The 183,418-nt window shown below is 70.2% G+C and carries 155 protein-coding genes, 6 pseudogenes and 1 riboswitch; of the genes and pseudogenes, 71 read left to right on the forward strand and 90 right to left on the reverse strand.

What is annotated here, in order from left to right:
* Positions 1 to 381: 381 nt before the first annotated feature.
* Positions 382 to 1,023 (reverse strand): DNA-3-methyladenine glycosylase, encoded by a 642-nt coding sequence (locus tag ACWD4G_RS27850; RefSeq protein WP_451298057.1) that lies wholly within the window; start codon positions 1,021 to 1,023, stop codon positions 382 to 384.
* Positions 1,024 to 1,241: 218 nt separating this feature from the next.
* On the opposite strand from ACWD4G_RS27850, the gene ACWD4G_RS27855 reads away from it, so the two are divergent.
* The 3 genes from ACWD4G_RS27855 (at position 1,242) to ACWD4G_RS27865 (ending at position 3,271) form a co-directional block, all read left to right on the forward strand.
* Entirely contained in the window at positions 1,242 to 2,024 is a 783-nt protein-coding gene (locus ACWD4G_RS27855) for a sporulation protein (protein WP_451298059.1), read from the forward strand.
* Positions 2,025 to 2,066: 42 nt separating this feature from the next.
* On the forward strand, positions 2,067 to 2,606 hold the full coding sequence (locus ACWD4G_RS27860) for a YbhB/YbcL family Raf kinase inhibitor-like protein (RefSeq protein ID WP_451298061.1): 540 nt from the start codon (positions 2,067 to 2,069) through the stop codon (positions 2,604 to 2,606).
* Positions 2,607 to 2,764: 158 nt separating this feature from the next.
* Complete coding sequence (locus ACWD4G_RS27865) at positions 2,765 to 3,271, forward strand: HNH endonuclease (protein ID WP_451298063.1); 507 nt, start codon at positions 2,765 to 2,767, stop codon at positions 3,269 to 3,271.
* Between the two features lie 144 nt (positions 3,272 to 3,415).
* Here ACWD4G_RS27865 and ACWD4G_RS27870 read toward each other — a convergent pair whose 3' ends face one another.
* The 3 genes from ACWD4G_RS27870 to ACWD4G_RS27880 form a co-directional block, all read right to left on the reverse strand.
* A complete protein-coding gene (locus ACWD4G_RS27870; protein WP_451298065.1) occupies positions 3,416 to 4,372 on the reverse strand; it encodes an SPFH domain-containing protein in 957 nt (318 codons plus the stop codon).
* Between the two features lie 209 nt (positions 4,373 to 4,581).
* Positions 4,582 to 5,013: an NfeD family protein gene (locus ACWD4G_RS27875; protein ID WP_451298067.1), complete on the reverse strand. Its 432-nt coding sequence runs from the start codon at positions 5,011 to 5,013 to the stop codon at positions 4,582 to 4,584.
* 145 nt (positions 5,014 to 5,158) lie between these two features.
* Positions 5,159 to 5,950 (reverse strand): ABC transporter ATP-binding protein, encoded by a 792-nt coding sequence (locus ACWD4G_RS27880; RefSeq protein WP_451298069.1) that lies wholly within the window; start codon positions 5,948 to 5,950, stop codon positions 5,159 to 5,161.
* Positions 5,951 to 6,101: 151 nt separating this feature from the next.
* Between ACWD4G_RS27880 and ACWD4G_RS27885 the strand changes: the two genes are divergently transcribed.
* Positions 6,102 to 6,881 (forward strand): hypothetical protein, encoded by a 780-nt coding sequence (locus tag ACWD4G_RS27885; RefSeq protein WP_451298071.1) that lies wholly within the window; start codon positions 6,102 to 6,104, stop codon positions 6,879 to 6,881.
* 495 nt (positions 6,882 to 7,376) lie between these two features.
* Here the strand turns inward: ACWD4G_RS27885 and ACWD4G_RS27890 are convergent, their stop codons facing one another.
* The 3 genes from ACWD4G_RS27890 to ACWD4G_RS27900 form a co-directional block, all read right to left on the reverse strand.
* Entirely contained in the window at positions 7,377 to 7,622 is a 246-nt protein-coding gene (locus tag ACWD4G_RS27890; RefSeq protein WP_451298345.1) for a chaplin, read from the reverse strand.
* A 188-nt stretch (positions 7,623 to 7,810) separates the two neighbouring features.
* Positions 7,811 to 8,452, reverse strand: coding sequence for a response regulator (locus ACWD4G_RS27895; protein WP_451298073.1), 642 nt, complete (start codon positions 8,450 to 8,452; stop codon positions 7,811 to 7,813).
* Positions 8,445 to 9,590: a GAF domain-containing sensor histidine kinase gene (locus ACWD4G_RS27900; protein ID WP_451298075.1), complete on the reverse strand. Its 1,146-nt coding sequence runs from the start codon at positions 9,588 to 9,590 to the stop codon at positions 8,445 to 8,447. The genes ACWD4G_RS27895 and ACWD4G_RS27900 overlap by 8 nt, the downstream gene beginning before the upstream one ends.
* 288 nt (positions 9,591 to 9,878) lie before the next feature.
* Between ACWD4G_RS27900 and ACWD4G_RS27905 the strand changes: the two genes are divergently transcribed.
* The 3 genes from ACWD4G_RS27905 to ACWD4G_RS27915 all read left to right on the forward strand — a co-directional run bounded on the left by ACWD4G_RS27905 (position 9,879) and on the right by ACWD4G_RS27915 (position 12,656).
* The gene (locus tag ACWD4G_RS27905) at positions 9,879 to 10,574 is read left to right on the forward strand and encodes an SDR family NAD(P)-dependent oxidoreductase (protein WP_451298077.1); all 696 of its coding nucleotides are present in this window, start codon (positions 9,879 to 9,881) and stop codon (positions 10,572 to 10,574) included.
* Complete coding sequence (locus ACWD4G_RS27910; protein ID WP_451298079.1) at positions 10,571 to 11,668, forward strand: S-adenosylmethionine:tRNA ribosyltransferase-isomerase; 1,098 nt, start codon at positions 10,571 to 10,573, stop codon at positions 11,666 to 11,668. Before ACWD4G_RS27905 ends, ACWD4G_RS27910 begins: the two co-directional genes overlap by 4 nt.
* Before the next feature lie 298 nt (positions 11,669 to 11,966).
* On the forward strand, positions 11,967 to 12,656 hold the full coding sequence (locus ACWD4G_RS27915) for a transglycosylase SLT domain-containing protein (RefSeq protein ID WP_451298081.1): 690 nt from the start codon (positions 11,967 to 11,969) through the stop codon (positions 12,654 to 12,656).
* Between the two features lie 85 nt (positions 12,657 to 12,741).
* Here the strand turns inward: ACWD4G_RS27915 and ACWD4G_RS27920 are convergent, their stop codons facing one another.
* Positions 12,742 to 15,261, reverse strand: a complete 2,520-nt coding sequence (locus tag ACWD4G_RS27920) for an FHA domain-containing protein (RefSeq protein WP_451298083.1) — start codon at positions 15,259 to 15,261, stop codon at positions 12,742 to 12,744.
* Positions 15,262 to 15,502: 241 nt separating this feature from the next.
* Between ACWD4G_RS27920 and ACWD4G_RS27925 the strand changes: the two genes are divergently transcribed.
* Positions 15,503 to 17,470, forward strand: coding sequence for a streptophobe family protein (locus tag ACWD4G_RS27925; RefSeq protein ID WP_451298085.1), 1,968 nt, complete (start codon positions 15,503 to 15,505; stop codon positions 17,468 to 17,470).
* Between the two features lie 414 nt (positions 17,471 to 17,884).
* Positions 17,885 to 19,096, forward strand: a complete 1,212-nt coding sequence (gene serB / locus ACWD4G_RS27930) for a phosphoserine phosphatase SerB (protein ID WP_451298087.1) — start codon at positions 17,885 to 17,887, stop codon at positions 19,094 to 19,096.
* Positions 19,097 to 19,517: 421 nt separating this feature from the next.
* Here serB and ACWD4G_RS27935 read toward each other — a convergent pair whose 3' ends face one another.
* The 4 genes from ACWD4G_RS27935 to ACWD4G_RS27950 all read right to left on the reverse strand — a co-directional run bounded on the left by ACWD4G_RS27935 (position 19,518) and on the right by ACWD4G_RS27950 (position 22,171).
* Positions 19,518 to 20,036: a SixA phosphatase family protein gene (locus tag ACWD4G_RS27935; protein ID WP_451298089.1), complete on the reverse strand. Its 519-nt coding sequence runs from the start codon at positions 20,034 to 20,036 to the stop codon at positions 19,518 to 19,520.
* A gap of 97 nt (positions 20,037 to 20,133) precedes the next feature.
* On the reverse strand, positions 20,134 to 20,349 hold the full coding sequence (locus ACWD4G_RS27940; protein ID WP_451298091.1) for a hypothetical protein: 216 nt from the start codon (positions 20,347 to 20,349) through the stop codon (positions 20,134 to 20,136).
* 286 nt (positions 20,350 to 20,635) lie between these two features.
* Entirely contained in the window at positions 20,636 to 20,752 is a 117-nt protein-coding gene (locus tag ACWD4G_RS27945) for an SGM_5486 family transporter-associated protein (RefSeq protein ID WP_451298093.1), read from the reverse strand.
* A 48-nt stretch (positions 20,753 to 20,800) separates the two neighbouring features.
* The gene (locus ACWD4G_RS27950) at positions 20,801 to 22,171 is read right to left on the reverse strand and encodes a CynX/NimT family MFS transporter (protein ID WP_451298095.1); all 1,371 of its coding nucleotides are present in this window, start codon (positions 22,169 to 22,171) and stop codon (positions 20,801 to 20,803) included.
* 112 nt (positions 22,172 to 22,283) lie between these two features.
* On the opposite strand from ACWD4G_RS27950, the gene ACWD4G_RS27955 reads away from it, so the two are divergent.
* Complete coding sequence (locus ACWD4G_RS27955; RefSeq protein WP_451298347.1) at positions 22,284 to 22,979, forward strand: FadR/GntR family transcriptional regulator; 696 nt, start codon at positions 22,284 to 22,286, stop codon at positions 22,977 to 22,979.
* Here ACWD4G_RS27955 and ACWD4G_RS27960 read toward each other — a convergent pair.
* The 4 genes from ACWD4G_RS27960 to ACWD4G_RS27975 form a co-directional block, all read right to left on the reverse strand.
* Entirely contained in the window at positions 22,954 to 23,346 is a 393-nt protein-coding gene (locus ACWD4G_RS27960; protein WP_451298097.1) for a hypothetical protein, read from the reverse strand. The two genes, ACWD4G_RS27955 and ACWD4G_RS27960, sit on opposite strands and share 26 nt — an antisense overlap.
* A gap of 180 nt (positions 23,347 to 23,526) precedes the next feature.
* On the reverse strand, positions 23,527 to 24,294 hold the full coding sequence (gene fabI, locus ACWD4G_RS27965) for an enoyl-ACP reductase FabI (RefSeq protein WP_451298099.1): 768 nt from the start codon (positions 24,292 to 24,294) through the stop codon (positions 23,527 to 23,529).
* Positions 24,295 to 24,297: 3 nt separating this feature from the next.
* Positions 24,298 to 25,017 (reverse strand): 3-oxoacyl-[acyl-carrier-protein] reductase, encoded by a 720-nt coding sequence (gene fabG, locus ACWD4G_RS27970; RefSeq protein ID WP_451298101.1) that lies wholly within the window; start codon positions 25,015 to 25,017, stop codon positions 24,298 to 24,300.
* A gap of 202 nt (positions 25,018 to 25,219) precedes the next feature.
* Complete coding sequence (locus ACWD4G_RS27975) at positions 25,220 to 26,386, reverse strand: SEC-C metal-binding domain-containing protein (RefSeq protein WP_451298103.1); 1,167 nt, start codon at positions 26,384 to 26,386, stop codon at positions 25,220 to 25,222.
* A 174-nt stretch (positions 26,387 to 26,560) separates the two neighbouring features.
* On the opposite strand from ACWD4G_RS27975, the gene ACWD4G_RS27980 reads away from it, so the two are divergent.
* From ACWD4G_RS27980 to tyrS, 3 genes are all read left to right on the forward strand, one after another.
* The gene (locus tag ACWD4G_RS27980; RefSeq protein WP_451298105.1) at positions 26,561 to 28,084 is read left to right on the forward strand and encodes a TldD/PmbA family protein; all 1,524 of its coding nucleotides are present in this window, start codon (positions 26,561 to 26,563) and stop codon (positions 28,082 to 28,084) included.
* On the forward strand, positions 28,081 to 29,493 hold the full coding sequence (locus tag ACWD4G_RS27985; RefSeq protein ID WP_451298107.1) for a metallopeptidase TldD-related protein: 1,413 nt from the start codon (positions 28,081 to 28,083) through the stop codon (positions 29,491 to 29,493). Before ACWD4G_RS27980 ends, ACWD4G_RS27985 begins: the two co-directional genes overlap by 4 nt.
* A gap of 116 nt (positions 29,494 to 29,609) precedes the next feature.
* The gene (gene tyrS, locus ACWD4G_RS27990; RefSeq protein WP_451298109.1) at positions 29,610 to 30,878 is read left to right on the forward strand and encodes a tyrosine--tRNA ligase; all 1,269 of its coding nucleotides are present in this window, start codon (positions 29,610 to 29,612) and stop codon (positions 30,876 to 30,878) included.
* Between the two features lie 98 nt (positions 30,879 to 30,976).
* Here the strand turns inward: tyrS and ACWD4G_RS27995 are convergent, their stop codons facing one another.
* The gene (locus ACWD4G_RS27995; protein WP_451298111.1) at positions 30,977 to 31,258 is read right to left on the reverse strand and encodes a GlsB/YeaQ/YmgE family stress response membrane protein; all 282 of its coding nucleotides are present in this window, start codon (positions 31,256 to 31,258) and stop codon (positions 30,977 to 30,979) included.
* Positions 31,259 to 31,506: 248 nt separating this feature from the next.
* Between ACWD4G_RS27995 and ACWD4G_RS28000 the strand changes: the two genes are divergently transcribed.
* Positions 31,507 to 31,935: a DUF3099 domain-containing protein gene (locus ACWD4G_RS28000; protein WP_451298113.1), complete on the forward strand. Its 429-nt coding sequence runs from the start codon at positions 31,507 to 31,509 to the stop codon at positions 31,933 to 31,935.
* A gap of 243 nt (positions 31,936 to 32,178) precedes the next feature.
* The gene (locus ACWD4G_RS28005; RefSeq protein WP_451298115.1) at positions 32,179 to 32,427 is read left to right on the forward strand and encodes a hypothetical protein; all 249 of its coding nucleotides are present in this window, start codon (positions 32,179 to 32,181) and stop codon (positions 32,425 to 32,427) included.
* 32 nt (positions 32,428 to 32,459) lie between these two features.
* Here the strand turns inward: ACWD4G_RS28005 and moaA are convergent, their stop codons facing one another.
* From moaA to ACWD4G_RS28020, 3 genes are all read right to left on the reverse strand, one after another.
* Complete coding sequence (gene moaA, locus ACWD4G_RS28010) at positions 32,460 to 33,449, reverse strand: GTP 3',8-cyclase MoaA (protein WP_451298117.1); 990 nt, start codon at positions 33,447 to 33,449, stop codon at positions 32,460 to 32,462.
* Positions 33,450 to 33,594: 145 nt separating this feature from the next.
* Complete coding sequence (locus ACWD4G_RS28015) at positions 33,595 to 35,220, reverse strand: solute symporter family protein (protein ID WP_451298119.1); 1,626 nt, start codon at positions 35,218 to 35,220, stop codon at positions 33,595 to 33,597.
* On the reverse strand, positions 35,217 to 35,573 hold the full coding sequence (locus ACWD4G_RS28020; protein WP_451298349.1) for a DUF485 domain-containing protein: 357 nt from the start codon (positions 35,571 to 35,573) through the stop codon (positions 35,217 to 35,219). The genes ACWD4G_RS28015 and ACWD4G_RS28020 overlap by 4 nt, the downstream gene beginning before the upstream one ends.
* Before the next feature lie 409 nt (positions 35,574 to 35,982).
* Between ACWD4G_RS28020 and ACWD4G_RS28025 the strand changes: the two genes are divergently transcribed.
* From ACWD4G_RS28025 to ACWD4G_RS28045, 5 genes are all read left to right on the forward strand, one after another.
* Positions 35,983 to 37,512, forward strand: a complete 1,530-nt coding sequence (locus ACWD4G_RS28025; protein ID WP_451298121.1) for a S8 family peptidase — start codon at positions 35,983 to 35,985, stop codon at positions 37,510 to 37,512.
* A 28-nt stretch (positions 37,513 to 37,540) separates the two neighbouring features.
* The gene (locus tag ACWD4G_RS28030) at positions 37,541 to 39,049 is read left to right on the forward strand and encodes a S8 family peptidase (RefSeq protein ID WP_451298123.1); all 1,509 of its coding nucleotides are present in this window, start codon (positions 37,541 to 37,543) and stop codon (positions 39,047 to 39,049) included.
* Between the two features lie 172 nt (positions 39,050 to 39,221).
* Positions 39,222 to 40,238, forward strand: coding sequence for a DEDDh family exonuclease (locus ACWD4G_RS28035; RefSeq protein ID WP_451298124.1), 1,017 nt, complete (start codon positions 39,222 to 39,224; stop codon positions 40,236 to 40,238).
* A gap of 121 nt (positions 40,239 to 40,359) precedes the next feature.
* Positions 40,360 to 40,593, forward strand: coding sequence for a hypothetical protein (locus ACWD4G_RS28040; RefSeq protein ID WP_451298126.1), 234 nt, complete (start codon positions 40,360 to 40,362; stop codon positions 40,591 to 40,593).
* An 84-nt stretch (positions 40,594 to 40,677) separates the two neighbouring features.
* Positions 40,678 to 41,475, forward strand: a complete 798-nt coding sequence (locus tag ACWD4G_RS28045) for an SURF1 family cytochrome oxidase biogenesis protein (protein ID WP_451298128.1) — start codon at positions 40,678 to 40,680, stop codon at positions 41,473 to 41,475.
* 333 nt (positions 41,476 to 41,808) lie between these two features.
* On the opposite strand, the gene ACWD4G_RS28050 is transcribed toward ACWD4G_RS28045, so the two are convergent.
* The 3 genes from ACWD4G_RS28050 to ACWD4G_RS28060 all read right to left on the reverse strand — a co-directional run bounded on the left by ACWD4G_RS28050 (position 41,809) and on the right by ACWD4G_RS28060 (position 44,506).
* Positions 41,809 to 42,033 carry a CstA-like transporter-associated (seleno)protein gene (locus tag ACWD4G_RS28050; protein WP_451298130.1) on the reverse strand — a complete coding sequence of 75 codons (225 nt, stop codon included), beginning with the start codon at positions 42,031 to 42,033 and terminating at the stop codon, positions 41,809 to 41,811.
* Positions 42,030 to 44,198 (reverse strand): carbon starvation CstA family protein, encoded by a 2,169-nt coding sequence (locus ACWD4G_RS28055; RefSeq protein WP_451298132.1) that lies wholly within the window; start codon positions 44,196 to 44,198, stop codon positions 42,030 to 42,032. The genes ACWD4G_RS28050 and ACWD4G_RS28055 overlap by 4 nt, the downstream gene beginning before the upstream one ends.
* A 77-nt stretch (positions 44,199 to 44,275) precedes the next feature.
* Entirely contained in the window at positions 44,276 to 44,506 is a 231-nt protein-coding gene (locus ACWD4G_RS28060; RefSeq protein ID WP_451298133.1) for a DUF3311 domain-containing protein, read from the reverse strand.
* Positions 44,507 to 44,716: 210 nt separating this feature from the next.
* On the opposite strand from ACWD4G_RS28060, the gene ACWD4G_RS28065 reads away from it, so the two are divergent.
* From ACWD4G_RS28065 to ACWD4G_RS28085, 5 genes are all read left to right on the forward strand, one after another.
* Positions 44,717 to 46,273 carry a sodium:solute symporter family protein gene (locus tag ACWD4G_RS28065; RefSeq protein ID WP_451298135.1) on the forward strand — a complete coding sequence of 519 codons (1,557 nt, stop codon included), beginning with the start codon at positions 44,717 to 44,719 and terminating at the stop codon, positions 46,271 to 46,273.
* An 89-nt stretch (positions 46,274 to 46,362) separates the two neighbouring features.
* Positions 46,363 to 46,992, forward strand: a complete 630-nt coding sequence (locus ACWD4G_RS28070) for a SigE family RNA polymerase sigma factor (protein WP_451298351.1) — start codon at positions 46,363 to 46,365, stop codon at positions 46,990 to 46,992.
* Positions 46,989 to 47,297: a hypothetical protein gene (locus ACWD4G_RS28075; RefSeq protein ID WP_451298137.1), complete on the forward strand. Its 309-nt coding sequence runs from the start codon at positions 46,989 to 46,991 to the stop codon at positions 47,295 to 47,297. The genes ACWD4G_RS28070 and ACWD4G_RS28075 overlap by 4 nt, the downstream gene beginning before the upstream one ends.
* Positions 47,298 to 47,418: 121 nt before the next feature.
* Positions 47,419 to 49,215 carry a glycoside hydrolase family 15 protein gene (locus ACWD4G_RS28080; RefSeq protein WP_451298139.1) on the forward strand — a complete coding sequence of 599 codons (1,797 nt, stop codon included), beginning with the start codon at positions 47,419 to 47,421 and terminating at the stop codon, positions 49,213 to 49,215.
* Between the two features lie 5 nt (positions 49,216 to 49,220).
* Positions 49,221 to 49,976: an SDR family oxidoreductase gene (locus ACWD4G_RS28085; RefSeq protein WP_451298141.1), complete on the forward strand. Its 756-nt coding sequence runs from the start codon at positions 49,221 to 49,223 to the stop codon at positions 49,974 to 49,976.
* 82 nt (positions 49,977 to 50,058) lie between these two features.
* Here ACWD4G_RS28085 and amaP read toward each other — a convergent pair whose 3' ends face one another.
* From amaP to ACWD4G_RS28110, 5 genes and pseudogenes are all read right to left on the reverse strand, one after another.
* Positions 50,059 to 50,637, reverse strand: a complete 579-nt coding sequence (amaP, locus tag ACWD4G_RS28090) for an alkaline shock response membrane anchor protein AmaP (RefSeq protein WP_451298143.1) — start codon at positions 50,635 to 50,637, stop codon at positions 50,059 to 50,061.
* Positions 50,638 to 50,643: 6 nt separating this feature from the next.
* Complete coding sequence (locus ACWD4G_RS28095) at positions 50,644 to 51,405, reverse strand: DUF6286 domain-containing protein (RefSeq protein ID WP_451298145.1); 762 nt, start codon at positions 51,403 to 51,405, stop codon at positions 50,644 to 50,646.
* Positions 51,402 to 51,767 (reverse strand): annotated as a pseudogene (locus tag ACWD4G_RS28100) (hypothetical protein); the annotation flags it as partial. The gene ACWD4G_RS28095 and the pseudogene ACWD4G_RS28100, both read right to left, overlap by 4 nt.
* Positions 51,768 to 51,898: 131 nt before the next feature.
* Positions 51,899 to 52,084 carry a hypothetical protein gene (locus tag ACWD4G_RS28105; protein ID WP_149824202.1) on the reverse strand — a complete coding sequence of 62 codons (186 nt, stop codon included), beginning with the start codon at positions 52,082 to 52,084 and terminating at the stop codon, positions 51,899 to 51,901.
* 66 nt (positions 52,085 to 52,150) lie between these two features.
* Positions 52,151 to 52,639, reverse strand: a complete 489-nt coding sequence (locus tag ACWD4G_RS28110; RefSeq protein ID WP_451298148.1) for an Asp23/Gls24 family envelope stress response protein — start codon at positions 52,637 to 52,639, stop codon at positions 52,151 to 52,153.
* Positions 52,640 to 52,725: 86 nt separating this feature from the next.
* On the opposite strand from ACWD4G_RS28110, the gene ACWD4G_RS28115 reads away from it, so the two are divergent.
* Positions 52,726 to 53,637, forward strand: coding sequence for a nucleopolyhedrovirus P10 family protein (locus tag ACWD4G_RS28115; RefSeq protein ID WP_451298150.1), 912 nt, complete (start codon positions 52,726 to 52,728; stop codon positions 53,635 to 53,637).
* 185 nt (positions 53,638 to 53,822) lie between these two features.
* Here ACWD4G_RS28115 and ACWD4G_RS28120 read toward each other — a convergent pair whose 3' ends face one another.
* The 3 genes from ACWD4G_RS28120 to ACWD4G_RS28130 all read right to left on the reverse strand — a co-directional run bounded on the left by ACWD4G_RS28120 (position 53,823) and on the right by ACWD4G_RS28130 (position 56,937).
* The gene (locus ACWD4G_RS28120; protein ID WP_451298152.1) at positions 53,823 to 54,614 is read right to left on the reverse strand and encodes an enoyl-CoA hydratase/isomerase family protein; all 792 of its coding nucleotides are present in this window, start codon (positions 54,612 to 54,614) and stop codon (positions 53,823 to 53,825) included.
* Between the two features lie 182 nt (positions 54,615 to 54,796).
* Positions 54,797 to 55,015 (reverse strand): helix-turn-helix domain-containing protein, encoded by a 219-nt coding sequence (locus ACWD4G_RS28125; protein WP_046727957.1) that lies wholly within the window; start codon positions 55,013 to 55,015, stop codon positions 54,797 to 54,799.
* A gap of 323 nt (positions 55,016 to 55,338) precedes the next feature.
* Entirely contained in the window at positions 55,339 to 56,937 is a 1,599-nt protein-coding gene (locus ACWD4G_RS28130; protein ID WP_451298154.1) for an ABC-F family ATP-binding cassette domain-containing protein, read from the reverse strand.
* A gap of 366 nt (positions 56,938 to 57,303) precedes the next feature.
* On the opposite strand from ACWD4G_RS28130, the gene ACWD4G_RS28135 reads away from it, so the two are divergent.
* Entirely contained in the window at positions 57,304 to 57,726 is a 423-nt protein-coding gene (locus tag ACWD4G_RS28135) for a VOC family protein (protein ID WP_451298156.1), read from the forward strand.
* A gap of 50 nt (positions 57,727 to 57,776) precedes the next feature.
* Here ACWD4G_RS28135 and ACWD4G_RS28140 read toward each other — a convergent pair whose 3' ends face one another.
* The 3 genes from ACWD4G_RS28140 to ACWD4G_RS28150 all read right to left on the reverse strand — a co-directional run bounded on the left by ACWD4G_RS28140 (position 57,777) and on the right by ACWD4G_RS28150 (position 61,551).
* A complete protein-coding gene (locus tag ACWD4G_RS28140) occupies positions 57,777 to 59,234 on the reverse strand; it encodes a hypothetical protein (RefSeq protein ID WP_451298158.1) in 1,458 nt (485 codons plus the stop codon).
* 213 nt (positions 59,235 to 59,447) lie between these two features.
* On the reverse strand, positions 59,448 to 60,575 hold the full coding sequence (locus tag ACWD4G_RS28145) for an alpha/beta hydrolase family protein (protein ID WP_451298159.1): 1,128 nt from the start codon (positions 60,573 to 60,575) through the stop codon (positions 59,448 to 59,450).
* 244 nt (positions 60,576 to 60,819) lie between these two features.
* The gene (locus ACWD4G_RS28150) at positions 60,820 to 61,551 is read right to left on the reverse strand and encodes a class II aldolase/adducin family protein (protein WP_451298161.1); all 732 of its coding nucleotides are present in this window, start codon (positions 61,549 to 61,551) and stop codon (positions 60,820 to 60,822) included.
* Positions 61,552 to 61,747: 196 nt separating this feature from the next.
* Here ACWD4G_RS28150 and ACWD4G_RS28155 point away from each other — a divergent pair, with 196 nt between their 5' ends.
* The 5 genes from ACWD4G_RS28155 to ACWD4G_RS28175 all read left to right on the forward strand — a co-directional run bounded on the left by ACWD4G_RS28155 (position 61,748) and on the right by ACWD4G_RS28175 (position 65,847).
* Positions 61,748 to 62,497, forward strand: a complete 750-nt coding sequence (locus tag ACWD4G_RS28155; protein WP_451298163.1) for a lysozyme — start codon at positions 61,748 to 61,750, stop codon at positions 62,495 to 62,497.
* Between the two features lie 167 nt (positions 62,498 to 62,664).
* Entirely contained in the window at positions 62,665 to 63,945 is a 1,281-nt protein-coding gene (locus ACWD4G_RS28160) for an inorganic phosphate transporter (RefSeq protein ID WP_451298165.1), read from the forward strand.
* Between the two features lie 29 nt (positions 63,946 to 63,974).
* Positions 63,975 to 64,196 carry a hypothetical protein gene (locus tag ACWD4G_RS28165; protein ID WP_451298167.1) on the forward strand — a complete coding sequence of 74 codons (222 nt, stop codon included), beginning with the start codon at positions 63,975 to 63,977 and terminating at the stop codon, positions 64,194 to 64,196.
* A 245-nt stretch (positions 64,197 to 64,441) separates the two neighbouring features.
* A complete protein-coding gene (locus tag ACWD4G_RS28170; RefSeq protein ID WP_451298169.1) occupies positions 64,442 to 65,299 on the forward strand; it encodes a helix-turn-helix domain-containing protein in 858 nt (285 codons plus the stop codon).
* A 41-nt stretch (positions 65,300 to 65,340) separates the two neighbouring features.
* The gene (locus tag ACWD4G_RS28175) at positions 65,341 to 65,847 is read left to right on the forward strand and encodes a hypothetical protein (RefSeq protein WP_451298171.1); all 507 of its coding nucleotides are present in this window, start codon (positions 65,341 to 65,343) and stop codon (positions 65,845 to 65,847) included.
* Here the strand turns inward: ACWD4G_RS28175 and ACWD4G_RS28180 are convergent.
* Positions 65,777 to 66,037, reverse strand: coding sequence for a hypothetical protein (locus ACWD4G_RS28180; protein ID WP_451298173.1), 261 nt, complete (start codon positions 66,035 to 66,037; stop codon positions 65,777 to 65,779). The two genes, ACWD4G_RS28175 and ACWD4G_RS28180, sit on opposite strands and share 71 nt — an antisense overlap.
* A gap of 81 nt (positions 66,038 to 66,118) precedes the next feature.
* Positions 66,119 to 66,328: a DUF397 domain-containing protein gene (locus ACWD4G_RS28185; protein WP_451298175.1), complete on the reverse strand. Its 210-nt coding sequence runs from the start codon at positions 66,326 to 66,328 to the stop codon at positions 66,119 to 66,121.
* Positions 66,329 to 66,654: 326 nt separating this feature from the next.
* Positions 66,655 to 66,776: riboswitch (cobalamin riboswitch) on the forward strand.
* A gap of 179 nt (positions 66,777 to 66,955) precedes the next feature.
* On the opposite strand from ACWD4G_RS28185, the gene ACWD4G_RS28190 reads away from it, so the two are divergent.
* From ACWD4G_RS28190 to cobI, 8 genes and pseudogenes are all read left to right on the forward strand, one after another.
* Positions 66,956 to 68,008 (forward strand): cobalamin biosynthesis protein, encoded by a 1,053-nt coding sequence (locus ACWD4G_RS28190; RefSeq protein WP_451298177.1) that lies wholly within the window; start codon positions 66,956 to 66,958, stop codon positions 68,006 to 68,008.
* Positions 68,005 to 69,585, forward strand: coding sequence for a cobyric acid synthase (locus tag ACWD4G_RS28195; protein ID WP_451298179.1), 1,581 nt, complete (start codon positions 68,005 to 68,007; stop codon positions 69,583 to 69,585). Before ACWD4G_RS28190 ends, ACWD4G_RS28195 begins: the two co-directional genes overlap by 4 nt.
* Positions 69,582 to 73,265, forward strand: coding sequence for a cobaltochelatase subunit CobN (cobN, locus tag ACWD4G_RS28200; protein ID WP_451298181.1), 3,684 nt, complete (start codon positions 69,582 to 69,584; stop codon positions 73,263 to 73,265). Before ACWD4G_RS28195 ends, cobN begins: the two co-directional genes overlap by 4 nt.
* Positions 73,262 to 75,289, forward strand: coding sequence for a putative cobaltochelatase (locus ACWD4G_RS28205; RefSeq protein WP_451298183.1), 2,028 nt, complete (start codon positions 73,262 to 73,264; stop codon positions 75,287 to 75,289). Before cobN ends, ACWD4G_RS28205 begins: the two co-directional genes overlap by 4 nt.
* Positions 75,289 to 75,897: a cob(I)yrinic acid a,c-diamide adenosyltransferase gene (cobO, locus tag ACWD4G_RS28210; RefSeq protein ID WP_451298185.1), complete on the forward strand. Its 609-nt coding sequence runs from the start codon at positions 75,289 to 75,291 to the stop codon at positions 75,895 to 75,897. The genes ACWD4G_RS28205 and cobO overlap by 1 nt, the downstream gene beginning before the upstream one ends.
* Positions 75,898 to 75,904: 7 nt before the next feature.
* A pseudogene (locus ACWD4G_RS28215) lies at positions 75,905 to 76,789 on the forward strand (cobyrinate a,c-diamide synthase); the annotation flags it as partial.
* Between the two features lie 153 nt (positions 76,790 to 76,942).
* Positions 76,943 to 77,761 (forward strand): annotated as a pseudogene (locus ACWD4G_RS28220) (hypothetical protein); the annotation flags it as partial.
* Positions 77,758 to 78,510 carry a precorrin-2 C(20)-methyltransferase gene (cobI, locus tag ACWD4G_RS28225; RefSeq protein WP_451298187.1) on the forward strand — a complete coding sequence of 251 codons (753 nt, stop codon included), beginning with the start codon at positions 77,758 to 77,760 and terminating at the stop codon, positions 78,508 to 78,510. The pseudogene ACWD4G_RS28220 and the gene cobI, both read left to right, overlap by 4 nt.
* A 74-nt stretch (positions 78,511 to 78,584) precedes the next feature.
* Here cobI and ACWD4G_RS28230 read toward each other — a convergent pair whose 3' ends face one another.
* Positions 78,585 to 79,313, reverse strand: a complete 729-nt coding sequence (locus ACWD4G_RS28230) for a ZIP family metal transporter (protein WP_451298189.1) — start codon at positions 79,311 to 79,313, stop codon at positions 78,585 to 78,587.
* Between the two features lie 158 nt (positions 79,314 to 79,471).
* Between ACWD4G_RS28230 and cobM the strand changes: the two genes are divergently transcribed.
* The 6 genes and pseudogenes from cobM (at position 79,472) to cobC (ending at position 86,215) form a co-directional block, all read left to right on the forward strand.
* Positions 79,472 to 80,359 (forward strand): precorrin-4 C(11)-methyltransferase, encoded by an 888-nt coding sequence (gene cobM / locus ACWD4G_RS28235; RefSeq protein WP_451298191.1) that lies wholly within the window; start codon positions 79,472 to 79,474, stop codon positions 80,357 to 80,359.
* On the forward strand, positions 80,356 to 81,618 hold the full coding sequence (cbiE, locus tag ACWD4G_RS28240) for a precorrin-6y C5,15-methyltransferase (decarboxylating) subunit CbiE (protein ID WP_451298193.1): 1,263 nt from the start codon (positions 80,356 to 80,358) through the stop codon (positions 81,616 to 81,618). Before cobM ends, cbiE begins: the two co-directional genes overlap by 4 nt.
* Positions 81,615 to 83,423 (forward strand): precorrin-3B C(17)-methyltransferase, encoded by a 1,809-nt coding sequence (gene cobJ, locus ACWD4G_RS28245; RefSeq protein WP_451298195.1) that lies wholly within the window; start codon positions 81,615 to 81,617, stop codon positions 83,421 to 83,423. Before cbiE ends, cobJ begins: the two co-directional genes overlap by 4 nt.
* 5 nt (positions 83,424 to 83,428) lie before the next feature.
* A pseudogene (locus ACWD4G_RS28250) lies at positions 83,429 to 84,004 on the forward strand (precorrin-8X methylmutase); the annotation flags it as partial.
* 92 nt (positions 84,005 to 84,096) lie between these two features.
* Positions 84,097 to 85,044, forward strand: a complete 948-nt coding sequence (locus tag ACWD4G_RS28255) for a sirohydrochlorin chelatase (RefSeq protein WP_451298197.1) — start codon at positions 84,097 to 84,099, stop codon at positions 85,042 to 85,044.
* Positions 85,034 to 86,215, forward strand: a complete 1,182-nt coding sequence (gene cobC, locus ACWD4G_RS28260; RefSeq protein WP_451298199.1) for an Rv2231c family pyridoxal phosphate-dependent protein CobC — start codon at positions 85,034 to 85,036, stop codon at positions 86,213 to 86,215. Before ACWD4G_RS28255 ends, cobC begins: the two co-directional genes overlap by 11 nt.
* Before the next feature lie 83 nt (positions 86,216 to 86,298).
* On the opposite strand, the gene ACWD4G_RS28265 is transcribed toward cobC, so the two are convergent.
* The 5 genes from ACWD4G_RS28265 to ACWD4G_RS28285 form a co-directional block, all read right to left on the reverse strand.
* Positions 86,299 to 88,254 carry a DUF2264 domain-containing protein gene (locus ACWD4G_RS28265; RefSeq protein ID WP_451298201.1) on the reverse strand — a complete coding sequence of 652 codons (1,956 nt, stop codon included), beginning with the start codon at positions 88,252 to 88,254 and terminating at the stop codon, positions 86,299 to 86,301.
* A 184-nt stretch (positions 88,255 to 88,438) separates the two neighbouring features.
* The gene (locus ACWD4G_RS28270; protein WP_451298203.1) at positions 88,439 to 89,485 is read right to left on the reverse strand and encodes a LacI family DNA-binding transcriptional regulator; all 1,047 of its coding nucleotides are present in this window, start codon (positions 89,483 to 89,485) and stop codon (positions 88,439 to 88,441) included.
* Positions 89,486 to 89,562: 77 nt separating this feature from the next.
* On the reverse strand, positions 89,563 to 91,215 hold the full coding sequence (locus tag ACWD4G_RS28275) for an extracellular solute-binding protein (RefSeq protein WP_451298204.1): 1,653 nt from the start codon (positions 91,213 to 91,215) through the stop codon (positions 89,563 to 89,565).
* A 26-nt stretch (positions 91,216 to 91,241) separates the two neighbouring features.
* Complete coding sequence (locus ACWD4G_RS28280; protein ID WP_451298206.1) at positions 91,242 to 92,123, reverse strand: carbohydrate ABC transporter permease; 882 nt, start codon at positions 92,121 to 92,123, stop codon at positions 91,242 to 91,244.
* Positions 92,120 to 92,974 (reverse strand): ABC transporter permease, encoded by an 855-nt coding sequence (locus ACWD4G_RS28285; protein WP_451298353.1) that lies wholly within the window; start codon positions 92,972 to 92,974, stop codon positions 92,120 to 92,122. The genes ACWD4G_RS28280 and ACWD4G_RS28285 overlap by 4 nt, the downstream gene beginning before the upstream one ends.
* A 453-nt stretch (positions 92,975 to 93,427) precedes the next feature.
* Here ACWD4G_RS28285 and ACWD4G_RS28290 point away from each other — a divergent pair, with 453 nt between their 5' ends.
* Complete coding sequence (locus ACWD4G_RS28290) at positions 93,428 to 100,423, forward strand: golvesin C-terminal-like domain-containing protein (protein WP_451298208.1); 6,996 nt, start codon at positions 93,428 to 93,430, stop codon at positions 100,421 to 100,423.
* Between the two features lie 331 nt (positions 100,424 to 100,754).
* Here ACWD4G_RS28290 and ACWD4G_RS28295 read toward each other — a convergent pair whose 3' ends face one another.
* From ACWD4G_RS28295 to ACWD4G_RS28310, 4 genes are read right to left on the reverse strand one after another with little or no spacing between them, the layout of a single operon-like run.
* Positions 100,755 to 101,846 carry an amidohydrolase family protein gene (locus ACWD4G_RS28295; RefSeq protein WP_451298210.1) on the reverse strand — a complete coding sequence of 364 codons (1,092 nt, stop codon included), beginning with the start codon at positions 101,844 to 101,846 and terminating at the stop codon, positions 100,755 to 100,757.
* A gap of 49 nt (positions 101,847 to 101,895) precedes the next feature.
* On the reverse strand, positions 101,896 to 102,729 hold the full coding sequence (locus ACWD4G_RS28300) for an amino acid ABC transporter ATP-binding protein (protein WP_451298212.1): 834 nt from the start codon (positions 102,727 to 102,729) through the stop codon (positions 101,896 to 101,898).
* Entirely contained in the window at positions 102,726 to 103,565 is an 840-nt protein-coding gene (locus ACWD4G_RS28305; RefSeq protein ID WP_451298214.1) for an amino acid ABC transporter permease, read from the reverse strand. Before ACWD4G_RS28305 ends, ACWD4G_RS28300 begins: the two co-directional genes overlap by 4 nt.
* Complete coding sequence (locus ACWD4G_RS28310; protein ID WP_451298216.1) at positions 103,562 to 104,416, reverse strand: transporter substrate-binding domain-containing protein; 855 nt, start codon at positions 104,414 to 104,416, stop codon at positions 103,562 to 103,564. Before ACWD4G_RS28310 ends, ACWD4G_RS28305 begins: the two co-directional genes overlap by 4 nt.
* A 123-nt stretch (positions 104,417 to 104,539) precedes the next feature.
* On the opposite strand from ACWD4G_RS28310, the gene ACWD4G_RS28315 reads away from it, so the two are divergent.
* The gene (locus tag ACWD4G_RS28315) at positions 104,540 to 105,640 is read left to right on the forward strand and encodes a pyridoxal-phosphate-dependent aminotransferase family protein (protein WP_451298218.1); all 1,101 of its coding nucleotides are present in this window, start codon (positions 104,540 to 104,542) and stop codon (positions 105,638 to 105,640) included.
* A gap of 57 nt (positions 105,641 to 105,697) precedes the next feature.
* On the opposite strand, the gene ACWD4G_RS28320 is transcribed toward ACWD4G_RS28315, so the two are convergent.
* Together ACWD4G_RS28320 and ACWD4G_RS28325 are read right to left on the reverse strand one after the other, a co-directional pair.
* Positions 105,698 to 110,359 carry a hypothetical protein gene (locus ACWD4G_RS28320; RefSeq protein ID WP_451298220.1) on the reverse strand — a complete coding sequence of 1,554 codons (4,662 nt, stop codon included), beginning with the start codon at positions 110,357 to 110,359 and terminating at the stop codon, positions 105,698 to 105,700.
* A 1-nt stretch (position 110,360) separates the two neighbouring features.
* A complete protein-coding gene (locus ACWD4G_RS28325) occupies positions 110,361 to 111,713 on the reverse strand; it encodes a lipase/acyltransferase domain-containing protein (RefSeq protein WP_451298222.1) in 1,353 nt (450 codons plus the stop codon).
* 100 nt (positions 111,714 to 111,813) lie between these two features.
* On the opposite strand from ACWD4G_RS28325, the gene ACWD4G_RS28330 reads away from it, so the two are divergent.
* The 5 genes from ACWD4G_RS28330 (at position 111,814) to thpD (ending at position 116,074) form a co-directional block, all read left to right on the forward strand.
* Positions 111,814 to 112,407, forward strand: coding sequence for a DinB family protein (locus ACWD4G_RS28330; protein ID WP_451298224.1), 594 nt, complete (start codon positions 111,814 to 111,816; stop codon positions 112,405 to 112,407).
* 378 nt (positions 112,408 to 112,785) lie between these two features.
* Positions 112,786 to 113,337 (forward strand): diaminobutyrate acetyltransferase, encoded by a 552-nt coding sequence (gene ectA / locus ACWD4G_RS28335; protein WP_451298226.1) that lies wholly within the window; start codon positions 112,786 to 112,788, stop codon positions 113,335 to 113,337.
* Between the two features lie 92 nt (positions 113,338 to 113,429).
* Positions 113,430 to 114,719 carry a diaminobutyrate--2-oxoglutarate transaminase gene (gene ectB / locus ACWD4G_RS28340; RefSeq protein WP_451298228.1) on the forward strand — a complete coding sequence of 430 codons (1,290 nt, stop codon included), beginning with the start codon at positions 113,430 to 113,432 and terminating at the stop codon, positions 114,717 to 114,719.
* 40 nt (positions 114,720 to 114,759) lie between these two features.
* Entirely contained in the window at positions 114,760 to 115,164 is a 405-nt protein-coding gene (locus ACWD4G_RS28345) for an ectoine synthase (protein ID WP_451298230.1), read from the forward strand.
* A 7-nt stretch (positions 115,165 to 115,171) separates the two neighbouring features.
* Positions 115,172 to 116,074 carry an ectoine hydroxylase gene (thpD, locus tag ACWD4G_RS28350; protein ID WP_451298232.1) on the forward strand — a complete coding sequence of 301 codons (903 nt, stop codon included), beginning with the start codon at positions 115,172 to 115,174 and terminating at the stop codon, positions 116,072 to 116,074.
* 127 nt (positions 116,075 to 116,201) lie between these two features.
* Here the strand turns inward: thpD and ACWD4G_RS28355 are convergent, their stop codons facing one another.
* The 9 genes from ACWD4G_RS28355 to ACWD4G_RS28395 form a co-directional block, all read right to left on the reverse strand.
* Positions 116,202 to 117,248, reverse strand: coding sequence for a maleylpyruvate isomerase family mycothiol-dependent enzyme (locus ACWD4G_RS28355; protein WP_451298234.1), 1,047 nt, complete (start codon positions 117,246 to 117,248; stop codon positions 116,202 to 116,204).
* Between the two features lie 76 nt (positions 117,249 to 117,324).
* Positions 117,325 to 117,930: an RNA polymerase sigma factor gene (locus tag ACWD4G_RS28360; RefSeq protein ID WP_451298236.1), complete on the reverse strand. Its 606-nt coding sequence runs from the start codon at positions 117,928 to 117,930 to the stop codon at positions 117,325 to 117,327.
* 135 nt (positions 117,931 to 118,065) lie between these two features.
* Positions 118,066 to 119,136 carry an aminotransferase class V-fold PLP-dependent enzyme gene (locus ACWD4G_RS28365; RefSeq protein ID WP_451298238.1) on the reverse strand — a complete coding sequence of 357 codons (1,071 nt, stop codon included), beginning with the start codon at positions 119,134 to 119,136 and terminating at the stop codon, positions 118,066 to 118,068.
* A 191-nt stretch (positions 119,137 to 119,327) separates the two neighbouring features.
* Positions 119,328 to 120,044, reverse strand: coding sequence for a DsbA family oxidoreductase (locus tag ACWD4G_RS28370; RefSeq protein ID WP_451298240.1), 717 nt, complete (start codon positions 120,042 to 120,044; stop codon positions 119,328 to 119,330).
* An 82-nt stretch (positions 120,045 to 120,126) separates the two neighbouring features.
* A complete protein-coding gene (locus ACWD4G_RS28375; RefSeq protein WP_451298242.1) occupies positions 120,127 to 120,660 on the reverse strand; it encodes an N-acetyltransferase family protein in 534 nt (177 codons plus the stop codon).
* Between the two features lie 96 nt (positions 120,661 to 120,756).
* A complete protein-coding gene (locus ACWD4G_RS28380) occupies positions 120,757 to 121,059 on the reverse strand; it encodes a protealysin inhibitor emfourin (RefSeq protein ID WP_451298244.1) in 303 nt (100 codons plus the stop codon).
* Positions 121,060 to 121,084: 25 nt separating this feature from the next.
* A complete protein-coding gene (locus tag ACWD4G_RS28385; protein WP_451298246.1) occupies positions 121,085 to 122,296 on the reverse strand; it encodes a M4 family metallopeptidase in 1,212 nt (403 codons plus the stop codon).
* A gap of 205 nt (positions 122,297 to 122,501) precedes the next feature.
* Positions 122,502 to 123,110, reverse strand: coding sequence for a DUF1349 domain-containing protein (locus ACWD4G_RS28390; protein WP_451298248.1), 609 nt, complete (start codon positions 123,108 to 123,110; stop codon positions 122,502 to 122,504).
* A 105-nt stretch (positions 123,111 to 123,215) separates the two neighbouring features.
* Complete coding sequence (locus tag ACWD4G_RS28395; protein ID WP_451298250.1) at positions 123,216 to 124,760, reverse strand: aldehyde dehydrogenase (NADP(+)); 1,545 nt, start codon at positions 124,758 to 124,760, stop codon at positions 123,216 to 123,218.
* Between the two features lie 151 nt (positions 124,761 to 124,911).
* Between ACWD4G_RS28395 and ACWD4G_RS28400 the strand changes: the two genes are divergently transcribed.
* Both ACWD4G_RS28400 and ACWD4G_RS28405 read left to right on the forward strand, forming a co-directional pair.
* The gene (locus ACWD4G_RS28400; RefSeq protein ID WP_451298252.1) at positions 124,912 to 125,685 is read left to right on the forward strand and encodes an IclR family transcriptional regulator; all 774 of its coding nucleotides are present in this window, start codon (positions 124,912 to 124,914) and stop codon (positions 125,683 to 125,685) included.
* A 99-nt stretch (positions 125,686 to 125,784) separates the two neighbouring features.
* Positions 125,785 to 127,236 carry a peptidoglycan D,D-transpeptidase FtsI family protein gene (locus ACWD4G_RS28405; RefSeq protein ID WP_451298254.1) on the forward strand — a complete coding sequence of 484 codons (1,452 nt, stop codon included), beginning with the start codon at positions 125,785 to 125,787 and terminating at the stop codon, positions 127,234 to 127,236.
* Positions 127,237 to 127,402: 166 nt separating this feature from the next.
* On the opposite strand, the gene ACWD4G_RS28410 is transcribed toward ACWD4G_RS28405, so the two are convergent.
* Positions 127,403 to 128,854 (reverse strand): NCS2 family permease, encoded by a 1,452-nt coding sequence (locus ACWD4G_RS28410; protein ID WP_451298256.1) that lies wholly within the window; start codon positions 128,852 to 128,854, stop codon positions 127,403 to 127,405.
* Between the two features lie 311 nt (positions 128,855 to 129,165).
* On the opposite strand from ACWD4G_RS28410, the gene ACWD4G_RS28415 reads away from it, so the two are divergent.
* From ACWD4G_RS28415 to ACWD4G_RS28425, 3 genes are all read left to right on the forward strand, one after another.
* Positions 129,166 to 129,807 (forward strand): SigE family RNA polymerase sigma factor, encoded by a 642-nt coding sequence (locus ACWD4G_RS28415; RefSeq protein ID WP_451298258.1) that lies wholly within the window; start codon positions 129,166 to 129,168, stop codon positions 129,805 to 129,807.
* A complete protein-coding gene (locus tag ACWD4G_RS28420) occupies positions 129,804 to 130,679 on the forward strand; it encodes an anti-sigma factor (protein ID WP_451298260.1) in 876 nt (291 codons plus the stop codon). Before ACWD4G_RS28415 ends, ACWD4G_RS28420 begins: the two co-directional genes overlap by 4 nt.
* Positions 130,680 to 130,861: 182 nt before the next feature.
* Complete coding sequence (locus ACWD4G_RS28425) at positions 130,862 to 131,692, forward strand: pectate lyase (protein ID WP_451298262.1); 831 nt, start codon at positions 130,862 to 130,864, stop codon at positions 131,690 to 131,692.
* A 286-nt stretch (positions 131,693 to 131,978) separates the two neighbouring features.
* On the opposite strand, the gene ACWD4G_RS28430 is transcribed toward ACWD4G_RS28425, so the two are convergent.
* On the reverse strand, positions 131,979 to 133,133 hold the full coding sequence (locus ACWD4G_RS28430) for a right-handed parallel beta-helix repeat-containing protein (RefSeq protein ID WP_451298264.1): 1,155 nt from the start codon (positions 133,131 to 133,133) through the stop codon (positions 131,979 to 131,981).
* Positions 133,134 to 133,365: 232 nt separating this feature from the next.
* Here ACWD4G_RS28430 and ACWD4G_RS28435 point away from each other — a divergent pair, with 232 nt between their 5' ends.
* Positions 133,366 to 135,588: a family 43 glycosylhydrolase gene (locus tag ACWD4G_RS28435; protein ID WP_451298266.1), complete on the forward strand. Its 2,223-nt coding sequence runs from the start codon at positions 133,366 to 133,368 to the stop codon at positions 135,586 to 135,588.
* Here ACWD4G_RS28435 and ACWD4G_RS28440 read toward each other — a convergent pair.
* From ACWD4G_RS28440 to ACWD4G_RS28530, 19 genes are all read right to left on the reverse strand, one after another.
* Positions 135,575 to 137,182, reverse strand: coding sequence for a lipase family alpha/beta hydrolase (locus ACWD4G_RS28440; protein WP_451298268.1), 1,608 nt, complete (start codon positions 137,180 to 137,182; stop codon positions 135,575 to 135,577). The two genes, ACWD4G_RS28435 and ACWD4G_RS28440, sit on opposite strands and share 14 nt — an antisense overlap.
* 107 nt (positions 137,183 to 137,289) lie before the next feature.
* Entirely contained in the window at positions 137,290 to 138,402 is a 1,113-nt protein-coding gene (locus ACWD4G_RS28445) for a right-handed parallel beta-helix repeat-containing protein (RefSeq protein ID WP_451298270.1), read from the reverse strand.
* Between the two features lie 38 nt (positions 138,403 to 138,440).
* A complete protein-coding gene (locus tag ACWD4G_RS28450; RefSeq protein WP_451298272.1) occupies positions 138,441 to 139,646 on the reverse strand; it encodes a dienelactone hydrolase family protein in 1,206 nt (401 codons plus the stop codon).
* Positions 139,633 to 140,682 carry a pectinesterase family protein gene (locus ACWD4G_RS28455; protein ID WP_451298274.1) on the reverse strand — a complete coding sequence of 350 codons (1,050 nt, stop codon included), beginning with the start codon at positions 140,680 to 140,682 and terminating at the stop codon, positions 139,633 to 139,635. The genes ACWD4G_RS28450 and ACWD4G_RS28455 overlap by 14 nt, the downstream gene beginning before the upstream one ends.
* 1 nt (position 140,683) lies before the next feature.
* Entirely contained in the window at positions 140,684 to 141,808 is a 1,125-nt protein-coding gene (locus ACWD4G_RS28460) for a pectinesterase family protein (protein ID WP_451298276.1), read from the reverse strand.
* Positions 141,808 to 143,118 carry a pectate lyase family protein gene (locus ACWD4G_RS28465; protein WP_451298278.1) on the reverse strand — a complete coding sequence of 437 codons (1,311 nt, stop codon included), beginning with the start codon at positions 143,116 to 143,118 and terminating at the stop codon, positions 141,808 to 141,810. Before ACWD4G_RS28465 ends, ACWD4G_RS28460 begins: the two co-directional genes overlap by 1 nt.
* A 140-nt stretch (positions 143,119 to 143,258) precedes the next feature.
* The gene (locus tag ACWD4G_RS28470) at positions 143,259 to 144,050 is read right to left on the reverse strand and encodes a rhamnogalacturonan acetylesterase (RefSeq protein ID WP_451298280.1); all 792 of its coding nucleotides are present in this window, start codon (positions 144,048 to 144,050) and stop codon (positions 143,259 to 143,261) included.
* Positions 144,051 to 144,186: 136 nt separating this feature from the next.
* A complete protein-coding gene (locus tag ACWD4G_RS28475; protein WP_451298282.1) occupies positions 144,187 to 145,533 on the reverse strand; it encodes an ABC transporter substrate-binding protein in 1,347 nt (448 codons plus the stop codon).
* An 82-nt stretch (positions 145,534 to 145,615) separates the two neighbouring features.
* On the reverse strand, positions 145,616 to 147,616 hold the full coding sequence (locus tag ACWD4G_RS28480; RefSeq protein WP_451298284.1) for a pectinesterase family protein: 2,001 nt from the start codon (positions 147,614 to 147,616) through the stop codon (positions 145,616 to 145,618).
* A gap of 59 nt (positions 147,617 to 147,675) precedes the next feature.
* Positions 147,676 to 149,229, reverse strand: a complete 1,554-nt coding sequence (locus ACWD4G_RS28485; RefSeq protein WP_451298286.1) for a family 43 glycosylhydrolase — start codon at positions 149,227 to 149,229, stop codon at positions 147,676 to 147,678.
* Entirely contained in the window at positions 149,226 to 150,068 is an 843-nt protein-coding gene (locus ACWD4G_RS28490; protein WP_451298355.1) for a DUF6807 domain-containing protein, read from the reverse strand. The genes ACWD4G_RS28485 and ACWD4G_RS28490 overlap by 4 nt, the downstream gene beginning before the upstream one ends.
* 2 nt (positions 150,069 to 150,070) lie before the next feature.
* The gene (locus tag ACWD4G_RS28495) at positions 150,071 to 151,270 is read right to left on the reverse strand and encodes a Gfo/Idh/MocA family protein (protein WP_451298288.1); all 1,200 of its coding nucleotides are present in this window, start codon (positions 151,268 to 151,270) and stop codon (positions 150,071 to 150,073) included.
* Entirely contained in the window at positions 151,267 to 152,589 is a 1,323-nt protein-coding gene (locus ACWD4G_RS28500; protein WP_451298290.1) for a pectate lyase family protein, read from the reverse strand. The genes ACWD4G_RS28495 and ACWD4G_RS28500 overlap by 4 nt, the downstream gene beginning before the upstream one ends.
* Positions 152,586 to 153,491: a carbohydrate ABC transporter permease gene (locus ACWD4G_RS28505; RefSeq protein WP_451298292.1), complete on the reverse strand. Its 906-nt coding sequence runs from the start codon at positions 153,489 to 153,491 to the stop codon at positions 152,586 to 152,588. The genes ACWD4G_RS28500 and ACWD4G_RS28505 overlap by 4 nt, the downstream gene beginning before the upstream one ends.
* The gene (locus ACWD4G_RS28510) at positions 153,488 to 154,432 is read right to left on the reverse strand and encodes a carbohydrate ABC transporter permease (protein ID WP_451298294.1); all 945 of its coding nucleotides are present in this window, start codon (positions 154,430 to 154,432) and stop codon (positions 153,488 to 153,490) included. The genes ACWD4G_RS28505 and ACWD4G_RS28510 overlap by 4 nt, the downstream gene beginning before the upstream one ends.
* A 131-nt stretch (positions 154,433 to 154,563) precedes the next feature.
* Positions 154,564 to 156,354, reverse strand: a complete 1,791-nt coding sequence (araD, locus tag ACWD4G_RS28515) for an L-arabinonate dehydratase (RefSeq protein ID WP_451298296.1) — start codon at positions 156,352 to 156,354, stop codon at positions 154,564 to 154,566.
* Positions 156,351 to 157,262, reverse strand: coding sequence for a dihydrodipicolinate synthase family protein (locus tag ACWD4G_RS28520; protein ID WP_451298298.1), 912 nt, complete (start codon positions 157,260 to 157,262; stop codon positions 156,351 to 156,353). The genes araD and ACWD4G_RS28520 overlap by 4 nt, the downstream gene beginning before the upstream one ends.
* Before the next feature lie 81 nt (positions 157,263 to 157,343).
* Positions 157,344 to 157,991, reverse strand: a complete 648-nt coding sequence (locus ACWD4G_RS28525; protein ID WP_451298300.1) for a GntR family transcriptional regulator — start codon at positions 157,989 to 157,991, stop codon at positions 157,344 to 157,346.
* A gap of 172 nt (positions 157,992 to 158,163) precedes the next feature.
* On the reverse strand, positions 158,164 to 158,913 hold the full coding sequence (locus tag ACWD4G_RS28530) for an MBL fold metallo-hydrolase (RefSeq protein WP_451298302.1): 750 nt from the start codon (positions 158,911 to 158,913) through the stop codon (positions 158,164 to 158,166).
* Positions 158,914 to 159,014: 101 nt separating this feature from the next.
* Between ACWD4G_RS28530 and ACWD4G_RS28535 the strand changes: the two genes are divergently transcribed.
* Positions 159,015 to 159,671, forward strand: a complete 657-nt coding sequence (locus ACWD4G_RS28535) for a maleylpyruvate isomerase N-terminal domain-containing protein (protein ID WP_451298304.1) — start codon at positions 159,015 to 159,017, stop codon at positions 159,669 to 159,671.
* 50 nt (positions 159,672 to 159,721) lie between these two features.
* Here ACWD4G_RS28535 and ACWD4G_RS28540 read toward each other — a convergent pair whose 3' ends face one another.
* A complete protein-coding gene (locus ACWD4G_RS28540) occupies positions 159,722 to 160,318 on the reverse strand; it encodes a TIGR03086 family metal-binding protein (protein ID WP_451298306.1) in 597 nt (198 codons plus the stop codon).
* A 351-nt stretch (positions 160,319 to 160,669) separates the two neighbouring features.
* On the opposite strand from ACWD4G_RS28540, the gene ACWD4G_RS28545 reads away from it, so the two are divergent.
* Positions 160,670 to 161,905 carry a hypothetical protein gene (locus tag ACWD4G_RS28545; protein ID WP_451298308.1) on the forward strand — a complete coding sequence of 412 codons (1,236 nt, stop codon included), beginning with the start codon at positions 160,670 to 160,672 and terminating at the stop codon, positions 161,903 to 161,905.
* 121 nt (positions 161,906 to 162,026) lie between these two features.
* Here ACWD4G_RS28545 and ACWD4G_RS28550 read toward each other — a convergent pair whose 3' ends face one another.
* The 3 genes from ACWD4G_RS28550 to ACWD4G_RS28560 form a co-directional block, all read right to left on the reverse strand.
* Positions 162,027 to 162,470 carry a hypothetical protein gene (locus tag ACWD4G_RS28550; protein ID WP_451298310.1) on the reverse strand — a complete coding sequence of 148 codons (444 nt, stop codon included), beginning with the start codon at positions 162,468 to 162,470 and terminating at the stop codon, positions 162,027 to 162,029.
* A gap of 102 nt (positions 162,471 to 162,572) precedes the next feature.
* Positions 162,573 to 163,745 (reverse strand): hypothetical protein, encoded by a 1,173-nt coding sequence (locus ACWD4G_RS28555; protein ID WP_451298312.1) that lies wholly within the window; start codon positions 163,743 to 163,745, stop codon positions 162,573 to 162,575.
* Positions 163,746 to 163,819: 74 nt separating this feature from the next.
* Positions 163,820 to 164,755 (reverse strand): 5-dehydro-4-deoxyglucarate dehydratase, encoded by a 936-nt coding sequence (locus ACWD4G_RS28560; RefSeq protein ID WP_451298314.1) that lies wholly within the window; start codon positions 164,753 to 164,755, stop codon positions 163,820 to 163,822.
* 282 nt (positions 164,756 to 165,037) lie between these two features.
* Between ACWD4G_RS28560 and ACWD4G_RS28565 the strand changes: the two genes are divergently transcribed.
* The 9 genes from ACWD4G_RS28565 (at position 165,038) to ACWD4G_RS28605 (ending at position 173,955) form a co-directional block, all read left to right on the forward strand.
* Positions 165,038 to 165,862 carry an NAD-dependent epimerase/dehydratase family protein gene (locus tag ACWD4G_RS28565; protein ID WP_451298316.1) on the forward strand — a complete coding sequence of 275 codons (825 nt, stop codon included), beginning with the start codon at positions 165,038 to 165,040 and terminating at the stop codon, positions 165,860 to 165,862.
* Between the two features lie 319 nt (positions 165,863 to 166,181).
* On the forward strand, positions 166,182 to 166,952 hold the full coding sequence (locus ACWD4G_RS28570) for a DeoR/GlpR family DNA-binding transcription regulator (RefSeq protein ID WP_451298318.1): 771 nt from the start codon (positions 166,182 to 166,184) through the stop codon (positions 166,950 to 166,952).
* A gap of 83 nt (positions 166,953 to 167,035) precedes the next feature.
* Positions 167,036 to 168,406: an ABC transporter substrate-binding protein gene (locus ACWD4G_RS28575; RefSeq protein WP_451298320.1), complete on the forward strand. Its 1,371-nt coding sequence runs from the start codon at positions 167,036 to 167,038 to the stop codon at positions 168,404 to 168,406.
* Positions 168,403 to 169,341 (forward strand): carbohydrate ABC transporter permease, encoded by a 939-nt coding sequence (locus ACWD4G_RS28580; RefSeq protein WP_451298322.1) that lies wholly within the window; start codon positions 168,403 to 168,405, stop codon positions 169,339 to 169,341. Before ACWD4G_RS28575 ends, ACWD4G_RS28580 begins: the two co-directional genes overlap by 4 nt.
* Positions 169,338 to 170,189, forward strand: coding sequence for a carbohydrate ABC transporter permease (locus ACWD4G_RS28585; RefSeq protein WP_451298324.1), 852 nt, complete (start codon positions 169,338 to 169,340; stop codon positions 170,187 to 170,189). The genes ACWD4G_RS28580 and ACWD4G_RS28585 overlap by 4 nt, the downstream gene beginning before the upstream one ends.
* Positions 170,186 to 171,175, forward strand: coding sequence for a zinc-dependent alcohol dehydrogenase family protein (locus tag ACWD4G_RS28590; RefSeq protein ID WP_451298326.1), 990 nt, complete (start codon positions 170,186 to 170,188; stop codon positions 171,173 to 171,175). The genes ACWD4G_RS28585 and ACWD4G_RS28590 overlap by 4 nt, the downstream gene beginning before the upstream one ends.
* A 152-nt stretch (positions 171,176 to 171,327) precedes the next feature.
* Positions 171,328 to 171,552, forward strand: coding sequence for a hypothetical protein (locus ACWD4G_RS28595; protein ID WP_451298328.1), 225 nt, complete (start codon positions 171,328 to 171,330; stop codon positions 171,550 to 171,552).
* A 50-nt stretch (positions 171,553 to 171,602) separates the two neighbouring features.
* A complete protein-coding gene (locus tag ACWD4G_RS28600) occupies positions 171,603 to 172,637 on the forward strand; it encodes a hypothetical protein (protein ID WP_451298330.1) in 1,035 nt (344 codons plus the stop codon).
* Between the two features lie 97 nt (positions 172,638 to 172,734).
* Positions 172,735 to 173,955, forward strand: coding sequence for a TerD family protein (locus ACWD4G_RS28605; protein ID WP_451298357.1), 1,221 nt, complete (start codon positions 172,735 to 172,737; stop codon positions 173,953 to 173,955).
* A gap of 233 nt (positions 173,956 to 174,188) precedes the next feature.
* On the opposite strand, the pseudogene ACWD4G_RS28610 reads toward ACWD4G_RS28605, so the two are convergent.
* Positions 174,189 to 174,515 (reverse strand): annotated as a pseudogene (locus tag ACWD4G_RS28610) (DUF5937 family protein); the annotation flags it as partial.
* A gap of 93 nt (positions 174,516 to 174,608) precedes the next feature.
* Here ACWD4G_RS28610 and ACWD4G_RS28615 point away from each other — a divergent pair.
* Positions 174,609 to 174,893: pseudogene (locus ACWD4G_RS28615) on the forward strand (MFS transporter); the annotation flags it as partial.
* Here the strand turns inward: ACWD4G_RS28615 and ACWD4G_RS28620 are convergent.
* The 7 genes from ACWD4G_RS28620 to ACWD4G_RS28650 all read right to left on the reverse strand — a co-directional run bounded on the left by ACWD4G_RS28620 (position 174,838) and on the right by ACWD4G_RS28650 (position 182,945).
* Positions 174,838 to 175,710 carry a carbohydrate ABC transporter permease gene (locus ACWD4G_RS28620; protein WP_451298332.1) on the reverse strand — a complete coding sequence of 291 codons (873 nt, stop codon included), beginning with the start codon at positions 175,708 to 175,710 and terminating at the stop codon, positions 174,838 to 174,840. The pseudogene ACWD4G_RS28615 and the gene ACWD4G_RS28620 sit on opposite strands and share 56 nt — an antisense overlap.
* Positions 175,700 to 176,746, reverse strand: a complete 1,047-nt coding sequence (locus ACWD4G_RS28625) for a carbohydrate ABC transporter permease (RefSeq protein ID WP_451298334.1) — start codon at positions 176,744 to 176,746, stop codon at positions 175,700 to 175,702. Before ACWD4G_RS28625 ends, ACWD4G_RS28620 begins: the two co-directional genes overlap by 11 nt.
* Position 176,747: 1 nt before the next feature.
* Positions 176,748 to 178,037: an ABC transporter substrate-binding protein gene (locus ACWD4G_RS28630; protein WP_451298336.1), complete on the reverse strand. Its 1,290-nt coding sequence runs from the start codon at positions 178,035 to 178,037 to the stop codon at positions 176,748 to 176,750.
* Positions 178,038 to 178,273: 236 nt separating this feature from the next.
* Positions 178,274 to 179,323 (reverse strand): LacI family DNA-binding transcriptional regulator, encoded by a 1,050-nt coding sequence (locus tag ACWD4G_RS28635; RefSeq protein ID WP_451298338.1) that lies wholly within the window; start codon positions 179,321 to 179,323, stop codon positions 178,274 to 178,276.
* Positions 179,324 to 179,471: 148 nt separating this feature from the next.
* On the reverse strand, positions 179,472 to 180,491 hold the full coding sequence (locus ACWD4G_RS28640) for a 1-aminocyclopropane-1-carboxylate deaminase (protein WP_451298339.1): 1,020 nt from the start codon (positions 180,489 to 180,491) through the stop codon (positions 179,472 to 179,474).
* A 56-nt stretch (positions 180,492 to 180,547) separates the two neighbouring features.
* Positions 180,548 to 181,222, reverse strand: a complete 675-nt coding sequence (locus ACWD4G_RS28645; protein ID WP_451298341.1) for a GntR family transcriptional regulator — start codon at positions 181,220 to 181,222, stop codon at positions 180,548 to 180,550.
* A 139-nt stretch (positions 181,223 to 181,361) separates the two neighbouring features.
* Positions 181,362 to 182,945 carry a TROVE domain-containing protein gene (locus ACWD4G_RS28650; protein WP_451298343.1) on the reverse strand — a complete coding sequence of 528 codons (1,584 nt, stop codon included), beginning with the start codon at positions 182,943 to 182,945 and terminating at the stop codon, positions 181,362 to 181,364.
* Positions 182,946 to 183,418: the final 473 nt, after the last annotated feature.

Raw genomic sequence — 183,418 nt, forward strand, 5'->3', positions numbered from 1 at the left:
TTGGCACGCTGTTGAGTTCTCAAGGAACGGACGCTTCCTTCGTACTCACCCAGACTCTCGTCTCGGCTTTCCTCCGGGCGCTTCCCTTCGGTCTTGCTATCTTGCGTTTCCGACTCTATCAGATCGTTTTCCGATCCGATTCCCAGTCGGTGGGATTTGCCTTGGGCCTCTCGGTTTCCCTCGCGGCCTTTCGACATTCACTACGTTAGCCGATTCCCTCGGGAACTCATAATTGAGTGGTGCGGGCTTGAATTAGGGCACGCCTAATGCGCCCCCGCTGAGGGGTTGTCGTAGGTAGTGGGTTCGCCGCTTTCGGATGGTGGCTGATCGCCGTACCGGCTCAAGCGGCTCGGGCTACGTTACGGATCGCCCAGAGGCTAGTCAAGTTGAGCGTCGGCGGGGGACATGGGCCCGATAGGGGCTCACGGTGGGGTCGCCCGCGACCCAGAAGCGCCAGGGGTGGACTCCGCCGTCTCCGGCCACGCCGGTACGGGGGCCGTTGAGTACCTGGTCAGGGGTGACGGGCGTACCGGTGAGGACAGTCAGCGGTGAGGCGTCCGAGGTGCAGACGTCGGTGCCGTCCAGGGCTCGGTCCACATCCAGGGCGGTGGCCAGGCGTGCGGGGCCTTTGGCCAGTTCCTTGTCATTTCGGGCCGAGATTCGACGTTTGCGGGCGAGCTCGGCGCCCTCGGTGATCTCGCCGGCGCGGAGCAGCACCGCGCTCGCGCGGCCTTCCGGGCCGCACACCAGATTCATGCAGTGCCACATGCCGTAGGTGAAGTAGACGTACACATGTCCGGGCGGACCGAACATCACGCCGTTGCGGGCCGTGCGACCGCGATAGGCATGTGAGCCGGGGTCGTTCGCGCCGTCGTATGCCTCCACCTCTGTGAGGCGGAGTTCGATCGGACCGTCGGGGGTGTGGCGTACGAGGACGCGGCCCAGGAGGTCGGGGGCGACCTCCAGGACGGGGCGGTCGAAGAACTCCCGGGCGAGGGGCGTACGGTCGGGGCTCGCGATCATGGCGTACGAGGGTAGTCCAGACGGGTGCGGGTCGACGGGTGGCGAGGAGGCGTCCTCGTTGGAAGGCTGAGGGCGCGGAACCGGCCACCGCCGGTTTGCGTTTGTAGGGATCAAGGATTCACGCCACGGCGCGATCCACACCACACACAACAAGCACCACACACAAGACAGACAGAGCCACACAGATAGACAGGCGTTGCCTGACGGGAGGAACAGTTATGGGGTTCAAGCGGCTGCTCGCGAGCCTGGGGGCCGGTGGCGCTTCGGTCGAGACGGTGTTGACGGAGGTCAATGTCGTCCCGGGTGGTGTCGTCCAGGGTGAGGTGCGCATTCAGGGCGGCTCCGTGGACCAGCAGATCGAGGCGCTCTCGGTCGGGCTGCAGGCCAAGGTCGAGGTCGAGGGCCAGGACGCCGAGTACAAGCAGGACATCGAGTTCACCAAGCAGCGGCTCGGTGGTGCCTTCGAGCTGAAGGCCGAGGCCGTTCACGTGGTGCCGTTCGGGCTGGAGATTCCCTGGGAGACGCCGGTCACCACGATCCAGGGGCAGACCCTGCCGGGGATGCACATCGGTGTGACCACCGAGCTGGAGATCGCTCGTGCGGTCGACTCCGGTGACCTGGACCCGATCAATGTGCACCCGCTGCCGGCGCAGCAGGCGATCCTGGACGCCTTCGTCCAGCTGGGCTTCCGTTTCAAGAACGCGGACATGGAGCGCGGTCACATTCGCGGTACGCGGCAGAAGCTGCCGTTCTACCAGGAGATCGAGTTCTTCCCGCCCCAGCAGTACCACGGGCTGAACCAGGTCGAGTTGAGCTTCGTCGCCGATGAGCGCGAGATGGATGTCGTGCTGGAGATGGACAAGAAGCCCGGTCTGTTCAGCGAGGGCAGTGACTCGTTCCGCGCGTTCAAGGTGGGGCTGCACGACTACCAGGGCACCGACTGGGCGGCATATCTGAACCAGTGGCTGTCGGAGGTCGGCAGCAAGCGCAGCTGGTTCTAGGCTCTGAGGAGACCAACCCCAGACCCATCAGGAGGTACCGAGGTGACCGAGCCGAAGAGGCCGCCGCTCCCCCATGATTTCCTTCCGGTCGTGCCGTCGTTCACGGTCACGAGCGAGGAGGTCCGGCCGGGCGCGACGCTTAAGGACGCTCAGGTCTACGCGGAGGGGAACACCTCGCCGCAGCTGCGCTGGGAGGGTTTCCCGCCGCAGACCAAGAGCTTCGCCGTGACCTGCTACGACCCCGACGCCCCCACGGGGAGCGGGTTCTGGCACTGGGTGCTGTTCGACATCCCGGCGTCCGTGACGGAGCTGCCGACGGGTGCGGGCTCGGGGAAGTTCGAGGGGCTGCCCGAGGGCGTCGTGCATGCGCGCAACGACTACGGGACGAAGGACTTCGGTGGTGCCGCGCCGCCGCCCGGGGACCCGGCGCACCGCTATGTCTTCACCGTGTACGCCGTGGACCAGGAGAAGCTCGGTCCGGATTCCGATGCTTCGCCCGCCGTTGTCGGTTTCAATCTGCGGTTCCACACCCTGGCGCGCGCTCAACTCATCGGTGAGTACGCGGCGGTCGCGGAAAAGTAACGAAGCCGGACGTTCATTGAACGTTTGCCCGTCTCTGGTCATGGAAGTGATCAGGGGCGGGCATTTTTTATTGCGTTGTCCATCTCGGCGTGCCCGGCCAGAGTTGATCCAAGCCCAGCCCGCCGGGGGATGGGCCGGTGCACAGGAGGTGGGCGGGGATGCGGGACACGCTGGTACTGAACGCGAGCTTCGAGCCGCTGTCGACGGTGACGCTCAACCGAGCCGTCGTTCTGGTGCTGCAGGACAAGGCGGTTGTCGAGCAGACCCACCCTGAGTTGCGTATGCGCGGAGCCGCGGTCGATATACCGGCGCCCCGGGTGATCAGGCTGTGCAGGTATGTACGAGTGCCGTTCCGAAGACAAGCGCCGTGGTCGAGGCGGGGTGTGCTGGTACGGGACCGGCACAGGTGCGCTTACTGCGGCCGCCGGGCGACCACTGTGGACCATGTGGTGCCTCGGTCTCGGGGTGGTGGGGACACGTGGTTGAACACGGTGGCTTCGTGTGCCGAGGACAATCACCGTAAGGCGGACCGGACTCCGGAGCAGGCAGGGATGCCGTTGCTTCGGCAGCCGTTTGAGCCGACTCCGGCTGATGCGATGCTTTTGTCTTTGGGGCATGAGGACTTTGATGCGCTTCCGGGGTGGTTGTCGCAGAAAGCCGCGTAGCGCCGTTGGGCAACTGTCCGGTGCGGGGTGCGGGCTGAGTGTGGCTGGTCGCGCCCACGCGGCGAAGCCGCATATTCAACACAGCCCCGCGCCCCTGAGTAAGTTGGGGCCCGCCTTCGTCATGAAGGCGGGCCCCATTTGTTGCTAGTCGATCGACGGCCTCTCTCGGCGGTCCGATGGGTCGTTGCCGTTCTTCGGGGACGGGACGCTGGGGGTGGTGCCGCCCATGGCGCCGAAGTTGCCCATGGCTCCGGAGAGGCCCTTGAGGGCGTCGCCGATTTCGCTGGGGACGATCCAGAGCTTGTTGGCGTCGCCCTCGGCGATCTTCGGGAGCATCTGGAGGTACTGGTAGCTGAGAAGCTTCTGGTCCGGGTCTCCGGCGTGGATGGCCTCGAAGACCGTACGGACGGCCTGGGCCTCACCTTCGGCGCGCAGGGCGGCGGCCTTGGCCTCACCCTCGGCGCGGAGGATCTGGGACTGCTTCTCGCCCTCCGCGGTGAGGATGGCGGCCTGGCGCGTACCTTCGGCGGTGAGGATCGCGGCGCGCTTGTCACGGTCGGCGCGCATCTGCTTCTCCATCGAGTCCTGGATGGAGGTCGGGGGCTCGATCGCCTTCAGCTCGACGCGGTTGACACGGATGCCCCATTTGCCGGTGGCCTCGTCGAGGACGCCGCGCAGGGCCGCGTTGATCTCCTCGCGGGAGGTGAGGGTGCGCTCCAGGTCCATGCCGCCGATGATGTTGCGGAGGGTGGTGACCGTGAGCTGCTCGATGGCCTGGATGTAGCTGGCGACCTCGTAGGTGGCCGCGCGGGCGTCCGTGACCTGGTAGTAGATCACCGTGTCGATGTTCACGACCAGGTTGTCCTGGGTGATCACCGGCTGCGGCGGGAACGGTACGACCTGTTCGCGCAGGTCGATGCGGTTACGGATGGTGTCGATGAACGGGACCACGATGTTGAGGCCCGCGTTGAGTGTCCGCGTGTAGCGGCCGAAGCGCTCGACGATGGCGGCGCTGGCCTGTGGGATGACCTGGATGGTCTTGATCAGGGCGATGAAGACCAACACCACCAGAATGATCAGGACGATGACGACCGGTCCCATCGTGTGTTCCCCGTGCCCTTCTCCGCGTCGGCGCTTCCGAAAAGATCTTATGCCCGATTGGATGTTGAAGATCTTGCTCGTCGAGTCTGGCAGAACAGCGCCTGCCAGGTGGGTCGTTCAGTTCATAGCGTCATCACGTCGTGACCACGTCGTTCGAGGTCAGTCACGCGAAGTCGGTTGTGCAGGGTCGGTCGTGGGAGTCGTAAGCGTCACATGACGATCGCAGTGGCCCCCTCGATCTCCACGACGTCCACTTCCTGGCCCACTTCGTAGGTCTGTGCGGTGTCGAGGGCGCGGGCGGACCAGACCTCGCCGGCCAGCTTGATACGGCCGCCCGATCCGTCGACCCGCTCCAGGACCACGGCGTGTTTGCCTTTCAAGGCGTCGACGCCGGTGGCGAGTTGGGGGCGTGAGGATCTGTGGCGGGCCGCGACGGGCCGTACGACGGCGATGAGGGCGACGGAGACGACGGTGAAGACGATCACCTGGAGTACGACACCGCCGCCCAGCCCCGCGGTCACGGCGCCGGCGACGGCGCCCAGGGCGAGCATGCCCAGTTCCGGCATCGCGGTCACGACGAGGGCGATACCGAGCCCGGTTGCGCCGATCAGCCACCACACCCATGCGTCGATGCTGTCCACAGGGGCAATGGTAGGTCCGCGACCGGCCCTCCGACAGGGTGCGCGGGGACAAAGATCACGTATGAGGGTCGCCAAGTCCGGTGCGCCCCGGCCGGGTTGTGGAGCCGGGGCGTCCGACTGGCGGGAGAGGGGGAGAAGTTGGAGGTCAGGTGAGGGGCAGTCCGCGGGCGGTCCAGCGGTCGTCGCTCTGCTCGACGACGAGAGGGAGGCCGAAGCAGAGGGAGAGGTTGCGGGAGGTCAGCTCCAGCTCCAGCGGGCCCGCGGTGAGGACCTTGCCCTGGCGGATCATCAGGACGTGGGTGAAGCCCGGGGGGATCTCCTCGACATGGTGCGTGACCATGATCATGGAGGGGGCGATGGGGTCGCGGGCGAGGCGGCCGAGACGGCGTACGAGGTCCTCGCGGCCGCCGAGGTCGAGGCCGGCGGCGGGCTCGTCGAGCAGGAGCAGCTCGGGGTCGGACATCAGGGCGCGGGCGATCAGGGTGCGCTTGCGCTCGCCCTCGGAGAGGGTGCCGAATTTGCGGTCGACGTACTCGGTCATACCGAGCCGGTCGAGGAAGGCGCGGGCGCGCTGCTCGTCGATCTCCTCGTAGTCCTCGTTCCAGGTGGCCGTCATGCCGTACGCGGCGGTCAGCACGGTCTGCAGGACGGTCTGGCGCTTGGGGAGCTTCTCGGCCATGGCGATGCCGGCCATGCCGATGCGGGGGCGCAGGTCGAAGACGTCGACCTGGCCGAGGGTGTCGCCGAGGATGGTGGCGGTGCCCTTGCTGGGGAAGAGGTAGCTGGAGGCGACGTTGAGGAGGGTGGTCTTGCCGGCGCCGTTGGGGCCGAGGATGGCCCAGCGCTCGCCCTCCTTGACCGACCAGGAGACCTGGTCCACGAGAGCCCGGCCCTCGCGGACCACGGATACGTCCTCCAGCTCCAGAACATCGCTCATGAGCGCGCTGTCTCCCCTTGCAGTGTCGGCCTGTCTCGGCTGTCGCGTACGCCTGTGGTTTGGAGCCACCGCCGAGTGGGCGCAGCCCTCAGGGAAATCTACGCCACCGGTCGGGCCCTCCATTCCATCGGTCGGTCCTTAGGGTGGGGGCATGCTCTCGGAACCACGTTCAGGACGCCTTGCCGCTTGGGGAAATGCCCTTCTTGCCGGACTTGTCTCGCCGGATGACGCGGTGCTCGCGATTGTCGGGGAGGACGCTCGGCATCGGGTGGAGGGGTTGCCCGGGGAGTCGGGGCCCGTCGGGCTGACGCTCGCGCTCGGGCGGTTGCGGGGGCTCGGGGTGACCGGGTTCCGGGTGGCGTTGCCGGCGCCGGGGCATCCGTTGGGGCTGAGCGGGCCGCCGGAGTTCAACAAGCGGGCGCTGGAGGCGGAGGAGGCGGTGATCTGCCACGGGGGTGCGCTGGGGCTGGTGCCGGAGGTGTACTCGGTCGGGCCCGTCGGGGACGAGCATGTCGAGGTGGTCTGGCACTGTCTGGAGGTTCGGGAGGCGCCGCCCGCCGATGTGCCGTCGCTCGGGGAGGCCGAGCGGGAGTTGGCGGAGGCGCTGCGGGAGGCGACGGCGGTGTTGTCGCGGTTGGACGTGGCGGCTTCGGGGCCGGTGGCGGAGGCGGCCATCGACGCGTATCGGGCGCGGGCCGAGCGGGGGCGTGAGGTGTTGGCGCCGGGGTATCCGCCGCGGGCGGTGCGGGTGTTGGAGCTGGCGCAGCGGGTGGGGGTGTTGATCGCCGTGGCGTACGAGAACGGGCACGGTGGGGCCGTCAGCGCCTCCGAGATGGCCTCGCGGGCGGGTGCGTTGCGGCCGGTGGAGCGGACGGCTCGGAGGGCGCAGGTGGCTGCGTACAACTCCGTTGTGGAGGAGCGGGAGCGGTAGGCGGGCGCCGCTTTGGGTGGGTGCGCCGGGCCCCTGGTCCGGTGTTGCCCGGCGGGTTGGCCGGGCGGGGGTGCGGTGACCCCTGTTGCGTCGTTACCCGGCGGCTGGGGCTGGGCGGGGGTGGGTTTCGCTTACCGGCGCTGACAGGGTGCCGCTGCGCCCACCCGTGCCGCCCCAGCGGCACGACTGCCCGCAGCTGTGGGGACTGCTGGGTGGACAGCCGCACCGGCAGCACGAACCGCAGCTACGACGACTGCCGGGTGGGCCTCGCCCCAGCGGCACGACTGCCCGCAGCTGTGGGGACTACTGGGGGACAGCCGCACCGGCAGCACGAACCGCAACCACGACGACTGCCGGGTGGGCCTCGCCCCAGCGGCACGACTGCCCGCAGCTACGACGGCTGCGGCTGCCTGCGGCTGAGTGGAGCCGGGGGAAAACCTGACCGGCCTTCCAGGAGTTGCTGGAAGGCCGGTGGTCACTGGTGGGCCGGGGATGTCAGTGGTTGACGCCCAGGTTGCCGAAGGCCGGGTTCAGGATGCCGACGACGCTGACGCTGTTGCCGACCGCGTTCACGGGGACGTGGACCGGGGCCTGGATGACGTTGCCCGAGACGACGCCCGGCGAGTTGAGCGCCTTGCCGTCCGCGTGGGCGCCGCCGTGGGCGGCGGCCATACCGGCACCGGCGGCGACGAGGCCACCGGCCACCATCGTGACAGCGGCGGCCTTCTTGACGTTCTTCACTTCATAGCCCTTCGTTACGATCACTGCGGCGGTCGCGCGCAGCACGCTCTGAAGAACGCGGGGCATCCGGCGAGGATGCGCCATCCGGGGGACATACACCCGACAGTATGAATCTCAGCCCGGAGGGGGACCTTCCGGATTGCCGTACGGGCGGACCTCGCCGACGGTCGCACGGGCGGACGGGCCCGTCATCCGGTCACACCGTGGCGTACCGCCCAGAGCGCTGCCTGGGTGCGGTCGGCGAGGTCGAGCTTCATGAGGATGTTGGAGACGTGGGTCTTGACCGTCTTCTCAGAGAGGACAAGTGCTCGGGCTATCTCTCGGTTGGAGCGGCCGTCGGCGATCAGGCCGAGCACCTCGCGCTCTCGCTCGGTGAGTGAACTGCCTCTCCCCTGCCCGGAGTTGGCCTCCTCCTGGGACAGCAGGGCACCGGCGACCTCCGGCTGGAGGAGGATGTGGCCGGCGTGCACGGAGCGGATGGCGCCGGCGAGGGCGTCGGGGTCGACGTCCTTGTAGACGTATCCGGCGGCTCCGGCGCGCAGGGCGGGGACGACCGTGCGCTGCTCGGTGAAGCTGGTGACGATGAGCACGCGCGCGGGGTTGTCGAGTTCGCGGAGTCTGCGGAGGGCCTCGACGCCGTCCATGACGGGCATCTTGACGTCCATGAGGACGACGTCCGGCTTCAGTTCCTCGGCTCGGGCGACCCCTTCGGCGCCGTCGGCGGCCTCGCCCACGACCTCGATGTCGTCCTGCACCTCCAGGAAGGTGCGCAGGCCCCGGCGGACCACCTGGTGGTCGTCGACGAGGAGCACCTTGATTGCGTCAGCCACCGGGGACCTCCATCTCGATCGTGGTGCCCTTTCCGGGCGCCGATTCCACGGTCAGGGTGCCGCCGACCCCGCTGGCCCGGTCGCGCATGGAGACCAGGCCGAGATGGCGTCCGGCGCGGCGTATCGCCTGGGGGTCGAAGCCGGTGCCGTCGTCGGTGACGCGGAGGACGGCTCCGGTGCCCCGGCGGTCGAGGGCGACGTCGACGTGTTCGGCGCCGGAGTGGCGCAAGGCGTTGTGCAGGGCCTCCTGGGCGACGCGCAGCATGGCCTCCTCCTGGGCGGCGGGCAGGGCGCGCACGCCGCGTCCGGCGAAGGTGACGCGGGCGGTGTGGGCGCGGTCCAGGACCTGGATCTGGGTGCGCAGCGTGGCGATCAGGCCGTCCTCGTCGAGACCGGCGGGGCGCAGTTCGACGACGGCCGCGCGCAGTTCGTCGGCGGCCTCGGCGGCGAGGGCGGCGACCTGCTGGAGCTCGCCCTTGGCGCGTGTGGGATCGCGGTCGACGAGGGCGGCGGCGGCCTGGGCGGTCAGGCGCAGGGAGAAGAGCTTCTGGTTGACGGCGTCGTGCAGTTCGTGGGCGAGCCGGGAGCGCTCCTCGGCGATGGTGAGTTCGCGGCTGCGCTCGTAGAGGCGGGCGTTGGTCAGGGCGATCGCGGCGTGCTGGGCGAGGATCGACAGCAGTGCCTCGTCCTCCTCGGTGAAGCCGCAGCCGCCGTCGGGCTTGGGGCAGCGTTTGTTGGCGAGGAAGAGGGCGCCGATGACCTCGTCGCCGTCGCGGATGGGCAGGCCGAGGAAGTCGATCAGGTCGGGGTGGGCGCTGGGCCAGCCCTCGAAGCGGGGGTCCTTGCGGACGTCGGCCAGGCGCTCGGGGGTGGCCTCGTGGAGCATGGCGGCAAGGATGCCGTGCTGGCGCGGGAGGGGGCCGATGGCCTTCCACTGGGCGTCGCTGACTCCGTCGACGACGAACTGGGCGAAGCCGCCGTGGTCGTCGGGGACGCCGAGGGCCGCGTACTCCGCGTCGAGCAGCTCACGGGCGGAGGCGACGATCGTCTTGAGGACATCGCGCACCTCCAGGTGTCTGCTCATGGCCAGCAGCGCGGCGCTCACCGCCGCCAGGCCGGACCGGGGACCTTGACTCATGAACTCACCGTACCGGCGGGGTCCGACAACACGGATCGGACCGCTGACGTGCGCGTCCGGGCCGCCGGATCTAGGGCGGGGGACGTAGGACCTGGGCCCCGGACCGCTGCCCTAGGGCTCGGGTCGCGTGTCCGTCGGTCCGGGGCCGTGGGGCCGGGCGTTTGGGCCTAGGGCGAAGGGCCCCGGTGGGTCACGACCCGCGTACGAGGCGGTCGGGAGGGTGGCGTTCCTACGTTGAGATCACCGCCGGTCACACCGGTCGGCGGCCGGGACGAGGGGACGTATGCCATGCCGGTAGCGATCATCACGGGGGCTTCGAAGGGGCTGGGGCGGGCGCTCGGCGCGGCCCTGGCGGAGCGCGGCTGGGATCTGGTGCTGGACGCCAGGACCGGGGTGGTGCTGCGCGAGACGGCCGAGGAGCTGTCGGCGTACGGGACGCGGGTCGAGGCGCTGCCGGGGGATGTCACGGACGCCGGGCACCGGGCGGAGCTGGTGGCGGCGGCGCGTGCGCTGGGCGGGGTCGATCTGCTGGTGAACAACGCGTCCGCGCTGGGCGCCGAGCCGCTCGTACGGCTGGAGGGGCTGTCGCTGGACGGGCTGCGGCGGGCCCTGGAGGTCAATGTGGTGGCGGCGCTGGGGCTGGTCCAGGAGGCGCTGCCACTGTTGCGGGCCTCGGGGGCGGGCGCGGTGATCGATGTCAGCTCGGACGCGGCGGCCGAGGCGTACGAGACGTGGGGCGGCTACGGGGCCTCCAAGGCGGCGCTGGACCATTTGTCGGCGGTGCTGGGCGCGGAGGAGCCGGGTCTGCGGGTGTGGGCGGTCGATCCCGGGGACATGGGCACGGATCTGTACGCGGCGGCCGTACCGGACGACGACGATCCGCGGCCGAGCCCGGAGAGTGTGGTTCCGGCCTTTCTGCGGTTGATCGACGAGCGGCCGGCCAGTGGCCGCTACGGGGCGCCGTCCCTGCTGGAGGTGCGATGACGACGGCGACCGTACGGGTGCCGGAGGGGTTGCACGCGCGTGTGCCGGTCGAGCAGCGCGGGCCGGGGCTCGACCGGGACTCCGTACGGCTGCTGGTGTCGCGCGGTACGGAGGTGTCGCACCACGGGTTCAGGGAGCTGCCTCGGCTGCTGCGGGCCGGTGATCTGCTCGTGGTGAACACCTCGCCGACGCTGGCGGCGGCCGTGGACGGGGTGATCGGGCACGCGCGCGTGGTGGTGCATTTCTCCACGCGGGGCGACGACGGGCGATGGGCCGTGGAGCTGCGGGACCCGGACGGCCGGGGCACCACACGCGCGCGTGCGGGAGGACCGGCGGGGGCGGAGGTGCGGCTCTCCGGGGGCGTACGGCTGGTCCTGGAGGAGCCGCTGAGTGCCCGGGGTGAGCGGTTGTGGTGGGCGCGGGTGTCCTCGGCGGATGATCCCGATGTCATCGGGATGTTCGGGGAGCACGGGCGGCCCATTCGGTACGCGTACACGGAGCGGGATCAGCCGTTGTCCGTGTATCAGACGGTGTTCGCGCTGTCGTCGGCCGATGGCGCGGGCAGCGCTGAGATGCCGAGTGCGGCGCGGCCGTTCACCGCGCGGCTGGTGGCGGAGCTGGTGAGCCGGGGGGTGCAGTTCGCGCCGGTGACGCTGCACACGGGGGTGGCGTCGGCGGAGGCGCACGAGCCGCCGTATCCGGAGCGGTTCGCGGTGCCGGAGGCTTCGGCTCGGTTGATCAATGCGGTGAAGGCGGGAGACGGGCGGGTCGTGGCCGTGGGGACGACCGCTGTGCGGGCCGTGGAGTCGGCCGCCGGGCCGGACGGGGTCGTACGCGCGCGTGCGGGGTGGACGGATCTGGTGGTGACTCCGGAGCGGGGGGTGCGGGTCGTCGACGGGCTGGTGACCGGGCTGCATGAGCCGGAGGCGTCGCATCTGCTGATGCTGGAGGCGATCGCGGGACGGGCGGCGCTCGACCGCGCGTACGAGGCGGCGATCGGGGGGCGGTACCTGTGGCACGAGTTCGGGGACGCGCATCTCATCCTGCCCGGGGAGACACCTCACACAGAGCATTGCGCCAGCAACTGCCCGTAAGACGGGCGGCCGGCCCGTGTGAGCCCTCCCATAGGGCGCACATCACGTACGAAGTCTCCTAGGAGATGGATAAGGGCGGCATGAGCGGGAGAGACGGGTTGATCTGTCCTATTTTGCCGCTTCCCGCTCAACTACCCGGGATCGTACGTCACACCTTTGCCACGGAATTTTGCGACCGCTAAGAATGGCTGCCGTCGCTCGGCGCCGCGGGTCATCTCCCGCGCCGTTTGCGCTGGAAGAACCTGTCCCCACCCGGCCAGAGAGCGACCTCCGAGCTATTCGAAGAGGTCCTTCACCCATGCCCAAGAACGCCAATACCCCCGGTCACAGTCTCGCGCTGCGCAAGGTCCACAAGCTCTCGCTCGCCGGGGCCGCCGCCGTGGGCGCCGCCGCCCTCGCGTTCTCGCTGGTGCCGGCCGAGGCTCAGACCGCCACGAAGACGGTGTCCGCGGCGCCGGTGGCGTTCGAGCAGAGCGCGGCCAAGGAGGCGAAGGCGAGCCTCACCGCGCAGGTGACCGCGGCCGAGAAGAAGGCCGCCGCCGAGGCCGCAAAGAAGAAGGCGGCCGCCGCCGCGAAGAAGAAGGCCGCCGCGGAGCGCGCCAAGAAGCAGGCCGCGAGCCGTGCCGCCGCGCGCGCCAAGCTGAAGGCCGCCGCCGTCAAGTCGTACCCGAACAACCTCGACGGCTGGATTCGCGAGGCGCTCGACATCATGAAGAAGCACAAGATCCCGGGCACCTACAACGGCCTGCACAAGAACATCATGCGGGAGTCCTCGGGCAACCCGAACGCCATCAACAACTGGGACATCAACGCCCAGAACGGTGTTCCGTCGATCGGTCTGCTCCAGGTCATCAAGCCGACCTTCGACGCGTACCACGTCCCGGGCACGGCCTGGAGCCAGTACGACCCGGTCGCCAACATCACGGCCGCCGCGAACTACGCCGCCGACCGCTACGGGTCGATCGACAACGTCAACAGCGCGTACTGACGCATACGGATACGCCGAAGGGCGGCACCCCTTGCTCGGGGTGCCGCCCTTCGTGTGCCCTGAAGGCGCCGTGTGCCGGTGAGGGCTACTTGCGCATGACCTCCGGCTCGTGGCGGCGCAGGAAACGGGCCACGAGGAAGCCGCAGACCACACCCAGCAGGATGAGGGCGACCATGTCGAAGCTGTAGACACCGGCCGTGTGGTCCCACAGCGGGTCGGTGTCGCCCTTCTCCTTGGGCGGGCTGATGTTGTTGAAGTCCAGCGTGGCGCCGGCGGCGGCGACCGCCCAGCGGGACGGCATCAGATACGAGAACTCGTTGACGCCGGGGCTGCCGTGCAGGGCGAACAGACAGCCGGTGAAGACGACCTGGATGATCGCGAACATCACCAGCAGCGGCATGGTCTTCTCGGCGGTCTTCACCAGCGAGGAGATGACCAGGCCGAACATCATCGAGGTGAAGCCGAGCCCCATGATCGGGATGGACATTTCGAGCATGACGGCGAACTTGCCGTCGCCGAAGATCAGGCCATCCTCGGGAATCGTCCGACTGGCGAAGCCGATCGCGCCGACCATGAGGCCCTGGAGCACGGTGACCGTGCCGAGGACGATGACCTTGGACATCAGGTACGCCGAGCGCGACAGGCCGGTCGCCCGCTCGCGTTCGTAGATCACCCGTTCCTTGATCAGCTCACGTACGGAGTTGGCGGCGCCCGCGAAACAGGCGCCGACCGCGAGGATCAGCAGCACCGTGGTGGCCGTGCCGTTCGGGATGGGCATGCCCGTCGCCGGGTTCAGCTTCCTGACCAGCAGGTCCTTGTCCGGGTCGATGAGCAGGCTGACCGCACCGAGCACGGCCGGCAGGATCACCGTCAGCGCCAGGAAGCCCTTGTCGGAGACGATGACCGAGAGATAGCGCTTGACCAGCGTGCCGAGCTGCGAGAACCAGCCCTGCGGCTTCGGCGGGCGCATCGACTGCGGCGGCGGCATGTGCACCGACTGCGGGGCGACGGCGTCGATGTCGGCCGCGTACATCTGGTAGTGCTGCGAGCCCTTCCAGCGGCCCGCCCAGTCGTAGTCGCGGTAGTTCTCGAAGGCGGAGAAGACATCGGCCCAGGTCTCGTAGCCGAAGAAGTTCAGGGCCTCCTCGGGCGGACCGAAGTACGCCACCGAACCGCCGGGCGCCATCACCAGGAGCTTGTCGCAGATCGCCAGCTCGGCCACCGAGTGGGTGACCACGAGGACCGTGCGGCCGTCGTCGGCGAGGCCGCGCAGCAGCTGCATGACATCGCGGTCCATGCCCGGGTCGAGGCCCGATGTGGGCTCGTCCAGGAAGATCAGCGACGGCTTGGTGAGCAGCTCCAGGGCCACGGAGACACGCTTGCGCTGGCCACCGGAGAGGGAGGTGACCTTCTTCTCCTTGTGGATGTCCAGCTTCAGCTCGCGCAGCACCTCGTCGATCCGGGCCTCGCGCTCCTGCGCCGTGGTGTCGGCGGGGAAGCGGAGCTTGGCCGCGTACTTGAGGGCCTTCTTGACGGTCAGCTCCTTGTGCAGGATGTCGTCCTGCGGGACCAGACCGATGCGCTGGCGCAGCTCGGCGAACTGCTTGTACAGGTTCCGGTTGTCGTAGAGGACGTCGCCCTGGTTGGCGGGGCGGTAGCCCGTGAGTGCCTTGAGCAGGGTGGACTTGCCGGAACCGGACGGGCCGATGACCGCGATCAGCGACTTCTCCGGGACGCCGAAGGAGACGTCCTTGAGGATCTGCTTGCCGCCGTCGACGGTGACCGTCAGATGACGGGCCGAGAAGGAGACGTCACCGGTGTCGACGAACTCCTCAAGGCGGTCGCCGACGATACGGAACGTCGAGTGACCGACACCGACGATGTCGTTCGGGCCGAGGAGGGCCGTGCCGCCCTTGGCGATCGGCATACCGTTGACGAACGTGCCGTTGTGCGAGCCGAGGTCACGGATCTCGAAGCGGCCGTCGGGCGTCGCGTGGAACTCGGCGTGATTGCGGGAGACCTGGAGGTCGGAGACCACCAGTTCGTTCTCCAGGGCACGGCCGATGCGCATGACACGACCGAGCGCCAGCTGGTGGAACGTGGTCGGGCTGCGGTCGCCGTAGACCGGCGGCGCCCCCGCGCCACCACCGGGGCCCTGCTGCGGATAGCCCTGCTGGTGCGGCACCTGGGCCTGCTGCGGCTGCTGCCAGCCGGCCTGCGGCGCCTGCTGCTGCGGAGGGGCCTGCTGGGCGGCGTATCCCGCGCTCGCGCCCTGGGCCGCGTACGGCTGCTGGGGCTGGGCCACCGCCGCGGCCGCACCCGAGAGGCTGACTCTCGGACCGTCGGTCGCGTTGCCCAGATGCACGGCGGAGCCCGGGCCGATCTCCAACTGGTGGATTCGCTGGCCCTGTACGAAGGTGCCGTTGGTGCTGCCGTGGTCCTCGATCACCCAACTACGGCCGCTGAAGCTGATCGTGGCGTGACGCCAGGACACTCTGGCGTCGTCGAACACGATGTCTCCCTGCGGATCTCGTCCGAGGGTGTATGCCCTGGACGGATCGAGCGTCCAGGTTTGTCCATTGAATTCCAGTACGAGTTCAGGCACTCCATGCCCCACTGAGTTGTCCCCCGAGTTTCCCCCATCACAGGGAGTCTAGGGATGTCGAACATCGGGGGGAACTATTTCAGGCTCGGCCCCCTGACCGAAAGTCGGGCCTTGTGAAGGGAACGTACGGGGTCGTTTTCCCGTCCCGTTGACGGGGTCGAAACCTGGTCGGAGAGTGGTAATCCCACGCGAGGGGGACATCGGCGGTGCAACGCCGCGATGCGGATCGGGGGGTCCGAGCATGAGCAACCAGTCCGTCGGCCATGGCAGGAGGACGCCGTGGGGGGATGTGCTCTTCTCCGCGATGGCCGCTGTGAGCTGGGCGTTGATCGGGATGGCGGCGACGGCCGCGCTCGGTCTGCATCTGCTGGAGGCCGATACCGCGGGTGAACTGGGGCCCATGACGGCGGCGGTCGTGGCACTTGGGGCGGGTGGTTCGGTCACTCCGTCCGGCGACGTGTCCGTGTTTGGCCTGGAAGGAGCGGAGGCGACCACGGCCATCGAGATCACGCCACTGGGTGTGAGCCTCGTGGGTGCGCTCCTTTTGTCGTGGTTCTTCCTGCGCTCGTTGAGGGGTGCGGGGGTGTCGCCGCGGGGCGTGGGAGGGCCTGTGCGGGGCGCGGGAGTTGTGATCGCGCCCGGTGAACTCCTGGTGCGCGCGGGCACGGTGGTCGTGCTGTTCGTGGCGCTGATGGGCGGGCTGTCGTGGGCCGGGCAGGCGGTGATCACCCTCGACGGCGGCGAGTTGGGCCTCGACGAGCAACTGCCGGGCGGCGGCGACCTGGACGGCGTCGAGATCCCCGGCCTCGGAGACGTCGGAGACATCGGCGGCGGCCTGCTCCCGGACCGCCTCGGCGACCTGGCGAACGCCAACGCCCAGGTGGGCTTCACCGTCGACACCGTACCCACACTCCTCGGCGCGCCGGCCTGGTGCGTCGGCGTCCTGCTGATCGCCCTGCTGGCCTCGCGCCGCACGCCCCTGCCGCGCGGTCTCGACGCCGCGCACCGGGTCGTACGGCCCGCCGTGTCCGCCCTCGTCACCGTGCTGCTGGTGGCGGTCCTCGCCGGGCTCGCGGCGGCGGCGTACGCGGCGATCGGCGACCCCCACCCCCGGCGGATCGCCGGCGCGGCCCTGCTCGGCGCCCCCAACGGGGTGTGGCTGGGCGTCCCCATCGGCCTCTTCGTCCCCTGGAACGGCCGCGCGACCGGCGCCCTCGCCGATGTCCTCCCCGATCCCCTCGACGAACTGCTCCGCATCGGCGCCGACGAGCCGGTCACGCTCGGCCGCCTTGCCGAACTGGACAACCGGGTCTGGCTGTTGGGCGTGGCGACGGCACTGATGATGCTGTACGCCGGGGCGTTGACGGCCGTGCGGACGCCTTTCGGTACGACGGCGGACAGGCCACCGTCCGGTACGTCTGCCACTACGCCTTTTGTACGGGGCTCGGCCGAGGCGAGTGGCTGGGATTCGACCGGTGCGGATGTACGAGGCGGGAGCGCGCTCGCGTTCGCCGGGCGCTGCGCCCTTCGGCTCGGGGTGGTGACGGCGATCGCACTGCCGCTGCTTGTCCGGGCGACGGAGGTGTCGGTGGACGCATCGCTGGCCGTGTTCGGCATCGACGCGTTCGACGCGGGCATCGAGCTGCGCGGCCAGACGGCGACGGCCTTGGTGCTGGGCGCGGTGTGGGGGGCGGGAGCGGGGGCCGCCGGGGCGCTGCTGGCCTACGCCACGAAGTCGGCCGGGTTGAGGGCGGCGCCGTTGGCTCGGGGGGATGTGGGGGGTCATGGGGCTTCGGGGGGCGCAGAGGGTGCGTCCACTGGCGAGAGCTGCTTGGGGGCGTCTTCGTCGGCGGCCACTCCGTCGGGGCCGTACACGCCGAGCACGCCTTATCTGCCGCCGAACCCGGATACGAATCCTTATTTGCGGCTGCCGGAGGAGTTGCGGGGGGCGGGGGGTGCGAGGGGGGCGGAAGGACCTCGGGGGGCGGGGTCCGGGTCAGGGACCGCTTCCGGGTCGAGGTCCGGGTCAAGGTCCGGGCCGGGGCCCAGGTCGGGACGCTGGCCGGCGCCGCCGCCACCGCCGGAACCGACACCGCCTCCCCCGCCCCGCTCGGCGGAGGGGCGACCCTCGCCGCCTCCACCCGCACCCCCACCACCGCCGCCACCGCCTCCGCCTCCTCCCCCGCCGTCTGGGCGACGGGGGCGTTGAAAGGCACCGTGCGTTGAGGCGTCAAGGTCACCGGTAATCGGAGGAAAAGCCGCTCCGATGAACCCCGAAGTGCGACGGACGCCACCGCCCCCATGACCGTCCAAGTGCGCCACAGCACGCCCCGGCAGGCGCCCAGCTCCGCTACGGCACCTCCCTCAACCCACCCGCCCCAGCCGCAGCAGCACCCCACAGCCACCCTGCCCTGCCACAGCACCGCCCCGCCGACACCCGGCCCTGCCACCGCGCGGCGTCGCGGGGCCGCCGAGGTGCACGAGTGGGGGCCTTTCCGGCGGAGTCGTCCGGGCTTCGTACTCGATCCTGATTCGCTTCAAACTCTGGTAACCCAGTGTTCTCCGTCCGCTGGGCGGACCTCAGGGGCAAAAGGCATGAGGCGCCGGATACGGTGGGAACATCATGAGCGCTTCGCAGACCTCCTCTGACGCCCCCACCCTCCTCGTCAAGATCTTCGGCAAGGACAGGCCGGGCATCACCGCCGGGCTGTTCGACACCCTCGCCACATACTCCGTCGACGTGGTCGACATCGAGCAGGTCGTCACCCGTGGCCGGATCGTGCTGTGCGCGCTCGTGACCGAGCCGCCCGCCGGGCAGGAGGGCGATCTACGGGCGACCGTCCACAGTTGGGCGGAGTCGATGAAGATGCAGGCGGAGATCATCTCCGGCCTCGGCGACAACCGCCCGCGCGGCCTCGGCCGCTCCCACGTCACCGTCCTCGGCCACCCGCTGACCGCCGAGTCCACCGCCCGTATCGCCGCCCGCATCACGGCGACCGGCGGCAACATCGACCGTATCTTCCGACTCGCCAAGTACCCGGTGACGGCGGTGGAGTTCGCGGTGTCCGGTACGGAACCGGAGACCCTGCGGACGGCTCTGGTGACCGAGTCGGTGGCGCTGGGCGTGGACGTGGCCGTGGTCGCGGCGGGACTGCACCGGCGGGCGCAGCGGCTGGTGGTCATGGACGTGGACTCCACGCTCATCCAGGACGAGGTGATCGAACTCTTCGCCGCGCACGCCGGGTGCGAGAAGGAGGTTGCCGAGGTGACGGCCGCCGCGATGCGCGGTGAGCTGGACTTCGAGCAGTCGCTGCACGCGCGCGTGGCGTTGTTGGAGGGGCTCGACGCCTCGGTGGTGGACAAGGTCCGCAGCGAGGTGCGGCTCACGCCGGGGGCGCGCACCCTGATCCGTACGCTGAAGCGGCTCGGCTTCCAAGTGGGCGTCGTCTCGGGCGGGTTCACGCAGGTCACGGACGACCTCAAGGAGCGGCTGGGGCTGGACTTCGCCCAGGCCAACACCCTGGAGATCATTGACGGCAGGCTCACCGGCAAGGTCGTCGGCGAAATCGTCGACCGCGCGGGCAAGGCCCGGCTGCTGCGCCGGTTCGCGGCGGAGGCGGGGGTGCCGCTGGCCCAGACCGTGGCGATCGGCGACGGCGCCAACGATCTCGACATGCTCAACGCCGCCGGCCTCGGTGTCGCCTTCAACGCCAAGCCGGTGGTCCGCGAGGCCGCCCACACCGCCGTGAACTTCCCCTTCCTCGACACCGTCCTCTACCTCCTCGGCGTCACCCGGGAAGAGGTCGAGGCGGCGGACACCCAGGACGAGCAGTAGCGCGGCAGACGCCGAGGCCGCAGTCGGACGGACGAACGTGGGCCACAGTCGGAGCCGGACGGCAGGAGATGTGGGCCCCCGGTCGCACGGCAGGTAGCGAGTCCGTAGCCGGACGGACGGGAGCTGGGCCGCAGACGAACGGCATCCGACTGTCGTCCGCCTGGCAGTCGTACGCCAGCCGCCTGCCAGGCAGACGACCTTCGGATGCCAGGTCAGGCCCGGACGCGCGTGGAGAACTGTGTCACCCGAGCGTACGGAAGGCCCGGCACCGCATCGGTGCCGGGCCTTCGTCGTGCGTGGGGCGGACGGGCCGGACCGGGCTCCCCCACCGGGCCGAGCCGGACTGCGCCTCCCCCGCCGACCGGGCCGGACCCAGCCGGTGGACCGGCCAGAACCGTCGGAGGCGGACGGTCGGCGGGGGTCAGTCCGTCGGGGCCCAGTAGTCGCGCAGGGTGCCGACGCCCGGTTCCAGGGTCTTCCAGGAGCCCTCGAAGGAGAGGACCGCGAAGGCGGCGGCCGGGAAGTCCCGGCGGGTCATGCGCTCGCGGGCGTCGCCCTCGGCGTGGCCGGCGAGGATCTCGGCGAGCGCCTGGACACCGGGGTTGTGGCCGATCAGCAGAACGTTCTGCGCGTCGTCCGGGGTTTCGTTGAGCAGGGCGATCAGCTCGCCGGGCGAGGCCTCGTAGATCCGCTCCTCGTAGACGGTTTTCGGCCGTTCCGGCAGTTCGTGCACGGCCAGCTTCCAGGTCTCGCGGGTCCTGACGGAGGTGGAGCAGAGGGCAAGGTCGAAGGGGATGCCGGAGTCTGCCAGCTTGCGCCCGGCGACTGCGGCGTCCGTACGGCCCCGGTCGGCGAGCGGGCGCTCGTGGTCGGACACCTGGGGCCAGTCGGCCTTCGCATGCCGGAAGAGGACAATCCTGCGGGGTTCTGCGACGCTCATGTGTCCCAGCTTCGCATGAAACAGGCCACAGGGCGCAGGGAGTTGAAGTGCGGATACTCGGCACCCGTGACTGTGCTACCTGCGGCTCGGCCGCCCGTCATGGGACGAGGGCCGGGAGCGCGTGCCGTATGTGCTCCACGACGAGGGAGATCACGGGGCCGCCGCTCGCCGCCTGGGCGTTCCCGGGGTTGAGGATCAGCAGCAGGAGGGTGACGAAGCCGACGGCGGGGAGGGCGAGGGCCCACCAGGGCAGCCGGACGGCGACGCCGCCCGTGGTCGCCGGGTGGGATCGGGGGTGCGTACGCGCCGACATGCCGCCTCCGTGGTCTTCGAGTGGTCGGTGGCCGGTCCTCCGTGGTCCCTCGTGGGGTCCTCGCGGCCACACCTCGAAGTTACGGAATCCGTGCGCGCCAACACATCCGGTGATCCACCCACTTGACCCTGAGACTCGCCCCCTAGGGGATGGTGGGGACAACCCCACCCCCGATGTCGGCGACAGGCGGGCTTGGAGGCGTGCCGTCCCGCAGTCACGCCGTCCCGGATTCGCAGCGTCCCGGTTTCGCACCGTGCCGGAGTCACACCGTCAAGGAGTCACACCGTCACGGAGAGGCGATCGCCGCGATGATCCCGATGACGACGAAGATGGCGAGGAACGAGCCGAAGACGATGAGCATCTTCTTCTGACCGTTCTGGGGGTTCGGGTCGAGCACTGGCATGGGCCAAGTCTCGCACCCCCGGCCCACGGCGCGGCTTCCGGGGTGCCCTCAGCACAGCGCCGTCTCGTCCTCCACCATCCGGTCGCGGCCCGCCAGGACACCCATCGCGATCTGCGGGATCATCAGCACCGCCATGAGGGCGAGGGGCAGCCCCCAGCCGCCGCTGTGCTGGTAGAGGACGCCTACGAGGAGTGGGCCGGGGATCGAGATCAGATACCCGGTGCTCTGCGCGAACGCGGACAGCCGGGCCACGCCCGCGCCGGTCCGGGACCGCATGCCGACCAGGGTGAGGGCCAGCGGGAAGGCGCAGTTGGCGACGCCGAGCAGCAGTGCCCAGGCCCAGGCGCCGCCCGCCGGGGCGAGGTACAGACCGCCGTAGCCGAGGAGTCCGCAGACGCCCAGTACCGCCGCGATCGGCCCCTGGTGGGGCAGCCGGGTGGCGAGCCGGGGGATCACGAAGGCCAGCGGTACGCCCATGACCATCGTGACCGCCAGCAGCAGTCCCGCCGTGTCCGCCGAGACCCCGGCGTCCCGGAAGATCTGCGGAAGCCACCCCATCGTGATGTACGCGGCGGTCGCCTGAAGCCCGAAGAACACGGCGAGCGCCCACGCGGTACGGCTCCGGGTGATCCGCGGCGCTGAGCGCTCCGCGCGCACGTGGGCCGACACGGGCCGCGATCCTTCCAGCTCCCGACCCCGTACGAACGGCAGCCAAGGCACCACGGCCACCCCCGCGAGGAGCGCCCATACGGCGAGCCCGGTCTGCCAACTGCCGCCCAGCGCCTCGGTCATGGGAACCGTGACGCCTGCGGCGGCGGAGGTGCCGACGGCGAGGGCCATGGAGTACAGGCCCGTCATGGAGCCGACCCGGTCGGGGAACCAGCCCTTGACGATGACCGGCATCAGGACGTTGCTGACGGCGATGCCCATCAGGGCGAGCGCGCTGGCGGCGAGGAAGCCGGCCGTACCGGCTGTGCCACCCACGTATGGCCGCATCAGCAGGCCGGTGGCGATGGCGGCCATGCCGGCGCAGACCACGGCGGCGGGACCGAAGCGCCGGGCGAGCCGGGGGGCCATGACACCGAAGACGGCGAAGCAGAGCGGCGGCACCGAGGTGAGGACACCGGCCACGCTGCCGCTCATCCCGAGCCCGTCGCGCACCTCTTCGAGGAGGGCGCCGAGGCTGGTGATGGCGGGGCGGAGGTTGAGGGCGGTCAGAACGATGCCGACGATCATGACCCGCTTCGCCCACGCGCGCGTGCCCGCAGCCGAAGGTGAGGCCGATCCCCGGGGCGTGCCCGTCACCGAGGACGAGGCCTGCCCCTGGGGTGCGCCCGGTCCCGGCAGCGTGCCCGGTCCCGGGGGCGGGCCCGGGTCTCGTTCGACCGGCACCGACTGCAGGGCTTTCTCACTCACCATGGCGCCCATCATAGAATCATAGGATGATTGACTGTCCATCCGGGGGTGACTGGTGCAGAATCCCGGTACCGCCCTGATCCAGGACCGCATCCCTTTGGCGCGAAGGACCGTCATGCCGCTGAGCCATCCCCGTCGATCGGCGTTGTCCGAGCAGGTCATCGCCGCCCTGCGGAACCAGATCACCTCGGGCGAGTGGCCGGTGGGCTCCCGCATCCCCACCGAGCCGGAGCTGGTGGAGCAGTTGGGCGTCGCCCGGAACACCGTGCGTGAGGCGGTGCGGGCGCTGGCGCACAACGGGCTGCTGGACATCCGGCAGGGCTCCGGCACCTATGTCATCGCGACCAGTGAGCTGGCCGGTGTGATGCACCGCCGCTTCGCCGACGCCGATCCGACCCATGTCGCCGAGCTGCGTTCCGCGCTGGAGTCGAGTGCGGCCAAGCTGGCCGCCCGGCGGCGCACCGGGAGGGACCTGAAGCAGTTGGACGCGCTGCTCGTACGGCGTGAGGAGGCGTGGGAGTCGGGCGACGCGGAGGCGTTCGTGGCGGCGGACGCGACGTTCCACCTGGCGGTGGTGGCCGCGTCCCACAACGACGTCGTCACGGCCGTCTACGCCGATCTGGGCGAGGTGCTGCGGGACTGGCTGCGCGGCGACGTCGGCGAGGAGCTGACCCCGGAGACGTACATGGACCACACCCGGCTGGTGGACGCGATCCGCGAGGGTGACGAGGAGGCCGCGGCGGCGGAGGCGGCCGACTATCCGTTCCAGTGCCGTCCCGGCCGGGTCAGTCCGCCAGGCGGTGGTGGCTGAACCACACCTCCCGGACCTCCTTCCAGCAGCGTCCGGTGAGCCGTACGGTCTGCGCGGGGCCCGCCTCGACCGGGGCCCCGTCGCTGTCGAGGTCCCACCACCGCTCGCACTCGATGTGCATGCGTACATGGTCGAGTTCGGCGTAGCGGTTGAAGCAGTAGCCGATCACCTGGGAGCCGAAGACCCGGCTGTAGCAGGAGGCGCCGAAGGGATCGGGCCGGTCGGCGGTCACGCGCGCGTAGACGTTTCCGCCCCCCACGCGCGTGTGTCCGTGCCCCACGCGCGCGTGCGGTATCGCCTCGTACGGGAAACAGGCCAGGAGGGCTGCGGCGAGGGCGACCGGGGCGAAGCTGCGGAACAGACGCACAACGGAACCTCCTCGGCCGAGCGGCTGAGCGGTGTACGTCCAGCGTGCGCGTCACCGCGCCCCGGTGACCCGCCGGGTGAGCCGAACGAGTGACAGTGGCGGTGGCGACGCATACGACGAGGGCGCCCACCCGAAAGGGTGCGCGCCCTCGAACGTTCGGCCGAGCCGAAGCGGTGGCGGTCAGGCGCCGATGGCGTGCAGTCCGCCGTCGACGTGGATGATCTCGCCGGTGGTCTTCGGGAACCAGTCGCTGAGCAGCGCGACGACACCGCGGCCGGCCGGCTCGGGGTCCTTGAGGTCCCACTCCAGCGGCGAACGGTTGTCCCACACGGAGGCCAGCTCACCGAAGCCCGGGATGGACTTGGCGGCCATGGAGGCGAGCGGGCCGGCGGAGACGAGGTTGCAGCGGATGTTCTGCTTGCCCAGGTCACGGGCGATGTAACGGCTGGTGGCCTCCAGGGCGGCCTTGGCCGGGCCCATCCAGTCGTACTGCGGCCAGGCGAACTTCGCGTCGAAGGTGAGGCCGACGACCGAGCCGCCGTCCTGCATCAGCGGCAGACAGGCCATGGTGAGCGACTTCAGGGAGTACGCCGAGACGTGCATGGCGGTGGCGACGGACTCGAACGGGGTGTTGAGGAAGTTGCCGCCGAGCGCGTCCTGGGGGGCGAAGCCGATGGAGTGGACGACACCGTCCAGGCCGCCGAGCTCCTCACCGACGATGTCGGCGAGCCGCCCGAGGTGCTCGTCGTTCGTCACGTCGAGTTCGATGACCTTGGTGGGCTTGGGGAGCTTCTTGGCGATGCGCTCGGTGAGCGTGGGCCGGGGGAACGCCGTGAGGATGATCTCGGCGCCCTGCTCCTGGGCCAGCTTGGCGGTGTGGAAGGCGATGGAGGACTCCATCAGCACACCGGTGATCAGAACGCGCTTGCCGTCGAGGATTCCGCTCATGGTTCAGTGACCCATTCCCAGTCCGCCGTCTACGGGGATGACGGCTCCAGTGATGTACGAGGCGTCGTCCGAGGCGAGGAACCGCACCGTCGCGGCGATCTCCTCGGGCTGCGCGTAACGGCCGAGCGGCACCTGCGACACGATGGTGGAGCGCTGCTCGTCGGTGAGCACCTTGGTCATGTCGGTGTCGACGAAGCCGGGGGCGACGACGTTGAAGGTGATGTTGCGCGAGCCCAGCTCACGGGCGAGGGAGCGCGCGAAGCCGACGAGGGCGGCCTTGGAGGCGGCGTAGTTGGCCTGGCCGGGGCCGCCGTACAGCCCGACGACGGACGAGATGAGGACGACGCGGCCCTTCTTGGCGCGCAGCATGCCGCGGTTGGCACGCTTGACGACGCGGAAGGTGCCGGTGAGGTTGGTGTCGATGACCGAGGTGAAGTCCTCCTCGGACATCCGCATCAGGAGCTGGTCCTTGGTGACGCCGGCGTTGGCGATGAGGACCTCGACCGGGCCGTGCTGGGCCTCGATCTCCTTGTATGCCTGCTCCACCTGCTCGCTGTCGGTGATGTCACACCTGACCGCGAGGCAGCCCAGCTCCGCGAGGGCCGCCGGTGGCTCACCCGAGCGGTATGTGTACGCGACCTTGTCGCCGTTCTCGGCGAACGCGCGGGCGATGGCGAGGCCGATGCCCCGGTTGCCTCCGGTGACGAGAACCGAGCGGCTCAACGGATCACCCTTTCCTTAGCGGTCTTGCGGCGGTCTTTCACAGCGGTCCGGACGCCTGTCCGAACAGCTGGATGACAGGCGGCTTCCCCGAAAACCTATCGGTCCGTCCTGCCTCACGGGCGATCGGCCACCGACAGTGGCATCGGGTACACACTGTCGGATTCCTACAGTCGGTCGGATCGTCCGTTCGTGGCCGGTCGGATCATCCGTCCGCGGGGTTTCCGCAGCACTTCTTGTACTTGCGCGCCGAGCCGCACCAGCAGGGGGCGTTCCGGGGCGGCGGCCAGTCGGTCACCCGTCCCAGGCGGGCGAGCTCGGCGGCGTACGCGGACCGGGTGTCCGGCGCGTCGGGGGATCGGCCGGTTTCCGCCGCATGGGACTCCAGACCGCTCACCGTGGCACGACCGACGGCGAGGTGTGGGGCGCCCTCCTCGGACAGCTCCCTCAGCGTGCGTTCGACCTGCCGCCGGTGGCCGGCCTGATCGGTGCCGTAGGCGTCCGCCGCCGTCGGCCGGCGCTCCAGGAGCCCGGTGAACTCCTCGGGCGGCCAGTACAGGACGCAGGTGCTCCGCACGGCCGTACGCGCGGGCAGTCGGCCGCCCCTGAGTTCGTCCGGCAGCGCCTCGATCGCGGCCTCCAACGCCTCGGGTACGCCCTCCGCCATCCGCATCAGCCGGAGCGGATCATGCATCTCGTCGAGCGGTGTCACCCGGCCGAGGAAGGGGGCTGCCCGACGGTCGTGGAGTTCGTCGGCCACGTCGTCCCAGTCGTCGTGCGGCTCACCGAGCAGTCTGCGCACCCGGTGGCGGCCGATGACGAGCGTCTCGACGTCGTAGTGGTGCGGATCGGCCTCCACCGTGTCCACGGTCACCGTCGTGCCCGCGCCGAGGGCGTGTGCGATGCCGGCCGTGAACCACTCGGCGGCCGTGGCCGGCTCGTCCCCCGCCTCGAACGCCTCCGCGACGAAGTTCCAGGCGCCGGCGTGCCGGGGATGCCGTCGGCGGAACGCGGCGGCCACCGCGCGGGCCTCCTCGCTCCGCCCGGCGTCCCACAGCACCCCGATGCGATAGGCGTCCACCAGGTCCGGTTCGGCGCAGCCTCCCGCCCCGTCGTCCGCGTCCAGCAGTCGTTCGTACAGGGCGATGGCGCGGTCGTACTCGCCCGCGTCGCTCCACGCGTCGGCGGCCTCCAGGAGCAGTTCCTCACGGTCCTCGGGGTGCTGTTCCGCCAGTTCCTCGCACTCCTGGGCCGCCTTGGCGTGATCGGCCGGTGAAGAAGGTGCGGTGCCCCTGAGGGCCGGTGGGCGCCTGCTGCCGTGCGCTTTCGTGTTCCCCCTGTGCTTGCCGCCGGTGTGGCGCTTGCTGGCCATGAGTCCACCGTAGGTCGAGCGGAGGCGCAGGCGCCGCGCGAGAGCCTCGGAGGCGCTGGATATTCGGCATGTGGGGCGGGCCCCGGGCGTGCTTGACTTCGGCCTGGCGATTCGATGGATCGATATGGATCGATCAGGACCTGTGTGACGGTCAGAGCGAAGGGATTCCCACCCGTGCCCCATGAAGTCGATCAATCATTTCTGGCACTACCGCTGAGGGCCCTGGCCGACGCCGCGCTCGCACGCGCGCGTGCCCTCGGGGCCGAGCATGCGGACTTCCGGTTCGAACGGGTGCGCAGTGCGTCCTGGCGGCTGCGGGACGCCAAGCCCGCCGGGTCGTCGGACACGACCGATCTCGGGTACGCGGTGCGGGTGGTGCACGGGGGGACCTGGGGGTTCGCGTCCGGGGTGGATCTGACGATGGACGCCGCCGCGAAGGTCGCCTCGCAGGCCGTGGCCATGGCCAAGCTGTCGGCCCAGGTGATCAAGGCCGCCGGGTCCGATGAGCGGGTGGAGCTGGCGGACGAGCCGGTGCACTCGGAGAAGACCTGGGTGTCGTCGTACGCGATCGATCCGTTCAGCGTGCCGGATGAGGAGAAGTCCGCGCTCCTCACGGAGTGGAGCGCGCGGCTGCTGGCCGCCGACGGGGTCGACCATGTGGATGCCTCGCTGCTCACGGTCCACGAGAACAAGTTCTACGCCGACACCGCCGGGACCGTCACGACACAGCAGCGGGTGCGGCTGCATCCGTCGCTCACCGCCGTGTCCGTGGACGAGTCCAGCGGTGAGTTCGACTCCATGCGGACGCTGGCGCCGCCGGTCGGGCGGGGTTGGGAGTATGTGACGGGCACCGGCTGGGACTGGGACGAGGAGCTGGCCCAGCTTCCCGGACTGCTCGCCGAGAAGATGCGGGCGCCGAGCGTCCGGTCGGGTCTGTACGACCTGGTCGTCGACCCGTCGAACCTCTGGCTGACCATCCACGAGTCCATCGGCCACGCCACCGAGCTGGACCGCGCGCTCGGCTACGAGGCCGCGTACGCCGGTACCTCCTTCGCCACCTTCGACAAGCTGGGCAAACTGAAGTACGGCTCCGAGCTGATGAACGTCACCGGTGACCGCACCGCCGAGCACGGTCTCGCGACCATCGGGTACGACGACGAGGGCGTGGAAGGGCAGAGCTGGGATCTGGTGAAGGACGGGACCCTCGTCGGCTATCAGCTGGATCGCAGGATCGCCCGGCTGACCGGGCTCGGGCGGTCCAACGGGTGCGCGTACGCCGACTCCCCCGGGCATGTGCCGGTGCAGCGCATGGCCAATGTGTCGCTCCAGCCGGACCCGGCGGGGCTGTCCACCGAGGATCTGATCGGTGGGGTGGACCGGGGGATCTATGTGGTCGGGGACCGGTCGTGGTCCATCGACATGCAGAGGTACAACTTCCAGTTCACGGGTCAGCGGTTCTTCAGGATCGAGAACGGGCGGATCACCGGCCAGCTGCGGGATGTCGCGTACCAGGCGACGACGACCGACTTCTGGGGGGCCATGGCGGCCGTGGGCGGGCCGCAGACCTACGTCCTGGGCGGTGCCTTCAACTGCGGCAAGGCCCAGCCGGGCCAGGTCGCGTCGGTCTCGCACGGCTGCCCGTCGGCCCTCTTCAAGGGCGTCAACATTCTGAACACCACGCAGGAGGCCGGTCGATGAGCGCGCGCAACACCTCGGCTCACAAGCCGCACGAGATCGTCGAGCGGGCTCTTGAGCTGTCGCGGGCAGACGGGTGTGTGGTGATCGCCGACGAGTACTCGACGGCCAATCTGCGCTGGGCCGGCAACGCGTTGACCACGAACGGCGTCACGCGTGGGCGCTCGGTCACCGTCGTCGCCACCGTCGACGGCAAGGAGGGCACCGCCTCCGGGGTCGTCTCCCGCTCCGCCGTGACCGCCGACGAGCTGGAGCCGCTGGTGCGGGCCGCCGAGGCCGCCGCGCGCGGTGCCGGGCCCGCCGAGGACGCCCAGCCGCTGGTCACGGGCGCGGAGCACTCCCCCGACTTCGCCGACGCGCCCGCCGAGACCTCCTCCGCCGTGTTCACCGACTTCGCCCCGGCCCTCGGCGAATCGTTCGCACGCGCGCGTGCGGGCGGCCGGGAGCTGTACGGCTTCGCCAACCACGAGATGGTCTCCAGCTATCTGGGGACGTCGACGGGCCTGCGGCTGCGGCACGACCAGCCGAACGGGACGCTGGAGATGAACGCCAAGTCCCCGGACCGCAGGCGCTCGGCCTGGGCGGGCCGCTCCACACGGGACTTCAAGGACGTCGACCCGGCGGCCCTGGACACGGAGCTGGCCGTACGCCTCGGCTGGGCCGAGCGGCGCATCGAACTGCCCGCCGGGCGCTACGAGACGCTGCTGCCGCCGACGGCCGTGGCGGACCTGCTGATCTACCAGATGTGGTCGGCGTCGGCGCGGGACGCCGCCGAGGGCCGTACGGTCTTCAGCAAGCCCGGCGGCGGTACGAGGATCGGCGAGCGGCTCACCGAGCTGCCGCTGAGCCTGCGCAGCGACCCGAACGAGCCGGGCCTGGAGTCCGCGCCGTTCGTGCTGGCCCACTCCTCGGGCGGCGACAGCTCGGTCTTCGACAACGGACTCGCGCTGAAGACGACCGAGTGGATCCGCGCGGGCGAGATCGCGAATCTGACGACCTCCCGCCACAGCGCGGGGCTGACCGGGCTGCCGGTGGCGCCGGCGATCGGCAATCTGATCCTCGACGGCGGTCACGACCGTTCTCTGGAGGAGATGGTCGCGGACACGGACCATCGTGGGCCCTGTCTGCTGCTGACCTGCCTGTGGTACATCCGCGAGGTCGACCCGGCGACGCTGCTGCTGACCGGGCTGACCCGGGACGGCGTCTACCTCGTGGAGAACGGCGAGGTCACGGGCGAGGTCAACAACTTCCGGTTCAACGAGTCGCCGGTGGATCTGCTGGGGCGGGCCACGGAGGCGGGGCGTACCGAGAAGACGTTGCCGCGCGAGTGGAGCGACTACTTCACCAGGGCCGCGATGCCCGCGCTGCGGGTGCCGGACTTCAATATGAGTTCTGTCAGTCAGGGCGTATAACCTCGTAGGCGTTCGTGGTCGGCTGTCACCCGACTGCCGGATGATCACCGCGAGGATCGCAGCGGAGATCGCCACGAGGACCATCGCGAGAAGACCATCGAGGAGACGCGAGAACCGTGACGGACATCGTCGACGAGCTGAAGTGGCGGGGGCTGTTCGCCCTGTCCACTGACGAGGACGCTTTGCGCAAGGCGCTCGCGGACGGTCCCGTCACGTTCTATTGCGGCTTCGACCCGACCGCGCCGTCTCTGCACGTCGGACACCTCGTGCAGGTGCTCACCATGCGCCGGCTCCAGCAGGCCGGGCTGCGTCCGCTGGCCCTCGTCGGCGGCGCGACCGGCCAGATCGGCGACCCCCGTCCGACGGCCGAGCGCACGCTGAACGCCCCGGAGGTCGTCGCCCAGTGGGTGACGCGGCTGCGCTCGCAGATCGAGCCGTTCCTGTCCTTCGAGGGCGAGAACGCCGCCGTGATGGTGAACAACCTGGACTGGACCGCCGGACTGTCCGCCATCGAGTTCCTGCGGGACATCGGCAAGCACTTCCGGGTCAACAAGATGCTGACCAAGGACTCCGTCGCCCGGCGGCTGGAGTCCGAGGAGGGCATCAGCTACACCGAGTTCAGCTACCAGCTGCTCCAGGGCATGGACTTCCTGGAGCTGTACCGCCGCCACGGCTGCACGCTCCAGCAGGGCGGCAGCGACCAGTGGGGCAACCTCACCGCCGGGCTGGACCTGATCCACAAGCTGGAGCCGCACGCCAATGTGCACGCGCTGGCGACCCCGCTGATGACCAAGGCGGACGGCACGAAGTTCGGCAAGACCGAGGGCGGCGCCGTCTGGCTCGACCCCGAGATGACCACGCCGTACGCGTTCTACCAGTTCTGGCTGAACGTCGACGACCGGGACGTCTCGCGGTACATGCGCATCCTGTCCTTCAAGTCCCCTGCGGAGCTGGAGGAGTTGGAGAAGCAGACCGAGGAGCGGCCGCAGGCCCGGGCCGCGCAGCGGGCGCTCGCCGAGGAGCTGACGACGATCGTCCACGGCGCCGAACAGACCGCCGCGGTGATCGCCGCGTCCCGCGCCCTCTTCGGGCAGGGGGAGCTGGGGGAGCTGGACGAGAAGACGCTGGGCGCTGCGCTGGCCGAGGTGCCGCATGTCCAGGTGGCCGGGCTGGCGCCGGTGGTGGATCTCTTCGCCGAGGTCGGCCTGGTGCCCAGTAAGTCGGCGGGGCGGCGGACGGTGAAGGAGGGCGGGGCGTACGTGAACAATGTGAAGGTCACTGCCGAGGATGCGGTGCCGGCGGAGGGTGAGCTTCTTCATGGGCGGTGGCTGGTGCTTCGGCGGGGGAAGAAGAATTTGGCCGCCGTTGAGGTGACGGGCGCCTGATCGCCATTGAGGGCGTGGGTGATGTGGCGAGTGCCGCTTTGGTTGTGGTTGCTCGCGCCCGCGCGGCGGAGCCGCAAATCGATACAGCCCCGCGCCCCTTACGGGGCGCGCTGCTTCCTCTTGCCCAGCGTTGCCACGTACAGGCTGTCGCCCAGGTACACGATCACGATCGCGGCGATCAGTTGGAAGATGTGGCGGCTCCAGTCGATGCCGGCCGTTTCCTCGACTCCGAAGCCCCGGGCGACCGCGTTGCCGATGATGGCGCCGATCATGCCGAAGATCGTCGTCAGCCAGAGTGGGCTGTGCTGTTTGCCCGGGATGATCGCCTTGGCCAGCAGGCCGAGTACGAATCCGACGATGATCGCCCACAACCAGCCCATGGCTGCCTCCTCGTACGGCTCCAGGTGAGCAATACGCCCAGTGTCGGCCCGCTCGCCCTACGCCGCATGTCGGGCCGTGGCCTACGCGGTACGGCCGATGCCGTCCCGTCCCCGTGGAAGGTGACCCGGTCTCGTAGGCGGCGCAGCCCAGGCGTACCGTTGAAGTCGACCGGTTCCCCGTTCCGCGGGGCGGGACCGGGTGGGGTACGGGCCGGGGAGCGTCCGACACAGGCGGGTGGTGGAACGTGATGCGGAAGCAGGGCAACGTCGAGGTCTTCCGGATCACCGGGGCCCGGCAGGGGCTCGCCGACGACGTCCGCGCCAGACAGCGACGCTATGTGATCTCCATGTCGATCCGCACCCTCTCCGTGATCGCCGCGGCCGTCCTGTGGAATGTCGAGCGGCATGTCGCGGTCGTGGCACTCGTGCTCGGGATGGTGCTGCCGTACATCGCTGTGGTGGTCGCCAACGCGGGCCGGGAGAGCGCGCCTTCCCTTCCGTCCACGTTCGTGATGGCGCCGATGCGGACGATGATCGCGCCGCCGTGTGACTCCGACGGCGCCCGTTCCGGTGGGTCCGAGCGTGCGGAGGGCTTCGCGGAATCGGCCCCGGAAGACGCCGCCGGCGACCCGGCCGGTGGTGGCGGTGACCGCGGTGAGTCCCGAGAACGGGCCTGAGGGCCGGGTGTAGCGGGTCCCCGGCCCGGTCCGAGCACCGGAAACCGGGGCGAACCGGAATAAGGGCGCCCGCCCCGGCTCAAGAAAAGCTCAGATCAATCGTGTAGTTCTTGTGCCGGGCAGAGGCCTACCCGTGACATACTTCGTACGCGCTCCGCATCCCCCGTCGGAGCGACAGACCGACGCCGGGCAGCTCCCCCCGTGGCTGCTCGGCGTCGCCTTTTCAGCGGCTAGGGTCGACGTGTGAACATCCTCAACGTCCCCGGCTCCGATCCCTCCTCGCCTTCTTCTCCCATCTGTTCGGCCAAGGGGTGTCGTGCGGATGCGGTGTGGGTGCTGGCGTGGAACAACCCCAAGCTGCATACGCCGGAGCGGCGCAAGACGTGGCTCGCGTGCGAGGAGCATCGGGAGCACTTGTCGCAGTTCTTGGGGGTGCGGGGGTTTCTGAAGGATGTGGTGACGCTGGAGGAGTGGGGGGCGCGACAGGGGTGACGGGCGCTCCGTTCATCCCCCCGATCGCCGACTCATCCCCCGATCGCCGACATCGGCCTCTCCGGCTGGACGAACGTCGGGTCGTCCAGGCCCGCGCCCGCTTTCTTGCCCCACATCGCCAGGCGCCAGATGCGGGCTATCTCCTCGTCGGGGGCGTCGGAGCGCAGGGCGGCGCGCAGGTCTGTTTCCTCGCGGGCGAAGAGGCAGGTGCGTACCTGGCCGTCGGCGGTGAGGCGGGTTCGGTCGCAGGCGGAGCAGAAGGGGCGGGTGACCGAGGCGATGACGCCCACGCGGTGGGGGCCGCCGTCGACCGCCCAGCGCTCCGCCGGGGCCGAGCCCCGCTCGTCCTGGCCCTCGGGGGTGAGGTCGAAGCGGGTGCGCAGGGAGGTCAGGATGTCGCCCGCCGTGACCATGCTGTCGCGCTTCCAGCCGTGCTGGGCGTCCAGGGGCATCTGCTCGATGAAGCGCAGCTCGTAGTCGTGCTCCACCGCCCAGGCCAGCAGGTCGGGGGCCTCGTCCTCGTTCAGGCCCGGCATCAGGACCGAGTTGACCTTGACGGGGGTCAGACCGGCCTCGCGGGCGGCGAACAGGCCCTCCAGTACGTCCTTGTGGCGGTCGCGTCGGGTGAGCCTCTTGAAGACGTCCGGGCGCAGGGTGTCCAGGGAGACGTTGACCCGGTCCAGGCCCGCCGCCTTCAGGGCCGGTGCCGTGCGCTTGAGGCCGATGCCGTTGGTGGTGAGGGACATCTGGGGGCGGGGCGTCAGGGCCGCCACGCGCTCCACTATGCCGACCAGGCCGGGGCGCAGCAGCGGCTCACCGCCGGTGAAGCGGACCTCCTCGATGCCGAGGGAGGTCACGGCTATGTCGATCAGGCGGACGATCTCGTCGTCCGTCAGCAGGTCCGGCTTGGCCAGCCACTGCAGGCCCTCCTCGGGCATGCAGTACGTACAGCGCAGATTGCAGCGGTCGGTCAGCGAGACTCTCAGGTCGGTGGCCACTCGGCCGTAGGTGTCGATGAGCACGTGGGCCCCCTCCCGTACCGGATCAGTAATTCCCGAACACTTGCGAGCCTACGTGAGACCACCGACAACGCCGGGGCTGGATGCCGTGAAACAGGTGCGGGGCCGCCGTAGAGATCTACGGCGGCCCCGGGCGGAGGGAACCGGATCAGTGCGCGCCGGTACCCGTGAGCGAGCGGACCTCCAGTTCGGCGTACTTGGCCTCGTCGGGCTCCTCCTTGGAGAGGATCGTGCCGAGCCAGCCCATGAGGAAGCCGAACGGGATGGAGATGATGCCCGGGTTCTTCAGCGGGAACCAGGCGAAGTCGACGTCCGGGAACATCGCCTTCGGGTCGCCGGAGACGACCGGCGAGAAGAGGACCAGGCCGACGGCGACGATCAGACCGCCGTAGATCGACCACAGCGCGCCCTGAGTGGTGAAGCGCTTCCAGAAGAGGCTGTAGAGGATCGTCGGCAGGTTGGCGGAGGCCGCGACGGCGAAGGCGAGGGCGACGAGGCCGGCGACGTTCAGGTCGCGGGCGAGGGCGCCGAGGCCGATGGAGACGACGCCGATGAAGACGGTCGCCCAGCGGGCCGCGCGGACTTCTTCGGCGCCGGAGGCCTGTCCCTTGCGGATGACGTTGGCGTAGATGTCGTGCGCGAAGGAGGACGAGGAGGCGAGGGTGAGGCCGGCGACCACGGCGAGGATGGTCGCGAAGGCGACCGCCGAGATCGTGGCGAGCAGGATCGCGCCCCAGGCCGAGTCGACACCGCCGAGGTGCAGGGCGAGCAGCGGGGCGGCCGTGTTGCCGGACGGGTTGGAGGCGATGATCTCGTCCTGGGAGATCAGCGCGGCGGCGCCGAAGCCGAGGGCGATGGTCATCAGGTAGAAGCCGCCGATGATGCCGATGGCCCAGTTCACGGACTTACGGGCGGCCTTGGCGTTGGGCACCGTGTAGAAGCGGATCAGGATGTGCGGCAGACCGGCGGTGCCGAGGACCAGGGCGATGCCGAGGGAGATGAAGTCCAGCTTGGAGGTGCCAGTGGCGCCGTACTGGAGGCCGGGCTCCAGGAAGGCGGCGCCCTTGCCGCTGTTCTCGGCGGCCTGGCCGAGCAGATCGGAGATGTTGAAGTTGAACTTCAGCAGCACCAGGAACGTAATGAGGATCGTGCCGCCGATGAGGAGGACGGCCTTCACCATCTGGACCCAGGTGGTGCCCTTCATACCGCCGATGGAGACGTAGACGATCATCAGGACGCCGACGAGGGCGACGATCAGGATCTTGCCGGCGTCGGAGGTGATGCCGAGCAGCAGGGAGACGAGGACGCCCGCGCCCGCCATCTGGGCCAGCAGATAGAAGATCGAGACGACGATGGTCGAGGTGCCCGCCGCCGTGCGCACCGGGCGTTGGCGCATGCGGTACGCGAGGACGTCGCCCATGGTGTAGCGGCCGGAGTTGCGCAGCGGCTCGGCGACCAGGAGGAGGGCGACCAGCCAGGCGACGAGGAAGCCGATGGAGTAGAGGAAGCCGTCGTAGCCGAAGAGGGCGATCGCGCCGGCGATACCGAGGAACGAGGCCGCCGACATGTAGTCGCCGGAGACCGCGAGCCCGTTCTGGAAGGCGCTGAACTGCCGTCCGCCGGCGTAGAAGTCGGCGGCGTCCTTGGTCTGGCGCCCGGCCCACACGGTGATGACGAGGGTCGCGGCGACGAACAGCGCGAACAGGGTGATGATGAGCGGCCGGTGCTCGCTGGCCTCGTTGGCCGCGAGGAACGTCTGCTGTGCGGGGCTCATGCGCCGCCCTCCATCCGGGACTTGATGGCCTCGGCCTTGGGGTCGAGCTTCGCGGCGGCGTGCCGCGAGTACCACCAGGCGATGAGGAACGTGGTGACGAACTGGGCGATTCCGAGGACGAAGGCGATGTTGATGTTGCCGAAGAGCTTGGTGCCCATGAAGTCGCCCGCGTAGTTGGAGAGCAGGACGTACAGCAGGTACCAGGTGATGAAGGCGACGGTCAGCGGAAAGGCGAACGAGCGGTAGGAGCGGCGCAGTTCGGCGAACTCGGCGCTCTGCTGGACCGCGGCGAACTCCTCGGTGGTCGGGAGGTGGTGCTCTGCCTTCGAGGGGGGTGGTGCGTCGGTGGCCACGGGGTCTCCTCGCGTCTCCGCCGCGGTCGCGACGGTGGATGGGGACGTTTTCTCGGTCGGCTCGGGCGTCGGGTCGATGTCGGACATGTGGTCGGCTCTGTTCCTCACGGTGACGGGTGCGCGATCGTGCTCGGGCTCCCTGCTCAACGTCACGGCGGCGCCGCGGCACCGGTTCAACCGTGTGTCTTTCTTTCGAAAATCGATTCGGAGATGGGTCGACACAGGGACCCGAACGGCTCAACAGCAGGTCACGGGTGAGGGATACCCCTCTACTTCGCCCACTCGCCCCTCAAGTCATTGCTGGCCAAGGACGCCGAGGGATAGCTTCGGGCTGCACCACCAACGTCATGTACCTGCCCGGGCACCCGTGTGTCTCGGGCGGTTTCTTTGAGGATGATGTGGAGACCCCATGGCTCATCTGCGCTCCAGACGACGGCTCACGCTCGCGGTGCCGGTCGTCCTGTCGCTGACCGCCTCGCTCGGCTTTCTGCCGGGTGTCGCCTCGGCGGCGCCGCTCACCGCGCCCGCCACCGCGACCGCGGAGGGCCCGAACCTCTCGTACGTCGTGAACACCAAGACCGACAAGCGCACGATCGCCAAGGTGCGGAAGGCGATCGCCGAGGCCGGCGGCACCGTCGTCATCACGTACGGCAAGATCGGCGTGATCGTGGTCCACTCGACCAACCCGGAGTTCGGGCCGACGATCCGTGCCGTGCGCGGGGTGCAGTCCGCCGGTGTCACCCGGACCTCGCCGCTGACCCCGGCCGGTACGACGGACCTGGGCGCCGTCGACATGCTGACGGACGCGGAGGCCGCGAAGGTGAAGGCCGCCTCGGCGGACATCCCCGACGCCGAGCCGCTGGAAGCCGACCAGTGGGACCTGCGTTCGATCGGCGCCGACAAGGCCGCGAAGATCGACGACGGCAGCGAGAAGGTCACGGTCGCCGTCATCGACACGGGTGTCGACGACACCCACCCGGACATCGCGCCGAACTTCTCGAAGTCCCAGTCGGCGAACTGCAACGGCGGTGTGGCCGACACCAGTGAGGGCGCGTGGCGGCCGTACACCGTGGACGACTACCACGGCACGCATGTCGCCGGTGAGATAGCCGCGGCCCGCAACGGCATAGGCGTCGCCGGGGTGGCGCCCGGTGTGAAGGTCTCCAGCATCAATGTGACGGACCGGTCGAACGGCCTGTTCTACCCGGAGAGCGTGGTCTGCGCCTTCGTGTTCGCCGCCGACCACGGTGTGGAGATCACGAACAACAGCTACTACGTCGACCCGTGGCTCTACAACTGCGTGGACGACCCGGACCAGAAGGCCATCGTCGACGCCGTCAACCGGGCCCAGCTGTACGCCCAGAAGAAGGGCACGCTGAACCTGGCCTCGGCGGGCAACTCCAACCACGACCTCGCCTCCGACGCGCTCGTGGACGACTCCAGCCCCGATGACTCCACCCCGGTCGAGCGCACCATCGACCCGAGCGAGTGCTTCGATGTGCCGACCCAGCTGCCGGGTGTCGTCACGGTCAGCGCGACGGGTGTGAAGAACGAGAAGTCGTACTACTCCACGTACGGCAACGGCGTCATCGACATCGCGGCGCCGGGCGGCGACGCCCGCTACCAGATCCCGGACACCCCGTCGAAGAACGGCCGCATCCTCTCCACGATGCCGAACGGCGGCTACGGCTACCTCCAGGGCACCTCGATGGCGTCTCCGCACGCCGCCGGTGTCGCCGCGCTGCTGAAGTCGAACCACCCCTGGGCGAGCCCCAAGCAGTTGCAGTGGCTGCTCAAGTCCCAGGCGGACAAGACGGCGTGCCCCGAGTCGTACGACCAGAACGGCGACGGCGTCCAGGACGCGGTGTGCGAGGGCGGCCCGCGGATGAACGGCTTCTACGGGTTCGGCATCGTCAACGCCCTCAAGGCCGTCAAGTAACCACGGACGACAACGAACTGGAGTCAGCATGACAGCGCCTCACCAGCGCTTCCGCCGCCTGGCCGTCCTTCCGCTGGGCATGGCCATGGCGACGGCGCTCGTCGTCGTACCGAATGTCACGGCCTCGGCGGCCGAGTCGGACACCACCGATGACACGCAGCTCAGCTATGTCGTCAACGTCCGCCCCGGGCACGGCCCGTCGAAGCAGGTGAAGAAGGCCATCGCGGAGGCCGGCGGCACGATCGTGACGTCGTACGACCGGATCGGCGTGATCGTCGTCCACTCGGCGAACGCCGGCTTCGCGGCCGCGATCCGTGAGGTGCGCGGCGTCCAGTCGGCCGGTGCCACACGGACCGCGCCGCTGCCCGCGCAGTCGACCACGGATGTGGGCACCCCGAAGGTGCTGACCGCCGAGGAGGTCGCGGACGTCGACGCGGCGGACGGGCAGGACCCGTTGGAGCCGTTGCAGTGGGATCTGCCGGCCATCAAGGCGGACAAGGCCCACGAGGTGTCGCAGGGCAGCCGGAACGTCACGGTCGCCGTCATCGACACCGGCGTCGACGACACCCACCCGGACATCGCTCCCAACTTCGACCGCGATGCCTCGGTCAACTGTGTGACGGGCAAGCCCGACACGACCGACGGCGCCTGGCGGCCCAGCGCCGAGGAGAGCCCGCACGGCACGCATGTCGCCGGTGAGATCGCCGCCGCGAAGAACGGCGTCGGCGTCACCGGTGTCGCGCCGGGGGTGAAGGTCTCCGGCATCAAGGTGTCCACCACGGCCGGCTTCTTCTACACGGAGGCCGTCGTCTGCGGCTTCATGTGGGCCGCCGAGCACGGCGTGGACGTCACCAACAACAGCTATTACACCGACCCCTGGTACTTCAACTGCAAGAACGACCCGGATCAGAAGGCCCTCGTGGAGGCCATCACCCGGGCGTCGAAGTACGCGGAGAAGAAGGGCGCCGTGAACGTCGCGGCGGCCGGCAACGAGAACTACGACCTCGCCGCCGACGAGATCACCGACCCGGTCTCCCCCAACGACTCCACCCCCTCGGACCGGGTGATCGACCCCTCCGAGTGCCTGGACATCCCGACCCAGCTGCCGGGTGTCGTCACGGTCGCCTCGACGGGCGCCAAGGGCCTGAAGTCGTCGTTCTCCAACCACGGTCTGGGCGTCATCGACATCGCCGCACCCGGCGGCGACTCGACCCGCCTCCAGACCCCGGCCCCGCCCGCCACCAGCGGCCTCATCCTCGGCCCGCTGCCCGGCGGCAAGTGGGGCTACATGGCCGGTACGTCGATGGCGTCCCCGCATGTCGCGGGCGTCGCCGCCCTCATCAAGTCGACGCACCCCTACGCCCCGCCGGCGCTCGTCAAGGCCCTGCTGTACGCCCAGGCCGACGCCACGCCGTGCACGGACCCGTACGACCTCGACGGGGACGGCAAGGCCGACGCGGTCTGCGAGGGGCCGAAGAACTACAACGGCTTCTACGGCTTCGGCACAGCGGACGCGTTGGACGCGGTGACGAAGTAGGGCACCGCCGGAGCGAGGGTCGCGGAGCGCTCCGGGACCGGCGTCTTCGGGCCGGGCGGTGACACCACCGCCCGGCCCTTGGCGTACGCGCACGTCGTTTCGCGGCTCCGCGCGCGCGTGGCCTCACCGCCGGGTAACGCGCTGTCAGCCCCGGCCCGTATCCTCATGGACCATGCTCGAAGACCGTACGACCGCAGCGTCCCAAGCTCCTTGGCCGGCCGCGTATCCGCAGGGGTACGCGGTTGTTGACGTGGAGACGACCGGGCTGGCCCGGGACGACCGGATAATTTCGGCGGCCGTGTACCGGCTGGACGAGCGGGGCGAGGTCGAGGACCACTGGTACACGGTGGTGAACCCGGAGCGGGACCCCGGGCCGGTGTGGATTCACGGACTGACGAGCGATGTGCTCGAAGGGGCCCCGCTGTTCCGGGACATCGCCGAGGAGTTCGCCTCGCGGCTGGCGGACCGGGTGCTCGTCGCGCACAACGCGGTGTTCGACTGGTCGATGATCGCGCGGGAGTACGCGCGCGTGGAGATCGACGCCCCGGTAAGGCATCGGCTGTGCACCATCGCCCTGTCAAAGGAGCTCGGGCTGCCGCTGCCCAACCACAAGTTGGAGACCCTCGCCGCCCACTTCGGGGTCGTACAGCAGCGAGCGCACCACGCGTTGGACGACGCCCGGGTGCTGGCGGAGGCCTTCCGGCCGAGTCTCCACGCCGCCGCGGCCGGTGGTGTACGGCTGCCTTTGCACGAGTGCCGGCCGCTGACCGAGTGGAGGGACACGGCGGCCGGCGGTGCCTCGCCGCGGATCGGGCAGCAGGCGACGGGGGGTGGTGGCTACGGGGGTTACGGCGGGTATGCGCCCAGCAGTTGGCGGCCTTCCCGGAAGCGGCCCGCCTGTCCCTACCCCAACCCCGGGCGGTACGAGGACGGCAAGCCGCTCAAGCAGGGCATGCGGGTCGCGTTCTCCGGGGACACCTCCGTCGAGCGGGATCTGCTGGAGGACCGGGCGATCGAGGCGGGGCTGCATGTCGCGACGAGTCTGTCCCGGCTGACCAGTCTGCTCGTCACCAACGACCCGGACTCGGGGACGTCGAAGGTCGTCAAGGCACGGCAGTACGGGACGCCCGTCGTGGACGAGGCGGCGTTCGGGCAGCTGCTCCGCGATGTCGAGCCCGCCGACGAGTGACGTGGCACGCGGGGTGCCGTGCGCGGGGCGTACGCCGGTGACCCGTACGGACGGGTGATTGGTGGGCGACTCGCCCGGCGACCGCTCGCCCGTGCCGTGGTCACGGCTCACCCTGTGGCGCATGGCGAGATGTGAAGTATGCGGAAATGACTACGGAATGACCTTCGAGGTGCACGCGCAGGGCGCGGTGCACGTCTTCGACTGCTTCTCCTGTGCGATCCATCGCATGGCCCCGATCTGCGAGCACTGTCGTGTGCAGATCATCGGGCAGGGGGTCGAGGCCGACGGCCACTGGTACTGCGGTGCGCACTGCGCTCGGGCCGAGGGGAAGGCGGGGATCGTCGACCGGGTGTGAGACCCCGAGCACACCACTCCTGGCCCACGGCCCCCGACGGGACCCTCCCGTCGGGGGCCGACGCACGCGTTGTACGGTCGTGGGGTGTACCGCTTCCTGTTGTCCCGGCAGTGGGTGATCCTCACGCTGCTCGCCCTCGTCCTGATCCCGACCATGATCAGGCTGGGCATCTGGCAGATGCATCGCTACGAGGAGCGCAGCGCCCGGAACCAGCTCGTCGCCGACGCGCTGGCCTCGAAGCCGGTGGCCGTGGAGCGGCTCACCTCTCCCGGACACACCGTCACCAGCGCCGAGCGCTATCGGACGGTGACCGCGAAGGGGCGGTTCGACACCGAGGACGAGGTCGTCGTCCGGCGTCGTACGAACTCCAATGACGAGATCGGGTTCCATGTGCTGACCCCGTTCGTCCTCGACGACGGCAAGGTGCTGCTGGTCAACCGGGGCTGGATACCGGCGGGGGCGTCCCAGACGGAGTTCCCCGAGGTGCCGGCGCCGCCCGGGGGTGAGGTCACCGTGACCGGGCGGCTGATGCCGGACGAGACGACTGAGGCCAGCGGGATCAAGGACCTCAAGGATCTGCCGGACCGGCAGATCATGCTGATCAACAGCGGGGAGCAGGCCGAGCGGCTCGGTGTCGAGGTACTCGGCGGTTATCTCGCCCAGACGGCGCCCGAGCCGAAGGGGGACATCCCGGAGCAGCTGGGCAGTCCCGGTGATGAGAATGCCGCGCTGAACTATGCGTATGCCCTGCAGTGGTGGCTCTTCGCCGGGGCCGTTCCTGTGGGCTGGGTGATCCTTGTGCGCCGCGAGGCCCGTGACCGCCGGGAGGCGGGGAGCGGGGCCGCGGCGGAGCGGGAGGAAGCGGCGGCGGCTCCGGTGTAGCCGGGGGCGGGCGCCGTTGGCCTTGCCGGGCGCCCGGCGGCTGGGGCTGGGCGGGGCGGGGCGGGGTTTCGCTTACCGGCGCATGCAGGGTGCCGCTGCGCCCACCCGTGCCGCCCCAGCGGCACGATTGCCCGCAGCTACGACAGCTGGAGCGGCGCCCGCAGCTACGACGACTGCCGGGTGGGCGCCACCCCAGCGGCACGACTGCCCGCAGCTACGACGGCTACGGCGACTGGGTGGGCGCCCACCCCAGCGGCACGACTGCCCGCAGCTACGACGGCTGCCGGGTGGGCGCCGGCCCCGCTGCACGGCTGCCCGCAGCTATGTGCAGCGTCAGCAGCAGCGGCCCTCGGGGTGCTCCTCTCGGTGCCGGGTCCGCTGTTCGTCGTACTCCCGCCGGGTCGGTACCGGGGCGTGCGGGTGGTGACGGAGGTGCCGCTCGCGGTAGCGGTCGTACTCCGCCTCCCCCATCAGTTCCCGCAGGTACCAGCGGACGGTCCGCACCGCTCCCGCCGTGCGGGCCCACAGGCGGGAGGCGACGAAGGTCCCGGCCGTCACCGGCCTGCCCCCACCAGTTGCTCGTCCGACCGCCTCGGCTCATCGCCCTCGATGCGGGACTCGACGTACGGTGCCTCGGTGGTCGGCAGTGGGGACGGGGAGCGTACGGCACGTACGCAGACGGTCGTGCAGTTGATCAGGACCGTCAGGACCAGTAGCAGGAAGATGGCCATGATCACGCCGTCGACCGTGTTGTTGAGGACGATGGTGTGCATGTCGTCCATGTTCGTGGCGCCGGGCAGGAGTTCGCCCTTGTCGATGGCGGCCGCGTACTTGTCGCGGAGGGCGAAGAAGCCGATCGCCGGGTTGTCGGAGAAGATCTTCTGCCAGCCGGCGGTGAAGGTGACGGCCACGTCCCAGGCGAGCGGGATGCCGGTGACCCAGGCCCAGCGGAGCTTGCCGGACTTGATCAGCACGGTGGTGGTGACGGCGAGGGCGACGGCGGCGAGGAGCTGGTTGGCGATACCGAAGAGGGGGAAGAGCTGCTTGATTCCGCCGAGGGGGTCGGTGACACCGGCATAGAGGAAGTAGCCCCAGGCGCCGACGACCAGGGCGCTGGTGATCCAGATGCCGGGCTTCCAGGTGACGCGGCCGATCGGCTTCCAGACGTTGCCGAGCATGTCCTGGAGCATGAAGCGGCCCACGCGGGTGCCCGCGTCCACGGTGGTGAGGATGAACAGGGCCTCGAACATGATCGCGAAGTGATACCAGAAGGCCTTCATCCCGGCGCCGCCGAAGACCCCGGCGAAGATCTCCGACATACCGACCGCCAGGGTGGGTGCGCCTCCGGAGCGGCCTACCAGGGTCTCCTCCTCGACCGCCTTCGCCGCGGCGGTGAGCTGGTCGGGCGTGATGGTGAAGCCGAGGTTCCGTACCGCCTCGGCGGCGGTGTCGGCCGTCGGGCCGAGCAGCGCTGCCGGGGAGTTCATGGCGTAGAAGAGCCCCGGCTCCAGGACGCACGCGGCGATCAGGGCCATCACGGCGACGAAGGACTCCGTGAGCATGGAGCCGTAGCCGATCAGCCGGACCTGGGACTCCTTCTGGATCAGCTTCGGGGTCGTACCGGAGGAGACCAGGGCGTGGAAGCCGGAGAGGGCGCCGCAGGCGATGGTGATGAAGAGGAAGGGGAAGAGGGAGCCGGCGAAGACCGGGCCGGCGCCGGTGGAGGCGAAGTCGGTGACCGATTCGGCCTTGAGGTTCGGGGCGGCGATCACGACGCCCACCGCCATCAAAGCGATGGTGCCGACCTTCATGAAAGTGGAGAGGTAGTCACGCGGGGCCAGCAGCATCCACACGGGGAGCACGGAGGCGACGAAGCCGTAGCCGACCAGGCAGAACACCAGGGTCTCGGGGCTCCAGACGAAGTACTCGGCGAGCGAGGAGTCCTGGACCCAGCCGCCGCCGACAATGGCGAGCAGCAGCAGGGCGACCCCGATGAAGCTGGTCTCGACGACCCTGCCGGGGCGGAGGTAGCGCAGGTAGAAGCCCATGAAGAGGGCGATCGGGATGGTCATGGTGACCGAGAAGGTGCCCCACGCGGATTCGGCGAGAGCGTTGACGACGACCATCGCGAGCACCGCGAGCAGGATGATCATGATGGCGAAGACGCCGATGAGGGCAGCGGCCCCGCCGACCCTGCCGATCTCGTCACGGGCCATCTGACCGAGGCTCTTGCCGTCCCGGCGCATGGAGAGGAAGAGGACGATCATGTCCTGGACCGCGCCCGCGAAGATCACGCCCGCGATGATCCAGATCGTGCCCGGGAGGTAGCCCATCTGGGCGGCCAGCACCGGGCCCACCAGCGGTCCCGCGCCCGCGATGGCCGCGAAGTGGTGGCCGAACAGCACCCGCTTGTCGGTGGGATGGAAGTCGACGCCGTCTTCGAGGCGTTCGGCCGGGGTGGCCCTGGTGTCGTCGACCTGGAGGACCTTGCGGGCGATGAACCGCGAGTAGAAGCGGTAGGCGATCGCGTACGAGCCGAGGGCCGCGACGACCAGCCAGACGGCCGAGATCTCCTCGCCCCGCGACAGCGCGAGCACGGCCCAGCCGATCGCGCCGACGAGGGCGACCGCGCTCCAGATCGCGAGGGACTTCGGGGACATACGCGGCGTACGTGATTTCTCCGGTGTCTCGCTACCGGATTCGGGCATGGCGGATGCGGGCATGGCGGCTCCTGACCTGAACAGGTGGGCAAGCGGATGTGAAACAGATGGAACAGACGGAACAGATGGAGAGGTACGGCTCAGCGATCTCGATCTCGATGTCGATGTCGGTCCGTCAGCGCGTACGCGGCCAGCAGACAGAGGCCGCATCCCGGTACCCAGGCGAGCTGGTACCAGTAGAAGAACGGCGTACCCGCGAGCCGGGGCTCGGCACCGGCGTACCAGGGGACCCACAGCAGGCCCCCGGCGGGCGCGAGAAGCAGTACGGCGATCGCGACGCGCCGTAGCCGGTGATGACCGGTCCGTGCCATGACCTGTGCTCCTCTCCCGCTCGCTGTCGGTCTGTGCAAGAGTTGCCCACCCGCCGGATTCGGTTGACACCGAATGTCCGGGAAATTTCTCGCCGGTCGCCGTCAACCGAACCGGCACTTCACGCAACCCGCACATGAGGGCCTTCACGCGCCAAGGGCGGCGCGGCACCCAGGGTGGTGCGGGACCGGGCACACCAAGGACGGTGACGCATGGCGAACGCCGCCATGACCGCGACGTTCCTCGCCGTGATCGGCGGGGCGTCGCTGCTCGCCGTCACCGCACGCCGGTTGCGCCCCAGCGACCGGCTGCCCTCCCTGGAGGGCTGGGCGCTGGCCGACCGCTCCCTCGGCCCCATCTGGACGTGGCTGCTGCTCGGCGGCACGATCTTCACCGCGTACACGTTCACCGCCGTCCCCGGCCTCGCGTACGGCAACGGTGCGCCCGCCTTCTTCGCGGTGCCGTACACGGTGATCGTCTGCCCGCTGGCCTTCGTGCTGCTGACCCGGCTGTGGGAGGTGGCCCGGCGGCACGGATACGTGACGGTCGGGGACTTCGTGCGGGGGCGGTACGGTTCGCCGCCGCTGGCCCTGGTCGTGGCGCTGACCGGCATCCTCGCGACCATGCCCTATCTGGCGCTGCAACTGCTCGGCATCCGGGCGGTGCTGACGGCCGGGGGCATCTATCCCAAGGGCGCGGCCGGTGATCTGGTGATGGTCGCGCTGTTCGCGGGGCTCGCGGTCGCGACGTACCGGCACGGTCTGCGGGCGCCCGCCGTGATCTCGGCGCTGAAGGCGGTGGCCGTCTTCGTGTCGCTGACCGCCGTGTGCTGGCTGGTGCTGCGGCGGTTCGGCGGGCCGGGCTCGGTCTTCGACGGGGCCGCCGCCCGGCTGAGCGGAAGCGGTGTCGAGGGTTCCGCCCTGCTCCTGGCCCCCGAGCAGCAGCCCGCGTACGCCACCCTCGCCCTGGGCTCGGCGCTCGCGCTGCTGATGTATCCGCATGTGCTGACCGCCGGTTTCGCCGCCGACAGTCCGCGTACGGTCCGCAAGGTCGCCGTGGCGCTGCCCGCCTGGACAGGGCTGCTGGCGCTCTTCGGATTCCTGGGCATCGCGGCGGTCGCGACCGGGGTGCGGGCGCCGGAGGGCGGTGCCGAGGCGGCCGTACCGATGCTGGTGGACCGGCTGATGCCGGGACCGCTCGCCGGGCTGGTCTTCGGCGCGATCACCGTCGGCGCGCTCGTCCCGGCGGCGGTGATGTCGATCGCCGCCGCCACCGGGTTCGTCCGCAATGTGTATGTCGAGTACTTCCAGCCGACGGCCACGCCCAAGCGGCAGGTGCGGATCGCCAAGGCGGTGTCGCTGACCGCGAAGGTGGGGGCGGTGGCGTTCGTGTTCGGGCTGCGCGACCAGGACGCCATCAACCTCCAACTCCTCGGCGGCGTCTGGATACTGCAGATCTTCCCGGCCGTCGCCGTGGGCCTGTTCACCGGGCGGCTGCATCCTCGGGCACTGCTCGCCGGGTGGGCCGTCGGCATGGTGACCGGCACGTTCCTGGTGGTGCGCGAGGGCTTCTCGTCCATCGTGCTGCTGGGCGGCGGGCACCTGGAGATCTACGCGGGGCTGCCGGCCCTCGTGCTGAACCTGACCGTGGCCGTGGCCGGCACGACGGTCCTCGAACGGCTCGGCGTCCCGCGCGGCGCCGACGCGACCGACCTACCGTCCCGCCTGACCGTCAGGCGGCGCCCCGAGACGGGAGCGAGCAACCCGTGAGACGCAGACATCAGATGCGCGAGATGCGCGTGCCGGTCGAGATGCCGGTGCGGACAGCGCGCCCGGTGCCGGTCCAGACACCGGTGCGGATGCCGGTGCGCGTTCGGCCGGTGGGTCCGGCCGGGACCGCCGCCGAGCCGGTGGCGGCGGGCGCGGCACCGGAGCCGGCGCCGCCCGGACCGGCCTCGGCGAGCGGGCCGTCGGCTCCGGTGCCCGGCGACCCGGTCGATGTGGAGCGCGAGGCCGGGGTCGCCCGGCTGTTCGAGCTGCACTACTCGTCGATGCTGCGGCTGGCCGTGCTGCTGGGCGCCGACGATCCCGAGAACGTGGTGGCCGAGGCGTACTACCAGATCTACCGGAAGTGGCGGCGCCTGAGGGACGCGGAGGCGGCGGAGGCGTATCTGCGGTCGACGGTCTGCAATCTGACCCGGATGCGGATACGGCATCTCCAGGTCGCCCGGAGGCATGTGGAGACACCGCCGGACGAGTTGGTCGCGTCCGCCGAGAGCACCGCGCTGCTCCACGACGACCAGCGGGTGCTGATCGGCGCGCTCCAGCAACTGCCCGCCCGGCAGCGGGAGGCGCTGGTGCTGCGCCACTGGCTGGGGCTGAAGGAGAGCGAGATCGCCGCCGCGATGGGCATCTCCCCCGGCTCGGTCAAGACCCACACCGCACGCGGCCTCGCCGCCCTGACCCAGGCGATGGAGGCCCGCCGATGAACGAGACCACCGGCAAGGACGTCGTCGGAGACGACAGCGATCAGGACCGTACCGAGCGGGAGCTGAGGGAGGCGTTGGCCGCGCTCGCCGGAGGGGTGCACGCCGCGCCGGACGCCTATCGTGCGGCCCGGGGCGACTGGCTGCGCCGCGAACGCCGTCGGCGCCTGATCCTGGCCGTCCTCATCATGATCGTCTTCACCCTGGCCACGCTGATCGGCCTCTGGGTGCTCAACCAGACCCCGTCCGAGCCGGGAGTGATCTTCTCCGGCACGGGCGGTATGACGGCGGGAACCGGGCCGGGGTGAGGGGACGGCGGCCCAGCCGCGACCTCAGGGCCTCGGCCCGTCCCAGTGACCCGGCGCGATCGAGTGAGCCCCGTTCGTGCTCGGCCCGAGTGATCACCCCCGCTCCGGGAACCCGGCCCCCGTGCACCCCCGTATCGAGGACCATGCCCTGATCGGTGATCACCAGACGGCCGCGTTGGTGAGCCACGACGGCTCGATCGACTGGCTCTGTCTCCCCCGGTTCGACTCGGCGGCCTGTTTCGCCGCGCTGCTGGGCGACGAGGAGAACGGCCACTGGCGGATCGCCCCGAGAGACGCCGGCGCCTGCACCCGGCGGTCGTACCGGCACGACGCGCTCGTCCTGGACACCGAGTGGGAGACGGACGAGGGCGCGATCCGGCTCACGGACCTGATGCCCCAGCGCGACCGGGCCCCCGACGTCGTACGGATCGTCGAGGGCCTCGCCGGCCGGGTCACCGTCCGCAGCACCCTCCGCCTCCGGTTCGACTACGGCTCGGTCGTCCCCTGGATGCGCAGGGCGGACGGACACCGGGTGGCCGTCGCGGGCCCCGATTCGGTGTGGCTGCGCAGCGAACCGCAGGTGCGCACCTGGGGCAAGGACCGTGCCACGTACTCCGAGTTCACCATCGAGAAGGGCGAGAAGGTCGCGTTCGTCCTCACCTGGCACCCCTCCCACGAACCCCGCCCCGCCCTGGTCGACCCGCACGAGGCACTGCGGTCGAGTCTCGGCGACTGGCGGGCCTGGGCCGGGCGGTGCCGCTACGACGGCCCGTACCGGGACGCCGTGGTCCGCTCCCTGATCACCCTCAAGGCCCTCACCTACGCACCCACCGGCGGTATCGTCGCCGCCCCCACCACCTCGCTCCCCGAGGAGATCGGCGGCGTACGCAACTGGGACTACCGCCACTGCTGGCTGCGCGACTCCACCCTCACCCTCGGCGCCCTGCTCTCCTGCGGCTACCAGGAGGAGGCCGAGGCCTGGCGGAACTGGCTGCTGCGCGCCGCCGCCGGCGACCCGGCCGACCTCCGCATCATGTACGGCCTGGCCGGCGAACGGCGCCTGCCGGAGTACGAGTTGCCCTGGCTGTCCGGCTACGAGGGCTCGCTCCCGGTGCGGGTCGGCAACGCCGCCGTACGGCAGTTGCAGCTCGACGTGTACGGCGAGGTCATCGACTCCCTGTTCCTGTCCCGGCGTTCGGGCCTGCCCCACAAGCCGCACATGTGGCAGTTGCAGCGCGCGCTGATGGAATACCTGTGTACGTCCTGGCGCAGGCCGGACGAGGGGCTGTGGGAAGTGCGCGGTCCGCGTCGCCACTTCACCCACTCCAAGGTGATGTCGTGGGTGGCCGCCGACCGCGCCGTACGCACCCTGGAGGACAACCCCGGCCTCACCGGCGACCTCGACGGCTGGCGCGCGCTGCGCGACGAGATCCACCACGAGGTGTGCGCACGCGGCTACGACGCCGACCGGGGCACCTTCACCCAGTCCTACGGCTCCCGGGAACTCGACGCCTCGCTGCTGCTCATCCCCCGCGTGGGCTTTCTGCCGCCGGACGATCCCCGGGTCGTCGGCACGGTCGACGCGATCCGCGAGGAGCTGGGCCACGAGGGGTTCGTCCGCCGCTACAGCTCCGACCGGCTGATCGCGTCCGGCACCGTCGACGGGCTGCCCGGGGACGAGGGGACGTTCCTCGTGTGCTCGTTCTGGCTGGCGGACGCGCTGCGTCTGACGGGCCGTACGGAGGAGGCGTGCGCGTTGTTCGAACGGCTGGTGGGGCTCGCCAATGACGTGGGGCTGCTGGCGGAGGAGTACGACCCCGTCGCCGGGCGGCAGCTGGGGAACTTCCCCCAGGCGTTCAGTCATGTGGGTCTGGTGGGCACCGCCCTCGCCCTGTTCGGTGAGGACCAGGCAGGATAGGGACCATGGATCTTGGGCTGAAGGACCGTGTCTACATCGTCACCGGGGCGACCCGCGGACTGGGCAACGCCGTCGCGCGGGAACTCGTCGCCGAGGGCGCGAAGGTGGTCATCACGGGCCGTGAGGAGAAGAGCGTGGGCGCGGCGGCGGCCGCGCTCGGGCCGAACGCCGTGGGGGTGGCCGCCGACAACGCCGACCCGGAGGTCGCGGCTCGGCTCATCACCGCCGCCCGCGAGGCGTTCGGGGGCTTCGACGGCATCCTGGTGAGCGTGGGCGGGCCCGCGCCGGGGTTCGTCGCCGACAACACGGACGAGCAGTGGGCCACCGCGTTCGAGTCGGTCTTCCTGGGCGCCGTGCGACTGGCTCGCGCCTCGGCGGCGGAGCTGGGTGAGGGCGGCGTCATCGGGTTCGTGCTCTCCGCGTCCGTGCACGAGCCGATTCCCGGGCTGACCATCTCCAACGGGTTGCGGCCCGGACTCGCCGGGTTCGCCAAGTCGCTCGCCGACGAGTTGGGGCCTCGGGGGATTCGGGTGGTGGGGTTGCTGCCGGCTCGCATCGACACGGATCGCGTGCGCGAGCTGGACGCCATGTCCGCCGACCCGGAGGCGACCCGGGCCGAGCATGAGGCGCGGATTCCGTTGCGGAGGTACGGGAAGCCGGAGGAGTTCGGGCGTACGGCGGCGTTTTTGTTGTCTCCGGCCGCGTCCTATTTGACGGGGGTCATGTTGCCTGTGGATGGAGGGACGAGGCACGGCTTCTGAACGGTCGTATGTCGGCTGCGGGTTGTGGGGGTTGCTCGCGCAGTTCCCCGCGCCCCTGACTTGGCCGCCATCGCCGGAAGACTCAAGTCACCCTCTCCGCACGATGCTTGACCCCCGTCAGGCGTACGTCCGCCGGCAACGTCGCCAAACCCGCCGAATCCCTCGCGTGGGCCAAAGCCTCTGTCGTGAGGTTGGTCAGGGCCTCGCTCGGCGGCACATGGGGGCGGAGCTGGAGGCGGATTCGGGCCCTGGGGGTGCTGCGTTGGCCGGTGAGGTGGGCCTGGGCTCGTTGGATGCCGTCCGGCTGGCTCGCCTCCGTCGTCAGGACGTTCTCCAGAGCCCGGCCCCGTAGCAGCGCGCCCTCGCCGTCGCCGGTGTCCACCAGGACCTCGGTCAGGCGGTGGCGGCGCAGTACCGCTGTCAGCCACCACAGGGCCAGCAGGAGCAGGACGGCCAGTACGGCGATGACGGTGGGCCACCACCAGTCGTCGTCCCGCCAGCGGGTGCGGTCGGCGTCGCTGAGCAGGACGTCCTTGTCGCCGTCGTACGGCCACCAGGACGGGGTGTTCACACCCAGCCCTGGGATCAGCACGGCGGCGCCGATCAGCAGCAGGGCCAGGCCCACTGTCCCGAGGAGCAGCCTGTTGACGATCCTCAGCATCGCCGCTCACCCCTTCCTTCCTGGGCGGCGTACATGGACCGACAGGGCCGGTGGCCGGGAGAGGCCGAGGCCCCGGATGCCGTCGGCGAGGGTGGCGTCCAGGTCGGCCCGTACCTCGTCGAGTTCGCGGAAGTGGGACACCGCGCGGACATCGACCTTGGAGCGGCCGACGCGGACCCGTACGGACTGGACGCCCGAGACCTCCATCGCCCGGTCGCGCAGGAAGAACGCGGCGGCCACCCGGTGCAGTCCGGCCCGCACGTCGGGGTGGACGCGGCGCATCGGCAGCACCTCGCGCAGCCCGGGGGTCACGGCGAGCACGAGCAGCCAGAGGCCGAGGGCGGCGGCGACACCCGCGCCGACCAGTACCCAGATGTCGTCCAGGGGGCGTTCGGCGAGTTCCTGGGCCAGCGAGCGGCGCCACGCCATGCCGGGCCGGTCGGCGCGGACGGCGACCACGTCGTACAGGAAGAGGGCCGCGCCCACGAGCAGCAGCAGCGCGAGGATGCCGGCGGGGACGCGGCGCGTGGACCAGAAGCGTTTCTCCCTGCCGTTCTCGCCGTCGAGGACGGGGGGCAGCGGGTCGTAGTCGGCGGCGGAGGCCGACTGGTCCGGTGGGGCCGGTGGGCTCGGGTCGTTCGCCCGGTCCGTCGTGGCGGTCGCCGTCGGGTCGGTCTTCTCCAGGACGGGCAGCCGCTGCGTGGTGCCCGGGCCGGTCCCGTCGGCCGTGTCGTGTGTCGTGCCTTCGGAGCGCTGGGGTTCGCTCATCGCGTCCTCCCCTGTGCCGCGTCGTGTGCGTGCGCCAGGTGCAGCCGTTCCACCTGTACGGCCACCTCTGATACGCGCATTCCCGCCAACGTGCCTACCCGCTCCCTGACATGACGACGCACCGCAGCGCATTGGCCACCGATGTCGGAGGGGTAAGGGAGTTCGAGGCCGACACGGACGCGCGCGGTCTCGTGCAGGACCACGACCGTGGCGAACGGGGGCGCGGAGTCGGGAGGTCGCGCTTGGAGTGCCTCGCGCGCCGCCTGTGCGGCGATCTTCGCGACCACGCGATCGGCGATGCGGACGGCTCCGCGTTCACCGGGCGGAACAGGTCCGCGTGCTCGCCCCGCCCTCGCCTCCCCGAGCCGGCGGCTGTCGGTACCGCCGTCGTCTACGCCGCCGGGGCGGTCGCGGCTGTCGGGGTGGTCGGGGCTGTCGCGGCGGTCGGGGCTGTCGCTGTCCGTGCCGTCGGCACGGTCGCCGTCCGTGCGGTTCATCGGCGGCGGTCGTCACGTGGGCGGAAGAAGTCGCCCAGGTCCAGATCCCCCTCCAGGAACCGGCCGACGACGAAGCCGACGGCACCCAGCGCCGCCACCAGCAGAAAGGCCCCGAATCCGCCGAAGTACCCGGCGAAGCCCAGCGCCATTCCGGCGATCATGCCGACCACGGCCAAGCTCATGCTGTGCTCCTATGCAGGCTCAAGGCGTCCAAGACCCAAGGCTTTTGTCGTGCTTCCCGTCCGGACTCACTGCAGCCGGGTCTCCGACTCCTCCTCTTCCTCCGGCAGCTTCACATCGCTGACCGCGATGTTGACCTCGACGACCTCCAGGCCCGTCATCCGCTCGACGGCCGCGATCACGTTCTCCCGTACGGCTCGGGCGACATCCGAGATGGACACCCCGTAGTCGACGACGATCTCCAGGTCCAGCGCGGTCTGCACCTCGCCGACCTCGGCCTTCACCCCTCGGGTCACGGCCTTCGAACCGCCGGGCACCCGGTCGCGTACGACGCCGAAGGTGCGGGACAGTCCGCTGCCCATGGTGTGCACACCGACCACGTCCCGCGCGGCGAGCCCGGCGATCTTCTCCACGACCCCGTCGGCGATGGTCGTACGCCCCCGGGTGGCCGGATCTCCGCCGCCTCTCCGGGTGGTCTTACGGGTGCCCTGCGCCGGTTCCTTGGCCTTCTCTGTCTCGGGGTTCCCCGTCCGGTCCCGCTCCGTCATGTCAGTCATGCCGTACGTCCCTTCCGGTCGTCCTCCTTTACCCACAGTAGGCGGGGTTGCCGCGCCGCGCGCCGGGGATGCGGCAGGCTGGAGGAATGACGGCGGACGCGTGGACCACGGCGGTACGGCGGCAGCTCGGCCTCGGCCGGGTGCTCCCCCTGGGCGGCGCGCGGGACGGCGCGTGGATCACGGAGGCGGCGGCCGTGGCGGTGTTGCGGCGCGCGGCCGTCGACGTACGCGGGGCGCGTCTGAAGGCCGTCCGTATCGCCCTGGCGGACCCTGACCCGGACCCCTACCGCGACCCGGATTCGGATTCGGATTCGGATTCGGGCCACGCCGGCGCCGCCCCCGCTCCCTCCGTCCCGGCTCCGCCGGGCGCCCTCCCGCCGGGCGCCCTCCGCGTCACGGCCGACTTCCTCGCCTCGGCCGACGCGGACGCCGCGCCCTTCCCGGTGACGGCGGCCAGGCTCCGCGCAGCCCTAGCCATCGCCGCCACGCAACGGCTGGGGCTGAAGGTGACGGAGGTGGACCTACGGGTGACGGGTCTGCTGGAGGACGGGGAGGAGGCCGAGGAGCCCTCGCCGCTCACCAGGCCGCCGGCGGAAGGCGATGAGGGAGGCCGGGAGGGGGGCCGTGGCCATGAAGAGGAGTGTGCGGAAGGCGAGGACCGCTCCCCCGGCCGGTCGGCCGGGCTGCTCGGGAGTTCTGGGTCCCCGGACCTGCCGGACCCTTCGAGTGCCGACGAGGTGTCCCGCGTGACCGCCGCGGCCCTGTCGGTCCCGGGGGTGACCCGTCTGACCGGCGCACCGGGCGGCCTCGACCGAGCCGTCCACGTCGAGACGGGCCCGGCCCTGCCGCACCGTCACATCCGCGTCGAGCTGGCCGTCACGGAACAGTCGCCCGCCCTGGACGTGGCACGCGCGGTGCGCAGGATGGTGAGCCAGTCGCTGCCGGACCATCCGACGGTGGCGGTACTCGTGACCCATGTGGACACGGCACCCCGCTGAGCACCCCTGATCACCTCCGGCCCCCTGACCACCGCCGGTCTCCTCTGCGGCCCAGCCACTCCTGACGACCGTCGGCAGTCGTGCCGCGGAGCGGCACAGATGGGTGCGGTTCCGGAAGTCGGGCGCCAGAATGACCGGCGCTCTGGTGCCCTGTCCCCGCTCCCCCCTACGCCCGCCGGTTCCCGTTACTCCGCGATGCCCGCCAGGTCCCGCAGGCGCCTGGCCTGGGCCGCCCGCTCCGCCGCTCTCTGGTCCTCGTACGTGCGGCCCTCGACGCCACGCAACAGCGCCTTCGTCTCGATCACCGCATCGCGTGGCGCGGCCACCAGCGCGGCGGCGAGATCCTGTGCCGCCTCGTCGAGTTGGCCGACCGGCACGGCGAGGTTGGCGAGGCCGATGCGTTCGGCCTCGGCGGCCTGGACGAAGCGGCCGCTGAGGCAGATCTCCAGTGCGCGGCCGTATCCGACCAGGCCGACCAGCGGATGCGTCCCCGTGAGGTCGGGGACGAGTCCGAGGCTGGTTTCGAGCATGGCGAACTGCACGTCGTCGGCGACGACGCGCATGTCACAGGCGAGGGCGAGCTGGAACCCCGCGCCGACGGCGTGTCCCTGCACGGCGGCCACGGAGACGATGTCACTGCGCCGCCACCAGGTGAACGCCTCCTGGTACTCGGCGATGGTCGCGTCGAGCTCGGCGTCGTCACGGCGCGCGAGGTCGATGAACGACGGCTCCCCCTCGATGCCTTCGGGCGTGAACATCTGCCGGTCGAGCCCGGCGGAGAACGACTTGCCCTCGGCTCGCAGCACGACCACGCGGACGGTACCCGGCAACGACCGCCCGGCCTCGGTGAGCGCCCGCCACAGAGCGGGGCTCTGCGCGTTGCGCTTGGCCGGGTTGGTCAGCGTCACCGTGGCGATCGCGTCGTCAACGGTGAGCCGTACACCATCCTGGTCGAGCAGCGGTTCGAGCGAAGCCATGGGGCGCCTCCGATGGGTGCGGTCAGCAGAGCAAAGCTAAGTGACTGCACAGTAACCACCCGGTCGGTTTGGGGACACCCCAGCCCCTCAAGGGATGGACATGCAAGACATGACATGCCCTCAAGGCGCTGTGGGGCCGACTGACCGGGTGGCCACCATCGAAGCCGATGGGCCGCCCGGTGTCAGGAAGCGGCCTTCTTGCCCCGCGTCGCTCCGCCACGCCCTCGAAGCGTGACGCCCGACTCGCTGAGCATCCGGTGTACGAAGCCATACGAGCGGCCGGTTTCCTCGGCCAGCGCCCGAATGCTCGCACCGGAGTCGTACTTCTTCTTCAGGTCTGCCGCGAGCTTGTCGCGCGCGGCGCCGGTAACCCGGCTGCCCTTCTTCAGAGTCTCGGCCACCCGGTCCTCCTCATGGGAAGTGCGCTCTGGTCTCCTCATGATCACCCCTCCGGGGCGGGTTGGCCACCCATTCGGCAAGGTCCGTGAGACAAGGTTTTGACGACAGGTGCCCGTCCCCACGACTGGAATCTGTGATTCCGCCAGCGGTCGTCCGTACGGCCGAACGGGTTGCTCCAAGAAGTGGCAGGTCAGAGAGGCAGGACGGCCGAGCCCTCCGCGAGGAAGGACCCGGCCGGGAAATCCGTGTAGGACACACCTCGGTACGAGGAGATCTCACACAGATGATGGATCACCGATAGGCCGAATGATCCATAGGCAGTTGATCAAGCGAGTGCCACGAGGTCCGCGTAGTCCGCGCCCCACAGGTCCTCGACGCCGTCCGGGAGCAGGATGATCCGCTCGGGCTGGAGCGCCTCGACGGCGCCCTCGTCGTGGGTGACGAGGACGACGGCGCCCTTGTAGGTGCGCAGGGCGCCGAGGATCTCCTCGCGGCTGGCGGGGTCGAGGTTGTTGGTCGGCTCGTCGAGGAGCAGGACGTTCGCCGAGGAGACGACCAGGGTGGCGAGGGCGAGGCGGGTCTTCTCGCCGCCGGAGAGGACCCCGGCGGGCTTGTCGACGTCGTCGCCGGAGAACAGGAACGAGCCGAGCACCTTGCGGACCTCGACGAGGTCCATGTCGGGGGCGGCGGAGCGCATGTTCTCCAGGACCGTGCGGTCCGGGTCGAGGGTCTCGTGCTCCTGGGCGTAGTAGCCGAGCTTGAGGCCGTGGCCCTCGACGACCTGGCCGGTGTCGGGCTTCTCCACACCACCGAGGAGGCGGAGCAGGGTGGTCTTGCCGGCGCCGTTCAGGCCGAGGATGACGACCCTCGACCCCTTGTCGATGGCCAGGTCGACATCGGTGAAGATCTCCAGCGAGCCGTACGACTTCGACAGGCCCTCGGCGGTCAGCGGGGTCCTGCCGCAGGGCGCGGGCTCGGGGAAGCGCAGCTTGGCGACCTTGTCGGAGACACGGACCGCCTCCAGGCCGGAGAGCAGCTTGTCGGCGCGGCGGGCCATGTTCTGCGCGGCGACCGTCTTGGTGGCCTTGGCGCGCATCTTGTCGGCCTGCGAGTGCAGGGCGGCGGCCTTCTTCTCGGCGTTGGCGCGCTCGCGCTTGCGGCGCTTCTCGTCGGCCTCGCGCTGCTGCTGGTAGAGCTTCCAGCCCATGTTGTAGACATCGATCTGGGCGCGGTTGGCGTCCAGGTAGAACACCTTGTTGACGACCGTCTCGACCAGGTCGACGTCGTGGGAGATCACGATGAAGCCGCCGCGATAGGTCTTGAGGTAGTCGCGCAGCCAGACGATCGAGTCGGCGTCGAGGTGGTTCGTGGGCTCGTCGAGGAGCAGGGTGTCCGCGTCGGAGAACAGGATGCGGGCCAGCTCGATTCGGCGGCGCTGACCGCCGGAGAGGGTGTGCAGCGGCTGGCCGAGCACCCGGTCGGGCAGGTTGAGGGCGGCGGCGATGGTGGCGGCCTCGGCCTCGGCGGCGTAACCGCCCTTGGTGAGGAACTCCGTCTCCTGCCGCTCGTACTGCTTCAGCGCCTTCTCGCGGGTGGCGCCCTTGCCGTTGGCGATGCGCTGTTCGTTGTCGCGCATCTTGCGGATCAGTACGTCGAGGCCGCGCGCGGAGAGGACGCGGTCGCGGGCGAGGATGTCGAGGTCGCCGGTGCGGGGGTCCTGCGGGAGGTAGCCGACCTCGCCGGAACGGGTGACCTGTCCGCCGGCGGGGATGCCCTCGCCGGCCAGGACCTTGGTGAGGGTGGTCTTGCCGGCGCCGTTGCGGCCGACCAGGCCGATGCGGTCGCCCTTGGCGACACGGAAGGTGGCGGACTCGATGAGGACGCGGGCACCGGCACGCAGCTCGATACCGGAGGCGGAGATCACGGACAGACTCCAGGGCGGATAAGGGGTGGCAGGTGGGCGACTGAGGGCGTTCCCGCCGTCTAATGCGCGAGGAGAATGGCCATGGGCCGATTCTAACGGGGGGCGGCAAGCGGTTTTCCGCCCTCACCCCAAGGGATCACGTGGCCTCGGTCACCGGAAGGCCAGGCTCCGGTCCCCTGACGCGTTCGGCCGTCCGTTTGCCGCCCACCCGTCGCTCCGCTCGGCCGTCCGGCCGTCCGCCCGCTCGGCCGTCCGCCCGCTCGGCCGTCCGCCCGCTCGGCGGGGCGTTGTCAGTGGTGGGTGCAAAACTGTTCAGGAGGTCGCAACAGGCCGTAAGAGGTCATATTTCCGGGCGGCGGAGAGGTCGTGATCGGCATGGCAGGCAAGGGTGGCGGGCGTCCGAGCATCTATCCGACGGTGCTCTACAACGACGCCAAGGCGGCCATCAAGCAGCTCACGCAGGCGCTGGGCTTCACCGAACTCGCGGTGTACGAGAGCGAGGACGGCGTCGTGCAGCACGCGGAGCTGGCGCAGGGCAACGGCGCGGTGATGGTCGGCTCCAAGGGCAGCGGCAGCGTCTTCGACGGCGCGATGAAGGGCGCGGGCACCACCGGGGTGTATGTGGTGGTGGACGACGTGGACGCCCACCACCGCCGGGCCGTCGAGCACGGTGTGGACATCCTGATGCCCCCGACGGACCAGGAGTACGGCGCGCGGGACTACATGGCCCGTGACGCCGAGGGCAATGTGTGGAGCTTTGGCACGTACGCCCCCGCGATAGGCGGCTGACGCCCCGGGGCGCCGGACTCGCCGGGTCCTTGGAGCCCCCGGGTTCTCGGTCAGCTGCCCCCGGTGTGGACCTGGAAGGCGGCGCGGCGCACGGCCTTGGCGAGCGCCGGGTCGGGGTGGGCGGCGGCGAGGGCGACCAGGACCTGGACGGTCCGGGGGTGCCCGACCGCGCGGACCTCGTCGAGCAGCGCGGGCACGGTGGGCTGTACGGCGGACTCCAGATGCCGTACGAGCAGCGGGGCCTCGCCGTGGTCGGCGACCGCGGCGGCGGTGTCCACCCAGAGCCAGGTGGACTCCTCGCGGGTGAGCACCTCGTGGGCGTCCTCGGGGTCGGCGCCGTCGTGCTCGGCGAGCCAGAGCAGGGCGTAGGGGCGCAGCGGCATCTCGTCGACGACGGTGCGTACGTCCGGCTCGGCGGGGGCGCCGACGACGCGGAGCGCCTCGAAGGCGAGGCCGCGGATGAGGGCGTCGTCGCCGCGTGCGGTGTCGATGAGTTCGGTGACGGCGGCGCCGACGGGGCGGGCGGCGAGCCAGGCGCGGTATTCGGCGCGGGCCGCGGCGGGGCGGAGCTGGGCGCAGCCGCGGAGCATGTCCTCGGCGGGGGCCTCGATGTTCCCGGCGGGGCTCTGCGCGGCGACGCAGATCTGCTCCAGCTTCACCCACACCGCCCAGCTGCCGAGCGGGGTGAGTGTGGCCTGCGCGTCACCGTAGGTGAGGGCGCCGATGGAGGCGAGGGCGCGCAGGGACCATTCGAGGAGAGGGGCGCAGGGGGCGAGCGGGGTGTCCTGGGGGCCGGGGTCCTCGGTCGGTTCGGGATCAGGAGGTACGGCGCGAAGCGCCTCGTCATAAGGGTGGTGGTGGGCGACGGGTGGGACGTAGGGGATCTCGCAGCGTTCGGTGCGCAGTTCGACGACGCGCTGTTCGAGGAGGTCGAGGAGTTGCTCCACGGGGACGGGGCCGGCGGAGAGTTGGAGGAAGGAGAGCACCTGCGGCATGGCCGAGACGACCTCGGCGACGGCGGCGGGGTCGTGCTCGGTGGGTTCGGGGTGCGCGAGGGACCAGGCGTCGAACAGCGCGACCCAGCCGCGCAGTACGGCGCTGTCGTCGCGGTGCCAGGCGCGCAGGCGCCAGCCGGGGCGCGCGGTGTCGCCGTGCACCTCGACGAGACCGGCCAGACGTGCCGTGTCCCAGTCGTGGCGTACCTGATCCGGGGTCAGCCCCAGGTCGGCGGCGGCCCGCCGCGCGGTCGCGTCGGAGAGGGTGCCCGTGCCGTCGGAGCCGGCTCCCTCGCGTCCGGGGCGCAGGGCGGCGTCGGCCCAGCGGGCGACGTGGGCCGCGTCCGCGAGGACGGTGCGGGCCATACAGGCGAGTTCCGCGGGCGGAGGGGTGCCCTCCGGCGGGCGGGGGGCCGGTCGGCGGCGCTGGGTCACTGCTGCTCGGGGAGCGGCGGCCAGGGTTCGCGGGCTGACGAGTCGGAGCCTGGAGTCGCGCGGGTTACGGGACGTCACGGGGGCAGTCTTCCGGTTGACGGTCCGAAAACCCAAACGGAATGTCACAGCGGGCGACATGGGTGGCCAAGGGACGGGTCCCACAAGCCCCTGAGACTGGTACGGAGCACCACCTTCGGCACTAAACGGAATGTGCCGCGCCGGTCCGGGGGGGGAAGGGTGGCCGGGGCTGCCGTGAAGAGGGACGCGGCGGGCGGTGGCGCGAGCCGCCGGCTACATCAGCGGGGTCAGGAAGCGGCGGAGGGTCTCTTCGTAGGTGGCGGGGTCGGCGTTCCACATGGCGGCGTGGGGGGCCTGGCGGACGGTGTGGAGGGTGACGCGGTCGGGGTGGTGGGCGGCGAGGTGGCGGGAGGCGGTCCAGGGGGCGACGGTGTCGTCGGGGCCGTGGAAGATGAGGACCGGGGCCCTGAGCCGGGGCGGGACGGTGACGGCCGTGGAGCGGTCGCCGCGCAGTCCCGTACGGCCCTGGGCGGCGCGGACCGCGAGGGGCAGCAGGGCGCCCGGGGTGCGGCGGGCGGCGGCGAGGGCGCGCAGGGTGGCGGTCCAGTCGAGGACGGGCGAGTCCAGGACGAGTCCGGCGACGCGGTCGCGCAGAGGGGAGAGCGTGGCAGCGCGCAGGGCCATGGTGGCGCCGGTGGACCAGCCGTGCAGGACGACCCTGCCCGCGCCGTGGCGTACGGCGTGGCGGATGGCCGCGTCCACGTCGCGCCACTCGGTCTCGCCGAGGTGGTTCAGGCCGTCCGGGGAGCGGGGGGCGCCGGGGTCGCCCCGGTAGGCGAGGTCGAGCACCGGGAAGCGGTGGCGGTGCAGGAACTCCATGACGTTCATGGGGTGTTCGCGGGTGGCGCCGAGGCCGTGCACGGTGATCACCCAGGTGTCGCGGGGCGCGGGGACGAACCAGGCGGGGAGGCTGCCGAGTTCGCCGGGGATGCCGATGTCGGTGTGGTCGAGGCCGAGGGCGGTGCGGGGGTCGCCGGTGTGGGTGTTGGGGGTGAGCCAGACCTTGTCGCCGGGCTCCAGGGTGCCGTGGGTGACGCGTTCCAGGCGGCGTACGACGGTGTCGGGGGCCTGGGAGGCGCCGTTGAGGACGTTGCCGACGACGGCGTGGGCGGATGCGCCGGTGAGGCCGTAGACGCCGGGGCGCTGGGAGGCGAAGGCGCGGGTCAGGGCGACGCGTCCGGCGGCCGTGGAGTGCACGGTGAGCCGGGGTTCGGTGGGCAGCGGGCGGCCCGGGGGCGCCTTCAGCGCGGCGTCGCTGGCCAGGCGGCCCACCGCGACGCTCACCGCGCCGGCCGCGACCGCGACACCGACGCCGACCACTGCTGCTCCGACTCCACGCACCCACCCAGTCTCCCGGCCCACCCCACGTCCAGCCAGTGGGCCGGAGCCGGGGGGTGACCGGGGCACGGGTGACCGGGGCGGGATGATCCCGTGCCGCCGGGCGCCCGCCGGGGATGACCGGCGGGCGCCGCACGGATCGACCGGCACGACCGCGGCGACGGGACTGCGGGTGATCCGGGCACCACCGGCCAGGACCGACCCACCGGTGATGTGGGGCTGTGGGGCCGGGCTTGCCCAACGGCCTCTACTTCGGCTGGCCGTAGCCCTTGAGGTGTGCTCCCACCTCTGTCAGCTGTTCCGGGGTAAGCAGGGTCGGGGAGTGGCCCGGGAGCGATGACGCGGTGAGCCAGACCTGGCACATCCATTCCAGCTGGGCCGTGCGGTCGAAGGCTTCGGAGAGGGTGTTTCCGTATGTGATCGTGCCGTGGTTCTGCAGGAGGCATGCTGTGCGGTCCGTCAGGGCGCGGAGCATGTTCTCGGCCAACTCTTGGGTGCCGTAGGTCGCGTAGGCGGCGACTCGGACGGGGCCGCCCATGGCCGCGGCCATGTAGTGGATCAGCGGCAGCTCCCGTACGAGCGTGGAGACGGCGGTCGCGTGGACGGCGTGGGTGTGGACGACGGCGCCGGCGCCGGTCCGGTCGTAGATCGCGAGGTGCATGGGGAGTTCGCTCGTCGGGCGGAGCGTGCCGAGGACCTGGTGGCCGGCGAGGTCGACGCCCGTGACGTCGTCGGGGGTGAGGCGGTCGTACGGAATTCCCGTCGGTGTGACCAGGACGGTGTCCCCGACGCGTACCGAGACGTTGCCGGAGGTTCCGACGACCAGTCCGTCGGTCACCGTCCGGCGGGCCGTCGCGACGAGTTCGTCCCATGCCCGGGCGATGTCGTCCGGTGTCTCCCGCTCCCGGGTCTCCCGCGCGTCCTGTGATCGCCCGCTCTCGCCCCGCCGGCCCCGGGCGTTCCACCGCTGCTCAACCATGCGGTGATCCTGCCAGGCGGGCCGTGGGGGCGGGGTGGGGGCGGCCGCACTGTAGGGCGGAATTCGCGGCTCCGAAAGGGTTCATATGCCTACAGATCGCCCTTGACGGTGATTGGCCGGTGATTGATCGGCATGCGGTGATCTTCCAGTAGCCTCCGGATGTTTCGCAGCACACGTCGCCATTCCGGGGGGAAACATGGCCTGTGACCACAAACCGTCCCGTCGCCACCACCGCATGGTCGCGGTCTCGGTGGCCGCACTGACCCTGGGGGGAACCGCGCTCGTGGAGATCCCCGTCTCGGCCGCGTCCCGGCCCAAGGGGCACGACGTCTCCTCGCACCAGAAGAGCGTCAACTGGACCGGCGCCAAGAAGAAGGGCGCCAGGTTCGTCTACGTCAAGGCGACCGAGTCCACCACCTACCGCAACCCCTATTTCGGCCAGCAGTACGACGGCTCGCGTGACGCGGGTCTGGTCCGGGGCGCCTACCACTTCGCGCTGCCGAACAAGTCCTCCGGCAGGGCCCAGGCCGCGTACTTCGTGCGCAACGGCGGGGGCTGGCGGTCGGACGGCTGGACGCTGCCGCCGGCGCTCGACATCGAGTACAACCCGTACGACAAGAAGAAGAAGTGCTACGGGCTCAGCAACAGCAGGATGGTCGGCTGGATCAGGTCCTTCAGCGACGAGGTCAAGCGCCTCACCGGCCGCCGCCCGGTGATCTACACGACCACCCACTGGTGGAAGACGTGCACCGGCAACAGCAAGGCGTTCGGCGGCAATCACGCACTGTGGCTGGCCCGGTACAACTCCGCAGGAGCGGGTGAGCTTCCGGCCGGATGGAAGTTCTGGACGATCTGGCAGTACGACAACGGCAGCGGCAGCCTGCCGGGGGATCAGAACCTCTTCAACGGGTCCACGTCCCGGCTGAAGGAGTTCGCCAGGGGCTGATTCGAACGCTCCGGGGCGCCGTTCCCCGGGCGCCGGCCCGCGCGTCGACGCAAGCGGAACGGCGACCCCGCCACCACTACACCCATATGCCCGCCTGCGTTCATCTTCCGTTCACCCAGGCTACTTACCGTCAACGCACCACTGACGTCCAAAAGAAGCCCGGGTAAATGGAAAACTTCTCGCTGATCCTCGCGATCGTGGTGATCACCGCGCTCGTGTTCGATTTTACGAACGGTTTCCACGACACCGCCAACGCGATGGCCACCACCATCTCGACCGGCGCGATGAAGCCCAAGGTCGCGGTGGCCATGTCCGCCGTGCTCAACCTTGTCGGCGCCTTCCTCTCCATCGAGGTCGCCAACACGATCTCGAAAGGGCTCGTCGACGAGTCCGGCATCCAACCCGAGGTGATATTCGCGGCGCTCGTCGGCGCCATCCTCTGGAACCTGCTGACCTGGCTCGTGGGACTCCCCTCCAGTTCGTCGCACGCCCTGATGGGCGGTCTGATCGGTGCCACGATCGCCTCGGCCGGCCTGGGCGCGGTGCACGGTGACGTGCTCGTCACCAAGGTGCTGATCCCGGCCGTCGCCGCCCCGCTGGTCGCCGGTGTCGCGGCGATGTTCGCCACCCGGCTGACGTACAGGCTGGGGCAGCACACCAGCGAGAAGGCGTCGGGCAAGGGCTACCGGGCCGGGCAGATCGCCTCCGCGGGCCTGGTCTCACTGGCCCACGGCACGAACGACGCCCAGAAGACGATGGGCATCATCACCCTCGCCCTGGTCGCCGGCGGCGCCCTCGCGCCCGACTCCGACCCGCCGGTGTGGGTCATCGTCTCCGCCGGAACGGCCATCGCGCTCGGCACCTATCTGGGCGGGTGGCGGATCATCCGCACGATGGGCAAGGGGCTGACCGATCTCCAGCCGCAGCAGGGCTTCGCCGCGCAGACCAGCGCCGCGACGGTGATCCTCGCCTCGTCCCACCTGGGCTTCTCGCTCTCCACCACGCACTCCGTCTCGGGTTCGGTGATGGGCGCCGGGCTCGGCCGCAAGGGCGGTGTGGTCCGCTGGTCCACCGCGACCCGGATGTTCGTCGCCTGGGGGCTGACCCTCCCGGCCGCCGCGCTCGTCGCCGCGCTCGCCGAGTGGGTGACGTCCTTCGGCACGGCGGGGACATCCCTCGTGGCGGTATTCCTGGTGGCGTCCAGCGCGGCGATCTGGGTGGTCTCGCGACGGGAGGTCGTGGATCACACGAACGTCAACGACAGCGACGCCGGGGAGTCCTCCGGCGCGGTGACGGTGACGCCCGCGACGGTGACGGCCGCGGACGCGACGGTGACGCCGTCGGCGACCGGTGGTCTCACCGCCGAGGAGCTGACCGCGACAATCTCCGCGACGACGGCTCCCGTGGGGACCCCCGCGAGCCCGTCGACACCCACGCCCGCCGCCTGACCCCCCACGCCTCCCGAGGAAGATTCACCATGCACATCGACTGGGCAGCCCTGGGCTCCGTCTTCGGAGTCAGCCTCGTGGTCACCGTGGCCCTCGTGGGCCTCTTCACGCTCGGGATCGTCGGGCTCTCCAAGCGGGAGGAGGCGTCAACGCGAGGCGACTCGGTGGCGCTTGCGACCGCGGGGGCGTACGTGTGCTTCGCGCTGTGCGCGACGGCGGTGGCGTACGGAATTTCTCTGATCATGGCCTGAGATCGGAAATCCCTCGGCTCACGGGCCGTCACACCGACAACTCCAGATTCAACCCCCGTAGGCGCTTTGTGACGCTTACGGGGGTTTTCTTCGCATTCGGAGCAGCACAACGACCCTGCCGGAAAGCCACATGTCATACTGACGACGGCTGGCCGCCCGTGCTCAACTGCCCTACTCTGGTTGGACAGTTGCTCTATGAGGGTGGCCGCCTGACGAGTCAATGACGACATGTGGCAGGGAGCATCATGGCCAGGGACATCGATCCGAGTCTGAATCGACGCAGGCTGCGAATCGAGCTGCGGAAAGCCCGCGAGCAAGCCGGACTGACCCAGCAGGACGCCGCGAATGGCCTGGAATGGTCGCTCTCAAAACTCATCAGGATCGAGAACGGCATTGTCAGCGTGAGCGTCACGGATCTACGGGCCCTGCTCCAGGAGTACGGCGTCTCGGACCCCGTCCTGGTCGCCGAACTGGAGGACGCGGCCAGGGGCTCCAAGGGCACCTCCTGGTGGGCGCCGTACAGCGAGGTGGTGTCCAACCAGTACGCCCGGTACCTCGGGTACGAGGGCGCCGCGAACAGCATCCGCATGTACAACCCGATCCTGCTGCCGGGGCTGCTGCAGATCGAGGACTACGCGGCGGCGGTCATCTCCACCGGCGACCCGGGCCCGGCCCTGCGAGGGCAGATCGAACTCCGCGCGACCCGTCAGGAGCGCTACTTCGACGGCGACGAGGGACCGTATGTGAACGTCGTCCTCGACGAGGCGGCCATCCGGCGGGCCATTGGCGGCCCCTCGGTGCTCCGTCGCCAACTGGACCATCTCAAGACCCTGATGGACCACCCCCGGGTGAACCTTCAGGTGCTTCCCTTCTCGGCGGGAGCGCACTTCAGCATCACCGCCACGTTCATCCTGCTGGGCTTCAAGGACGACGACGACCTGCTGTATCTGGAAAGTCCGCACGGCGGGCTCACCAGCCGGGAGGACCACGGCCTCATGGCCCGCTACCAGGAGTGCTTCGAGGAGATCAGCGGCCTCGCCGTCCACGGCGAGGCGATGATCGAGCTGATCGACTCGATCAAGGAGAGTCTGGAACACAACTGATCCCGGGACGGGACGGCCCGGGCGGATTCGGGGGAGGACCCATGGCGGTCTTCGGGTTACGAGAGTGGTGGCGCGGGCTCCGCGCGGCCCGCGTCGTTCCGGCAGGCGAAGCGTCCGGAGTCCCTCCCGGTTCCACGGAGGAGGAAGGTCCGCCTCCCATCGACGACCACGCCCTCAAGGCGTACGCCATGCAGCAGTCCGACTGGGCCGACTCCCTGATCCGGGTGGAGAACGCCAGAGTGGACGGGGAGATACGGCTGCTGTCGACGCGGCTGCTGCTGGGCACGGCATGCGGCAGCGTCCTGCTGTTCAGCATCGCGGCGGCGGCACGCGTCGCCCCCAGTGTGACCTTCATGGCCGGGACACCGCTCGCCACGGTCGTGATCGGCGCACTCGGGGCGGCCCTCGTCACCGCGCTCGGCGCGGGACTGGGCAGCGCACTGCGTCACCGCTCCGGGGACGCGCCGACCACTCCCGTCAATGGCGCTGCGACCTCCGGGGCTGAGCCGGCACCAGGGCCCGGTTCAGAACCCGGAGCCGCTCAGTGACCGGGGTGATACCCCACCACAGTCCGGCTCCGCCGGCCACCAGCACGGTCACCACCAGCCAGACCAGGGCCCGGGCCTCACCGGACGGCACCAGCAGCGCGGCCAGGGCACCGGCCCCGACGGCCAGCACTCCCGCCACCGAGCAGTAGAGCGCCAGTGGAGCAGCGGCGGCGATACGCGTCGCCCTCATGCTGGGCTTCCCCGCGCGCTCCGAGGAAGAACTCCTTGGTCGGTCTCCCATGTGCGTACCTCCCGTCCCCCGGGCGGATCATCAGGAGCCGCCCGCTCCCGGGTCCACAAGCCCCGCCAGAAAACCACACCACGCCGCGTAACGGAAGGTGAGCAGAGCGTCTTGGCTCGACTTCGAGTCACGGACCAGCACCCGCGCTCCCTCAACGGCCAACTCAAGACATTCCCCACCCTGATTGCCGGAATGACTGCTCTTGACCCACACCCGCTCCGACGACTCCCTGCCGACCACACCGACCTCCTTCGCACCCAAGAGTCAGCGCCCCGACACGGCGTCCGTCGTGACGACCCGAGCGCCGTGTGCGCCCGGCGCCCTCCGGCGGCGGGAGCCCCGGCCACACCAGGTTCGTCTCCCCGCAACGAATCACCCAATGCCGCTCGTCGGCGCTCAGCTTTCGTACTGCCGTTCCCTTCAGTGTTCCCATCCCGGGCGTCGGGAAAGAGTAGAGAAACCGCCGATTAGCGCGTCTGACGATATTTCAGCGGTGTGGGGCTCAGCACACCGCTGCGTCGCAGGTCAAGAGCAAGTTGACGGCTCTTCCGGGGGCGTGGTGGACTGCCGGGGCCATGTACGACGGCAGGAGAGGAAGCCGGTGCGAGTCCGGCGCGGTCCCGCCACTGTCACCGGGGAACGGTCTTCCCCGGGAGCCAGGAACTCTCGCCGTCGGTCTCGTCGAACCAGGGCGTGGACACCCTGAGTGAGGACATATCGCCATGCGCGGCTGCCGATCGGGCCAGTTGAGTCGGTTGAGTGGGTTTGGTGGGTCGGGTGGGTCGAGCCGGTCGAGTTTCGTCTCCCGGCTCCGATTCGGGTTCCGGTTCTGGTTCCGGTCCGGCCTTCCGATCGGCTGCTGAATCCATGCGTGCCGATCGCGTGTTCGCGTACGGCGCCGCCGCCGGACTCCTCGGTGATCTGCTGCTCGGCGATCCTCGCCGGGGGCATCCGGTCGCCGCGTTCGGGCGGGGCGCCGCCGCTGTGGAGCGGGTGTTGTGGCGGGACCACCGTGGGTGGGGCGCGTTGCACACCGCCGTGTGCGCTGGTGCCGCGGTTGCGCTGGGCGCCGTCGCCGCGCGCGGTGTGCGCCGGTCGTCCGTCGCCTCCGTCGCGTTGACCGGCGGCGCCACCTGGGCTGTCGTCGGGGGGACTTCCCTCGCGCGGGAGGCCCGGGGCATCGGGCGGGCGCTCGAAGCCGGGGATGTCGAGGCGGCGCGGGAGCGGCTGCCGCATCTGTGCGGGCGTGATCCCCAGGCCCTCGACGCCGATGGGATCGCCCGGGCCGTTGTCGAGTCCGTCGCCGAGAACACCTCCGACGCCGTCGTGGGGGCGCTGGTGTGGGGGGCCGTCGGAGGGGTGCCCGGGCTTGTGGGGTTTCGGGCCGTCAACACCCTTGACGCCATGGTTGGTCACAAGTCCGAGCGGTATCGGCGGTATGGGTGGGCTTCGGCTCGGCTGGATGATGTCGTGGGGTGGCCGGGGGCGCGGCTCACGGCGGTGTTGGCCGCGGTGGGTGGGGGGGATGCCCGGGGGGCCGTGCGGGCTTGGCGGGCCGATGCCGGCAAGCATCCCAGTCCCAATGCCGGGCCTGTGGAGGCGTCGTTCGCGGGGGCCTTGGGGGTGCGGCTCGGGGGGACGTTGTCGTATGGGGGGCGGGTGGAGCATCGGCCTGTGCTGAATGGGGAGGGGCGGGCTGTGGGGGTTGGGGATATCGAGCGGGCTGTGCGGCTTTCGCGGCGGGTGGGGTGGCTGGCGTTGGGGGTGAGTGCGGGGGTGGCGGTGCTGCGGGACCGGGTGATGGGGCGCCCGGCGCTGCAGGCTGTGCCCACCCTCCCCCACTCTCGGCTTCGCTCGACCGGGGGGACCCCCATCGCCCTGCGGAACGATTGCCCACAGTGGTCGAGGGGGACTTCGTGAGCGGGCTCCTCATTGCTGGGACCACCTCCGATGCCGGGAAGAGTGTGGTCACCGCCGGGATCTGTCGGTGGCTGGTGCGGCAGGGCGTGAAGGTCGCGCCGTTCAAGGCTCAGAACATGTCCCTGAATTCGTTCGTCACGCGTGAAGGTGCCGAGATCGGGCGGGCCCAGGCCATGCAGGCTCAGGCCTGTCGGGTCGAGCCGACGGCGTTGATGAATCCCGTGTTGCTCAAGCCCGGTGGGGAGCGGAGCAGTCAGGTCGTGCTGCTGGGCAAGCCCGTTGGGGAGATGAGTGCGAAGGGCTTCTTCGGGGGGTCTGGGCCCGCGGCGCAGCCGCAATCAGGTGCGGTGTCCCCCGGGAAAAGGCTGCACGGGGGCCGGCAGCAGCGGCTGCTCGGGACCGTGTTGGAGTGTCTCGCCGAGTTGCGGGGCACTTATGACGCGGTGATCTGTGAGGGGGCCGGGAGTCCGGCTGAGATCAACCTCCGGCGGACCGACATCGTGAACATGGGGATCGCCCGGAATGCCGGGCTGCCCGTGCTGGTCGTCGGTGACATCGACCGTGGCGGCGTCTTCGCCTCGTTCTTCGGCACCGTGGCGCTGCTCTCGCCCGAGGACCAGGCGCTCGTCGCCGGGTTCCTCGTCAACAAGTTCCGGGGGGACGTCGGGTTGTTGGAGCCCGGCCTCGACATGCTGCACGGCCTCACGGGGCGGCGTACGTACGGTGTGCTGCCGTTCCGGCACGGGCTCGGTATCGACGAGGAGGACGGGCTGAGGGTTTCGCTGCGCGGGACCGTCCGGGAGTCGAATGTCGCGCCGCCCGTCGGGGAGGATGTGCTGCGGGTCGCCGTCTGTGCCGTCCCCCTCATGTCCAACTTCACCGATGTGGACGCGCTGGCCGCCGAACCCGGTGTCGTCGTGCGGTTCGTGGACCGGCCGGAGGAACTGGCCGACGCCGACCTCGTCGTCATCCCCGGCACGCGAGGGACCGTACGGGCGCTGGAGTGGCTGCGGGAGCGCGGGCTCGCGGACGCCCTGAGGCGCAGGGTGGCCGAGGGGCTGCCCGTGCTCGGGATCTGTGGGGGCTTCCAGATGCTCGGGGAGCGCATCGAGGACGAGGTCGAGAGTCGGCGGGGGCGGGTCGAGGGGCTCGGGGTGCTGCCCGTCCGGGTGCGGTTCGCTCGGGAGAAGACCCTCACCCGGCCCGTCGGGGAGGCCCTCGGGGAGCGGGTCGAGGGGTACGAGATCCATCATGGGGTCGCCCAGATCGACACCGATGTCGACGGTGGTGAGCCCTTCTTGGACGGGTGCCGGGTCGGGGCCACCTGGGGTACCCACTGGCACGGTTCGTTGGAGTCGGACGGGTTCCGGCGCGCGTTTCTGCGTGAGGTGGCGTCCGCCGCGGGGCGCCGTTTCGTGCCGGCCGACGACACGTCGTTCGCCGCGCTGCGCGAGGAGCAGTTGGACCGGCTCGGCGATCTGATCGAGGAACACGCGGACACGGACGCGCTCTGGCGGCTCATCGAGTCGGGGGCGCCACAAGGACTGCCCTTCATTCCACCGGGAGCGCCCGTATGAGCACAGTGTTGTTGTTGTCGACCGCCGACACGGATCTGCTGGCCGCTCGGGCCGCTTCCGGTGCCGGCTACCGGATCGGCAATCCCACCCGGGTCGATGTCGAGCAGGAGCTGCCCGCGCTGCTCGACGGCGCGGACATCGCCGTCGTACGGCTGTTGGGCGGTAAGCGGGCGTGGGAGGACGGGCTCGCCCGGCTGAAGGCGTCCGGGATTCCCACCGTGCTGCTCGGCGGTGAGACCGTGCCCGACGCCGAGTTGATGGCCGAGTCGTCCGTGCCGGCGGGTGTGGTGGCGGAGGCGCTGCGGTATCTCGTCGAGGGCGGGCCCGCCAACCTCGCCGAGCTGGCGCGGTTCCTCTCCGACACCGTGCTGCTGACGGGTGAGGGCTTCGTCGAGCCGCGGAAGATGCCCGAGTACGGGGTGCATGGGGAACGGACGTTCGTGGAGGGGCGGCCGACCATCGGTGTGCTCTTCTATCGGGCGCATGAGCTGAGCGGGAACACCGGTTTCGTCGACACGCTGTGCGATGCCGTCGAGGCGCGGGGGGCCAACGCCCTTCCCGTGTACTGCGGTTCGCTGCGCGGGGCCGACGCCGGGCTGTACGAGATCCTCGGGCGGGCCGACGCGCTGGTGGCCACCGTGCTCGCCGCCGGCGGTACGCACGCCTCGCAGGCGTCGGCCGGTGGGGACGAGGAGGCCTGGGACATCGGGGCGCTCGCCGATCTGAACGTGCCTGTGCTGCAAGGACTTTGTCTGACCTCGTCCCGTGCCGCCTGGGACGAGTCGGACGCCGCCCTCTCCCCCATGGACGCGGCGATGCAGGTCGCGATCCCGGAGTTCGACGGACGGCTGATCACCGTGCCGTTCTCCTTCAAGGAGCAGGGCCCGGACGACGTACCGGTGTACGTCGCCGATCCCGAGCGGGCCGGGCGGGTCGCCGGGATCGCCGTACGGCACGCCCGGTTGAAGCACAAGGCGAACGCGGAGAAGCGGCTCGCGCTCGTCTTCACCGCGTACCCGACCAAGCACTCGCGGGTCGGCAACGCGGTGGGCCTGGACACGCCGGCGTCGGCGGTGCGGGTGCTGGACGCGCTCAAGGACGCCGGGTACGGGGTGACCGAACACCCCTCCGAGGGCGATGAGTTGATCCATCGGCTCATCGAGGCCGGTGGGCATGATGTGGAGTGGCTGACCGAGGAGCAGTTGGCCGCCGCCCCGGCTCGGGTGCCGCTCGCCGACTACCGGGCGTGGTTCGACAAGCTCGACCCGGCGTTGAAGGACGCGATGACCGAGGCGTGGGGGGAACCGCCCGGCTCGCTGTATGTCGACGGGGACGACATCGTGCTCGCCTCCCTCCAGTTCGGGAACGTCGTCGTGATGATCCAGCCGCCGCGCGGCTTCGGCGAGAACCCGATCGCGATCTACCACGACCCCGACATGCCGCCCTCCCACCACTACATGGCGGCGTACCGGTGGCTGGAGGCCGCGACGTCGGAGGGGGGGTTCGGCGCCGACGCGATCGTGCACATGGGCAAGCACGGGACGATGGAGTGGCTGCCGGGCAAGGGGCTGGGGCTCAGCGGGGGGTGCGCGCCGGATGCCGTGCTCGGGGAGCTGCCGCTGATCTATCCGTTCATCGTCAACGACCCGGGTGAGGGCACCCAGGCCAAGCGGCGCGGGCACGCCACAGTGGTCGACCACCTCGTACCGCCGATGGCACGTGCCGACACCTACGGCGATCTGGCGAAGCTGGAGCAGCTGCTGGACGAGTACGCGCTGGTCTCCGACCTGGACCCGGGGAAGGCGCCGGCCGTGCGGGCGCAGATCTGGACGCTGGTCAAGGCCGCCGAACTGCATCACGACCTGCATGTGGACGAGCAGCCGGGGGACGACGACTTCGACGAGTTCGTCATGCACATCGACGGCTATCTGTGCGAGATCAAGGATGTGCAGATCCGCGACGGCCTGCACATCCTCGGTGGCGGGCCGGTCGGTGAGCCGCGCGTCAATCTGGTGCTGGCCGTGCTGCGTGCCTCGCAGGTGTGGGGCGGGCAGGCGAACGCGCTGCCGGGGCTGCGTGCCTGTCTCGCGACGCACTTCGGGCTGGTCGAGAAGGAGTTGCTGGCCTCGCCCGGGGCGCCGGTGAAGGTGCCGGTGGAGTTGACGGATCTGGTCGAGGGGCCGTCGCGTACGGCCGCCGACGCGATCGATCTGCTGGAGCAGCTGTGTCGGCGGGTCGCGGAGGGCATGGAGGCACGGGACTGGGACGTCGCGGTCGTACCGGCCGTGGTGCGGGGGGTGCTCGGCACCGAACTTCCGGACGGGGTCGCGGTGTTGGAGTTCGCGTGCCGGGAGGTCGTGCCGCGTCTGGCTCGGACGACGGACGAGATCGGGCACATCCTCAAGGCGCTGGACGGCGGGTATGTGCCGGCGGGGCCGTCCGGTTCGCCGACGCGCGGGCTCGTCAATGTGCTGCCGACCGGGCGGAACTTCTACTCCGTCGACCCCAAGGCCATTCCGTCGCGGCTGAGTTGGGAGGTCGGGCAGTCGCTCGCCGACTCGCTGGTGCAGCGGTATCTGGCCGACACCGGGGAGTATCCGAAGTCCGTCGGGTTGACGGTGTGGGGTACGTCCGCGATGCGTACGCAGGGCGACGACATCGCCGAGATCCTGGCGCTGCTGGGGTGCCGTCCGGTGTGGGACGACGCCTCGCGCCGGGTGACCGGGTTCGAGGTGGTGCCGCTGGAGGAGCTGGGGCGGCCCCGGATCGACGTCACCGTCCGTATCTCCGGGTTCTTCCGGGACGCCTTCCCGCATGTGGTGGGGTTGATCGACGACGCGGTGCGGGCGGTGGCCGAGTTGGAGGAGCCCGCCGTGTCCAACTTCGTGCGGGCGCATGTGGATGAGGATGCTGCCGAGCATGGGGATCGGCGGCGGGCGACCGCTCGTATCTTCGGGTCGAAGCCGGGGGCGTACGGGGCGGGGTTGCTGCCGCTCATCGACGCGCGGAACTGGCGCAGCGATGCCGATCTCGCCGAGGTGTACGCGGTGTGGGGCGGTTACGCCTACGGGCGGGGGCTCGACGGGCGGGCGGCGCGCGGGGACATGGAGACCGCGTTCAAGCGGATCGCCGTCGCCGCGAAGAACGTGGACACGCGTGAGCACGATCTCGTCGACGCGGACGACTACTTCCAGTACCACGGCGGGATGGTCGCCATGGTGCGGCATCTGACCGGGGCCAGCCCCGAGGCGTATGTGGGGGATTCGGCGACGCCGGACCAGGTGAAGACACGGACGCTGGGTGAGGAGACCCACCGGGTGTTCCGGGCGCGGGTCGTCAATCCGCGCTGGATGGCGGCCATGCGACGGCACGGCTACAAGGGCGCCTTCGAGATGGCGGCGACCGTCGACTACCTGTTCGGGTATGACGCCACGGCCGGGGTCGTGGACGACTGGATGTACGAGAAGCTCAGCGCCGAGTACGTGTTCGACGCGGAGAACCGGGACTTCATGAAGAAGTCCAACCCCTGGGCGCTGCGCGGCATTACGGAGCGGCTGCTGGAGGCGGCGGACCGGGGGCTGTGGGCGGAGCCGGACGCCGACACGATCGAGCGGCTGCGGGCCACCTACCTGGAGCTGGAAGGCGACTTGGAAGGCGACTCGGAGGGCGACGACCAGTGACGACTCCCTTTCCGTTCACGGCCGTTGTCGGTCAGGACGATCTCCGCCTGGCGCTGCTGCTCAACGCGGTCAGCCCGGCCGTCGGCGGTGTGCTGGTCCGTGGTGAGAAGGGCACCGCCAAGTCGACGGCGGTGCGGGCGCTCTCCGCGTTGATGCCCGCGCTGGACGTGGTGACCGGCTGCCGGTTCTCCTGTGACCCCGACTCCCCCGACCCGTCGTGCCCGGACGGGCCGCACGAACCGGGGGCGTTCGAGACGCGGCCGGCGCGGATGGTGGAACTGCCGGTGGGTGCCTCCGAGGACCGGCTCGTCGGCGCTCTCGACATCGAGCGGGCGCTCGCGGAGGGCGTCAAGGCCTTCGAGCCGGGGCTGCTCGCCGACGCGCATCGCGGGATTCTCTACGTCGACGAGGTCAATCTGCTGCACGACCATCTGGTCGACCTGCTGCTGGACGCCGCCGCCATGGGCGCCTCGTACGTCGAGCGTGAGGGCGTTTCCGTGCGGCACGCGGCGCGTTTTCTGCTGGTCGGGACCATGAACCCCGAGGAGGGCGAGCTGCGGCCGCAGTTGCTCGACCGGTTCGGGCTGACCGTGGAGGTGGCGGCTTCCCGCGAGCCCGACCAGCGGGTGGAGGTCGTACGGCGCAGGCTCGCGTACGACGACGATCCGGCGGGTTTCGCGGCGCGCTGGGCCGACGAGGAGGCCGTCGTACGGCGGCGGATCGTGGCGGCGCGGGAGTTGTTGCCGTCGGTGCGGCTGGGGGACGGGGCGCTCCGGCAGATCGCGGCGACCTGCGCGGCGTTCGAGGTGGACGGGATGCGGGCCGACATCGTGATGGCGCGGACCGCCACCGCGCTGGCCGCATGGGCCGGGCGGACCGAGGTGCTGGCCGAGGATGTGCGGCAGGCGGCCCTGCTGGCGCTGCCTCATCGGCGGCGCCGGAATCCCTTCGACGCTCCGGGCCTCGACGAGGACAAACTCGACGAGACGCTGGAGGAGTTCTCCGGGGACGACGATCCTGAGCCGGACCCTGATGGGGGCGGGTCCGGTGGGGACGGGCCGGGGGGTGGGGGTGGTGCGCCGCCGTCGCCGTCCGAGGGGCCGCAGGGCGGTGACACCGCGGCCCGGCCCGAGGCCGAGGAGGGCGGTGAGGCCCAGGTCGGCGGGGCGCGGGAGCAGACCGCCGTGCGGGCCGCGGAGCCGTTCCGTACGAAGGTGTTGAGTGTGCCGGGGCTCGGGGAAGGGGCCGCCGGGCGGCGGTCCCGGGCGCGGACCGAGCAGGGGCGGACCGCCGGGGCCCGGCGGCCCCGGGGGGCCTTGACCAAGCTGCATCTCGCCGCGACCGTACGGGCCGCCGCACCGCACCAGCGGGCACGGGGCCGCACGGGTTCCGGGCTCGTCCTGCGTCGTGACGATCTCAGGCAAGCGGTGCGAGAGGGCCATGAATCCAACCTCGTACTGTTCGTCGTGGACGCCTCGGGGTCGATGGCCGCTCGGCAGCGGATGAGTGCCGTGAAGGGGGCGGTTCTTTCGCTGCTGCTCGATGCTTATCAGCGGCGGGACAAGGTGGGGCTGGTGACGTTCCGGGGGACGGCGGCGGATGTGGCGTTGCCGCCGACCTCGTCCGTGGACGCGGCGGCGGCGCGGCTCGACTCGCTGCCGACCGGGGGGCGTACGCCGCTCGCCGCCGGGCTGCTCAAGGCGCATGACGTGCTGCGGGTGGAGCGGCTGAGGGATGCGGCTCGGCGGCCGCTGGTGGTCGTGGTGACCGATGGGCGGGCCACGGGCGGGGCCGAGCCGGTGGCCATGGCCGGGCGGGCGGCACGGTTGTTCGCGGCCGAGGGCGTGGCCTCGGTGGTCGTGGACTGTGAGTCGGGGCCCGTACGGCTTGGACTGGCCGCGCGGCTCGCGGGTGAGCTGGGCGGTACGGCGGTGACGTTGGACGAGTTGCGGGCGGACTCCATCGCCGGGCTCGTACGGGATGTTCAGGGTGCGTCGAATGGGTCGAAGAGGAGGGCCGCGTAATGCCTCAGGGGCAGCCGAGTGTGGTGCCGGACGACGGGTTGACGACCCGGCAGCGTCGTAACCGGCCGCTGGTGGTCGTGCATACGGGGGTGGGCAAGGGTAAGTCGACCGCCGCCTTCGGGCTTGCGCTGCGGGCCTGGAACCAGGGGTGGCCCATCGGGGTGTTCCAGTTCGTGAAGTCGGCCAAGTGGAAGGTCGGCGAGGAGCGGGCGCTGCGGGTGCTCGGGGACTCCGGGGAGGGGGGCTCCGTCGCCTGGCACAAGATGGGTGAGGGGTGGTCCTGGGTCCAGCGGGACCTCCAGGGGGACAACGTCAGCAACGAGGAGAAGGCTCGGGAGGGCTGGGAGCAGGTCAAGCGGGACCTGGCCGCCGAGACGTATCAGCTGTATGTGCTGGACGAGTTCGCGTATCCGATGCACTGGGGGTGGGTCGACACCGATGAGGTGATCGATGTGCTCCGTCATCGGCCCGGGACCCAGCATGTGGTCATCACCGGGCGGAACGCGCCCGAGAAGCTCGTCGGCTTCGCGGATCTCGTGACCGACATGTCCAAGGTCAAGCACCCGATGGACGTCGGGCAGAAGGGTCAGAGAGGCATCGAGTGGTGAGTCTGCGATGACTCGGTCTTCTTCCTTGTCCTCCGTTCCTCGGCTGGTCGTCGCCGCGCCGGCCTCCGGCAGTGGGAAGACCACCGTCGCCACCGGGTTGATGGGCGCGTTCGCCGCGCGGGGGCTCGCCGTGTCTCCGCACAAGGTGGGGCCCGACTACATCGATCCCGGGTATCACGCGCTCGCGTGCGGGCGGGTGGGGCGGAACCTCGACGCGTATCTGTGTGGGCCGGAGCTGGTCGCTCCGCTGTTTCTGCATGGGGCGCGCGGGTGTGACATCGCCGTGGTCGAGGGGGTCATGGGGATGTTCGACGGGGCCGCCGGGGAGGGCGAGTTGGCGTCCACCGCGCACGTTGCGAAGTTGCTGCGGGCGCCGGTGGTGCTGGTCGTGGACGCGTCGTCTCAGTCGCGGTCGGTGGCGGCGTTGGTGCATGGGTTCGCGTCGTGGGATGCGGGGGTGCGGGTCGGGGGCGTGATCCTGAACAAGGTGGCTTCGGATCGGCATGAGGAGTTGTTGCGGGAGGCGTTGGAGTCGGTCGGGGTGCCGGTGTTCGGGGTGTTGCGTCGGGCTCGGCAGGTGGATACGCCTTCTCGGCATTTGGGGTTGGTGCCGGTTGCCGAGCGGCGGGGGGAGGCGGTGGAGGCGGTGCGGTCCATGGCCGCGATCGTCTCCGACGGGTGTGATCTGGAGGGGTTGCTGAGGTTGGCTCGGGGGGCGGGGGTGGTGTCGGGTGGGGCGTGGGATGCGGGTGCCGCGCTTGCTTTTTCGCCCCCGCCGCCCCTACCCGTCCCGTCCCCAGGGGCTGCCGCCCCTTCGACCCCGCTCCTGGGGGCTGCGCCCCCAGACCCCCATCGGCCTGAACGGCCTCGTCCTCAAACGCCGGACGGGCTGGGTGGGGGGCCTGCCATACCTTCGCCACACACACCGGACGGGCTGGGTGGGGGGCCTGCCGTGCCTTCACCACACACACCGGACAGGCTGGGTGAGGGGCCCGCCATACCTTCACCACACACACCAGACAGGCCGGGTGAGGGGCCCGCCATACCTTCACCACACACACCAGACAGGCCGGGTGAGGGGCCCGCCATACCTTCACCACACACACCAGACAGGCCGGGTAGGGGGCCTGCCATGCCTTCGCCGCGCACGCCGGACGGGCTGGGTGGGGCGGACGGGCTGGACGGGAGGCCTGGGCCGGGTCAGCAGCCCTTCGTAGCCTGCCCGCAAGCGCAGGGCGAGGTCGGTGGGAGGGCTCGCCCTCGTGTGGTTGTCGCCGTTGCCGGCGGGCCCGCGTTCACGTTCTCCTATGCCGAGCATGCGGAGCTTCTTGCTGCCGCCGGGGGCGACGTCGTGGTGTTCGATCCGCTGCGGGATGAGGGACTGCCGGAGGGGACGGCCGGGCTGGTCATCGGTGGGGGGTTTCCCGAGGTGTATGCCGGTGAGTTGTCGGCCAATGAGCCGTTGCGGAAGGCCGTTGCCGCTCTGGTGGAGGCCGGGGCGCCCGTCGCCGCCGAGTGTGCCGGGCTGCTGTATCTGTGTCGGGAACTCGACGGGCGGCCGATGTGCGGGGTGATCGACGCCGACGCGCGGATGTCCGAGCGGCTCACGCTCGGGTATCGGGACGCCGTCGCCGTCAGTGACAGTTCGCTCGCCGTGGCCGGAACACGGATGCGCGGGCACGAGTTTCATCGGACCGTGGTCGAGCCGGGGGCCGGGACGGCACCCGCCTGGGGCGTACGCACGCCCGTGCGGCGGGTCGAAGGTTTTGTACAGCGGGGTGTGCACGCGAGCTATCTGCACACGCACTGGGCGTCCGAGCCCGGTGTCGCCCGTCGGTTCGTGGAGAGGTGCCGTACGTCATGAGCAGCAGCAGGTTGATCGGTGTCGGGGTGGGCCCCGGTGATCCGGAGCTGGTGACCGTCAAGGGTGTGAACGCCCTGCGGGACGCTGATGTCGTCGTCGTGCCCGTCATGGCCGCACTTGATGGAACAGATGGCGGCGAGCGGGGGCGTGCCGAGGCCACCGTGCTGCACTATGTCGGCGCCGAGAAGGTCGTACGCGTCGTGTTCGCGCTCAACGAGCGCAGCGATCGGGGGCGTCGGGAGGCGGCCTGGGACGCGGCCGGGGAGCGGGTCGCGGAGCTTTTGCGTACGCACGCCGTCGTCGCCTTCGCCACCATCGGGGACCCGAATGTCTATTCGACGTTCACCTATCTCGCGCAGACCGTCGCGGAGCTGGTGCCGGGGACCGTCGTCGACACCGTGCCCGGTATCACCGCCATGCAGGATCTCGCCGCCCGCTCCGGTGCCGTACTCACGGAGGGGACCGAGCCGCTGACCTTGGTGCCGGTCACGGCCGGGGCCGCCGTGCTCAAGGAGGCGCTGAACGGGCCGGGGACCGTGGTCGCGTACAAGTTCGGGCGGCAGGCCGCCGAGGTCGCCGAGGCGTTGCGGGAGACCGGGCGGATCGAGGACGCCGTGTGGGGGTCCGCGCTGGGGCTGGCGGAGGAGTCCATCCACGCCGCCGGGGAACTCGACGGCCGACCCCTCCCCTACCTCTCCACCCTCATCGCGCCCGCCCGACGCGACGCCGGCCGCGGCGGCAAGCTGTGAGCTTCAGAATCAGGTTCGGGATCAGGTCCGGGATCAGGTCCGGGATCAGGTCCGGGGTCAGGAACATGGAGGCTTCACTCCGCCACTCCCACCACCAGCCAGATGAACGCCGCCCCGGCGATCGTGCACAGCAGCGTGGAGCGGGCGGGGTGTTCGTGGTGGGCCTCGGGCAGGATCTCGGCCGCGGCCAGATAGAGCAGGGCGCCGCCGAAGAAGCCGAGGTAGCAGCCGAGGGGGCCTTCCGGGATCGTGAAGAGGAGGGTGCTGGCCGCGCCCAGCACGGGTGCCGCCGCGTCCGCCACGAGCATCGCGATCGCCCGGCGGCGGGCGTTGCCGTACACCCTCGTCAGTGTGTACGTGTTGAAGCCGTCCGCGAAGTCATGGGCGATCACGGCGAGGGCGACGGCCACGCCCATTCCCTCGCCCACCTGGAACGCGGCGCCGATCGCCACACCGTCCATCGCGCTGTGGCCGACCATCGCGGCGGCCGCCGTCAGCCCCACCTGCGGGGTACGGCCGTTGTGCTCCTCCGCGCCGTGCGCCGCCTGCCGGGCGGCCAGCAGGCGTTCCACCAGGTGGGCCAGGAGGAATCCCGCGACGAACAGCAGGAGCGCCGCCGGTACGCCGAAGATCTCGTCGCCGGCCGCCTCCAGCGCCTCCGGCAGCAGGTCCAGGCCCACCACGCCCAGCATCAGGCCGCCGGCCAGGCCCAGGACGAGGTGGCGGCGGTCCGTCACGCGTTGTGCCGTCCAGCCGCCGAGCAGCGTCATGAAGAAGGCGCCGAGCGCTACGAGTGCCGCCATGCGTCTTTGCTACCGGATGAGCTGGGCCTTGCGTTTGCGGCGCCCCGAGCGAGGTTGCCCTTGAGGGCGCCGTTTTCGACTGCCGGTTCGTTGTGGCTGGTCGCGCAGTTCCCCGCGCCCCTTTGGGGCGCGACCCGCACCACCACGAAAGAGGAGCGATGAACCCCACTGCCGATAGAGCGACCGCCAGAGTCACCTTTGTCGGGGCCGGGCCCGGGGCTGCTGATCTGTTGACCTTTCGGGCCGCTCGGGCCATCGGTGAGGCCGATGTCGTGATCTGGGCCGCCAGCCTCGTGCAGGCCGAGGTGCTGGAGCATGCGCGGGACGGGGCCGAGGTCCTCGACTCGGCGGCCATGTCCCTGGAGGACGTCGTCGGGGTGTACGAGCGGGCCCTCGCCGAGGGGTTGAAGGTGGCCCGGATTCACTCCGGGGACCCGGCGCTCTGGGGCGGTACCCAGGAGCAGGTCGACCGGTGCCGGGAGCTCGGGATCGCCACCGAGGTCGTGCCCGGGGTGTCGTCCTTCTCGGCCGTCGCAGCGCTCGCCCAGCGGGAGTTGACGATTCCCGAGGTCGCCCAGTCGGTGATCCTGACCCGGCTGGGTGGGGGCAAGACACCCATGCCGCCCGGTGAGGAGGTACGGGAGTTCGCTCGGCACGGTACGACCATGGCGCTGTTCCTGTCGGCCGCGCGCAGCGGGCAGTTGGTGCGGGAGCTGCTGGAGGGCGGCTATCCGACGACCACGCCTGTCGTCGTCGCGTACCAGGCGACCTGGCCCGAGGAACTGGTCGTGAAGTGCACGATCGGCACGCTGGAGGAGACCGTCAAGGAGCACAAGCTGTGGAAGCACACGCTGTTCCTGGTCGGCCCCGCCCTCGACGCCCACGGCACCCGCTCGCACCTCTACCACCCGGGCCACTTCCACGGGTACCGCAAGGCCGACCCGGCGGCACGCAAGGCCCTGCGGGCGGCGACGCGTGAGGCCCGGGAGCAGGATCGGGAACAGGACGCTGCCTGTGCGGCTCCGGAACAGGGTGCGGCTCCGTGATCACCGTCATCGGTACGGGTACGGGGGCGCCCCTCCCCCCGGACGCCGAGGCCGTGTTGGCCGGGGCGGCGCTCGTCGTGGGCGGGCGGCGGCATCTGGACGCGGTCCTGGACCGGCTGCCTGAGGGTGCCGAGCGTGTCGTGCTGGGGCCGTTGGCGCCCGCCCTGGACATGATCGAGAAGTCCCTCGACCGGCCCGTCGTCGTACTCGCCTCCGGTGACCCCGGGTTCTTCGGGATCGTACGGGCGCTGGCCGAACGGTTCGGGGCCGGGCGGCTCGATGTACGGCCGGGGGTGTCGTCCGTCGCCACCGCGTTCGCTCGGCTGGGGCTGACCTGGGACGACGCGGTCGTGGTGAGCGCGCACGGGCGTGCCCTGCGCACCGCGCTGAATGTGTGCCGGGCACGGCGGAAGGTGGCCGTGCTGACCGGGCCGGGCGCCGGGCCCGCCGAGTTGGGCGCGGGGCTGATGGCTGCGGGGGCTCGGCGGACACTCGTCGTGGCCTCCGCGCTGGGCGATCCGGGGCAGGAGCGGGTCGAGCGGGTCACACCGGCCGAGGCCGCCGTACGGGACTGGGGTGGGGCGGTGAGTGTCGTTCTTTGCCTCGCTGACGAGGAGGGGTCCGCGGTCGCCGGGTCCATGTGTACGGTCGCCGGGGGGTTGTCCTCCCCCGCCCAATGGGCCCTGGACGAGGGCGAGTTCGCGCACCGGGACTCGATGATCACCAAGGCCGAGGTGCGGGCTCTGGCGCTCGCCCGGCTCGGGCCCCGGCTCGGGGATCTGGTGTGGGACATCGGCGCGGGCTCCGGTTCGGTGGCCGTGGAGTGCGCCCGGCTCGGGGCCGCCGTCACCGCCGTCGAGAAGGCGGGCGACGACGTGGAACGCGTCCGCGCCAACGCCGACGCGCACGGTGTCGACGTCCATGTCGTGCACGGTACGGCGCCGGATGTGCTGGACACCCTGCACGGCGACCCCGACGCCGTGTTCATCGGCGGCGGGGGGCGCGAACTGTCCGCCATCGTCACCGCGTGCGCCCGGCGTGCGCGGCGGACCGTGGTGATCGCCATGGCCGCGCTCGACCGGGTGCCCGCCGCCCGGGAGGCACTGCTCTCCGCCGGGTTCGGCTGCGACGGCGTACTGCTGCAGGCGTCCCGGCTGGCGCCGCTGCCGGGGAATGTGACCCGGCTGGCCGCCGCCAACCCCGTTTTTCTGCTGTGGGGCGACCGGCCTCCGGCGCGTACCGAAGGAGCTGCTCAGTGATCGGCCTCATTTCCGCCACCGCGGCGGGGACGACCGCGCGGGACCGGCTCGTCGCCGCGTGGCCGGACCGGGTGCGTGTGTACGACGGGCCCGTCGGTGACTCCGTGCGGGCCGCGTTCGCGGAGTGCGAGCAGGTGGTGTGTTTTTTGGCGACGGGGGCCGTGGTGCGGTTGCTCGCGCCGTTGCTGGGGGACAAGCGGAGCGAGCCGGGGGTGGTGTGCGTCGACGAGGGCGGGCGGTTCGCCGTGTCGTTGGTCGGGGGGCATGGTGGGGGTGCCAATGAACTCGCCCTGGCGGTGGGGGAGTTGTTGGGGGCCGAGCCGGTGATCACTACCGCGACGGATGCGGTGGGGGTTCCGGGGCTCGACACGCTCGGGTTGCCGGTGGAGGGGGATGTGGCTTCGGTCTCTCGGGCTGTGCTGGATGGGGAGGTTGTTGAGCTGGACTTGGAGGTCGGTTGGCCTCTGCCCGCGTTGCCCTCGAATGTGAGGCGCCCGGCGCTTGGGGCTGTGCCCACCCGTTCCGCCCTGCGGAACGACTGCCCACAGCACGGAGCTGCAACAGTTGGTGGCCCGGCAACGCAGCGGGGTCCGATGATCCGTGTCACCGACCGCCTGGTCGACGTCGCCGCCGAAGGCGAAGTCGTTCTCCGGCCACCCACCCTCGTCGTCGGCGTCGGCGCCTCCAAGGGCGCCCCCCTCGACGAAGTCCTCACCCTCATCGCGACCGCCCTTCACGACGCCGGTCTCTCCCCCAAGTCCCTCGGCGAGATCGCCACCGTCGACGCCAAGGCCGACGAACCCGGCATCGTCGAGGCGGCCGAGCGGCTCGGCGTGCCGCTGGTCATCTACTCCGCCGAGGAGTTGGCCGGGGTCGAGGTGCCCAACCCCTCCGACGCGCCCCTCACCGCCGTCGGTACCCCGTCCGTCGCCGAGGCCGCCGCCCTCGTACGCGGGGGTGAACTCCTCGTCCCCAAACGGAAGTCCGAGCGGGCGGACGGGCGGCCGGCGATGGTGACCTGTGCGGTGGTACGGCGGCCCGTGCGCGGGCGGCTCGCGGTGGTCGGGCTGGGGCCGGGGGCCCGGGATCTGCTGACCCCGCGTGCCAAGGCCGAACTCCGGTCCGCCTCCGTGCTCGTCGGACTGGACCAGTACGTCGATCAGATCCGTGATCTGCTGCGGCCCGGCACGCTCGTCCTGGAGTCCGGGCTCGGCGCCGAGGAGGAGCGGGCCCGGACGGCTGTGGCGGAGGCCCGGAAGGGGCAGGCCGTCGCGTTGATCGGGAGTGGGGACGCCGGGGTGTACGCCATGGCGTCGCCCGCGCTCGCCGAGGCCTCCGACGACATCGATGTGGTGGGGGTGCCGGGGGTGACGGCCGCGCTCGCCGCCGCCGCGATCCTCGGGGCGCCCCTCGGGCACGACCATGTCTCCATCAGCCTTTCCGATCTGCACACTCCGTGGGAGATCATCGAGCGGCGGGTGCGGGCCGCGGCCGAGGCGGACATCGTCGTGACGTTCTACAACCCGCGCAGCCGGGGGCGGGACTGGCAGTTGCCGAAGGCGTTGGAGATTCTCGCCGAGCACCGGGAGCCGACGACGCCCGTCGGAGTCGTACGGCAGGCGTCGCGGCCGGATCAGTCGGCGCGGGTGACGACCCTGGCCGCGCTCGATCCGGCGACGGTCGACATGATGACCGTGGTGACCGTGGGCAACACGGCGTCCCGGACCGTCGCCGGACGCATGGTGACACCGCGCGGCTACCGCTGGCAGACGAAGAGCACTGAAAGCGAGGAGGTGGCGGGATGAGCGGGATGAACCGTGTGGTGCATCCCATCGAGGAGGAGTCCTTCCGGCGGTTGCGTGCCCGGCTGGACACCTCGCACTTTCCGCCGCTGACCCGGGCCGTCGTGGAGCGGGTCATCCACTCCGCGGCCGATCTGGAGTACGCCGACGATCTCGTGACCGACGAGGGCGCGTTGGAGAAGGCGCACGCCGCGCTGCACTCCGGGGCGCCCGTGGTCGTGGATGTCGAGATGGTCGCGGCGGGGATCACCCGGCGCGAGACCGTCTGCCGGTTGAGGGACGCGAAGGCCGGGCCGGGGCTCACCCGCTCCGCGCACGCGATCCGGCTGGCGTACGAGCAGGTCGGGCCGGGGGCGTTGTGGGTGATCGGCTGTGCGCCGACCGCGCTTGAGGAGTTGCTCACGTTGGACGCCTCGCCCGCGCTGGTGATCGGGTTGCCCGTAGGGTTTGTCGGCGCGGCCGAGTCGAAGGCCGCGCTGCGGGAGAGCGGTCTGCCCGCCGTCAGCAATGTGTCCGAGAAGGGCGGGTCGGCGGTGGCCGCCGCCGCGCTCAACGCCCTGCTGTACCACCCCGTCCGCCCCGCCCACCCCACCGACACCGACATCACGCCCGGCTCCGCCACCGCCGTCGGCCCCGGCAGCGTTGTCGACACCCATCCTGATCCTGAGGAGACATCGTGACCACCCCGCCGCCCGCCCTGCTCATCGCCGGTCATGGCACCCGGGACGATGCGGGGGCCGAGGCGTTCCGCGACTTCGTCGGAGAGTTGGGGCGCCGCCACCCCGAACTGCCCGTCGCGGGCGGCTTCATCGAGTTGTCCCCGCCGCCGCTGGGCGAGGCCGTCACCGAGCTGGTGGAGCGGGGGGTGCGGCGGTTCGCGGCCGTCCCGCTGATGCTGGTGTCCGCCGGGCACGCCAAGGGTGACATTCCCGCGGCCCTGGCCCGTGAGAAGGAGCGGCACCCGGGGATCTCGTACACCTACGGCCGTCCGCTGGGCCCGCACCCCGCGCTGCTGAGCGTGCTGGAGCGGCGGTTGGACGAGGCGCTGGGTGTCACGGGCGGGCGGCGGATGCCGGGTGACCGGGCCGATGTGACCGTGCTGCTGGTCGGGCGGGGTTCGACGGACCCGGACGCCAACGCCGAGGTGTACAAGGCGGCCCGGCTGCTGTGGGAGGGGCGCGGGTTCGCGGGTGTGGAGACGGCGTTCGTGTCGCTGGCGGCGCCGGACGTGCCGAGCGGGCTCGACCGGTGTGTGGCGCTGGGCGCCAAGCGGATCGTGGTGCTGCCGTACTTCCTGTTCACCGGCATCCTGCCGGACCGGGTGCGGGCCCAGACCGAGGGGTGGGCCGCCGCGCATCCGGAGGTGGAGGTACGGTCGGCCGAGGTCATCGGGCCGGAGCCGGAGCTGCTCGATCTGGTCATGGAGCGGTACCGGGAGGCGTTGGAGGGCGATCTGCGGATGAACTGCGACTCCTGCGTCTACCGTGTCGCGCTGCCCGGTTTCGAGGACAAGGTGGGGTTGCCGCAGCAGCCGCACTTCCACCCGGACGACGACGGCCACCACGGGCACGGCCACGGGCATCACCATCACCACGGGGGACACTCGCACTCGCATGCACACTGAACGGGGCATCGCCAGAGGTCACGGCCCGCACCACGGGGGCGACGGCCGGGCCGACGGGGGACATGGACACGGTCTCTCGGAAGCCGGTCTCTCGAACACCGGTCTCGCGTCCGAGCGGACCGGTCACGACCTGCGTCATCACGGTGACGCCGAGGTGCGGGACGCCGGGGCCGCGCTCGTCGATCTGGCCGTGAACGTCCGTGCCGATACGCCGCCCGGCTGGTTGCGGGAGCGGATCGCCGGGTCGCTGGCCGGGCTGGCGGCGTACCCGGACGGGCGGGCGGCGCGGGCGGCGGTGGCGGCGCGGCACGGGCTGCCGGTGGAGCGGGTGCTGCTGACGGCGGGCGCCGCGGAGGCGTTCGTGCTGCTGGCCCGCGCCCTGAAGGTACGTCAACCGGTCGTCGTGCACCCGCAGTTCACGGAGCCGGAGGCCGCGCTGCGGGACGCCGGGCACACCGTGGGCCGGGTGCTGCTGCGGGAGGCGGACGGCTTCCGCCTCGATGCGGCGGCCGTCCCGGACGACGCCGACCTCGTCGTCATCGGCAACCCGACCAACCCGACCTCGGTCCTGCACCCGGCTGCGGCGGTCGCCGAACTCGCCCGTCCCGGGCGGACGTTGGTGGTCGACGAGGCCTTCATGGACGCCGTGCCGGATGAGCGGGAGGCGCTGGCCGGGCGCACGGACGTGCCCGGTCTCGTCGTGCTGCGCAGCCTCACCAAGACCTGGGGGCTGGCCGGGCTGCGGATCGGCTATGTCCTCGCCGCCCCGGAGACGGTCGCCGCGTTGGAGCGGGCCCAGCCGTTGTGGCCGGTGTCCACGCCCGCGTTGGCGGCGGCCGAGGCGTGTGTGTCGGAGCGGGCGCTCGTGGAGGCGGACGAGGCGGCGAAACGTATCGCCGCCGACCGGGCCCATCTGGTCGCCGGGCTCAGGGAGTTCGCCCCGGACGGCCTGTACGTCGCCGAGCCCGCCGAAGGTCCGTTCGTCCTCGTCCGTCTCCCCCGGGCGGCGGCCGTACGACGCCATCTGCGCACCCTCGGCTTCGCGGTGCGCCGCGGCGACACCTTCCCCGGCCTCGACGAGGAATGGCTCCGCCTGGCCGTCCGCGACCGTACGACGACCAACGGCTTCCTCCAGGCCCTGGACCAGGCGATGACCTTGGCGGACCGCTGAGCACAGGGGGCTCAACGGTCCGCCGGGCCATCCGCCGGGCCAGGTGGGCAGGGTGGGTACGGGACTGGGTACGGCGTCTCGTCTCAGCGCACGCGCTCCCGGGTGCCGTCCGGGAAGCGGAGGTCCACGCTCCCGTCATCACCGACCGTCGCGCTGGCGCCGTCCGTCACCGCCGCCCTCGGATCGCCGCTGAGCACGACGAGGGTGACGAGGAGGGGCTTGACCGCCCTGTGGACCGGAGGTTCGGGGGGCGTGGTCGTTTCGAGTACGGGTGTCGCCGAGTGCCGGCCGTACGCGTTGGTGTCGACGGCGTGGACGACGACGCCGGGTTCCCGCCAGCCGTGGAGGCCGGTGATCGCGCTGGTCAGCCCGTCCGCGCGGCGGGCCAGCGCGGAGGGGCCGGGGCCGGACTCCCCCACCGGCGGCCCCGAGTCGTCGGCCACCGCCCAGCCCCCTTCCCGTACCCGGGTCCCAGGCGGTACGTCCAGCCGGTGCACCCGTACTTCCCACGGCCCATGCACCACGCTCACGGTCTCGACGCGATGCCCCTCGGCCTCGGCTGAGCCGGGAGGAACGGCGAGGTGCCAGGACGCGGCCCGGCGCCCCGTACAGCCGAGGGGGTGGATACGCCCGCGCGGGGACGGGGTGCCGTCGGGGCCGAGCAGGGCGATGTGGTTGTCCAGCCCCGCACCGGGCGTCCCCGGTGTCTCGGGAGCCGTGGCGGCGGAGTAGGCGAACCGGGCGTAGTGCGGGCTGTCCTCGGCGTTCGCGGGCGCCGGCGGAAATCGGTCGCTGCCGTGGTTGACCAGCCGGACGAGCCCGTCGGCGGCCGTGGAGTGCAGAAGCCAGCCGGGGGCGGGCAGCGCCAGGGTGGTGTCGCCGGTGTCGATGGGGGCGGGCTCCTCCGGTGCCGTCCACACCGGGTGGTCGTCGGGGAGGAGCAGCCCGAGGAACGCCTTGCTCGCCCAGTAGGGGGAGGCGGGGCCGGAGTAGCGCTGGGTGACGGGGAGGAAGGGCCGGTACCAGCCGAGGGTGAGCAGTCCGCGTTCGTCGGGCACCCCCCGCTCGGCGAAGTGCTTCAGGGCTCCCGAGGCGAGCCGCCGGGTCCGCCCGGCCGGCAGGGGTGTGGCGTCGGCGAGGACTCCGGCCCAGAGGGGGGCGGTGGTGGCGAAGCGGTAGGTGAGGGAGCGGCCCTGGTGGACGGGTGCCCCGTCGCCGCCGAAGAAGTGCTGGTAGGCCGCCAGGAATTCCCGCAGCCTCGCCCGATGCCGGGCCACCGTGTCGCCGTACTCCGAGTGTTCCGCCGCCCGCTCCCCCGCGATACGGGCCCACAGCACCGGATACAGATGCAGCGCCCACCCGTTGTAGTGGTCGAACTTCCGCCCGTCGCCGTCGGTGTACCAGCCCCCGCCCCGGTACCAGTCGTCCAGCCGGGCGAGCCCGGCATCGATCTCCGCCCGACGGTACGGCGCCCCGACCGACGCGAGGAACTCCTCCGCGATGACCTGGAAGAGCCGCCAGTTGGAGTCGTTGACGTCGGCCCCGACGAACCCGCTCATCCACTCGACGACCCGTTGCCGCACGGAGTCATCGAGCCGGTCCCACAGCCAGGGCCGCGACTCGTGCAGCGCGACGGCGATGGAGGCCGCCTCGACCATGGGCTGGGCCCGGTCGGTGATGGGCGGCCAGTGCTCGGGATGGTGGGGATCGGTACCGGCGGCGAGCCCGGCGGCGTACCGCTCGATGAGCCCGGGACTCACCCGCCCTCCGGCCCCCGCGACCCGAAAGGCAGCGAGGAGGAAGGAGCGGGCGAAGCCTTCCAGACCGTCGGACCAGGGCCCGGAGTGACTGGGCGGCCCGGGTAACCGGTACTGGGCGAACGATGGGGTGGCGTAAGGGAGTAGAGCATCGAGAAGCCGATCAGCCATGGCTTCCCAGTGGGTCCGGGTCCAGCCGGTGAGGGGGGAGAGCAGGGGATCGGGGGGCGGTAAGTGGGAGAGGTGCGCGGGGTCAGGAATGGACACGTGGGGCGCGGTCATAGGGGATGGAACCTCCAACGGTCAGGGAATAAGGGGCCGTGGTGTCGGGGAGCGAACGGTCGATCTGCGGGGGGGCGCTGTGTAATCGCGGCCAGCCGCACTGCCGCGCCTTTTAGGGGCGCGGGGCTGTGTCGATTTGCGGCTCCGCCGCGTGGGCGCGACCAGCCCCCACTCAGCCGCACCCTCACGACGACCTAAGCGGTGCCGAACTCCCCCGCACAACAATGTGAGTCCCCAACAAATACCGCGCCCCCGCAGCCCCCTCAGGATCGCGAAGCGCGATCCGCACAGCCGCCCGCCCCAACTCCTCCGCGGGAGTCCGCACAGTAGTGAGCGGCGGACTGAAATCCTCCGCCAACGGAATATCGTTGTACCCCACAACAGAAATATCCCCCGGCACCCGCAACCCCACATCGGCAATCGCACGCAGCGCCCCCGCGGCGACCATGTCGTCCCCCGCCACCACGGCAGTGAAGTCCCGCTCGCCCTTGAGCAGTTCCCCCATCGCCCGCAGCCCGTTCACCCGCCCCAGCCCGCAGTCGACGACCCGCGCGGCCTCCTCCGGCAGACCGTGCTCGGCCAAGGCCGCCCGATACCCGGCCACCCGGGCGTCCAACGCGGTGTTCCCGGGCAGCCCCCCGAGAAAGACGATCCGCCGATGCCCGGCCGACAACAGATGCCCGGTGATCGCCCGAGCCCCCGCCTCGTTGTCGAACTCGACGACGAGCGCCGGCAGATCGGCGGAAGGCGCCGGCCGACCGCACAACACCAGCCGCGCCCCGGCCGCGTCCAGCGCCTGGGCGTACTGCGCGACCCGCTCCCGGTACGCGTCGTCCTCCACGACCCCGCCCACGAGGATGACGAGCCGCGCCCCTTCCTCCCGCATCAGCCGTACGAAGTCCATCTCGCGCTGGGGGTCTGCGCCGGTGGCGCCGACGACGCAGAGCCAGCCCCGGTCGGCGGCCTCGGCCTCCACGCCCTCGGCGACCTGGGCGTAGAAGGGGCTGGTGACCTGGCGTACGACGACGGCGACCATCTTGCGGCCGCCGCCGACGAGAGCGCGGGCGTGGGCGTTGGCGACATAGTCGAGGTCGCGGGCGGCGCGCAGGACGCGGGCCCGGGTGGCGGCGGGCACCGGATGGTTCCCGCTGAGCGCGCGGGAGGCGGTGGCCACGGACACCCCCGCCCGCTCGGCGACCTCCCGGATGGTGACCCGCCCTTTAGAGACCATGGCTCCAGTTCCCCATTTCTCGCACCCACCGGCGGCACGCGCCGCACCGCTGTCCTTCGGCCCGCCCCCGTGAGGGGTCACGTATTGGCCGCGTGGTCCTTCGCGAATTCGTCGGCCATTCTGTCGCCACCCCGCTGCCGCCACCTCTTCACGGTCGTGTCCCACTCCGACAGCGGCAGCCGCCCGGCGACGATCCCGGTGACCGTGTCGTCGATGAGGGCCTTGAGGGTGGCGCCCTGGGAGTTCTTGGTGGCGGACTGGAGGCCGAAGGAGGCGTTGCGGATGGCGTGCGGGACGGTCTCGCGCTGCCAGTCGTGCAGGGCGCGTACGGCATCCGGCATACCCGGCACGAACAGCACCTGCGGTCCCTCGGCGAGGTACTTCAGCGGCAGATTGGTGTTGTTCTCGACCTCGCCGAGTCTGGTCGGCTGTGGTGAGCCGTCCTCGCCACGCTCGAAGTGGGTGCCCTCGACGCCGTAGTGGACGAGTTCCCACTCCTGGCTGCCGAAGGGGGCCGCCAGGTAGTCGAGGATGCGCAGAAGCAGTTCGACGCGTTCCTTCTTCGCCTTCTTCAGCACGGTGTAGCCGAAGGAGCGGCGGGCGGCGACGATCCCGCCGGGGGTGCCGCCGACGCTGTACGGGAGGGCCGCCGCCGGGGTCAACTTCCCTTTGCTCTCCCGGTACTTGGGGAGGTATGCGCCGAAGCCGTCCTGCATGGAGCCGACCGTGCCGTTGTAGTAGAGGGTGGTGAGGTCGATCTGGGAGATGGATGTGGCGTCGGGGTGGTACGAGCCGTCCTTGCGGAGCCGGGCCTGGAAGGCGATGGCCGCCTTGTAGCGTTCGTCGGTCCAGGCGGGTTCGAAGGTGCCGTCGTCGGTGACGGCCCACTCGCTCGGCGCGTTGTGGGCGGCGGCGTGCACGGCGTTGCCGAAGAGGGAGCCGGTGGCGGCGCCGAGGGCGTAGGTACGGCCGCTGGTGGCCTGTTTGGCGACGGCGGCGAAGTCGTCGGAGGTCCAGCCCTCCTTCATGCCGGCGTCGGTGAACATGCCCTGGTTGAGCCAGAGGGTGGAGCCGGGCAGGGGGCGTTCCAGGGGGATGCCGTAGATCCGGCCGCCGATACGGCCCATGTCTCGCCAGGCGTGGGTGGGGATGTTCGCGAGGTTGGGGTAGTCGGCTATCGCGTCGCCGGAGAGGAAGGGGGTGAGGTCCTCGGCGCGGCGTTGGACGAACTCCGGCTCTCGGGGCAGGACGAAGCCGGAGAAGACGTTGAGGATGTCGGGCAGGGTGTCGGCGTCGCCCGCCATCACCGTGGCCATCTTCTTCTGGTAGTCGGCCTGGGAGATGATCGTGTACTCGATCTTCACGCCGAGCGCCTTCTCCACCGCCGCCCAGAACTGATTCGCCGAGGCCGGCTTGGGCGGGGTGCCGAAGGACACCGACATCACCTTGACCGTGGAGCCGTCGCCCGGGGTGCGGGAGACGGACTTCACCAGGTCGGCGGGGTAGGCGGTGTAGCCGGCCTGGACCCCGGCCTCGGTCGGCGCGAGGTCCGGCTTCGGCCCGTTCGCCGGGGTGTACGTCGGCCAGGGGGCGAGCTTCTTGCCCGCGTTGGAGACATCGCTGTCGCCGCCGGAGCCGGTGGAGCAGGCGCTCAGCAGGGCGGGGGCGGCGATGACGCCCCCACCGGCGGCCATGGAGCGGAGCAGGGTCCGTCGGGACATGCCGGTCATGGTGAATCACCTCGTGTCGGCTTGGGTCAGCTCTTGATGGCGCCGGTGAGCACGCCCTTGGTGAAGTACTTCTGCAGGAACGGGTAGACGAGCAGGATCGGTACGGTGGCCAGCACGAGCACCGCCATCTGCACGGTCTGCGGCGCGGTGACCGTGGCCTCGCCGGTCGTGGCGTCGGTGAGCCCGGAGCCCGCGATCACATAGGTGCGCAGGACCTGTTGGAGCGGCCAGTGCTCGCTCTCCAGATACAGCGAGGCGTAGAACCAGGAGTTCCAGTACGCCACCGCGTAGAAGAGCCCGACGACGGCGAGCGCGGCCTTGGACAGCGGCAGGACCACCGACCACAGCACCCGCCAGTCCCCCGCCCCGTCCAGCCGGGCCGCCTCGTACAGCTCCTCGGGGATGCCCTGGAAGAAGCCGCGCAGGACGACCAGGTTGAAGACGTTCACCAGGACGGGCAGGACCAGGGAGGCGTAACTGTCCAGCAGGCCCAGCTCCTTGACCAGCAGGAAGCTCGGGATCATGCCGGGCGGGAAGAGGAAGGTGAAGAGGATCAGCAGGAGTACGGGTCTGCCGCCGAGGACTCCGGGGCGGGAGAGGGCGTAGGCGAGGGTGACCGTGCAGACCAGGCTGAGCAGGGTGCCGATCAGCGTCACGCCCGCGCTGACGCCGAGGGCCTGGGTGACGATGCCGCCGTCGAGGATGTCCCGGTAGGCGTCCAGGGAGGGCTCGGTGGGCCACAGCACCCAGCCGCCACCCGCCACCACCTCGTCCGTGGAGGCCAGCGAGGTGGACACGATCACCAGGAACGGTACGCAGACCAGGAGGACGACGGTGGCGAGGGCGACCGCCTTGGCCGCCTGGGTGAGGGGCTTGGGCTTCTCCAGCCAGCCGGGGCGGTTACTCACTTGTAGACCCCCTGTTCACCGAGCCGATGGGCCACCTTGTTGGCGGCGTAGACGAGGAGCGCCCCGATCACGCCCTTGAACAGGCCGGCCGCGGCGGCGAATCCGTAGTCGCCGCCGACGATGCCCTGGTAGTAGACGAAGGTGTCGATGATCTCGGCGGTCTCGGGGCCCACCGCGTCACGTTGGAGGAGCATCTGCTCGAAGCCGACGGAGAGGATGTCGCCGAGCCGCATGATCAGCAGCAGCACGATCACCGGGCGGATGGCGGGCAGGGTGACATGCCAGAAGCGCCGCCAGGGCCCGGCCCCGTCGATCGCGGCGGCCTCGTACTGCTGCTCGTCGACCTGGGCGAGCGCGGCGAGGAAGATGATCGTGCCCCAGCCGGCGTCCTTCCAGATGACCTGGGCGACGGTGAGCGGCCGGAAGGCGTCGGGGTTGCCGATGATGTCGACCGTGCTCAACCCCAGGGTGTTCAGGGAGGAGTTGAGCAGTCCGGTGTCGCCGAGGACCTGTTGGAAGAGGGCGACGACGATCACCCATGAGATGAAGTGCGGGAGGTACGCCACCGATTGGACGAGACGGCGGACCGTGCTCCAGGTGAGGCTGTGCAGCAGCAGGGCGAGGGCGAGCGGGACGGGGAAGTAGAAGACGAGTTGGAGGACGGCGATCCAGAGGGTGTTCAGGACGGCCGCCCAGAACGCCCCGTCCTCGAACATCCGCTGGAAGTTGCCTAATCCGACCCAGGGGCTGGCCCAGATGCCGTCGAACGGCACGTACTCCTTGAAGGCGATGAGATTGCCGGCGAGCGCCCCGTAGTGGAACAGCAGGAAGTAGCCGAGGCCGGGGAGCATCAGCAGGACGAGGGCCCGCGATTGGAAGCGTTTTCGCCTCGGTTTCACGACGCCCGTCCGCCGGAGGGTCGCGCTGTCCTCCTCTGTACCTGTGCGTTCCCGCAGTAACGCGCCCACGGGTCCCCCTCACATCTCGGAGTCGGAGTGAGGGGAAGTTAAAACGTTTTCAGTACGACGGTCAACAGTCCTGACAAACAAGGGACGTTGATCCGGAGACCCCCGGGTGGCCGGTTCCGGTCGTTCCGCTTCCGGGGCTTCACAACGCGACCCACGCCCCTCCAGGACTTCTCCTCATCATTCGCAGTCCGAAACTCACCCCTCCCTTTGACATGTCATTGACACACCTTTGGGGGTCCTTGGTACACAGTGGGGCCCGGCGATTCCTGTGCGACCCCTGTGCTCATGGGGAACCCCCTGTGCTCGCGGGGAGCCTGGAGCACCAAGGAGCCCTTCATGGCAGCTTTGGACCACGCCCGCCTCCGACTACGCCGTATCCGCATCCGCCGTCTGCGTCTGCGTGCCGCCCTGATCGGCTCGGTGGCGACGGCCCTGATCATCAGTACCGCCCCCGCGACCCCCGCCCGTACGAGCGAGGCGAGACCCGCGGCCGCGGTCGAACCCGACGACAGCGACCCCCGCGAGGGCTGGAGACCCGCCAGCGAACTCGCCGAGGACAAGGAAGACCCGGGCTTCTGGGAAGGCCTCTTCGGCGACGACGGAGATGACGAATCCAAGGCCGCCAAGGCCGACGGCGAAGACCTCAAGCCGCCGCGTATCCGTCTCGACCGTGACCGGGGCTCCGCCTCCCTCACCCACCGGGGTGTCTCCGGTGACGCCGACGGTGTCCGTATCGCCGCGCCCGAGGCCGTGCACGCCACCGGCGCCGATCTGAGCTGGAGCGCCTACGAGGGCAAGGGCCTCAGGGAGTACGAGGTCCACCGCTCCACGAAGAAGGACTTCACCCCGACCGACGAGACCCTGCTCGCGCCGGTCGACCGCGGCACCCGGACCTTCGCCGACCGCACCGCGCCCCCGGCGCTCGACGGCGAGGGCCGCGCCTACCACTACCGGATCGTCGTCCGCACCCAGCAGGGCAAGCTGCTGGCCGGCCCGTCGCGGGCGGTCGAGCTGCCGCCGCTCGGCAAGGTCACCAAGGACGCGAAGGTGCTCGCCGCGCCCGAGGGCGAGACGTACTTCCTGCCGTACACGCCGGCGCGGATGATCCCCGGCGAGACGGCCACCGTCGAGGCGACGCTCACCAACACCACCTCCACGGTGTGGAAGAAGGGCGAGCGCGTCCTGTCGTACCGCTGGTACCTGGACGGCAAGGACGTCACCAACCTCCTCAACAAGGACGCCACCGGGCTGCCGAAGGACGTGGCGCCGGGTGAGACCGTCACCTTCGACGCGGAGTTGAAGGCGCCGGTGCCGGTCGATCCGCTCGACAAACGGCTGACGTTCGAGTTGCAGTGGGACCTCAGGGACAAGTCCACCGGCGACTGGCTGTCCGAGACGGACGGGGTGCCGCCGTCGAAGCACACGGTGACCGCCGAGTATCCGACCTCCGACCAGCTCGGTCTGGAGAAGTTCTACTCCTACGCGGGGAAGAACACCGGCGCGGGCTCGGCGCTGATGAGCAATCTTCACGCCGGCAACGCGGTGTGGTCGTACAACTCCTTCTCGAACCCGTCGCTGGGCTTCTCGACGTTCCTGCGGCTGGCCTACAACTCGCAGGACGCGTCCAGCACTCCGGCCGGTTCGGGTTGGTCGCTGCAGGCGTCCTCGCCGGTGCGGCTCGGCACTCCGCTGGACTTCCATCCGACCTCGCTGCTGCCGAAGCAGATCACGCTGACCGACGGCGACGGCACCAGCCATGTGTTCAGCAAGAACAAGAAGGGTGAGTGGGACTCCCCCGCGGGCGTCCACTTCCGGGTCAGGCAGCTGGAGAAGGACTGTCTGCTGCATCCGCACCAGCGGGAGGCCTGGGAGTTCCTGCGCCCCGACCGCACCCGGTTCCTGTTCGACTGCCAGGGCTATCCGAGCGCCCAGGTCGACAAGAACGGCAACCGGATGGAGTTCACGTACGAGGAGCGGCTGCTGGGGCATCCGTCCAAGCTGCTGAAGTACGTGACCGACGCAGAGGGCCGGCGCACGCTGACCGTCGACTACTGGGAGAAGGGCGAGGCGTACTCGTACGTCGACAAGGACGGGGAGCTGAAGGAGGGCAAGCATCTCCTGAACCCGTTCATCATCGACAAGGTCCGGTCGGTCACGGACATCTCCGGTCGTCGGATCGACTTCACGTTCACCGAGAAGGGGCTGCTGGCGCGGCTGACGGATGGCGCGAACGCGACCGAGGAGAAGCTGCGGAAGGTCTTCAAGTTCGAGTACGGCAAGGAGTTCGACCATCCGGGCCTGAAGCTGGTCAAGGTGACCGACCCGGAGGGTCATGCCTCCAAGGTGGACTATGTCGGTCCGCACGACGACAAGGACCAGCTGCACTACCTCGGGTACACCAAGTCGGTCACGGACCGGCTCGGCGGGGTGACCGAGTACCGCTACGAGGACCCCGACGGCCATGACGGCAAGGGCACCCGGACCGTCGTCACCGACGCCGAGGGCAACCCCGCCACCCAGCGGATGGACGGCTACGGCCGCCCGGTGAAGCTGACCGACGCCAAGAAGCGCGTCACCGAGCTGGGTTGGGACGCCGACAACAACGTCACGCGGCTGGAGCAGAACAACGGCGCCGCCCGCACCTGGAAGTACGACCCGAAGACGGGATATCCGCTGGAGTCCAGGGACGCGGAGAGCGTCGAGAACGACCGCCCGCCCGCCACGTTCACCTACGCCACGGGCGAGAACGGGTACATAGCCGACCTGGCCCGCCGGGTCTCCCCCGAGGGCCGCGCCTGGCAGTTCGGCTACGACGCACGCGGCAATCTGACCTCGGTCACCGACCCGAAGGGCGTGGAGAGCGAACCGGCCGACGACTACACCTCCACCAACGCCTATGACGCGCGGGGCCGGTTGACGTCGGCCACGGACGCGGGCGAGCACACCACCACGTTCGAGGACTACGACCCGTCCGGCTTCCCCGGCGTGATCGTCGACGCCCTCGGCAACCGCACCACGACCACCTACGACATCCGCGGCAACGTCACCGAGCTGGAGGAGGCCGACGGGGCGACGACCACGCAGACGTACGACGTCTTCGGGCGTCCCCTGGAGAACCGCAGGCCGAAGGACCAGAAGGCCGGGGAGTTCATCGTCACCCCCGCGCCCGAGTACGACCGCAACGACAACACCCTCGTCTTCACCTCCCCGACCGGGGTGTCGTCCACCAGCGAGTACGACGCGGCGGACCAGCTGCTGAAGACCACCCAGCCGGGCGACGAGGAGGGCTCACCGGAGCGGGTGTCGACCTTCACCTACGACAAGGTCGGCAACCAGCTCACCTCGACCGAGCCGAAGGGCAACCTCACCGAGGAGCCCGGCGACTTCACCTCCACGACCGTCTACAACGAGGTATACGAGCCGATCGAGGCCGTCAACGCGGCGGGCAAGCGGGTCTCGGCCGTCTACAACGACGTCGGTGACCTGGTGAAGGTCGTCGACGCCCGCAAGAACGACACCGAGGACCCCGACGACTTCACCTCCACGTTCCGCTACGACCTCGACCACCGCCTCCTGGAGACCACGGACGCGGCGGGCAAGTCGACGACCAGCACCTACGACTGGGACGGTCTGACCGTCGCCACGACGGACGCCGACGGCAACCGCACGGACCTGGTCCTGGACGTCCGTGGCGCCCTCGTGGAGGCGCACGTCCCGCACGACGGCGACGTCGTCCGCAAGACCCGCTTCGAGTACGACGAGGTGGGCAACCAGACCCGGGTCATCACCCCGCGCGGCATGGAGACCGGCGACGACGACAAGGACTTCGCCTCCGAGACCGTCTACGACGAGCTGAACCGGGTCAAGGAGACCCTGAGCCCGTTCGACCCGGACGACCCGCGCTACAACACGCCCGACCGGACGACGTACGAGTACGACGCGCTGAGCCGGGTGAAGAAGGTCAGCGCCCCGCCGTCCGAGGGCCAGAGCGTCCGCAACGAGACGGAGTACACGTACTTCGACACGGGCTGGATCAAGACATCCACGGACGCCTTCGACATCAAGAACACCTACACCTACAACGATCTGGGCCAGCAGCTCCAGAACACCCTGACCAGCGCGGGCGATTCGGTCAGCCGGACCCTGGACTCGTCCTTCTACCCGAGCGGCGCCCTGAAGTCCCGCTCGGACGACGGCGTCCCGGTCGGCCTCCAGGTCGCGCTCGTCGACAACTCCGACATCAACAACACGGCCACGCAGGGCACATGGGACGAGACGACGGCTTCCGGGTCGTACGGCTACAACGCGCAGACCCACGCGGTCGGCACGGGCGAGTCCCGCTTCGTCTGGCAGTTGACGATCCCCCAGGCCGGTGACTACACGGTCTACGTCCAGTACCCGAAGGTCGAGGGCGCGGCGAAGGACGCCACGTACGAGATCAAGCACAAGGACGGCACCGGGACCAAGACCCTGGACCAGACCGAACTGCCGGGTGAGTGGCGGTCGTTGGGCAAGTACGCCTTCGGCGAGGACACCGGCCAGGCGATCACGCTCACCGACAAGGCGACGGGCACCGTCGTCGCCGACGCGGTCCGGCTCGTCCGCGACAACTCCGGTGACACCGACAACGAGGAGAAGGACTTCTCCTACCGCTACGACGCCAACGGCAACCAGATCGAGATCGTCGACAACAGCCCCGGCGTCGAGACCGACCGCTACACCCTGGCCTACGACGAGCTGAACCAGCTCACCAAGGTCGTGGAACACGAGGGTGACGCCGTCCGCAACACCACGGCCCTCACCTACGACGCCAACGGCAACACGCTGACCACGACGCACGACCTGACGTGGAGCAAGCTGGAGTACGACGCCCTGGACCGGGTCGAGCGCATCACCAACGCGGCGTCGCCGACGGCCGGGGACCAGCAGATCACGAAGCTGGAGTACTCGGCGAGGGGCGAGCTGTCGAAGCAGACGAAGCCGAACGGCAACGTCCTGACGATCGACTACTACCTCGACGGCGCGACGAAGAAGACCACGGAGAAACAGTCCGACGGGTCGCTGGTCGCCGAACACGCCCTGAAGTACAGCGCCAACGGGCACAAGGCCGAGGACGTCCTGAAGCTGATGGACGCCGACGACCACGGCGACACGATCGACAACACCTACGCGTACACCTACGACCCGCAGGACCGCATCGCGAAGGTCGAGAAGTCCGGCGACGACGAGACGACGGAGGAGTACCGCCACGACGCGGCCGGCAACGTGGTCTGGCAGACCGTCGACGACACGACGACCACGCACCGCTACGACCGCAACCGTCTTCTGACGTCCACGGCGGACGGAGCCTCGTCCACCTACAACTACGACCCGCTCGGCCGCCTCGACACGGTCTCCTTCGGCGGCGAGACGATCCAGAAGTACCGCTACGACGGCTTCGACCGCCCGGAGTCGATCAGGTCGGGCACGGGTGACGCGGCGCGGACGACGTCGATGACCTACGACGCCTTCGACCGCACGGTGAAGGAGTCGGTGGGCGGCGACGACCCGAAGACCACCCTCTTCACCTACCTGGGCATCACGTCCCACTCGCTCAAGGAGGAGGTGGCGGACGAGGGCGTCACGTCCTTCCAGTACGCGTCCTGGGGCCAGAAGCTGACCCAGATCAAGGACGAGGAAGACGATGAGGGCACAGCTCCGGAGACGACGCAGTACCTCTACCACCCGCACGGCGACGTGGAGGCCCTGACGGACTCCTCCGGCGACACCAAGACGACCTACGGCTACACGGCGTACGGCAAGAACGACCCGGCGCAGTTCACGGGCGCCGACAAGCCGGGCGCCGGCGGCGAGGAGCCCTCGGACCCGTACAACTCGTACCGCTTCAACGCCAAGCGCTACGACACGGCGTCGGGCACGTACGACATGGGCTTCCGCACCTACGACCCGGGGCTGAACCGCTTCCTGACCCGGGACATGTACGGCGGTGCCCTGGCCGACATGGGCCTCACCACCGACCCCTTCACCGGCAACCGCTACGCCTTCGCCGGTGGCAACCCGATCTCCTTCATCGAGATCGACGGCCACCTGTTCGGTCTGTCGTGGTCGGACATCGGCCATGCGGCGCTGGATGTCGCCGGTCTGATCCCGGTGGTCGGCGAGGTGGCCGACCTCGCCAACTGCGGCTGGTACGCGGCCGAGGGCGAGTACGTCGACGCGGCCCTGTCCTGCGCCTCGGCGATCCCGTTCGCGGGGTACGGGGCGACGGCGGCGAAGGCGGCGAAGTACGGGGACGAGGCGCTGGAGGCGCTGGACACGGCGAGTGACGTGGCCCGCACGACGGACAACGCGGCCGACGCGGGCCGGGCGACGACAACGCCGAGCACGGGCAACGCGCCGTCCACCGGCGGAAACCCGCCCTCCACCGGCGGAAACCCACCGTCAACAGGCGGCAACCCGCCTTCCAGCGGAAGCAACCCACCCGCCCCCGACCCGGCTCCCGCGCCGGCCCCGCCGAAGCCCCCGGAGGCGCCGCCGGCCAGCGGTGCGGCCTGCAAGGTGGGGAACAGTTTCGTGCCGGGCACGCGGGTCCTGATGTCCGACGGCACGACGAAACCGATCGAGGACATCGAGATCGGCGACAAGGTCGCGGCGTCCGACGTGGAGACGGACGACACCCAGTCCCGCACGGTCACCCGCACGATCGAGGGCGACGGCACGAAGCACCTGGTGACGATCACCGTCGACACGGACGGTAGGTCCGGCGACAAGACCTCCACCATCACAGCCACCGACGGCCATCCGTTCTGGCTGCCGGACCTGGGCAAGTGGGTCGAGGCCGGAGACCTGGAACCCGGCCAGTGGCTGAGCACTGGCACAGGCGGCTGGACCCGGATCACGGCGGTCGGTTCCTGGTCGGCGGAGGCAACCGTCCACAATCTGACCGTAGAAGGTCTGCACACCTATCAGGTGCTCGCGGGAACCACGCCCGTCCTGGTGCACAACTGCGGTGACGGGTCCATCTCCGACGATGTGATGAACACGCACATCCTGCCGAGGCACGACCCGAATCACGCCGATGCCTGGACAGAGTGGGCGGACAAGTCGAAGTTCGAGGACTGGGTCACACCGGCCCATATCCGCAACTGGGCTCGACTGGCCATGAACAAGCCGATGGACAATATGAACCTCGGCACCGGCTCCGCCCATCGGCACGTCCTCGAAATCACAGGTCGTACCAACCCCGTCGGCTACGACGCGGACAACAACCCTCTGTTCTCGATCGCGGTGTGGGTGCGAAACGGCATTGTCGAGTCCGCCCACCCGAACTGAACGAGGTGACCCGTGATCAATCTTCAAGTGCGGACGGAGAGTGGAGCCATCGTGTCACGCGGGTCCTTGGGGCTGGACTGGGGAGCCACGCTTCAGCACGTCGACGAAGACAGGTTTCCGTTCCTCGGCAGTCTGCTGCCCTACGCGGACACCATGTTCAACTCACGGCAGACGGAGCGGCTTCGCCGGGAAATCGCTGACCAGGCCGTCCGTGGACTCCTGAGCGAGGAAGCAGCCACAGAGATCGAACAGCTCTGTCTACAGGTCGAACACGGGTCACATCTCTATCTTTGGTTCCTGGGCGACTAGGACCGGGGTCATGGGGTCGTCGTCACCCCACGACCCGCCCGTTCAGCACCACCCTCGACGGGGCCCCCAGCACGCGTGCATCGGTGCGGGGGTCCCGTTCGTAGACCACCAGGTCGGCGGGGGCGCCCTCCTCCAGGCCGGGGCGGCCCAGCCATTGGCGGGCGGTCCAGGTGGCTGCCGACAGGGCCTCCAGCGGGGGGATTCCGGCGGTGATCAGTTCTTCGACCTCGGCGCCGGCCAGGCCGTGGGCGAGGGAGCCGCCGGCGTCCGTGCCGACGTACACCGGGATACCGGCGTCGTAGGCGTTGCGGACGGTGTCGTAGCGGCGTTCGTGCAGGCGGCGCATATGGGCCGACCACCGCGGGAACTTGCTCTCGCCGCCCGCCGCCAGCTGCGGAAACGTCGCGATGTTCACCAGCGTCGGGACGATCGCCACGCCTCGGGAGGCGAAGAGGGGGATGAGGTCGTCGGTGAGGCCGGTGGCGTGTTCGACGCAGTCGATGCCCGCCTCGACGAGGTCGCGGAGCGAGTCCTCGGCGAAGCAGTGGGCGGTCACCCGCGCGCCCAGGAGGTGGGCCTCGCTGATCGCCGCCTCCACGGCCTCCCGGGGCCAGCAGGCCGTGAGGTCACCGGCCTCGCGGTCGATCCAGTCACCGACCAGCTTCACCCAGCCGTCACCGCGCCGGGCCTCCTGGGCGACGTACGCGACCAGGTCCTCCGGCTCGATCTCATGCGCGAAGTTCCGGATGTAACGGCGCGTACGCGCGATGTGACGGCCCGCCCGGATGATCTTCGGCAGGTCCTCGCGGTCATCCATCCAGCGGGTGTCGGAGGCGGCCCCCGCGTCCCGGATCAGCAACGTCCCCGCGTCCCGGTCCGTCAGCGCCTGCTTCTCCGCGACGTCCGCGTCCACCGGTCCCTGCGGCCCCAGCCCCACATGGCAGTGCGCGTCGACCAGCCCGGGCAGCGCCCACCCCTCGACCGTGCGGATGTCCTGGGCACCCACGGGCCGGTCGTACGTCACCCGCCCCCCGACCACCCACAGCTCGTCACGGACCTCCTCGGGGCCGACCAGCACCCGCCCCTTCACATGCAGCACCGCGTGATCGCTCATGTACCGCACTCTAATGACCGGCCCCACAGCCCCACAGCCCAGTGGTGGCCTACTCGGTCCTGCCCACCTGGTCCGACGTCTCCTCCTCCACCTCCGCCATCGCGGGGTCGAGGAGGCGGGAGAGGAAGTGGCGGGTGCGGGGGTGGGTGGGGGTGGTGATGACCTGGGTCGGGGGGCCGTCCTCCACGATCACGCCGCCGTCCATGAAGACGACCCGGTCGGCGACCTCGCGGGCGAACGTCATCTCATGGGTGACGACCATCATGGTCATGCCGTCCTGGGCGAGCCTGCGCATCACCGCCAGGACGTCGCCCACCAGTTCGGGGTCGAGGGCGGAGGTCGGCTCGTCGAAGAGCATGACCTCGGGGCCCATCGACAGGGCGCGGGCGATGGCCACGCGCTGCTGCTGGCCGCCGGAGAGGGAGGAGGGGTAGGCGTCCGCCTTCTCCGACAGGCCCACACGGGCCAGGTTCTCCGCCGCCACCTTCGCCGCCGTCGCCCTGTCGCGCCTGAGGACCCTGCGCTGCGGCAGCGTCAGGTTCTCGGTCACCGTGAGGTGGGGGAAGAGGTTGAACTGCTGGAAGACCATGCCGATCCGGCGGCGTACGGCGTCGATGTCGACCTCGGGGTCCGTCAACTCCGTACCGCCGACGAAGACCTGGCCCTTCGTCGGCTCCTCCAGGAGGTTCACACAGCGCAGGAGGGTCGATTTTCCCGAGCCGGACGGGCCGATCACGCAGACGACCTCGCCCTGGCCGATCTCCAGGTCGATACCGCGCAGCACCTCGTTGTCGCCGAACGACTTGTACAGGCCGCGTACTTGGATCTCCGCACGGGCGCGGGTTCCCGGCCCCTTCGGGCCTCGAAGAGTCTTCTGGCTCACTTGACGGCCTCCTGGGCCTTCGCCTCCATACGGCGTACGACGAAACCGAGCGGGATGGTCACCAGCAGATAGCACAGGCCGGCGACCAGGATCGGCGTGGAGTTGGCGGTGGTGCTGGCCAGATCACGGCCGTACTTGGACAGTTCGCGCTCCGCCAGGGTGACGCCGAGGAAGAGGACGAGTGAGGAGTCCTTGAACAGCAAGACCAACTCGTTGGTGAGGGGCGGGAGGATGATCCTGAACGCCTGCGGGACGATGATCGAGACCATCGCCCGGGTGGGAGAGAAGCCGAGGGAACGGGCCGCCTCCATCTGGCCCTTCGGGACCGCCTGGATGCCCGCGCGGATCGTCTCCGCCATGTACGCCGCCGCCACCAGGCCGAGCGCCAGCGCGACCTTGCCGTACGTACCGCCGGGGATCTCCGTGCCGGGGAAGGCGAGGGGCACCGCGACCCCGATGAAGATGAAGATCAGCAGGGCGGGCAGACCCCGGAAGATCTCGATGTAGACGCCGGCGAACCAGCGGTACGGGCCCACCGACGACAGCCGCATCAACGCGATGACCATGCCGAGGACAAGGCCGAAGGCGAAGCCGGACAGTGTGTACAGGACGGTGTTCTTGAGCGCCAGCGTGATCACGTCGGGGAACATCTGCTCGGCGATGTCCCACTGCGCGAACTGGTTCTTCAGCCGGTCCCAGTCGGCCGACACCGCGAAGGCGATCACGGCCGCGACGAAGACGGCGTACTGCGCACCCCGCGAGAGGGTGCGCTTCTGCCGTCGGCTCAGGCCCTTCCGCCTGGGCTGGAGGACGGTGTCCGTGTCGGTCGCGCTCATGAGGCGGACGGGGACGCGGAGGCGGCGCCCGCCGCCGTCTCGTCGTACGGGCCGATCCACTGCTCGTACAGCTCCCTGTAGGTGCCGTCGGCCCTGGCCTCGGTGAGCGCCTTGTCGATCGCGGCGAGGAGCTTGCTGTTGCCCTTCTTCACCGTGAAGCCGTACTGCTCACCGGTGTTGAGCTGCTCGGCGACCTCGAAGGCGTCGGCGTTGGCCTTGTCCTTCAGCCAGCCCTGGACGACGGGGTAGTCGATGACGACGGCGTCGACCTGGCCGGTGCGAAGTCCGCCCAGGACGGCGTCGGAGGACTCGAAGGAGACCGGGTCGAGGCCCTGGCTCTTGGCGTAGTCCTCGCCGGTGGTCTGCGCCTGGGTGCCGACCTTCTTGCTCCCCAGGTCGGCGAACGACGAGACACCCGCCTTCTTCGAGGCGAGGACGGCCTGGGTGGCGTCGAAGTACGGGTCGGAGAAGTCGACGTTCTTCTTCCGCTCCTCGGTGATCGTCATACCGGCGGCGGCGAGGTCGCACTCGCCGGAGTTCAGGAAGGCGCCCGTCTTGAAGTTCTCGAACGGTGTGTCCAGGATCTCCTGCTTCACTCCGAGGTCCTCGGCGACGAGGTCGATCAGGGCCACGTCGAAGCCCTGCACCTTGCCGTCGATCTCCGACTGGAACGGGGGGTAGGGCAGGTGGGTGCAGGTCGTCAGCTGACCGGCCTTGACCAGTTCGACCCCACCGGCGGCGGTCCGGGTGCCGCTGCCGCCGTCCGACGAACAGCCGGCCACGAGCAGCAGTCCGGCCGCCGCGGTGGTGGCGGCCACGATGCGGGTCCGGCGTCCGAGGACCGAGTTCACGGGGAGACCTCCTACAGGGGAAGTTTGGGGTGTTCGACGGGCGTCGGCTTACGCTCACAGGGGCCTCGACCCATGTTGTCGCGGCCCTGGAACCATCTACCCCGTGAGCGAAGAGAGCACCCTGTGACGCACCCGTTTCTGGATCTGGCCCCGCTGACCGCCGCGCACTTCGCGTCGATCGAGGATCGGGTGGCGCGGCTGCTGTCGACCGAGCAGGACGTGGTGATCACGCAGGGCGAGGCGCTGCTGCCGCTGGAGGGGGCGATACGCGGGGCCGCCGGTCCGGGTACGACGGCGCTGAACGTGATCACCGGCCCCTACGGGAAGACCTTCGGCGACTGGCTGCGGGACTGCGGCGCGAGGGTGGTCGATCTGGCGGTGCCCTTCCACACGGCGGTGACGGCGGCTCAGGTACGGGACGCCTTCGCCGAGCACCCGGAGATCGACTTCGTCTCCCTGGTCCACGCCGAGGCGGCGACCGGCAACACCAACCCGGTCGCGGAGATCGGCGAGGTCGTACGCGAGCACGGCGCCCTCTTCTACCTGGACGCGGTGGCCTCGGTCGGCGCGGAGCCGGTGCTGCCGGACGCGTGGGGTGTCGACCTGTGCGTCATCGGCGCCCAGAAGGCGATGGGCGGCCCGGCCGGGGTGTCGGCGATCTCGGTGAGCGAGCGGGCGTGGGCCGCGATGGCCGCCAACCCGCACGCGCCCCGCCGCTCGTACCTCTCCCTCCTCGACTGGAAGGAGCGCTGGATCGACGGCGGCCGTCGCGCTCTCCTGCACGCGCCCGCCCAGTTGGAGATGCTCGCCCTGGAGGCCTGTCTGGAGCGCATCGAGGCGGACGGCCCGGCCGCGGTGATGGCCCGCCACGCCTCGGCCGCCGCGGCCACCCGGGCGGGGGCGCTCGCACTCGGCGGCGGCCTGGAGCCCTACGTCCACGAGGCGGAGGACGCGGCCCCGGTCGCCACGACCCTCCGCGTCCCGGCCCACCTCGACGCCTCCGAACTGGTCGCCAAGGCCCTGGCCGCGAACTCCGCCCTCCCGCTGGCGGCGGGCGGCGGCGCCCTCGCGAAGGAGATGATCCGGGTGAACCACTACGGCCCGGACGCGACCCCGGAGGCCGTACGGGACAGCCTCGCCGGGCTGGCGGCGGTGCTGGAGGCCGCGGGTCTGACGGTCGACCCGGAAGGAGCCCTCCGGGCGGCTTCGGCGGCCTGGGCGTAGACACGTCGAGTCCGGCCGAAGCCGCCCGCTGGTCGGTGGCCGGGAGCCCGGCGGCGGCTAGTCGGTGGCCGGGTCGCGGACTTCCAGTACGGGCCGGCATCCCGGGGCGGCGGTGAGCGGCGTGAACGTCAGACGCACCTGGTCGGCGCCTCCCACGGGGAGGGTGAGCCGCTTGCTCTCGCCGAGCCGCAGGGTGCCGGTCCGGGAGACACCGGCCGTCTCGACCACGTACTCGGCGGCGGTCGACGCCGGGCAGGTCGTCGTCGGCCCGGTCAGCACGAGGGTGGCGGAGAAGTCACCGCCGGACGGCACCCGGTAGCGGGTGTGTGTCGGCCGGTCGTCCAGGGCGTAGGGGAAGGTGGTGGAACCGTCCCCCGCGACGCACTGTGAATCGGCGGCGCACAGGGGTCTGTCCCCGGTGATCCGCGCGGCGGTGACCGGCTCCGGATCGAGCCCGTCGAGAAGCACCAGCACCCAGAAGAAGGCGACCCAGTAGGCGAGGAACGCCAGGCAGCCCGTGGCGACCTGGACGCCCGCGGGGACCGCCGCCTTCACCTTGGTGCCTTCCGGGGGCGCGGGCGCCGTCCGCGGGGTCGTGGCGCTTGCGTGGTGGTCGGTGCGGTCCAGCGCCAGGATGCCGTTCCGCGTCGCGACGAGGAGACGGGAGCCGACGACGGCCAGGTCCTGGACGGGCAGTCCGAGCGGGAGGGTGTCCAGGGTCTCGCCGGTGTCGAGGTCGTAGGTGCTGACCGTCGCGCTGTGTCCGATGAGGAGCGCGGGCCCTCGGGTGAGGTTCAGGACGGCGAAGCGGCAGTCCCACACCCGCCCCGGGATCTTCACCGGCAGGGGCGCTCCGGTGGAGAGATCACGCAGTCTGGGCGGCGACTCCTCGTGCAGTACGAAGAACAGGGGCCGACGGTCTCCGTCGCCGCTCTCCAGGACGGTGAACCGGAGCCATGACGCCGCCTGTACGGGTATCGGATCGCCGATCCGCCTGCCGGTGGCCGGAATCCACAGTTCCACCAGAGCCGGTTCACCGTCCTCCGTGTCCTCCCTCTCGGGCCCGGATCTGGTGACGATGACGAGGCGCCCGTCCGGCTGGGGAAGCTGGGCGATGCTCCGTATGTGTCTGCGTGCGGGCAGCCGCATGCCGCGTTCCGGCCCTGTGACGCGACGACCGGCCGACGCGTCCCACAGCCTGATCCGCGAGTTCGTCGCGGTGGCGAGGGCCGGTCCGCCGTCGGACAGACGCACCGGCGCCATGGCGGTGACGGAGGTGAACCCCCCGCCGTCGACCTGGTGCGACTCACCGGTCTCCATGTCCCACACCCGCACACCGTGCATGTAGTGCCGGTTGGCCGTCATCGGCTTCCGTCCGGGCGGCCAGAGGACTTGGTCCTCCCCACCGTCGTGCACTGTCGGAAGGGTGTCCCTCGGCGCTTCGGCCGCCATGTCCCAGTACTCCAGGGTGTGTCGGCGCCCCTCGCTCCGCACGGATACCGCCACCGGACTGTCCAGCGCCGGCGGCCAGTCGATGAGCACCTCGTCGTGGTTCCGCTCCTGGGGGCGCAGCGGGGGCCCCAGCTCGCCGGTGTCGATGTCCAGCGTCCGGTAGGTGTGGGAGTCCGTCCGGACGACGGCCCGGGTCGTGCCGCCGGGCCCCGGGTAGAGGCGTATCCCGTCCTTGTCTCCGGCGAGGAACACGGACTCCCACCGGTCGGAGGTGTCGTCCTCCGTGTGGGTGGACAGGTCCATCCGTCCGTCGTGGAGCCGGACGTCCATCCGTCGGCCGTCGTCGAGGGTGAAGACGCTGGTGCGGCCGAGTTCCGCTCCCCGGTGTCTGAGGATCGGTGACGAATCCTGGCCGACCGGCCAGAACAGGATCTGGCCACGGCCGTTCCGCAGGAGAAGCACGTCGGCGCCGTCGTCGAGGGCGACCGCGGCGAGGAGGCCGGTGCGGACCGTGTGGTCGACGAACGGTTCGCCCATCTTCGCCCCGGACTCCGGGTCGAACAGACAGACCGTGCCGAGGGGCATCGCGCACGCCAGCGTGGTCCGCCCGTCCGGGAGTCTCGTCATCACCCGGCCCGACGGGCAGGGGGTGTGCGGAACGGGCTGCCAGGTGCGCAGATCGTGGAGATGGAGATACTGCTGGTCGTCCTCCCCGAGCACGACGAGGACCGGTCGGCCGTCCGGCAGGGGGACGACGAAGAGCTTCGCTCCCCTGTCGAACGGCAGCACCAGGGGGTCGGCCACCGGCTCGCCACGGGTCAGATCCCAGAAGCGCAGTGCGCGGCCCTTGTCGAGTGCAGCCAGTACGGTGCCGTGTTCGGGCAGCCGTACCGGCCCCAGGGCCACCACGTCCTTGCCGAGCGTCGCCGTGAGCCGGGCCCGTCGCAGGGCGGTCCATGCCAGCCGCCACGGCCCGCCGCCACGGGAGGGCCAGGGTACGGTCGTCCCGGTGGCGCGGGCTCCGGCCAGTACCCGCACCAAGGCCCGGTCGGCGGGGCGCAGTCGGGTCAGTTCCCGCCAGGCACCGAGCACCCCGGCGATCTCGGGCGGCAGGTCGGCCTTGCCCAGGGCCGCCCACTGGGCCCGGGAGGCGATGGTCTCCGGGTCGAGTCGGTCCAGGAGCGCCGCCTCGTCGGCGAGGTCCCGCCAGGCGTTCGCCGCGGCGACGTGGTCGACCAGGTGCCTCGACAGATACGGGTTGAGCTGCGCCACCGGCAGATCACGCGCGAGCGTCAACAGGCCCCGGGTGACGGCCAGTTCGGCCGGTACGGCTCCCTCCGCCCGTTCCGTGGGCTCTTCTCCCCTGCCCAGGAAGTGTTCCTGGAAGGCGTAATGGGAGAGCCGGTACACGGTCTGGCCGTCCTCCGCGTCGAACAGGATGTACGGGGCGGCCCGTTCCAGGATGTCGTCGATGTCCTCCTCGGTGATCGGCCGCCCGTCGGCCAGGGCGGCCGCGGCGGTGGCCCAGACCCCGCCCGACCGGGGCAGCCCTCGGCCACGGGCCAGGGCGAGGGCGTGGAGCAGCGGCAGCGCGGTGTCGGACGTATGGCCCAGGCGATGGGCCATGGCCGCGAAGGTCGTCTCGTGGTGCTGGCCGAGCAGCCGGTCGAGTTCGGCCTCGTGCTCGGGCAGGAGCAGTTCCGGCCGGGCGATGATCTCGGCGACGACGATACGGGCGGACAGGAAGCTGGGGCTCAGGCGCCCGGCACGCCCGACGACGTTCCCGAGCACCGCGTCGGTGAGATGCGGCAGCCCCGTGGCACGGGCCGCCGTCAGCCGTCGTTCCACGTACTCGGCCTGTGCGTCGGGGGTGCGGTCGAGGACGAGTGGGGCGATGCCCCGGGCCCGGGTCAGACGGCCGATCAGGTCCTCGCCGCCGGGGCCGTGGGGACGTGTGCCCACGATGATCCGGCAGGTGGGCAGTTCGGCGAGCCTGCGCAGCACCAAGGTGGCCAGCTCTCCGGGCTCCTCGGCCTCGTCGAGGGCGTCGCAGAGCACGGTGAACATACCGGGGCGGCGTCGGAGCCCGTCCCGCAACCGGTCGACGGCCTGCCCGGGCTCACCGGCCGGCGGCGCGGGCAGTTCCGCGGCGAGGCTCAGCCGGGTGACCAGGTCGTGGACGGTGAGTCCGGCGAGGTGCACCACGGCGTCGAAGACATCGGGCGGTGGCAGGTCCTCCGGTGCGGGCGAGGCGAGTTCACCGGCGTTCACCAAGGCGTCGAGCATCTCCCGGCGGGCGTGGACGGCGAGATTGCCGAGCAGAGCGGATTTGCCGGTGCCGGGTGGGCCTGTGACGACGTGGAGCCCGGGTTCCCGTTGGTGCAGCCATGCCACCAGTCGGCGTCGCTCGGTACCGCGTCCGACGAAGAACCACGCCAACTCGCCCGTGTCGGCGCCCTGGTCGGTGCCCTGGGCCTTGGTGACGAAGTGGCGTCGTTCGTCGGGGTCGAGGGTTTCGAGGAAACGCCGTAGCCGCTGGTAGTCGTCGACGGAGACCGTGACGTTCTGGATGGTCCTGTGGACACGGCGCAGAGGGGTGGCGCCGAGGGGTTCCAGGAGGTCGACCCAGCCCTCGTGCCGCTTGAGGCGTTCGTAGAGCCGTCTGGCGAGTTCATGGAGTTCGATCTTCTCGTCGTTCGGTTCGAACGATCTGATCGTGTCCCGCAGGACCTTGTTGAACGTACCCAGGTATCCCGCGCTGCCGTCGCCCCCGACGCCGACCAGCAGAAGCCGTTCGGGGAAGTCCGTCGTCCCGGTGAGCACGGAGTTGAGCCTGCGGGCGAAGGTGGCGGCACCGCAGGCCTCCACGACCAGCATTGTCCAGGCGCCGGAGTCGGCCGCTCTGATGTTCTTCCACTCGGCGCGAAGTCTGCCGGCCATCTGGGGCACGCCCAGACCGCTCTCCTCCAGGGCCGTGGTGTCGGCGTAGGCCAGCCAGGCGTCGTCCTCGGCGGCTCCTCCGTGACCGGTCCACAGCAGAACGGAGTTGCGCGGAGGAGCCGGTGCCGCCCACGCGTCGAGTCGCCTCCTGACTTCGGAGAACGTCATCGACACCGCCGGGCCGGGCCGGGCGGAGGGTGCCCCACCGAGTTCCCCCAGCAGCCGTACGGTCTCGGCGACGGTCTTGTCGATGTCTTCGAGCACGCCGAAGTTCTCGTAGCGGCCGATCGCCACCGTCTCGATCTCGAAGTCGGCCCCGGTCGGCATGTCAGTCCTCCGCGAGGTCCATGTCGTCCGGTGGGAGTGCCATCAGCAGTGAGGCGACGGGAGAGGTGCCACCGCGGCGGACCTCGACGCGGTAACCACCGGGCCGGTGGAGACGGGCGGTCGCCACGACACGGCCGTCGTGTCGCCGGGTGAACACCGGTCGGGCGACCTGTCGGCCGTCGTGCGCGGTGACGACGCGGCACATCACGTCGGACGGCTTCACTTCCCCAAGTGCCGTGATGGCGAAGGCCGTTCCCACCGGCACGACATCGGGCAGGTCCACGCCCACCCCGGTGACGGCCGGCAGCGGCGGCCCGAGCCGGGTCTCGGACACGACCGCGCGCGCATGGCTGACGGCCTCGTCGACCCTGGCGAGCGCGGCGTGCCGCTGGGACCAGTAGGTGGGCCGGTCGCAGAAGCCCGTGGCCGAGCCCCGGTACACCGTGCCGTCGCCGCCGTGGTCCACCAGACGGCCGTCGGGCCCTTCCGGCAGCCCGTACCGGGGCACCACGGTGCCATCACGCAACTCCAGGGCCTGCATGGTGGGTTGGTCGACGCCCACGCCGACGCGCAGCCACGGGGGCACTGCCCCGCCCCAGCCGTGGGCGAGGGAGGCGGCCGCCAACTCGGCGTCGCCGCCCACCGCGTCGATGTCGGCGGCGGTCAAAGGGCGCGGGCCGGAGGCGTCCAGCACACAGCGGTAGGTGGGCAGCAGATCGTACAGGCCGGGCATGGTGCGTACGAGGCGGCGCAGACGGCGGGCGGGGAGCGGAACCGGTGTCCCTTTGCCCAGGTTGAGGATGCGGGCCGCGGCGACCGCGCCGAAGAAGGGCGTACCGAGGGTGAGCAGGGTGCGCAGATGCGCGGCACCGCCGAGGTGTTCGGCGAAGTGTCTGGCGACGAGTCCGCCCATGGAGTGGGCGATGATGACGAGCTTCGCGTCGGGGTGCCCGCCGACGCGTCGCCACTCGGTCAGATGGCGATCGGCCGCGTCGGCCAGCCGGGCGGCGTTGTGGCGCACGGGCAACCGCCAGTCGTACGGGAATCCGGTCACCGCGCGGGGATCGTCGACGGCCGCCCGCAGTTTGGCCAGCAGGGTGCTGTAGGGCTCGGCGCCCCGCAGGACGGGGGCGAAGGCGGGGGCCCGGAGCAGCCCGACCGGTTCGATCCGTCCGGTCCGTCCGGCGCGCTCGTCATCGGTGAGCGCGAGGCGGTCCAGCATCGATCCCGTCGTCCACGCGCTGAGATACCAGCGAGGGTCGGACAGGCCCCACAGCAGCTCGCCCGACCGAGTGTCCCTGAGTTCGCTGCCCATGATCCCGGGCACGACCATCACCGCGTCCGTGTCGCCCACCTGTGCCCCCGCCCCCCGCGGGCGCGACGTCAGCCCGCCGGGGCAGCATTCCCGTTCGGAACGCCGGGCAATCGCGGGCGCGGGTGGTCAGACTGGGCCCATGACCACGACCGAACCCACCGGAATCACAGAACCCACCGGGGCCACGACCGCCTCCGAGACCGCTCCCACCCCCGTTCCCGCCGCGCTGCCCGATGGCCGTCCCATCCCGCCGATGACCGGGGACGAGCGGCCCATGCTGGAGAGTTGGCTGGAGTTTCATCGGGGGACCCTGGAGTTGAAGTGCGCGGGGCTGGACGACGCGCAGGCGCGGGCGGCTTCGGCCGAGCCGTCCGAACTCACGCTGCTCGGGCTGGTGCAGCATCTGACGGAGGTCGAACGGAACTGGTTCCAGCGGGTGTTGTCCGGGGCCGACGCCCCGTTGGTGTACGAGGAGGAGACCGGTTACCGGCTCTCCCCGGAGCGCGGGCTCGACGAGGCGCTCGACCGATGGCGACGGGAGGTCGCCCGCAGCCGTGAGGTGTGCGCCGGGCGCGCTCTCGATGCGCTGGGGCGCATTCCGCAGGGGCAGATGCTGGGCGGGGCCGAGGTCAGCCTCCGCTGGGTGCTCCTCCACATGATCGAGGAGTACGCCCGGCACAACGGCCACGCCGATATCGTCCGCGAGCGCGTCGACGGCGTCACCGGCTACTGACGGCGTCACCGGCTGCTGATCGCCGGCCTGTTTCTCCGGCCGCCGGTTCACCACCACCGTTTCCCCTTGAATTCTCTATCTGAATTCAAGGGGATTATTTCAGGCAGGGCCCCGTATTCTCCTGCCCGCTCTCCCTCTCCTTAAACGCAAAGATTTCGCGAACGCGGAGGGGGCTAATTCGAGCAGATCCCGTGAGGGTTGTACAGATGTGACCGACCCCACAACGCACCCTTTTTGTGTGGTAATTTCCGGGCAATCCGGACGGCTCACCCCTTCATTCGCGCGCTCGCTCGCGCCCGCGCGATAACACACGACCGGTCCATAAGTAACCCCGAGCGGGAATGCGATTCGAAATTTCCCTGGGTAAATTCAAGCCGCATGACTGCCGCACAAGCAGACCTGCACACCGCACCCCAGGAATCCGAACAGGAAATCGCGTCCGGCATTCGGATCGACCGCCCGGACGTGGCGGACGGCGCCGCGCTGTGGCGTATCGCCGGGGACTCCGGGGCCCTCGATCTGAACTCCTCGTACAGCTATCTGCTGTGGTGCCGGGACTTCGCCGACACCTCGGCGGTGGCACGGGACGAGGAGGGGGAGCCGGTCGGGTTCATCACCGGGTACGTACGGCCGGAGCGGCCGGACACCCTTCTCGTGTGGCAGGTGGCCGTCGACGAGGCGCACCGGGGGCAGGGGCTCGCCGCCGCGCTGCTGGACGGTCTCACCGCGCGGGTCGCGAAGCGGCATCCCCTGACCACCGTCGAGACCACGATCACCCCGGACAACACCGCCTCGGAGCGGCTGTTCACCTCGTACGCCGAGCGGCACGGCGCGGCCGTCGAGCGTCAGGTGCTGTTCGAGGCGGGGGACTTCCCGGACGGCTTCCACCAGCCGGAGGTCCTCCACCGCATCGGCCCCCTGTCCGTGTGACCTCTCGCCCGCCCGCCCGTCGGCCCCAGTGCCGACCGCACCCCGCCCGACCCCCGAAGAGCTTTCCCCCCACGCATCGAGGAGCGATCGACGTGACCATCACCCAGCCGGATCTGAGCGTCTTCGAGACCCTGGAGTCCGAGGTGCGCAGCTACTGCCGCGGCTGGCCCACCGTCTTCGACCGCGCGCAGGGCAGCCGGATGTACGACGAGGACGGCCACGCGTATCTGGACTTCTTCGCCGGCGCCGGTTCACTCAACTACGGCCACAACAACCCCGTACTCAAACGGGCCCTGGTCGACTATCTGGAGCGGGACGGCGTCACCCACGGCCTCGACATGTCGACGACCGCCAAACGCGCCTTCCTGCGGACCTTCCAGGACCTGGTGCTCCGGCCGCGCGATCTGCCGTACAAGGTGATGTTTCCGGGGCCGACCGGCACCAACGCGGTCGAATCGGCGCTGAAGCTGGCGCGGAAGGTGAAGGGGCGCGAGGCGATCGTGTCGTTCACCAACGCCTTCCACGGGATGTCCCTGGGCTCCCTCGCGGTCACCGGCAACGCCTTCAAACGGGCCGGGGCCGGTATCCCGCTGGTGCACGGCACTCCGATGCCGTTCGACAACTACTTCGACGGGCAGGTCCCGGACTTCCTGTGGTTCGAGCGGATTCTGGACGACCACGGGTCCGGGCTGAACAAGCCGGCCGCCGTGATCGTGGAGACCGTACAGGGCGAGGGCGGCATCAATGTGGCCCGTCCGGAGTGGCTGCGGGCCCTCGCCGAGCTGTGCGAGCGGCAGGACATGCTGCTGATCGTCGACGACATCCAGATGGGCTGCGGTCGTACGGGGGCCTTCTTCTCGTTCGAGGAGGCGGGCATCACCCCCGACATCGTCACCGTCTCCAAGTCCATCAGCGGCTACGGGCTGCCCATGTCGCTGTGCCTGTTCAAGCCGGAGCTGGACATCTGGGAACCCGGCGAGCACAACGGCACGTTCCGCGGCAACAACCCCGCCTTCGTGACGGCCACCGCCGCGCTGGAGGCGTACTGGGCCGACGGCTCCGCCATGGAGAAGCAGACCCGGGCGCGCGGCGAACAGACCGAGCAGGCGCTGATCTCCCTCACCGAGGAGAACCTCGCCGATGTGAAGGAGTACCGGGGGCGGGGACTGGTGTGGGGCATCGAGTTCCACGACAAGGCGCGCGCCGACCGCGTCGCCCGGCGGGCCTTCGAACTCGGCCTGCTCGTCGAGACCTCCGGCCCCGAGGGCGAGGTCCTCAAACTGCTCCCGGCCCTCACCATCACCCCGGACGAACTGGACGAGGGCCTGCGCGTCCTCGCCCGCGCCGTGCGCGAGACCGCCCAGACCGCCCAGACCGCCTAGACCGCAGAGGCAACACCCACCGAGGAGGAAGCAGAGCACTGTGATCGTCCGATCGTTCAAGGACCTCGAAGGCACCGACCGGCATGTGAAGGCCAAGTCCGGCACCTGGGAGAGCAAACGGATCGTCCTCGCCAAGGAGCGCGTCGGCTTCTCGCTCCACGAGACCGTCCTGTACGCGGGTACGGAGACGTCGATGTGGTACGCGAACCACATCGAGGCCGTCGTGTGCGTCGAGGGCGAGGCCGAGCTGACCGACCACGAGACCGGCCGGACGTACCCGATCTCCCCCGGCACCATGTACCTCCTCGACGGCCATGAGCGGCACACGCTGCGCGTCAAGGAGGACTTCCGCTGCGTCTGCGTCTTCAACCCGCCCGTCACCGGCAGGGAGGACCACGACGAGAACGGCGTCTACCCCCGGCTCACCGAACCCGAGGAGGAGTGAGAACCCCATGACCACCGCCATGACCGGCAACGTCACCGATCTCTACCCCAGCCGAGGCGCCACCGAGGTGTCCGTCCCCCGCCAGGACCCCGTCGTCTGGGGCGCACCCGGCACCCCCGGCCCGATCTCCCTCACCGACCTCCAGTCGTACGAGCGCGACGGCTTCCTCACCGTCGAGGAGCTGATCCGGCCCGACGAAGTCCCGGTCTACCGGCGGGAGTTGGAGCGACTTGTCACCGACCCCGCCGTCCGGGCCGACGAGCGGTCGATCATCGAGCCGAAGTCCCAGGAGATCCGGTCGGTCTTCGAGGTCCACCGGATCAGCGAGGTGTTCGCACGGCTGGTGCGCGACGAGCGGGTGGTCGGGCGGGCCCGGCAGATCCTCGGCTCGGACGTGTACGTCCACCAGTCGCGGATCAACGTCAAGCCCGGTTTCGGGGCGTCCGGCTTCTACTGGCACTCCGACTTCGAGACCTGGCACGCGGAGGACGGGCTGCCGAACATGCGGACCGTGTCCGTGTCGATCGCGCTGACCGAGAACCACGACACCAACGGCGGCCTCATGATCATGCCGGGGTCGCACCGGACGTTCCTCGGCTGCGCCGGGGCCACGCCGAAGGACAACTACAAGAAGTCGCTGCAGATGCAGGACGCCGGGACTCCGTCGGACGAGGCGCTGTCGCGCATGGCCTCCGAGTACGGCATCAAGCTGTTCACGGGCAGGGCGGGGTCGGCGACGTGGTTCGACTGCAACTGCATGCACGGGTCCGGGGACAACATCACGCCGTTCCCGCGCAGCAATGTGTTCATCGTGTTCAACAGTGTGGAGAACACGGCGGTGGAGCCGTTCGCGGCGCCTGTGCGGCGGCCGTCGTTCATCGGGGCGAGGGATTTTTCGCCGGTTCGGTAAGCGCCGTTGGGGGACTGCCGGGTGCCGACTGCCGGTCGTGGGTGGTCGCGCCCACGCGGCGGAGCCGCATATCGAATACAGCCCCGCGCCCCTTGAAGGCCCCTGCGGGGCCATCCAAGGGGCGCCTCTACAACCACGCCAGCGCAGCCGCTGTCTCCAGGACGTTCCTGACCGGGTCCTCGTCGCCCGTCATCGCCCTCGGGACCTCTGCTGGGGCGTAGCGGCCTCCCACCAGGAGGCAGAAGTCGACCGGGGCCAGGGTCAGTTCGGCTCGTACCGGCTCGCTGTCGTTGCCCAGGACCCAGCTGGTGTTGCGGGTGTCGGCGGCCCCCGGGACCTCGAAGAGGACCGGGGGCGCGTCGTGCAGGGCCAGGGCGAGGATGCGGACGGCCAGGCGGACCAGCTGGTCCAGGTGTGCGTCGGGGGGTGGGGGTACCGCCAGGCCCAGGGCGCGGCCGATGTCGTCGGTGTGAATCCATGCCTCGAAGGCGCGCACCAGGAAGTGGTCGGTGGCGGGGAGGCGCAGGCCCATCACCGAGACGGCGCGCGCGGCGCTCTCGGGGTCGCGCGCCTCCGGTGTGGCGAGCAGTGCGGCGGCCTGCGCGGCCCAGGTGGCGACGGTCTCCGCCGGCGTGCGCGCGTGCTCGTACGCGATCACGTCGGCGGTACGGCGGTCCCAGGCCTCCCCCGCCGGGGTGCCGTCCGGGATGCGGGAGACGGGCGGCCGTGCTTCGAGCCCGAGTTGTACGGCGAGGTGTTCGTCGGCGGCGATGAGGTGGGCGACGGTCGCCTGGGCGTCCCAGTCGTGCACCACCGGTGTGCCCCAGCGTCCGTCCAGCTCCGGCACCAGCGCCTGGAGCCCGGCGACGGCGGCGGCGTACGGGACGGCGTGCGGGGCGACCTCGGGGGCGCGGGGCCGCCGAGAGCGCAACGCCAGCGCGAGTACACCGTCCACACCCCGGTCCACGTGCCCGTTCGCGTTCCGGTTCAGGGCACCGTCAGGTCCGGCGGCCCCGTCGAGGAGCCGTACGGTCTTCCGGAGGCGCTCGGCCTCCGCCGCGCAGGGCGCGCACTCGGCGAGATGCCGGGGGACGGTCTCGTCGTCACCCGGTGGGAGCGCGCCGATCGCCCAGGCGGCCAGCAGCTCTCGTACGCCGTCGTGGTCGTTGGTCATCGCGCGTCGCCCTTTCGCCCTGCCATGTCCACCATACGCAGGGCCCGTATGTCCCGGTACATCTCGGGCGTTCTCATCACGTACCCCTCACCTGAGCGGGGTCGGGTGGATCGGCGAGGGACTCGGCGAGTTTGCGCAGGGCCGAGCGGAGCCGGGTCTTCGCGGTGCCTTCGGGTATGCCGAGTTCGACGGCGGCCTGACGGTAGGTGCGGCCCGCGAAGTAGGCGAGGTGGACCACTTCCCGCTGGGTGCGCGGGAGTTCGGCGAGGGCGGAGTGCAGCAGGAGGGAGCGCTCGCGGTCGACGACGGTCTCGTCCGGGCCGGGGCGGGGGTCGGGGATCGCGGCCACCGCCAGGTCGTCGGCGCGGGCGTCCTTGCGGTGCCGGGCCTCGCTGCGCACCCAGTCCACGGCCCGCCGGTGCGCGACCATGGACAGCCAGGTGCGCAGGGAGCCACGGCGCGCGTCGTACGCGTACGGCCTGCTCCACAGCTGCGCGAAGACCTCCTGCGCCACGTCCTCGGCCGCCGCCGGGCTGTGGGTGACCCGCACGGCCACCCGCCGGACGAGCGCCCCGTACTCCGCGTACGCCTCGCGCAGCGCGGACTCGTCCCCGTACACCAGCCGCCGATGCAACTCCGCATCGAGGTTCGGCTGTTCGAGCGTCGGCTCCACCGGCACCACCCCTGGTGTCTTCCTAGCGTCCACGCGGGGGCGGCGCCAGTGGTTCCGCCGGACAGCCGGAGTTTCACCGCCCGTGCCGCCCGCCGGGGTTCACGCCGCGCCCGCCGGTGGTGCGCGCCTCGGCCTCCCCCCTCCTCAGCCGGCGAGAGCCTCCAGAAGGCGGTCGACGTCGGTGTTCGTGTTGTAGAGGTGGAAGGAGGCGCGCAGATTGCCGGCGCGGTTGGAGACCTCGATGCCGGCCGCGCTCAACTCGGGCTGTCTGCCGCCCAGTCCGGGCACCGACACGATGGCCGAGCCGGGCGCGTGCACCGGCTCGTGCCCGAGGGTCGCGAGCCCGGCGCGGAAGCGCTCGGCCAGCGCGAGGTCATGGGCGCGCACGGCGTCCACACCGAGTTCCTCGATCAGCGCGAGGGAGCGGCGCAGTCCGGCGTAGGTGAACAGCGGTGGTGACACATCGAACCGCCGGGCGGAGTGGGCGAGTTCGGCGACCGGCCCGTAACAGCTGTCCCACGGGTTCTCCCCCGCGATCCACCCGGCCAGCAGCGGTGTCAGCCCGCCGAAGTCGTCGGTGTCCTCCGGGACGGTGAGGAAGGCGGCGCCGTGCGGGCCGAGCAGCCACTTGAAGCTGACGGTGACGGTGAAGTCGTACGCGTCGGCCGTCATCGGCAGCCATCCGGCGGACTGCGAGAAGTCGACGCACGTACGCGCCCCGTGTTCCCGTGCCGCCTCTCGCAGCGCGGGCAGATCGGCGATCCGGCCGTCGGCGGACTGGGCGGCGCTGACGGCGACGAGCGCGGTGCCGGGACGGACGGACTCGGCGATCCGCTCCAGCGGAACGGCCCGGACCTTGAGGTCACCGCGCACATGGAAGGGGTTCACGACGGAGGCGAAGTCGTCCTCGGCGGTGAGCACCTCGGCACCGGGCGCCAGCGAGGCCGCGATCAGCCCCACGTTCACGGCGACCGAGGGCCCGACCGCCACCCGCCCGACCGCCACCCCGGCCAGCCGGGCGAAGGCCGCCCGGACCCCCTCCACATCCTCATGCAACGAGCCCAACGGCCTGCCCTCGGCCCGAAGCAACGCGGCCTCATGAAGCGCGGCCACGGTACGGGCGGGGAGCAGACCACTGCTCGCCGTATTCAGATAGGTCTTCACGGGTGCGAACTCGGATCGGACGATGCTCTCGAACGTCGCCAAAGTCTCCATGGGACCACTGTGGAGGCCCAGGGACCTGCCGTCCATTGAGATGTTGTACGCGGATAACCCAAGCAATGCTTATACATCACAGCTGAGCTGCACTGCCCTGCCCTAAAGGGGCGCGGGGAACTGCGCGAGCAACCACAACCTGGCCGCAGCCCGCACTCAACCGCACCCGCTACGGCGGGACTCGGACGGCGTCACCGACCGTGCGGCACCGCACACCCATCCGGCCCACAAACCTCGTCCTCCCCCTGAACCACCTTCAACGGCACCCGCCCACCCCAAGCCTGAGTCAACGCCTGCTCAAAGACCTCGTGGGGCTGCGCCCCCGAAACCCCGTACTTGCGGTCCAGCACGAAGAACGGCACCCCGTTCGCCCCCAACTCGGCGGCCTCACGCTCATCCGCGCGTACGGCATCGGCGTACGCGGAAGGATCGGCCAGCACCTCGCGCGCGGCCCCTTCGTCCAGCCCCGCCTCGACGGCCAGCTCGATCAGGAACTCATCGGCGTCGGCGTACACGGACCGCTCGTCGGCGAAGTTCGCCCGGTAGAGGAGCTGGAGGAGTTCGGACTGCAGCCCCTGTTCCTTGGCGAGGTGGAGGAGGCGGTGCATGTCGAAGGTGCTGCCGTGGTCGCGGCCCTCGGCGCGGTAGCCGAGGCCCTCGGCGGCGGCCTGGGTACGGAGGTTGTGCTCGCCGGCCTGGGCCTGGGCCTCGCTCATGCCGTACTTCTTGCTCAGCATGGTGAGCACCGGCTGGATGTCGTCCTTCGCCCGGCCCGGGTCGAGTTCGAAGGAGCGGTGCACCACCTCGACGTCGTCGCGGTGCGGGAAGGCCGCGAGCGCCTTCTCGAAGCGGGCCTTGCCCACGTAGCACCAGGGGCAGGCGATGTCGCTCCAGATCTCGACGCGCATGGTGTCAGTCAGCTCTCTCTTCGGTCGGACGGAGATGCCCTCCGCTTCCTCTGCGGTCGATGAACGTTCAAGCAGCTCGGTTTCATTCCCCGGGCAGGGGCAGAGGCGCGGGCACGGCGTAGGTGAGCGGCAGACAGCGGGCGGCGGGGAGGGCGGCCGGGGCCGGGGTCCAGCCCAGGCGGGTGTAGAACGCTCGGGCCCGGTGGTCGGCGGCGGGCAGCACGAGGGTGGCCGTGCGGGTGCCGTCCGCCTGCCACTCCTCGACACAGGCGGCGTGCAGGGCGCGGCCGGTGCCTCGATGCCGATGGTCGGGGGCGATGTGGAAACAGAGGAGGCGGACGGTGTCGACGGGGGCGCCCCCGGCCGGGCGGAAGGCGGCGACGCCGACGATTCCGCCGTGCTCCACGGCGCACAGCACCCGCCCGCCGGGCCGCTCGATGGCCCGCCGCCAACCGCCCTGCCCATCGGTACCGTCGCCGCCCCGCTCGTCCGTACCGTCGTCGGGGGCCCCGTCCGGGCGGCACGCGGCCCGGACCCTGGCGTGCAGCGCGGCGACGGCCTGCGCCTCGGCGGGGAGCACGGTCCTGATCACCCGCGCCCCTGTGACGCGGCTCACACGTTCCTTGATCATGCCGCCGAGGACGCCGTCACCCGCCTCCTGGTTCCCCTCTCCCCGTCTCCCGGTTCCCCTCTCGTCGGGCCGTGCGCGTCGTCACCCCTGGGCGAGGTGCTTCTCCAGCCAGGTGAGCAGTGCGGCGAACGCCGGGGACATGGTGGTGTCCGACCGGGTGAGAACGGTGGTGGTGTCGCCGTCCTCCACCGTGATCGTGTAGCTCATCGCATCGCCGCCGGGGCCGGGGCGGCTCTCCTCGCCCTCGGAGGCGACCGCCGCCAGCAAGCGGGACAGCTCCGCCCCGGCGTCCCCGGCCAGGTTCTCGGTGTCCAGTTCCCTGGGCGGGCGGCCGAGGTTGACCGCCGCCGCCAGCCCGCCGTGCACCCGCAGGGCCACCTTCATCGCGCGGAGCCCCCCGGCTCGGTGGTCATGTGCGGCCCTTCATCGTGGTGACCTTCTTGGTGAGCCCGGTGACCTGGGCGCTCAGTTCGCCGATCTGCCTGGTCAGAGCGGCCAGGCCGTTCTCCTGGCTCGCTCCCGTCTCCCGGTGTGCCGCGAGGCTCCGCGAGCGGGCGGCCCCGGCCGGGACCCCGCTGATCTGGATGCCCACGTCGTGCCACGCGGCCAGCACGGCCAGTTGTTCGGCGCTGTCGGCCCCGTAGAGTTCCTCGGCCTTCTGATAGGTGGTGTCCGCGAAATCCTGGAACCGGCTGTTGAAGCTGGACGCCTTGAGCGACTCGTACCAGATGAGCGCGGGAGCCTCCCATGCGAAGCCGCCGATACGCGTCGCCGTCAGATAGAACGCCTTGTTCGGAATTCCGGAGTTGATGTGCACGCCGGCGTTGTCGCCCGGTTCGGTGTCCGGCAGATGGACGAAATCGCGCATATGGGCGGGCTGGGGGTCCTTGCCGAACAGGGGGTTGTCGTAGGCGTGGCCCGGTTCCTTCAGCGATCGCAGGGCATCGGCGCCGATGTCCGGGGTGAAGATCTCGGCCCCGATCAGCCAGTCCGCTTTCTCGGCCGACTGATTCAGCGCCCACTGCTTGACCAGGGAACCGAAGACGTCCGACATCGATTCGTTCAGAGCGCCGGGCTGATGGTGATACACGAGGTTCGCGGTGTATTCGGTGACGCCGTGCGCCATTTCATGGCCGGTCACATCGAGGGACGCGGTGAAGTCGGTGAACAGTCTGCCGTCTCCGTCGCCGAAGACCATCTGGCGGCCGTCCCAGAACGCGTTGTTGTAGTTCACGCCGTAGTGGACGTAGGCGTCCAGGCGCATGCCCAGGCCGTCGATCGAATTGCGCTGGAGCACTTCTCGGTAGAAGTCACGAGTGATGCCGACTTTGTCGAATGCCCGGTTGACGGCTTCGTCCGAGGACGCCGGTCCGTCCTCCGATCTGGCGAGATCGGCGAAGGGGAGGAAGGTGCTCTGTCCGCAGTCGAAGACGGTCCGACGGCCGTTTCCGGGGGAGGCGGCACCCGCGAAGGACGCCAGGACCGTTCGCTCGCCCCTCAGTCGAGCGGTGGTCAGCAGCGTGTCGAGAGCGGCCCGCCGCACCTCGTGGTCCTCGCTTTCGAGGAGCTTGTCGAGAATGTGCGGCGGGATGATGCAGTTGGGGCGGCCGGTCGTGCTCATGGGATACCTCCGACGCGAAAGGCATAAGGAGGAGAGTCGCGTGAGCGCCGGCCGACTCCGTTCTCGGCGGCGGTGTCACGCCGATATCACCAGTGTCCCGCCGGCCCCATGGGCTGGCAAACGCACCAACGAGCCGTCCCCGAGAGCCCGGTGTGACGCCGGAGATATCCCCGCACCTATCCCCGCACCGCCCCCGCCGAGGCCGTCAGCTGCCGTTTCTGAGGTCCTGCGGCCAGTTCGGGCGGAACTCGATCTCGTCGTAGGTCACGACGCAGCCCTCACCCATCGGGGACTGGGTCATGAAACCGACGAGGGCGGCACCGGTGGGCTGCTCGTCGGCGAGGGTGAAGAGCCGGACGAAGATCCACTGCTTGCCGTCGCGGGAGGCGTGGAAGGCGAAGGCCCGGCCGGTGCGGCTGACCCTCAGCCAGACGGAACTGCCGTCCACGGTGAAGGAGTTGGCGTCGTCCGAGTGCCCCCGGGTCACGACCGTGCAGACGGTGGGCACATCGGGCGAGTACTCCAGACACAGCTTCGCCCAGGCCCGCTCACCGACATGGACATACAGCACCCCGGCGTCGAAGGCCCCGGCGAAGCCCACGGTGACCCGGGCGATCAGCTGGAAGTCCCCCTCCGGCGCCCCGAGCAGCCGGGGCGCGTCGGAGGCCGGGTCCAGCCCCTCCCCGGTAGGCGGCACAAACCGATCCTGCCGGGGCCCGGCCCACCCGGTGAGGACCCCGTCCTCATAGGACCAGTGGCCGTCGGGGCCGTAAGTACGGAGGGAGAAGGGCAGTTCGGGAAGTTCGACATCCATGGGCAGAGTCTTACAGCTCCCGGCCGACTATGGCGCCCCCATAAGGGGCGCGGGGAACTGCGCGACAAGCCACACACAACCCGCGCCCCGAAAACAACAGAACCCCTACGGCGCGACCGTACGGCCTTCCAGATTGCCGTCGACCCTCCGGGGCAGCCCCAACGGATTCTCGTCCCGCAGCTCCGCCGGCAGCAGCGCCTCAGGCGCCCCCTGGTACACCACCGGCCGCAGCCACCGCTCGATGGCGGTACCGCCCACCGACGTGGACATGGAGGTGGTGGCCGGGTACGGCCCACCGTGATGCTGGGCGGCGGCCACAGCCACCCCCGTCGGCCAGCCGTTCACGAGCACGCGCCCGGCGAGCGGCGTCAGCTCGGCCAGCAGCTCGGGCCCACGCCCCTCCCCGGCGGCCTCCTCACCGGACAGGTGCACCGTGGCGGTCAGGTTGCCCGGCAGCCGGGACAGCACGGACTTGGCCTCGGCCTCGTCCTCGTAGCGGGCCACGACGGTGATCGGGCCGAAGCACTCCTCCAGGAGGAGGTCGTGCTCGCCCTCGCTCGCCAGCTTGGCGGCGGGCACGGTGAGGAAGCCGGGGCTGACGGTGTGCTCGCTGCCCGCGCCCGCGGTGACCGGCGACTCGACGTCCGGCAGCTCCGCGCGCTCGGCGACACCGGCGATGAAGTTGTCCCGCATCCGGTGGTCCAGCAGAACACCGGCGTCGACGGCGCTGACCGCGTCCGTCAGGGACTTGAGCAGCTGGTCACCGGCGGGGCCCTGCGGCGCCAGCACCAGGCCCGGCTTCACACAGAACTGGCCGACGCCCAGCGTCATGGACCCGGCGAGACCCGAACCGATGGCCTCGGGGCGCTCGGCGGCCGCCGCCTCGGTGATGAGGACGGGGTTCAGGGAGCCCAGCTCGCCGTGGAACGGGATCGGCACCGGGCGGGCCGCCGCCGCGTCGAAGAGGGCACGGCCACCGCGTACGGAACCGGTGAAGCCGGCGGCGGTCACCAGCGGGTGCTTGACCAGCTCGACGCCCGCCTCGAAGCCGTGGACCAGGCCGAGGACGCCCTCGGGGATGCCGTGCTCGGCGGCGGCGCGGCGCAGGACGACCGCGACCAGCTCGGACAGGGCCGGGTGGTCGGGGTGGGCCTTGACGACGACCGGGCAGCCTGCGGCCAGGGCGCTCGCCGTGTCACCGCCGGGGACAGAGAAGGCGAAGGGGAAGTTGGAGGCCGAGTAGACGGCGACGACGCCCAGGGGGACCTTGTAGCGGCGCAGGTCGGGGATGGGCGGGGTGGCGGTGTCGTCGGGGTGGTTGATCACCACGTCGAGGAAGGCGCCCTCGTCGACGATGTCCGCGAAGGCCCGCAGCTGGTAGCAGGTACGGGCGAGTTCACCGGTGAGGCGGACCGGGCCGAGCGCGGTCTCGGCGTCGGCGGCCTCCACGAGCTGGTCCTTGGCCGCCTGGAGCTGGTCGGCGGCGGTGCGCAGGAAGGCCGCGCGGACCGTGCGGTCGGCGAGGGAACCACGGGCGGCGTGGGCGGCGCGGACGGCGGCGTCCACCTCCTGGGCTGTGGCCTCCACCGCAACCTGCTCGCGCTGCTTCCCGGTACGGGGGTCGACACTCCAGACTGGTGCTGCTGCCACCACGGGTCCCTTCACAAATCAACCGGATTACCTGGATTATCTGAGATCCACCTGGATCACTTCACCAGCGCGTTCGATATACTGAACGCCGTCTCTGATGATGAATATGCTGTTGGAGACTATTTCCCGCCGAACGAAGGGGTCAAGGGCGATGTCGGCTGGCGAGACGGGGGGCGGGGCGCAGGTCAAATCCGCCGTACGGACGGTTGAGCTGCTGGAATACTTCGCCGGCCGCCCCGGAATGCACTCCCTGGCCGCCGTGCAGGAGGCCATCGGATACCCCAAGTCGAGCCTCTATATGCTGCTGCGCACGCTCGTGGAGCTGGGCTGGGTGGAGACCGACGCGACGGGCACACGGTACGGCATCGGCGTACGGGCCCTGCTGGTCGGTACGTCGTACATCGACGGCGACGAGGTCGTGGCCCTGGCCCGGCCGACCCTCGACCGGCTCTCCGACGACACCACCGAGACCATCCACCTGGCCCGTCTCGACGGCACCAACGTCGTCTATCTGGCCACCCGGCAGTCCCAGCACTATCTGCGCCCCTTCACCCGCGTCGGCCGCCGGCTGCCCGCGCACTCCACCTCGCTCGGCAAGGCGCTGCTCGCCACCCACACCGACGAGCAGGTCCGCAAGATGCTCCCGGAGACGCTGCCGGCGCTCACCGAGAACACGATCACCGACCGCGAACAGCTCATCGAGGAGCTGCGTCAGATCCGTGAGCAGGGCTTCTCCGTCGACCGTGAGGAGAACACGCTCGGGCTGCGCTGCTTCGGAGTGGCGATCCCGTACCGCACCCCGGCCCGTGACGCCATCAGCTGCTCGGTCCCCGTGGCCCGGCTGACCCCGGCCCATGAACAGCTCGTCAAGGACGCCCTCTTCGACGCCCGGGACCGTCTGACGCTGGCGACCCGCCGCCTCTGAGTCCCCGCCCTTCCGCTCACCGGTCGGCATATGAAGACCCCATGAGAAAAGCGGACGGAAGGAACGAACGCCCGCATCCCGCTCGTCTGTCCGAGTGGAATGAACAAGACGATCAGGCGCACCGCCGTCTCCGTGTTGCTGCTCGTGCTCGCCCTGCTGGTGAGGGCGACCTGGGTGCAGTTCTACGAGGCCACGGCGCTCGCGGACAACCAGAAGAACCGGCGCAACGTGATCAGGACGTACCACGAGCCGCTCGGGAACATCATCGTGGGCGGCGAGTCGATCACCGGCTCGGCGAGGACGAAGGACAGCGACCTCGCGTACAAGCGCACGTACACCGACGGCCCGCTGTACGCGGCGGTGACGGGCTACTCCTCCCAGGCGTACGCCTCCACGCAACTGGAGGGCATTTACGAGGATCTGCTGGGCGGCACCGATCTGCGGCTGAAGACGGTGATGGACACGGTCACCGACAAGCGCGCGGACCCCGGCAATGTGATCACGACCATCGATCCGGATGTACAGAAGGCCGCGTACGACGCGCTCGGTGACAAGAAGGGCGCGGCCGTCGCGATCGACCCGACCACCGGCAAGATCCTCGCGGTGGTGTCGACCCCGTCGTACGACCCGAACTCGCTCACCGACGCCAATACCGCCGGTACGGCGTGGAAGAAGCTCAACGCGGACGAGGACAAGCCGCTGACCAACCGGGCGTTGCGGCAGCCGCTGCCGCCGGGGTCGACGTTCAAGCTGGTGGTGGCCGCCGCCGCGCTGGAGGACGGCCTGTACGCGTCGGTGGACGAGAAGACGGACAGCCCGGACCCGTACACCCTGCCGGGTACGACGACGGAGCTGGAGAACGAGAACACCTCCGCGCCCTGCGAGAACGCCACGATCCGTACGGCGCTCCAGTACTCGTGCAACAACGTGTTCGCCAAGATGGCCGTCGACCTGGGGCAGGACAAGGTGCGGGCGATGGCGGAGAAGTTCGGCTTCAACGACTCGACGCAGGATGTGCCGGTGCGGGCGTACGAGAGTGTGTATCCGTCCGGCATGAACGAGCCGTCGACCGCGCTGACCGGGATCGGGCAGTACGACGTGACGGCGACGCCGCTGCAGATGGCGATGGTGTCGGCGGCGATCGCGAACGGCGGGAAGCTGGTCTCGCCGCACATGGTGTCGCAGATCACCAACAGTGGGGGTGACGTCCTTGAGGACTACGACTCCGGGGCCACCACCAAGGAGATCGTCAGCTCGTCCACGGCCGAGCAGTTGCAGTCGGCGATGCAGACGGTCGTCGAGGACGGCACGGGAACCAACGCGCGGATCGACGGGGTGACCGTGGGCGGCAAGACCGGTACGGCCCAGCACGGGGAGAACAACAGCAAGACGCCGTACGCGTGGTTCACGTCGTACGGGAAAGCCGATGGCAAGGAGGTCGCCGTGGCGGTCGTCGTCGAGCAGTCGGGGGCGGCCCGGTCGGAGGTCAGCGGCAACGGGCTGGCGGCGCCGGTGGCCAAAGCGGTGATGGAGGCGGCGCTCACGGGGTGAACCCCGGCCGCGGCAGGGCCGACTGAAGAGAGGGGCCGCCCCGATCCCCCCGGGGGCGGCCCCTCGTATGCGACTGCCGAATGTGTTTCGTTCTTCGGCTGCGGCCCGTTGTGGCTGGTCGCGCAGTTCCCCGCGCCCCTTACGGGGCGCGGTACTCGCCCAGCGGTTACTTCACGCCCAGCAGCTGCTCGATCGGGTTGATCGCGAAGTAGATCAGGAACAGCACCGACGTGCCCCACAGGAGCCAGTGGACCTCCTTCGCCTTGCCGAGGACCGTCTTGATCAGGACGTAGGCGACGAAGCCGGCGCCGATGCCGTTGGTGATGGAGTAGGTGAACGGCATCACGGCGATCGTCAGGAACGCGGGGATGGCGATCTCGTACTTGTCCCAGTCGATCTTCTTGACCTGGGTCATCATCAGGAAGCCGACGGCGACGAGGGCGGGGGCGGCGGCCTGCATGGGCACGATGGTCAGCAGCGGGGTGAGGAAGAGGGCGACGGCGAAGAGGCCGCCGGTGACCAGGTTGGCGAAGCCGGTGCGGGCGCCCTCGCCGACGCCGGCCGCGGACTCGATGTAGGAGGTCGCGGAGGAGGCGGAGGAGGCACCGCCGGCCACGGCGGCGGCACCGTCGATCAGCAGCACGCGCCCGAGGTGCGGCACCTTGCCCTGCTCGTCGAGGAGTCCGGCCTCGGCGGTGATGCCGACGACCGTGCCCATGGTGTCGAAGAAGTCGGACAGAAGGAGAGTGAAGATCAGGAGAACAACCGTGATCACGGTGGTCTCACCGAAGGAGCCGAAGAGGCTGAAGTCGCCGATCAGCCCGAACTCGGGGGCGGCCACGAGGTCGTCGGGGACCTTCGGGGTGGTCAGTCCCCAGCTCTTGATGTCGGCGATCGAGTTGATCACGATCGCAACGACGGTCATCGCGAGGATGCTGATGAGGATCGCGCCCCTCACCTTCCGGGCGAGCAGCGCGATGGTCAGCAGAACGCCGAGGCAGAAGACCAGGATGGGCCAGCCGGACAGCTGTCCGGTGCCGCCGAGTTGGACCGGCACGGTCGTGCCAGCGATGTCGGGGATACGGCTGACGAACCCCGCGTCGACGAAGCCGATGAAGGCGATGAACAGGCCGATGCCGACGCTGATCGCCTGCTTGAGCGCCTGCGGTATCGCGTGCATGACGGCCTCGCGCAGGCCCGTGACCACGAGGACGCAGATCAGCAGACCTTCGAGGACGACCAGGCCCATCGCGTCGGACCAGCTCATCAGCGGGGCTATCTGGAAGGCCACGACGGCGTTGAGGCCGAGGCCCGCGGCGAGGGCGAGCGGAAGGTTTCCTCCGACGCCCATGATGATCGTCATCACGGCGGCCACGAGGGCGGTGGCGGTGACGAGTTCGGCCCCGTCGAGGGTGTGACCGTACTTGTCCTTCGCGCTGCCGAGGATGATGGGATTCAGGACAAGGATGTACGCCATCGTGAAGAAGGTGGCGAAGCCGCCACGGATCTCCCGGGCGAAGGTGGAACCCCGGGCGGTGATCCTGAAGAAGCGATCGACGCTGTTCGCCCCGGGTGGCTCGGCGGTCTGCCGGTCGGCCACCTTCTGTGCGTCGGACATGGCGGTACTCCTAGGGACGTGTGTGGTTCTACGCGCGGATGCTGGCTGGATTGTTCCCGCGATGAACCCGTTTCAGGTTTTCTCCGTGTTACGGAATCGGAGTTCTCCCCGTAAGACGGCGTTCGGCCGGCCGTACAGAGTCCGAAGCCGCGTACGAGCATCTTTCACGATCACTGCTACTCTTCCGGATCTCGCCGGGGTCATCCCCGGATGATCACGTGTCATTCACATGACACGCACAGCCATCGGACAAGCCATCGGGGCCGACCGGCCCGGTGTCCGTCCAGCCGCAGCGAGGAGAGAGGTCGGCCGTGGGCACTGTCGTCGACGACGCAGCCTCCGTGGAGTTCCACGCCTTCTTCGAACGGCACTATGCCGAACTGTCCCGTCTGGCCCATCTGTTGACCGGGGAGGCGGACGCCGCCGACGATCTCGCCGCCGACGCGCTGCTCGCGCTGTGGCACCGCTGGGACCGGGTGCGGGCGGCCGACCACCCGGTGGCGTACGCCCGTGGCGTCGTCGCCAACCTCGCCCGGACCCGTATCCGCAGCGCGGTCCGGGAGCGCCGCCGGATCACGCTGTTCTGGTCGCAGCGCGAGGAGAAGACCGAGAACCCGGATGTGCCCGGAGTGGTCGACGTCCAGTCGGCGCTGCGCAGACTGCCGTTCCGCAAGCGGGCCTGTGTGGTGCTGCGTCATGCTTTCGACCTCTCGGAGAAGGACACCGCGCTCGCCCTCGGCGTCTCGGTCGGTACCGTGAAGAGCCAGACGTCCAAGGGCATGGCCGAGTTGCAGAAGCTGCTCGGCTCCGAGGACGCGCCGCGCCGGATGCATGCCGGCGTCACGGGCGCGGGTGTGACGGGCGGGGGCGTGAACGGTACGGCCGGTACGGCCGTACCGGGAGCGAGGGTGACCGGCGCGGGTGTGCCGGGCAGCGGAGGAAGGGACCGATGAGGGACGTGCACGAGGAGCTGCGCGCCCGGCTGCGTGAGTCGGCCGAGGCGCACGAGCCCGATCGCGCCCGCATCCTGGCCCGGATCGAGCGCGGTATGGCGGCCCCCGAGGAGCAGCGCGCGCGCAGCCGCAAGGCGACGCGTCCGCCGCTGTGGGGCTGGGTACGGGTGGTGAGCGCGACCGCCGGTGTCGCCGGTGTGCTCGCGGTCGGCGGTTACGCGGTGGCCTCGGCGGTGAAGGCCGATCAGACCCCGGCGGACCGGACGGTCGCCGTGTCGCCCACGCCGGTCGACTCCCCCGCCGCGACGAGCCGGCCGCCGGAGCAGCCCGAACAGCCGACGCCGACGCCCCGCGACAAGGGCGGGACGAAGAAGCCCAGTTCGACACCGTCGAACACCCCGTCGCCCGAGGACACCCAGGCTCCGCCGGAGCTGCCCGCCTCCGGGAACGAGGAGGACGGCCCGCTCTGGTCGGACGGTTCGGTCGACCCGCACAGCAACGACTTCTGGGCGCAGAGCAATGTGACCCTGAAGACGGACGAGCAGCTCACCGAACTCACCGTCCAGCTGAGGATCGCCCAGACCGGCGGTGTCACCTCGGCCGGCGCCTGGCGCTCGCTGCCGGAACAGGACTTCGACCTCACCGTCGAGGAGTCCGACGGCTTCCTCGTCTACACCTGGGTCCTCAAGGACGGACGTACGGTCCCGGAGGGCGAGTTCGTCTTCGCCGGCCAGTACAACCACGAGCGCGGCGGCCGGGACGCGGGCGACGACACGTACGCGATGACCGCGAAGGCCGACGGCAAGGACCTCGCGGTGGCGGGGGACTTCGAGGGGCAGGACGACGACTCCTCGGACGAGGGCGACTCGTAGAGCGGTCCCGGCGGAACCCTGCGGAACCATCGCGGGTCGCGCGGGGCGCGTGGGTCGCGTGGGGCGTGCCGGGCGGCGATCGCGTGAGCGGCTCGTAAAAAAATTCTGGAGACGCGGCAACCCTTTCCTCACCGGTGGCGACCAAGAGGCGCAAGAGTCACCACCAGCGAGGAAGCGGGTCCATGACCGCATCTGAAGAACAGCGCGTACGGCACCGGCGTCGGGTAGCGAGACGACGGGTCGTGGTCGGGTCGCTGGCCGCGTTCGGGCTCACCGGCGCGGCGATCGTCACGACGTCGATGCTGTCCACCGCCGGCGCCGCCGCCACCTGGCCCACGGCCAAGGGCAGCAAGGCCGTGTCCTCGACGATCGAGGTCAAGGGCACCTACGACGGCAAGATGAAGAAGTTCCTCGGCAAGGGCGCGCTCGGCGACGGCAGCCAGGACGAGGGCCAGGACCCGATCTTCGAACTGGCCGACGGTGCCGTGCTGAAGAACGTGATCATCGGGGTGCCCGGCGCGGACGGTGTGCACTGCAAGGGCAGTTGCACCCTGAAGAACGTGTGGTGGCTGGACGTCGGCGAGGACGCCGCCAGCTTCAAGGGCAAGTCGTCCAAGGCCGTCTACAAGGTCATCGGCGGCGGCGCCCGCAAGGCCGACGACAAGGTCTTCCAGTTCAACGGCGCCGGGAAGCTGAGCGTCTCCGGGTTCCGGGTGCAGAACTCCGGCAAGCTGGTGCGCTCCTGCGGCAACTGCAGCAAGCAGTACAAGCGCACGATCGTGCTGAGCGACATCGACGTCGTCGCGCCCCTGAAGGTGATCGTCGGCGTCAACGCCAACTACGGCGACACCGCCACGCTCTCGAAGATCCGCATCCACAACGACCCGAAGAAGAAGGTCAAGGTCTGCGTGCGCTTCAAGGGCAACAGCAGCGGCGACGAGCCGAAGCAGATCGGGACCGGGCCGGACGGAACCCACTGCAAGTTCTCGTCATCCTCCCTCACGTACAAGTGATACGAGCACGAACGCGTTCGCGGACGCCCGACCGCGGGTAACTACTCATCAGCGGCTGTCGCCGCTCCCCATGAACCTGCTGGCTTGAGCCCCCCTCGGCCAGCAGCAGGTGCCGGCCAAGCCCCCCTCGGTCGGCACACCCAAAAGAACGCCCCCGCCGGTGACGACCGACGGGGGCGTTCGCGCCCCTTTTGGGGGCGCGGGGCTGTGTCAATATGCGGCTCCGCCGCGTGGGCGCGACCAGCCACAACGGACCCGCAGCTCCCCAAAAACCTCTCGCGGCACGTCAGTTCATAGCCGACCCGATAGCCGTGGACCCAGTCGTCAGGAAGGTCGTAGCCGGCAGCGAGCCATCAGCCTTCCTAGCACCGTACGCCGTGCCGGCATCCGTCGACTTGAACGACGGCGTAGCCACCCCACTGTCCCAGTTGTTCGCGGCGGACACTGTCCGCGACCCCAGCTTGGCCTTCCCGGAACCGTTGTTCACAGCGAGGTTCCGGGCCAGCCGAGCCGCGCCGGTGGCGAAGTAGAACCCCTGCCCCTTGTTGGCGTACGCGGTGTTCCGGTTCAGCAGCATCGCGCCGGTGTTGGAGTTCTCGGTGAACCCGTGCAGCGTGTTGTCCCAGGCGGCGTTGTGGTTGACGGAGTGGGCGACCGACGCTCCGCCGCCGCCCAGCTTGAACCCGTTGCCGTTGCCCTCGAAGGCGGAGTCGTTCCAGCGGTTCTTTCCGTTGCCGAAGGCCCAGGAGTGCTCGACGAGGACCGGCGAGGAGAACTGCCAGAGGTCGAGGCCGTCATCCGCGTTGTTGTAGAGGCGCGCGCCGGTGATCCTGTTGCCGGTGCCGGAGCCGAACTTGACGGCGATACCGTCGGCGTTCTGGCCGTGGTTCGCGGCGTCGTAGTTGCCGTAGCTGTCGAGGTTCTGCACCAGGTTGCCGGTGGTGCCGTCGCCGCGCAGGGTGAAGCCGGAGTCGCCGTTGTTCGCGGTGACCAGGTTCTTGAAGATCCCGCCGACGGAGGAGGTGGCGACGAAGCCCTGGGCCGGGGAGTTCTGGAAGGTGAGGGAGGAGACGGTCCAGTAGTCGCCGTAGATTCCGGCGAGCCAGGAGCCGGCGGCCAGTTTGGACCCGTCGATCCTGACCTTCTCGCTGCCGTACGCGGTGAGCGTGATCCGGGCCGAGGCGGTGCCGTTCGCCGTGGACTTCAGGGTCTTCGTCGGGTAGTACGTGCCGGCGCGGAGCTGGATCGTCGTACCGGCGGTGGCGCCCGTGACGGCCGACTCCAGCTGAGCGGCGTTGGAGACGGTCACCGTGGTGGTGGCGGCCTGGGCGCCGTCGTCCGCGAGGCCGAGATACACCCCGCCCGCCCCCGACGCGACCGCCACGGCGGCGGCGATCGACAGGGTCCGGGTTCTTCGGTGGCGCCCGATGGTCTGCCGCACGGTTGTTCCTCTCTGATGGGGACGAGAACGAAGCGGGCCGGAGGGGCCGCCCCGGCCCGCTTCTGATCACTGGTCGCCGCCCGACCGGAAAGGGTTGCCGTCACCTCCACGAAATCCGCCGAAAGTTTCGCTCCGGATCGTCACGTCCTCCCCATTGACGCGTCGTGCCCCACTGGTGAGACTCCAGGGGCCCTTATTCAACAGAATCGCCCAGACTTCCACAGGATGTGTCATGCGACGCCCCACCGCCCGTACGCTCCTGCTCCCCCTCCTGGCACTCTTTCTCAGCCTGATGGCCGCCCCGCCAGGCACAGCCGCCCAGCCCCAGCCCCCTGCGAAGACATCGGAACAACCCGTGAAGAAATCCCAGTACGCCGGTTATCTCTTCGCCTACTTCACCGGTGAGGGCACCGCCGACGGCGAACAGATCCGCTATGCCCTCAGCCGTGGCAACGACCCGCTGCACTGGCGGGAGCTGAACGCGGGCAAGCCGGTGCTCACCTCCACCATCGGCGAGAAGGGTCTGCGCGACCCGTTCGTGATCCGCTCCCCCGAGGGCGACAAGTTCTACATGATCGCGACCGATCTGCGGATGTACCAGAACAGCAGCGGCAGTTGGGACCAGGTCCAGCGCCACGGCAGCAAGTCGATCATGGTCTGGGAGTCCACCGACCTGGTCGACTGGACCGACCAGCGCCTGGTGAAGGTCTCCCCCGACAACGCGGGCAACACCTGGGCTCCGGAGGCGTACTGGGACGCCGGCCTCGGTGAGTTCGTCGTCTTCTGGGCGTCGAAGCTGTACGCCGACGACGACCCGGACCACACGGGCTCGACGTACAACAAGATGATGTACGCGACGACGAAGGACTTCCGTACCTTCAGCGCGCCCAAGGTCTGGAACGATCCGGGCTATTCGGTGATCGACTCCACGGTCGTGGAGCACGAGGGCACCTACTACCGCTACACCAAGGACGAGCGGGACCCCAGCTCCTCCAGCCCCTGCTCGAAGTTCATCACGGCCGAGAAGTCGACCTCGCTGACGGACACCTCGTACGACTTCGTCTCGGACTGCGTCGGCAGCGGCTCGATCGACCGGGGCGAGGGTCCGACGGTGTTCAAGTCGAACACCGAGGACAAGTGGTACCTGTTCATCGACGAGTACGGTGGCCGCGGCTATGTCCCCTTCGAGACCACCGATCTCGACTCGGGCGACTGGACCATGTCGGAGAACTACCAGTTGCCGGCCAGCCCCCGGCACGGCACCGTCCTGCCGGTGACGCAGGAGGAGTACGACCGGCTGCTGGCCGCGTACCCGGTGAGCCCCACCTCGGTCGTGGACGCGACGGTGAAGGACCAGAAGGGGTACGCCGTCGTGACGGAGGCCTCCTCGAAGGTCGTCCTTCCGATGGAGCCGGGCGCCGACCTCAAGCGGCTCGCGCCCAAGCTGTGGCTGGGCGAGGGCGCGAAGGTGAGCCCCAAGTCCGGAACGCGGCTGGACTTCCGTAAGCCGCAGAAGTACACCGTGACGGCGGCCGACGGCACACGGCGCACCTGGACGGTGGAGGCGGTGCCGATGCGCAGCCCGGTCCTGCCCGGCCTCTACGCCGACCCCGATGTGAAGTACATGGACGGCCGTTACTGGATCTATCCGACGACGGACGGCTTCCCCGGCTGGAGCGGTACGCGGTTCAAGGCGTTCTCCTCGAAGGACCTGGTGAACTGGAAGGACCACGGGGTGATCCTTGACCTGGGGCCGGATGTGTCCTGGGCGGACAAGAACGCCTGGGCCCCGGCGATCGCCGAGCGCGACGGCAAGTACTACTTCTACTTCTGCGCCGAGCAGCAGATCGGTGTGGCGGTGGCCGACTCCCCCGCCGGGCCCTTCAAGGACGCGCTCGGCAAGCCGCTGGTCGCCAAGGGCGGGGCGTGGAGCGGTCAGATGATCGACCCGTCGGTGTTCACGGACGACGACGGCCAGTCGTATCTGTACTGGGGCAACGGGCACGGCTATGTGGTGCCGCTGAATGACGACATGGTGTCGTTCGACGCCTCGAAGGTGAAGGACATCACCCCGGACAACTTCCGGGAGGGCTCCTTCGTGATCAAGCGGAACGGCACGTACTACTTCATGTGGTCCGAGGACGACACCCGCAGTGAGAACTACCACGTGGCGTACGCGACCGGGCCGACCCCGCTCGGCCCGTGGACCAAGCGGGGCACCATCCTGTCCAAGCGCCCCGAGTACGGCATCCTCGCCACCGGCCACCACTCGGTCGTCAACACCCCCGGCACGGACGACTGGTACATGGTCTACCACCGGTTCGCGCTGAACGGGCCCGGCAGGTCCGGCGGGGACGGTATGCACCGGGAGACGACCATCGACCGGATGGAGTTCGCGGCCGACGGAACGATCAAGCCGGTGGTGCCGACGCTGGAGTCGGTCAGGCGTCCGTAGGGGCGCGTCGGTCGGCCACCGACAGGGAGAGGTCCGCTTCGAAGCCGGTACCTGCGACCGTGAAGGTCCGGGTGCCGGTCTCTCCCCCGTCGGTGGGTCTCATCCTCTGCACCCCCGTCCCCTCCGTCTGAGCCGCCTCCCGTACTTCGTCGTGGGTGGTCCCCGGCGCCAGGAAGCGCTCGCCCGTGTGGAGGTAGAGCGCCAACTCCCCGGCGTCGGGGATCGCCTGGGCGTAGTACTGCTTGCGGAAGACGACGTTGTCGGAGAATCCGACCCCGAAGCTGTCCCGCTCATAGACCTGCACATCGATACGGAGCACCACCGACTTGTCCACCGCGTCCGCCGGTTTGGCGGAGGCGTCCAGCCAGCCCTCCCAGATCAGCCGGTTCTCCCCCGCCCAGCCGGTCGTGGCGTCACCCGCTTCCGAGAGGGGCTTGCCCAGTTCCTCGGCGAGGTCGGGCAGTTCGTCGGAGAGGTTTTCCTTGCGGAACGGGCCGTAGAGGTTCTCGGCGGTGCCGCTCTGGTGGAAGAGGTCGAAATCGACGAACCGGGGTTTGATGGAGACCCCGAAATAGAATTCGCTGCGGCCGAAGAGATCACGGCCTCGCGTCACCTCGGCCCGGTCCAGTCGCAGTCGGAGGTGGTGGGTGCCGTGGAGGAAACGCATGGCGATCTCATACGCCTCGCGTGAGGTCACCAGGGAATCGCGGCCCCCATGGCATTTGTGGACGAATGCCCGGGGAGCGCCGGGAATCTGCGCCGAGGACTGTTTGACCAGTCCGTCACTGCGGTTGTAACTGAGCGTGCCCTCGTCTACGAGGGTGGCGATGCGATTGCCCAGAGTGGCGAACTTGCTGCCGTAGGAGCGGTAGTCCGTACCGACCACGGTGAGAATCCTCGACGCGGGGAACGGAATGTCCCGGATGTCGGTGCGGTCCGGGTCGAAGGCGGCGATCTCGTCCGCGACCGAGCCTGGGAGGCTCTTCACCAGCTGATCGGGCATGTACTGGAAGGCGATCCCGCGGTGCGGAGTGCCCAGGGTGACGATGCGGTGGATGGACTCCTCGCTCCGCTCCCCCAACTGGGTCAGCGCGGACCGGACGACCAGACCGCCCATGCTGTGCGCGACGATGTCCACACCGGTGAATTCCTCATCCGGTCGCATGGCGTGTCGGATGATTCTGATGAGCCGGACCAGTCCTTCCCCGTAACGGTCGATCTTCCGGGGGACGAGGTCGTAATAGCGGTAGATCCACAGGGTGCCGGAAGCGCCCTGGCTCAGCACTTCCCTCGCCATGGCGACATCGACCACCATGGTGCCGTTGAGCAGGTCGTCGGGCCACCCGCTGTTCTCGCTCGGGGCGGCCCGCTGCGCTTCCGCGTAATAGCCGACCACATTGGTGGCGTCCCGGTAGGGATGGAGCGGTGATTTGAGGGCGCGCAGGACGAATCCCTCGTAGATGTAGTTCTCGCCCCGGCGGGTGGGATAGACCGTGCCGTTGTTGAATCCCTGATAGGCGTCGCGTTGTTCGTCCTGCACGTCCGGGCCGCCGAAACCGCGAATCAGGATCAGTGGGCGAGAACCAATGGCCACGAGAACCACTCCCTTCGAGTGATGCGCGCACGCTCTGTGCGCGCATCACTGTGTGGGGCGGTATCGCCTCCGTGCCGAGAGAATCGTTTTGCCCGGCGTGCCGGGGGTCAGTCCATCGTCGCCCCGATCGTCGTGCTGCCCGTGGTCAGGAAGGTGGTCGCGGGCAGGGTGCCGCTGGAGGAGCGGGCGTTGTACGTCGAGGAGGCGTCGGTGGAGCGGAAGGCGGGGGTGGAGATCCCGGAGTCCCAGTTGTTGCCGGCGGACACGACCGACGAGCCCTTGTTCACCGAGCCGGAGCCGTTGCCGACCGCCAGGTTCTTGCCGAGTCGGGCGGCGCCGGTGGCGAAGTAGTAGCCCCACTTGGCGTTGGCGTAGGAGGTGGTGCGGTTGATGACGATGGCACCGGTGTTGCTGTTCTCGGTGAAGCCGTTGCCGGCGTTGTCCCAGGCCGCCGAGTTGTTGACGACATGGGCGACGACCTCTCCGTCGCCGCCCAGCTTGTAGCCGTTGCCGTCGCCCGCGAACGCGGAGTCGCCCCAGCGGTTCTTGCCGTTGCCCATCGCCCAGGTGTGCTCGACGGTGACCGGCGAGGAGAACGACCAGAAGTCCAGACCGTCGTCCGAGTTGTTGTAGAGGCGGGCTCCGGTGATGAGGTTGCCGCTGCCGGAGCCGTACTTCACGGCGATGCCGTCGGCGTTCTCACCGTGGTTGGCCGCGTCGTAGTGGCCGTAGGAGTCGATGTTGCGGACCAGGTTGTTGGTGGTGCTGTCCCCGGTGAGGGTGAAGCCGGAGTCGCCGCCGTTGATGGTCTTGATGTTGTCCCAGACCGTGGAGGCACAGGACTGGCAGACGACCGCGCTGTCCGGGGAGTTCTGGAAGGTGATGCCGGAGACGGTCCAGTAGTCGGCGGTCAGCTTGAAGATCCAGTCGCCGTCGGGGAGGTTCGAGCCGTCGATCTTCACGGTCTCGGAGCCGTACGGCTGGAGGTAGATCCGGCTGGAGGAGGTGCCGTTCGCCGTGGACTGGAGGGTGGCCGTCGGGTAGTAGGTTCCGCCGCGCACCTGGATGGTGGTGCCCGCGGTGGCGTTCTTGATGGCGTTGGACAGATCGGTGGAGTTGCTGACGACCACGGTGGCGGCGTGGGCCTGGGTGGGGAGAACGGCCAGGCCGGCACCCATGGTCAGGGCCGCCAGGGTGGCGAGGGCGGTGCGACGAGACATGGGGAGCGGTTCCTCTCTCGTGCGGGTGTGGGGGACGTTCACAGGACGGAGTCGAGCCAAGTGACGACCTCGTCCTGCATGCGGTCGGTGAAGACATGGCCCAGGTCGGGCCAGGTCCTCAGGCGCAACCGCTCCTCGGCGTGGCATGAGCCCCAGACGGCGCGCAGCTTGTCGTACGCCACGTGGACGCCGTCGGGGGGAAACAGCGGATCGAGTCCGCCGTTGAGGAAGAACATCGGCTTGGGGGCGCCGATGCTCGCCACGTCGGGGAAGTCGAGGTACCGGGGTAGTCCCGGGTGGAGCATGTAGTAGGAGGACTGGCCGCGCAGGATGTTGTTGCCGGGGACCATGACCTCCTTGAGGCCGGTCATCCAGCAGACACTCGCGCAGGCGGCGATGTCGTCGCTGAGCGCGGCCGTCTGCCAGGCCCGGAAGGCGCCCATCGAGAAGCCGACGGCCGCGATCCGGCGCCGGTCCACACGGTCGAGCCCCGCGAGGAACCCGGCCGCGCGGACGTCCTCCCTGGCCATGAGCCCGGCGAGCGACGAGCCCAGGTTGAAGAAGTTGCTTGCCAGGGCCTGCTGTTGGTCGTAGGTGATCGGGCCCCGGTCGCCCCAGCCGAGCGCGTCGGCGACAAGGACGACATAACCGCGCCGGGCGAGTTCGTCGCCGACGAAGCGCCCGCTGAAGTACCGGTCGGCCCAGCCCTGAGCGGAGGCCAGGCGGGTGTCGTCATACCAGGGGCGGACCAGCTTCTCCTTGCCGATGTCGAACTTGGCGCCGTGGTCGTGGAGCAGGAGTACGGCGGGGAACGGTCCGCTGCCGTGCGGGGTGAGCAGGGCGGCGCGGACACGGCCGTACCGGGTGAGGGAGAGAGTGACCGACTCCCGGGTGTAGCCGTCGGCCTCGTCGCGCTGCCGCTCGTCGAAGACCGGGTCGTACGGGGTGTCGTCCCGGTCGACGCACAGATGCTCCTCGACCTTGGCGCGGGCCGCCCGCCGCCAGGCGCGGAAGTCCCGGATCGGCGACTCGCCCCAGGCGAGCGGGAAGCGGAGCTCGTCCTTGAGGAGGGGGTGGAAGTCGGGGAGGCCGCCGTCTAGGACGGTTGTCCCGGCGGCACCGGCGGCACCGGCGGCCGGCGCGTCGGCGGCGCTCACGCTCCCGGACCCCGCTCCCCCGAGCAGGGCGGCGGCCCCGGCGCCCACGACGAGGCTGCGCCGGGCCAGCGGCTCACCGGTGGCCATCGGGCCTCCAGTCCCTCAGATAGGTCCGCCGTGTGTGCACCTCCGCTTCCGCCGCCGTGAGCTGGGGCCGGTTCTCCGGGACCGAGATCACCGCGCCGGGGCCGGAGTTGGCGTACTCGCGGAAGCGCATGGTCTGCCAGGGGTAGGCGTCGCGCATGTTGGTGTACGGGGTGACGGCGTCGATGCCGGGGCCGATCCAGGTGTCCCGGACGACGAGCGAGGGCCAGGCGGTCGTCTCGTACGACGGCACCCAGGGGCGGGCGATCTTGTAGGCGGCGTCCTCGGCTCCGGAGGTGATCCGGCAGTGGGCGGCCAGGAAGCCGTAGGGGTTGGCGCGGGCGGTGGCGGGGGCGAAGACCATGCCCTTGGGGGTGAAGTCCACGTCCCGTTGGAGGGTGTGGAAGCGGCAGTGTTCGAAGACGGCGGTGGCGCGCCCGAACACGAAGTCCACGTCGCCCTCGATATAGCAGTCCCGGTAGTACTGCCGGTCGAAGGCGGCGAGCGCGGTGGTGTCCGCGAACAGGGTGTCCTGGTGGGCCAGCAGCCGTACGCGCTCGAAGTGCGACCGGTCGCCGGTGATGTACGCGGCCACGGCCTGGGTCCCGGTGATGTCGGGGTGGTCGGCGCGCAGCCAGTCGTTGGCGAGGGTGAGGTCCCGTACAGTCAGGTCGGGTGCCGCCGAGGTGAAGGTGGCGGAGCCGGCGGTGCCGTACGTACCGCCCTCGGGCCGGGGTGTGCCGTTGGCGCGGTCGAAGACGATCACGGCGGCGCGGGGGTCGCGCAAGGCGCCGCGCAGCGTCAACTCCCCTTTGGTTGCGGGGATGTTGACGACCTCTCGGTACGTCCCCGGGTGGACGACGATGGTCCAGCCGGGGCCGTCCACCGCGTCCACGGCGGCCTGGACCGAACCGCCGGGCCGGACGTGCAGGACCCGGCGGCCACCGTCCCGCTCGGCCCTCTCCAGGGCGAAGGCGGGGGTGGCGCCGGCGGCCACGAGGCCGCCGGCGATGCCGGTGAGCAGTGTGCGCCGGCGCATGTCAGCACCCCTTCCAGGGGGCCCAGTCACCGAGGTACGTCTCACGGGTGTGGGAGGCGGCCTCGGCGGCGGTGAGCTGGGGCCGGTTCGCGGGGACGGTGATCCGCGCCCCCGGCCCGGTGTTGCGGTACTCCGCGAACCGCTGGTCCTGCCAGGGGAAACCGGACGACATGTTGGTGTACGGCTCGACCGCGTCGATACCGGCGCCGAGGTGGGTCTCCCGGACGGTCAGCATGGGCCGGGCGGTGGTGTCGGAGCTGGGCACCCAGGGGCGGGCCAGCTTGTAGTAGGCGTCCGGCGCCTCGCTGGTGATCCGGCTGTCGGTCACCAGATAGCCGAGCGGGTTGGCGCCCGCCGTGGAGGGCGCGAAGACGAACCCGTACGGGGCGGAGGCCAGGTCGGTCCGGGTGAGGGTGCGGAAGTGGCAGCGCTCGAAGACGGCGGTGGCCCGCCCGAAGACGAAGTCCACGTCGCCCTCCGCGTAGCAGTCCCGGAAGTACTGCCGGGCGAAGACGGTGAGCGCCATCGAGTCGGCGTACAGGGTGTCCTGGTGGCCGAGGAACCGGCAGCGTACGAACGCCGAGCGGTCGCCCTGCACCTTGATGGCGACGGCCTGGGTGCCCGTGATCTCCGGGTGGTCGGCGCGCAGCCAGTCGTTGGCGAAGGTGATGTTCCGGGCGGTGAAGCCATCGGCCTGGACGAGCGTGGTGGTGGACCCGGTGGTGCCGTACGTACCGCCACCGGGCTTGGGGGTGCCGGCCGCGTTGTCGTAGACGACCACCACGTCACGGGGATCGCCGGAGGCCCCGAGCCAGGTCATCTCCGTACGGGCGACACTGACGGCGACCGTCTCGCGGTAGACGCCGGGCGCGATGACGAGCGTGTACCCACTGCCGCTCGCCGCGGTGACGGCCGCCTGGACGGTGGTGAAGTCACCGCCGCCGCGCGCGTCGACGTAGAGGGTCTGCGGGGTGAGGCGGGCGGTCGGGGAGCCGTACCGTCCGAAGGGCGACCGGCCGTGCGAGGCGGCGCGGGCCTGCGACGAGATGCCGAGGGCGAGCGCGGCGCCGATACCGGCGGCGACGAACGACCGTCTGCTGGTCCCTGCTGCTGGCAGCCCTCTCATCAGCAGACCTTTCCGACGCCCGCGTGGGCCTTGACGATGGCGGGCACGGCGCGCGGGGAGTCGACCTTCTTGCGGAGGGTCGGCGTCCAGCCGGCGCCGGACTGGAGGGTCTCCTCGGGGATCTCGGCGTTGTGGACGGCGATGAGGTCGGTGAGCTCGCCGTTGACGTAGTTGTTCTCGGCGGTCAGCGGGGACTCGCTCCACTTCTTGATGACCTTGCCGACCTTGGCGCCTTCAGGGAGCGTGATGGCGTTGTCGCTGGCGTACAGCTGGGAGGAGATGCCGACACCGAAGATGTAGTAGTCGGACTTCTGCTCCTCGGTGACGACGTAGTAGTTGTTGTAGACGTCGACCTGGCCGAACCGCACGCGCGGGGAGCGCTGGAGGATGCCCTCGAAGCGGTTGTGGTGCATGGTGACCTTGAGCTTGCCGCCGTCGGTGGAGGCGAGACCGTCGCCGTTGCCGATCAGCATGTTCTTGTCGTGGTTCTCGAAGGAGTTCCAGGACACGGTCACGTAGTTGGAGCCGCGCACGATGTCGGTGAGGCCGTCGTGCTGCTGGAAGACCTTGCCGAAGTAGACGGGCCGCTCGCTGTCCGGGTAGCGGCCGTCGGTGAGGGTGTTGTGGTCGATCCACACGTGATCGCTGCCGTAGACGACCACGGTGTCGTACTCGGAGTTCCAGTTGCCGGTGTTGTTGTCGTCGGTCGGGTCCCACTTGGGGAAGCAGTCGAGCGGGGCCTCGATGGTGAGGTTGCGGATGATGACGTTCGAGACGCCCTTGATCTGGATGCTGCCGCCGAGGATGCCGGAGTTCTTCCCGACGCCGACGATGGTGGTGTTGCTGGGGATATGGGCCTTGATCGCGGAGTCCTGCTTGGCCATGGACGCGACCCGCGCGTCCTCCTGCGGACCCATGGCGACCTGGTCGTTGCCGTAGACGGCCGGGTCGTAGTCCTTGAGGTACTGCTGGAGGTCGTAGCCGTCGGTGACGAACGCCTCGCAGCCCTGGGAGACGGCGTCGATCATGCCCTTGACCTTGATGATCTTCGGCGCGTCACCGCCGTCCGCGAGCGCGGCCTTGAACTCGGCCCAGGTGGTGACGGTGTACACATGCTCGGCATCCGCCGCGGAGCCACCGGAGGTACCGCCCTCCGCCGACCCCCAGCCGTCACCGGCACCGAGTACTTGGCGACCGAGGTCGCGCGGCGACTGGGCGTGGGCGATGCCGGTGCCGGTTACGCCGAGGACGAGGGCGGTGCAGCCGGCAACGGATGTCATGACATGGGCATGCCAGATACGGGAGCGCATGGGTGCGGGTTCCTTTCAAAGCAGGGGGGAACTGAAGCGCCCCTTCAGGGGCGCGGGGCTGTTTCGATTTGCGGCTCCGCCGCGTGGGCGCGACCAGCCACGAGGGACCGGCAGCCGAAATACGAGCTATTCGCGGAGCACTACGCCTCGGGCCACGTAATCCACGACTCGGGAATCACCTCGTCCAAACGCCGCACATCACGCCGCGCGAGCACTCGACCGCGCAACAACTCACGCACGACAAGCCGTGCCACGGCGATCGCCCCCGGCGGGTTGAAATGCGTGTTGTCCTGCTCGGTCTCGGTCCAGTTGAAGTACTTCTTGGTCTCCTCGACCCCCAACTCCTGCCACAAGGCGATGGACAGCGCCTGGATGTCGAGGAGGGCCACACCCTCCTCCGCGGCCAGAGCGATGGCCGCCGCAGGGTAGTCGCCATGGGTCGCCTGCGCGTTGCCGCTCGCGTCGAACTTTCTGCGCTCGACGGAGGTCGCGAGAACCGGCCGGGCACCGCGCGCACGGGCGCCGTCGATGTACTGGCGCAGATAGTCCTGGTACGTCGACCAGGGCTCGGTGTAGCGCGTGGGGTCGGCGATCTTGGAGTCGTTGTGACCGAACTGGATGATCAGGAAGTCACCGGGCCGGATGGCGTCGAGGATGACGTCCAGGTGGCCTTCGTCGATGAAGCTCTTCGAACTCCGGCCGTTGAGCGCGTGGTTGGAGACGGTCAGCCCGGAACAGAGGAAGAACGGGAGGGCCATGCCCCAGCCGGTCTCCGGCGCGGCGTCGGCGTACTTCTGGGCGGCGGTGGAATCACCGGCGATATAGATCGTGCGCTCGCGACGAGGGGCGGCGGACGCGGCCCCATGGGCGGCGAAGACGAGCGGAGCGGCGGCGAGGGCCGCACCGGCGACCTGTCTACGGGTGAGTGACACGTGCGGGCACCTTTCGAGTAGGCCCCGCGCCCCGTTTTTTAGGGGCGCGGGTCTGTAACAATGTGCGGCTCCGCCGCGTGGGCGCGACCAGCCACTAACAACCCGCAGCCGGCCAACTACCTACGACCCCGAGCTATTAGCCCTTCTGCTTGCTCCACTCGGCCTGAGCCTCATTGAGCTGGTCCGCCAGCGAGTCCAGGAACTCCTTCGCGCTGGTCTGCCCGTCCATCACCTTCTGGAAGGCCGGCTCGTTGTCGGCCTTGGAGATCGTGTTCCAGTCGGGCAGGTAGTACGGCAGCTGCACGATCGAGGTCGACCCATCGGTCAACGCGGCGGCAGCCAACTTCGTGGGCTCGGCCTCCGAGATCCACGAGTCCTTCGCGGCCTCATTGTTCGCCGGCACCTGCCCCGCCGACTCGTTGAACTTGGAGTTCTCCTCGTGCGAGACGGCGAACTCGATGAACTTCCAGGCGGCGTCCTTGTTCTTGGAGCTCTTGAACATGCCGATGCCGTCGACCGGGTTGGAGACCTGGACCCGCTTGCCGTCGGGACCGGTCGGCTGCGGAATACCCCGGAACTTGTCCGCGCCGAACGCCTTCACATGGTCCTGGTAGGACCCCAGGTTGTGGTTGAGCATTCCGATGGTGCCGGTGTCGAACTGGGCGACCATCTTGGTGAAGTCGTTGTTGAGGTCGGCGGCCGGGGTGACCTTCTTGTAGAGGCCGACGTACTTCTCCAGGGCCGCCACGTTCTTCGGGTCGTTGACGGTGGTCTTCTCACCGCTCGCGTCCCAGAACGAGGTGATGCCGGACTGCCCGTACATCGCGTCCAGCGCCTGGGCGATGGAACCGGCCCCACCGCGGATGGTGTAGCCGAACTCGTTCTTGTCCTTGTCCGTGAGCTTCTCGGCGGCCTCGTAGAACTTGTCCCAGGTGGTCGGCTCATCGAGTCCGGCGGCCTCGAACAGGTCGGTGCGGTAGTAGAGGACGCCGTTGTTGGCGGAGGTCGGGACGGAGTAGAGGGCGTCGCCGCCGCCGGCGGACTTCAGCGACTCGACCATCGCCTCGTTCATCTTGCCGTTGAGGGAGGACCCGGAGAGCCGGTCGTCCAGCGGCTCCAGCGCGCCCTGCGCGGCGAACCCGGCGGCCATGGCCGCGCCGACACCGCCGACGTCCGGCAGACCGCCGCCCTGGATGGCGGTGTCGACCTTGGACTGGTACTCGGTGGCCGCGATACCGACGTACTCGACCTTGATGTCCGGGTTGGCCTTCTCGAAGTCGGCGATGATCTCCTTCCAGATGTCGGTGCGGACACCGCCGTTGTTGTCCCAGAAGACGATCTTGCCGGTGCCGCTGCCCTCGGAGCCCTTGTCGCCACCGGCGCCACTGCCGTCGTCACCGCAGGCGGTGGCGGTCAGGGCGAGAACGGAGCCCAGGGCGACGGCCAGGGCGGCCCGCCTGCTTCTGTGATTGCTGATCTTCATTGAACGGCTCTCTCTTCTGGATTCAACGAGGGTTATGAAGTTGTGGGGGAACGAGGGTTATGAAGTTGTGGGGGTCTGAAGGTCACCGGTGGGTATGGGGCGCCCAACCGTCCGTGCCCGCCAGGTAGTCGGCGACCGTGTGCGTGGCGGCGTCCGCGTCCGCCAACTGGGGCCGATCGGCGGTGACTTCGGCGCCCGGCCCGTAGGTGCGGTACTCCGTGAACCGCGCGTCCTTCCACGAGAAGCCGCTCATGTCGGTCCACGGCGACGACTTGATCGCGGCGGGCAACTCGGTGTCCCGGAACAGCACCTGGGCGATGGCGTTCGGCTCGCCGCCCGGGTGCCAGGGCCGGCCCAGGTGGTAGGTCCCGGCGGGCGCGTCGCTGGTCACCCTCGACTTGGTGATCAGGAAGCCGTACGGGTTGTCCTTCCACGTCGACGCGGCGGTAATGTAGCCGTTGTTGGTGTCCGAGCCCCGGCTGAGCGCCTTGATCAGCGAACGCTCGATGACGGTGGTGGCGCGGCCGTAGATGAAGTCGACATCGCCCTCGATGTACGAGTCGCGGATGTAGACCCGGCTGATGGCGTCGAGCCGGGGGCTGTCGGTCATCAGAGTGTCCTGGTTGCCCAGGAAGGCGGTGTCCTCGAAGACGATCCGGTCGCCGACCGTCTTCATGGCGAGGGCCTGCTCACCGTTCAGCTCGTGCGCGGCCTCGTCGAAGTCGTTGCTGAACGTGAGGTTGCGGGCCGTGACGTCGCTGGCGGCGATCCGTACCGTGGCGCTGCCGTTGGAGCCGCCGTACGCGGCGGGCGTGTCGTAGACGATGACGGTGTCGGAGCGGTCCCGTCCAGTCCCCTGCAGCACGAGATTCGATTTGCCGGCCGGAATGCGCACCTGCTCGCGGTACGTCCCCGGCGCGATACGGATCGTCACCGTACCGTCGTTGCCCTCCGGCATCGCGTCCACGGCGGCCTGCACGGTCGGGTACGAACCCGGCACGTTCAGGGTCGTGTTCGTACCGATCGTCTTCTGCGGTCCGGAGAAGCGGGTGACCAGCGCGGGTACGGCCGCCGCCGGGTCGAGGCGGTAGTCGTAGAAGTCCCTCGGGTCGAAGGCCGTGCCCCAGGCGTCCTGGCGCCCGGTGACGTTCTTCAGGATCGACCCGCGCTGCACCAACTCCGCGGTGGCGTCGGCCTGGTAGGGGTGTTGGACGCCGTCGTAGTAGCTGTTCTCGATGACCATCCTGGTCTTGCCGCGCGCCCAGTTCCCGTAGGTCCACACGGGGTCGCCGTCGGCCACCTGGGCCGAGAGGTAGTTGTTGTAGAGGTGGGCGTAGGCGCAGTTGTCGGCGGAGGGGTTGCGCTGTTTCGTCCCGGTGAACCAGTTGTGGTCGATGGTGATCTCGGTCAGGACGTTGGTGGTCCAGCCGATGCCGAAGGCCTTGTTGTGGTTCTTGAACTGGTTGTGGGAGACGGTGATGTACCGGCTGTCCTTGCGGATGTCGAGCAGGCCGTCGCCCATGTGCTCGAAGCGGTTGTGGTCGATCCAGATGTGGTCGACGGTGTCCATCTGGATCGCGTCGAAGTCCGTCGTCTTGCCGTCCCAGTCGCCCTCGACGTACGAGTCACGGATCGTCAGGTTGCGGATGATGACATTGCGGGTGCCGGGCTTGAGGTTCAGTTCGCCGTGGACGATCTCGCCGGTGTCGCCGACGCCGATGATCGTCTTGTTCGAGGTGACGACGACGTCCGAGCCGAACGGCGCCACGTCGATCGCGCCCTTGACCCGGATGGTGTACGGCTCGGCGGCGGACGCGTATCTCATCAGGGACGCCTGGTCGGTGACGGTCACCACTTTGCCGCCGGCGCCACCGGTGGTCCCGCCGTCGAGGGAGGCGAAGCCGTGCGGTGTGTCGCTCCAGCCGCCGGGGGCGCGCACACCGGTGTCGGGCGCGGCCTCGGCCGAGGTGATGGCTCCGAGCCCCAGCGAGGCCACCAGAGCCGCGACCGTGACCAGGGCCCGGCCGATACCGGGTCTCGCTCCGGGCGACTCCGGCAAGCGCTTGCTACGGAGGTGCGTCATTGCGGCTCCAAACAGGCGTACGAATTACATGAGTTGAGCTACGAGCGAGAGCGGTCGAGCTATGAGCGGGTGATCCGGAACCGGCTGAACGTGGCCGACCCGGCGTGCCCCCCGCCGGTCGGTGCCACGGCGAAGAGGCCGAGGAGGGCGCCGACCCAGCGCCAGGGGGTGGCGGCGAAGACCTGTCCCGAGGGCTGCCACCCCTCCCCCACGTCATAGGAGAAGCGGCAGCGCGCACCCGCGCGGGTCTCGATCCGCAGCCGGGCCCGCCCTTCGGGCGCCGGACGCGGATGGTCGGCGTCCCGTTCCCGCTCGGCGACGGTCTCGGCGAACCGGTGGACCAGGTGCGCGGTCCCGTCGGTGCCCCGCTGGAGCCCGATCCAACTGAAGGCGTCGCCGAGCACCGCGAGTCCGGCCCGCGCCCCCGGTTCCTCGCTGTCGAGGCGCAAGTCGACCTCGATCACGGCGGGAATCCCCGGCAGCCGCTGTGTGAGCACGTTAGCCAGTTTCCGCAGGTCGTGCGCGTGCACGGTGCGTACGCAGGTGAGCCGCAGCCCGTCGCCGGAGTGCTGGGTGGCCCAGCCCTCCTCGGGGTTGGCGGTCCACTGCCACTGGCGTCCGAAGCGGCCGCCGGGGAAGTCGTCGTCGGTGGCGGGCGCGGCGGGCGGCTGCGCGGGCAGCGCCGGTTTGCGGTGTACGGCGACGGGGGCGCCGTCATCGCCGAGCACGGGCCAACCTCCCCCATCACCCCAGCGCATCGGCTGGAGATGCACGACCCGGCCGTACGCCCCCCGCTGCTGGAAGTGGACGAACCAGTCCTCGCCCGCCGCCGTCCGCACCCAGCCACCCTGGTGCGGACCGTTCACCTCGGTGTCGTGCTGCTCCAGGACGATCCGCTCCTCGTACGGGCCGAAGAACTCGCGGGAGCGGAAGACGCCCTGCCAGCCGGTCTCCACTCCCCCGGCGGGGGCGAAGATCCAGAACCAGCCGTCGTGGTGGTAGAGCTTGGGGCCCTCCAGGGTGAACCAGCCCGGCAGCCGGTCCGCGTCGACGATGACCTTGCCCTCGTCCAGCAGGCCCGTCCCGTCCGGCCGCATACGGTGGCCGGTGAGGCGGTTCTTGACGCCGGAGCGGGACTTGGCCCAGGCGTGCACGAGGTAGGCCTCGCCGGCCTCCTCGTCCCAGAGCGGGCACGGGTCGATGAGCCCCTTGCCCTCCTTGACCAGGTGCGGCCGGGTCCAAGGGCCCCTGATTCCGGGGGCGTTGACCTGGAAGATGCCGTGGTCGGGGTCGCCCCAGAAGATCCAGAAGCGGTCGTCGAAGTGGCGCAGCGAGGGCGCCCAGACCCCGCAGTCGTGGCGGGGCGTCCTGAACTCGGCTGCCGGTTCGAGGAGTTCGAGGGCATGGCCGACGAGCGTCCAGTTGACCAGGTCCCGGGAGTGGAGCAGGGGAAGGCCCGGGACCCGGCCGAAGCTGGACGCCGTCATGTAGTAGTCGTCGCCGACGCGCAGGACGTCCGGGTCGGACCAGTCGGCGTCGAGGACGGGGTTGCGGTAGGTGCCGTCGCCCTGGTCGGCGGAGAAGGCGGGGGCGGCGACAGAGGTGCTGGTCACGGGCTCACCGCCTTGCGTACGAGGGCCGCGGCCTCGCCCCGGTCGAGGATGCCGTCGGCGACGACTGTGACGACTCGGCGTACGACGGTGTCGTCCGGGTCGACGCTCAGGCGCTCGGTGTGGGCGAGGGAGGAGCCGACGCCGGGGTATTCGTCGGCGCGGACGAACCAGGGGTCGCGGCGGGTGGCGTCGGTGGCCCCGGCGAAGACGAGGGTCCAGGAGGTGCCGGCCAGGGCGAGCCAGTCGGCGCGGACGCCGTGGCAGTCGGCCTCGCCCTCCTGCTCGGCGGTGAAGACGCGGGGCGCCTCGGCCTCCTTGCGGGCCCGCCAGAAGAAGCCCCCGTACGCGGCGCCGGGGCGGCCGTTGGTGGCGGGGCTGCCGATGGTGACCCGGGCGCCGGTGATGTTGGTGAGGGAGAAGGTGAAGTCCAACGCCCAGGCGGCGTCGGTGAGTTCGGTGGCGGCGACCGTACGGCGTTCGCGCAGCAGCTCGGCTCCCGCCGCGACCCAGCGCAGTTCCTCGACGAAGCCGTCGGGGTCGCGCAGCTGGTAGGCGGTGTGGCGCTGGGAGCCGTGGTTGTCCAGCTCGGTGGGGCCCTGGTCGCGGACATAGGTGCGTCCGCCCCAGAAGTTGTACCCCTCGACGTCGGGAACGGCGACACCGACGCCGAGGTGGTGGAGGTGGTCGGCGGGGCTCAGCTCGGTGACCGCCGTACCGGACAGGGTGGTGACGGGGTGCAGATAGGGGCGCGGGGAGAGCCGGGCCGGCAGTTCGGGCCGGGTGATGTAACGGCCCACCGGGCGGCCCGCCACGCGCAGGACCAGGGACTCGTTCGTCATCGTCACGTGCTCACCTCTTTCGCTGGAGCCTCGGGGAGCGCCCAGGGGGCGCCCAGCTCGGAGTAGAGGGCGAGGTTGTCGGCGGAGGCGGCGACCAGGCCGTCGATGCCGTCGACGACGCGGCGGCCCTCCTCGGGCAGGAAGTGCCAGGCGGTGTCCGGGAGCGCGATCGGGTCGGGGGCGACGCGGATCGCCTCGACGACCTTCATGAACGCACCGGTCGCGTCCGGCGGGACCAGCAGATCGGTGCCCTCGACGAGATGCGCGACCAGGTTCTCCAGCAGGTCGGTGCGGCCGTACTCGATCTCCTCGGGGCCGTGTCCGGCTCGCTGGACCAGGACGCGGTCCTGCTTGTACCAGTAGGTGATCCGGCCGCTGGTGCCATGCACCACGACATACGGGTCGTCCGGGTCGGCGGCGCAGAGGGTGGCGGCGACGGTGATCCGGCCGCCGTCGGCCGTGGTGATCCGCACGCAGGAGGTGTCGTCGGACTCGATGTCGTTGGCGCGCAGCAGTTCGGTCTCGATGGCGGTGACGTCCTCGGCACGGCCGGCGTCGGCGAGGGCGAGCCCGGTGGCGACGGCGTGCGCGAGGGGGTTGGTAAGCGCCCCGTCGATGACGTCCACGCCGTTCAGGCGGCGCTTTCCGGCCCAGGGCGCACGCCGGTAGTACGCCTCGGCGCGGGCCCAGGCTCCGGCGCCGCCGATGCCGACGACCTCGCCGACCAGCCCGTCGGCGACCATCTTCCGGATCTCGGGCACGGCGTGCGAGCCCAGCGACTGGAAGCCGATCTGGCAGACCACGCCCGCCTCGGCCACCCCGTCCGCCATCCGCCGGAACTCCGCGAACGACGGCGCCGGAGGCTTCTCCAGCAGCAGATGCACACCCCGCCGGGCAGCCGTCAGCGCCAGATCGGTGTGGGTGGGGATCGGGGTGCAGATCACGGCGACCGCCGCGCCCGTCGAGTCGAGGAGCGCCCCGAAGTCGGGCGACTGCTCGGGCGTACCGAGGCCGTCCGGGATCTCGTCGGCGCCCAGCGGGGTCAGCTCGCAGATCCCGGCGAGCCGCACGATCCCCTGGTCGGCCAATCGCCGGATGTTCTCCAGGTGCCAGCGGCCATGGCCCCGGGCGCCCGCGAGGACGAGGGGAAGCGGGGTTTCGTAGGACGTGCCGGTGCTGTTCGGCGTGCTGGTGTTGTTCATCGGATTCTCCCTGCGCCCGCGCCGCGTGCCACCTCTCGGTCGGCCTTCTCGGCGCTGTCGATCTTCTGGTGCAGGGTAGGCGTCCAGCCCACGTCGGCCGTGAGATCGCGCTCGCTGCCGGAGTTGTAGGCGTTGTGGATGGCCAGAAGATCCACCGGATAGCCGTTGAAGAGGGTGCCCGTCTGGTGGAGGGCGGTGCCGTTCCAGCTCTTGACCAGGTCGGCGACCTCGATGTGGCCGGGGGTGGTGAAGGCGTTGTTCTCGGCGTAGAGCGCGGACTCGGTGGAGACGCCGAGGGTGTAGCGGTAGTCGTGGGCGTCGGCCGGGGCGGATACAACGTATCGGTTGTTGTAGAGGTGCACCTGTCCGAAGCGGACGCGTGGGGCGCGCTGGACGACGGACTCGAACTCGTTGTGGTGCAGGGTGACCCGCAGCTTGCCCCGGTCGCCGGTCGCGGTGTCCCCGTTGCCGATGAGGATCGCCTTGTCGTGGTCGGTGAACCGGCTCCAGGAGACGGTGACCAGGTCGGAGGCGTTGGTGATGTCAAGAAGGCCGTCGTGCCGGAGGTAGTTGCGGCCGAAGTGGGTCGGCTCGTCCTCGTCCAGATGGCCCTTGTCGGAGAGGGTGACGTGGTCGATCCAGACATGGCTGGCGCCGCGCAGCCAGATGTTGTCGTACGCGGTCTTCCAGTCGCCGAGGCCGCCGGTGTTGGGCTGCCAGACGGGGAAGCAGTCGTAGGCGTCCCGCAGTTCGAGATTGCGGATGATCACATTGTCCGCGCCCTTGAGCTGGAGGCTGGCGCCCTTGAGAACCGCTGAGGAACCGAGGCCGACGATGGTGGTGTTGGAGCCGACGGCCAGCTCGATCCGCTCGGCCTGCTTGGCCGCCGACGCCTGGCGGGCCTCCTCCTGGGGGCCGCCGGGCTTGGCGGAACCCCAGGTGCGGGGGTCGTACGCGGCCAGGTACTCCTTGATGTCATAGCCGTCGGTGGCGTAGTCGTCGCAGTCGAGTCGGTCGCCGTCGTCGGTGGTGTTGGCGTCGATGGTCCCGGCGATCCGGATGATCTTGGGGGTGGCGCTGCCGCCGTCGAGGGCGCGGACCAGCTCGCTCCGCGTCCGTACGGTGAGGACATGGGCGTCGTCGGCGGTGGAACCCCCCGTGGTCCCACCGTCGGCCGCGGCCCAGCCGTCGTCGGCCGCGAGCGTGTCCCGGCTGATGTCCCGGGACTCCGCCCCGGCCGGGGTGGTGAGCGTGAGGCCCAACACCCCGGCGAGGGCGACGAGTTGCAGTGCTCTTCTGCCGCGTATGCGCATGCTCATCCCTTCACGGCCCCGGCGCTGAAGCCCGTGATCAGCCACTTCTGGATGAAGGCGAAGACGATGACCACCGGTACGGCGGCGATGATGCCGCCCGCGGCCAGGGCGCCCAGGTCGACGCTGTCGGCGCTGAGCAGGGTGTTGAGGCCGACCGGGATGGTCTGCTTCGCCTGGTTGTTGAGGAACATCAGGGCGAACAGGAAGTGGTTCCAGGAGTGCACGAAGGCGAAGGAGCCGACCGCGATCAACCCGGGCCGCAGCAGCGGCAGGACGATCACCCGGAACGCCGTGAAGCGGTTGCAGCCGTCCACCCAGGCCGCCTCCTCCAGGGAGTACGGCACGTTCTTGATGAAGTTGCTGAGCAGGATGATCGACAGGGGCAGCTGGAACACCGTCTCGGCGAGGATGACACTGCCGAGGGAGTTGATCATCCGCAGCTCGGCGAAGATCTGGAACAGCGGGACCAGCAGCAGGGCGCCCGGCACGAACTGGGAGCACAGCAGGGCCAGCATGAACCCGCGCTTGATCTTGAAGTCGAAGCGGGCGAGGGCGTAGCCGCCGGCCAGGGCGACGATGGTGGTCATCACCAGGGTGGCGACACCGACGAGCACGCTGTTCTGGAAGTAGATCCCGAAGGACCGTTCCGTCCAGACCTTCTCGAAGTGCTCGAACGTCACGGGCCAGGGGACCAGTGAGCTGGAGCCGGGCTCGCGCAGCGCGAAGAGCAGAATCCAGTAGAAGGGGATGAGGGTGAAGACGAGGTAGAGGGACAGGGGCAGATAGATCTGCCAGCGCGGTACCTCGTCCCAGGCGCGGCGCTGCTTGCGGGGCCGTTGGGGCTCCTCCGCCTCGGATCTCGGCGCGGACACGGGCGGTACGGTCCTCTCGGCGTCCTTGGTGATCACTTGGACTCGCCTCCGAACTTGCTCAGCCGCAGATAGACCATCGAGCAGAAGAGCAGGATCACGAACGCGACCGTGGTCAGGGCGGACGCGTAGCCGAAGTTGTGGGCGTCGACCGAGGTGTTGGCGATGTACAGCGGGAGAGTCGTGGTCTCACCGGCCGGTCCGCCGCCGGTCAGGGTGTAGAGGAGGTCGACGTTGTTGAACTCCCACACCGCGCGCAGCAGCGTGGAGAGGATGATCGCGTCCTTCAGATGCGGCAGCGTGATGTGCACGAACTGCCGGATACGGCTGGCGCCGTCGACCTCGGCGGCCTCGTACAGGTCCTTCGAGATGGACTGGAGGTCGGCGAGGATGAGGATCGCGAAGAAGGGGACACCGCGCCAGAGGTCGGCGACGATCGCCGCCGGGAAGACGGTCGAGGTGTCCGAGAGCCAGCTGACGCCGTACTCGCCGATGCCCATGTCGGCGAGGTAACGGGTGATACCGGTCTGGGAGTTGTAGAGCAGCACCCAGATCGCCGAGGTCAGCACGCCGGAGACGGCCCACGGCGAGAACACCAGCGCGCGGCCGAGGGCCCGGCCCACGAAGGTCTGGTTGACGATCAGGGCGAGGGCCAGACCGAACAGCAGTTGCAGTCCGACCTCGACGACCACCCATTTCGCGCTGAAGATCAGCGTGTCCCAGAACAGCGGGTCCTCGGTGAAGGCGTGGACGAAGTTCTCGAAGCCGGCGAAGCCGTTCCGCCAGGGCTTGGTGGGGTTGTAGTGCTGCAGGCTGTAGTAGAAGACGCTGATGACCGGGTAGGCGATGAAGCCCAGCATCAGCAGCGCTGCTGGGGCGATCAGGAGGTACGGCAACCTGCGCGGGGTGGCTGAGGCACGGCGCGTACGGCTCCGCCGGGGTGGCGCGGGGGGTTTCGCCATGGCTGCGGCTTGGGCCATGAGTGGAACTCCGTTCGGGTGCGGGGGGCGCGGTTCGGGGTGCCTCTTACGGTTGCGTGGCGTCGGCGGGTGTGTGGGGGCTGGTCGCGCAGTTCCCCGCGCCCCTTTTTGGTCACCCGGCGCCACATCGATTACCCGGCGTACGGGTCCTGGACCTTGCCCGGTCTTGACAGGAACTCGAAGTCGCAGCCTGTGTCGGCCTGGGTGATCTGGTCGTTGTAGAGGGCGCCGTAGCCGCGTTCGTAGCGGGTGGGCGGGGGTGTCCATTCCGCCTTGCGGCGGGCCAACTCCTCGTCGTCCACGTTGAGTTGGAGGGTGCGGGCCTTGACGTCGAGGGTGATCGAGTCGCCGGTGCGGACCAGGGCGAGGGGGCCGCCGATGTATGACTCGGGGGCGATGTGGAGCACGCAGGCGCCGTAGCTCGTGCCGCTCATCCGGGCGTCGGAGATGCGGACCATGTCCCGTACCCCCTGCTTCAGCAGATGGTCGGGGATGGGCAGCATCCCGTACTCGGGCATGCCCGGTCCCCCCTTGGGGCCGGAGTTGCGCAGCACCAGCACGCTGTCGGCGGTGATGCCGAGCGAGGGGTCGTTGATGGTGCGCTGCATGGTCTTGTAGTCGTCGAAGACCACCGCCTGACCGGTGTGTTCGAGCAGGTGCGGCTCGGCCGAGATGTGCTTGATGACCGCGCCGTCCGGGCAGAGGTTGCCGCGCAGTACGGCGACCCCGCCCTCGGCGGCGACCGGGTTGTCGCGGGTGCGGATCACGTCGTCGTTGTGGACGAGCGCGCCGTCCAGTTGCTCGCGCATCGTGTCGTACGAGACGGTCGGGCGGTCGAGGTGGAGCAGGTCGGTGATCCGGGAGAGGAAGCCGGGGAGGCCGCCGGCGAAGTGGAAGTCCTCCATCAGGTAGGTCTGGCCGCCGGGCCGGACGTTGGCCAGCACCGGCACCGTGCGCGCGATGCGGTCGAAGTCGTCGAGGGTGAGCTTGACGCCCGCGCGGCCGGCCATGGCGATGAGGTGGATGACGGCGTTGGTGGAGCCGCCGAGGCCGAGGACGGTCATGACGGCGTCCTCGAACGCGTCGGCGGTCAGGATCTGGCTCAACTTGCGGTCCCTGTGGACCAGTTCGACGATCCTGAGCCCGGCCGCCGCCGCCATGCGGTCGTGGCCGGAGTCGACGGCCGGGATGCTGGAGGCGCCGGGGACCGTGACGCCGAGGGCTTCGGCGGCGGCGGTGAGCGTGGAGGCCGTACCCATGGTCATGCAGTGGCCCGGCGAGCGGGCGAGGCCGCTCTCCAGTTCCTGCATCTCGCAGTCGCCGATGAGCCCGGCGCGCTTGTCGTCCCAGTACTTCCACATGTCGGTGCCGGAGCCGAGGACCTCGCCCCGCCAGTGGCCCGGCAGCATGGGCCCGGCCGGCACGAAGACGGTGGGGAGATCGACGCTCGCCGCGCCCATGAGCAGGGCGGGGGTCGACTTGTCGCAGCCGCCCATCAGGACGGCGCCGTCGACCGGGTAGGAGCGCAGCAGTTCCTCGGTCTCCATCGCGAGCATGTTGCGGTAGAGCATCGGGGTCGGCTTCTGGAAGGTCTCGGAGAGCGTCGAGACCGGGAACTCCAGCGGGAAGCCTCCGGCCTGCCACACCCCCCGCTTGACCGCCTGCGCCCGGTCACGGAGGTGGACATGACAGGGATTGATGTCCGACCAGGTGTTGAGGATCGCGATGACGGGCTTGCCGAGGTGCTCCTCGGGGAGATAGCCGAGCTGGCGGGTACGGGCGCGATGGCTGAAGGACCGGAGGCCATCGGTGCCGTACCACTGGTGACTGCGCAGCTCTTCGGGGCGCTTTCTCAGCTCGGCGTTTTCCTGGTGGTGCTTCGTGTCGCTCTTTTCCCGGTTGTGCGCGGAGTTGTTCGTCATATGGACCACCCGGCGGCTATGGCGGCGACCTCCGCGCGCTCGGACTCGGGCAGCTCCTTGCTGGGCGCCCGGACGTCCCGGCGGCAGAGGCCGAGGGAGGCGAGGGCCTCCTTGACGACGGTCACGTTGTTGGCGGAGCTGTTGGCGCCCCGCAGTTCCTCGAAGCGGCGGATCTGCTCCCAGACCTTCATGGCGGCCGGGAAGTCTCCCGATCGAAGCGCTTCGATCATGTTCAGCGAAACGGCCGGGGCGACGTTCACCAGCCCCGAGGTGAAGCCGGTGGCACCGGCCGAGAAGTACGAGGGCGCGTACGGCTCGGCGAGCCCGGCCACCCAGACGAAGCGGTCGAGGCCGGCGTCCCGGGCGAAGGCGGCGAAGCGGGCCGCGTCCGGGACGGCGTACTTGACGCCGATGACGTTCGGGCAGGAGTCGGCGAGTTCGGCGAGCCGGGCCCCGGGGAGCTGGGCGTTGCGGATGTACGGAACGACGCCCAGCTCGGGCACGGCCTCGGCGATGGCCCGGTGGTAGTCGACCCAGCCGCCCTGCGCCACATACGGGTGGACCGGCTGGTGGACCATCACCATGTGGGCGCCGACCGCGCGGGCGTGCTCGGCGGTGGCGATCGCGGTCGGGATGTCGTGTCCGACGCCGACGACGATCACGGCCCGGTCGCCGACCTCGTCCATCGTCAGCTCGGTGACCAGCCGCCGCTCCTCGGGGGTGAGCGCGTAGAACTCGCCGGTGTTGCCGTTCGGGGTGAGGGTGGTGATCCCTCCGTCGAGCAGCCGACGCAGCAGGGCCCGGTGGGCGTCCTGGTCGACGGTGCCGTCCCCGGCGAACGGTGTCACCGGGATGGCCACCACGTCGGCCAGGGCCGCCCGCCCGGTCTCGAACGTCACGCTGCTCATGGATGACCTTCCTCTTCGAGGACTGGACTCACTGCCTTGCGGGAGTCACGGGTTGGGCTCGGGCTTGCGGAGCTTTCGGGCCTACTCGTCCTCGCGGGCCTCGGGGAAGGCCCGCTGGACGAAGGAGGCGATGTGCGCGTGCAGTGCGGCCGCGGCGCCGTCGGCGTCACCGTCGAGGGCGAGCCGCAGGATCTCCCGGTGCTCGGCGGCCTCCCGCTCCCAGGAGGGGTCGGCCGCCCAGGCGACGGCCGAGACCAGCGCCGCCTGGTCGCGTACCTCGTCGAGCATCCTCCCGAGCAGCGGATTGCCGCACGGGACGTACAGCGCGCGGTGGAACTCCCGGTTGGCCAGCGACCGTTCGGCGGTGTCCGTGGCCCCGTCGGCCCTGGTCAGCGCGGACCGGGCGGCGTCCAGGGAGGCACCGCGCCGAACGGCACGCCGCAGCGCCTCCGGTTCCAGGAGCAGCCGTACGTCGTAGACCTCGCGCGCCATGTCCGCGTCCACCATGCGCACCGTGACGCCCTTGTACTGGCTCATCACGACGAGCCCGGTCCCGGCGAGGGTCTTGAGCGCTTCACGTACGGGTGTCTTGGACACTCCGAACTGCGCGGCCAGCTCGGTCTCCACCAGGGCCTGTCCCGGCGTCAACTGGCCGGTGAGGATGCGGTGCTTGATCCCTTCCAGCACGAACTGCGTGCGGGACGGGATGGGCGTGGGCACAGAGGTCATGCTCGGCCTCTCGGTTCTCGCGTATGCGATCTCACGTATGTGATCTCACGTATCGCGTCTCATATATGACGTACGAGGTACGACGCGTTGAAGGTAGGAGGGGCTTCACGGTTCGTCAATGCTTCTGACAAAAGAAGTGGTGCGCGGGGTCACATGAAGGCGGGACCGGCGGTCACACGATCTTGGTGTCGCCCACGCGGGCGGTCTCGGTGGGGCCGCCGAAGGTGACGGCGGCGCGCAGGGTGGCGTTCTCCGGGGTGAGGCCGGGGCCCACGTGGGTGATGAGGAGCCTGCTGGCCCCCTTGGCGTGGCTACCGGCCTCCTCCGGGGTGAGATGCACCCGGGGTTCGCCTTCGCGATGCGCGTCGGCGTCGGCCTCGCACAGGAACAGATCGGCGCTGCCCGCGAGTTGGGTGAGCGCGTCGCACGGGCCGCTGTCCCCGGAGTACGCGAGGACCCGGCCCTGGCACTCGGCGCGCAGCCCGTACGACTCCACGTCGTGGACGACGGCGCGGGCGGTGAGGTTGAGGTTCCAGTGCCGGACGGTGTGGCCGTCGTACAGGCGACGGAACTCGAACACACTGCTGAGGAAGGTCTCGTCGGGCCGGCCGAGGAATCCCGCGAGGCGCTGTGCGCAGCCGCCGGGGGCGTACACGGGGATCGGCGCCGGGAGGGTGAGACCGCCGTACGCGAAGCCGTAGTGGGCGGCGAGCAGATCCGCGCTGTGGTCGGCGTGCAGATGGGAGATCCAGATCGCGGTGAGCCTCGTGGGGTCCGTGTGCCTCTGCAACTCGGCGAACGTTCCGAACCCCGCGTCCACCCATATCTCGGCGCCCCCGCCGCGCAGCAGATAGCCGGAGGTGGGCCGGCCCGGCCCGGGGTGCGGGGAGGCGGTGCCGAGGACGGTGAGACTCAGGGGCATGGGGGCGAGCGTACGGAGACGGCCCCGCCCCCGCTCCCCGTTTACGACTCCTTGCTCCGCATTGCAGCACCTTGGATCTTCTTGTCGTCTACGTTGCGAGTGTGGATCTCTTCTCACACTCGTGGACGGCGCTGCGTGCGGCGGTCGCCGACCTCGACGACGCGGACTTCGCACAGCCGTCCGGGTGCAGGGGCTGGCTCGTACGGGACCTCGTCTGCCACCTGGTCATCGACGCACAGGACGTACTGATCACGCTGGTGACCCCGGCGGACGGGGAACCGACACGGAACGCGGTGACCTACTGGACGGTGTCCGAGACCCCGCCGACGGGTGATGACCCGCTGGACGCGCTGATTGTGCGGCTGGCCGCCGCTTACGAGGAGCCGGGGCTGCTGAAGTTCCACCTGGACGACGTGGGCTCGGCGGCCGGCCGGGCCGCCGAACTGGCCGATCCCTCACTCCGGGTGAGCACACAGGACATGGTCCTGACCGCCGGGGACTATCTGTCGGCGTACGTCCTGGAATGGACGCTGCACCATCTGGACCTGGTGGCACATCTGCCCCATGTGGCCGGGCCGCCGGTGGATGGGCTGGCCCGGTCACGGGAGATGTCGGAGGCGATTACGGGAACCGCATTTCCGGCATCGTTCTCGGACAAGGATGTGCTGCTGGTGGGCACGGGGCGACGGGGGCCGACGGATGAGGAGACGACCGCGTTGGGTGAACTGGCCGAACGGCTGCCGTTCGTCCTCGGCTGACACTCCGGCCGAACCCCTCGACTGTCGGTCGCCGAAGATGTCCTGCGGGGCTACGGCGTCCACCCCGGGTCCCGGCCGCTCAAGCCGATCGCCCGGTCGAGCAGCGGCTCGCCGTCCGGTACGGCCACTACCGGTCCGAAGATGCCTCCGCCCCGGGTGGGGTCCTCGGTCGCCGCGAGGAGGAAGGCGTGTGATGCCTCCAGGGCCGCCGGGTCGGGGGCGTACGGCTGGCCGGTGGCTCGGGCTAGGTCCCATCCGTGTACGACCAGTTCGTCGATCGCCACGGCACCGGCCACCGCTCCCGGCAGCGGGACCCCACCGGCCCGGGTCTCGCCCGTCCAGGCCGCGGGGTCGCGCCAGGCCTCGGCCAGCTCGTCCAGAACCGTGGGCAGGGTCTCGCGCCAGCCGGGCTCGATGTCGGGTACGTAGGTGTCCGGGGCGGTGTCGGTGGTGGCCCCCAGATCCTTCCGTCCGGCGTCCCGGAAGGCGATGGCGAGGCCCAGGAGGTGCCCGAGCAGATTGCGCACGGCGTACTCCGGGCACGGCGTGGGCCCGGAGAGCTGCACATCGCTCACCCCGCGCGCCAAGCGGGCCACGACGCGCGTCTGCGGCCCGAGGTCGAGGTTCGCCGTACCGTCGTCGATCATCAGTCGCTCCTCACAGACGTCCCGAAGGGTGCCGGCCGGTCCCTTCGCAGATCCCGTCAACGTTCCCCCTCAAGAGATAGACCGCCGTCGTACGAAGAACTCATCGCGCCGCCGTACGGAGAATCCTCGGCTCCGCTGTCCGTAGCCCCCGGCTCCGCCGGCGGCCCTGCTCCTGGCCGCGGCGGGGCTGCTGCGCGTCCGTCGGACCGGCCCTCCTCGTCCTGGAGGGGGGAGGCGCCGGAGCGGTTCGGAGGTCTGATCGGACCGCGGGGATCAGGGTTCGTGCGGGAGTTGCGCCACGCGCGTCCGAACACGCCTGGCCCTGGGGGCATACACCACCCCCTCACCTGAATGAGCGATTCCGGCACCGGTGTCGACGCGATCAGACTCGGGGTGGATGGTGCGCACCTCCGCTCCCGGAGCATCGGCGAGTTCGTCGTCCCTGCGCCGGTCTCCTCCGTCTGTCCGTCAGTTCACCACTCCACGGCCCTGATCCGTGGCACCCCCAGGAGGACCACCATGTCCAAGTCCAGGAGAACGCTGTCCGGCACGCTGTTCGCCGCCGTCGCGACGGTCGCGGTGCTGACCGGTCTGAGCGCGGGTCCGGCGCAGGGCGCACCGAGCGCACCCGGCCGGGAAGGGAAATCCCCGACCGCCCCGGTCGCGCCACGGGACGACAGCCGCGCTCCCGACCGGGCCGCCGACGCTCCGCTGAGCGTGCCGCCCGACGCGGCGTCGGCGCTGGCGACGATCCAGGAACGGATCGCCCGCTACGTCGACGCGGAGGGCACCAAACACACCTTCGGCAGCTATGTGGACCCGGCCACCGGCAGGATCGTCATCGAGACCGACGCACCGCAGAGCGTGGTGACCACGCTCACCAACCTCAACGGCGAGCCGCCCGGTCAGGACGAGGCCGCGGACGAGGCGCAGGTGCGCCGTACGACCACGGGCGACAGGTTCAGTCGCCGGGACGACTCGCCGGCCTTCTACGGCGGTGGCGGCATCACCTCACCCGGCGCCGGCATCTGCTCCTCCGGCTACGCCGTCCAGAACGGCGCCGGGACCCGGTTCATGACCACCGCCGGCCACTGCTTCGCCGACGGCGCCACCGTCACCACCGAGTCCGGCAGATATGTGTACGGCACCGTCTCCCACCGGCGTCTGCCCACGGTCACCGGCCATCCGATGGATGTGGAACTCATCGGCGGGCAGTCCTACGCCAGTCGTATCTTCACCGGCGGCATCGACAGCATGAGCAGCCTCCCGGTGGTCGGGGCCGGTGGCGCGGTCGTCGGCTTCGACGACTACTGCCACAGCGGTCGCACCACCGGCGAGCACTGCGGCCATACGGCGACCAGCACCACCGCGCAGGTGTGCACGGGCACCGGCTGCAAGTCGCCCGTCGTCGCCTTCACCGGGGGCACCCTGCCCCAACCCGGTGACTCCGGTGCGCCGTTCTACGTCAAGGACTCCACCAGCGTGTGGATTCGCGGTCATGTCATCGCGGGCAACACCGGCACGGCCTATGCCCAGGGCTACCCCGAGGTGGCCTCCGCACTCGGGGTCGGCATCGTGACGGGCTGACCGTCGTCCTGACGAGTTGACCGTCGTCCTGACGAGTTTGATCGTCGTCTGACGGGTTGACACCCGTCCCCGAGGCCACCGCCCGCGCCTGTGGATCTCCTTCGGTCCCCCTCCGGCCGTGTCACCGCACCTCCAGTGGCCACGGTCCGCCGAAGGACTCCACAGGCGCACCGCCGTCCGGGATGATCACCACCCGCGCGTACAGGTCGTAGGCGCCCGGCGGCAGGGGCCCCACGTCCGGGTCACAGGACACGAGGGTCGCCTCACCGGTCAGCCGTCTGCTCTCCCCGGGGGCGGCATCCCATGGGACCCCGATCAGGTCCCGCGCCACCGGCAGCGTCACGACACGGCCGTCGCGGACCAGGAACACCTCGGCGACCGGGGCCGCCAGTCCCCGGACGGCGGTCCGGCTGGTCGCCTCGACCGTACCGACGACCGATTCCTCACCAGCGGGCACCGCGGCGGGGAACCGGCCGGTCAGGGCCAGCACGCCGACGGTGGCAGGCGGCCGGAACGGCTGCCCGCACAGCAGAGCGGTCGTGCCGACGCCGGTCTCGGAAGCCACGGTTGCCGCCTCCTCAGAGGTCCGGAAGGTTCGCGATGCCACAAGGCACCTCTTCCACGCCACAAGGCGCCTCTCCCATGCGGCGAGTCGCCCCTTCAACCCTCACCCCACCGCGGTCAGCGCCTCCCGCGCCGCCGTCAGATCCTGGTCCGAGGCCAACCCGGCGTGGTACAGCCGGATTTCGGTGGCGCCGAGTTCGGCGGCCCGCCCCGCGTCGTCCGCCAGGGTTCCCGGGCTGCCGCCCATCCCCGACACGACACCGAAGTTGGCGGCGATCACGGCCCCCTCGACGCCGACCTCGGCGAACGCGGGCAGCAGGCCCGGCCCTCCCGCACATGGCACGACCACCCCGTCCGCCACTGCGAGGATGTGCGCCGGGTCGACTCCGGGGTTGGCCCCCACGTGGTACGTCACCGGGTCCGCGTGGAGCAGGATCTGGAAGCCCTCCGGCGCGGCGCCCCGTACCGTGCGCACGGCCGCCTCCTGGAGGGTGCGGGCGACGTCGTCACGCCAGGCGCGGGTACCCGTCGCCAGTTCGGCGCCGAGCAGTTTCTCCACGGCCGGCCAGCCCTCGTCCCCGTCGACGGGCCGGCCGCGCCACAACGGCTGCAGTGCCGCGCGGACGGCCACCGCCAGCGCGTCCGGGTCGAGGCCGACCCCGGCGTAGCCCTCCCGGCAGGTCCCGCAGAAGCAGAGCGCCATCAGGTAGTGCCCGGCGTCCCCGAGCCCGACCCCGCCGGTCTTGTCGTGGGCGTGCAGATGCTGGAGGCCGTACCAGCCGAGGGACTCCAGTTCGGTGCCCAGGGCCCCGGGGCGGATCGCCGCCTCGACGGCGAGGTCGATGAGGTACTCGCGGGTCGCCGGCTGGGCGATGCACGGTGCCCAGGGATAGCGGTCGCCGTACGCGTTGACGACGGAGGTTGACGGGTGCTCGGCGCCCAGGCGGGAGTTGTGCGCGAGGACGACCCAGGTGTGCACGTCGAGCCCGGCGGCGGCCAGCGCCTCGGCGGCCTCCCCGAACGCGTCACCGGGTGCCCACTCCCCCGCCGGGTACGGCCGCAGCGTACGCCCCTCCCACCTCTCGCCCGGCGGGTACAGCACGGCCGCGTGTTCGGCGGTGACGATGCGGTGCCGGGGGTGGCGGGGGGTCAGCGCCCGCGTGGAGTGGTAGGCGGAGGCGAGCGTCACCTGCCGCACACCGAGTCCGGCGATGCGCTCCGCGGCGCCCGGATCGCCGTTGACGTCCCATGGGTAGACGAACGTCGACGCCTTCACTTGCCCTCCCGGCCTTCGTACTCGTGCTGGTGCTTCCACGCGTTCTCGTACGCGTGCTCGTGCTCGTACGCGTCCTACTCTTCCAGCAACGCGTACCCGCGTTCGATCAGCTGTCCCAACTGCTTCACATGGTCCTCCGCCGGTTCGTGCAGCGGCGGCCGCACCTCGCCGACGTCCAGTCCCCTCAGCCGTACCCCCGCCTTGACCAGCGACACGGCGTAGCCGCGGCCCTGGGAGCGGAGTTCGACGAAGGGGCGGTAGAAGCCGTCCAGGAGGCGGTTCACGGTCGGAACGTCCCCGGTGCCGATCGCGTGGTGGAACGCCTGGGCGATCTCGGGGACGAAGCAGAAGACGGCCGACGAGTACAGGGGGACGCCGGTGGCGCGGTAGGCGGGCTGGGTCAGTTCGGCGGTGGGGAGGCCGTTGAAGTACAGGAAGTCGTCCGTCCCCGAGGCGCGTACCGCGCTCACGATGCGCTGCATCAGGTCGAGGTCGCCGAGGCCGTCCTTGAGGCCGACGATCCGGTCCGTGCGGGCCAGTTCGACCACTGTGTCGGGGGTGAGGACGGCGTTGTCGCGCTGGTAGACGATCACCGGGAGGGAGGTCGCGGCGGCCAGGCGGCGGTAGTGCCGCAGCAGGCCCTCCTGCGCGGCGACGACCAGATACGGCGGCATGGCGAGGAGTCCGTCGGCGCCCGCCTCCTCGGCGAGGCGCGCGTAGATCTCGGCGAGGGCGGTGCCGTAGCCGGCGCCGGCGACGACGGGGACGCGTCCGGCGGTCGCCTCGACGGCGGCCCGTACGCAGTCCTGGAACTCCTCCGGGGTGAGCGCGTGGAACTCGCCGGTGCCGCAGCAGGCGAAGACGGCGGCGGCACCGGCCTCGACGCCCCGGCGGATGTGGGCGCGGTAGACGTCGAGGTCGAGTGTGCCGTCCGGGCCGTACGCCGTGACGGGGAAGAACAGCGGCCCGCTGGGGACACCGAGTCGAGCGGCGAGGGGGGCTGACGTCACGGGCTCTCCCAAGTCCTAGTCGCCGATCAGGGCCGACGTGGCGACCCAGTCCACGTCACTGATCGTTGTTTACATTTCTGAACGAGGTCACGCTAAGGCGCCCACTTGGGGGCGGTCAAGCGCCACAACCCGCACCGCACCAGCGATTTCACGCCGTCGCGGGCACACTTGACGCACCAGATCAGCCCGCTTAGCGTGTCCATGAATGTGAATGCTGGACGCAGATATGCACGGGCGTGCATGGATGCCCATGCATGGATGGCGATGCAAGGAGACCCGAGGATGCCCGCTCCCCGCACCGTTCTGCTCACCGGCGCCGCCGGTGGCCTCGGCACCCTGATGCGGGAGCTGCTCCCGGCGTACGGCTATGAGCTGCGCCTGCTCGACCTGCGCCCCATCGAGGGCGAGCCGGACGCGATCGCCGCCGACCTCACCGACCGCGAGGCCCTGCGCGAAGCCGTACGAGGCGTCGACGCGATCATCCACCTCGCCGGCATCTCCCTGGAAGCCCCCTTCGAGAAGATCCTCAAGGCCAATATCGAGGGCACGTACAACCTGTACGAGGCCGCCCGCGAGGAAGGCGTGCCCAGGATCGTCTTCGCCTCCTCCAACCACGCCGTCGGCTTCACCCCGCGCCCCAAGGGCGACACCCCGCTGGACGCGTCCGCGCTGATCCCTCTCGACACCCCGCGCCGCCCGGACACCTTCTACGGTCTGTCCAAGTCGTTCGGCGAGGACCTGGCCCAGCTCTACTGGGACAAGCACGGCCTGGAGACGGTCTCCGTCCGCATTGGCTCCTGCTTCCCCGAGCCGACCAGCGTGCGCATGCTGTCGCTCTGGATGAGCCCGGCCGACGGCGCCCGTCTCTTCCACGCGGCCCTGACCGCCGAGGGCGTCGGCCACACCGTCGTCTACGGCTCCTCCGCCAACACCCGCCTGTGGTGGGACCTGAGCAGCGCCCGCGCCCTCGGCTACGAACCGCAGGACGACTCCGAGCCGTACGCCGAGAAACTGATCGCCGAGCAGGGCGACCTGGACGACGAGAACACGGCCCACACCTACCTGGGCGGCCACTTCGTGAGCGACCCGCCGATCTGGCCGTACTGACGGGGGTCACACCACCGGACACCGACGGGGCCGGGAGCGCGCGTCGTGCGGAAAACGAGGGCCGTACGGCGTGCGGAAAAGGGCGGGCGGGCACTGAACGGGCCCGCCCGCCGGCGCATTCGGGCACGCCCGCTGCCCGATCTCACTCCCGTCCTCCCTCCGCCCCAGGTCCGCGACGGGCGGGTGCCCGGGTGAAACGGGCACGCTCGGGCAGCATCGGATGGGCAACAGACCTGGTCGGCGCCGCGCACCCGCTGTAGAACTTCCCCCGAGGCCCCCACCGGGCCCGAACGGGCAGCACTACGGCGAGGGAGAGCAGGTGTCGGCCATGAGCGCGGAGGAACGCCAACGCGAGATCGTCAGGGCCGCCCGCCGCACGGGCTCGGTCGACGTCACCGAACTCGCCGCCGAACTGGGCGTGGCGAAGGAGACCGTACGGCGTGATCTGCGCGCCCTGGAGGACCACGGTCTGGTCCGGCGTACGCACGGGGGCGCGTATCCCGTGGAGAGCGCCGGGTTCGAGACGACACTCGCCTTCCGGGCGACCAGCCATGTCCCGGAGAAGCGCCGGATCGCCGCCGCGGCGGCCGAGTTGCTCGGGGACGCCGAGACGGTCTTCGTCGACGAGGGCTTCACCCCGCAGCTCATCGCCGAGGCCCTGCCCCGCGACCGGCCGCTGACCGTGGTCACCGCCTCCCTCGCCACCGCGGGCGCCCTCGCGGAGGCCGGCAACACCACCGTGCTGCTGCTCGGCGGGCGGGTACGGCCCGGCACGCTCGCCACCGTCGACCACTGGACGACGAAGATGCTCGCCGGGTTCGTCATCGACCTGGCCTACATCGGCGCCAACGGCATCACCCGCGACCACGGGCTCACCACCCCCGACCCGGCGGTCAGCGAGGTCAAGGCCCAGGCGATCCGCGCCTCCCGGCGCACCGTCTTCGCGGGCGTCCACACCAAGTTCGGCGCGGTCAGCTTCTGCCGCTTCGCCGGGATCGGCGACTTGGAGGCGATCGTCACCAGCACGCTGCTGCCTGCGGCAGAGGCCCACCGATATGCGCTGCTGGGGCCGCAGGTCATTCGCGTCTGAACAGCCGCGCCACACACGAGCCGGGTGGTCGCGCCCGCGCGATGCCCTTTATGTCCACCTATGTCTACGTCCAGGAGCGATTCATGCGCACCCCGAGCCGACGGAGGCCGCGAGCCACGCTCGCCGTGGTCGCCGCTGGGACGCTGCTCGCCCCGCTGCTCTCCGGCTGTTGGGTCGGGGCGGGCGGGTCCGGGTCCGGCGGCGACTCCATCAACGTGCTGATGGTCAACAACCCGCAGATGCAGGAGCTGCAGAAGCTCACCGCCGCGCACTTCACCGAGGAGACCGGCATCAAGGTGAACTTCACCGTCCTGCCGGAGAACGACGTCCGCGACAAGATCAGCCAGGACTTCGCCAACCAGGCCGGCCAGTACGACGTGGCGACCCTCAGCAACTACGAGATACCGATCTACGCCCGCAACGGCTGGCTGGAGGAGATGGACGACTACGTCGCCGAGGACCCCTCCTTCGACCAGCAGGACATCCTCAAGCCGATGCGCGAGTCCCTCACCAGTGACGACGGCAAGCTCTACGGGCAGCCCTTCTACGGCGAGTCGTCCTTCCTGATGTACCGCAAGGACGTCTTCGAGGAGAAGGGCCTGACGATGCCCGCGCACCCCACCTGGCAGCAGGTCGCCGACCTCGCCGCGCGGGCGGACGGCGCCCAGGACGGCATGAAGGGCATCTGTCTGCGCGGCCTGCCCGGCTGGGGCGAGGTGATGGCCCCGCTCACCACGGTCGTGAACACCTTCGGCGGCACCTGGTTCGACAAGGACTGGAAGGCCCGGTTGGACTCCCCCGAGTTCGAGAAGGCCACCAAGTTCTACGTCGGCCTCGTGCGCGAGCACGGCGAATCGGGCGCCGCACAGGCCGGTTTCGCCGAGTGCCTGAACAACATGACCCAAGGCAAGGTCGCCATGTGGTACGACGCCACGTCCGCCGCCGGGTCGTTGGAGGCGGACGGCTCCCCCGTGAAGGGCAGGATCGGCTACGCGCCCGCCCCGGTCGAGAAGACGGACTCCTCCGGCTGGCTCTACACCTGGGCCTGGGGCATCCAGAAGGCCTCCCGGAACCCGGACAAGGCCTGGAAGTTCGTCTCCTGGGCTTCGAGCAAGCAGTACGAGCAACTGGTCGGCGATCAGATCGGCTGGTCCAACGTCCCGGCCGGCAAGCGCGAGTCGACGTACTCGAACCCGGCGTACGCCGAAGAGGCCGCCGCCTTCCAGGAGATGACCCGCGAGGCCATCGAGGATGCCCGGCCCACCGATCCGGGGGTGCAGCCGCGCCCCGCGCCCGGCATCCAGTTCGTCGGCATCCCCGAGTTCACCGATCTCGGCACCAAGGTCTCCCTGGAGATCAGCGCGGCCATCGCCGGACGCCAGTCCGTCGAGTCGGCCCTGAAGAAGGCACAGGCGCTCGCCGAGGAGATCTCCGAGGAGTACGAGGGACGATGACCGCGACGACGACAGCCCCGATAGCCGCCAACCCCGTACGCACGGGCGGCCGGCCGGGCCCCCGGCTGCGCGCCTGGGCCACCCGCGCCCCGCTCCTCCCCGCCCTGATCTTCATGATCGCCGTGACCCAACTCCCGTTCGTGGCCACCCTGGTGATCTCCCTCTTCGACTGGAACTCCCTCTACCCCGACGCGCGCAGCTTCGCCGGGCTCGCCAACTACGGGGAGGTCCTCACCGACCCCGAGCTGCGCCGCTCGGTGTGGACGACGATCCTGCTGACGGTCGCCGTGGTCCTCGCCAGCCTGGTCCTGGGCCTGCTGCTCGCCCTGCTGCTGGACCGGAGGTTCCGCGGCCGGGGCATCGTCCGCACCCTGTTGATCGCCCCTTTCCTGGTGGTCCCGGTGGCCGCCGCACTGCTGTGGAAGCACGTCCTCTACAACCCCGAATACGGCCTGTTCAACGGCTTGTTGCACTACGTGGGCGGCCCGCAGCCCGACTGGATCTCCGAGACCCCGCTGCTCGCCGTCGAGGCCTCTCTGGTGTGGCAATGGACGCCGTTCATGATGCTGATCCTGCTCGCCGGGCTACAGAGCCGTGATCATCAGCAGATCGAGGCCGCGCGCGTGGACGGCGCGAGCGACTGGCAGATCTTCCGCCATCTGACGATCCCCCACCTGCGCCGCTATCTCGAACTGGGCGCGCTGCTGGGCTCGATCTACATCGTCCAGAACTTCGACGCCGTCTTCACCATCACATCCGGCGGCCTGGGCACGGCGAACCTGCCGTACACCGTCTACCAGACCTTCTACCAGGCCCATGAGAACGGTCTCGCCTCGGCGGCCGGCGTCCTGGTCGTCATCGGCTCGATCATCATCGCGACGTTCGCGCTGCGCGTGGTCTCGTCGCTGTTCCGCGAGGAGGTGTCGCGAGGATGAGCGACACGACGAACCACGTACGCTCCCGCACGGTCAAGGGCGCCGGGCTCACGGTGGCCGCCTGGCTGGCCGGGCTGCTGTTCTTCCTGCCCATCGCCTGGATGGCGCTGACGTCCTTCCACTCGGAGTCGGACGCGGCGACCAACCCGCCGTCCTTCACGGCCGCGTTGACGCTGGACGGCTACCGCGAGTTCTTCGGCGTGGACGGCGGCGCCAGCCCCTGGCCCGCCCTGATCAACTCGACGGTGGCGTCCGCCGCCTCGACGCTGCTCGTCCTGCTGCTGGCCTTCCCTGCGGCGTACGCCCTGTCGATCCGGCCGGTGCGGAAGTGGACGGACGTCCTGTTCTTCTTCCTCTCCACGAAGATGCTGCCGGTGGTGGCGGGTCTGCTCCCCATCTATCTCTTCGCCAAGAACGCGGGCCTGCTCGACAACATCTGGCTTCTCGTCCTGCTCTACACCTCCATGAACCTGCCGATCGCCGTCTGGATGATGCAGTCCTTCCTGGCGGAGGTCCCGGTGGCGGTGATCGAGGCGGCGCAGCTGGACGGCGCCCGGCTGCCCACGGTCCTGGCCCGCGTGGTGGCCCCCATCGCCGCCCCCGGTATCGCCGCGACGGCCCTCATCTGCTTCATCTTCAGCTGGAACGAGCTGCTGTTCGCCCGTGTGCTGACCGGTGTGGTGGCCGAGACCGCCCCCGTCTTCCTGACCGGCTTCATCACCAGCCAGGGGCTGTTCCTGGCGAAGGTGTGCGCCGCGTCGCTCGTCATCTCCCTGCCGGTGCTCGCCGCGGGGTTCGCCGCCCAGGACAAGTTGGTCCAGGGCCTGTCCTTGGGAGCCGTCAAATGAAGGCCGCCGTCATCGAGTCCGTGGGCAAGGCCGTCGTCGCCGAGGTCCCGGACCCGACACCGGGCCCCCGCGAGGTCGTGGTCCAGGTCGCCGCGTGCGGTCTGTGCGGCACCGATCTGCACATCCTCCAGGGCGAGTTCGCGCCGAGGCTGCCGATCGTGCCGGGCCACGAGTTCGCGGGCGAGGTCGTCGGACTCGGCGCGCGGGTCACGGAGTTGTCGGTGGGCGACCGGGTGGCGGTGGACCCTTCCCTGTACTGCCACGAGTGCCGCCACTGCCGTACCGGCCACAACAACCTCTGCGAACGCTGGGCCGCGATCGGTGTGACCACGGCGGGCGGCGCCGCCCAGTACGCGGTGGCGCCCGTGGCCAACTGCGTACGCCTGCCCGAGCACATCCGCACCCAGGACGCGGCCCTGGTGGAGCCCCTGTCCTGCGCGGTACGGGGCTACGACGTGCTCCGATCCCGGCTGGGCGCCCATGTGCTGATCTACGGCTCCGGGACGATGGGCCTGATGATGCTGGAGCTGGCCAAACGGACCGGCGCGGCGGGCGTGGACGTCGTCGACGTCAACCCCTCCCGGCTGGAGACGGCCCGGCGGCTGGGTGTCTCGGCGTCCGCCGCGAGCGCCGACGCACTCGACCGCCCCCAGGGCTGGGACGTGGTCATCGACGCCACCGGCAACGCCGCCGCCATCCAGGACGGCCTGGACCGGGTCGCCAAGGCGGGCACCTTCCTGCAGTTCGGCGTGGCCGACTACGCGACGCGCGTGACGATCGACCCGTACCGCATCTACAACCAGGAGATCACGATCACCGGCTCCATGGCCGTCCTGCACAGCTTCGAGCGGGCGGCGGAACTGTTCGCGACCGGGGTCCTGGACCCGGAGGTGTTCATCAGCGACCGACTGCCGTTGGACCAGTACCCGCAGGCGCTGGATCAGTTCGCATCCGGGATCGGCCGCAAGATCGTGGTGGTGCCGTAGCCGGAGGTCCGCACCGCCCTCATAGCTCCGTCGCCGGACGCCAACTCCCGCCCCTCCACGGATGCTTGCAACTTCTGGGAGTTCTTGCAACTTCAAGCAAAGGTTGATCTACTGATCGTCGACCACCCCCCACACTTCGCGAAGGTGCTCTCATGACGCATCGCACATCGACCCTTTCCGCTGTGGCCGCCGGCGCCGCGGCCGTCGCCCTGTTCGGTCTGCCCGCCACCGCGAACGCCGCGAGCGGTGAGGTCAAGGACGCCGCCCCGGCGGCCGCGAGCCAGGCATTCCAGGACGCCCTCGGCGAGGGCCACATCCTGTCCACCTCCGACTACTGCGGCCCCCACGCCAACGACCACTCCTGCCCCCCTGTGTAACGCGAGCGAACACAAGGGCACGTAGAGGACCGAGGTCCGTGATCGGCGCCATGACCGCACCCCACTGCCTCGTGGTGTCCCTGCGCAAGTCGGGGACACACCTGGTGAGCGAGGTGATGTCCCGGTTCGGATACTCCCTGTACGGGGAGGTGTCCACGACCGCCGACACCCTCGCCACCCTGAAGGGCGACGAGCTGTGGCGGGTGCTGACCTCGGTCTACGACGAGGACGAGCTGAGCCGGATCACCACCAGCGACGACCGGGCCGCCATCGACGCGGCCATCGGTGACGCCGTCGCCGCGCTCCACGGAGCGTGGCGGGTCCGGCTCGGCATCCCCTGGCGCGGGCCTCGCGAGGAGGCCCCGCCGGAGGACCTCGTGGCCCGCACCCTGACCCGGAGCGCGGCCCGCCGCTTCGCCGACACCCCGACCGGCGTCTGCTGGTTCCTGCATCAGCTGGACCCGCACCGGGTCGACGACGCCTTCCTCCAGGAATGGCTGGACACCGGCTCGCCCCGGATCATCCTCAACCACCGCGATCCCCGTGACGTCCTGCTCTCCATGGTCAACTTCCTCTCCGGCGGGACCGGCCGGGGCGTCGGCCACTTCTCGGACCACCGCATCTACCAGGACATCCTGCGCACCGCCGACTCCCTCCAGGACCGGCTGACCATCGCCCTGACCGACCCCTGCTTCCCCGGCGCCGACGCCTTCGAGCGCGGCTTGTGGCTGCTGCGGCACCCCGCCGTCTGCAAGGTCACCTTCGAGGAGCTGGTCGGCCCGCGTGGCGGAGGCTCCCGCGAGGCGCAGTACGCGGCGGTGGCCCGCCTCGCCGAGTTCGTCGGGGCGACCGGGGCAGCCGGAGCCGCTGGGGCCATCGGGATTGCTGGGGTCGGCGGAGCCTCTGGAGTCGCCGGTGCCACCGCCGTCGATCCGGAGCGCATCGCGGAGGAGGTGTTCAACGACACCGCGTTCTCGTTCCACAAGGGGCGCATCGGCGGCTGGCGCGAGCACTTCACCCCGGAGCACGAGCGGCTCTTCGAGGAGCGGTACGGCCATGTCCTGGACGCCTACGGCCACCGTTGACAAACCTTGCTGCGGCCCTGAGCCGAACCGTTGATCCGAACGGGGTCGGGTAAGGGAACGGCAAAGAGGGCTGGGTCGTTCACCCGGCATGACAGCTATGACCCCCGGCTCGAACATCCCGCTGCCCACCACCCGTATCGCGGTCGAGGTCGCCGCACCGGTGCGGCTCGACGTGTCGGGCCTGCTGCTCACGGGCGACGGCAAGGTGCGCTCGGACGACGACTTCATCTTCTACAACCAGCCCACGGGCCCGGGCGTGACCTACCGCTCCGGCGGCGGCGCGACCCCCGACTCGATCACCGTCGACACCGCCGCCCTCCCCCCGGGCATCGAGAAGATCGTCGTCACGGCCAGCCCCGACGCGGCCGGGCAGACCTTCCAGGGCATCGAGCCGACGGCCACGATCAAGGGCGCCGACGACGGCTCGGTGATCGCCACGTTCACCCCGCCCCGGCTGGGCACGGAGACGGCCCTGGTGGTCGTCGAGATCTATCTGCGGGGCGGCGCCTGGAAGGCCCGCGCGGTCGGCCAGGGGTACGCCGACGGCCTGGCCGGTATCGCGACGGACTTCGGCGTCACAGTCGAGGAACCGGCGGCCCCCGCCCAGACCCCGGCCGCCCCGGTTCCGCCCGCCCCCACGATGCGGCCTCCGGTGGCCCCGCCGGCCCCGCCCATGGACCCGCGCCTCCAGACACCGCCCGCGCCCCCGGCCGCGCCGCCCGCCCCGCCCGCCGGCACCGGCAAGATCAACCTCGACAAGGGCCGCGTCAGCCTCCAGAAGAACCAGACGGTCTCCCTGGTCAAGGGCGGTCGCCCACTGCTCTCCCAGGTCCAGATGGGTCTCGGCTGGGAGCCGGCGTTCCGGGGCAAGGACATCGACCTCGACGCCTCGGTGATCGCCTACGGCCCGCAGCGCAACCACATCGACAGCTGCTACTTCGGCAAGCTCCAGATCGTGAGCGGCGCCATCCGCCACTCCGGTGACAACCTCACCGGTGAGGGCGGAGGCGACGACGAGGTGATCACCGTCGACCTCGGCCGCCTCCCCCAGGAGGTCACCGGCCTGGTCTTCACGGTCAACTCCTTCTCCGGCCAGAAGTTCACCGAGGTCGCCAAGGCCTACTGCCGCCTCCTCGACGCCTCGACCGGCGAGGAACTGGTCCGCTTCGACCTCACCAACGCCGAGCCCCAGACCGGCGTGATGATGGCCAAGCTGATCAAGCAGTTCTCCGGCGAGTGGGAGATGACCGCCATGGGCGACTTCGTGAAGTCCCGCACGGTGAGGGGGATGGTGAAGCCGGCGGCCCAGGCGCTGTAGGTCCATCCCGCCGGCAGGGCGGTGCCCAGGCCCGTCAGGTCGGGCAGGTCGAGCGCGTGGCGGACGTGGCGGACGTGGCGGACGTGCCGGCGGGCCGTGAGCAGGCCCGCTCGGCGCAGGACGGCAAGACGCGGCGCTGGGGATGAAGGTGACCCCAGTGCCCTGGGCGGCGGTCGCCTCGTCCGGAGTTCGTCCACGACGATGTGGTCGCCGTCCGGGGCCAAGGCGACCGCGCCGGAGACCGAGGCGAGTGCCGCCCCGATGCCCCGGCGCTTCAACGGGTCGTTCTTCAGGCGCAGATCGGTGGCGAGTCGTACGGCGACGCCCGTCCAGGCGGTGTCGAAGAACGCCTCGGCACACTGTTCGAGGGTGTCGCGCACCCGTGCCCGTACGGCGGCGGGGTCCGCGAGCAGTCGTTCCGCGGATGCCTCCTGCCGCGCGCCCCGGGCCCGGTGAGATCCAGGGCGCGTTCGCGGGCGGTGGCGTCGGTGAGCGGCGACGGCATGGCAGCCGGGACCGGCTGCCGCCGCCGCAGGTGGTGACGAGCGCCGCCGTCGCACAGGTCTTGTCGTCGATCCGGTCCACGTCGTCCAACTCCTCGACGAGGGCCGGGCGGGCAGCAGGAAGTCGGCCTGTGAGGAACGCCGGAGGACGCGGGCAGCGCCACCGCACTCGTCACCGCCCTCTCCCCGCCCCAGGTCCTGGGACGCACCCTCGCCCGCCTCGAACTCTCCACGGGCTCCGGCCCGGCCATCTCCCCGGCGGTCATCGTCGCGCTCGCGCCCCATGGCCCGACCGTCCTCCGGGGCGGCCTCACCGCCGCGACGCTCGTGTCCGCCGCGGGCGTCGCCGCCGAGGAGGACGGGGAAGCCGCGGCTGCCGCTACATCTTCGTCGCCCCGGCCGCCAGGTCCCGCAGGAAGTGCCGGGCGCCGATGAGGAAGACGACGATCAGCGGGATCACGCTCATCAACGCTCCCGCCATGACCACGGCGTAGTCCGTGTTGTAGGCGACGTTGAGGTTGGCGAGGGCGACCTGGAGGGTGACGCGTTCCGGGTCGATCATGATGACGAGGGGCCAGATGTAGTCGTTCCAGAGGTGGATGAACGTGAAGATGCCGAGGAACGCCAGCGCGGGCCGGAACAGCGGCACCGCCACCTGCCAGTAGAGCCGGAAGAAGCCGGCGCCGTCGATGCGCCCGGCGTCCAGCAGTTCGTCGGGCAGGGAGTTCCTGGCGTACTGCCGCAGCCAGAAGATGCCGAACGCGTTGGCCGCGCCGGGGATGACGAGCGCCTTCAGCGAGCCCGCCCAGCCGAAGTTGGCCATGGTGACGAACTGCGGCACCAGCGACAGCTGCGCCGGGATCATGTACGTGGCCAGCAGCACGCCGAACAGCAGGCGCTTGGCCGGGAATTCATATTTAGCGAAGGCGAACGCGGCCAGCGAGTCGAAGAACAGCACCAGCACCGTGCCGACGACGGACACGATGACGGTGTTGAGCAGCGAGCTGAAGAACGGGACCCGGTCGATCACCTCGCCCATGTTGTGCAGCAGTTGGGTGCCCGGCACCAGCCGTGGCGGATAGCTGAGGATGTCCTCGGTGGTGATGGAGGCCATCACCACCAGCCAGTAGAAGGGGAAGAGCGAGACCAGTACGCCGGCCAGCAGCAGTACGCGTACGAGGACGCGTGACCGCCGGCTGCCGGAGCCGATGGCCGACCCGGCGTTCACTTGGGTGGGAGTGTCAGCGGCCATCGCGGGCCCCCTTCCGCCTGGAGATACCGCGGCGTTCGTCGCGTTCGGAGCCGGAGACCAGCCGCCAGTTGATGACGGCGAACAGGGCGATGAGCGCGAAGAGAAGCCAGCCGATGGCCGCGCCGTAGCCGAACTGGTGGTCGTTGAAGGCCTTCTGCCAGAGGTAGAGCACGATGGTCATGCCCTCCTGGCCGGGGCCGCCGGTGGTGCCGGGGTCGTCGGAGTAGAAGAGCACCTGGGACTCGGTGAAGATCTGCAGCCCGTTGATGGTGGAGGTGATGACGGCGAAGAGGATCACCGGCCGCAACTGTGGTACCACCACCCGGAACAGGGTCTGCCAACTGTTCGCCCCGTCGACCCTCGCGGCCTCGAAGTGCTCGGTGGGGATGGCCTGGATGCCCGCGAGGAAGATCAGCGCGTTGTAGCCGACCCAGCGCCAGATGATCATCACGGAGATCGCCGACTTGATCCCGAAGTTCGAGGAGAGCCAGTCGATCTCGTCGACACCGATGGCGCGCAGCGCGGAGTTGGCGAGGCCCGCCTGGGCGAAGACCGAGCCGAAGACGACGGTCATCGCGACCATCGAGGTGACGTTGGGGACGAAGTACGCCACACGCAGCGCGGAGGCGTACCGCACCTGGGAGTTGAGGAGGAAGGCGATGACCAGGGCCAGGAACAGCATGGGCACCGTGGACATGAACCAGATCTCGAAGGTGTTCAGGATCGAGTGCCAGAACACCGAGTCCTTCAGCAGCCACTCGTACTGCTGGAAACCGACGAAACGCTTCTCGCCGATGCCGTCCCAGTCCTGGAAGGAGAGATAGAGGGAGAAGCCGACGGGGAAGGCGCCGAAGACCGCGAAGAGGAGGTAGTACGGGGAGATCGCGAGATAGGGCGGAAGGTGCTTCCAGCGCCGGGCGCGCGAGGCGCCCGCGCCCGCTCCCCCGCTCCCGCTCCCACTCGCGCCCCGGCCGCCGCCCGGCTTCTGAGAGCCGTCGGCCACGGGGGTCCCGGCCGCTCCGGTGACGGTCGCCATATCAGCTCACCCCCAGCTGGGACAGCGCCCGCTCGCAGGCGTTCATGGCGTCCCGCCAGGCCTTGTCGGGGTTCTTGCCGAGCTTCTCCACATTCGTCAGCTCCTGGAAGACGGGCGTGTTGGCGACCCCCTCGTAGGGGCTGAAGAAGATGACCGGCGCCTTCTCGGCGGCCGGGCCGAAGACGTCGACGGGTATCTGGCCGCCGAAGAAGGGGTCCCCCTTGCGCATCGCGGGCTGGTCGTACGCGGCGGGGGTCGTCGGGAACAGTGCCATCTCCTGGTAGGCCTTCAGCTGGTTCTCCGGCCCGAGCATCCACTTCAGGAAGGCGAACGCCCCTTCCGGATCGCGGCAGTAGCGGGTGACGGTGACATACGAGCCGCCGTAGTTCGTCGGTCCGCCGGGCAGTGAGGTCAGCCGCCACAGGCCGGAGGTCTTCGGCGCGGTCTGCTTGAGGCCGTTGATGTACCAGACGGCGGTGATCATCGAGGCGACCCGGCCGCCACTCACGGCCGCGTTGTAGTCGGGTGTGCTGTCCAGCAGCCGGGCGCTGAGCCCCTGCCGGTAGGTCTCCACGGCCAGGTCCCAGGCCCGCTTCACATGCTCCTGGTCGCCGATGAAACGGTTGTCGGCGTCCACGAACTGCCGGGGGCTCTGGTACAGCGCCATTCGGAAGACATAGCTGATCTGCGAGACGAGATACGGCTTCTGAGGTGCCTTCGCCTTCAGGGCGCGCCCGGTGGCGAGGAACTTCTCCCACGTCGACGTGGCCTCGGCGACCTCGTCCGGCTCGGTCGGCAGTCCCGCCTTCTCGAAGAGGTCACGGCGGTAGTAGAGCGCGGTGGGCCCGGCGTCCAGCGGGAAGCCGATCATCCGGCCGGACGGGCTGATCCCGCTCTTCCACTTCCAGTCCAGGTACTGGTCCTCGACCGCGTCCGCGCCGAGGTCCCTGAGGTCCAGGAACTCCTGCTCGTCCGGGAAGAACACCGACACATCCGAGTTGGCCACCGCCATGTCCGGCACATAGGCGCGGGCCGCCAGGCTGGTGCGGATCTTCGCCTTGTACTCACCGGCGATGGGCGAGCCCTTCACCTTCAGCCCCGGCACCCCGGGCACCCCGCGCTCGGCGGTGGCCAGCAGCTTGTCGCTCAGCGAGCCCTGCCAGTACCAGATCCCGAGGTGATCGGTGCCCGCGGACACCGAACCGCCGGTGGTCCCGCACCCCGTGAGCAGGGGCAGCGCGGCCCCCGCTCCGCCGCCGAGCGCGGCCCCCAGAAATCGTCGACGGGACATCGTGCGGTGTTCCATGGGCGCGCGCTCGCTTCCGGGGTGGGGTGCTCGGGCAGCTCGGACAACGATGTCGGCAGCGGCCCCATGGCGTGAGCCGACAGCGTGGGAGGGGGAGTTCCGAGAGCCCGTGAGCGTTCACGTGAACGTTGCCGTCGAGTATCGGGGCGTCCGAAAACCAGTGTCAAGGGACGTGCAGAGCACAGGTATTGAGGGTTTGGGAGGGTTGCGGTGGACGGGGCTCAGGCGGAGCCTCGTACGACCAGCTCGGGCACCACCCACGCGTCCGCCCCCGTCATCCGCGGCTCCCCGGCGCGCAGGCGGGCGACCTGTTCGACGGCCAGCCGGCCGAGGCGCCGCTTGTCGATGTGGAGGGTGGTCAGGGCGGGTTCGACCAGCTCACCGAGGGAGAGCCCGTCGAAGCCGAGGACGGCGAGGTCGTCGGGGACACGACGGCCCCGGCGCCGGGCGGCACGCATCGCACCGACCGCGATCAGGTCGTTGAACCCGACGACGGCCGTGATCCCGGGCCGTGCGTCGAGCAGGTGCGCCATCCCCGCCTCGCCGCCCGCCACGCTGTGCTCGGGGCACATCGCGATCCAGCCGTCGTCGACGGGCAGTCGGTGCCGCCGGGCCTCGTCGAGGAAGGCCTGTCGGCGGGGGCCGGGCGGATGGAGACGGTCGCCGTCGAGCAGACCGATCCGGCGGTGCCCGGCACGGACGAGATGGGCCATGCCCTGCTCAAGACCAGCGGCCACATCGATACCGACGGCCGCGAACCGGGTCTGCTGCGGGCCCCGTTCGAGCAGCACCAGCGGAACTCCCCCGAGTTGCCGGGCGAGTACGTCCTCGGGGTTCTTGAAGTACCCGACCACCGCGTCGGCCTGGTGGGAGAGCACATCGAGCGCCTCCCGCTCCCGGGCTTCATCGGTACGGGTGTCCCACACCACCACCTGCCAGCCCCGCTGCTCGGCCGCTTCCAACACCCCTGCGGCGACCTCGGGAAAGAAGGGGTTCATCAGGTCCGGTATGACAAGGCCCGCGGTGACGGTCCCCTTCCGGACCAGCCCCCGCGCGAACCGGCTCGGCCGGTAGTCGAGTCGCCGGGCCGCCTGAAGCACCCGCTCCTTGGTGGCCGGATCGATCTCGCCCTTGTCATTGACCGCCCGGGACACCGTCTGCCGGGACACCCCCGCCAGCCGGGCCACATCATGGATCGTGGCCCGGCGCCGGGGACCGTCACTCCCGGCCCGCTCCCCGCCCGACTCCCCCTGCTGATCGTCCGCCCACACGCTGAGCACTGTAACCGGCCAGGTGGGGGGTGCGGCAGAAGCGGTGTGCCGATCAACGCGCCCCGGCACTACGGCATCCCCGTGCCGTCGCGCTGCGGCAGCACGGCGTCATCGCGCTGCGGCAGCACGGCGTCCCAGCCCTACGGCGTCACTGGATGACCCCGCTGTAGGCGTTCAGCGCGGGCTGGCCGCCGAGGTGGGCGTAGAGGACGGTGGAGTCGCGGTCGATCTCGCCGCGCTCGACCAGGTCGATCATCCCTGCCATCGACTTCCCCTCGTAGACCGGGTCGGTGATCATGCCCTCGGTGCGGGCCGCGAGTTGCATGGCCACGAGGGTGGCATCGTCCGGGACGCCGTAGACGCCGCCGTGGTAGCGCTCGTCCAGTTCGATGTCCACCTCAGTCAACTCGCGCTTGACGCCGATGAGTTGGCCGGTGTTGTGCGCGATACGGGCGACCTGGGCGCGGGTCTCGGCGGGCTTGGCGGAGGCGTCGATGCCGAGGACGCGTCGGGGGCGTCCGCCCGCCTCCTCCAGGGCGGCGAAACCGGCGACCATGCCCGCCTGGGTGGAGCCGGTCACCGAGCACACGATCACCGTGTCGAAGAAGACGCCCAACTCCCGCTCCTGCTCGGCGACCTCGTACGCCCACCCGGCGAAACCGAGGCCGCCGAGGGGGTGGTCGGAGGCACCGGCCGGGATGGCGTACGGCTTGCCGCCGCTCTCCTCGACGTCCCTGAGCGCCTGCTCCCAGCTCTCCTTGAAGCCGATGCCGAAGCCGGCCTGGACGAGCCGTACGTCGGCGCCGGCCAGCCTGCTGATGAGGATGTTGCCGACCTTGTCGTACACGGCGTCGGGCCACTCGACCCAGCTCTCCTGTACGAGGACGCACTTGAGCCCGGCGCGGGCGGCGACGGCGGCGACCTGGCGGGTGTGGTTGGACTGGACGCCGCCGATGGAGACGAGGGTGTCGCAGCCCTTCGCGAGGGCGTCGGCGACCAGGTACTCCAGCTTGCGGGTCTTGTTGCCGCCGTACGCGATACCGGAGTTGCAGTCCTCGCGCTTGGCCCACAGGGAGGCTCCGCCGAGGTGATCGGTCAGCCGCTCCAGCTGGTGCACCGGCGAGGGCCCGAAGAGAAGCGGGTAGCGCTCGTAGGACGACAGGGACACGGGTCCTCCCGGGAGACAGGGGGTTATCGGTACGGGGTGGGCGGTGGTGCGATGGGTCAGTGATCCTCGGCGAGGGAGTCGCCGTCGGGGTCGTCGGCGAGGGCGGCGAGACCCTGCCAGATCTCGGCCGTGACGCGGACCGCCTCGTCGGTGGCGCCGGTCGCGCAGGCGTCGATCAGTCGGTCGTGGAGGCCCGCGGAGCGGCAGTTGCCGCCCTCGCCGAAGCGGCGGCGTTCCAGGCGGCGGATGAGGGGGGTGTAGCGGGCGATGGTGGCGGCGGCCGCGCGGTTGCCGCTGACGCGGACGAGGACGTCGTGGAGTTCGTCGTCGGCGTCGAGGGCGGCGTCGACGTCGCCCGTCCGGACGGCGGCGGCGAACCGCTCGTTGGCCGAGCGCATCGTCTCGACGTCGGCGGCGAACAGCCGGGGCACGGCGGCACGGGTGGCCAGCTCGTGCATGGCCCCGACCACGGCGGCGGCGTCGCGGACATCGGCGGCCACGACGGGCGTCACCCGCGTATAGCTCTGCGGCTTGCTCTCCAGCAGCCCCTCGTCCACCAGCCGCGAGAACGCCTCACGCACCGGCGCCCGCGACAGCCCCAGCAGCTCCGCGAACTCGGCGTCCCGCACCACCGCGCCCGGTTGGATCTCCCCGGCCACGATGGCGTCCCGGATGGCTTGGTAGGCGCGGTCCCTGAGAAGGGTGCGTCCCACCGGTCGTATGGCCTCCATGAACTGAAATGTTAGATGTCAGTCCAGGGCCGAACAAGCGTGTGGCCCGTATCCCCCCTGGGACACGGGCCACACTCACCCCCGGTTCACCGCGACCCGCGCGGCCGCGCACGGCCCTCGCGGACGGTCGCGCCGTTCTTCAGCCGACCCACGGCCAGTCGGCGTCACGGGCCGCCTCCAGCAGCGGAACCATACGGAACGCCGCGTCCGAGAGGCCGCCGAACGTGTGGCGGTTCGCCTTGCCGGAGGGACCGTGGCCCGCCCGGTGTCCGGCGAGGTTCCAGGTGTAGACCGGGACGTCGGCCGGGACCTGGGCGGTGGGGTCGCCGTAGTGGCTGTAGGTGGCCTGTTCGTCGGTGACGATCAGGACGCGGTCGTGCTTCTTGTAGTGCTTGCGGACGGCCGCGGTGGTGTCGGTGCCGCCCAGGTCGCCGAAGCGCTCCAGGATCTTCAGCACCGACTCGCCCTTGTCGAACCTCACCCGCCGGCTCGTGGTCCCGAACTCGACGAGATCCGCGTCCGCCGCCCGCAGCGCGAGCGCCGTACCGAAGATCGCCGCCGCGTCCGCGTAGGTGAGCGACGAGCGGTCGGTCAGCCGGGAGTAGAACATCGAGCCCGAGCGGTCGACCAGGACCAGGGTCCGGCCCGGCAGCGCGGGCACATTGGCCAGCGAGTGACCGAGCGCCTGCTCCAGCGGGTACGCCCAGCGCAGCGAGGGCGCGTGCCGGTACGCGGCGAGATAGCGGAACGGGAACTGCCGCGACCGGGCGACCTCGGCAGGGTCGCTGATCTTGGCCGCCACCCGCGCAGCGACCTCGTCCGAGACGCCCGCCTGGTCGAAGTTCCGCAGGTTGCGGACGAGAGCCATGGCGCCCATGGACGGGATGACGGCCTCCCATGCCTCCTTGTCCATCGGCCCCTGCAGCCAGCCCGCCAGCGCCTCCCAGGTGATCCCCGCCTCGGCCAGCCGCTCGGCGCCCTTCGACCCGGTGACGACCTTGCGGCGCTTGGCGGGCCGCAGGGCCATCAGGTCGCGGTGGGCGGTGAGCACGGGCAGCGACTTGGGTACGACGGCCGTGTCCGGGTGGTGCCGGCGGTCGAGGGCGTACTGGAAGAGGTCGCCCTGCCACGGCTTGTCCGGGTCCGGCGCCGCGTGCACCAGGTTCAGGATGTCGCCGAACCGGTAGCCCTTGGAGGCGGTGTCGTACTTCAGCAGCGACTTGGGGTGGTACATCCGCCGTACGGCGTCGGCGATGCCCCGCTTCACCGGCTTGGGGATGCCGCGGCCGTACCGCGAGGTCCAGTAGGCGAGCAGTTCACCGGGCTCGTCCGGGCGCCGGAGCACGGAGTCGATGACCTGCCGGTTGGCCGGGCCGTCGGTGACTCCCGCCTCCAGCCGCGCCTTCACGTACTCGGCGGCGCCCACGAGGGAGGCCGTACGGAGGTTGCCCTCGCCGCGCAGCCAGCCCAGCAGACCGGCCGTCCACTCCGGGTCGCTGACGGCGAGCCGCCGTACCAGCTCGGCGAAGCGGTCGTCGCGGTCCTCGGCGGACTCGTAGAAGGTCTTCTGCGCCACGAAGTTGGCGATCGACAGCAGGAAAAGCTCGGAGCGCTCGTCCCGCTCGCTGCCGCGTCCGCCCTGGTAGGTACGCAGCACCCGGCCCGTCGACGTCACCCGCGAAGTGGGCTGCGCCTTGGTGCCCTTGGTGTTGAAGCGTGCCATCGCTGAATTCCCCCGAATCCACTCGAATTTCACTGTCGTTTCGGAGGGAGGCGCAGCAAAAGGAGGGTGCCCGAGGTCGAATTCGGCGGCGGTGCTTATAAACTGGCGCGTCTTCCGTTCCGCCACATCGACCGTCCCGGTTTCCCGGAGTCGATGACGGGATTCGAACCCGTATGAGGAGTCACCCCCACCAGTTCCCGAAGTATCCGCTGCCTGCGCACCGGGCACCCACCTTGTGCTGCGCCTCCCGAGATCAAGTCGGCTGCGGCGTCGGTTTCTTTTACGAGAAGAAGTAGCCGCGGCCCGCGCACCGGGAGGTGCATGAAGTTTTGGGTGTCCAGAGATCGAAGTCGGCGGAACCGAACATTGGTGCTCTAATACTGCAGCCGCAGTTATGGGGGTCGGTGGCCTCGTCGGCGGTAGTGGCTGAGGCGGGCGCGGTGTTGATGGCGGCGGCGCCAGTGTGACCAGTG

It is taken from the genome of Streptomyces sp. NPDC002643, assembly GCF_053592555.1.

Excerpts from the sequence above, each read along its gene's own strand:
- ACWD4G_RS27850 (WP_451298057.1), bottom strand. The coding sequence starts at position 1,023 with ATGATCGCGAGCCCCGACCGTACGCCCCTCGCCCGGGAGTTCTTCGAC.
- ACWD4G_RS27855 (WP_451298059.1), top strand. The coding sequence starts at position 1,242 with ATGGGGTTCAAGCGGCTGCTCGCGAGCCTGGGGGCCGGTGGCGCTTCG.
- ACWD4G_RS27865 (WP_451298063.1), top strand. The coding sequence starts at position 2,765 with ATGCGGGACACGCTGGTACTGAACGCGAGCTTCGAGCCGCTGTCGACG.
- ACWD4G_RS27870 (WP_451298065.1), bottom strand. The coding sequence starts at position 4,372 with ATGGGACCGGTCGTCATCGTCCTGATCATTCTGGTGGTGTTGGTCTTC.
- ACWD4G_RS27880 (WP_451298069.1), bottom strand. The coding sequence starts at position 5,950 with ATGAGCGATGTTCTGGAGCTGGAGGACGTATCCGTGGTCCGCGAGGGC.
- ACWD4G_RS27885 (WP_451298071.1), top strand. The coding sequence starts at position 6,102 with ATGCTCTCGGAACCACGTTCAGGACGCCTTGCCGCTTGGGGAAATGCC.
- ACWD4G_RS27900 (WP_451298075.1), bottom strand. The coding sequence starts at position 9,590 with ATGAGTCAAGGTCCCCGGTCCGGCCTGGCGGCGGTGAGCGCCGCGCTG.
- ACWD4G_RS27905 (WP_451298077.1), top strand. The coding sequence starts at position 9,879 with ATGCCGGTAGCGATCATCACGGGGGCTTCGAAGGGGCTGGGGCGGGCG.
- ACWD4G_RS27910 (WP_451298079.1), top strand. The coding sequence starts at position 10,571 with ATGACGACGGCGACCGTACGGGTGCCGGAGGGGTTGCACGCGCGTGTG.
- ACWD4G_RS27915 (WP_451298081.1), top strand. The coding sequence starts at position 11,967 with ATGCCCAAGAACGCCAATACCCCCGGTCACAGTCTCGCGCTGCGCAAG.
- ACWD4G_RS27925 (WP_451298085.1), top strand. The coding sequence starts at position 15,503 with ATGAGCAACCAGTCCGTCGGCCATGGCAGGAGGACGCCGTGGGGGGAT.
- serB (WP_451298087.1), top strand. The coding sequence starts at position 17,885 with ATGAGCGCTTCGCAGACCTCCTCTGACGCCCCCACCCTCCTCGTCAAG.
- ACWD4G_RS27935 (WP_451298089.1), bottom strand. The coding sequence starts at position 20,036 with ATGAGCGTCGCAGAACCCCGCAGGATTGTCCTCTTCCGGCATGCGAAG.
- ACWD4G_RS27940 (WP_451298091.1), bottom strand. The coding sequence starts at position 20,349 with ATGTCGGCGCGTACGCACCCCCGATCCCACCCGGCGACCACGGGCGGC.
- ACWD4G_RS27945 (WP_451298093.1), bottom strand. The coding sequence starts at position 20,752 with ATGCCAGTGCTCGACCCGAACCCCCAGAACGGTCAGAAGAAGATGCTC.
- ACWD4G_RS27950 (WP_451298095.1), bottom strand. The coding sequence starts at position 22,171 with ATGGTGAGTGAGAAAGCCCTGCAGTCGGTGCCGGTCGAACGAGACCCG.
- ACWD4G_RS27955 (WP_451298347.1), top strand. The coding sequence starts at position 22,284 with ATGCCGCTGAGCCATCCCCGTCGATCGGCGTTGTCCGAGCAGGTCATC.
- fabI (WP_451298099.1), bottom strand. The coding sequence starts at position 24,294 with ATGAGCGGAATCCTCGACGGCAAGCGCGTTCTGATCACCGGTGTGCTG.
- ACWD4G_RS27975 (WP_451298103.1), bottom strand. The coding sequence starts at position 26,386 with ATGGCCAGCAAGCGCCACACCGGCGGCAAGCACAGGGGGAACACGAAA.
- ACWD4G_RS27985 (WP_451298107.1), top strand. The coding sequence starts at position 28,081 with ATGAGCGCGCGCAACACCTCGGCTCACAAGCCGCACGAGATCGTCGAG.
- ACWD4G_RS27995 (WP_451298111.1), bottom strand. The coding sequence starts at position 31,258 with ATGGGCTGGTTGTGGGCGATCATCGTCGGATTCGTACTCGGCCTGCTG.
- ACWD4G_RS28000 (WP_451298113.1), top strand. The coding sequence starts at position 31,507 with ATGCGGAAGCAGGGCAACGTCGAGGTCTTCCGGATCACCGGGGCCCGG.
- ACWD4G_RS28015 (WP_451298119.1), bottom strand. The coding sequence starts at position 35,220 with ATGAGCCCCGCACAGCAGACGTTCCTCGCGGCCAACGAGGCCAGCGAG.
- ACWD4G_RS28025 (WP_451298121.1), top strand. The coding sequence starts at position 35,983 with ATGGCTCATCTGCGCTCCAGACGACGGCTCACGCTCGCGGTGCCGGTC.
- ACWD4G_RS28030 (WP_451298123.1), top strand. The coding sequence starts at position 37,541 with ATGACAGCGCCTCACCAGCGCTTCCGCCGCCTGGCCGTCCTTCCGCTG.
- ACWD4G_RS28035 (WP_451298124.1), top strand. The coding sequence starts at position 39,222 with ATGCTCGAAGACCGTACGACCGCAGCGTCCCAAGCTCCTTGGCCGGCC.
- ACWD4G_RS28040 (WP_451298126.1), top strand. The coding sequence starts at position 40,360 with ATGGCGAGATGTGAAGTATGCGGAAATGACTACGGAATGACCTTCGAG.
- ACWD4G_RS28055 (WP_451298132.1), bottom strand. The coding sequence starts at position 44,198 with ATGCCCGCATCCGCCATGCCCGAATCCGGTAGCGAGACACCGGAGAAA.
- ACWD4G_RS28060 (WP_451298133.1), bottom strand. The coding sequence starts at position 44,506 with ATGGCACGGACCGGTCATCACCGGCTACGGCGCGTCGCGATCGCCGTA.
- ACWD4G_RS28065 (WP_451298135.1), top strand. The coding sequence starts at position 44,717 with ATGGCGAACGCCGCCATGACCGCGACGTTCCTCGCCGTGATCGGCGGG.
- ACWD4G_RS28070 (WP_451298351.1), top strand. The coding sequence starts at position 46,363 with ATGCCGGTGCGCGTTCGGCCGGTGGGTCCGGCCGGGACCGCCGCCGAG.
- ACWD4G_RS28075 (WP_451298137.1), top strand. The coding sequence starts at position 46,989 with ATGAACGAGACCACCGGCAAGGACGTCGTCGGAGACGACAGCGATCAG.
- ACWD4G_RS28085 (WP_451298141.1), top strand. The coding sequence starts at position 49,221 with ATGGATCTTGGGCTGAAGGACCGTGTCTACATCGTCACCGGGGCGACC.
- amaP (WP_451298143.1), bottom strand. The coding sequence starts at position 50,637 with ATGCTGAGGATCGTCAACAGGCTGCTCCTCGGGACAGTGGGCCTGGCC.
- ACWD4G_RS28095 (WP_451298145.1), bottom strand. The coding sequence starts at position 51,405 with ATGAGCGAACCCCAGCGCTCCGAAGGCACGACACACGACACGGCCGAC.
- ACWD4G_RS28105 (WP_149824202.1), bottom strand. The coding sequence starts at position 52,084 with ATGAGCTTGGCCGTGGTCGGCATGATCGCCGGAATGGCGCTGGGCTTC.
- ACWD4G_RS28110 (WP_451298148.1), bottom strand. The coding sequence starts at position 52,639 with ATGACTGACATGACGGAGCGGGACCGGACGGGGAACCCCGAGACAGAG.
- ACWD4G_RS28115 (WP_451298150.1), top strand. The coding sequence starts at position 52,726 with ATGACGGCGGACGCGTGGACCACGGCGGTACGGCGGCAGCTCGGCCTC.
- ACWD4G_RS28120 (WP_451298152.1), bottom strand. The coding sequence starts at position 54,614 with ATGGCTTCGCTCGAACCGCTGCTCGACCAGGATGGTGTACGGCTCACC.
- ACWD4G_RS28150 (WP_451298161.1), bottom strand. The coding sequence starts at position 61,551 with ATGGTTGAGCAGCGGTGGAACGCCCGGGGCCGGCGGGGCGAGAGCGGG.
- ACWD4G_RS28155 (WP_451298163.1), top strand. The coding sequence starts at position 61,748 with ATGGCCTGTGACCACAAACCGTCCCGTCGCCACCACCGCATGGTCGCG.
- ACWD4G_RS28160 (WP_451298165.1), top strand. The coding sequence starts at position 62,665 with ATGGAAAACTTCTCGCTGATCCTCGCGATCGTGGTGATCACCGCGCTC.
- ACWD4G_RS28165 (WP_451298167.1), top strand. The coding sequence starts at position 63,975 with ATGCACATCGACTGGGCAGCCCTGGGCTCCGTCTTCGGAGTCAGCCTC.
- ACWD4G_RS28170 (WP_451298169.1), top strand. The coding sequence starts at position 64,442 with ATGGCCAGGGACATCGATCCGAGTCTGAATCGACGCAGGCTGCGAATC.
- ACWD4G_RS28175 (WP_451298171.1), top strand. The coding sequence starts at position 65,341 with ATGGCGGTCTTCGGGTTACGAGAGTGGTGGCGCGGGCTCCGCGCGGCC.
- ACWD4G_RS28180 (WP_451298173.1), bottom strand. The coding sequence starts at position 66,037 with ATGAGGGCGACGCGTATCGCCGCCGCTGCTCCACTGGCGCTCTACTGC.
- ACWD4G_RS28190 (WP_451298177.1), top strand. The coding sequence starts at position 66,956 with ATGCGTGCCGATCGCGTGTTCGCGTACGGCGCCGCCGCCGGACTCCTC.
- cobN (WP_451298181.1), top strand. The coding sequence starts at position 69,582 with ATGAGCACAGTGTTGTTGTTGTCGACCGCCGACACGGATCTGCTGGCC.
- cobO (WP_451298185.1), top strand. The coding sequence starts at position 75,289 with ATGCCTCAGGGGCAGCCGAGTGTGGTGCCGGACGACGGGTTGACGACC.
- cobI (WP_451298187.1), top strand. The coding sequence starts at position 77,758 with ATGAGCAGCAGCAGGTTGATCGGTGTCGGGGTGGGCCCCGGTGATCCG.
- ACWD4G_RS28230 (WP_451298189.1), bottom strand. The coding sequence starts at position 79,313 with ATGGCGGCACTCGTAGCGCTCGGCGCCTTCTTCATGACGCTGCTCGGC.
- cobM (WP_451298191.1), top strand. The coding sequence starts at position 79,472 with ATGAACCCCACTGCCGATAGAGCGACCGCCAGAGTCACCTTTGTCGGG.
- cobC (WP_451298199.1), top strand. The coding sequence starts at position 85,034 with ATGCACACTGAACGGGGCATCGCCAGAGGTCACGGCCCGCACCACGGG.
- ACWD4G_RS28265 (WP_451298201.1), bottom strand. The coding sequence starts at position 88,254 with ATGACCGCGCCCCACGTGTCCATTCCTGACCCCGCGCACCTCTCCCAC.
- ACWD4G_RS28270 (WP_451298203.1), bottom strand. The coding sequence starts at position 89,485 with ATGGTCTCTAAAGGGCGGGTCACCATCCGGGAGGTCGCCGAGCGGGCG.
- ACWD4G_RS28275 (WP_451298204.1), bottom strand. The coding sequence starts at position 91,215 with ATGACCGGCATGTCCCGACGGACCCTGCTCCGCTCCATGGCCGCCGGT.
- ACWD4G_RS28285 (WP_451298353.1), bottom strand. The coding sequence starts at position 92,974 with ATGCTCCCCGGCCTCGGCTACTTCCTGCTGTTCCACTACGGGGCGCTC.
- ACWD4G_RS28290 (WP_451298208.1), top strand. The coding sequence starts at position 93,428 with ATGGCAGCTTTGGACCACGCCCGCCTCCGACTACGCCGTATCCGCATC.
- ACWD4G_RS28295 (WP_451298210.1), bottom strand. The coding sequence starts at position 101,846 with ATGAGCGATCACGCGGTGCTGCATGTGAAGGGGCGGGTGCTGGTCGGC.
- ACWD4G_RS28305 (WP_451298214.1), bottom strand. The coding sequence starts at position 103,565 with ATGAGCGCGACCGACACGGACACCGTCCTCCAGCCCAGGCGGAAGGGC.
- ACWD4G_RS28320 (WP_451298220.1), bottom strand. The coding sequence starts at position 110,359 with ATGCCGACCGGGGCCGACTTCGAGATCGAGACGGTGGCGATCGGCCGC.
- ACWD4G_RS28330 (WP_451298224.1), top strand. The coding sequence starts at position 111,814 with ATGACCACGACCGAACCCACCGGAATCACAGAACCCACCGGGGCCACG.
- ectA (WP_451298226.1), top strand. The coding sequence starts at position 112,786 with ATGACTGCCGCACAAGCAGACCTGCACACCGCACCCCAGGAATCCGAA.
- thpD (WP_451298232.1), top strand. The coding sequence starts at position 115,172 with ATGACCACCGCCATGACCGGCAACGTCACCGATCTCTACCCCAGCCGA.
- ACWD4G_RS28355 (WP_451298234.1), bottom strand. The coding sequence starts at position 117,248 with ATGACCAACGACCACGACGGCGTACGAGAGCTGCTGGCCGCCTGGGCG.
- ACWD4G_RS28365 (WP_451298238.1), bottom strand. The coding sequence starts at position 119,136 with ATGGAGACTTTGGCGACGTTCGAGAGCATCGTCCGATCCGAGTTCGCA.
- ACWD4G_RS28370 (WP_451298240.1), bottom strand. The coding sequence starts at position 120,044 with ATGCGCGTCGAGATCTGGAGCGACATCGCCTGCCCCTGGTGCTACGTG.
- ACWD4G_RS28380 (WP_451298244.1), bottom strand. The coding sequence starts at position 121,059 with ATGAAGGTGGCCCTGCGGGTGCACGGCGGGCTGGCGGCGGCGGTCAAC.
- ACWD4G_RS28385 (WP_451298246.1), bottom strand. The coding sequence starts at position 122,296 with ATGAGCACGACCGGCCGCCCCAACTGCATCATCCCGCCGCACATTCTC.
- ACWD4G_RS28390 (WP_451298248.1), bottom strand. The coding sequence starts at position 123,110 with ATGGATGTCGAACTTCCCGAACTGCCCTTCTCCCTCCGTACTTACGGC.
- ACWD4G_RS28400 (WP_451298252.1), top strand. The coding sequence starts at position 124,912 with ATGTCGGCTGGCGAGACGGGGGGCGGGGCGCAGGTCAAATCCGCCGTA.
- ACWD4G_RS28405 (WP_451298254.1), top strand. The coding sequence starts at position 125,785 with ATGAACAAGACGATCAGGCGCACCGCCGTCTCCGTGTTGCTGCTCGTG.
- ACWD4G_RS28410 (WP_451298256.1), bottom strand. The coding sequence starts at position 128,854 with ATGTCCGACGCACAGAAGGTGGCCGACCGGCAGACCGCCGAGCCACCC.
- ACWD4G_RS28420 (WP_451298260.1), top strand. The coding sequence starts at position 129,804 with ATGAGGGACGTGCACGAGGAGCTGCGCGCCCGGCTGCGTGAGTCGGCC.
- ACWD4G_RS28425 (WP_451298262.1), top strand. The coding sequence starts at position 130,862 with ATGACCGCATCTGAAGAACAGCGCGTACGGCACCGGCGTCGGGTAGCG.
- ACWD4G_RS28435 (WP_451298266.1), top strand. The coding sequence starts at position 133,366 with ATGCGACGCCCCACCGCCCGTACGCTCCTGCTCCCCCTCCTGGCACTC.
- ACWD4G_RS28445 (WP_451298270.1), bottom strand. The coding sequence starts at position 138,402 with ATGTCTCGTCGCACCGCCCTCGCCACCCTGGCGGCCCTGACCATGGGT.
- ACWD4G_RS28450 (WP_451298272.1), bottom strand. The coding sequence starts at position 139,646 with ATGGCCACCGGTGAGCCGCTGGCCCGGCGCAGCCTCGTCGTGGGCGCC.
- ACWD4G_RS28455 (WP_451298274.1), bottom strand. The coding sequence starts at position 140,682 with ATGCGCCGGCGCACACTGCTCACCGGCATCGCCGGCGGCCTCGTGGCC.
- ACWD4G_RS28460 (WP_451298276.1), bottom strand. The coding sequence starts at position 141,808 with ATGAGAGGGCTGCCAGCAGCAGGGACCAGCAGACGGTCGTTCGTCGCC.
- ACWD4G_RS28465 (WP_451298278.1), bottom strand. The coding sequence starts at position 143,118 with ATGCGCTCCCGTATCTGGCATGCCCATGTCATGACATCCGTTGCCGGC.
- ACWD4G_RS28475 (WP_451298282.1), bottom strand. The coding sequence starts at position 145,533 with ATGAAGATCAGCAATCACAGAAGCAGGCGGGCCGCCCTGGCCGTCGCC.
- ACWD4G_RS28480 (WP_451298284.1), bottom strand. The coding sequence starts at position 147,616 with ATGACGCACCTCCGTAGCAAGCGCTTGCCGGAGTCGCCCGGAGCGAGA.
- ACWD4G_RS28490 (WP_451298355.1), bottom strand. The coding sequence starts at position 150,068 with ATGACGAACGAGTCCCTGGTCCTGCGCGTGGCGGGCCGCCCGGTGGGC.
- ACWD4G_RS28495 (WP_451298288.1), bottom strand. The coding sequence starts at position 151,270 with ATGAACAACACCAGCACGCCGAACAGCACCGGCACGTCCTACGAAACC.
- ACWD4G_RS28500 (WP_451298290.1), bottom strand. The coding sequence starts at position 152,589 with ATGAGCATGCGCATACGCGGCAGAAGAGCACTGCAACTCGTCGCCCTC.
- ACWD4G_RS28510 (WP_451298294.1), bottom strand. The coding sequence starts at position 154,432 with ATGGCCCAAGCCGCAGCCATGGCGAAACCCCCCGCGCCACCCCGGCGG.
- araD (WP_451298296.1), bottom strand. The coding sequence starts at position 156,354 with ATGACGAACAACTCCGCGCACAACCGGGAAAAGAGCGACACGAAGCAC.
- ACWD4G_RS28520 (WP_451298298.1), bottom strand. The coding sequence starts at position 157,262 with ATGAGCAGCGTGACGTTCGAGACCGGGCGGGCGGCCCTGGCCGACGTG.
- ACWD4G_RS28525 (WP_451298300.1), bottom strand. The coding sequence starts at position 157,991 with ATGACCTCTGTGCCCACGCCCATCCCGTCCCGCACGCAGTTCGTGCTG.
- ACWD4G_RS28530 (WP_451298302.1), bottom strand. The coding sequence starts at position 158,913 with ATGCCCCTGAGTCTCACCGTCCTCGGCACCGCCTCCCCGCACCCCGGG.
- ACWD4G_RS28540 (WP_451298306.1), bottom strand. The coding sequence starts at position 160,318 with ATGATCGACGACGGTACGGCGAACCTCGACCTCGGGCCGCAGACGCGC.
- ACWD4G_RS28545 (WP_451298308.1), top strand. The coding sequence starts at position 160,670 with ATGAGCGATTCCGGCACCGGTGTCGACGCGATCAGACTCGGGGTGGAT.
- ACWD4G_RS28565 (WP_451298316.1), top strand. The coding sequence starts at position 165,038 with ATGCCCGCTCCCCGCACCGTTCTGCTCACCGGCGCCGCCGGTGGCCTC.
- ACWD4G_RS28575 (WP_451298320.1), top strand. The coding sequence starts at position 167,036 with ATGCGCACCCCGAGCCGACGGAGGCCGCGAGCCACGCTCGCCGTGGTC.
- ACWD4G_RS28580 (WP_451298322.1), top strand. The coding sequence starts at position 168,403 with ATGACCGCGACGACGACAGCCCCGATAGCCGCCAACCCCGTACGCACG.
- ACWD4G_RS28585 (WP_451298324.1), top strand. The coding sequence starts at position 169,338 with ATGAGCGACACGACGAACCACGTACGCTCCCGCACGGTCAAGGGCGCC.
- ACWD4G_RS28590 (WP_451298326.1), top strand. The coding sequence starts at position 170,186 with ATGAAGGCCGCCGTCATCGAGTCCGTGGGCAAGGCCGTCGTCGCCGAG.
- ACWD4G_RS28595 (WP_451298328.1), top strand. The coding sequence starts at position 171,328 with ATGACGCATCGCACATCGACCCTTTCCGCTGTGGCCGCCGGCGCCGCG.
- ACWD4G_RS28600 (WP_451298330.1), top strand. The coding sequence starts at position 171,603 with ATGACCGCACCCCACTGCCTCGTGGTGTCCCTGCGCAAGTCGGGGACA.
- ACWD4G_RS28605 (WP_451298357.1), top strand. The coding sequence starts at position 172,735 with ATGACCCCCGGCTCGAACATCCCGCTGCCCACCACCCGTATCGCGGTC.
- ACWD4G_RS28620 (WP_451298332.1), bottom strand. The coding sequence starts at position 175,710 with ATGGCCGCTGACACTCCCACCCAAGTGAACGCCGGGTCGGCCATCGGC.
- ACWD4G_RS28625 (WP_451298334.1), bottom strand. The coding sequence starts at position 176,746 with ATGGCGACCGTCACCGGAGCGGCCGGGACCCCCGTGGCCGACGGCTCT.
- ACWD4G_RS28630 (WP_451298336.1), bottom strand. The coding sequence starts at position 178,037 with ATGTCCCGTCGACGATTTCTGGGGGCCGCGCTCGGCGGCGGAGCGGGG.
- ACWD4G_RS28645 (WP_451298341.1), bottom strand. The coding sequence starts at position 181,222 with ATGGAGGCCATACGACCGGTGGGACGCACCCTTCTCAGGGACCGCGCC.
- ACWD4G_RS28650 (WP_451298343.1), bottom strand. The coding sequence starts at position 182,945 with ATGGCACGCTTCAACACCAAGGGCACCAAGGCGCAGCCCACTTCGCGG.